Below are 227,779 nucleotides of genomic sequence, written 5' to 3' on the forward strand. Positions count from 1 at the left end.
TGGTGCGCAGGATATAGGCCCCCACCATCCAGCGGAAACGATCACCATCCGGCGAGGCGATGCGGAAGTCGTCCTGCCAAGCCCTGACGTTCTCGTACTGCGTCTGCGTGCCATCCGTGCCGAAAACGTTGCGGCTGGCCGTGTAGGGGAACTGGTCGCCTTCCAGATATTCCTTCACGTGGATGTAGGAGAAGACGTTGGTGATCGTGCCCCAGTCCGCCTCGTTCGTCAGCTTGAGCGAACCTTCGGCGATCGAGCGATAGTTGCGGCCGCGGTTGTTGGCGCAGAAGCTACGGGTGACGCGATCGGCATCGGGCGCGGGACCGCCGAAGGGATTGGTGGGATCAAGGAAGCACGAGGTGTCCGATTCGAACTTCGCGCCCTGGTACTGATACTGGTCGCCGATGGCCTTGGTGTGCGTGTAGCTGCCGCGCAGGTCGGCGGTCAGCGTGTCGGTCAGGAACGCCTTGAGCTGGCCCCGCACGTTGCGGTCGTGCACCCAGTCAACGGTCTTGCCGAGATAGACGTTGTGCAGCAGGCCGCCGAAATTGCGGGCACTTCCGGCAATCCGGAACAGCAGCTTGTCGGGAATGATCGGGCCGCTCACCGAAACCTGGCCGCGATAATCGTCGCCATTCCCGGCCGAGATCTGCGCGTCGACATGGAAGTCGTTCGTGGGCTGCTTGGTCGTGATGATGATCGCGCCGCCGATCGCGTTACGACCGTAAAGCGCACCTTGCGGCCCGCGCAGCACTTCGATCTGCTGCACGTCGAACAGGTCGCTGGTGAACTGGCGGGCGGAAATCTGCTGGACGCCGTCGGTCACCACCGCAATCGGGCTTTCGCCGTTGCGAACCTGCGAGATACCGCGAATGGTGATGAAGGAATTACCCGCGCTCTGCGACTGGACGATCGAGATATTCGGCGTAATGCCGATGAAATCGCTCACGCCCTTGATCCGCGCGTCTTCCAGCGCCTGGCTGGAAAAGGCCGTAACCGAAAGCGGCGCGGATTGCAGCGACTCAGTCCGCCCGCGCGCGATCACCACGATTTCGCCCCCATCGCTCGCCGTGGTCTCGTCAGGCGACGCGGCTTGCGCCCGGGCCGTGCCGGTCACGGCGAACAGAGCCAGTGCAGACATGCAGAAAGCCAGGCGGTTTGCAGTACGAACGGACATTGAGCCCCCCTTGTGAAGCTGTGTGAAGCTGTTTTTTCCTGAGGCAGAAGGTCCGTCATCGCCCCGTCATGAACAAGCTGCTCCGGAGAGTAGCTAGCCGTGAGAGGGGCAGGCATTCCACCTACCCTGGCGAGTAGGTGAGGCCGGTGATCAGGCCCGCTCGAAAGGCTTGATGTCGCGCAGCGCGCTCAGCGCGTGGGCGCGCCGGTCAACGCCGAGCTTGGCGAAGATGTTTTTGAGATGAAACTTCACCGTGTGCTCGGTCATGTCCAGGGCGCGTGCGATTTCCTTGTTGGTCAGCCCGCGTGAAAGTTCGGCGATGACTTCCTGCTCGCGCGTGCTGAGCAGGTCCATGGGGTTGTTGCCCGTCGGCACTGCCTCCGCAATCCGCTCGTCGATGTCCGCCAGGAACGAGGCCTCGACCGGATCGCTGCCGCTGTCCCACAGATCGCGCTTGAGCTGGCGGATCAGCGGCACAAGCTCGCGCTGCTCCAGAAACGGCAGCGCTATGCCCTGCCCCGCTGCGATCTCGACCGCCGTGCGCAAGTGCACCATCGCCCGGTATTGCTGCGTCTGCGCGGATTCGATGCGGGACAGCAGCAGCAACGCGCGCACCTCGTAGAACCGCGCATCGACGGCGCGCGCACATTCCAGCACATCCTCGGCCCGCTGTTTCGCCTGCTTCGGATCAATGTCGGCCAGAAAGGTCGCGAGTGCAAAACCGATGTCCTGATAGGGACGCCAGCTTGCCGCATTCTCCTTCCAGCCACCGAGCGGGAACTGGCCTGCAAGCACTACCGCCAGCGGCGCCGCCGCGCCCTCATCCCGTGCCGCGCAATGCCGCAGAAGCCGCTGGGCATCGACGATATTGGCCAGCCTGTCGAGCCCCCGCGACCGGATCAGCCCGTCCCCATCGGCGATCACGGCATCCATCCCGCCCATATTGCGCGCCAGCCAGGCAAGGCGGAACCGGCTGTCCAGCCCGGCTGCGTAGATCTCGAACCAACCGTCGTAATCGCAGACATGGCGGAACGCCTCATCCAGTTCGTCCGACGGTGTCGACAGCCTGCCGTCGCGCCATAACTGCACCGTGAACAGCAGCGCTTCGGTTATGGCCTTGAGGCCGCTGTCCGCACCGAAATTCTCCACCGCCATCGCCTTGGCGTGCTGGAGGTAGGCGGTCGCGCTCTGCAATTCGCCGCGATAGGCGCGCGACACTCCGGCGTGCAGAAAACAGTAATTGAGGCCGATCACCGAATTGGCATCGCGCATGCCGCCCATGGCCTGCCGGGCGAATTCCTCGGCCTTTTCCAGCCGTCCCGTGCACAAGTTGGCCACGGCCGAAGCGCACGCCAGCACACCCCGCGTCAAGCCGTCGGCATTGGGCAGACGATCCTGCAGATTCTCGAACAGGTCGACCAGCGGCACCTCGACGCTGTTGTCCTCGTAAATCCGGATCAGCACGCCGATGTTGAGGATGTCGCGCTCATACTCGTCGAGCGCGGCCCAGTCCCCCGGCGGCTCCGAGATCTCGCGCGCCACGAGATCGAAGATCGAGCGTGCCTCACGTATATGGCCCATCTTCAGTTTGACGTAGGCTTCGGCGATCAGCAGGCGCGGATGGGAAAGCCGCTCGGCCGGCGGAATGAAATCAAGCAACTGGTTAAGATGGCCCATCCCGCCGAAAAGCACGAGCCGCCATCCGCCTGCCTGCTCGACCAGTTCGGCGCAGCGTTCGTAATCTCCGGCAAGCCCTGCATGGCGCACCGCCTCGGTCAGAAGGCCCGATTGTTCGAAAGCTTCCGAGGCGCGCAAGTGAAGCACCGGTACGGCGGACGGCCGGCGCTGGCGCAACTGAGCCTGCAGATATTCGGCAAAGAGATGGTGATAGCGGTACCAGGTGGCTTCGGCATCGAGCGGAGTCAGCAGCGATTGCAGCGGCTCCAGCTGCTCCATGATCCGCCAGCTGTCCTCGCGCCCGCGCACCGCATCCGTGATTTCGGCGCTGAAGCGTTCGAGGATCGAGGTCTCGAGCAGAAAGTCCACCGCCTCCTCGCTCAGACCGCGCAACACCTGATCGGACAGGAAGCTCCACAAGTGCCCGCCGCGCGACGTGAGGCGCGTCAGGGCGAAAGGATCGGCCTGTCCGCGCAACGAAATCAGCCTCGCGAGCTGCAGCGCCACCGGCCAGCCCTCTATCCGCTCGGCCAGCGCGTCCCGATCGGCGGACGTCAGCCCCACATCGAGCACCTGGCGCGATTCCAGCGGCGTGAAGCGCAGCATGTCACTGGTTATCTCGACGGCTTCCCCCGAACCCAGAAACCGGTGCAGACTGATTTCAGGACGGCGCCGCGTGCTCATCAGCAGCCGAACACCTTCGGGCAACAATGGAATCCAGCGATCGAGAAAGGCATCGAGGACGGGCGATGACGCGCGGTGATAATCGTCGAGAATAAGCGTCACCGGCTCGCTGTTCCCATCAAGGCACAGCTGGATGTCGCGAATGACCTTGTCGATGGTGACTTCCGTCAGTCCCCGCTCGGCCTGCGCGCCAAGGTCTGGAAAGGTAACGCCCGCTGCCTCCAGCGCCCGGATCACCCCGATCAGAAAACGCCGAACATCGGCATCGCCTTCGTCGAGCGTGAGCCAGCTTACCCGCTCGCCGGCCACCTTCAGGTGATCGCGCCACTGGGTCAGCAGCGTGGTCTTGCCGAAACCGGCCGGAGCCGTCAGCAGGACCAGCCGGCTCGCGGAAATCGAGCCCAGCGCATCGATGAGCCGCGAACGCAGCACCACGTTCGAAGGCAATCGCGGCACTTCGAGCTTGAGCTGAAGCATCCGCTGGATTTCGCTGGCAGCCTGGGTATTCGTCATGCGCATCCGGCGTTGACAGGTCGGCCCGGACCTTCCCTGCCTTTCTACCGGATCATATTGGGACGGATCGCCGGGCGGCGCAACCGCGCGATCCGTCACGCCCCGGGGGCGATCACCCGCCATCGGAACGCAGGAATTGAAGCGGCCGGATCGCGGTCTGCAAGTAGGTATCGGCAGGGCCGGTCGCATGGTTGGTTAGCAGTTGCAGGGTGAGAACGCCGCTCGCCTGCTCGATCCATCCCCCCAAGGCCACGGTGGCATTACGCGCCCTGTCCAGCGCCGTGATGGCGACGGACTGAAAACCGATCCTGTCCCGCACCGCGTTGACGTCTGAAAAGCCGACGATCTCCAGCGCCTGCCCCCCCACCGTCAGGCAACCGCCGAGGACACCGAAGCGGTCATCCGGTTCCGGCCTGACATGAATATCCAGCACCGTGCCATCGCCTGCCTGCCAGCAACCGGCCAGCACGTCCACGATCTGCAATTCTCCACACTTCATGTGCCCGGGAAAAGCAGGTGCGGTGGCCACGCGCCGATAGGTCAGTTTATCGCAAAAGACCCCTTGGCGACACAGACCGGGAAAGTCGCTGGTGGCAACGAGGAGGTGGCTTGCCGACAGAACCTCCGCACCATCGACAACGCTGATCTGCCCGCCAAGCGCGGACACCCAGTTCCAGCTCGCATCGGCAGGTCCACCGGCAACGGAGTGCCACGCAATGGCAAGGGCCACCGGCTGCCCTGCCTCAGGCGTGGGACTTTCCTGGGATTGGTGCCCGACCACACGATACCGGCCCGTCGAACCGGTGGTGGATTCATAGATCCCGAACACACCGGCCCCGTCGACGGCCAGCGTCATCCGGGAACCGTATTCGTTTTCCCAAGTCCCCGCGACAGTCACGATACCTTCCCGGTTGCCACAACGGGCCGGTGACAGGAAAAGGCCTGCCCTCGGCACCGGGCCACATATCGCAGCCCGGGAAGACGGTTGCCAGCTACCCGCTCGGGTAGGGTGGCAAAGCCTGGAGGGTGCATCGCTCCATTCAGGTCCTCCAGCCTGGTAAACACCTCATCCCGATGTCCACCAAACCAACAACTGGCCTGTTCGTCGTCTAACTCATATCGTAGCCCCGCGCTCTCAGGCGTCAGGGCCTTCGGCAATCCCGCGACGGTTCAGTGACAGCCGACATTCTCTCACGCCACAAACGGGGATTTCGGCGGGCCACTTGATTGTCAGGTAGCGATACCGAATAGCTGCCGAGGTCAGCGCGCGCCTGGTACATGTCGGTGGTCACGAATTGGGCACCCGATCCGAGCGCTGCGACCATGCGCGTATCGTCTCCGGAACGCGCTTCTTTCAGATTTGCATCCGCGCGCGTGCGAACGATGAAGCCGGATTCCACTAACCGGCATATTTCATCATACTGTTTCAACGGCTCGTTCTCCACGAATATCGCCGCATGGGGCTGAGTGGGCGCAACCGATTTGACGAACAGCAGCTTGCCTTCCAGCGCCTTGCTGCGCTTCATGTAAGTCTTGATGACGCTTGCGTTTTCGTCGATCAGGAACAGCACTTTCCCGCGGGTCTGTCGCAGGGTTGGCCAGCCATGCTTGCGCAAGGCATCAGGCAGCGTCGCCTCCCCCTGACGGACGTCGTCGGGGGTCAGGATTTCATCCCGGGTGAAGACCGTCAGAATCTCTTTTTCCAGCGCGGCGAAGGCCTTTTGATTCACCGCCAACGGCCGCACGGTTCCCTCGAAATCAATCATTTCCTGCTTGGTGTTGAACATGATGAGCAGCGGAACGTGCCCGGAGTGAGCATTCGACCAGTCCCTGATCTGCCCGAGGCAGGAAAGCAGCGTCGCGCAGCTTGAGCGGACATCGATGTCCTGCATGTGCATCACCTTGAAACCCGGCGCCTGCATCGGGGCCGCATCGTAGGGCGCCGCGCCGCGCGTTCCCGCCGTCAGACGCGGGCCGAGCGGATCAGCGTAACGGCCGCCTTCGGGATCATAATAAACGTCGAGTTCGAGTTGGCGCATTCCGCGATCGAGCTGTTCGTCAAGCGGCGCATGACCATAATCCCAGCCAGGAGAGGTACCGGGCCGGATATGCTCGATCAGCTTCAGTTCCGGCAGGGTCGGTCGCTGATGATAGCTGTTGTGCGAACCGATGGCCTGGATCTCGTTCATCGGCATGGCGTCGAACATCGCAGCGCATGGCCCCTCTATGTCCGGATCGCCGCCGCAATTCGCCGGAGAAGGCGCCGGCTGCGCGTAAGCAGCGGAAAGGCCGGTGAACGCGATCAGACCGGCAAGAACAGGTATTAAGCGCATGGATAGGACCTTGCATTGAAGGACAGCATGGTGCGCCGGCATCTTCGCCATGCCGACGCACCCGATGGTCAAAAGCGATAGGAAGCGCCGAGGAAGAAAGAGCGGCCGAACTCGTTTTCTTCGTAGATGTACTGGAAGCTAGGCCCTTGCATCTTGCGACGATTGGCGTCCGTCAAGTTCTTGGCTTCCAGTTGCAGCCGCAGCTTGTCGGTCACCTTATATTGCAGCTTGGCGTCGACTGTTTCCCAGTTGGTCCACCGACGCTGGCTCTTGAGGTTGACCGCGGTCTCATCGGAATTGAGGCTCACGCTGTCCTGATAGCCGCCCAGAAAGTTGTAGGCGACACGGGTTTCCAGCCGGTCCGTCCATTCATAGCTCACGGCCACGTTGGCCACGAACTTCGACTGGTAAGGCAGGAAATCCAGCTTCAGGTCGTCGTTGTACTGCATCTCCGCCCCGGTAATCAGGGCATTGGCGTTGAACCCCAGGCGGTCGAAAGGCTTGGGCAGGAAGCTGAGGTCCGACAGCACGATCTGCGCCTCGGCGCCCCAGACTTTGGCGTTTTCGGCATTCTGCGGCTGCTTGACCCGAACATTTTCGTACAGGATCCCGTCATAGACGATATCCATCACGCTGGTGCGGGTGACGATCTCGTCCCGGATGTCCTTGTAGAATCCCCCGATCATGATCAGGTTCTTTCGTCCGTTGAAGTAGTATTCCAGCGTGGCATCGAAATTGGACGAGCGGCGCGGTTTCAGATCAGGATTACCCCGCGTCGCCGAGGTCAGCGTGTCATCCGCGTCGAACGACACGCTTTCGCCCGATTTGGCCACCTGATCGGGGTTGGGGCGGCCCAGCGTCTGGCTGAAGGCCAGTTTCAGGCGCAGATTGTCGGCCGGGGCATAGCGCAGGCTGACACTGGGATTGAGTGAATTATACCCGCCGTTAATGTTCTGACGGCTGTAAAGGTCGTGCGGGGACGCCGCCTCCACGGCGTTGTACCACCCGCGCACGTCCACATCCTCATATCGCAGGCCCGCGGCCAGTTTGAAGCGATCGTCGGCATAGGTGACCATGGCGTAACCCGCCTTGATCGTTTCGCCATAGGCGCTGTCGTCCTTGCGATCATATTCGTAGGAACTGTCGGTATCCTCGGTCTGGCCCATCACCTGCTGCCAGCGCTGATAGTCCAGCATCAGCATCGGCTGGCCATCGCGCCCGGAAATCTCGAAATCGCTCAAATAGGCGAAATCATAATCGGTAATGCCGGTATCGGTGCCGCGCACCCCGCGGATGCGGCCATCGTCGCGCGTACGATAGAGATCGGTGATCTTGATGCCGGCCTTGAAGCCCAGGCCCGGTTCCCCGCGCGTGTGCCAGTCATAATCGGCCTTGAAATCGATCACCCGTTCCTGACTGTGGCGCGAGCGAATATCGTTGGAGGTGACGTTCACATAGCTGGGCGCGGAATACCATGCAGCGTTCGATGCCGCATCGGGCACCAGCCGCCAGAAAGTTCCGGATGTGTCATAAGTGCCGGAAATGCTGGTCAACGTCCGAATGCTGACATCGGGAAAAGCGTTGTCCTTCAGCCTGTGCTGGCTGTAGCCGAGATCAAAGCTCAGCTTTCCGTCATTGTCGAAGCTATGGTCGCCATGGAGCTTGGAACTGATCTGGCGGCGATTGTTCGGGAAATAGGCGGCCTGAATTTCGCCGTAGCCCTTTTTGAACGTGCCCGACGTGGCATCCGTCACCGTCATGTTGCTTTCGCTAATCCCGCGAATGCCGTGCATGAACCGGTTTTCGGACTCGTTCATGGTGTACAACGCGCCGGTCCAGGCCAGATAGCTCATCGGACCGGGCTTCCATTCCAGTTTGGCCACCACGCCCACGCGCTTGATTGCATTGGTATAGGCATAGGCCCGCAATTCTCGCGGAGCGACGATGTCGCCCACCCCGTCCCCGTCGGCATCCTCGCCCAGATAGGCGAGATTGTTGTACTGGGTTTTGTACTGGTGGCGGTTCTTGTAATAATAACTGGCGCCCAGGACGAAGCCGAACTGGTCATCGGCCCCGAAATGGTCGCTCATGGTCAGGTCGGCCTGATAGCCCAGCGTGTTGTCGCTATTGTGCGAGCCGACCGGCACGGCGGTAGGCGTGTCGTTGGCGGTGAAATAGTTCAGCTTGCCCCGGACGATGAGATAGAGGCCCTTCGCGTCAAAGGCCGAACGCGTGTCGGTGTTGAAATGGGCGCCCACCCAGCCGAGATCCTGATCGGACATGTGGGACTTGTAGACTTCCAGCCGCTTGAGCGCGGTGGAAGGAATGGCCTGCATGTTGATATTGCGCGAACCATCGCCATAGCCGCCGATCGTGGCCATGACCATGTCGTCGAAGGTCGTGAGGTTGTAGGAGACGGGCAGGCCGCGCGCCGTCATGAACTGGCCCTCGTCCTCGTCGTAGATCGCCGACACGCCCGCAATCCGCCGCATCGCTTCGGGAATGTTGAAATCGGGCAACTGGCCGGCGTCATCGACATTTACCGAGTCATAGATTTCGTCTTTTTCATACTTGCGCGCGATGTTTGACTGATCGACGGCCCGTTCTCCGGTGACGATGATGTCGGTACGATGTCCGGCTTCATCTTCGGCGGCAGGTGCGGCAAGGGCGGCCGAGCCAGGCTTGCGCGCCGGCTTTGCTCCGGGCGTGGCTTTTTCCCAGACAACCAGAAAGGTCTTGCCCTGCTTCCGATAGGTCAGGCCCGATCCGCGCAATAGCCGGGTCAGCGCGGCTTCGACCGAGGAAGCCCCCCGGATTGCCGGCGCATTCTTCCCGCGCAGTAACGCCTGATCGTACAATATCTGTACGCCGTGCTGACGTGAAAGCGTATTGAGCGAGTTCTCAAGGCTCCCGGATGGAAGAGCAATGCTGTTTTGCGCCGATGCAGGCGATGCGACCAGAACAGTACCAATAGCAAGAGCGCAGGCAGCAGCCCCCGCACGAAGCGAGCCCGTTAACATGGACACTATATTATTCCCCTGTGTGCGATTTGATTGGGTTCAGGGGATTGACGCGGCGACAGCCCAAATTTGCCAATGTTTTTTATTACATTTTTATTACATGAACTTATGGAACAGACGCCTGGCAATCAGTTCTTCGATACGATCAGACCATTGTCGCTGCGACGGACCTGGAATTCGTAGATAATGGCCAGATTCTGTAGCTGACCGACCGGATCGGTCAGACGTATCCTCCCGCCCACCAGCTTGTTCGCCAGGCTTTCATCGGCAATCCGGATCGGCAAGGGAGAGAGGGTTTGCAGATCCGCGATCACCTGCCGCAAAGGCGTCCCCTTGTATTCCACCCATTCGCTGCGCCAGCGGGCGACATTGTCCGGGGAAACATCCGCGGTCCGTTTTAGCCCCGTCCGATCGAGAGTAGCCGATTGTCTCCGGATGAGTTCGATCGGCTTGTCGAACCAGCCGCTGCGACCGAAACGAACCACACCCGACGCGACCGAAACGCGGATCTCACCGGGTTTGCTCAGGACCTCGAAACTTGTCCCGATGTCCACGATACGGGCCTCGCCGGTATCCACCCTGAACGGGCGCCCCTCATCATGGGCGACTTTGGCGAAGATCGTTCCCTGTCCCAGTTCGACCACACGGTCATGACGCGTATAGCGGACCTTCACATCGGCGCCGCCCGCCAGGAAGAGCCGCGTGCCATCCTCCAGTCTGATCTCGCGAACCTCTTCGCCCGCCACCGCATATTCCCGGGGTTGGGCGAAGTACAACTCGACCGACGGTGTGGCTTTGTAACCGCCCGCCACGACCAGCAACGCGGCCAGACCACCGACCGCCAGATTACGTCCGGATGCCCCCCGTTTATCATAGGCGCGCAAGGCCGCGTTCATATCCGACCCCATGATGTGCCGCCACATGGCGTCAAACACCGGCTGGCGCCCGGGATCAGCGGCAAGCCAGGCCTGGAAAGCTGTCTCGTCAAAGGGCTCACCGCCGGTGCGGCGCTCTATCCATTCCGCGGCCTGGAACTCAATGGAGCTATTCTCGGACAGGGCCGCCTCGTTTTTCGATTTTCTGGATCGCCATATGCAGGTCCACCATGGCCCGCGCCATATGGTGACTGACGGCACTCGGGGAAAGTTCCATTGCTTCGACCACTTCGCGCGCCGACTGTCCATGTATGCGGCGGCGAATGAACACTTCCCGGCGCAGACGCGGCATCTTCCCGAGGACATCCGCGACCAGCCTGATCAGTTGCCGTCGTTCGATCTGCTGATCGGCAGTCGGCATCGTGCAGGGGAGCGTGTCCGACAGCTCGACAACCGGGGTACGGATGGCACGGCGGAAATGGTCCCGAACCAGATTCAGTGAAATGCGACGCAGCAGTGCGGGCGCATTGTTCACGACCTTGTCAGGCTTTGCCTCGAACGACAGCAGACGAAGATAGGCTTCCTGAACGATGTCTTCGCTCAGTGTCGCGTCGCGGACCTGCCGGCCCACATATTCCAGCAAGGCAGTGCGTTGCGCGTGTAACCGGGATGCTGCTGTGGCCATCTTCGCGACGCCATATGAGGACGAAATGACAATAATGTTTCGCGGACTCAGACAGATATCCCTGGCCGGATGATGGAAGGCCGGGCCGCGCAATGCGCGCAGCCCAAACCATCATGGTCGATGCGACCTGCCGGAACAGACGCCCTCCCCCATGCCTTGGACTTGCCGTCCTTACGAGCACCAAAAGGATGGAGCTGTTCCCGTCCGACAGCATGTACGGCTTGCCCCTTGGTCTGGCCGCCCTCCTCTCCACCAGTCAATTCACTTTGGCAGCAGCCTTTAAAGCCGCTGCCGACCGTGCTCGGGGACGAAACGCCGTGCATCGAAACTGAACGGCACTTGCGGACTGCCGCCGTAGAGTTCGTGATGCGGCGCCGCCTCCGCAAAGGCGCAGACAAGCTGCAGCGCCCGGTTCTCAGCGGGGTCGCTGGGCGAAGGATCATATCCGGCCAGCCGGCCCAACAGGCCGGGCAGGCGCGGCATCATCACCTCGCAGAATTCCGCGAAGTCCTCCGCGCCGGCATTGAAGCGGATGGCATTGCGCTCATCCTCGGTCGGCCTCGCCCACTTTTCGGCCATGGCCTCGAGACCTTCGAAGCCCTCGGGCAGTTCGTAACCTTCGGTCATGCCTCAACTCCCGTTTCCGAAAGGAATTTGTCCTGCGTCTGGCCTGCGTGGCGGATCAGGAATTCCTGATCCATCAGCTGCATCTCGTCGATCGCGCCCGACATGATCCCGGCGAAAGTGTCTTCCATGGTCGCCGTGTCCTCCAGCCAGGCATTGCGGTGTATCGCGTTGACATGGATCTGGGCGGCCCGCTCGGCGGCGTTTCGGGCCGGAGGGAAATAGTTGATGCCTTCCCACAGCGTCTGCCCATGGCCGAGCGGCCAGAACTGGTGCGTGAAATAGGCCATCCCCGGATAGCCACACCCGGACGCGAGATGGATCAGAAAGTTCGGAAAGATGTTGGGAAACTCGAACTGGAAATCGTCTCGCCGCTTGGGATTGATGGCGGGCGGCAGCAGGTCCGGCCGGGGACAGTGCCGTTCGCTGCCCGCCAGCACGCCGGCAAAGGCATGCGTCGACGCCGCGGCATCCATCCCGCCGCCATAGATGGTGGACGAGGCATGGGGCCCCATGATCTTGAAATCGGTGTGTTCGACACCGCGGAAACCAGGGAGCGAACCGGCATGGATCGTGGGCACGTGGTAGCCTTCGGAAAAGGCGTATAGAGCGACTTTCCAGTTGCAGTTGAGCACGGTCGTATAGCGGAACGCCGTCGTCGCTTCGCCATAGGGGAAGCCGCCGAAGAGCTTGCCGAAATCGCCCAGGTATTCAGCCAGCGTCTGGGCCGGCTGCGGATCGAAATTGACGAAGATGAAGCCTTCCCAGACATCGCAGGCAATCTCGCGCAGGCCCAGGCACGACTTGTCGAGCGTGCCGAAGCCCTCCTCCTGCGGCACCGACTTCAGCGCGCCATCGGCCCCGAAGACCCAACCGTGGAAGCGGCAAGTGACGACTGCGGCGCGCGAATGGCCGAACCGTTCATAGCCGTCGCCCGGCACGACCTTGTTGCCGCGATGGGTGCAGACATTGTGGAAGGCGCGGATCTTTCCCTGCTTGTCGCGCATCACCAGGATGGAGGCGCCAACAACGGGCAATTCCTTGGCCTTGTAATCGCCCGGTTGGGGCAATTCCCAATCGGTAGCCACCTTCAGCCAGACCCGACCGAAGATTTCTTCCTGCTCCCGCCGGTAGATCTCGGGGTCGCTGATCGAGCGGACCGACACGGGAGCCGTTCCAAGCTCCTGCCGGATCTGCGGCACCGTCCGGTGCACATGTTCGAGTGTTTCCGGGTCGCTATACATTGCATCCTCTTTCGTAATGGGGCGCGCTCATGCCTCGGCGAGCGCAGCAGGCATGTCGTGCCAACCCTCGGGATAGTGGGAGATCAGCTCGGCATTCAGCCGCAGCCAGGTGAATTGCCATTGCCCGCCGATCTCGGCGGCCCGCGCCGCATAGCTGCCGCCGATCCAGTAGGCCTTGCCGCTGGCCGCAGATGCCGGTTCCCAGAGCATGAACCCTATTTCGGCAGAGGCGAGATCGGACGACAGATCGATGCGCGGCGAAACGAGATAGTGCAGCGTCCAGGAAAAGCCCGTGTCGGCATTGCCTGCCACGCCCTCCGCGATCGCATCCCTGCCGGTCAGCGTGCCGTAGCGGTCTATCTCGAAGGTCGCGTCCTCGGCGAAAAGGGCGCGCAGCGCTTGCGCGGAAGGACCGCTGTCGAAGGCGCGGCCGAGATCGGCGATCAACCGTTCGATCGCAACCAGCGCTTCCAGCCGCCTGATACGGGTCTCGATGGTTTCCTGCACGGGGGTTTCCTGCACGGGGAGATGGCCTTGCTGTCGGGAAAGGAGACGGTGGGGGAGCGCCCCCACCGTCAGTCGGGTGGCTTAGAAGCTGTAGCCCACGCTCAGGTACCATTCGCGCGGCCGGCCATAGACGCCCTCGATGATCCCGCCGAACGAGTCCCCGTAACCAGAGCTGAGGTACACTTCCTTGGTCAGGTTCTTGACGCCCAGCGTTACGGTCACGGCCTCGCTGGGATCGCGATAGGCGACCGCGGCGTTGATCATGTGATAGCCAGGCTGCACGAGTTCCGGCGTATTCACCGCATCGTTGTAGACCTTCGAGCGATACGACCAGTCGACGCGCGGCGTGACCGAACTGCCATTGCCGAATTCCGCCTTGTAGGAAACGGCCCCGCTCAGTGTCCATTTCGGCGCGTTCTGCAGCTTGGAATCAGTCGAGACGCCGGCATCGAGCGCGCGGAGATCGACATTGCGATACGCGGCATCGAGATAGCCAAGGCCACCCTCGATCCGCAGGCCGTAGACCGGCTCGGCCAGCAGTTCGAGTTCGAAGCCCTTGATCCGCGCCTTGGCGGCGTTCTGAATGATCGGCGCGAAGCCCAGCGTGGGATCGTTCACGGTGATCTGCAGGTTGTCGTAATTGTTCAGGAACACGGCGCTGTTCAGCCGCAGCCGGCGATTGAACAGGTCGGTCTTGATGCCGAATTCGAACGTCTCGCTGGTCTCCGGCTTGAACGAGGGGATGAAAGCGAAAGGCGGGAACACGCGCTGGGTGAAGCCGCCGCCCTTGAAGCCCTTGGAATAGGACGCATAGGTCAGCACTTCGGGGCTCCAGCGATAGGAAAGGCTCGCCATCGGCGTCCATGCCCGGTCCTTGATCGTCGCGGAATCGCCGAGCGGCCCCATCAGCGGATCGCCGTCCTCAAGCCCCGATCCATCGGGGTTATAGGGCGCGCCGGTAAGGAAGCCGGCTTCCACGATATACTGGTTGGCGTTGTTGAAGGTCTTCTGGTCCTCGGTCCAGCGGATGCCGGCCGTGAGGTTCAGGTCCGGCTCGGACCTCCACCCCTATGATTTTTGCCATCAATATCAACCCGCTGATCAAGCGACGCAGATCGAAAGTCTACCCCGCTGTCTAACCTGCCAGGCGCATGATCGAAGGCTCGGCGCATCACGAAATGCACCGAGACCTCAACGTCACTTGCTGAGCGGATCGGTGGCGCAGCCGCAATACTTGGCCCATGCGTCCATCAGTTTGCGGCGCTTGTTGAAGAGGTCTCCCCTTCGATAAGCAGCCTCGGCTTTGCCCGGAATGGTGTGCGCCAACGCCATCTCGCACACTTCATTCGGAAAGTTGGTGGTTTCTGACGCCCAGTCCCGAAAGGTAGAGCGAAAGCCGTGTACGGTTTCTTCGATGCCCATCCGGCGCAGCAGCATGGGCATCGCCATCATACTGAGTGCGTTGCCCTTGGCTGAATTCTTGAAGATCAAACCGGATCGCGACTTGGCAGGCGTGGCCTTGAGAATTTCAAGCGCCGCCTCGCACAATGGCACCCGATGCTCCCGCTCGGCCTTCATTCGCTCGGCTGGAACGATCCATATCCGCTGGCGCAGGTCGATCTCATCCCAATCCGCGTGGAGCACCTCGGCTGTCCGGGCAGCAGTCAGAATCAGAAATTCGAGAGCCCGCGCAGCAACTGCAGGGCGTTCATGCAGCTTGGTCATAAAGCGCCGGATACGATTGAATGGCAAAGCAGCATGATGGCCGCGCGATGACTTTCGTCGCCGAGGCAGGAGTTGGTCAAGGTGACCACGCCAGCGCGCGGGATTCTCGCCTTCGCGCAGCCCGTTTGCCTTGGCAGCATCAAGTACGTTCTCGATGCGTCCCCTCAACCGGTCGGCAGTCTCAGGAACCCGGCTCCAATGTGGTCGAAGCACTTTGAGAACGTCATCGGTCTCAATTTCGTGCAACAGCAGCGGCCGGATCGGCGCTGCATAGACGGTCAGCGTCATTTTCCATTGGTCGATGTGCTTCGCGTTTTTCCAGGACGGCGACATCGTCTCTACGAAGCTATCGGCATATTCGCCAAAGGTGACGTACCGGTTTGCCTTCGCTCGTTCAGCCTTGGGATTTTTACCCTCGCTGATCATGGCGCGATACTCGGCTGCCTTCTCCCGCGCCTTGGCTAGGGACAAGGACCGGGCACTGCCGAGACCCAGCTCCTTCTTGGCACCGCGCCAGGTGTATCGGAACAGCCAGCGGCGGCGAGTGGCATCGACAAACAGGAACAGGCCGCCGCCGTCGGCGTAGCGGCCTGGCTCCTTGATGCCGGCAACTCGAGTGGCGGTGAGACGATTCAGGGCATGACTGGTCACGATCTTGAACTCCTGTTCAAGACCCCTTCCCGCCATGGGTCGAAGGTTGCTGTGGTATGCCGGCCCCGGATCGGGACCCTCTTTGGGACCCTCTTTGGGACCCTCTTTTGCGGCGCGCTCAACGGATCCGGCTCGAGATTACCTGAGACACCGGAATCCTGCAACCAGCAGATTTTAAATGATTTTTTGGACGCCTTGAGACGTTGTGAGCCTGCTTGAAAAAGCGTGGCTGGCGGAGAGGGTGGGATTCGAACCCACGGTACGGTTGCCCGTACACCGCATTTCGAGTGCGGCGCATTCGACCTCTCTGCCACCTCTCCGCTAGAGATCGCGATTGCGGTGGGCGTCCACCGGGTCGAGCGAAGCGGGCGGTTAGCCCAGATGTTCGCGCTTGCCAAGCCCCCCATTTCGGAAAATGCGGGGATCAATGAATGGCCTTGCTTGTTTCGCCTTCGCGCCAAACCTATATCTGTACACATGAACAGGGCGTCCTTCTTTTCCCCGCAGGCCGGACGCGTCATCGACGCCCCCCGGCAGACACGGGCGCGTTTCGCGATCGGCGATATCGTCCGGCACAAGCATCACGACTTTCGCGGCGTCGTTTTCGACATCGATCCGGTCTTCGCCAACAGCGAGGAATGGTACCAGTCGATCCCGCTCGAAGTGCGTCCCGGGCGCGAACAGCCCTTTTACCACCTCCTCGCCGAGAACGAGGATTCGAGCTACGTCGCCTACGTCAGCCAGCAGAACCTGACGGCCGATGCGGACGGCGGCCCGATCGATCATCCCTCGCTTTCGCAGATCTTCGAGGATTTCCGCAACGGCCGTTACCGGCTGCGACGCGGGCTGGCGCACTGAGGCATCGCACGCCCCCGCATCGTTCGGAAGCGGGGACGGCTCGGTTCCTAGATCATTGCCGCCGGATGATCGCAGTTTTGCTGCGCCGGCTGGACGCATAGCTTTTCTTCCAGCATCCGCGCGATCTGATCGGCCGGCACCGGGCGGGCGAACAGATAGCCCTGTACCTCGTGGCAGCCGACTCGTCCCAGGAAGGCGTACTGGTCGCGATTCTCGACCCCTTCGGCGGTGAGGCGCAGGCCGTTGGCACTCGCCAGACCGACGATCGCCTCCACCAGCGCGGCCCCGGCCTCGGTGTTCACCACCTGCACGAACGAGCGGTCGATCTTGATCCGATCCACCGCGATGTCGCGGATATGGCTGAGCGAGGAGTAGCCCGTACCGAAATCGTCGAGCGCGCAGGCCACGCCCATCTGACGCAGTTCGCGCAGCGAAGCCGCCACCTCGCTGGAGGCCGCCATCAGCGCAGTCTCGGTAATCTCGATCTCGAGCCGTTCGGCTTCCAGCCCGGATTCGGCGAGGATCTCGCGCACGGTTTCGGTGAAATTGTGGCTGCGCACCTGGATCGGCGAGACGTTGACGGCGACACGCAGGCCCGGCCAGTTCCGGGCATCGAGCGCCGCGCGGCGCAGCACCCACTGCCCCAGCACCTCGATCAGCCCCGATTCCTCGGCGGCACGGATGAAGGCATCGGGCGTGACAAGCCCGTTCTCGGGATGCTCCCAGCGCAGCAGCGCCTCCACCCCGGTCAGCGAACCGTCGCTGGTCGAGAAGATCGGCTGGTAGTGCAGCCGCAACTGGGCATCGCAATCGGCCAGCGCCTGACGCAGTTCACGGTCGGTCGCCTCGCGCAGGCGCACGTCCTCGTCCATGCTGGGGGTGAACAGCACATAGCGGCTGCGCCCTTCCGCCTTGGCTTCGTAAAGCGCGATGTCGGCCTTGCGGGTCAGTTCCGCACGATCCAGACCGTCTTCGGGCGCAATCGCCACGCCGATGCTCGCGCCGATATAGGCCTGCGAGCCGGAGACGTTGAAAGGGCGTTCCAGCTGCGCGACGATGCGCGAGCAGATCCGGTCGATCACGGCGCGATCCTCCGGCTCGTTGATCAGGATCGCGAACTCGTCTCCGCCCAGCCGCGAAACGAAATCGTAGCCGCGCACTTCGGCGACAAGGCGCCGGGCGACCTGCCGGATCAGGGCGTCGCCGGCCGGATGGCCCAGCGTGTCGTTGATCTGCTTGAACCGGTCGAGATCGACATAGAGCAGCGCCAGCGACGTATTGAGACGGCGCGAACGCGCCAGTGCCTCGTCCAGACGCATTTCGAACATGGCGCGGTTGCCCAGTCCGGTCAGGCCGTCGTGCATCGCCTGATGCTGGGCCTGAAGACGGCTTTCCTCGAGATCGAAGGTCCGCTTGGCCAGACGGCTTGCCAGGACGTAGATCACGCCGATCGACAACAGCAGCACGAGCACCAGTATCGGCGCCACCACAGTCGTGACCTGGCTGCCGGGCGCGAAAGGCTGCCACACGAGATAGCCGATAGTGTGCCCGCCCGCGCCGCGCAGCGCGACCGAGGCATCATCGAGGTCGCGGCTCGGGGCGATCTGATAGCGGGCATGGGCCAGACCGTACTGGCTGCCCAGCCGGGCGAAGAAATTGTCGTCGAGGAACACGACGCTGACGTGGACGTCCTCCTGACCCGGCGTTTGCGCGATCTTCCCGCTTTGCGAGACGATGAGCTTGACACTGACGACCGCCGGTCGGCCGCGCAAGATAGCGAAATCGGCGCGCCCTGGCGAAAGCATGGCGACATCGCCGCCCGTCGACCGAACGACGTTCTTGGTCCGCCGCAGCCGGGCCACGATCGGATCGGCAACGGCCTCCACCGCGATGTAGGTCTCGGGCATCACGCGCTTGCCATTGCGCATCGCGTAGATCGGCTGCCCCGAAGGGGAGAGGATGTAGACCTCGTCGAAACCGGCATAGTCATGGAGCCAGATGCCGAGGTTGCCGTCGATCCAGTCCAGGTCGAGCGGCTTCTGGCGCATCCTTAGGACCGCGTCGTCCCAGACCGTGGCGGTCTCCTGGGCGTGGGCGACACGTTCGACGCTCTGTTCGAGCACGAGCGAGACGATCGCATTGTCCCGCTCGCGGGCGATGCGATCGACCTCCCGGTCGGCCCAGAGCAGCACGCCCACGATCAACGCAGCGATGCCGAGCGCAGCCAGCACGATGTGCGGCGTGAAGTTCGCCACGAGGGATCTGCGACCAGCGCTCAGGGTGCGACGGGGGGACACGGCGAAACCCTAAGACACAGAGAGATTAAATTAGGTTAACAGGTTACCCGCCCAATTGCGTGCCCTGCCCGCCACTACTTTTGCATATCCGCGGGTTTCCGCGCAGCGCTAAGGCCCCGGCAACCCGCAAACATGATAACGATTTCGCCTTAACGAACTGTCTGGCGCCTCACGGTTTTTCGCATGCCCGCAGCCTGCGGATTCACCCCTTGAGCTTCCAGCCGGAACGCAGGACCAGATAGACGATCAGGGCGAATGCGATGTTCACGACGCCCATGCCCAGCGCGCCGTGCAGCACTGCCAGATTGGTGTCCCCGATGTCGCTTGCGCCCAGGAAGCCGAAACGGAAGCCCGAGATCACATAGAAGAACGGGTTGAAGCGGCTGATGATCTGAAACGCCGGGGCCAGATTGTCGATGACGTAGAACGTGCCCGACAGCAGCGAGAGCGGGGCAATCACGAAATTGGTGATCGCCGCGTTGTGATCGAACTTTTCGGCCCAGATCGAGGAAATGAAACCCAGCAGGGACAGGAATATCGCCCCCATCAGCCCGAACCATACGATCGCCCAGGGATGCGCGACAGACAGGTCGACGTCCGGCCAGAGCATCATCGCCCCCGCCAGCACCAGTCCCACGAGCACGGCGCGCGTTACCGCCGCGCCCACCATGGCCAGCATCAGCTCTCCTTCGCTCAAGGGCGGCATGAGGAAATCGATGATCGTCCCCTGGATCTTGCCCGACAGGAACGAGAAGCTGGCATTGGCGAAAGCATTCTGCATCATGCCCATGACGATCAGGCCCGGTGCCACGAATGTCGCGAAGTTGACGCCCAGTACTTCCTTGCCGCCACGCCCGAGCGCGAGCGTGAAGATCACCAGGAACAGCAGCGTCGTGATCGCGGGCGCCCAGATGGTCTGGGTCTGCACCTTGAAGAAACGCCGCACCTCCTTCATATAAAGGGTCTTGAGCCCCACCCAGTTTACCTGGTGGATCAAAGGCTCTCCCTTTGCCGGAAACCGGCGAGGCTGCGATATCGCGGTGGGCGCCAGCAGTTCGGACGAATTCGTTTGATCGGCCATGGAGCGGCGAGTATCGGCTGCGGCCTTGCGAGGCAAGCGGGTGCCAGGAATTTCGGGATGATTCTTTTATCGTCCCATGCAGGAAAGATGGAACAGGAATGAGCTGGACGGACGAGCGGATCGAGAAGCTGACCAAGATGTGGGAAGGCGGCGCTACCGCCAGCCAGATCGCGGAAGAACTTGGCGGCGTGAGCCGCAACGCCGTGATCGGCAAGGCCCACCGCCTTGGCCTCAAGGCACGCCCCTCCCCGGTCAAGGCGAACGAGAAGCCGGCGCGCCCGGCCGCTCCCAAGAAGGTCAAGCCCGCGGTCGAGGCTCCGCCCGCCCGCGCCGCGCAGCCCGCGAGCGAGGCCCCGCCCCGCGCGTCCGCACCGGCCCCGGCGGCTCCGGCAGCACAGCCCGTACGCGCAGCGCCCGCCGCTGCTCCCGCGGCCGCGCCGGAAAAGCCCGCGAGCGACCAGCCGCGCATCATCTCGGTCGGCCCCGGCGGCTTCCTGCGTCAGGGCCCCGGCGATCAGCAGCCGCCGATCCCGCCGGCCCCGCCGCGCCGCCTGGTTCCGGCCAAGCCGAGCCCGGAAATCGCCGACAAGACCAGCCTGCTCGACCTCAACGACCGCATCTGCCGCTGGCCGATGGGGCACCCGGGCGAGGCGGATTTCCATTTCTGCGGCGAAAAGGTGAACCCCGGTTTCCCCTATTGCGTCGAGCACTGCGGCCGGGCCTATCAGGCACAGCTGCCGCGCGGCGCGCGCCGGCCTCCCCCGCCCCTGCCCTTCGGCGGCCCGCGGGTTCGCTGAACGCATGACGAAGACGGTGCGGAAGGCCTCGCGAATCGCGGCGCTTGCCGCACCGCTCGCACTAACGCTGGGAACGGCTCCGGCAAACGCCCGCAATGCGCCCGACGATGCCGCGCAGACCGCCAAGGTCACGCAGTCTGCTGAGATCACGCAACCCGCGCCTGCTCCGGCCCCCGTGGAACACGCCTATGTCGCGCTGACCACCAGCGCCGGCGTGATTACGCTCGATCTGGACAAGACCCACGCCCCGCTTACCACGGCCAATTTCCTGAAATACGTGGACAGCAAGCGGATGGACGGCGCGGTGTTCTATCGCGCCATGCACCTCGGCTACAGCGACACCCCGGCCGGCCTGCTGCAGGGCGGCGTACGCGACGGCGCCAAGCTGCTGCCCCCGGTCGCGCACGAGACCACCAACCAGACCGGTATCCTGCACAAGGCCGGAACGATCTCGATGGCCCGCTTCGCCCCCGGCACCGCAACGGCCGACTTCATGATCCTGCTCTCCGACATGCCCGCACTCGATGCGGACAAGGACAATACGGGCGAGGACCCCGGCGCGGGCTTTGCCGCTTTCGGCCATGTCGCCGGCGGCATGGACGTGGTGCGCGCGATCTGGAACATGCCGCGCTCGGCCACCAAGGGCGAAGGCGTCATGAAGGGCGACATCCTCGAGAACGAGGTCAGGATCGTCAGTGCCCGCCGCGTCGACGCCCCGCCCTCGCCCGAGCCCGTGCAGGAACCCACCACCCCTGCGGACGATCTCTAGACCGCCTGCGTTTACGATACCCGCGAACCACCTGAACCGGCCGCCGACAAAAGAAACCGCAAGCGCCGGAAAATTTTCAGCCGGCAGTGCGTTTTAAACGGGCGCCGATCTTAAAATCGCGTGACCCCAGCCGTTAACCTTGTTCATGACGGCACATGACCCAAGCATGGCCCGGGGTGGCTGGATGCGCTGGTTCGGCTTCGGCGGCAGCGCGCGCGATGCGTTCGACGACGTTTCCCGCGTCGATCCGCCGGACGAAGACGCCCCCGAGCCCGATGCGGATCAGCGCCGCCGGCTTCGTACGCTGGGCGAAATCACGCAGTTCCTGATGCAGCATGACCTGCCCGTCTCTCCCTTCACGCTGGAAGTGGCCCACGACATCGTCACCGGCACCAATCCCCCGCTCTCAGGGCTCGTTGCCAGGCAAGTCGCCGATGGCCGCCCGGTGACATCGAGCTGGCTGGACGATGTCGTGCACGGGCAAACCGAAGAGGAAAACGGGGCAGAGCAGATCCACGCGCTGATCCTGCGCCTGGAGGGCACCGTCGAGGCCTTCTCGGTTACGGCAAGCATGGCCCGAAACGCCACCAACGACTACAATTCCGCGCTCAAGGCCCATGTCGATGGCCTGGTCGCCATCGACACCGCGTCCACCGACGGGCACGGCGACATGATCGAACAGCTTACGGCACTTGCCGGCGACATGCTCAGCCGCACCCGCAAGGTGGCACGCGAACTCAGCCGTTCCGAGCGCGAGACCCGCACTCTGCAAAAGCAACTGGCCGATGCCCGGGCGGAAGCGGAAATCGACCACCTGACCGGCCTTCCCAACCGCCGCGCCTTCGAAACGCGCTATGGCGAGGAATATGTCGCGACGCGTGAAAATCGCGAGCCCTTGTGCGTCGCATTCTGCGACATCGACGAATTCAAGCGCATCAACGACAAGCACGGCCACGACGCCGGCGACCGGGTACTGCGAACCGTTGCCCAGTCTCTCGCGACGATTTCGGACGAGCAGTGCCACGTCGCCCGCCATGGCGGCGAGGAATTCGTCGTCCTGCTGCGCAACAAGCTGATCGACGAGGCCTGCGCGGTGATCGACGAGGCACGCGAGGCGATTGCCGCGCGCCGGCTCATCAACCGGGCGACCGACGTGCCGTTCGGACAGATCACGCTTTCCGCCGGCGTGGCCGACGTCCACGCCTACCGCGATGCGCACGAAGCCTTGCGTGCGGCCGACGATGCTCTTCTGCGTGCCAAGGAATCGGGCCGCAATCTGGCACTCAAGGCCAACCTCCCGGATTGTCCTGCCGACTGATGCGCTCTACTCTCGGGGACAAACACCCCGGGAGAATGCCATGACCGCCTCGTTGGACAACGCTTTCGCTGCCACCTGCCTGCAGACGCTCAACAGCCTGTCGGGGCTTGTGGACCGTGCCGAAGCGCACTGCGCCGAACGAGGCCTGCCCGCCGAGACGCTGACCGACGCGCGACTGGCGCCGGACATGTGGCCTTTCGCCAAGCAGATCTTCGAAGCCGGCCACCATTCCGCACGGGCCGTCGCCGCCGTACGTGCTGGCATCTTCAGCCCCGAACTGGCCCCCGCGCCGACCGATTTCGCCTCGCTGCGCAACGAACTCGCCGAAACGATCGCCACGCTGGAAGCCCTCCCCGCCGGAGAACTCGACAGTATTGCCGGGCGTGACACGCGCTTCGAGTTCGGCACCATGCGCATGGACTTCACCGTCGCGGATTTCCTGCTCAGCTTCTCGCTTCCGAACTTCTTCTTCCACACCACCACGGCCTATGCGATCTTGCGCAATCAGGGGCTGGGTATCGGCAAGCGCGATTTCCTCGGACAAGTCCGCGTAAAAGCCTGAAAGATTTTCCAGGTGCCGCACTTGTTCTGCAAATGCCCTAGAACAAGCCCCACGCTGATGTCCAACCGAGCAAATATCCGGAAAATCGCGTAGAACATCACCTTCAATTAACTTCCTCTGGTTACCGTCCGTTTCCACAATAGCCGAGTGGGAAGTGGTGCGAAAAGAAGGAATTCTGGCTCCCGACAACCGTCAGCACAAAGGTGTGCGGCGTGCGATGCATGCCGTCATGCTCCTGTCTGTCGTTTCCGTCGCCGCGAGCATTTTCCTGACCGGTCCCGCCGCACGGGCCGCGAGCTGGACGGCCTTGACCTGCACCCTGGTAATCTTTGCCATCGGGGTCGCCGCCAGCCGGCGTGCCATCGGCGAGATGCACCAGCACCTGCGCCTGTTCGACGAGGCCCGCAGTACCAGCCGCCAGATCGAAGAACTCTTCGCGATGACGGACATGCTGCAGGCGGCCGAGAACCACGAGGATGCCGGGGCGGTGCTGATGGCGACCGCGCAGCGGCTGCTTCCCGAATTCGGCGGTGCGCTCTACGTGTTCAACAATTCACGCGACCGGCTCGATCTGGCCAAGGCGTGGAACGAGAGCGAGCGCTTCGAACCCGCGGCAACGCTGCTTCCCACGAACTGCTGGGCGCTCAAGCGGGGCAAGCCGCACATCAACGACATGGCTTCCGGCACGCTGTGCTGCATGCACCAGATCGGCGGTGCAGCGACGCTGGAACTGCCGATGATGGCGCGCGGGCAGGTATACGGCCTGCTGATTCTCGCGCTCGACGATAGCGACGCCTACACGGGACTGATGCAGGTGCGCCGCATTGCCCGCGCCCTTGCGGACTCGATGTCACTGGCACTGTCCAACATTGCCCTGCGCGAAAAGCTGCGCACCCAGTCGCTGCGAGATCCGCTCACCGGCCTCTACAACCGCCGCTACATGGAAGACGCGCTCGAACGCTATGTGAGCCTGGCGGAGCGAACCGGCAGCGCGACTTCGGTCGTGATGATCGACCTCGACAACTTCAAGCGGCTCAACGACGACTACGGCCATGCCAAGGGCGACGCCGTCCTGCGCGACGTGGCCAGCCAGCTCGTCGGAGCGCTGCGGCCCTCGGACGTCGTCGCGCGCTATGGCGGCGAGGAACTCATGGTCATCCTGCCCAGTTGCGGCATCGAGGATGCAACCGCCAAGGCCGAAATGCTGCGCATGCGGATCGAAAGCCTGTCCGAGGTGCACTGTGCCCCGGTCAGCGCCTCGCTTGGCGTGGCGGCAGTGCCGGAAACCGCGACAAGCATGGCCGACGTCATCCCGATGGCCGATGCCGCACTCTATGCCGCCAAGAAGGCCGGCAAGAACCGCGTCGTCGTCGCCGACAAGCGACCCAAGGGCACCGACGGTAACGGCCCGCGCCTTGCGGTCACCGGCTAAGGCAACCGCCCTCGTTCGTCAGAGCTGTGGCGACAGCATCGTGTCGACCTGGTCCAGCGCCTGGACCAGCGATGTGGTGAGAACCCCGCCATGCACCATGCGCCATTCGGCAATATCCGCATCGGCGGAGATCGCCGAAAAGGCATTGCCCGGATGCACCTGACGGGTCACGCTGGCGTCGAGCGTTTCCTCCGAAACCGGAAGATGCGGCAGAACGCTTACTTCTTGCCGGTAACCCATGTGCACGCCGATCACGCTGACATGATAGATCCTGCGCCCGCCTTCGATGTCGATCTTCTGGATCTTCAGGAGCGAACCCTTGTCCTGCGCGCGGGTGGTATATTGCCACACCTGCCCTTCGGCATAGGATTCCTGCCCGGCATGGGCAGCGACAGGCGAGGCGGCAAGAGCCAGCGCCGACACGGCGAGGAGTTTCTTAAACATGGGGTAACCATGGTCGGCCGCCCCCTTCCGGTCAATCGCGGTGAAGCACGTGTCTCGCTTTGGTATGCGCGCCCCGCCAAACCTTTCCGGAAAACCCTTTCGGGCCAAGCCTTTCCGCAGGACGCGATCAATTCTTCCGCGGCGCCGAAACCTTGGACGCTTTGGCAGCAAACTGCACCGCACCGCTCCCCGAAACGGTGAAGCGATAGGCCTCGTTCATGCCTTTCTTGCCCGAATGGGTGAACGCCAGCACGCGTTCGCCGTCGGTGCGCACGTGGCAGATGCCGAAGTTGGTCCGCTCGAAAGCGAAGAAGCGCCGCCCGGCCTTGTCCTCGGTATAGCCGATCACCTTGAAGAACGCGGCCAGCTCGGTGATGAAGATCACCGCCGGGGTGGTGCGCGACGCCTTGCCAAGGGCCGCCATCAGCGTTGCGCGCGGGTGGATGTATTCCTTGGCCGCGCTTTCATCGCCCGAGGAGATCAGCGAGACCACCGGCCCCGCTTCCATCAGCATTTCCATGTCGAAATCGGCAGACCCATGGTGCGGCGCCTTCAGGATCTCGCAGCGCAGCGCGGCCGCAGGAAGGGCCTGCCGCAGGCGCTGGCCCGCTTCCTGGTTCATGTCGCCCGTGAACAGGAAACGCACATTGCCATAACGCAGGCGCATCGCGATCGAGTGCCCGTTGATGGTGTGGCTTGCCGAGAGGCTGCCGCCCGTCACTTCCTCGGTGCCGAGCATCAGCGCGGCATCGTCGGGCGGATCGCGCAGGAAACGCAGTCCGGGACCTGCCGGGGTATCCTCGACGATAGGCCCGAGCAACTCGACATGGACATCCTCGACGGCAAGGAAGTCGAATGCGTCGCTGACGGTGTAATCGATCCGGCGACGTTCGATGGGCGCACCGGTCACCGCCAGGACGCGCGGCTCCCATGCGTCGAGGGTCTCGCACCAGCTCTCGAACGGCGCATTGCGTTCCTCGGCGGGAAGCGCGCCGGGATCGTCGACGAGGCCGGTGATGAAAGTCTCGCCGCCGACCTCGGTCGTCGACCCGAGCTTCTCGACATCCCGGCGCCGCGTGCCGTCGGGCTTGCTGCCGGGGCGCTTGACGATGCCGTTGTGGTAATAGCGCCTGGGCGCCACGAAAATGCGCTTGCGCGCCCGGCTGTCCGTCTCGGAACGACGCAAGTCGTTGAGCCCGTCGAAGTGATCCGCATCGCCATGCGTCACGAGCATCAGGTCCACCACCAGCGGGCTGGCATCCGACGTGCCGCGAAAACGCGCGGCGGCGTGGCGGGCGAAAAGCTGGTTGTCGCCGCCGTCGATGAAGATCACCTTGCCGCCGGGCGTTTCAAGGATCAGGCCGTCGCCCTGCTGCACGTCGATCATCGACAGCTTCAGGATCGGCGTATCGCGCAATTTCGCCGAAGCGCGAATGCGGCCCTCGTCGATCACCGCCCCGTCGTGGCCGATCACGCGCACGCGCTGGTCGGGACCGTTGCCCGGCACGATCTCGACCCGATCACCCCAATAGTATTGCCAGGTCGATCCGTCGTCCCGCCGCAAGTCGACAATGTCGTCGTCAAGGTATTTCATGACACTCTCTCCCGATACGACAAGTCTGCTTGACCAGTATTACCGGAGCATGTCGGAGATTATCATGCATCAAAACAGAAAGGGCCGCGAAATCGCGGCCCTTTCATCTTTTTCATCCCTGCCACCGGGGCAGGAGGCAACCGGTCAGCCGTCCCTGGGGCCGCTGACCGGTTCTGCCGATCAGTCTTCCTTCAGAAACGCCGGCATGTGGTCGGGATCGCCGCCACCGCCGTTGTCGCCACCACGGTCGCGGCGCGGACCACGGTCACGGTCACGGCCGCCACCGCCGCCACGACGCGGGCCACGGCGATCGCCGCGATCGCCACCACGGTCACCGCGCGGTTCGCGGGGCGGACGGGTGTCCTCCAACTCCTCGCCGGTTTCCTGGTCGACCACGCGCATCGACAGGCGGACCTTGCCGCGGTTGTCGATCTCGAGGACCTTGACCTTCACTTCCTGGCCTTCCGACACGACATCGGTCGGCTTCTCGACGCGCTCGTTCTTCATTTCGGAGACGTGGACGAGACCGTCCTTGCCGCCCATGAAGTTCACGAAGGCACCGAAGTCGACGATGTTGACGACCTTGCCGGTGTAAATCTTGCCGACCTCCGGTTCCTCGACGATGCCCTGGATCCAGGCCTTGGCAGCCTCGATCTGGTTGATGTCGGAGGAGGAGATCTTGATCACGCCTTCGTCGTCGATGTCGACCTTGGCGCCGGTCTCGGCAACGATCTCGCGGATCACCTTGCCGCCGGTGCCGATGACGTCGCGGATCTTCGACTTGTCGATCTGGATCGTCTCGATGCGCGGTGCGTGGGCCGAAAGCTCGGTGCGGGCCGAGCCGAGGGCCTTCTGCATTTCACCCAGAATGTGCGCGCGGCCGGCCTTCGCCTGCTCCAGCGCCTTACCCATGATTTCCTTGGTGATGCCGGCGATCTTGATGTCCATCTGCATCGTGGTGATGCCGTTCTCGGTGCCGGCCACCTTGAAGTCCATGTCGCCGAGGTGGTCCTCGTCGCCCAGAATGTCCGAAAGGACCGCGAACTCTTCGCCTTCGAGGATCAGGCCCATGGCGATGCCCGAAACCGGACGCTCGATGGGAACGCCCGCGTCCATCATCGACAAACAGCCGCCGCAGATCGTCGCCATCGAGGACGAGCCGTTGGACTCGGTGATGTCGGACAGGATGCGGATGGTGTAGGGGAAGTCCTCCTTCGAGGGCAGCACCGGGTGCAGCGCGCGCCATGCCAGCTTGCCGTGGCCGATCTCGCGACGGCCCGGGGCGCCGAAGCGGCCCACTTCGCCGACCGAGTAGGGCGGGAAGTTGTAGTGCAGCATGAACGGCGAGTACGACAGGCCTTCGAGGCCGTCGATCATCTGCTCGGCGTCCTTGGTGCCCAGCGTGGTGGTGCAGATCGCCTGCGTTTCACCGCGGGTGAACAGCGCCGAACCGTGGGTGCGCGGCAGGAAGCCGACCATCGATTCGATCGGGCGGACCTGATCGAGCGCGCGGCCATCGATGCGGGTGCCGTCCTTGAGGATGGCGCCGCGAACGATGTCCGCTTCCACCTTCTTCATGGTCTTGATGGCGACCATCTGGGTCTGCGCGTCGGCGTCGGCGAAGGCTTCCTTGGCCTTGGCACGCGCCTCGTTGAGCGCGTTCGAGCGGGCCGACTTGTCGGTCAGCTTGTAGGCGGCGGCAACGTCTGCGCCGACCACGTCCTTGAGCTTGTCCTTGATCGCCGAGTTATCGCTGATCGCGATTTCCCAGGGCTCCTTGGCAGCCTTTTCGGCAAGGTCGATGATGAGGTTGGCGACCTTCTTGCACTCGTCATGCGCGAACATGACGGCGCCGAGCATCTCGTCCTCGGTCAGCTCCTTGGCTTCCGATTCCACCATCATCACGGCTTCGCCGGTGGCGGCGACGACGAGGTCGAGGCGCCCGTCCTCGAGAGCAGTGGTCTGCTTCGGGTTGAGCACGTATTCGCCATCGATGAAGCCGACGCGGCAGGCGCCGATCGGGCCCATGAAGGGAACGCCGGAAATGGTGAGAGCGGCCGAAGCGGCGATCATGGCAACGATGTCGGGCTCGGTCTCGCCGTCATAGGACATGACCTGCGCGATGCAGTTGATCTCGTTGTAGAAGCCTTCGGGGAACAGCGGGCGCACCGGACGGTCGATCAGGCGGCTGGTCAGCGTTTCCTTTTCGGTCGCGCCGCGTTCACGCTTGAAGAAGCCACCGGGGATACGGCCGGCGGACGAAAACTTTTCCTGGTAGTGGACGGTGAGCGGGAAGAAGTCCTGGCCTTCCTTCACCGACTTGGCGGCCGTGACAGCGCACAGCACGACAGTTTCGCCATAAGTGGCGAGGACCGCGCCGTCGGCCTGACGGGCAATGCGGCCGGTTTCAAGGGTGAGGGTCTTTCCGCCCCACTCCATCGATACGGTTTTGACGTCGAACATAGAGAGTTTCCTCAGGCCCGCGGGCCCTATTGCACGCGCGGGGTTTACTGCCGGGGATACCGTCCCGGTCCGGTGTGGGGCCTTTTATGGCCCCCAGGCCCCCCGCCGGATTGCGAGGATACCCAAATGGGTTGCCCGGATACAAGAAGCGGCCCGCTGGGGGCCGCCTCCACTTCGGTGCTTACTTACGCAGACCGAGCTTTTGGATCAGGGCGTTGTAGCGCTCGACGTCCTTCTTCTTGAGGTAGTCGAGCAGCGAGCGGCGCTTGTTGACCATGGCCAGCAGACCGCGACGCGAGTGATTGTCCTTGTGGTGCGTCTTGAAGTGTTCGGTCAGGTTGCGGATGCGCTCGGTGAGGATCGCGACCTGGACTTCCGGGCTACCCGTGTCGCCAGTGGCGCGGGCGTTGTCCGAAATGATTTCCGTCTTCTTTTCTGCAGTAACCGACATTCAATTTACTCCGCGACATCCGAAAGATTGAACCCCCTGACGACGCGTGCGTCTCCGCCCGAAAGCTCCATCAGCGCGACCGGAACTCTTCCTTCACGCACCCAATGCAGCCCGTCTTCCTGGGGCAGCCCGGTCAGAACGCGGCCCTGTCGGACCGCCCTTGCCTGCTCCGGACTGAGGTCGATGGCCGGGATGTCGTCCAGCCCCGCCTCCAGTGGCAAGAGTATCTGTTCAAGAGGCGCGCCCTTACCCGTTTCGTTCAATTTGTCCAGCGAAATCGCATGGGACAGGTCGAACGGGCCGGCCTTGACGCGGCGCAGCATGGTCACCGTGCCGCAGGTGCCCAGCGCATGGGCAATGTCGCGCGCCAGCGAGCGGATATAAGTGCCCTTGGAGACATGGGCACGGAAAGTCACGTCCTGAAGCCCCTCCCCTTCAGGAGAGGGGGTGGGGTGGGGCCCATCGGCAGACACTGCGCTGCGCGGAGAAGCCCCACCCCCAGCCCCTCCCCTGAAGGGGAGGAGAGATAAGGCAAATATCTCCACGCTGCGCGACTTCAGCTTCACGTCCTCACCCGCGCGCGCCAGGTCATAGGCGCGCTGGCCGTCGACCTTCAGCGCCGAATAAGCGGGCGGCACCTGCTCGATCGGGCCGGTAAAGCGCGACAGCACCGCTTCCACCTGATCGCGCGTGGGCCGCACGTCGCTCTCGGCGATCACCGCGCCTTCCAGATCGAGCGTGTCCGTCTCGCGTCCGAACTGCACCGTGAACTCATAGATCTTGCTGGCATCGAGCATGCGCCCGGTCAGCTTGGTCGCCTCGCCCAGCGCGATGGGCAGGATGCCACTTGCCAGCGGATCGAGCGTGCCGCCATGGCCGACCTTGGTCTTCTTGCCATACCCAGCCTCGCGCAGGTTGCGCTTGACGGCGGCCACAGCCTGGGTCGAACCGAGGCCGATCGGCTTGTCGAGGATGATCCAGCCATGCGGTGTCGGGGGAAGCGTCATCCCGACCCCATGTGCGCCGTGGCCGGATTGGTCAACGGCGCGCGCGGATCACTTTTCCGGCGCGTCCTTCTTCTTGTGCTTCGACGGCGGCCCGTCGACCTTCTCGAACGATGTGAAGGGATAACGCTGGCCATGGATGTAGACCGCGCTCCACCTGTCGAGCGTGCCGTTGGGGCGCGTATCGATGGCAATGAATTCGACGAACGGCAGGTCCGGCGAAAATCCCATCAGTTCGGCCTTGTACCAGTTCCTGCGGCTGTCCTCGAAATAGACCGTCCGGTTCCCGTCCGAGCGCCAGTTCCAGACGCCGCCGTGGTTGGCAAAGGGCACCGAGGCCTCGGCCTGCGGCCTGGCCTCGTCGGCCATGGCGGAAAGGGGCGCAGCGGCCATGAGAACGGCGGGAATGAGCAGAGAAAGGCGTCTCATCGCAAGTCTCCTTCTTATCGATCAGCTTCCCCGCGCACTCCAGATCGTCATCGCCCGCCGGACCGGCAAGGCAATGGGACAAAGTGATACAAACCTGAACTGCCGATAAAGGCGCGCTGCCCGCGCTCAGGCCCCGGCGACCAGCCGCGCGAGGTGCATGTAATAGTCGCCGAGCCACATCACGGGCGGAACGACCACGCGCTCGATGATTCCCCAGCCCGGAAACAGCCGCGGAAGCACCAGCAGCACGAGAAACAGCAAGGCAAAGCCGAAGGGACGCAGCTTCGCGTAAGTCCGGGCCGCAGAAGGCGGCAGCAGACCCTCGACGATATGCGATCCGTCGAAGGGCGGAATCGGCAGTAGGTTGAAGAACGCCAGGAAGACGTTGATCATGATGAAGTTGCCGAAGTTGTCCGCCAGAAACTGGAGGGACGGGGCCGCACTGTCACCCGCAAGACGGACCAGCAGCCCCAGCAGCACCGCGCCGATGGCCGCCAGCACCAGGTTCATCGCCGGCCCGGCCGCCGCGACGGCCATCATGCCCCGGCGCGGATCGCGCAGGCGCCACTTGTTGACCGGCACCGGCTTGGCCCAACCGAACGCGGTATGCGTGGTCAGCCACAGGATTGCGGGCAGGATGATCGTGCCGAAGGGATCGACATGGCGCAGCGGGTTGAAGCTGAGCCGGCGCTGTTCGTGCGCGGTCGGATCACCCAGCAGCCGCGCGGTCCAGCCGTGGGCGACTTCATGGAACACGATCGCGATGATCAGGGGAATGATGATCGCTGCGGCCTGCAGCAGGAAATCGTTCATGCCCTACATCTAGGGATGCCCCCGAAGACCGGCAATGGCGCAAGTGCCGCTCAGACCGGATAGCCCAGCTCTTCCAGCGGAAGATCGCGCATTTCCAGCAGGCGCCGGTTGCTGTGCGGGTAATGCTCGGCGATGCGCTGCTGCAAGCGGCCGGAAAGCCGCGCTGGATTGCGGTTGATCGCCGGCATCCGTCCGACCAGCCACTTCGCCCCATGGCGCAGCACTTGCCCGCCCGGCAGGTCGACGATCCGGTCCTTGTTGACCACCGACTGGCGCGTAAACAGGTTCACGCCGCGCATCACCGTCAGCCCGGCCGCGCCCAGCGACCGGTTCGCCCGCTCTCCCTCCGGCGGCAGGTCCTCCAGCGCGAGGCCAAGATCGGCTTCCATACGCGCGATCAGCGTGGAACGGTCGCTGAGCCACTCGTAGGGGTAGACGTGCACCCGGTCGGCGCCGAACAGGCTGTCATAGTGGGCCACGAGACGATCGTACTCGAAGTGCTCGAACTCGAAGACCGGCGCCTTCCACGGCCTGGTCAGGGCCCCGCGGACATAGCGGGCGGTTTCAAAGTAGCGCCGCGGCCCCCATGTCCCGCCGCCGGAGACGTATTGCGCATAGCTTGCCCGGCAGATGTCGAACTGGTTGCGGATGAACAGGACGATCCGCGCCTCGGGAAAGACCGCCTTTATCCGGCGGGCCATCTCCGGGGCCAGAAAGCCGTGAAGGCCGCCGTTGTGGATATAGCCCGAAAGGTTTTCCTCGCTGAGCAGAACGGGCCGGTTGCGGCCGTTGAGCGAGAGCACCCGGCGCGCCTCTTCAGGGCAGAAATGCATTCCGGCAGGTGCTATGAAGGCGTCCTGCACGGTCTTGCGCGGGATGTAGTCGTGGCTGGTGGCACGCGGAAACACCTGCTTCTGCAGCCAGGTCGTGGCCGTCTTGTGATATCCCAGATGGACAATCGTGCTCTGCATGCGATCCCGCTTCGTTCTTTTCCATCGCGCTGCGGCGATCTTTGCCGAAGGAGGTTGCAGGAAAATTTCAATGCATTGCAAGGCAACCGGGGTGCGCATGCGGGGGACCGCCCTCGCCGCGCGTCCACCTGCACGCACGAGCCTGCCCGAGAGGGCGCTCAGCGGCCCAGCGCCTCGCTGAAATGGCGGCGACACAAAGCAACATAGCGGTCGTTGCCGCCGATTTCGGTTTGCGCGCCGTCGCTCACCGCCATCCCCCCGTCGTCCACGCGCAGGTTCATCGAAGCCTTGCGCCCGCAGTGGCAAACTCCTTTGAGCTCGACCAGCGTATCGGCAATTCCCAGCAGGACCGCCGAGCCGGGAAACAGGTCTCCGCGAAAATCCGTGCGCAGCCCATAGCACAGCACGGGAATGCCCACCTTGTCGGCAAGGTCCGCGCATTGCCACACCTGCCGGGGCGTGAGAAACTGCGCCTCGTCCACCAGCACGCAGGAAAGCGGCTCCACGGCATGAACCGCCTTCACCTCCCCGAGCAGGTCGGTGGCCTCCGAAAAGCGGCAGGCGCTCGCATGCAGGCCGATCCGGCTTTCGATCGCATGGCCATCGCCCCGCTCCCCGCTGCGGTCGTCGATCGCGGCTGTCCAGAGCATCGTGCGCATGCCGCGTTCGTTGTAGTTGAAGTTCGCCTGCAGCAGCGTGGTGGATTTGCCCGCATTCATGCTGGCATAATAAAAGTAGAGCTTGGCCATCGTGACTGGGGATAACACTCCCCGTTGCACCGTGCACGGGATTGCCCCCGCTTCTCCCCGCTTGAATGAAATTAACCATCCTTCTCTAAGAGAAGCCTGCCGAATACGTGCGGAGGGAGGCATGAAGAGATTAATCGTCATGATCGTGGCGTTCGGGCTCACCGCCCTCGCGGCCTTCTACGTCGCTCTGGCGCCCCATACGCCTTCCTCCGATCCCGGCACCTTCAACCTCCTGGACCGGGGCGCGGCCTGGCTGATCGCGCAGCGCGGACGCAGCGCCGCAGTGATGGGACTGCTCGGGCTCGGCGTCGTGCTGACGATGCTGGCAGCGGCAGTGATCGGTGATGACAAACCGGCAGGTGGCCCGGCCACGTCTCCCCGTCCCCGCAAGCGCTCAAAGCGGGAAGACGCGTCCCCGGGGCCCGTCTGGCGACCCGATCCGCTGGCGCCCGAAGACAGGATCGCCAGCCTGCGCCGCCGCGCTGCCAATGAAACCGGCACGGAACCGACACCACTGCCGTCCCGGCCCGTGGCGCTGGTGCGCAAACCCCGCGAGCGGGATCGCGACTGGTTTTCCGACCGTAGCTGGCTGGGCGGACTGCCCCGGCTTGGCGATGCCGAATGGCCGCGCGACGCCAACGGCACGCCACTGCCTTTCGCGGCCCAGATCGATCTCACCGAACTGGCCGCCGCCTGCCCGGAATCGCCGCTGCCGTGGGACGGCTCGCTGGCCTTCTTCCTCGGCACGGGCGCCGTCGTATCCGTACCTGCCGGAGAACACGACTTCTCCGAACCCCCGCAGGACCTGCCGCCCGCCTTCGACGAGGGCGGATACCCCTTTCCCGCGCGCGCCGGCGTCCTGAGCCGCTACTTCTTTCCGTTCTGGCCGGTCGATCCCTTCGCGCTCGATCTGCCGGACGATCTGCGCGACCATCGTGACGCAAAGCGCGACAAGGCGATCGAACAGGCCATGGCCAACCTGCTGTCGCACCACGTCGCACCGCGCAGGTCCGCCTTTACAGCGGAAGGCGAGACACTGTGGTGGCATGGCGTGAGCCATCTCGCCGCGCAGATCCACAATGCCTTCGATACTTCGGCAAGGCCCGTCGCGCTCCGCCGCGACGGCGTGCGGCAGGCAGCGGAAACGCTGGCAGGCCTGGAAGCCCGGGCCGACGCGGATGACGCCACCCTCGAAGCCGCGCGCGCGGAACTCGTCGAACGGCAGGCCGCTCTCGCGGCGATCGAGGCCCAGCGCGAGGCCCTGCCCGACGCCATCACCGCGCTGGACCAGTTCTCGGCCGATCGCGACCCATGGCAGCCGCTGACGCGCGAGGAAGGCGAGGTGATCGCGGACCTGCTGACCGAACTGCATGCCGGCTACGGGGATCTCGTGCGCCATCATGTCCCGCGCTCGGCCTCCGATCTGGCCACGCTGTCGCTGCGGACCATGATCACGAGCGCGCCCGATGCGCTGACGGCGATACCCGAGGACGAACTTGCCCGGATCAACCGCGATTATCGCCTGCCGACGCGGCACCAGCACCAGATGTTCGGCCTCGGCGGCCGCCAGCAGAGCGCGCGCGACGACCATCGCGGCGACATCCTGCTGCTGCAACTGGGCTACGACGACATGATGGAATGGCGTTGGGGCGAAATGGGCCTGTTCCAGTTCTGGATCAGCCCCGAGGACGCGGCGAACCGAAACTGGGAGGCCGTGCAACTCACCTTCGAGTGCGCCTGACCTGGCGTATCGACGCCGCGCTTCGCGCCGCACCCCGGCGCGTCAAGCGCCAGGCAACGCGCGGTGCCTCCCGACTGGCGCCCGATCGCGGCGATCGTCTCGTCCCATACCCAACCGCCCTGTCCGCCCCCCGCGCAGGAACGCGAAATCGCTCATGACCCTGTCTCCCCCTGGGTGGTGTTGACACGCTCCATGTCGAAGGGCAGCCTTGCCGACGCAACAACAAACAGAAAGAGCACCATGCTCGGTCGCCCGCTGATCGTCCGATCGGCCCTGCCATTCGTCCTTCTCGCCGCGATCGCGGTGCCCGCAGGCTCGTCCACCGGCACTGTGTGGCACTACCAGCTCGATCCCGCATCGAGTGCGGTCAGCGCACGGGTGGCCTTCATGGGCATCGCGAGCAAGACCGCACGATTCCCGGCCATGGTGGGCAGTGTCACGCTGGCTCCGCAACCGGATTCGCAGGAACCGAGATCAATCACCTTCGACGTCACGCTTGACGCACGGGCCCTGCGCGCGTCGGACAACGTTACGTTGAAGCGGTTGAAGAGCGCCGACTTTTTCGATGTGGAGAACCACCCCAAAGTGCGCTTTACAGGCGACACGATCCACATGACCGGCAAGCGCACGGCGGAAGTATCCGGCCAGCTAACCGCGCGCGGCGTGACCCGCGCCGAGGTGATGCACGTCACGTTCGGCAGCGATCCGCTCGCAAGCCGGGGCGCGACGCCGATCGAGCTTGAAGGCCGGATGCGGATAGACCGGCGCGACTACGGCATGACCGCGTGGTCGCTTGTCGTCGGCAAGAAAGTGGACATCACCATCCGCACGCGGATGATGCCGCGATAGGCCACGGCCTTTCGGGAAGCCCTCAGTCCTCTAGGTCGCGCTTTACCCGGGGATCATCGAGCAGCGCATCGATCCGGCTCGCTTCGTCGAACGTCTCGTCGGAGCGGAACTGGATCTTCGCCGCGAACTTGAGCTTGAGCCGCTGGGCAACCTCGCGCTGGAAATAGGCGGTATTGGTGCGCAGTGCCTTGAGCACGGCTTCCTCGTCGACGCCGAGCAGCGGCTTAACATAGACCGTCGCCTGCCTGAGGTCGGGCGTCATGCGCACTTCGGTGACCGATACCGAATGCGCCGAGAGCGTATCGTCATGCACCTGCTGGCGCGTGAGAATGTCGCTGATCGCGTGGCGCACCTGTTCACCCACCTTGAGCAGGCGAACGGAGTGCTGTTCGGGTGTGAATTGCTGGCGTGCCATCGTCTGCATCCATGTGGGCAGCGGATGACAATTTGCAACAATTGATTACCCCCAAAAGCCCCGAAAGGGCGTTATCCTTGTGAAACCAGTACACAAGGAGCCAAATGATGAGATTGTTTTCCGCCGCCCTGATTGCCGCCTCGCTCGCCGTTTCCGGCATGGCTGCACCGGCCATGGCCCAGCAGCAAAAACCGCCGCAACAACAGTCGCACAATCAGAATCAAAACAAGGGTCCGAGCAAGTCCGGACAGGGAACCGCGAAAAAGGTCGAAAAGAAAAAGGTCTACAAGACCTTCCGGAAGGGTGAAAAGTTCGACCGGCGCTATGCCAGGAACTATCAGATCGTCGACTATCGCAAGTACAAGCGCCTGCCCGCGCCGCGCAAGGGCTATCGCTATGTCCGCGCAGGCAGCGACGTCCTGCTGATCGGCACGAGCACCTTCAAGGTCTACGCGGTCTACAGCGGCCTCATTCGCTGATCGGGCAAGACGGGCTTATCCGCACTTGATCGAGGGGCGGCGCACGTGGCGGAGTGCGTCGCCCTTTTCACATCTTCGAGAGGATGCGGGCCAGCGAACGGGCATTGCGCGCCGTTCCCCGGCACCCCAGACGCCGCTCGATGAAAGCGGCGGTGAGCTTGCTGTTACCGACGCCATCGACGTAATCGATATAGAGGCACCGGGGCCCCATCGCGAGCTTCTCGTTCCCGCGCCCGGCATGATCGGCAAGGAGTTTTTCGAACCGGGCCGGCTCGGGCTGGCTTTCGAGGAAATGGGTGTGGACGAACTTGTCCTCGCCGCTGCCGACAAACGGGTTGTCCTCGACCGCCGCGCGCACCTCTCCCTTCGTGCGCACCGCCACGAAGCTGTCGATGTCGAAGCGCTCCAGCATCATGTGGGCAAAGAGCTCTTCCAACCCGTCTGTCGGTCTCTCGTCGAAATCGAACAGCACATTCCCGCTGGCGACGACCGTCTCGACGTTCTCGAACTCCTCGCGCTCGAAGGCATAGCGCAAGTCCGCCATCGTCAGCCGATTGCCGCCAACGTTGATGGAGCCGAACAGGGCGAGATAGCGGGTCATCTTGAAAAATCCTGTCAATCGGAGTATTTCACACCAATCACTGCGGTTGAAATGTTCATTTCACCTGCCCGAGCCTCGGGTATTCCAGCGCCCGGGGCTCGATACGTATTGAAGGCCGATGTTCCAGCACCGCCCCCCCTCACTGGCTACTTGCGACCCAGCTCGACGAGCTTGATCATCAAGGTCACGAGGCCAACCAGCAAGGTCGCAACCCCGATAACCAGAATCACTGCAGTATCAATGGTCATGCATAATCACCTGCCTTTCCGCCGCGGGTTGCGGCCGGAAAGGCACAAGTGATCGGCACGGTCGCTCCGGGTTGAATTTCCGACAGAGCCTAGCGGGTGTCAGCTCACTTCAAGCGCACACCATAGGAAGGCACTGCCAAGCACTGCAAAAGCGCCGACCGGCAGACAACCGGCATCGACACCTTCCCAATGGGCCGTGCGCCATTTCGAGGGCTTCCGAGCCGGACGTGCGACAGGCTTGCGCTTGCGTGTCCGGCTCTTCGCCACGGCTTACCCGATGGTGCGTTCGCGCTCGGAGACTTCGAAGACTTCGAGCTGGTCGCCCGCCCGGATGTCGTTCGTGTCGGCCAGCACCACGCCGCATTCGAGGCCCGTGCGCACTTCGTCGACGTCGTCCTTGAAGCGACGCAGCGAGGCGATGGTCGTTGCCGAGACAATGACGTCGTTGCGCGTGAGACGGGCATGCAGCCCCTTGCGGATGACACCTTCGACGACGAGCAGGCCTGCCGCCTTGTCCTTCTTGCCGGCCGGGAAGACCTGCTTGACCTCGGCGCGGCCGACAACGGTTTCCACGCGCTCGGGCCCCCAGATGCCGGCCATCTGCTTGGCGACTTCCTCGGTAAGCTCGTAAATGACGTCGTAGTACATCATCGAGGTCTTGGTCTTCTCGATCTGCTCGCGCGCCTTGGCGTTCGGGCGGACATTGAAGCCGATGATCGGCGCGCCCGAGGCCGAAGCCAGCGTCACGTCGGTCTCGGTGATGGCCCCCACGCCCGAGTGCAGAATGCGCACCTTGATCTCGTCGTTCGAGAGGTTGTGGAGCGCGGCGTTGATCGCCTCGACCGAACCCTGAACGTCGGCCTTGATGACCACCGGATACTCGATGACGTTCTGCTTGGCGGCCAGCGCCGAGAACATCGTGTCGAGGCTGGCAGGCGCCATCGCGGTACGCTTGGCCGTTGCCTGTTCCTGACGCCAGGCCGAGACTTCGCGGGCACGCTGCTCGCTCTCGACCACGGTCAGGGTATCGCCCGCCATCGGCACGCCGCCGAGGCCGAGGACCTCGACCGGGGTCGAGGGACCGGCTTCCTTGACCTGACGGCCCTTGTCGTCGTTCATCGCGCGGACGCGGCCACTTTCGGTGCCGACCACGAAGATGTCGCCGCGCTTCAGGGTGCCGCGGTTGACGAGAACCGTCGCGACCGGGCCCTTGCCCTTGTCGAGCTTGGCTTCGATCACCGTGGCTTCCGCCGGACGATCGGGATTGGCCTTGAGCTCCATAAGCTCGGCCTGGAGCAGGATCTTGTCGATCAGTTCGTCCAGCCCCTTGCCGGTCTTGGCCGAAACCTCGACGTCCTGCACGTCGCCCGACATTTCCTCGACGATGATCTCGTGCTCGAGCAGGCGTTCGCGCACCTTCTGCGGGTTCGCGTCTTCCTTGTCGCACTTGTTGATCGCCACGATCATCGGGACGCCGGCGGCCTTGGTGTGATTGATGGCCTCGATCGTCTGCGGCATGATGCCGTCGTCGGCCGCGACCACCAGGATGACGATGTCGGTGACATTGGCACCGCGCATGCGCATCTGGGTGAAGGCCGCGTGCCCCGGGGTGTCGAGCACGGTGATCTGATCGCCGCTCTTGGTCTTGATCTGGTAGGCGCCGATGTGCTGGGTGATGCCACCCGCCTCGCCGCGCACCACGTCGGTGCCGCGCAGCGCGTCAAGCAGGCTGGTCTTGCCGTGGTCGACGTGGCCCATAATCGCCACGACCGGCGGACGCGACTTCAGCGATTCCTCGGTATCGACGTCGGTCGAGGTATCGATATCGATGTCGCTGGCCGAGACACGCTCGATGTTGTGGCCGAATTCGGTCACCAGCAGCTCGGCGGTGTCCTGGTCGATCGTCTGGTTGACGGTGACCATCATGCCCATGTTGAACAGCGCCTTCACGAGGTCGGCGCCCTTCTCGGCCATGCGGTTGGCGAGTTCCTGAACGGTGATCGCCTCGGGGACGATCACGTCGCGGACCTGCTTCTCGCGCGGCTGCGACTGGCCGCCGAAGTGCGCGCGGCGTTCCTTCTCACGGGCACGCTTGAGCGCGGCGAGCGAACGTGCGCGTGCACCTTCATCCTCATTGAGCGCGCGGCTGACCGTGAGCTTGCCGGACTGACGGCGGTCGCCGCCCTTGCGCTCGGCACCGCGCGCCGGAGCGCCACCCTTCTTGGCAGCCTCGGGCTTCTTGGCACCGGCGGCCGGTTCCGGCTTGCGGGCCGCAGGTTCGGAACGCTGGACCGGCGTGAAGCGGCGCGGTGCGGGAACCGGCGTGGCCGCCGGAGCTTCCTTGGCCGTCTCTTCGGTCTTGAGGGGCGCCTCAGCGGCCTCTTCCTTGGCGACGGGCGCTTCGGGAGCGGGCACGACCTCTTCGGGCGCCGGCGGGGCCTTGGCGGCTTCCGCCTCGGCCTTCACGGCAGCAGCGGCAGCTTCTTCCTCGGCGCGGCGATTTTCCTCGGCGCGACGCTTTTCTTCCTCGATCGCGCGCAGCTTTTCTTCCTGCTCGCGACGATTCGCTTCCTCGAGCGCGGCGAGGCGGGCTTCCTCGGCCTCTCGCTGCAGGCGGGCGACGCGTTCCTGCGGCGTCTCGCCGGCGTTCGCGGCCGGCTTCTTGGGCGCGGGCCGGGGAGCCGGGGCCGGCTTCTTGGGCGCGGGCTTGGGAGCGGGCGCGGGAACCTCGGCCTTGGCCTCGACAGGCGCTTCCGAACCGGGCTTGCCGATCACCTTGCGGCGCTTCACCTCGACCACGACCTTGTTGGTGCGGCCGTGGCTGAAGGTCTGCTTGACCTCACCCGCTTCCACCGAGCGCTTAAGCCCAAGCGGCTTGCGGCCCAGGGTCGGTTTGTTATCGGTCTCGCTCATAAGTCTCGTCGTGCCCTTCAATCTCAATTCGTCGTCGCGGGCGCGGCCTGAGCCTGCCCGTTATCATCAACCATACCGGCCGCGTTGCGTTCGGCCTGCCCCTGGAAATGCAGGAGGCGCCGCAGCAGCGAAGCGACTCGCTCGGCCGCTCCGCGATCGTTCAGCGCCAGGTGAACGACGTTGTCGCGGCCCAATGCCACAGACAGCGTCTCCCGGTCCAGTGGCAAGCGCATGCCTTTCAGCCCGCTGCCTTCCGCTTCGCTTCCCACGCGCCAGGCCTGGTCGAGCTTGCGCGAGCCGTCTTCGCTCGCGTCGGCCGCATGGCCCAGCCACGCGACACGGCCCTCGCGCGCGTTCTGCGCGATCCGGTCCGAGCCCATCAGCAGCTTGCCGGACTTGAGTTCGAGCCCCAGCCGTTCGGTCAGCGCACGGATCAGCGCCTGTTCGATCCTGTCGGGCAGGTCATCCGGAATGGAAAGCGGCGCACCCTTGAAGGCGCGCGCCAGCGCACCCTTAAGTTTGCCCTTCGCAAGCGCATTTTCAAGGGCATCGCGGGAAACGCCGATCCACGCGCCGCGCCCGGGGGCACGCGCGTGGACATCGGGAAGGACCAGCCCGTCCGGCGAAATCGCCAGACGCACGAAGTCATCCCGCGCAGCTTTCTCGCCGGAGAGGATGCAGGTCCTCTCCGCCTTCGCGCTATCGATGTCGGAGCTTACGCGCTCATTGTGAGGATTCCGCATCGGCGGCCTCCCCGGAATCGGCGGCAGGCTCTTCGTCCTCGAACCAATGCGCGCGCGCAGCCATGATGATCTCGTTGCCCTGCTCTTCGGTCAGGCCATATTCGCCCAGAACGCCGCCCTTGTCCTCGTCGCGGGCACGGCGGTTAACCGAGCCATCGCGGCGGCGCTGCTCGGTGCGCTTCTTGGCGATGAGTTCGTCGGTGGCGAGATCGGCAACGTCGTCGAGCGTCTTGACGCCGGCCTTGCCGAGCGTGACCAGCATGGCCTCGGTGAGGTGCGGCAATTCGGCAACGGCATCCTCGACGCCCAGCGAACGGCGTTCCTCGCGCGCGGCTTCCTCGCGGCGTTCGAGCGCCTCGTGGGCACGGCTCTGGAGTTCCTCGGCCAGTTCCTCGTCGAAGCCCTCGATCGCCGCCAGTTCGGCCATCTCGATGTAGGCGACTTCCTCCAGCTCGGTGAAGCCTTCGGCGACCAGCAGCTGCGAGAGCGTTTCGTCGACGTCGAGCTCTTCCTCGAACATCTTCGAGCGTTCCTGGAATTCCTTCTGGCGCTTCTCGCTCGATTCCTGCTCGGTCATGATGTCGATCTGCGAGCCGGTGAGCTGCGAGGCCAGACGCACGTTCTGGCCGCGGCGGCCGATCGCCAGCGAAAGCTGGTCATCGGGCACGACGACTTCGATGCGGCTCTCTTCCTCGTCGATGACGACGCGGCTGACCGTCGCGGGCTGCAGCGCGTTGACGACGAAAGTCGCGGTATCCTCGCTCCAGGGAATGATGTCGATCTTCTCGCCCTGCAGTTCCTGCACGACGGCCTGGACGCGGCTGCCCTTCATGCCGACGCAGGCGCCGACCGGGTCGATCGAGTGATCGTGGCTGATCACGCCGATCTTGGCGCGCGAGCCGGGATCGCGGGCAGCGGCCTTGATCTCGATGATGCCGTCGTAGATTTCGGGCACTTCCTGCGCGAAGAGCTTCTTCATGAACTCGGGATGCGCGCGGCTGAGGAAGATCTGCGGACCGCGGTTCTGGCGTTCGACGCGCAGCACGATGGCGCGCACGCGCTCGCCAACGCGGGCGGCTTCACGCGGGATCTGCTGGTCGCGGCGGATAACGCCCTCGGCGCGGCCGAGATTGACGATTACATGGCCGAATTCGACCGACTTGATCACGCCCGTGATGATCTCACCCGTGCGGTCCTTGAATTCCTCGTACTGACGCTCGCGCTCGGCGTCGCGGACCTTCTGGAAGATCACCTGCTTGGCCGACTGCGCATCGATGCGACCGAGATCGACCGGCGGCAGCGGATCGACGATGAAGTCACCGATCTTCGCGCCCGGCTGCAGCTTCTCGGCCTGCTTCAGGTCGACCTGCTTGAAGTAGTCCTCGACTTCCTCGACCACCTCGACGACACGCCACAGGCGCAGGTCGCCGGTGCGCGGATCGAGCTTGGCGCGGATGTCGTTCTCGGCGCCGTAGCGGTTGCGGGCCGACTTCTGGATGGCCTCTTCCATCGCCTCGATGACGATCGACTTGTCGATCATCTTCTCCGATGCGACCGAGTTCGCAATCGCAAGCAGCTCTGCGCGGTTGGCGGAAATCGCACTGCCCATGGTCAGTCTTCCTGTTCCTCGAGAATCTCGTCGGCCCCGCTGGTCTCCAGCGGGCGGGTTGCGGCAATCAGCTTGTCGGTCAGGACAAGCCGTGCGGAATGAATGTCTGTCAGCGGAAAGCTGACGCGGCCCGACTTGCGGTCATCGAGCGCAACCACTTCGGCACCGGGCTCACCCTCGATGCCGACCAGATCGCCGTGGAGCGCCTTGCGGTTGCCCTCCACCGGCGCGATCAGGTTGATCCGCGCTTCGTGCCCGGCCCAGTTGGCGTAGTCCTTCGGACGGGTCAGCGGACGATCGATGCCCGGCGAGGAAACCTCGAGCCGATAGGCCTCTTCGATCAGCACCTCGCCGGCTTCCTCGAGCGCATCCATGCGGTCGGAAATGCGGTGCGACAGCTTCACGCAATCGTCGAGCACGAGCTGGCCGGTCGCCGGGTTCTCGGCCATGACCTGCAGCGCGATCTCGTCGTCACCGACCTCGCTCTTGCCGAAGATCCGCACGCGCACGAGATCGAAGCCGAGGGCCTTGACCTCGGGCTCGATGACTTGCGTGATGCGGGCGATATCGGCCACGCGGGAACTCCAGATACAGAACGATGTCGAAGCGACATCGATGCAACGCGGTTCCGTGCCGGCCCCCTCCGGCGCCAGCCCGAACCTTGTTTCACCAATGTCGGGATGAGGGGCAGATAGGCGCATTCCCCCCAAAAGGCAAGTGGCGTCGCACCGAGAGCCCGCGCTCCGCCGAAGAAATCCGGGAATGCCCGAAAGGAACCTGCGTGCGCCGGGAATTACTTCCCGACGCACGACAGGCCGCCACTCCCCCGTGGCGTCTTCCCTGCAGAGGGGGGATGCGGCAAAGCCGCACTGCAGGGCACCCTGCGCCAGCCGCCAGGAGGCGCGGGAATTGCGCATGATCTACCGAATCGCGCTGCCCGGGGCCCGACACCACCAGCCGGCACACTGCCCGGCCCGTGGTCCGGCGCCGCCCTTTCCGCGCGGCGATCGCCATTTCAGCACGCTTCCTCTCCTTTTTCTCTTCCTAGACGCGCGCGCCGGGGATCAGTCCCGCTCTTTTCATGCTTACGGCCGCGCGCCCGCCAACGATCACGTGATCGAAAAACTCCACGTCCATTGCCCGCGCGACAGCCGCCAGCGCGCGCGTTGCGGCAATATCCTGCACGCTCGGCCGCGAATCGCCTGACGGATGGTTGTGGACCAGCACGAATCCGGCCGCCTTCATCCTGAAGGCATACTCAAACAACTGGCGGTAGCGCGCCGAAATCGCCCCGACCCGCCCCTCGCAACGCGCCTGATAGCCGCAAAGATTTCCACGGGCGTCGAACAGCACCTCGAGCATGATCTCGCTGCGCAGGCCACCCATGTGCCTTACGAGGAGTTCTAGAAGGGCCGGCGAGAGCGGCTTGATCCGGCTGCGCCCCGGGACCAGTTCTGCCATGACGGATCGTAGCCACGGCCCTGCAGCCTGGTCCGATGCAGCACCGTTCCGATGAAGATCGCGATCATCGCGCCAAAAGTCGGCGTGCCCCGCATCAAGGCATAGACCATCGGATGTATGCTGAGATCCGCCCATCTTGCGAAGTGCGCGCTTAAACTCAAGATCTGCAGTGAAGCCGCCCATAAGGGCCAAATCCTCCGCGCCTCGACGGCGAGATACCCGAACCCCACGAAGCCGATGAGGTCGGACAGCAATGAAAACGGGTCCACAGCCACGAAACCGCTGGGCAGGAAATGCTCCCCGCCGGCCTGCAGCCCCCACATCGCCAGGATGATGGAGGCCCCCACCCGCTCGGGTGCGCCCCCTTTCCAAAGGGCCGACGGAATGACGAGGGCGACAAGCAGGAAAAATGCAAACTGTGCCGGATTCACCAAACCTGCGCCCCCTCCCCGCTTCAGGCAGCCTCGTGCGTGTCCTGCCCCATACTCTTTGCTTCGGCAAGTTCAGCCAGTTCCGGGCACGTGACCGGAACGTCCATCGTCTCCGCAAGCTTCGAAAGGTCATTGTGCGCCCGCACGATTTCCGAACGCGCGGCGATCAGGCTCTGCTGCATCGCGGCCACGCGTGCCATCGGCCGCTGCCCATGCACAGCCGCATGCGCGGTGCCCACGCGGGCTCGGGCCAACTCGGCCAGCAGGTCGCCGGCCTTGGCCAGCAATTCGTCCACGCCATCCTCGACCGACTTGATACTGCGCGAAAGCCTCAGGCTGGCAATTTCAGGGGTCATGGTCTTCGCCTCCATTAGCGCCGCAGCGCCAGTTCCAGGTCGAAGGCTCCCACCCGACGCATCCGCCCGGTACATGCCGCCCCGGCGATCAGATCAACCGACCCAGTATGTCCGCGATCGCCAGGGACGATGCGAGCGTCATGGCCATGATCAGCGCCAGAACGAAAACCGCAACAATGCGGCCTGTCCTGCCGAACTTTGCGTCGAAAGCCTCCAGGCCCTTCAGGCCGACATCCTTGTCCTCGTCCCATTCCGGGCGCCGGCCGAAAGCCGAGGCATCGGATAGGATGAAGACCGGTTCGACCGGCAGGTCCCGGTCACTTTCATCCACGTCCTGGCGCGCGGCGTCGACACGGGAAAAACCATATGTGGTTTTGCCACAGGCCTCCAGAAGCTGTGCATAACGGCGCGCGGTTTCCTTGCGATTGGTGGTGCCCCACTTGTCGCGCACCGCGCTGATGCGCTGGTCCACCGTATTGGGCGCAATGGAAAGCGCGCGCGCGATTTCCTTGGTCGTGCGGTGCATGATCAGCAGGTCGAGAACCTCGATCTGCCTCGTTGTGAGACTTTCCAGTTGCTCCAGCGCTTGGATATCTTCGGACACGACTGCGTAACTCGTTTCTGTTCAGCTCCGGATAGAACGGCCAATCAACCTTGCGACAAGCATGTGACAAGCACGCGGCAAATTTACTCGAAATCGTCTTTGTTAACCACCCTCATGGCAGCACTTGCATCACTTTCGTGAAGGCCATGCTTGCGGATACTATGCCGCAATTGATCATATGTCAGCCCCGTCGCTGCCGCGACTCGACGTTGATTCCAGCGATGATGCCTGAGCGCATCGAGCAACAGGCCACGTTCGAAAGCCTCGACCGCCGCGCGCAGGTCCCCGGGGACAGCCGGGGCGGGGATACGAGCATGGTCCTGCCCGCCGGGCGGTGACAGATCGGCCGATGGCGCGGGCGCCGGCACATCATCGCGGATGCTGCCGGGCGCCTGCCATGGATTTTCAAAGGGATCGAAGACAATTTCGGCGATCGGCGCATCGTCGACGCCCCAGCGATAGACCGCTCGCTCCACGACATTGCGCAGTTCGCGCACGTTGCCCGGCCAAGTGTGCGCCTCCAGCGTCGCCAGCGCGCCTTCGGAAAAGCCCGGCCAGCCATCCCATTCCAGCTCGCTGGCCATGCGCCGCCCGTAGTAGTCGGCCAGTTCGTGGACATCGCCCTCGCGCGCGCGCAGCGGCGGCAGGGTAATGACCTCGAAGCTGAGCCGGTCGAGCAGGTCCGCGCGAAACGCCCCTTCCTCGGCCATGCGCGGCAGATCGGCATTGGTCGCGGCGACGATGCGCACATCCACGGTCACCGGACGCGAGGCGCCGATACGCACGACCTCGCCATACTCGATCGCCCGCAACAGCCGCTCCTGGGCAGCCATGGACAGATTGCCGAGTTCATCGAGGAACAGCGTCCCCTTGTCCGCCTCCTCGAAGCGCCCGGCCCGCGCCCGCGTGGCGCCGGTGAAGGCGCCCGCCTCGTGACCGAACAGTTCGGCCTCGATCAGCGTTTCGGGCAGCGCGGCGCAATTGAGCGTGACCAGCGGCTCCCCCCAACGCGGCGAAAGGCGATGGAGGCGCTGGGCGATCAGTTCCTTGCCGGTGCCGCGCTCTCCGATCACCAGAACGGGACGGCGAACCGGCGCGGCACGACTGGCCCGCTCGACCGCATCGAGAAAAGCCGTCGACTGCCCGATGAACTGAACATCCCGATCCATTCCCAATAGTTAGCAATTTTCACCAACTATTGGCAACAGGCTTGCCGTAAATTCCGCCACATAGCAGGGCAAGCGCCGAAAATCCGCCATTCCCCCAGTTTGGCACACCCTTTGCTGAAAGGGGGACACAACGTGAATAGACGCATTTCGAAGGAAACACGCCATGCCTGCGCGCAACGCCAGCACCGAACCGACCTCGCGCCCCATGCGGTCCAACCTGGCCCGCACGAAGCTCGACTGGGCGATCATCGTCAGCCTGCTGGCGATGGGCGCGTTCAACCTGCTGGTCATGGCCGACAAGTTCGGCACGACGGCGGCCCATGCCGCCGCGCCGATCTGCGGAATACCGCTGGCATGAGCAGGCTCGACGCCGAGATCGAAGTCCTGCAAGGTCCGGATCAAGACAGCGCGCGCGAACAGGCCTGCCGGGCCGGCTTCGCGGGCAATGCCAGACTCCGCTCTTGCAGCACCCGCAACCATACCGGTCGCCCCCACTTTCGCCCGACCTACAACAAAGGAAACATCAGGATGGGTATCTTCTCCCGCACCCGCGACATCATCGCCGCCAACTTCAACGACATGCTCGACAAGGCGGAAGACCCGGCGAAGATGATCCGCCTGATCATCCTCGAGATGGAAGAAACCCTCGTCGAGGTCCGCACCAGCAGCGCGCGCACCATCGCCGACCAGAAGGAACTGCGCCGCCACGTCGCCAAGCTCGACAAGCTGCAGTCCGACTGGGCCGACAAGGCGCAGCTCGCGCTCAGCAAGGACCGCGAGGATCTTGCCCGCGCCGCTCTGCTGGAGAAGAAGAAGGCTGCCGACATGGCCGAGCAGCTCCATGCCGAGATCACCGTGCTCGACGATTCGCTGCGCGCCTACGAACAGGACATCGAGAAGCTGCAGAACCGCCTGCGCGAGGCCCGCAGCCGCCAGAGCGCGATTGCCGCACGCTTGCAGAGCGCCGAAAACAGGGTCAAGCTGCGCACGCTGCTTTCGAACGAGCGTGTCGACGAGGCGCTGGCGCGCTTCGACCAGCTCGAGCGGCGCGTCGATTATGCCGAGGGCCGGGCCGAAGCCATGAGCATCGGCGACAATCGCCAGCCGACGCTCGCCGAGGAAATCGCCGCGCTCGCAGATGGCGACTCGATCGAGGCGGAACTTGCCGAGATGAAGCGCACGATGGGTACGAACGAACAGCCCGGGCCGGGCACTTCCGAATAACAGCGGTGCGCGCCTGCATCCCGGAGGCACGCACCGCCCCTGAAGGACAGCCTCTGGGGCAATGACCGGGAATCGGGGATCGAAGCGATCCCGCCAGTTTCTTCAAGGGAAGGGAAAAACAGTGTCACGCGGACAATTCTATCTCGACAAGTCGAACGCCAAGCTGGCCGGCGTATGCTCGGGCATCGCCGACTACACCGGGGTCGATACGTTCTGGATCCGTCTGGGTGCCGTGCTGCTCACGCTGTTCGGCTTCTATCTGACCATTCCGATCTACATCGCCGTGGCCGTGCTCGCCGACAGCCGCCCCATGGGGCTTTACAGCGAGGCCGAGGAAGAGCGCCTGCTGCGCCGGATGGAACGACGCCGCCAGCGCCGCGGCCTCACCATGCCGGGCACGTCGCGCTCCAGCCGCCTGCGTTCGGACCTGTCGGACCTCGACAAGCGCATCGCCGACATGGAAGCCCACTACAGCAGCTCCAGCAACTCGCGCCTTGCCGCCGAGATCGACAGCCTGCGCTGAAAAGCTCTGCCGGGACAACAGGGACCCTATCATGTTCGACTTCGCCTATCTGATCCCGCTCATGGCGCTTGCCATTCCGATCTTCGCGATCTGGAGCAAGCACCAGCGCCGCATGGCCGAACTTCAGGTTCAGGCCACGGCCGAGAAGGCCGCGCAGTACGCCTCCCACAGCCGGGAACTGGAAGAACGCGTGCGGGTCCTCGAACGAATCATCACCGATCAGGGCTATGACACGGCCCTCCAGATCGAGGCCCTGCGCGACCGGCGCGAGGTCGATGGGCAGCGCACGGCTGATCGCGACAAGGCCATCAACTGAACCGGAGCAAGAGACACGCCATGGAATTCGATCTGACGCAGATCTTCATCCTGTTCGCCATAGCGGCCTGTTTCGGCGGCTGGATCCTCAACAACTGGCTGCGCATGCGCCACGGCTATCCCATCGAGAACCAGTGGGGGAAAGCCATGTATCCCAAGCACGACGTCCAGGCGCAGGCCCGGGTGCAGTTGCTGACGCAGGAAAACGCGCAGCTCCAGGCCGAGATCGGGGCCATCAAGGATCGTCTGGCCAGCGTGGAGCGCATTGTCACCGATCAGGGCTATGATATCGCCCGCCAGATCGAAGGCCTGCGCGAAGCACGCCAGTCGCTGGACGGTGACGCTTCGAAGGAGACCTGCCAATGAGCCCGGAAGAGGTCGTTGCCCTGCTGGTGCTGATGACGGCGGTCATCATCGTGGTCTGGATTCTGGCCGGCACCTACAAACGCCACCTGGCCTTTCAGGAGCGCAAGCTGGAGATCATGGCCAGCCAGACCGCCGAAAAGGCCGCGCAGTACGCCGCACAGAACGCGCAACTGGAAAACCGCGTGCGCGTTCTGGAACGCATCGCTACAGATGGCGGCAGCAGCGATATTGCTTCCCAGATCGAGGCCCTGCGTGGCACCGAACCCACAGAGGTCACCAAGCAATGAGTTTCTGGACCGCCGTCGTCGTCATCTTCGCGATCGCCTGTTTCACCTGGCTGCGCACGCACAAGTACCGCGCACTGGGCAAGCATCAGGGCAACTATGACCACACCGCCCGCGAACACGAGCTGGAGCGCGAGGTCGAGGAAATGCGCAAGCGCATCGCCGTTCTGGAACGCATCGCCACCGACGAGCAGCGCGGCAAGGACCTCGCCCGCGAAATCGAATCGCTGCGGGACTGACAACCAATCGGCGTGATCAAGCGCCACGAAGGGGCGCAAAGGCGGGAGGCAGCCCCCTCACCCTTTCCCGACTGCCATGGCAGGCGGACTCTCCAGAGAAAAGCCACATGGCATCCCCTCCCCCACTCTGGTATCCCGCCGATTGGCGGCAAGTTCGCCTGGATCCTCGACCCTGACGGCACCAAAATCGAACTGTGGGAACGCAGGACCGAAGAACAAGGCTTGCGCCTCAGGCTTCCGGCACCCGCGCGTCGAGTTCCGCCAGCCACACTGCCGCGCTGGCATCGGACGGCGCGCGCCAGTCACCGCGCGGGCTGAGAGCACCGCCGGAAGAAACCTTGGGACCGTTGGGGATCGCCGAACGCTTGAACTGGCTGAAGGCGAAGAAGCGGCGCAGAAACTTTTCCAGCCATGAGTGGATCGTGGCGAGATCGTACTGGTTCTTGCGGTCTTCAGGGAAACCGTCGGGCCAGGTGCCCGCTGCCGTATCGCGCCAGGCATGCCATGCCAGGAACGCGACTTTCGATGGCTTCTGCCCGAAGCGCATCACGTGGTGCAGGAAGAAGTCGTTGAGCTCGTAAGGGCCGATCTTGGCCTCGGTGCTCTGGATCGCGCCGTCGGCGCCCGCAGGCACCAGTTCGGGCGAGATCTCGGTATCGAGGATGGCCAGCAGCACTTCGTCGGTCGCGGCATCGAACTGATCGCCGCGCGCGCACCAGCGGATGAGGTACTGGATCAGCGTCTTGGGCACGCCTGAATTGACCGCGTAGTGGCTCATCTGGTCGCCCACGCCATAAGTACACCAGCCGAGCGCGAGTTCAGACAAGTCGCCGGTGCCCACCACGAAACCATTGTGCTGGCTCGCAAGGCGGAACAGGTAATCGGTGCGCAGGCCCGCCTGCACGTTTTCGAAGGTCACGTCGTAGACCGGCTCGCCGCCGGCGAAGGCATGGCCGATGTCCTCCAGCATGCGCGTGGCGGCGGGGCGGATGTCGATTTCCTCCGCCGTGATGCCCACCGCGCGCATCAGTTTCCACGCGTTGCCCTTGGTATCGTCGCTGGTGGCGAAACCGGGCATCGTATAGCCGCGGATGAACGTGCGCGGCAGGCCCAGCCGGTCGCAGGCCTTGGCCGCGACGATCAGCGCATGGGTGGAATCGAGGCCGCCCGAAATGCCAATCACCATCGACTTCGCCCCGGTCGATTCCAGCCGCCGCATCAGGCCATCGACCTGGATGTTGAACGCCTCGTAGCAATCGGCATCGAGCTTCTCGGCCCGGTCCGGCACGAAGGGGAAGCGGCTGAGCGGGCGCGTCAGGCCGATGTCGCCGCCATGCGGCACATGGCGGAACGGGATGGTGCGGAATGTCTCTTCCGGGCATCCGGCGGCCTGCGCGGCATCGTTGAAGGTGGGAATGCGCAGCCGGTCCATGACAATCCGCTCGCAGTCGATGTCGGCCACGCACAGTTCGGGATGGAGCGAGAAGCGCTCCGATTCGGCGAGCAGGTCGCCCAGCTCGTAGATCACGCCCTGCCCGTCCCACGCGAGATCGGTGGTGCTCTCGCCATGGCCGGCAGCGCAATAGACATAGGCCGAGGCCGTGCGCGCCGACTGCGCGCGGCAGAGCATGTGTCGCTCGTCCGACTTGCCGATCACGATGTTGGAGGCCGAGAGATTGCACAGGATCGTCGCCCCGGCGAGCGCGCCGAGCGAGGAAGGCGGCGTCGCGGCCCAGAAATCCTCGCAGATTTCCGCGAAGAAACGGAAGTGCGGCAGGACTTCGGAGGCAAAGACAAGGTCGGTCCCGAAGGGCACATCGCGCCCGTTCACGCGGATCATCTGCCCCCGGATACCCAGCCCTGAAGCGAACCAGCGCTTTTCGTAGAACTCGCGGTAATTGGGCAGGTAGGACTTGGGCACCGCGCCCAGCAAGTGCCCATGCGCAATCGCCAGCGCGCAGTTGTAGAGCCGCCCCTTGTGCATCAGCGCCGCGCCGACCAGCAGCACCGGCGAAAGCTCCGCGCTGGCCTGCACGATGTCGGCCACCGCGCCTTCCACCGCCTCGATCATCGCCGACTGCATGTGCAGGTCGTCGATCGCGTAGGAGGACAGGCACAGCTCGGGGAAAACCACCAGGTCCACATGCGCCTCATGCGCCCGGCGCGCCTCGGCCAGCACCGCGTCGCGGTTGAAGGCGACATCGGCCGTGCGCACGTGCGGGGTGGAAGTGGCGACGCGCACGAAACCGTGTTCGTGCATGGCGTAGAAGGGATGCGCTTTCGCTTCGGTCATGCGCGAATCCCTGACAGGAATGGAGAAAGAGAGCAATCTCCACGAATGTTCGCGTTCGCTCCTCCGCTTCTTCGTTGCGAATGGCGAAGCTATGCCAACATCATACTACGCGTCATGAGGAATTTCATCGGCATAGACCACGATGGCTGAGCCTTCCGAGACGGCGCACTGTGCAGCATCTCGAAGAATATCATCCGCGATTTCCGAAGGATCTGGATCAAGCTCTTTGGCGCGGCGCAATTCCAGATGGACCCATCCGTTTCGTTCCGCCGCTTCAACAGCGTCCTCTGCCGCAGCATCTAGATTATCAGTGTAGACGTAAATCAGCATGGCGTGCTTGGCACCGGGGCGATATTTGGCCGCCGTTTCTGCGACACCGGCTGCGAGATACATGATCAGATGGCTCATCATTTAATCTGTTCGCAGATGGACCGTGCCCGCGCAAGCTCGCTGCAACATCGCGGCATCCCTCACAAATCGGCAAGTTTGACCTTGTCCTCCCGCACCGGCCCCTTAAATGCCAAACCATGCGTAGCCTTGACGATATCCGCGAAGAGTACGAGTTCCTCGACGGCGACGAACGCTACCGCCTCCTCATCGAACTGGGCCGCGAGCTCGACGACATGCCCGATGCGCTCAAGACCGACGCGACCAAGGTGCGCGGCTGTTCGGCCAGCGTCTGGGTCTATCCCATGGCGAAGGACGACGGCACGCTGCACTTCCTGGCGGACAGCAACGCGGCGATCACCAAGGGCATCGTCTCGCTCGTCATATCCTCGGTGCAGGACAAGCCCGCCGCCGAGGTCGCCGCAACCGACATTGCCGCGGCGCTCGGGCCGTTCGACCTGAAGAACCAGCTTTCGTCGAACCGCACCCAGGGCGTGCCCAACATGATCGCGCTGATCCGCGAGACCGCGGGACGCTACGCGCAAGGCGCATGAAGCGGATTACGCGCCCGGTCTGGATGACGGCGGGGATATTCTTCGTCGCGCTGGGCACGGTAGGCATTTTCCTGCCACTGCTGCCCACGGTCGTGTTCTACCTGCTGGCCGCCTGGTGCTTTTCCCAGAGCCATCCCGAATGGGCAGAGAGGCTCTACAACCACCCCACCCATGGCCACCACTTGCGCGAATGGCGCGATCGCCGGGCGATCAGCCGCAAGGGCAAGGTGGCGGCGATCCTCGCGATGAGCGCAAGCGTCGGCTTCGTGGGGCTGACGCTCGGCTGGCCCTGGGTGCTGATCCCGGTGGCCGTCCTCGCGGTGATCGGCCCGTGGATCTGGACGCGGAACGAATAGGCCCGGTTCAGGCCTTCCCCGCACCCGCTTTCGCCCCAGCCTTTGCCGCAGCCATCTGCGCCGCCATCTGCGGCGTGAATTCGCCGCGATAGCCTTCCCCCTTGTCGAGCGTGCCGAACATCCAGTCGTAGAGCAGCGTGATCGTGGCGAAGTTTCCGCCTGTGAAGCGCGCATGGTGGTTGTGATGCATCACCGAGGCATAGTTGAGATAGCGGAACGGGAAGCGGTCCGTCTCCCACAAGTCGTGGTTGTGCAGGTTGATCTGGTTGAAGGCGACCCAGGTCACCACGACCGTCACGACGTGGAACGTGCCCATGACCTGCGCGAGGCCGAAGATCGTCGCGACATAGAGACCCAGCCCGATCGCGATCTCCAGCGGGTGGATATAGCTCGCATCCCAGCGACAGGGATTGTGCTGGCGGTGGTGGATGGCGTGCATCCACTTGAGCGGCCCCGCCCCGCCGAACAGCGCGCTGTCATGAAACAGGAAGCGGTGCGTGAGGTAGTAGAAGAAGTCATAGACCATCAGGATCACGACGACATCGCGCAGCACCCGCCACCAGGGCTGCGCCTCGGCGGTAAGGCAGAACGGCAGGATACCGCCGAAGATGACCACGATGAAGAGCACCGACCACTTGCGGTTCCACTTCTGGTTGCCCGAATAGCTCGGCTTTTCCATCTTGCGGCGAAAGGCCTCCGCATTTCGCGCCGCTTCGTCCCGCAGCGTGGGCACGACATGGGCAATCAGCTTGCCGAGCATGGAGGCGGCGATGATCCCGAGACCGGTGATCAGCGAAAGCTGCCAGTGGTAGTTCTCGGCAAGCGCGGAAATGAGCGTCGAGTTCATCGGCAATCCTGCATGTTGTGTGCCCGTGGGCAGCACATACCTTTGCGGCATTTATGAGTGATGGAAACTCATAGCGAAAACAGCGTTCTCGATCAATCGCCAGAACCGCGGCCCGTGCCGCATGCCGAATACGCCCGCTAGGACGGATCGACATGCGGCCCTGACGGCCTGCAAATGGCGCTTTTCCGCGCTTCCGGTGCTCACGTACCAAAAGTACGCTGCGCTCCGGATCCCGTAAAAACACCATTTTCGGCTCGCCATCTTCTGAATGTCGATCCGTCCTAGTCCGCCGTCTCGCGCAGCACCGCCACGCCTCGCGCGCGCTGTTCGCGGAGTTCCCGCTTCAGGATCGCCGGATCGCGCGCAACGACGAATCCGAAGCTGACCCCGCCTTCCTTGCCGATGGTCGCATGGTGCAGCTTGTGCGCCTGTACCAGCCGCTTGGCGTAGCCGCGCCTGGGAACCCAGCGGAAATAGCGCTGGTGCACCAGCCCGTCATGGATCAGCGTATAGATCACGCCGTAGATCAGCACGCCGAGGCCGATCCACGTCCCCGGCGTCCAGGCCGCATCACCCATCACCATCGGCGAGCCGAGCGCGAACATCGCGATGCTGATCGCCGCGCCCACCAGCGCATAGAGATCGTTCTTCTCCAGGGCATGGTCGTGCGGCTCGTGATGGTCGCGGTGCCAGGCCCAGCCGAAGCCATGCATGACGTACTTGTGGCTCGACCATGCGACCAGTTCCATCGCGGCGACAGTGGCGAGCACTATGAGGAAGGCGACAAGCGGCGACATGATGCGGTCCATAGCACCACCCGGGCCGCTCGCCTATCGCGCCGGGCGAAAGCGAGAGCGGGGAAGCACGTCAGACAAACAGGCGCAGACATCCTAAACCGGGGGGAAAAGACCTGCCTGCGCCTGAAGTATGCCTATCGTGCTCCCCCTCCCTTCGGGTCGCGGCGGCATGATACCTCTTTCCGGGCGCGACTCTTAATTACAAATGCCGACATATCTGTGACCGGCGAGTCTCCTGCCGTTCATGTTCAGAGCCATAATTCTGAATGCACGGGATCTGATCCCGCTGACGACACATCCAAGGAGATCCGAATGTCCAGGTTTACCCGTTTTCTCGCCCCTGCCCTCGCCCTCTCGCTGGGACTGGGCGCAGCCCTTCCCGCCTCTGCCGCAGAGCCTACCCGTGCGCAGTCGGGCCAGATCCATCACGCGTCGCAAAAGGCCGACTTCCGCAAGGCCCAGGCCCGCAAGGACGGGCTGCGCCATTCCCATGCGCACGCCAGCAAGCAGCACGACTGCAAGCACGGCAAGCACATGGCGATGAAGGACAACCACCGTCACGACCGGCACGATTCCCGCGGCCACGAGCACAAGCACGGTGATCGCCAGAACCGCGACGGCCGCCGGGGTTGATCGGATATTGCGCGACAAGGCGCGCTCGTACCGCTTGAATTGCGGAGCGGGCGCGCCTAATCGCGCCCTACTATGACCAAGAACCCGCGCACGCTGTACCAGAAGATCTGGGATGCCCATGTCGTCGACACGCGCGACGACGGTACCTGCCTCATCTACATCGACCGGCACCTCGTCCATGAAGTGACGAGCCCGCAGGCCTTCGAGGGCCTTCGCACCGCCGGCCGTCCGGTACGCCGCCCCGACCTTACGCTCGCGGTTCCCGACCACAACCTGCCGACCACGGCGCGCCGCGACGCGGCCGGCAAGGTGCTGCCGATCGAGGACCCCGAAAGCGCGACCCAGCTTGCGGCACTGCGCAAGAACGCGCCCGAATTCGGCATCCGCTACATCGACGCGACCGACCGTGAGCAGGGCATCGTCCACGTTGTCGGCCCCGAGCAGGGGTTCTCGCTGCCCGGCGCGACGATTGTCTGCGGCGACAGCCACACCGCCTGCCACGGCGGCGTGGGCGCACTGGCCTTCGGCATCGGCACGACCGAGGTCGAGCACGTGCTGGCGACGCAGACCTTGCTGCTCAAGCAATCGAAGACCATGGAAGTGCGCGTCGAGGGCAAGCTCGGTGCCGGCGTCACGCCCAAGGACGTGATCCTGCACGTGATCGGTGTGATCGGCACTGCCGGCGGCACCGGCTACGTGATCGAGTATCGCGGCAACGTGTTCGAGGAAATGTCGATCGAAGGCCGTCTCACCGTGTGCAACATGTCGATCGAGGGCGGCGCCCGCGCCGGTCTCGTCGCGCCCGACGAGAAGACCTTCGAATACATCAAGGGCCGCCCCTATGCCCCCACCGGCGATGACTGGGACAAGGCCGTGGCCTGGTGGAAGAGCCTGGCGACCGATGAAGGCGCCACGTTCGACAAGTCCGTCTCGATCCGCGCCGAGGACATCCAGCCGACGGTGACCTGGGGCACCAGCCCCGAGGACACCAGCGCCATCGGCGGCGTCGTGCCCGCGCCCGAGGATTTCGCCGATGCCTCCAAGCGCGAGGCGGTCAAGGTCAGCCTCGACTACATGGGCCTCACGCCTGGCACCAAGCTCACCGACGTTGAAGTGCAGAACGTCTTCATCGGCTCGTGCACCAACAGCCGCATCGAGGACATCCGCGCCGCTGCCGAAGTGCTCAAGGGCCGCCACAAGGCCGACAACGTGAAGTGGGCGATCGTCGTGCCCGGTTCCGGTCTCGTCAAGGCACAGGCCGAGGCCGAGGGGCTCGACAAGATCATCACCGATGCCGGGCTCGAATGGCGCGAGCCGGGCTGTTCGGCCTGCCTTGCGATGAACCCGGACAAGGTCCCGGCGGGCGAGCGCTGCGCCTCGACCAGCAACCGCAACTTCACCGGCCGCCAGGGCCCCGGCAGCCGCACCCACCTCATGAGCCCGGCCATGGCCGCCGCCGCCGCGGTCACCGGCAAGCTGACAGACGTGCGCGAACTGGTAGGATAAAGAGCATGGCAGACGAACCTGAAGACACCTCGCTGGCCGGCAAGGCCGCCCTCGCCGCCGGTGCCGCCATCGGATCGGCCGCGATTGCCGCCGCCCTGCTTTTCGTGAAGCGCCGCAAGGCGCGCAATGCGGCCGATACGCCGCCGCCCCACCCCGAGGACGCACCCGAGACCGATTGATGGAACCGATCAACCACGTGGCCGGCCGTGCCATTCCCTTCGGCCGCAAGAACGTCGACACCGACGCCATCATCCCCGCCCACTGGCTCAAGACCATCACCCGCGAGGGTCTGGGCAAGGGCGCTTTCGAGGCGGTCAAGAAAGAGCCGGGCAACGTCTTCGCCGATCCGGACTATGCGGGCGCGCCGATCCTGATCGCGGGCGACAACTTCGGCTGCGGATCGAGCCGTGAACACGCGGCCTGGGCCCTGCTCGACATGGGCGTGAAGTGCGTGATCGCGCCGAGCTTTTCGGACATCTTTTCCGGCAATGCCTTCAAGAACGGTATCCTGACCGCCGCGTTGCCGCAGGAAGCGATCGACCGGCTGATGGAAGTCGCGAAGACCGATCCAATCGACGTCGACCTGGAGACGCAGACCGTCACCACCCCGTTCCAGGACCGCTTCACCTTCGACATCGATCCGTTCCGCAAGCATTGCCTTGAAAACGGTCTCGACGAAGTGGGGCTTACCATGGCGCAGGGCGATGCGATCAGCGCGCACGAAGCCAAGGCCCGGGCCCAGATGCCCTTCCTCGCCCGGACGCCGGCGACGGTGGATTGATCCGGACGCGGGATCGCGCCCCGACTGATATTGCGCTCCGCAACGGCGATTGCCGGACTTATAGTTGCGAATCGGGATTGAACCGGAACAACGCGCACTTTATCGCCGTTATTCAAATAAGGGGCCCCAGACCGTCTGGGATCTATTCACTCGAGGACTTTCGATGACGAGTTTTCAGGACCGCGAACGCGCCGAAGAAGCCAAATTCGCCCACGACTCCGACACCCAGTTCCGTATCCAGGCCCGCCGCAACCGTCTGGTCGGCGAATGGGCGGCCGAACGCATGCAGCTCTCGCAGGCCGAGACCGAAGCCTATGCCAAGGCCGTGGTCCAGGCCGATTTCGAGGAAGCGGGCGACGAGGACGTGATCCGCAAGCTGCTGGGCGACCTGACCGCGGCGGGCGTCGACACCAGCGAATCCGAAGTGCGGGCCGCGCTCGAAGCCAAGCAGGTCGAAGCGCGCCGCGCTTTCCTCGGCGAAGCCTGATACTGCAAGGGCCCGGCCCCTGCCGGGTCCCGACACCTGATTTTCGGAGACCGTCCATGGCGATGCCCGCCAACGAGATCGAATCGCTGATCCGCGCAGCCCTGCCCGACGCGCAGGTGTCGATCACCGATCTTGCCGGAGACGGCGACCACTATGCCGCGCATGTCGTCTCCGCCGCGTTTGCTGGCAAGCCGCGCGTGGCCCAGCACAAGATGGTCTACGAAGCGCTGGGCGGACGCATGGGCGGTGAACTCCATGCCTTGCAACTGACGACCGCCGTACCCAACTGAGCGTCAGGAACACCGAAGAAGGCCCCATCAATGTCCGACGTCAACGCCCGTATCGGCGAAATCGTAAGCAAGAACGACATCGTCCTGTTCATGAAGGGAACCCCGCTGTTTCCGCAGTGCGGTTTCTCCAGCCGGGCGATCGCGATCCTCGAACACCTCGGCGTGCCCTACGAGAGCGTCGACGTGTTGCAGGACATGGACATCCGCCAGGGCATCAAGGCCTTCTCGGAATGGCCGACGATCCCCCAGCTCTACGTGAAGGGCGAATTCGTCGGCGGCAGCGACATCATGATGGAAATGTTCGAGGCTGGCGAGTTGCACCAGCTCATGACCGACGCCGGCATCGCCGCGCAGGGCTGACAGGCCCGGCGACAGCGCCACGACCGAACAAGGCCCGGATGGCTTCGCGCCTGCCGGGCTTTTTTCATGCCCGCATGCCGCGTCGCGACCTGACGCTGTCGACGCGCGCCGATGACACCGGTGCGGATCGGGCCCTGGCCTGCTTTGCGATGTCTGGAAGAATTCTCGGGGAGGCGGGACCGGGAGACTGCTCGGCCCCGCCTCTATCGAGACTACTTTGGGGTACGGGAATTTATAAGCACGGACCGTGCCAGATTGGATTTTCCTCAGAGTTCCGACATTCCGCCAGAAGCAGGACGTTCCTACGGCATCCCATGTGTAAAGCACCCCGACACGGAGCCGCTTCTCGCCCGGCATCGATTTTCCGCTTGCCTGCAGGCAACAGGCGGGCAAGACCGCTGGTATGCCGTTGACCACCCCTTCCGACCAGCCGATGCCCGCCGATGCTCCCAGCGTAGTTCCCGCCGCAACCGTCGTGATCTTCCGCCGGCCGCGAAGCGGCGAGGCGCCCGAACTGCTGATGGTACAACGCGCGCACGAGATGCGCTTTGCCGGCGGCGCGGCGGTATTCCCTGGCGGCCGGGTGGACCCTGCCGACCGGGACCTGGCGCGCCGCCTCCTGCCCGACGAAGCCGAGGAAATCGCCGCCGCGCGCATCGCCGCCATCCGTGAAACGCTGGAGGAAACCGGCCTGGTGATCGCGACACGTGCACCTGTCAGCGCATCCGACGCTGCGGCGGCGCGGCGCATGCTGATCGAAACCGGCGAACTCGCACCGGTCCTCGACCACTTCGGCTGGGAACTGGTTCCCGAACGCCTCACCTTCTACGCGCACTGGTGCCCCTTGTGGGACAAGGCCTTCGACACCCGCTTCTTCGTGACCGACCTCGGTACCGGCGCAGTCGACGTCGCGGTAGACGAAACGGAGAACACCCATCTGTTCTGGACCAGTGCCGCCGGCGCGCTGGAGATGGCGGATCGCGGCGAGATCAGCGTGATCTTCCCGACCCGCCGCAATCTGGAACGGCTTGCTCAATATGCGAGCTTTGCCGAAGCGCTGGCCGAGATCGCGGCCCACCCGGTTTCACGCATCCATCCCGGCACCGAACACCGCGCCGACGGCGAGTGGCTCGTCATTCCCGACGGCCACGGCTATCCGGTGCTGGGCCAGCCAAAGGCGACCGCGCGGCGCGGCTAGGCCGCGACCGCAGCCCGTCCTCCCGCGATCAGGCCGGCACGACGGCCGGCCCCTCCACCTTGGGCCCGGTCGCACCGTAGAGCCCCAGGACGATCGCCACCACGAAGAAGCCCGTGATCGCACTGATCGCAAGGTCGTAGCTGCCGGTCATCGAGAATACCCTGGCCGAGCCGACCACGCCGAGTGCAATGAAAGGCAGCCCGATGAGCGTATTGAGGCCGAAACCACGGCTGTAGCTTGCCTGTCCGAAAGTATCCGAAAGCCCGCGCCCCAGCGTCGGGATCGCGCCCGCACCGTGCATGCCTATCAGGCCGATCACGATCGCGGCGACGGTGAAGGGCGGGTGCTGCAGCAGGATCAGCCACAGGACCGCGCAGTTGAACCCGATCAGCGCCAGCGAGCGCCCGCCGCCCAGCTTGTCGGCCACCCAGCCGAACAGCACCGAGCCCGCGATCCCGACCAGCGACATGATCGACTGCAACAGCGCCGCCTCCGGCCGCGAAAAGCCCCAGGACACGCCCATCGGCACGAGCAGCGAACCCAGCAGCACCGAACTGGTCATGCTGGCAATGCCCGCCAGGCACAGCGCCCAGAAGCGCGGGCGGGCAAGCAACTGGCCGATCGAGAAGGAGCCGTCCGCGGTACGCTTTTCCGCCGGTTCGGGCGCCAGCGTTTCGTCATGGCTGGGCGGGTGGTCCACCGTCAGCAGAATCAGCGGCACCAGCAGCACCGCCGCGATCGTGCCGATCGCCGCATAGAGCGTAGTGGGCGCGTAATGTCCCAGCGCCCGCTCCAGGGTCCAGGGCACGATGGCGATCACCACCGGCAGGTGCACGATGCCCAGTGCCAGGCCGCGATTGCGATGGAACCATCGCGTCACCAGCGTCGCCGGCCCGATCGAACCGGCCAGGCTCATCGCCGGCCCGAAGCACAGGCCATAGGCGATCAGGTAGAAGGCATAGCTGTTGGTGAAAGCCAGCAGGAAGTACCCCGCCACGGTCAGCAGCGCGCCGACCATCAACAGCAGACGCAGCGAAAAACGGGCGATCAACACGCCGACGAACGGCGCAAGGATGGATGAGCCCACCAGCACCAGCGGAATGCCGATGGCGGCCTCCTCGCCGCTGACACCGAGCCGCTGCTCGATCGAGGCCAGCATGAGGCCGAAAGAGCCCATGATCGTGCCGATGACGATATTGTGCGAAACCCCCGCGATCACGCCCATGCGCACGGCAAGGGGGTGGTTCGGAGCATCGCCTTCAGGAACGGCTGGGGAATGGGCCAAGTCTCTCTCCCGATGTGTTCTGTGAGCCGGTCTGGACGCCGGTTGTATACGATCGGGGAGTGTGAGGCGCAAAAGCCAGCTTGGCCAGCACTATTTCGTCACGTGTGCGAGAATTCGCATGTGCGACATTTTCACGTCGGCGCTTGCGGCTGGACGATAGTGCGGGAACCGTGCGGAACGCACGTTGGAGATCCTCGGGCCCGAAGGCAACAGCGGGCCTTCAGGCCCGTTGCCGAGGCAGTCCGGCCCGGTGGATACTGGCGAGATGGTCGACGACCGGGCCGTAGATCGGCCGATCGAACTCGACTCCCGAAAGGTCACCTCTGATCCAGCGGACCACGCCCGACAGGCCTTCCATCCCGTCCGCCTTCAGCACCACGCGCGCACCAACCCTGAAGAAGATACCGCGCATCCGCACGCGGCACCCGCCTTCGGAAATATCCGAAACCTCGCCTGTGTCGCGCAAGCCGCTTTGGGTGCGGCATTGCACGGCCATCGATATCGGCCGCCGGACAGAACGCCTGCGAGAGATGGGGCGAAACATGGGGCCGAATGTGACAGAAACTGGTTAATCATGATTTAACCACGCGGCTGGCGGTCCATGTCCGGCCCCGGGCCGGGCCCCGCTCCCTAGTCTGCGGGACGCAGCATCGCCTCGCGCAACCGGGCCAGATCGGCATCGCTGAACCCGAGAACCTGCTTCATGTAGCCAGCCGAGCCGCCATAGGTAGCATCGAGGTAGGTGAAGAACTGCACCAGATGCGATTGTCCGCTCGGCGCATAGAGCGGCTCCGCCCTGGCGTCCTCGTCCTTATAGGACTTGGCATAGTGCTGCGCGATCGGGTTGTTCGGATAGTCCGCCGGATCGTACCGCGGCATCTCCCAATAGGGCCGCCGCAGCGCGGTCGAGAGGTGATAGTCGGCCAGGATCGTCTCGCGATCGACCCCCAGCATGTCGTAGAGCAGCGCGGTGGCGACGCCCGTGCGGTCCTGCCCGGCGGAGCAGTGATAGAGCACAGCGCCCTGCCCGTCCTCGCCCGCCGTCATGATCCGGCGGTAGAGCGAGCGGTATTGCGGCGCGAGCAGCTTCTCCATGCCTTCGTAGATGTGCTCGCCCTTGCGCGCCATCATCGGCCCCATCAGTACCTTGATGGAATAGTCATTGGATACGAACAGCGCGCCTTCGCGGTCGTCGATCGTATCGGGATTGATCTCGCGCTCCTCCAGCGAGCGCAAGTCCACCACGGTGCCGATATGGAGCTGGTCGACAAGGCCAAGATCGGCGGGCGTCAACATCGGCTCCGCGCCGGAACGGAACACCTTGCCCCAGCGCACGACCATGCCGTCCTTCGTCACGTAGCCGCCGATGTCGCGAAAATTGCTACCCTGCTCCAGCGTCAGCGCCCGTTCGGCGGCAACGTGGGTCGTGCCCCCGGCCGTCTTCAGGATGACGTACCTGCGCTCCGAACCCGGCAGCACGATCTCCAGTTTGCGCGCCTTCGTCTTGTCGGCGACGAGGCTGTCGGACGCATCGAGCCGGGTATCCGCACTGAGCCAGACCGACACCGGCGCTGCCCCCTCGCGGTCGAGTTCGACATGCCCGGCATCGAGACGGATGACTGTGGCCAGTTCGCGGGCCTGGGCACCCGGGGCGGCCAGCGCCACAAGCCCCGCAAGGGCAAGAGCACCGGAAAAGACAATACGCATCGGCTGTATCTCCCATTCATGCCACGGTGCCTGCAAAGGCACTCTGCTTCGTTCGCGATAGCCTAGTCCTGGTTCATGACGCTAATGAGCCGCCCGCCTTCCCGCCGCCGCGATATTCATGCGGTGCGATCGGTCATGCCGGGCCGCGCTGGACCAAAGGCCGCGCGCACCTGGCTGCACGTGCAAATTCCAGGCTGAAGACGGTCTGCTTCTTGGCTGCGCTTGCGATGGATTGGATGACCGAAATGTCGGGGGGAGCGGACATTTAGTCCGACCAAAAACCCCAGCCATCCGCACGTCCGTTGTGCCGATTTGCTAGCGTCCCGAGCAAATCTTCCGTTTCGGTAATCTGAGCGCAGCTAGGCGTCATCACCTTCGACACCGTCACGTCCAAATCGTCCATGTCAGCGTCGGTCGTATTCACTGCAGCAAAGCCCGCTTCCGAGCAGGCTTGAATGAAATTGTGCGCGTCGCGTTCAGTTGTAAAAACATGCGAGAAGTCAACAGTTCGTTCGACGTCCAAATCAACGCCTCGATTCCTCATTCCGCGAAGCACTTCCGCATTTTCATCAAAGAATGTCACGACGTGAGATTGCCAGCGTAGCTCAACGTCCGCAATGTCGGCGTGTCCGGAAAGGCCGCTTATACGCAAGAATGGCCAATAGCTGCCATGGGGGCACGCGCCCGGATTAGTCCGCGAACATCCCAGCGTGCTGTTCGCGCAGCAGCTTTTTCTGGATCTTGCCCATGGTGTTGCGCGGCAGCGCGTCCATGGTGAGGATCGCCTTGGGCACCTTGAAGGCGGCAAGGTCCTTGCGCATCGCCTCGCGCACGGCCTCGGCATCGAAATCGCCGATGGGCTTGACCACCGCGACCACCGCTTCGCCGAAATCGGGATGCGGCACGCCGATCACCGCTGCTTCGGCCACGTCTTCCCGATCGTCCAGCAGCGCCTCGACTTCGGCGGGATAGACGTTGAGCCCGCCCGAGATGATCAGGTCCTTCTCGCGCCCGACGAGCTGGACGTAGCCGTCGCTGTCGATGAAGCCCATGTCGCCGGTGATGAAATAGCCGTCGGGCCGGAACTCGGCCGCGGTCTTTTCGGGCATCTGCCAGTAGCCCTTGAAGACGTTGGGGCCTTTCACCTCGACAATGCCGACCTCGCCCTGCGGCAGGACCTTGCCCGTCTCGAACTCGGCAATGCGCAGCGACACGCCGGGCAGCGGCGGGCCGACATAGCCCGCACGGCGCTCGCCCTCATAGGGGTTCGAGGTCAGCATGCCGGTTTCGGTCATGCCGTAGCGTTCGAGCACGCGGTGCCCGCAGCGATCCTCGAAAGCGCGGTGGATGTCGGCCGAAAGCGGAGCGGAGCCGGAAATGAACAGCCGCATGTTGGCCGCGCTCTCGCGGGTAAAGGCGGGATCGCCCAGCAGGCGGATATAGAACGTCGGCACGCCCATCAGCACCGTGCTGTCCGCCATCAGTTCGATCACGCGGCCGCTCTCGAACCTGGGCAGGAACACCATGGAAGCGCCCGAGAACAGCACGCAGTGGACCGCGATGAACAGCCCGTGGACGTGGAAGATCGGCAGCGCGTGGATCAGCCGGTCCTGCGGCGTGAAGCGCCAGAAATCGATCAGCATCTCGCCGTTGGAGGCCAGATTGTCCTGCGTCAGCATCGCCCCCTTGGGCTTGCCGGTCGTGCCCGAGGTATAGAGGATCGCGGCCACATCGTCGCCCGCACGCGGCACCGGCGGCGCTTCGGGTTCGGGCAGGTCGACAAAAAGCCCGGCCAGCGTCGTCACCTGCATGGCCCCGCCGCCGATCCGCCCGAACAGCTCCACCGATTGATCGCGGCACACCGCCAGCACCGGCGTTGCATCGGTGGCGAAATAGTCGAGTTCGCTCTCGGTATAGTCCACGTTGAGCGGCAGATAGATCGCGCCAGCCCGGATCGTCGCGAAATAGAGGATCAGCGTCTCGACGTTCTTGTCGGTCTGCACCAGCACCCGCTCGCCCGGCGCGACGCCCAGCGCCTGCAACCTGCCCGCCAGCCGCCCGGCCATCGCCTCGATCTCGCCATAGGTCCAGGCGCGCGTGCCGTCCTCGACGAGGACCTTGTCGGCGAAACGCCCGAAACTCTGCGCAAATCGTGAATAGAGATCGCCTGCCACGTCGTGTCCTCTCCCCGGGCCATACCGGCGCATCCCTTGCGCACGCCGCTCGAAACCGTCCCCGCCAGCCCGCGCGCCGGGCAGGATGAGGACGGACCCCGCGATAATGCAGATCGCGCGGCGCGGCAATTGACGCAAAGTGGGTTCAATGATGCGCGCGATGCGGTAACGATGGGGCATGGACGAAGTCGGCGCGATCGTTGTGGGGGCAGGCGTGGTGGGCCTTGCGATCGGGCGCGCGCTGGCGATGGCCGGCCACGAAGTGATGATCCTCGAGCGCGAGGCGCAGTTCGGCACGGTCACCTCCTCGCGCAACAGCGGGGTGATCCATGCCGGGCTCTACTATCCCGACGGCTCGCTGAAAGCCCAGCTCTGCGTCGAGGGGCGCCACCTGCTCTACGATTTCTGCGAAAGGCGCGACGTCGACCACCGCCGCTGCGGCAAGCTGATCATCGCCGCTAGCGAAGAGGAATTTCCGGCGCTCGATGCGGTGATGGCGCGCGGGGCCAGTGCCGGGGTCGACGATCTCGTGCGGATCAGCCCCGAAGAGGCCCGCGCGATCGAACCCGCGCTGACATGCGCGGGGGCCATCCACTCGCCCTCGACCGGCATCGTCGACCAGCACGGCCTGATGCTGGCGCTGCTCGGCGAGGCCGAGGCACACGGAGCAATGCTGGTGTGCGATACGCCAGTCGATGCCATCACCAGAAACGGGGCATGCTGGACGGTACAAGCCGGCGAGACGCAGCTGGCAACCCCAATCCTCGTCAATGCCGCCGGGCTCGGTGCACAGGCATTGGCACGTACGATCGAGGCCCTCGATCCCGAACTGGTGCCACCGCTGTTCCTCGCGAAAGGGTGCTACTTCTCCTACGCCGGGCGCGCGCCCTTCACGCACCTGATCTATCCGGTGCCCGGGCCGGCCAGCCTCGGCACCCATTTCACCCTCGATCTGGGCGGACAGGCGCGCTTCGGGCCCGACATCCACTGGGTCGATGCGATCGACTACACCGTCGATCCCGCCCTGAAGCCCGAATTCCTGGCCGCCGCACGCCGGATCTGGCCCGATGCCGAGGAAGAACGGCTGCAGCCCGCCTACGCCGGCATCCGCCCCAAGCTGGCCGGCCCGGGAATGGCGACCGCCGACTTCATGCTGCAGGACGAGACAACCCATGGCCTGCCCGGCCTCGTCAACCTGTTCGGCATCGAATCGCCGGGCCTCACCTCCTCGCTGGCGATTGCCGAGCGGGTGGCCGCGATGATCGGCACGCGTCCGCACCGCTGACGGCCGCAAGGGCCCGAGAGGAGCACCTTCGAACCCAAACGGGTTCGCAAGGCCGACCGGCCGCCCGAGCTTATGCGAGGAAAGCCAAGGCGACGGATGTCGCCGCCCGGCGCTTGAGGGAAAAATAATGGCGCGCCCGGCAGGGTTCGAACCTGCGACCCCAAGCTTAGAAGGCTCGTGCTCTATCCAGCTGAGCTACGGGCGCGCGCCCGGCCTCCCATAGCGTGGTTCAGGCCGTGCGCAAACCGCGAGAAGCCAGCAACTTGTGCTTTGCGCACATCGCCTAGGCAGGTTACCCAAGCGGCATGAGCGATCAGCACCTCTCCCGCATCCACGGCAAGGCCGGCGCGCGGCGCCATTTCCGCTATTTCGACTACCTGATGGTCGCCTTCGTGGTGATCCTGCTGCTGTCGAACCTGATCGGCGCGGCCAAGCAGGCGCAGATAGAACTGCCGCTGGTGGGCACCTTCACGTTCGGCGCGGGCGTGCTGTTCTTCCCGATCTCCTACATCATCGGCGACGTGATGACCGAGGTCTATGGCTATGCCAACGCGCGCCGCTGTATCTGGGCGGGCTTCTTCGGTCTGCTGTTCATGGTGCTGATGAGCGCGGTCGTGGTCTATATCCCGGCCAACCCGGAATGGGCGATCGCGTCTGCCACCTACACGATCAACGGCCAGCAGGTGACCGCACCCAACCAGGCGGCCTACTATTCGATCTTCGGCCAGACGCCGCGCATCGTTCTCGCCTCGCTGGTCGCGTTCTGGGCGGGCGAGTTCGTCAATTCCTTCGTGCTGGCGCGGATGAAGGTGATGACCGGGGGCAAGTACCTGTGGATGCGCACGATCGGATCGACGGTCTTCGGCGAAGGTGTGGACAGCGCGCTGTTCTATCCGCTCGCCTTCCTCGGCGCGCCGGGCTTCACGCCGGAACTGATCATCACGCTGTCGCTGACCCAGTGGACCATCAAGACGCTGTGGGAAGCGGTGCTGACGCCGTTCACTTACCTCATTGTCGGCTTCCTCAAGCGGCGCGAGGGCGTGGACGTCTACGACGACGACGTGGACTTCTCGCCCTTTGCCAAGACCGACGCGGTGTGATGCTCCTGTGGCCATGACGGCCCGCAGCGGCTAGTCCCGCGCCGACCATGCTCGACCGCATCCTTCTTTCCCGTTTCCGCAACCACCGCGAGACCGCGGTGGAAGGGACGGCGCAGTTCAACCTGCTGGTGGGAGAGAACGGCGCGGGCAAGACCAATGTGCTCGAGGCAATCAGCCTCTTCGCGCCGGGCCGGGGCATGCGGCGCGCGCAGCTGACGGACATGCCGCAGCAGGGCCTCGATGACGGCGGCTTCGCGATCAGCGCCTCGCTGGTGCTGCCCGGCGGCGATCCGGTGCGCCTGGGCACGGGTGTCATGGCCGAGCGGCCCGGACGGCGGATCGTGCAGATCAACGGCGCGGAGGCCCCCGCGGTGCGGCTGGCCGAATGGCTCTCGATCGGCTGGCTGACCCCGGCCATGGACCGCCTCTTCGTGGAAAGCGCGGGCGCGCGGCGGCGCTTTCTCGACCGGCTGGTGCTGGCCCTGCGGCCCGATCATGCCAGCAACGCCTCGCGGCTGGAAAACGCGCTACGCGAACGCAACCGCCTGCTCTCGGACGAGCGTACGCCCGATCCGCACTGGCTTGATGCCATCGAGATGCAGATCGTCGAGGCAGGCGCTGCCGTCGCCGCCGCCCGCGCCGATCTCGTCGCGCGGCTGGATGCGGCCCTTGCCGGCTTGCCGGATTCGCCCTTTGCCCGCCCCTCGCTCGCCTACCAGCCGGGCGGACCGATCGGCGCCGAGGCGCTCGCCATGGCGCTGCACGAGGGGCGCGCGCGCGACCGCGCCGCCCAGCGCACGCTCACCGGGCCGCACCGCGACGAACTGGCGGTGACGATGGCGGGCAAGGGCCAACCCGCCGCCGAATGTTCGACCGGCGAGCAGAAGGCGATGCTGATCGCGATCACGCTCGCCCATTCGCAATTGCTGGAAGGGACCGGCGTGCCCCACGAGGAGGCCCGCCCGCGCCTGCTGCTGCTCGACGAAGTCGCCGCGCACCTCGATCCCGTCCGGCGCGAGGCGCTGTTCGACCGGTTGCGTGCGGGCTCGGCGCAGGTCTGGCTGACCGGCACCGAAATCGCCCCGTTCGAGGCAATCGCGCGGGAAGCGGCCGTGTGGGAAGTCAGCGGCGGGACGGTTCGGCGCCTGCCTTAGGATGTAGATCTGACACCCGCACCTCCGCTTTCGCGGGGGCGACCGGTATCAAACGCAGAGCCCTGCGGAACAAACCCTCCCCGCACGCGGGGAGGATAGCTCGGCTCAGGCCGCGTCCTTCTTGCGGCTGGCGCGCTTGCGCTCGTGCGGGTCGAGGTGGACCTTGCGCAGGCGGATCGACTGCGGCGTCACTTCGACCATTTCATCGTCGTCGATATAGGCGATGGCCTGCTCGAGCGTCATGACCTTGGGCGGGGTGAGGCGGATCGCATCGTCCTTGCCCGAGGAGCGGATGTTGGTCAGCTGCTTGGCCTTCATCGGGTTCACTTCGAGGTCATCGGGCTTGGCATTCTCGCCGATCACCATGCCCTCATAGAGCTTTTCCTGCGGGGCCACGAACAGGATGCCGCGGTCTTCCAGGTTGTTGAGCGCGTAGGCATTGGCCTCGCCGGTGCCGTTCGAGATCAGCACGCCATTGAGGCGGCCTTCGATCGCGCCCTTGTAGGGGCCGTACTTCTCGAACAGGCGGTTCATGATGCCGGTGCCGCGCGTGTCCGAAAGGAACTCGCCGTGGTAGCCGATCAGACCGCGCGAGGGAGCCGAGAAGGTGATGCGGGTCTTGCCCACGCCCGAGGGGCGCATGTCGGTCAGCTCGGCCTTGCGGCGCTGCATCTTCTCGACGACGGTGCCCGAGTGCTCGTCGTCCACGTCGATCACGACGGTTTCGTACGGCTCGGTGCGGCCGCCTGCCTCGTCGGTCTTGAACAGCACGCGCGGGCGCGAGATGCCGAGTTCGAAGCCTTCGCGGCGCATCGTTTCGATGACGACGCCCAACTGCAGTTCGCCGCGGCCAGCAACCTCGAAGCTGTCCTTGTCCTCGCTCTCGGTGACGCGGATGGCGACGTTGGTTTCGGCCTCGCGCATCAGGCGGTCGCGGATCAGGCGGCTCGTCACCTTGTCGCCTTCGCGGCCCGCGAGCGGGCTGTCGTTGACGGCAAAGCGCATGGCGAGCGTCGGCGGATCGATCGGCTGGGCCTGGATCGGCTCGGTAACGGCCGGATCGGCGATGGTGTTGGCAACGGTCGCCTTTTCGAGACCGGCGAGCGCAATGATGTCGCCCGCGCGCGCTTCTTCCACCGGCACGCGGTCGAGACCGCGGAAGGTCATGAGCTTGGAGGCGCGGCCGGTCTCGATCACCTTGCCGTCGCGGTCCATCGCGCGGATCGGGTCGTTGATCTTGAGCACGCCCGACTGGACGCGGCCCGTGAGCACGCGGCCCATGAAGTTGTCGCGGTCGAGCAGGGTGGCGAGGAACGAGAAAGGCGCATCGGCATCGAGATCGGGCGCCGGAACGTGATCACGGATGAGCTGGAACAGCGGCTCCAGCGTGCCTTCGCGGGCAAGGATGTCATCGCTGGCATAGCCGTTACGACCCGAGGCGTAGAGCACCGGGAAGTCGAGCTGTTCGTCGTTCGCATCGAGGCTGACGAAGAGGTCGAACACTTCGTTCAGGACCTCATCGGCGCGGCCGTCGGGACGGTCGATCTTGTTGACGACGACGATCGGCTTGAGGCCGAGGCCCAGCGCCTTGCCGGTGACGAACTTGGTCTGCGGCATCGCGCCTTCCGAGCTGTCCACCAGCAGGACAACGCCATCGACCATCGAGAGGATGCGTTCCACCTCGGCGCCGAAGTCGGCGTGGCCCGGGGTGTCGACGATGTTGATGCGCAGGCCTTCCCACTCGATCGAGGTCGGCTTGGCCAGAATGGTGATCCCGCGTTCCTTTTCCAGATCGTTGGAGTCCATGGCGCGCTCTTCGATGCGCTGGTTGTCGCGGAAGGTACCGGACTGGCGGAACAGCTGGTCGACAAGCGTGGTCTTGCCGTGGTCGACGTGCGCAATAATCGCGATATTGCGCAAGGGAAGCGGGGCGGACATCGGTAGCCTTACAATTCGAGGGGGCCAAACGGCATGCTTGCGGAGAACGCATGTTGCACCGCAAAATTTGCCGCGCCCTTAGCCGATGCCGACGATTCCGGCAAGCACGCAAGTATCGGACATTCTGTGGCGCAACTGTCACATAGCGGCAGAATGTCTGCAGTCTTTTCCCCCAATCGATTGTCCGCACCGAACGAAGATCTTAAGAACCGAGCCATGACGGCGGTGAGCCCGGGAAGCGAATGACACAGGCAACCGCGCAGAAAGGGACGAGGTTTTTCATGATTACTATTCCAGCAGGCTCGACCGCGCGGTCGACCAGCATGGCGCTCCGACGCATTCGCGTTGCAGGGCTGATGATCGGCACCGCGATGGCCACTTCGGCCTGGAGCCCGGCAGCCATGGCGCAAGACGCGCCCCAGGCGGCCGACGAGGTGTTCTCCGACGAGATCGTGGTCACTGCCACCAAGCGCGAACAGACACTGCAAGACGTGCCCGTCGCGGTCAGTGTCACCACCAGCGAGACGATCGAGCGCGCGCAGATCCGCGATCTCCAGGACCTCCAGTCGGTTGTCCCCTCGCTGCGCGTGAACCAGTTGCAATCCAGCGCCAATACCAACTTCTACATCCGTGGCTTCGGCAACGGCGCCAACAACGCGGGCATCGAACCCTCGGTCGGCCTGTTCATCGACGGCGTCTATCGCTCGCGCTCGGCGGCGATGATTGCCGACTTCCCCGATGTCGAGCGCATCGAAGTGCTGCGCGGGCCGCAGTCGACGCTGTTCGGCAAGAATGCCTCGGCCGGCGTCATCTCGATCGTGACCCGCAAGCCCGAGTTCACCTTCGGCGGCAATGTCGAGGCCAGTTACGGCAATTACAACGCCGTGGTCGTCAAGGGCCGCGTCACCGGGCCGGTCAGCGACACCGTCGCGGTCAGCCTTGCCGGCGGGCTCAACAAGCGCGACGGCATCGTCAGGGATCTCGCCACCGGAGGACGCACCAACGAGCGCGACCGCTGGTTCGCGCGCGGCCAGCTGCTGTTCGACAACAACGACGGCCTCGAAGTGCGCCTGATCGGCGACTACGGCAAGATCGACGAGAACTGCTGCGCCGCCGTCAACCTGCGCCAGGCACTGCCGACAGCGGCGATCTTCGCGCTGGGCGGGGCGGTGAACGCCCCGGACGAGAAGTACGACAACATCACCTACAACAACTTCGAAAGCTCCAACAACATCAAGAACTGGGGCTTCTCGGGACAGATCGACTACGATCTGGGCGGCACGAAGCTGACATCGATCACCGCCTATCGCCGGGGCGACGTGCTGACCAACCAGGATTCGGACTTTTCGAGCGCGGACCTGCTCGGCCGTAACTGGCAGGACCTGCGGATCAAGACCTTCACGCAGGAACTGCGCGCCAACTTCGACATCGGTGACAGGCTGCACGGCCTGATCGGCGCCTACTACTTCAACGAGAAGATCAGCCAGAACAACGAGGTCTACTGGGGCACCCAGGCGCGCCCCTACGCCGACCTGCTGATCCAGAGCCTTTCCGGCGGCGCGCTCAGCATTCCCATGCTGGAAACCACGTTCGGCGCGCTCGAAGGCGATCCGACGAAGTATGCGGGCCAGTTCTACCTGCCCGGCACCGGCCTCGACGAAGCCTACAAGCTCAGGAACGAGGCTTGGTCGCTGTTCGGCCAGCTCGATTTCGAGGTCGCTCCGGGCCTGACCATCACCGGCGGCATCAACTACACCCACGACAAGAAGCGCTTTGCCACCAACACGACGTCCAGCGACACCTTCGCGGGCATCGATTTCGACAGCGCCGCCTATACCCCGCTCCGCCAGCAGCTGCTGTACTTCGGCGCGCTGGCGCAGGGTCTCGATGCGGCCACTGCCGGGGCCTACGCGGCGGCCAATGCCGACAATCCGGCGGCCAACCCGCTCAACCCGTTGCGCGCGCTGCAGTACTTCCCGCCCTTCATGAACGTGCCCAACGCGGTGGAGGACGGCAAGGTGAGCGACGGCAACGTCAGCTATACCGCCCGGGTAGCCTGGGACATGACGCCCTCTGTCAACGTCTATGCGGCCTTCGCGACCGGCTACAAGGCCGCCTCGATCAACCTCTCGCGCGATAGCCGCCCGACCCCGGCAGACCTCGCGCAACTGCGCGCGCAGGGGCTGGCGGTGACCAACCTGACGGCGGGCAGCCGCTATGCGAACCCGGAGGATTCGACGGTCTACGAGTTCGGCGTGAAGGGCAACTGGGGCATCGTCTCTGCCAACGTCGCGGTGTTCAAGCAGATCATCAAGAACTTCCAGTCGAACATCTTCACCGGCTCGGGCTTCTTCCTCGCCAATGCAGGCAAACAGTCAGCCGTCGGCATCGAGTTCGAAGGATCGGCCAAGCCGATCGATCCGCTGACGCTGACGCTGTCGATGACCTACCTCGACGCCAAGTACGACAGCTTCCTGCTCTCGGCCTTCGGCGACCTTTCGGGCACCCGTCCGGCCGGCGCCTCGCCGCTTTCGGTGACCTTCGGCGCCGAATACGTGCAGCCTCTGGACAACGGTGACCGGATCATCCTGCGCGGCGACTATCACTACGAGGCCCTGTTCCAGATCAACGAGGGCCTGCCCGGGCTCGTCGTGCGCGATGCGACGGGCGCGGTCACCGACGTGACCGCCGCGCTCGCCGCTGGCCGCGAGTTCAAGCAGGACATCAACGACGTGAACGCCTCGCTCACCTACGCGATGGACAACGGCCTCGAATTCTCGATCTGGGGCCGCAACCTGCTCGACAACCGCTCGATCCTGCAGATCTTCGACAGCCCGGCGCAGCCCGGCTCGATCTCGGGCTATCCGAACCAGCCGCGCACTTATGGCGTGGCGGCGCGCTACCGGTTCTGACACCGGAGCGCGATAACGGACCCCGGCGGGAGGGGAGAAGCCGCTCCGGGGTTCGCAAACTGCCAAGGGATGCGTGGTCGGGGGGCCGCGCATCCCTTTTTCTTGCGCCCCTGGCGAAATACCTATAGCGGGCCCCGATGTAATTCCGGGAACAGTCATGCTCGAATACATGATCATGCCGTTCTACCGCTACGCCGATTTCAGCGGCCGGGCGCGGCGCATGGAATTCTGGTCGTTCGCGTTCCTGAACTTTATTGTGACGTCGATCCTCGTCACCCTCGCCTTTTCAACTGGCTTTTCCCACCGCGCGCTGATCCGGAAAGCGGAATTCGGCGGCTCGCTCGGTATCGCGGCGATCGCCTTCTTCGCGATCCTCGCCATGTACAGCCTCGCCGTACTGATCCCCCTGATCGCGACCAACGTGCGCCGGCTGCACGACCGCAACATGAGCGGCTGGTGGTGCCTCGCCTTCGTGGTGCTGGGCGTGATCCCGGTCTTCGGCTGGATCGGCAGCATCGCCTACCTGGTGATCATGTTCCTGCCCGGCACGGCCGGCCCGAACCGTTACGGCGAAGACCCGAAGGCCCCCGACGGATCGGAAGTTCCGATCTCGGGCGCCTGACACGCCAACGCTCCGCAAAATGGAGCTACAAGGGTAGCCGTTGCGTGCCCTTTGATGAAGATCCTGCAACCCGTTAACTTGTCCTGCGTGACTTGGGCTATATTGCATCCGAACCTGTGACAAAGGGGGCACTATGTTTCAGTACATGATCATGCCGTTCAATCGGTATGCCGATTTCAGCGGCCGGTCGCGGCGCATGGAATACTGGGGCTTCACGCTCCTCAACGCGATCATCATTTCCGTCTTTGTGATAGCCGCGATGGGCTTCAACACGTCGATCCTCTCGTCTTCGCTGGAAGGTGCCAGGCCCGACATCAGCGGCGGCGTGTCGATCTTCCTGATACTGGGCTTCATCTACATCCTGGCCGTGCTGATCCCCAGCATCGCCGTGACCGTACGCCGCCTGCATGATCGCGACATGAGCGGCTGGTGGTATCTCGGCTTCATCGTGCTGGGAGCGCTTCCCGTTATCGGCCTGATCGCCAGTCTGGCCATGCTGGTGATCATGTTCCTGCCCGGCACGGCAGGCCCAAACCGCTATGGCGAGGACCCCAAGGACCCGACCGGGTCGAGCATCTTCGCCTAGAGCTCCCGAAGCGCCCGCGCCGGTTTCGCCCGCAGCAGCGGCAGCGAGCCGGCGAGCGCGAAGGCGAGGACCAGCACCAGCCCTGCCCCCAGCACCGCCAGGACGCGCGGCCAGTTAGGCAGCCAGTCGAATTCGAACAGCCTGGCGATCACCGCCCAGGCCATCACGCTGCCCGCCGCGAGCGCGACGGCGGCGAGGACCAGCACCAGCAGCCCGTATTCCGCGATCTGCAGCACCAGCAATTGCCGCCGGCTCGCGCCGAGCACGCGCAGGATCACGTTGTCGTAGGTCCGGCTCGCCCGCGCGGCGGCGATGGCGCCGAGCAGCACCGCGAGCCCGGCCAGCACCGCCACCGAAGCCGCAGCGAGGATCGCGGTCGACATCTGGTCGAGCAGCGTGCGGGCATCGCGCAGCAGGGTGCCCGTCTCGATCACCGAACTCGATGGGAAGGCGCGCGCCAGCCGGGGCAGCAGCCCTGCCGTGGGCGTGCCGGTCGGAACCTCGATCGTCGCGGCAAGGTTGTGCGGGGCATCGGCCAGCGCATTGGGCGAGAAGACCAGCACGAAGTTGAAGCCCATCGTGTCCCAGTCGATCCGGCGCAGCGCCGCCACCCGCGCGGTGCGCTCCACCCCGAGCACGCCCACGGTCACGTAATCGCCCACCTTCAGCCCCACGGCCTCGGCGAAAGTCTCATCGAGCGAGACCAGCGGCTCGCCGCGATAGATCTCGGGCCACCACTTGCCCGATGTCACCGTGCTGCCTTCGGGCAGACCCGCCGAATAGGTCAGCCCCCGCTCGCCGCGCAGCGCCCAGGCATTTTCTGGGATATCCTCACCCAGATCGGCGACGCGGGTCATGTGGCCTTTCGGCCCATAGGCGAGGATCTTGCCGCGCAGGTTGGGCACGATCTTGGTCACCGCACCCGGCACGGTCTGCTCCACCGTCTCGCGAAACCGCGCGGCGCCGTCCTGCGGCACGTCGAGGACGAAGAAGTCGGGCGCGCGCGCGGGCACCGACTTGCGGATATTGGCATCGAGGCTGGTCTGCACCGCGGCGATCAGCACGAAAGCGGAAAGGCCAAAGCCGAGCGCGGTCACCAGCGCGCCGGTCTGCGCGCCCGGCCGGTGGAGATTGGCAAGCCCCGCGCGCAGCATCGGATCGCGCGGACGCGGCAGGCGCGCCGCCGCCTTGCGGATCGCCAGCCCGACCAGCGCCAGCAGGCCGAGCATCACGCCCGCCCCGGCAAGAAAGCCCACCGTCACCAGCGGCTGCGCCGCATTGGCCAACGCCAGCGCGACAATCGCGGCAAGCCCCAGCCCGACCGGAAGCGCCAGCGCCTTGCCGCCCGCCGCCAGCGGGGAAACCCGCGCGCGCATCAGCGCCATCGCCGGAAAGCTGCGCGCCCGCACCAGTGGCGGCGCGGCGAAGACCAGCGCCACCAGCAGGCCATAGGCCGCCGCCGTCGCCAGCGCCGCGGGCGAAACGGTGAAGCCCGTGCTGACCGGCAGCAGCGTTCCCAACGCCTTTGCCAGCAGCGGCGTCACCAGCACGCCCGCCAGCAGCCCGGCCAGACTGCCCACCACGGCCGCCGCGCCCACCTGCAGCAGATAGATGCGCGCGATGTCCCCGCTCGTCGCGCCCAGCACCTTGAGCGTCGCGATCGAGGTGCGCCGCGCCTCCAGATAGGAGGACACGCCCCCGCCGATGCCGATCCCGGCGATCACCAGCGCGGCCAGCCCGACCAGCACCAGAAATTCGCCCATGCGGCTGACGAAACGCTCGGTGGACGGCGTCGCCTTCTCCCGCGTGCGGATGCGGAAACCGGCATCGGGAAAGCGCGCCTCAAGGTTCTTGGCCACCGCTTCGGGATCGGCATTGCCCTTGAACTTCACGCGCACGGCGCTGCGGTACATCGCCCCCGGCGCGGTCAGCCCCGCGCGCTGCGGCAGGTCGAGCGGAACGATGGCGACATCGCCGAGCGCAAAGCCCTCGCCAAGCTGTTCGGGATCGGCCGTGATGATGCCGCCGACTTTCACCGGCTCGCCGCCGATCCTGAAACTGTCGCCCGCCTTGATGCCCAGCCTTGCGGCCGTGCCTTGCGCGATCCACGCGGTGCCCTCGCCCGGCGCGCCGACCGTGCGGCCATCGGTCAGCTTGAGACTGCCATAGAGCGGCCAGTCGCCGGCCACCGCCTTGAGCGCGACCGGCGCGGTGAGATCGCCCTTGCTGGCAATCGCCTGCATCCGCAGCCCCGGCGAAACTTCGCCCAGCGGCGCCAATGCGGCCATCTCGGCATCAGTGAGCCCCCGCTGCCAGACGCGCAGTTCGATGTCGCCGCCCAGAATCTCGCGCCCGCGCGCGCCCAGTTCACGCTCGATCGAGCCGGTCAGCGTCCCGATCGCGGCAATCGCGCCCACGCCCAGGAACAGGCAGACGAGCAGCAACCGCAAGCCCCGGAACCGCGCCGAAAGATCGCGCCGGGCGATAGTCCATGCGGTGCGCCAGGGCAGGTTCACGCGCCCGTCCTCCCCGGCACGGGGAGGGGGACCATGCGCAGCATGGTGGAGGGGATTCTCGTCCCCGCGAGGCGGTATCGTGAGGAGGCGAGTCCCCTCCACCACCCTTCGGGCGGTCCCCCTCCCCGTGCCGGGGAGGACAGCGTCACGCGATTTGCCTCACCCACGGCTGTCACTCGCAATCCGTCCATCGGCCAGCGTCACCACGCGCTCGCACTGGCGGGCAAGGTTCTCGTCGTGGGTGATGATCAGCAGGGTCGCCCCGGCCTCGGCGCGGCGGGCGAACAGCAGCTCGATAATCGCCGCCCCCGTCTTCGCATCGAGGTTGCCGGTCGGCTCGTCGGCAAAGACCAGCGAGGGGCGCGGGGCGAGCGCGCGGGCAATGGCGACGCGCTGCTGCTCACCGCCCGAAAGCTGCGTGGGGTAATGCGAAAGGCGGTGCCCCAGCCCCACGGCCTCCAGCTCCGCCTCGGCCCGCTCGCGCGCCTGCGGCATCGCGGCCAGCTCCAGCGGCGTCGCCACGTTTTCCAGCGCGGTCATCGTCGGCAGGAGGTGGAACGCCTGCAGCACCACGCCGATGCGGCCGCGCCGCGCGCGGGCCAGCGCGTCCTCGTCCATCCCCGCAAAGTCCTGCCCGGCGACCGCAAGCGTGCCCGAACTCGCGCGTTCGAGCCCGGAAAGCACCGACATCAGCGACGACTTGCCCGAACCCGAAGGCCCCAGCAGTGCCAGTGTCTGGCCTTGCGGCACGGCCAGATCGATGCCGCGCAGGATTTCGACGGCGCTGTCGCCGCTGCCCAGCGTCAGGCGCAGGTCACGGGCAAGGACAGCATGTTCGGGGGACTGGGAAGGACTTGTCACCTGCCCCATATGGGATAGCAAAGCCCCACCCTACAAGCGCTTCTTCCCCGGAGACCCTCTTGCGCCGCCTTCGCCCCGCCCTGCTGCTCCTGCCCGCCCTTGCCCTCGCCGCCTGCGACAAGGCCGCCCCGCCCGCCCCCGAACAGACGCAAAGCGCGCTCGATGCCCCGCCCGAAATCCCGGTCATGGGGCCCGAGCGCCCGATCCTCGCCTTCGGCGATTCGCTGCTGGCGGGCTATGGGCTGAAGGACGGCGAATCCTATCCCGCACGGCTGGAACAGGCGCTGCGCGCGCGCGGCGTCAACGCCCGCATCGCCAATGCCGGGGTTTCGGGAGATACCACCGCAGCGGGCCTGCAACGGCTCGACTTCACGCTGAAGAGCCAGCCCGCAAAGCCCCAGCTCGCCATCATCAGCCTGGGCGGCAACGACATGCTGCGCGGCCTGCCGCCTGCCGAGACGCGCAAGAACCTGGAGGCGATCCTCAAGCGGCTGACCGACGACAATATCCGCGTCGTCCTGCTCGGCATGCTCGCCGCCCCCAACCTGGGCAAGGACTACGCCGAAAAGTTCAACCCGATCTACCCACAACTGGCGCAGAAATACGGCGCAACGCTGGTGCCCTTCTTCCTGCAGCCGGTGATCGACAAGCCCGACCTGATGCAGGACGACCACACGCACCCGACCGCAATCGGCGTGGACGCCATCGTCACGGCCACCCTGGACGATGTCGCGGACGCGCTGCCGAAGGAGAAGTAGCTGGCGGGTGACAGCTCAAATGTCCCGTCGAAGCACCCGAGAGCCATTAGCAAATTGTAATCGGACAGACTTGAAGTCCTTTCCTACCATCGTTCGAACATCGCGACATTCTTGAACGAGGGGGGGAAACATGGACTTCGATGCAAATATTGCCGAACTGCAATCCCGGCTGCGACAGCACCGCGAAATCCTCGAGACGGAAGAAGCTGCCAAGACAACATTGGTGCTGCCTTTCCTGCGCGCATTGGGATTTGACGTGTTCAATCCGGCTGAGGTGAAGCCGGAATTCACTTGCGACGTCGGAACCAGGAAGGGCGAGAAAGTCGACTATGCCCTTTGCGTCGGCGGTGAAGTGACTGTCCTCGTCGAATGCAAATCCGCATCCAGCGATCTGTCCATCAAGCATGCAAGCCAGCTGTTCCGTTATTTCGCAGCGACCAATGCGCGCGTTTCGCTGCTCACCAACGGCGTGACATACAAGTTCTTCACCGATTCCGACAAAGCCAACATGATGGATGAGGCTCCATTCTTCACGTTCAACCTCGACGATTACCGCAAGTCCGACATTCGTAATCTGGCGGCGTTCCAAAAGTCGGAATTCGATGTCGATCGCATCGTCGCTCAAGCCGGGACGCTGAAACTGCAATCGCAAGTCCTGGCGGAATTGAAGAAGGAGTTCGCAGAGCCGTCCGAGGAATTCGTTCGCGTGATCGCTGCGCGCCTGCACGACGGCATGCTGACCAAGCCGGTTCGCGACAAATATCAGGCGGCCATCACACAGGCCATCGGCGCCTTGATCCGTCAGGGGATCGACGAGCGTCTCCAGAATGCGATGAAGCGCAATGACGAGCCCGAACCGAGTGACGAGCCAGCCCCGGATGGCAACAGCATCGAGACGACGCAGGTCGAAATCGACGGCTTCAACATCATCCGTGCCATCTGCGCAAAGGTCGTTACCCCCGACCGTATCGTGATACGCGACGCCAAGTCCTATTGCGCCGTTCTGCTCGACGACAACAATCGCCGCACGATCGCGCGCATGCACTTCAACAGCCCGACCGCCCGTTACCTGGGCGTGTTTACAGGCAAAGACGAAGAACGTCGGCCCGTGTCCGGCCCCGTCGACATATACCAGCACGCCGACGCCTTGCTTGCACGGATCAACGAGCTCGAAAGTGGCTCGTAATTGACCGACCGATTCAGGGCGCGTCACGCCGGTGTGAAACACATTGATCATCATCAAGGTACTGCCCCGGCTCCGGTGCTTCATTGTCTCGCGATGGCGCGGTTGTTTCGTTCTGCCGGGGCCGTTGGAGGAGCTATCTATGAAACGTCCCTTGATCCTGGCCTGTCTGGCAGCATCGACCCTGTCGCTCTCGGCCTGCTATCACGACGGGTATAACAGCCGCGTCGCGGTGAGCTGGTCCACTTATCCCTATTATGGCTGGTACGACGGCTATTATGGCACGATCTATGACGGCTACTGGGTGGACAACCTGTTCTACTACCGCCTGAGCCCGCAGGACCGCGCGTTCCGGCGTGGCGACCCGCAGCACTTCCGGCGCGGCGATGTGCGCCCGGCTGAACCCCGCTTCCGCCGTTTCGACGGTACGCTGCGGCGCCCTCCGGAAGGAACGCGCATGCCGCGCTTCACACCCCCGCAGCAGGACCGGCGCGAAAACCGCGACAGGCGTGATCGCCGCGATCCGCGCTGATCGCATCGCCCCGGCGCCTTGCAGGCGCCGGGGCCGACGCCATTCGCCGGGCTTTCCTACAGGCCTGCGGGCATGCGATAAGGATGGTGCTCCTTGACACGTCCATCCTCTTGAAACGAAGCGATTTCATCGATCCGCTCGAAAAATTCGCCATGCGCGTCACGGCTGAAGATCGCGAAATTCCAACCGGGCGAAAATCGTGACCTTCGCCGGGCCCTGCCCTGATCCTGTCTTGCCCGATACAATTTACGACAAATTCAGTAACGGTTCAGTCCCGCCCTGCCAGTCTTGCCTTCCATCGTGCCCGCCGAACCGCCGTCACCCGGTTGGACACTGACAAGGGAGACGCACAGAATGAAGATCCGTTGGAAGACACTCGCCGGCAGGCTCGGCCTCGGCACGGCACTGGCCGCATCGGCGCTGATGGCGGCATCGCCCGCCATGGCCCGCGATCACTACCGCGACCGCGGCGACGATGCCGCGATCGCCATCGGTGCCGGCATCATCGGGCTCGCCATCGGCGCTGCCATCGCCGACAACCACGACCGGCGCTACTACGACCGCGGCTGGTATCCCGCCCGCCGCTACGTGACCGTGCGCGGCTATCCCGGGTACTACTATTACTACGACGGTTACCCGAACCGCTACTACCGCGACCGATACTACGATCGCTATTACGCGCCCTACTACCGTGATCGCTGGAGCCGTGGTCGCGACTGGCGACACGACCGCCGCGACTATTACCGCGATCGACGCGACTATTACAGCGATCGCCGCTACGACCGGCATTACGGGAACCGGCACTATCGGGACGACCGCGACTACCGCAGGGACCGCGACTGGCGCCGCCGCTAACCGCAAGCGCAGACGACACTAATATCCCCCCGGTAGCCGGCCTTGCGGCGGGCCGCCGGGGCGGAAGCCCCCTCGCCAAGCGCGCCCGGTAAGGCTATGGCCGCGTCCACGATGACCCCCTCACTGGACACTGCCGACCTGCGCATCGCCCTTTTCTCGGGCAACTACAACTACGTCCGCGACGGAGCGAACCAGGCGCTCAACCGGCTGGTGGGGTATCTCCTGCGTCAGGGTGCGCAAGTGCGCGTCTATGCCCCGGTGGTGGCCGAACCCGCGTTCGAGCCGACCGGCGATCTCATCGGTGTGGGCGCGGTGCCGATCCCAGGCCGCGCGGAATACCGCGTTCCCCTAACCCTGTGGGGCAAGGCCAGGCGCGATCTTGCCGCCTTCGCGCCCAACGTGGTCCATGTCGCCTCGCCCGATCCGGTGGCGCATCAGGCCGTGACATGGGCAAGAAAGCGGAACCTGCCGGTGCTTGCATCGGTCCACACCCGCTTCGAGACCTACCTGCGCTATTACAACATGGCCTGGGGCGAGCCGGTGATCGAGGCGATCCTGCGCCGCTTCTACCGCCGCTGCGACGCGCTGGTCGCGCCATCGGAAAGCATGGCGCAAGTGCTGCGCGACCAGCGCATGAACTACGACGTCTCGATCTGGTCGCGCGGCGTCGACCGCGAGATCTTCCATCCCGGCCGGCGCGACCTCGACTGGCGGCGCGCCCACGGCATCGGCGACGATGAGGTAGCAATCGGTTTCCTCGGGCGGCTGGTGATGGAAAAGGGCCTCGACGTGTTCTCCGACACACTCGACGAGCTGGGCCGCCGCGGCGTGAAACACAAAGTGCTGGTGATCGGTGAGGGGCCAGCGCGCGAATGGTTCGAGGCACGCCTGCCCGATGCCGCCTTCGTCGGCTTCCAGCAGGGCGCGGACCTGGGCCGGGCGGTCGCCTCGATGGACGTGCTGTTCAACCCCTCGGTCACCGAGACGTTCGGCAACGTCACGCTCGAAGCCATGGCCTGCGGCCTGCCCGTCGTCGCGGCCGCCGCCACCGGCAGCCAGAGCCTCGTCGACGACCGCGTCTCGGGCCGGCTAATTCCGCCGGGCGCAATCCACCAGTTCGCCGAGGCACTCAAGGCCTACATCGTGGACCCCGCCCTGCGCCGGGTCCACGGAGACGCCGGCGAGGCCCGGGCGGCCGAGTTCAGCTGGGACCGCATCAACCAGGCGGTCGCCGACACTTACGTCCGGCTGATCCGCCAGAAGAGCCGCCGCTAGCGGAGCACACCGCGCCCGCGCATCCGGATCGCATACCAGAGCAGGGCCAGCGCCACGATCCAGATCGCCACGGAAAAGGCGACGTTCGCGGGCGTCGTCATGCTCGCCGGCATGTCAGAGGCAAGCTGCCACAGCAGGGTGCCGGCCAGCCCGGCAAGCGAAACGGCGAATGCCGTGACCGCCCACCGCGAACGCAGCAGCAGCAACAGCGATCCCGCCAGCGCGCCCCACACACCCATCGCCCAGACCACCAGCGAGACCGTCGGCGCCGCATCGAGCCAGTCGATCACCTCGGGCGGAAACTGCGCGATATAGGCGGGCTCGCGCGTCACCGTCATGGTGAAGTCCGCGCATCCCATTGCATTCCAGAGCAGCGACAGGACCGCGATGATCCAGAACCACCACGATGCCTTCGCGGCGGCCTGCATGCCTGCTTGAACCATGGCGTCTCTCCCTGCAGGTGCCGAAGGCTTGGAGACTATCCCGCTCCTTATGCCGATGCAATCGCGCGCAAGACACGCTAGATAGCCCCCATGGCCGATCTCTTTGCCGATGACCCTCCCCCCTCCTCCGCTTCCGATGAACCGCGCGAGGATGCCCCGCTCGCAGACCGCCTGCGCCCGCGCACGCTGGACGATGTCGTCGGGCAGGAACACCTGACCGGCCCCGAAGGCCCGATCGGGCGCATGGTCGCGGTCGGACGTCTTTCCTCGATGATCCTGTGGGGACCGCCGGGCACGGGCAAGACCAGCACCGCGCGCCTGCTCGCCGATGCCGTGGGCATGCGCTTTGCCGCGGTGAGCGCGGTGTTCTCGGGCGTCGCCGATCTCAAGAAGGCCTTCGCCGAGGCTGAGACAATGGCGAAAGCCGGCCAGCGCACGCTCCTGTTCGTGGACGAAATCCACCGCTTCAACCGCGCCCAGCAGGACGGCTTCCTGCCTTTCGTCGAGCGCGGCACCGTCACGCTCGTCGGCGCGACGACCGAGAACCCCAGCTTCGCGCTCAACGCCGCGCTGCTCAGCCGCGCGCAGGTGCTGATCCTGCACCGGCTCGATGTCGAGGCGCTGGGCACCCTGCTCGACAAGGCCGAAGCGCTTGAAGGCCCCCTGCCCCTCGATGCCGATGCCCGCGAGGCGCTGATCGCCTCGGTCGACGGCGACGGGCGCTTCCTGCTCAACCAGGCCGAGACTCTCTACGCCGCGAAGATCCCCGAGCCGCTCGATCCGGCGGGGCTGGGCCAGTTCCTGCAGCGCCGCGTGGCGGTCTATGACAAGGACCGCGACGGGCACTACAACCTGATCTCCGCCCTGCACAAAAGCCTGCGCGGTTCGGACCCGCAGGCCGCTCTCTACTATCTCGCGCGGATGCTGACGGCGGGCGAGGAACCGCTCTACGTGCTGCGCCGCCTCGTGCGTTTTGCATCGGAAGACATTGGGTTGGCCGATCCGCAGGCGCTGATCCAATGCCTTGCTGCCAAGGACGCCTACGAGTTCCTCGGCTCTCCAGAGGGCGAACTCGCCATCGTGCAGGCCTGCCTCTACCTCGCCACCGCGCCCAAATCGAACGCGGCCTATGCGGCGCAGAAGGCCTCGTTCAAGTCGGCGCGCGAGACGGGTTCGCTGGCCCCGCCCGCCAATATCCTCAACGCGCCGACCAAGCTGATGAAGGACATCGGCTACGGCAAGGACTACGCCTACGACCACGATGCGCCCGACGGCTTTTCCGGCGACAACTACTGGCCCGAAGGCATGGCCGCGCAGACCTATTACCAGCCCGTCGAACGCGGCTTCGAACGCGAGGTCCTGAAACGCATCGAGTGGTGGGACAGGAAGCGGGCCGAACGGCGCGACCAGTGACGCGCCCGCGCTTCCGGCATTTCATGGCGATCGACTGGTCGGGCGCCATGGGCGAACGGCAGAAGGGCATCGCCGTGGCCCTGTGCAACGACAAAGGCGAGGCGCCCCGACTGCTGCACCCGCATGGCCATGCCCGCTGGTCGCGCGCCGATGTGCTGGACATGCTGTTGAAGCGCCTGCCCGAAGATACGCTGGTCGGGCTCGATCTGGGCATTTCGCTGCCCTTTGCCGATGCCGGCGCCTTCTTTCCCGGCTGGAACGAGAGCCCGCCCGATGCCCGCAGCCTCTGGGAGATGATCGACACGGTCTGCGCGCGCGATCCGCACTTGTCCGCCACCAGTTTCGTCGACCACGATGAGGCCAGCACCTATTTCCGCCGCCATGGCGGGCGCGAGGGCGTGCGCTTTCACTTGCCGGGGACGACCCACCGCCGCGGCCGCATGCGCGTGACCGAAGAGGCGCAGGCCCGCGCCGGGTGCAAGCCCTACTCCAACTTCAACCTCGTCGGCGCCGCGCAGGTCGGCAAGTCGAGCCTGACCGGAATGCGCCTGCTCCACCGGCTGAGCGGACAGCTGCCGGTCTGGCCGATCGACCCGCTGCCGCCGTCAGGATCGGTGGTCGTCGAGATCTACACCACGCTTGCCGCCGTCGCCGCTGGACGCAGGCCCGGACGCGCCAAGATGGCCGACCACGCCGCCCTCAACGAGGCCCTCGACGCGCTCAGTTCACCGCCCGTGCCCGGCAGCGGCGCGATCGACGATCACAGTTCGGATGCCCTTCTCACTGCCGCCTGGCTCCGCACCGTAGCCTCTCGTCCGACACTGTGGCATCCTCCCCAATTAACGGAGGAACTGGCACGAACCGAGGGCTGGACCTTCGGCGCGCCATAGCGCACAACCCGCGTCATTGAGGGCGCCATCCCCCCACCCCGGCGCCTCTACACAATACGACAGGACGCAATCAACTCCATGAAACACAAACTGCTAGCAGGCCTCGCCTGCCTCGCGCTGTGTACCGGCGCCACAGGCGCGCCGGTAACCGCCGAAACGACCCCAACCGCTCCGGCCAGCGCTTCCGCTCAGGATTGGAAGGCCTTCGTCCAGACCACGCTCGACAAATGGCTCGCCGGCGATCCGGCCTTCGCCGTCTATCAGGGCGCGCACCAGTTCGACGGCAAGCTCCCCGACTGGAGCGATGCCGGCCTGAAGGCGCGCGCCGCCTTCCTTCATTCGGTGATCGACGATGCGAAGGACTTCACCGACCTGAACGAAGCGGACCGCTTCGAGCGCGACTATCTGGTGCAGGTCGCCAAGGGCCAGCTGTTCTGGCTGGAGGATGCCGACTTGCCGCACAAGAACCCGTCCTTCTACATCGGCGGCGGGCTTGATCCCAATGTCTATGTCAGCCGCGACTATGCCGACAAGGCGACGCGGATGAAGGCGGTGATTGCCTTCTTCAAGGCCGTGCCGACCGCCGCGCAGCAGATCCGCGCCAACCTGCCCACCGCAATGCCCGCCACCTTCATCAAGGTAGGAACAGCGGGCTTCGGCGGCCTGGCCGACTACTACAGCGGCGATGCCCGCGCCGCCTTCGCGGACGTGAAGGACCCCGCGCTGCAGGCGGAATTCAAAACTGCTTCGGAAACCGCCGCCGAGGCCATGCAGGGCCTTGCCGACTGGGTCGCCAAAGCGACGCCGACCCCCGACTATGCGCTCGGCGCCGAACGCTTCTCGCGCATGGTTCTGGCCACCGAAGCCGTCGACACCCCGCTCGATGAACTCGAAGCGGTGGGCCGCGCCGATCTCGAGCGCAACCAGGAAGCGCTGCAGAAGGCCTGCGCCGAATATGCTCCGGGCAAGACCATCCCGGAATGCTTCGACAAGATGCGCGCCGACAAGCCCGACGGAGGCCCCGTCCTTGCCGCCCGCAAGCAGATCCCCGAACTCACCGCCTTCGTGAAGGAACACGATCTGGTGACAATCCCGGGCACCGAAAAGGCGCTGGTAGAGGAAAGCCCGCCCTACAACCGGCAGAACTCCGCCTACATCGATCCGCCCGGACCGTTCGAGAAGGGCATTCCCTCGATCTACTACATCTCGCCGCCCGATCCCTCGTGGTCGCAGCAGAAGCAGATGGACTACATCCCCGGCAAGAACGACCTGCTGTTCACCTCGGTCCACGAGGTCATGCCCGGCCACTTCCTGCAGTTCCTGCATTCGAACCGCTCGCCTTCGTGGGTCGGCCGGCTTTTCGTGGGCTATGCCTTTGCCGAAGGTTGGGCGCACTATGCCGAGGAGATGATGTGGGAAGCAGGCCTTGGCGACGGCGATCCCGGCGTCCATGTCGGCCAGATCTCGAACGCGCTGCTGCGCGATTGCCGCTACCTCTCGGCCATCGGACTGCACGCGCGCGGGATGACGGTGGAACAGTCCAAGCGCATGTTCATGGACGAGTGCTACCAGGACGAAGGCACCGCCGACCAGCAGGCCGCACGCGGCACGTATGATCCGGCCTACCTGAACTATACGCTGGGCAAGCTGATGATCCGCAAGCTGCGCGCGGACTGGACCGCCACGCGCGGCGACCGCAAGGCGTGGAAGGAATTCCACGACCAGTTCCTGAGCTACGGCGGCCCGCCGATCCCGCTGGTGCGCCAGTCGATGATGCACGAGGACGCCCCGCACGCGGTGTTCTGACGCAACCAACGACATGACAGGACCGGCGCCCTCACCATTTCGCGGGGGCGCCGGTCCGACAGGCCGCCCACGCGCGGGCGTGACCTGATCGCGTTTGGCCGCTAAACCCGATCGCGATGCTGACACGGCCCATTCACAAGAACCCGGAAAAACCGGGCCATCCGGCGACCATGCCGGCATGACGATCAGGAGCCGCCTGACCGCGCTCTATGAAGGCGACAGCTCCTATTCGCGCGCCTACAGCTACTTCCTGCTGATCTTCGACATCGTGATGATCCTCTACGTCATCACCTCGTCGTTCTTTCTCGGCTCCAGAGCCATCGAGATCATCGACGCGCTTCTGGGCGTGGTCATCATTTTCGATTTTTTCGCGCGGCTGATTGTCAGCCGCTTTCGCATTCGTACCCTGTTCAGCGTCTGGGGCGCGGCCGACCTCGTCGTAATCCTCTCGCTGCTAGCCCCGATCGCCGGAGAGGGTTTCGCCTTCCTGCGCGTGGTGCGCACGTTCCGGCTTCTGCGCTCCTACCACCTGCTCAAGCAGCTGCGCGGCGACTTCCTCTATTTCCGCCGCAACGAAGCGACGATCTTCGCCGTACTCAATCTGGGCTTGTTCATCTTCGTGACCACCGCGCTGGTCTTCGAGACCCAGCACGGCTCCAATCCGCGAATACAGAACTACGCTGACGCCCTCTATTTCACCGTCACCACGCTGACCACCACCGGCTTCGGCGACATCACGTTGCCGGGTGCCACCGGCCGCCTGCTCTCGGTCGCGATCATGATCTTCGGCGTCTCGCTGTTCGTGCGACTGATCCAGGTCGTCTTCCGTCCCCCCAAGGTGGAATACGAATGCAAGGGCTGCGGTCTCCTCCGGCACGATCCGGACGCTATTCACTGCAAGCACTGCGGAAGTCTGCTCCATATTCCCAACGAAGGATCATCCTGACCCCGCAGCCGCCGGGCGCGGGCTCCGCGACCGACGGCACCCCTTGCAATATCCCTTGACTATGCAGGCGCGCATCCCCAATCGGACGAAAACCTGCTCCTGAAACGGTTGGCTTCGGACAACCACGAGCGTGGAGCCATGGTTTCAAGGGCCGGCTTAGCTCAGTTGGTAGAGCACCTGATTTGTAATCAGGGGGCCACGGGTTCGAATCCTGTAGCCGGCACCACATTTCCACGACAGGGCGAGAGAAGCAGGCGGGCGGGATTCCCGGCGACGGCGCGTTTGTCGCAACCGGAACATCGCGCTCCGTTTTGTCGGCGTTTGTCGTGTTCCCCACCCTCCCTGTCCGTTCGAATTCACCGAAATCCGTGTGTTTCATGATGGCGCGGATCTTGCTTCATTGCCGCCCAGGAGGCCGCCGATGCGCACGGACACACCATTCGAAGGGATCAATTTCGGTAGCGTGCCCGAAGCGGTCGACGAACTTCTTCAGGCGGGCGTCCTGGCCCATCGCCGCGACAAGACCGCAGCCGACGCTCTGTTTCACGAGGCGCTGACGCTCGATCCCGCCGCGCTGCCGACCTATTTCTGCCTCTACAAGATCCACACCTATTCGGGCCGTCTCGACGAGGCGCGCGCCATGGCCGAAGCCGGGCTGGCGGAAGCGGCCCGGCAGGCGGGCTGGAGTACCGACTGGCGCCTGTGGCTGCCCTTGCAGACCGGCCCTGCCGATCCCGGCCGCTTCGCGCTCTACACTCTCAAGGCGCTGGCCTTCATCGCCCTGCGCGACGCACGCCCGGACGATGCCGCCGCGATGCTCTCGGCCCTGCGCAAGCTCGATCCCCAGGGCGAGGTCGGCTGGCCTGTCGTCGCCGAACTGGCCGAAGGCTGCGCGGCATGAAGCAGATAACCGGACACCCCTGCGACGCAACGCGTTCCCCTCCCCGCACGAACAGGAGACTCCCATGGCCACGCTGATCAAGACCACGCAGGACGGCCGCCGCGTCGAGGTGATAGGCTTGGCCGTGACGCTCGACGGCAGACCGGAATCAATGGATGTCACCGACATCATCACGCATCCGCGCAAGCTGCAAATCATGCACGCCGCGCCCGAGGCGACACACGTTGCCGGGCGCATCGCGCTGACACGGGAGGAAGCGGAAAAGGCAAAGGCCGCGCTACTGGAGAACCAGGCCCAGGTCGCCGCCAACCCCCGATACGCCGCGGCGCGCTTCCAGGCGGCCATCAACAGCCGGGCCTGGCAGGAAGGCATCGAGTAACCGCGCGGCCGGCGTCGCGCGGACAACAGCAAGGAGCACGCACGTTGGACGCGGAAGGATATTTCATCGACTGGAACGGAGGCCTGCGCAGCACGCGCGATCCTGGCGTGGATGTCGCCTGCGAGGTCGATCCGGTGTCGCGCTATGTCGCGGTCATGTCCCCGAAAGGGGCGCTGATGCACGAGGCGACATTGTACCGCACGCTAGAAGACGTCGCGAAGGCGGGCATCAAGGCAACGCTTGTCCCCGGCGCCGTACGATGGGACAAGCCTTGAGAGATCGCGGGATGCACAAGGCCCGAGTCAAAAAGCTACTATAGGAGAGCAGCAGATGTTCATCGCCATGAACCGCTTCCAGGTCATCCGGGGTGAGGAAGAAGCTTTCGAGACCGTCTGGAAGAGCCGCGAAAGCCATCTCGATGAAGTGCCCGGCTTCGTCGAGTTCCACTTGCTGCGCGGGCCCGAAGCGGAGGATCACACGCTGTTCGCCTCGCACACCGTCTGGCGTTCGAAAGCGGACTTCGAGGCCTGGACCACTTCCGAAGCCTTCCGCAAGGCCCATGCCGGGGCAGGAAGCCACAAGCCGCTCTACATTGGTCCTCCTAAGTTCGAAGGCTTCGAGGTCATCCAGACGGTCGGCGCCAGCGAGGCCGTAGGCTAGCGAATGGCCGCTCTGGTCGAAGTCGCCGCCGGGGCACGGCTTTGCCGCTATTTCGTCACTTACACGGGCGTCGGCCTGCCGTTCCGGCTGGGCGGAAGTCACCATGTGCGGGGAAACGCAAGTGGTCTCGCCGCTTAGGGTTTGACATGCTCCGACGATCGCAGGAACAGGCCCCCCGGCGGGCAAGGCCGCCACGCGACAATTTCCAGGGACACACGGCCTGAATGACGGACACCAATACCAGCATGTTCGAACAGATCGGCGGCGAGGTCACGATCGACCGTCTGGTCGAGCGCTTCTATGACCTGATCGACAGCCTGCCGCAGGCGCGCACCATCCGCGACATGCACGAAGCGGATCTGGGGCCGCTGAAGCGCGTGCTGAAACGCTATCTCACCGAATGGCTGGGCGGCCCCGCGCTCTATTCTTCCGAACGCGGCCATCCGCGCCTGCGCCAGCGGCACATGGGCTTTCCCATCGACAATGCCGCGCGCGATGCCTGGATGGAATGCATGGACCTCGCACTGGCCGAGACCGTGCCCGACGAAGCCGCGCGGCAGAACATCCACACGGCCCTCGCCAAGCTGGCCGACTGGATGCGCAACCGGCAGGATGAAACGGGCTGAGGCGAACGCGCCTCGATCTCAGTCCGAGGTGATCATCACCTCGGGATGCTCGTCGGGCTCGCTCAGATGCAGGCCGTCTTCCTCGGTCAGCGTGTCGTCGATCATGCAGATGTCGCCATCGTCGATGATGATGTCGATCCGCTTCAGGTGGCCGCCCTTGCCCGGGCCGATGAAGCACTTGCCGTCATCGAGATCAAAAAGATCGCCGTGCACGCTGCACTTCAGGAAATTGCCCTCGTCGTCAAGAAATTCCCCGGTGCCGGTATCGAGGCGGGCACCATCGTGCGGGCAGGCATTCTCGTAGGCATGGAATGTGCCGCCCTTGCGGGTGATGAGGATCGGCCATGGCTCCATCCTGCCGTCGATCTGGCGCGCCAGCACGAAGCCGCGCACCTCCTCTTCCTGCACTTCCATCGTCTCGCAGATCACAAACAGTTCAGTCATGGTAGTCCTCCGTCCAGAGGTGTGGGAAAGGGGCTGGCGTCGGCCGTGCGGTCGATGCGCGGGGAGATGATGTCTGCGGGCGTCCCATCGCTCAGGCCGCCTTGCCCAGCCTGCCGGGATCGTACCCTTCCTCGCGCAGCACGCGGTAAACGGCGTCGCGCCCCAGCATGAACCGGTAGTGATCGAGCAGGCGCGGCGGCAGCGGCACATCGGTCATGTCCGCCCAGAACTCGACATAGAACAGGATCGGATCGGCGACCGTGAACGTGCCGAGCGCATAGCCTTCGGCATCGAGCATCGCGGCCGCCTCGACCAGCGCCTGTGCCGCGATGCGTCGGCCCTCGGCGATCACTTGCGCCGCCTCCTGCGGGTCGCAGCCATAGGCCTCGGGGACGAAGACCCGGGCAAAGCCCTGCCCGTGAACCACCCCGGTGACATGGTGCATGATGGCGCGGGCCCGCTCCTGCAGTGCCGGATCGGCGGGCCAGTAGCGCCCGCGCCGGCAATTGCGCCCGAGCCATTCGGCAATGGTGACGAGATCGGTCAGCACGCTGCCGTCCCTCAGCCGCAGGCTGGGAATGGTACCGCGCGGATTGATCGCGAGGTATTCGGGCCGCCGGTTCTGCCCGGCCGGGATGTCGATCACCGCCACTTCGAACACCTCCTCCACTTCCTCGAGGATGATGTTGGCCGCGGTCGAGCACGAACCCGGCGCCATGTAGAGACACATGTTGGCCATCATGCCGCTCCCGCGCTGGCATCGGAGCCATGGCTGCCCAGCAGGAGCAGGTTCGCCTGCTGCGAGAATTCCACCCAGGCCGCCGCGACATCGCGCATCATGGCATTCACATAGTCGCGTGGGGGCTTGTGCTCGTCCGGAAAATTGGAAAGCGCGCACGAAGTGGCGTTGAATTCCATGACATCCGCCAGCAGCGCATCGAGGAAGAGCTTGAACGGGGCCTGCACCACCGGGAGCAGGCTGGAGCGCCCTTTCGTGACCGATGCCCCGGCCCCGTCGAAAGACAGCGCGCCAAGCAGGGCCAAGGCCCTGGCGAACACCTCTTCCACCGCGGCCAGCAAGGCGCGCTGCGTGAGTTGCTCGCGCTCCTGCCGCATCAGGCTGCGCGACAGGGCGGCGCGGTAGGTGGAAAAACCCGCGGCGCGCGCGCCCTCAACCCACTCGCCGAAGCTGGCAAGCGCGGCGGCGTTCGCGGGGCGTGCCAGCAATTCGGCCCGTTCGCTCGTTTCGCCGATGGCCCGCGCCACCCTGTGCGCGGCATCGAGCGCGCCCTCGAGATAGCCAGGATCGCGCGCGGAGGTCTCCGCCCCGGCAAAATGGAGCTTCTCCCCCCAATGCGCGCCGCGCAGCAGGCTGTCGGCAAATGGCGGATGGTCGTCGGGCTCCTGCGCAAGATCGGCCGCAGTGCAGGTAAAGGCCTCGCCTGCCCAATCGCGGTAATATAGCCCGCGCATTTCCAGCTGCGTACCGAACAGTTGCGTCAGCTGGCTCTCGATGAGCATCGGCAGGCCATCAGCGAAATCCCTGCGCAGATCGGCCGGCAGACTCAGGAATGCGCCGAGCCCGGCGCGGCCGCCGGCAGCATCGCAAGCGTCCCACGTCTCTGCGAGCACAGCCTGTTCATGTGTGACAAAGGCGGAACCGGACAGCCCCGCTTCGCGCCACACGGGACTTGCGCAGGCAACGCCCACCTTGGCGGACGTTGCCATCCAGGTCTGCGTGTGTTGCAGAGCCGACAGGCTTGCCCTGTCCAGCATCGGCGAAAATGTCAGGGACGCGACAAGCCGTGGGGGCATGGCCATGACGCAACACCGGGCCAGCGCTTCGCCATCGCCTTCCCCCGAGCACCAGGCAAGGCGCACGTGGGCTCCCTCGTCGAACAGCGCCTGAACGACATGGCCCAGCCGGATCTCCGTCCGTGAAAGCCTTGCGGCGATGCCCCTGACAAGCTGGGCCATGCCGCCAAACAGGCGGTGCGCCCCGTCATGGATGGACAGCGGCGGCGTCTGGTGCGGCCCCTTGTCGACATCGCTCAGGGACAGGTTGATGCCTTCATCCCTTTGGGGGAACGAGGGAATTTCGAGACGATGCACGAGCTCGGCAACGAGCGCCTGGCGATGCGGCCAGAACCATGTCGGCCCCAGATCGACAGCCAGACCGCTTTCGGCGTCCATCTCGGTCAGGATGCGGCCACCGGGGCGTTCACGGGCTTCGAGGACGAGCACCGACCGGCCCTGCTCCTCCAGCATTTCGGCCAGTGCAAGCCCGCTCAGGCCCGCTCCGACTATGGCGACATCGTACATGGCTTACTCCCCGGAGCTTCGTGTCCGGGGCAGCCATGCAAGAACCGGACAATTTCCGCTCCGTGGCATGAAACTTGTTTGCAAAGCCATCGGCATCTGCCGGTTGCTCAGGAGCACAGACACCCATGCTCGACATTGCGGAAAAAGACTTGCGGAAGCGGGTCCGGACCGTCCTTGCCTATCATCGCCGGACCAAGCACCGGCCGGATGGCTATGCGGCCGGACCGGGAACGCTGGACTGGGATGCCCAGCCATGCCCCTACCGGCATTTCGCGGGTGCCCCGGTCACGTCGCTGCCACTGGCTTCGGGCGGCATAAGCACGCCATTTGCCGCCTTGACCGGCCAGAGCCGTGTCGCCGCCGTCATTTCCGATCGCCGCAGCGTCGGGGCGCTGCTGGAGCTGTCCTTCGGCCTCGCCGCCGTGAAGGAATATGGGCCCGACAGCTGGGCCCTGCGGTGCAACCCTTCCAGCGGTAACCTGCATCCCACCGAAGCCTATGTGCTGGCCGGCGGTATTGGTGCGATTGCGGACGGCGTTCACCACTACCGGCCCCGCGAACATGCGCTGGAACAGCGCCTCGCCACCCGGCTGGAATGCCCGGGCCTGTGGATCGGCCTCAGTTCGATCCAGTGGCGCGAGGCCTGGAAATATGGGGAGCGGGCCTTCCGCTACTGCCAGCTCGATCTGGGCCACGCGCTCGGCGCCCTCACCGCAGCCTGCGACGCGCTGGGCTGGCGCGCGCATGTAGTGCCCGGCATCGGTACCGGGAAAGTCGGCCAGTTGCTCGGACTGGACAGAACGCAGGATTTCGGACGCGCCGAAAGGGAGGAGCCGGAAGTGCTGGTCCGGATCGAAACCGGGCCGGAGGCCGGCAGCCTGGACAGCGTTCCTGTTCCCGCGTGCCCGGACGATACGGGCTGGACGGGCGTTGCCAACCTGCTCGATCCTCACCCGATGTACCGCTGGCCGGTGATCGAGGCCGCTGCCGAAGCGAGCCGGGGCATGATCGAGAGCATCGCGCTCCACGCCGGCGCCCCGACAGTCCCGGCGCCGCAGGCGCGCGCGGCGGAGATCATCCTGAAACGGCGTAGCGCCCAGCGCTATGCCCGCGACCATGTCCTGCCCCGCGGTACGTTCGCACGCGTGCTGGATTCCGTTTCGCAATTGCTCTGCCCAAGCCGGTTGCACCTGCTGGCCTATGCCCACAACGTCGAAGGACTAGACAGAGGGCTCTATGCATTGCCCCGCGACCCGGCCTCCCAACTGCGGCTACGCGCCGCACTGGACAGCGATCTGGCATGGCAGGAGGTCGCGGTCATGCCGGAAGTCCCTGCCCTCAGGCTGCTGGCCAAGGGAGATTTCCGCAAGCTGGTGCGCGCCCTCACCTGTCATCAGGCCATCGCCGCGGATGCCTGCGTGACGTTCTGCATGCTCGCCGAACTGGATGATCTGGAGAGCGCCGGCCCGTGGCTCTATCGCCATCTGCACTGGCAGGCGGGCCTGATCGGCCATCGCCTCTATCTGGAGGCCGAGGCGCTGGGGCTTGGCGGTACCGGTATCGGCTGCTTCCTCGACGACGAAGTGCATCGCCTGCTCGGCCTGACCGATGAGACCTTCCAGGCCATCTATCACTTCGCATTGGGCCGCGCGCTCGTGGACGAAAGAATCAGCTCGGCCCCCGCCTATCCCGGCCGCTCCCGCAGCGAAGCGCCATGGTGATGCGGACAGGTCAGGTGAGTAAAAAGCCCGAAACGCGATCTGCAGTGCGATGCCCCTTGCGACGGAGGCTGCATCGACTGCTCCGATACGGCTCCATTGCCGCGACGCGAATGTCATCGGATGTCCATTCGGCAGCCTCTGCTGCCCAACATCTCAACCGATTGAAAGCCATCGTAAAATGACCGCATAAGAGCAACGGGTTTCGCCCTCGCCATGCAGTAGCCATTTCGGGCCCCGGACGAACGCTCCTCCACAGGCGACGGCCTGTCCGGACATAGTACAAAGCCGACCGGAAACACGTTGCCGTCAGCCGTACACCGGCATAGCCCTACGATCGATTGCAGCGCCGTCGCGCCTCAGGCGCCGGGATCTGCATCCGGGAAAACGACAACCAGAACATCGGGATTCACAGAGGTCGCATGAACAGGCTCACCCACCACAAGCTCGTCACGTCGCCATGCCATCTGGGGAGCAGGATTTCAGCGGGAGGCTGGGCCGTCGCCATAGGTTGCGGCCTCTGCCTCTGGGCGACGCTTCTCGCTTTGGCATAGGCGGCAGCCCGCACCCGTCCCGGATTCAATAGGATCCGCGCGCGAAGACGACGGCCGGAACTGTCTTGCACAGCAGCCACGTATCCAGCGCGAGGCTTTTGCGCGCGATATAGGAGACGTCCATTTCCACGCGTTGCTGGTACGAGGTGTCGCTTCTGCCGCTCGTCTGCCACAGGCCCGTCAGGCCCGGCCGCACCAGGCAATAGTGCTCGAAATGATGGCCGTAGCGGCTCACTTCGGCGTCGACGATCGGCCTTGGTCCGACAAGGCTCATGTCCCCCCGCAGGACATTGATGAGCTGCGGGAATTCGTCGAGGCTGAGCTTGCGCATGATCGCCCCGATCGGCGTGACGCGCGGGTCCGCCTTGAGCTTGCATGTTTCCTGCCATTCGTGCCGGGCATCGGGGTTCGACTTCAGATGCTCGAGAAGAACTGCGTCGCCATCCACGCGCATCGAGCGAAACTTGAGACAGTTGAAGTACCGCCCGCGGTAACCGACCCTCCTGTGCACGAAAAAAATCGGCCCCGGGTCGCTCACGTACAGGACAGTGGTCAGCAACACCAGAAACGGGAAGACCACGACGAGGATGGCCATGGCCACGACAATATCGAAACTCCGCCACATGCCGGCTTCCAGCCTCGATACCGGGCGCGGCGGAACATGCGCCCACCCCACAAAGTAACCTGAAGAACTGACGGACCGCGAACCAACCGTTCTTGTCACTCACTCCTCCCTGAAGGTGACGCCGGAGCAGTTTATTACCGGACAGCCAATCGCTACCATTGGTTATTTCGCGCCTGCAACGAGAACTATATTCAGTTTGGCTTGTTATTTTTTCCATAAAATAGAACATTTATAGTATTTTTACGGAAAAATATGGAATATTTACGCAGTTACTCTGAGAGGTAATACATATAAAAGCGAAGAACAGTATCCGCACGAAACGCGAAGAGCCACCAACATGCCCGCGCAGAAAGTTCGACAATGGAGAGATTCTCGATCGCGCCTGATGCCACCGAGCTGATCCGGGTCAGACGGAAGCCCGATCTTCCAGGAACAGGTTGCTGAGCCGCCGGTAGCGGTCCTGCGCTTCGTTCAGGAGATCGGCTCGCAGTTCGAGCCGCAGATCCTCGCGAGGAGCGCCCGACAGCGCAGGATCGATCCGGGTATGACGCCCGCTCACAAGCGGGTCTCCACCTCCGCCCCGGCGCGATGCCGCCGGGCTCGTGTAAATGTTCTTCAACGGCGGCACGAAACCCAGCCGCTCCGAAATGCATTCCAGCGCATGTGCCGGATCCCCCATGAGCGCTTCATGGGTCAGTCCGATCCGCCGCCTTGCGGGGAACCCGTGCCATAGCGCCTCCAGCATGGCGAGCCGTTCGACGTAGTAGCCCGCGGCTTCCTCCCGCGTGCCGTACTCGTTCTTCTTCAGCCCGGCGAAAAGCCTGACGATCGATCCGATCGCATCGCCCGGCCGCCTGACGACGAAAATCGCGCGGGCGTCGAAGAATTCGGGCGGAACGGCATCGTCGTGCCGGGAATGCAGGATCTTGTCGAAAAGCCATGGCGCCTGCGGCTTCCAGCCGCCCCGGCGCATCTGGTTGAGCGCCAGCTGCCCCAGTGCAGTCTCCCCGTCGTGGCGGATATGCGCTTCCCCGTAGCCGCTGACATCGGGACGCGAACACAGAATGTTGGACAGCGCGGTGGATCCGCAGCGCATATGCGCGAGGATGAACACGCAGTTGCGGTATCGGTATCGCGGCACGGAGCGGCTGAGCAACCAGCCCGCAGTTCGCTTTCCGGTATCCCGCAAGAGAGCTTTCATGGACTGCAGGATAGCGCGTCGCGACCGACGATCGGCAGCAATTGCCTCCATCCCGGCGGCAATTGGAATTCAACGGTCGGCGCCGGGTGATACAAACGGGTGATCAACACACCCCGAGGTCCCGCCGCCCCCCGTACCTCCTCCGAACTCTGCTGGTGAGACGTACCCGATGACCATACCCGGCGCGGTTCCGCGCAAGCGCGCGTTTCGTTCAGCGGGCCGGCAAGGGAGCAAGGCACTGTTCGCCTTTTCCGCGCGTGGGCTGCAGCAGGTCTCTACCCTTGTCATCACGCTGCTGGCCGCGCGTTTCCTCCTGCCGTCCGAATATGGCATCTACAGCCTGGGCATCGTCTTCATCGTGCTTGTCCAGACGATGACCTACACCGGCTTCTACCAGTTCATCCTGACCGCCAGGGAAGATGATGGCGCTGTCCTCTCCACCTGCTTCTGGCTGATCGTCGGGCTCGTGTCGCTGGCCTCGCTGCTGCTGGCGCTGGCCGCGTTTCCTCTGGAATGGATGTTTCAGGCCAGACCGCTTGGCACCGTGCTCGTCCTGCTGGCACTGATCCAGCCTCTGGCCAGCATCGGCGCATGGTCCTCGGCCACCCTGCTGCGACGCGGCGAGGTCATGCGCAATTTCGCGGTGATGTTCGTGCAGAACCTCGTGGCGCTCCTTGGCGGAGCGGTGCTGCTGGTCACGTGGCATTCGATCTACGCGCTGGTCGCCTTTCGCTATCTGCGCGTCCTGACCGGTGCGATCCTTTACGCCCTGCTCGGGCGCGATCGCCCGCGGCTGATCTTCCGCCGGGATCTGGCGGGGAGAGCCATGGCCTTCTCCGGAAGCCTGTACGGATCGCGCCTGCTCAATTTCCTTGCACGCTATGCCGCGGACCTGCTGCTGGGCGCGTTCCATTCGCCGACGGCGGTCGGCCTCTATCGCTTCGGAAGCCGGGTCGCGACCGGGGCCACCGACGTCTTCACCCAGCCCATGTGCACTTTCGCAGCGACCCAGTTCGGGGCGGCTGCGCGGCAGGACAAGGACCTGGCGACACCACTCGCCCGCTTTGCCGGCACGATCACCTTGCTCAGCGGCATTGCCGGAGCCGTGATCATCGTGTTCGCGCGCGACGTGATCGCGATCTTCTTCCAGCCGTCCTATTTCGCCGCACTGGTCGTGACCTACGCCATGGCCCTGCGCGGTGCCGCCAGTGTCGGCCAGACGCTTGTCGAGCCTGTTTTCGCGGCGCTGGGCCGGACCGGCCGTGTGATGATGTTCGACATGGTATCCACGGCGATTTCGATCGCGGCGATCTTTGCTGCGTCTCCGTTCGGGCTGGAAGTTCTGGCCTGGATACAGGCCCTCGTCGTGCTGGGCACCACGGCCTGGGCCTTCCACCTGCTGCGCTGGCAGGGCCGCATCCGGATCGGCGGCGCAGTGCGCAATCTGGCCGGAGCCGCCGCCCTGTCCGCAGGGTACGGCCTCGTCCTGTTCGCCGGCCGCGCCATGCTTTCATGGGTACCGGTCGACCGCATCGAAGCGCTTGGGCTGGGGCTCGTCACTGCCGCACTGCTGGCTCTGGCCGTGCTCGCGCTTGCCGCGCGGCTGCGCGTGTTCAGCCTCGGGGCGTTCTCCGGCTAGGCCGTAAAGTCTATGGCCACCAGATGACGCGCCCTGCAGATCTCGACGCGCAGTTCACCTTCGCCGGAGTCTTCCTCGGCTTCCGCATCGTAGATGAAGGAATGGCCGTTGGGATGCTCCCAGTCTTCCACCGTCATCAATTGCCCCTCGCCGGTGAGCCAGCGCACCTTGTCCGGGAAACGGGCAAAGGAACGCAGGCGCCCGTGCCGTCTGGCGGAAAGCTCGGCAACATAGTCTTCCAGGGCGATGTCGCGGTTCTCCCAATCGACCCAGCCGAGCGCATTGTCCTGACAATAGGCGTTGTTGTTGCCCTGCTGGCTGCGCCCGAACTCGTCTCCCGCCGTGAGCATGATCGTGCCGGTCGAGGCGAACAGCGTGCCGAGCAGCGCCTTGAGATCGGCCTTGCGCTCGGCCAGCACCACGGGATTGTCGGTGGGCCCTTCGACGCCGTTGTTCCAGCTGAAGTTTTCGCCATGCCCATCGCGGTTGTTCTCGCCGTTGGCCTCATTGTGGCGGTGCGCGTAGGAGACGACATCGGCCAACGTGAAACCATCATGCGCGGCGAGGAAATTGACCGAGCGGCAGTCCGAATGGGGTTGATGCGGGCCGAACACGTCGGAAGAGCCCGCCAAGCGCGTCGCCAGCGTGCCGATCCCTTCCTCGCCCTTCCAGAAGCGGCGCACGTCATCGCGGAAACGATCGTTCCATTCGAGCCAGTGCGCGGGAAAGTTGCCGAGATGATAGCCGTTGGGGCCGATGTCCCAGGGCTCTGCGATCAGCACGCGATCGGTAAGCAGCGGATCGTCCTCGATCTCGGCAAAGATCGGGGCGGCCGGCTCGAATCCGGGGCTGCGCGCCATGACCGGGGCAAGATCGAAACGGAATCCGTCGATGCCGCAATGGGCGACGAAGTGACGCATGGTATCGAGCGCGAGGCGGCGCACGGCGGGATTGGCAAAGTCGAGCGTATTCCCGCAGCCGGTATCGTTGATCAGCGTCCCGTCGGGCGCATGGGCGTAGGCCGCATTGTCGAGACCGCGCAGCGACAGCACGCCCCCACCCATGTCGCTTTCACCCGAATGGTTGAAGACCACATCGAGCAGCACTCCGATACCCTCCGCATGGAGTGCCGCCACGGTATCGCGCAGTTCCGCGACACCGCCCGGGCACAAGCCGGGATCGAGCGCCATCATCGCCACGGGATTGTAGCCCCAGGCATTGACCAGCCCGAGCGGCTTCAGGTGGCGCTCATCGACCCAGGCCACCACCGGCATGAGTTCGACGGCATTGACGCTCAGCTTCTTCAGGTGCGCGATGACAGCCGGGTGCGCCAGCGCGCCAACCGTTCCGCGCACGTGTTCGGGCACCTCGGGATGCCGGATCGTGAAGGCCCGCACGTTGAGTTCGTAAACAAGGCCGCCGCGCGCGAAAACCGGCGGTTCCTTCGGCAAGGGCTCCATGGGCGCCGGAACGATCGCGCGCGGCACGATGTCTGCCGTATCCTCGCCGTAGATGCCAAGGCGTGGGTCCTGGACGAAGCGCCGGTCCAGTTCCACGGCATAGGGGTCGACCAGCAGCTTGGCGGGATCGAACCATTGTTCGTGCGACGGCCCCCATTCGCCCGCCGCGCGATAGCCGTAGCGGGTTCCCGACAGGTTTCCGGGCAGTTCGATCGTCCAGTCCGGGCCATTACGCTCCATCGGATGGCGTGTTTCCCCGCCGTCGACGAACAGACACAGCCAGACGATGTCTGCGAGTGGCGAACGAACGGCGAAGCGCGTCGATTGCGCGCTGGCAACAGCTCCCAGTTCGGTCATGCAGTCAAGGCTCGATAGAGATCGGCGTAGGCCTTGCCACTTGCCTTCCACGAGAAATCGCACTTCATCGCGTTCTTGCGGATGCGCGCCCAGGTCTCGTGCTGGTGGTAGAGCGCAACCGTGCGGGTCAGCGCCGCGGCAAGGGCATCGTAGGTCACGCCATCGAACTGCACGCCCGTTGCGCATCCGGCGGCCAGCGCGGCCGGGTTCGCGTCGATCACCGTGTCGGCAAGACCACCCGTCCGCGATACCACGGGCAGGCAGCCATAGGCCAGACCGTAAAGCTGGGTCAGCCCGCACGGCTCGAAGCGGGAAGGCAGCAGGATGGCATCGCCCCCGCCCTGCATCAGGTGCGAAAGATCCTCGTTGTAGCCGATCCGAATGCCGATGCGCCCCGGATGGCGAGCCGCGGCCTCATGAAGACCCCGTTCCATCAGATGATCGCCCGAGCCGAGCAGCGCGAGGCGTCCGCCGATACCCACGAGATGGTCCAGCACCTCCAGAAGGACGTCCATGCCTTTCTGCCAGGTCAGGCGAGAGATGACGACGAAGAGCGGACTGTCGTCCTCGTTCAGGCCGAATTCCGCCTCGAGCGCGCGCTTGTTGGCTATGCGTCTTTCGATCGTGCGGTGGCTGTAGCATGCGGCCAGCGCGGGATCGCTTGCCGGATTCCACAAGTCCGTGTCGATGCCGTTGAGGATGCCGTGAACGGCATTGCCCCGCGCCACGATCAGCCCTTCCAGCCCCATCCCGAACGCGCTGGAGCGGATCTCGCGGGCATAAGTCGGGCTCACCGCCGTCACCGCGTCGGCACAGGCGATCCCAGCCTTCAGCATGCCCACGCCGCCATGGTACTCGACCGCGTCCATCGACCATGCGGCAGGCGGCAGACCCAGCCTTGGAAAGACTTCCCGGCCGAACCAGCCCTGGAACGCCATGTTGTGGATCGTCACGATCGAGGGAACCGCAGCCTCCCCTCCAAATGGCGCGAAGCGAAGGTAGGCTGCGGTCATCGCCGCCTGCCAGTCATGCGCATGGACAAGATCGAAACGCTGCGCCTTGCCGCGCTTGACGATCGCGCCGCCGGCAATATCCGCCGCCGCGCGGGAGAGCGCCGAGAAGCGCTGCCAGTTGTCGCCCCAGTCCTGCCCCGCCGCATCGGCATAGGGCGCCCCCTCGCGGATGAAGAGCGCGGGCGCATCGAGAACGAGGAGCGGATGGCCGCTGTCCAGCTTGCCCGCCACCAGCCGCGCCGGCGTGCCCAGTAGCGAATCCCAGGTGTGGAGCGCCCGCGCCCGCTTGAGCGACTGCATGACGGCAGGGTACCCCGGCAGCAACGTAGTCAGTTCAACGCCATGCGGCTCCAGCGCACCGGGCAATGCCCCCACGACATCGGCCAGACCGCCGGTCTTCACGAGCGGCACGGCCTCGGAGGCAACGGACAGGACTTTCAGAGGCAAATTGTCAGTTCCCGCAATTCTTCACGGCCAGCAGCCGAAGGCGGCCTACACGAACGAACCGCGACGAGAAACGGGCAAATATCAAAGCTCGAGCCGGTCTATCATCGGTTTGGTAATCAGGCAGACGCCGTTGTCGGTGCGACGGAACCGCTGTCCGTCGAGTATCGGGTCCTCGCCCACCACCAGCCCTTCGGGGATGCGAACGCCGGAATCGATGATGACCCGGCTCATGCGTGCATGGCGGCCAATGTTGCAGTAAGGCAGGATCACGGCCTCATCGACGCTGGACCAGCTGCCCATCTTCACCCCGGTGAACAGCAGCGAGCGGCGCGCCGTCGCGCCCGAAACGATGCAGTCCTGGCTGATGAGCGAAGAGATCGCCTGCCCGCGCCGGCCTTCCTCATCATGGACGAACTTGGCCGGCGCGGCGACGACCGTATCGGTCCAGATCGGCCAGTCGCGGTCGTACATGTTGAGCTTGGGAACGGTGTCGGTGAGATCGAGATTGGCCTCGAAATAGGCATCCACGGTGCCCACGTCGCGCCAGTACTCCTCGATTTCCTCCGCCGCGCGGATGCACGAGGCGGTGAAGCGGTGCGCCTGCGCCTTCCCGTGCTTGACGATATGCGGGATGATGTCGCCGCCAAAGTCCCGCTTGGAATTCGGATCGGCGGCATCGCGCCGCAGTTCCTCGAACAGGAACTCCGTGTCGAACACGTAGATGCCCATGGAGGCGAGCGCGTGATCGGGATCACCGGGAATGCACGGTGGATCGGCGGGCTTTTCCAGGAATGACGTGATGACGTCGTTTTCATCGACATGCATCACGCCAAAGCCCGTTGCATCCATGCGCGGCACGACCAGACAGCCCACCGTGACGTCCGCGCCCGAGTTGACGTGCTGCTGCAACATCAGCTCGTAGTCCATCTTGTAGATGTGATCGCCCGCCAGGATCACCATGTACTTGGGCGTATAGGCCTCGATGATGTCGATGTTCTGGTAGACCGCATCGGCCGTGCCTTCGTACCACAGCATCTCGGAAATGCGCTGGCTCGCGGGCAGGATGTCGAAGCTTTCGTTGCGCTCCGGGCGCATGAAGTTCCAGGCGCGGTTCATGTGCCGGATCAGGCTATGCGCCTTGTACTGCGTGGCGACGCCGATGCGGCGGATGCCCGAATTGATCGCGTTGGAAAGCGCGAAGTCGATGATCCGGCTCATGCCGCCGAAATAGACCGCAGGCTTGGCGCGGTTGTCGGTCAGTTCCTTCAGGCGGCTCCCGCGCCCTCCAGCCAGGACATAGGCCATGGCCTCGCGCGCAAGCGGCTGTCCGGTCGGCATCCTCATCGCAGTATCCTTCTCCTGTTCAACCCGGACTCAACCGGCATATTCGAGCATGATTGTCGCAAGTGGCGGCAGTGTGACCATGGCATGTCCATCGGCGGCCTTTACCTGCCCCAGATTGCCCTTGCCCGTCCCTCCGTAGTGAATGGAATCCGAGTTCAGGATCTCGTTCCACTTGCCGGCCAGCGGCAGCGGCAGGCGGTAGTTCGTGCGCATCGCCGGCGTCATGTTGGAGACGACGGCCACCGGGTTGACGCCCGGCCCCTTGCGCAACCAGGCAAAGACCGAATTCCCGGCATCGTCCACCACCAGCCACTCGAACCCGCCTGCTTCGCAATCGAGCGCATGGAGCGCTGGCTTGGCGCGATAGAGGCGGTTGAGATCCTTCACGAGATTGCGCACGCCCTCGTGCGCGGGGGCATCGCGCAAGTCCCAGTCGAGCGCGCGCTCTTCGCTCCATTCGCGGCGTTGTGCGAATTCCTGCCCCATGAACAGCAGCTTCTTGCCCGGATAGCCCCACATCAACGCGTAGTAGGCGCGAAGGTTCGCGAACTGCTGCCAATCGTCACCGCTCATCTTGGCGAGCAGCGAGCCCTTGCCGTGCACGACTTCGTCGTGGCTGAGCGGCAGGACGAAGTTTTCCGAGAACGCGTACATCAGCCCGAAGGTGATGTCGTCGTGGTGATAGCGCCGGTGCACGCAATCGCGGCTCATGTAGCGCAGCGTGTCGTGCATGAAGCCCATGTTCCACTTGAACCCGAAGCCCAGCGCGGAAGAGCCGCCGCGCTCATCGGCGGGCTGGGTCACGCCCGGCCAGGCGGTCGATTCCTCGGCGAAAGTGATGAAGCCGGGGTGCTGCCCGTAGACGGCGCGGTTGGTCGCGCGCAGGAATTCCACCGCTTCCCAGTTCTCGCGCCCCCCCTGGGCGTTGGGAAGCCATTCGCCTTCCTTGCGCGAATAGTCGCGGTAGAGCATCGAGGCGACCGCATCGACGCGCAGTCCGTCGACGTGATAGCGCTCGGCCCAGAACAGCGCGTTGTTGACGAGGAAGCTCTGCACCTCGCGCCGGCCGAAGTTGTAGATCAGCGTGTTCCAGTCCGGCTGATAGCCCAGCCTGGGATCCTCGTGCTCGTAGAGCGCGGTCCCGTCGAAGCGGACCAGGCCATGCTCGTCGGTCGGGAAATGGGCCGGCACCCAGTCGAGGATCACGCCGATGCCGGCACGGTGTGCCCCGTCCACGAAACGGGCGAAACCGGCCGGTTCGCCGAACCGGGAGGTCGGCGCGTAAAGGCCGGTCGTCTGATAGCCCCACGAAGGATCGTAGGGATGTTCGCTGATCGGCAGGAACTCGATATGGGTAAAACCCATCTCGACCACGTAGGGGATGAGCTGGTCGGCCAGATCGTCCCAGTTGAGGAACCAGTTCCAGCGGTCGCGCTGCCACGAGCCGGCATGGACTTCGTAGATCGAAACCGGGACCTTGCGCGGATCGACCGAGGCCCAGTGTGCGCGGTGCTTGTCATCGCCCCAGTCGAGCTTGGCCGGCACCGCCGTCATCGAGGCGTTGCTGGGACGAAGCTCGGACATGAAGGCAAAGGGATCGGCCTTGAGCGGCTGCACCACCCCGTCGGCGCCGACGATGTGATACTTATAGGCCCGATAGTCGCCGATGTCGGGAATGAATATCTCCCACACGCCGATGTCCCTGCGGTTGCGCATGACATGGCGTCGGGCATCCCAGTCGTTGAAGTCGCCAACGACGCTGACGCTGCGGGCGTTGGGCGCCCACACCGCGAAATGCACGCCGTTGCAGCCTTCGTGCTCGATAAGGTGTGCGCCCAGCTTGTCGAACAGCCGGAAGTGCGTGCCCTGCGCGATCAGCAGGTCATCGACGGGCCCGAGCACCGGCCCGAAGGTATAGGCATCGGTCACCAGCCAGTCGTGCCCGTGCGCGGTGCAGCGGTAGCGGATCGGCTGCGGCCTGCAAGGCAGGCGCCCTTCGAAAAGGAAGCGGTCGTCGATCTTGCCGAGCGTACCGAGGCGATCGCCGTCGAGGCTGAATGCCTCCACCTCGTCCGCACCGGGCAGGATCGCGCGAACGAACGTGCCGTCAGGTGCGGAATGCGTGCCGAGAAGCGCAAACGGATCTGCGTAGGTGCCTTGAAGCAGGGATTCGATGGCGCTTTCGGGTGGCTTCACAGGACCTTCCAGATATCCTTGGCATATTCGGTGATCGTGCGATCGGACGAGAACCAGCCGACATTGGCGATGTTGCGAATGGCGGCCGCGCGCCAGCCCGCCGGATCCTCCCAGCGTGCATCGACCAGCCGCTGCGCCGTGGCGTAGCTGTCGAAGTCGGCCGCGCACATGAACCAGTCGCTGTCGTAGATGCCGCCGATCAGCCCCGCATAACGGTGCGGGTCGTCGGGCGAGAACACGCCCGAGGCAATGGCCGAGAGCGCCTGCCCCAGTTCGCGCGAGCCTTCGATGACCTTGCGCGGGTTGTAGCCATGCGCGCGCTTCTCGGCGACTTCCTCGGCGGTAAGGCCGAAGATGACGATATTCTCGTCGCCCACCCGGTCCTTGATCTCGACATTGGCGCCGTCGAGCGTGCCGATGGTGAGGGCACCGTTGAGCGCGAACTTCATGTTGCCGGTGCCCGAGGCTTCCATGCCCGCGGTCGAGATCTGCTCCGACAAGTCGGCCGCGGGGATGATCCGCTCGGCATAGCTGACGTTGTAGTTGGGCACGAAGACAACCTTGAGCAGCCCGCCGACCGAAGGATCGCTGTTGACCCTTCTGGCAATGTCGTTTGCCAGTTTGATGACGAGCTTGGCATTGTGATAGCTTGGCGCCGCCTTGCCGCCGAAGATCTTCACTCGCGGCACCCAGTCGCGTTCGGGGTGGCTGCGGATCTGGTCGTAGAGCGCGACCGTCTCGATCAGGTTGAGAAGCTGGCGCTTGTATTCGTGGATGCGCTTGATCTGGACGTCGAAGAGCGCATCGGGATCGAGGCGGATGCCCATCGTCTTCTTGATATATTCGGCCAGCGCCACCTTGTTCGCGCGCTTGACCTCCTGCACCCGTTCGCCGAGCTGCGCATCGTCGGCCATTGCATTGAGATCGGTGAGCTTTTCCGCATCGTCGAGGAAAGCATCGCCGATCGCGTCGCGGATCACCCTGGTCAGGCCGGGATTGCACTGCTGCAGCCAGCGACGCGGGGTGACGCCGTTGGTCTTGTTGTTGATGCGCGTGGGATAGAGCTTGTGGAGATCGGCGAAGACCGTCTCCTTCATCAGTTCGGTGTGTAGCGCGGCCACGCCGTTGACCGAATGGGCACCGACGAAAGCGAGGTTCGCCATGCGCACACGCCGCTCGCCCCCCTCGTCGATCAGCGAGATCGCCGCGATCTGCTCGTCATCGCACCCGGCCTTGCGCGCCTCGCGAAGAATGCGGCTGTTGATCGCGTAGATGATCTGCATGTGGCGCGGCAGCAACCGTTCGAACAGCGGCAGCGGCCACGTCTCCAGCGCTTCGGGCAGCAGCGTGTGGTTGGTATAGCTGACGGTCTGCCGACAGATGTCCCAGGCCTCGTTGAATTCCAGACCCTCGCCATCGACGAGCAGGCGCATCAGCTCCGCCACCGCCACCGAAGGGTGGGTATCGTTGAGCTGGATCGCGGCCTTTTCGGGCAAGGTGCGGATATCGCCCTCGTACTGGACGTGGCGGCGCACGATGTCCTGGATCGATGCGGCGGTGAAGAAATACTCCTGGCGCAGCCGCAGTTCCTGCCCGGCGGGGCTGGAATCGGCAGGATAGAGCACGCGCACAAGGCTGTCGGCGCGCATCTGCTCTTCCAGCGCGCCCATGTGGTCGCCGGCGTTGAAGGCATCGAGCCGGATCGGGTCGAGCGGGCTGGCGGTCCACAGCCGCAAGGTATTCACCCGCTTGCCGCGCCAGCCGACGACCGGCGTATCGACCGCGGTTGCCTCGACTTCCTCGGCCGGATTCCAGATGACGCCGTCGCCTTCCGACACGACCTCGCCACCGAAACCGATGCGGTAGGAGCTTTCAAGGCGCTCGAACTCCCAGGGATTGCCGTGAGCAAGCCAGGTCTCGGGCAATTCGACCTGCCAGCCATCGTCGATGCGCTGGCGGAACATGCCGTTCACATAGCGAATGCCATAGCCGTAGGCCGGGATGTCCAGCGTCGCCAGGCTTTCCATGAAGCATGCGGCAAGACGTCCCAGGCCGCCATTGCCCAACGCGGCATCGGGTTCCAGTTCCTCGATCTCGGACAGTTCCAGGCCATGGGCGGCGAGCGCCTTTTCCATCTCGCGCGTCATGCCCATGTTGGACAGCGCATCGCGCAGCAGGCGTCCGATCAGGAACTCCATCGACAGGTAATAGACCCGCTTGCCGCCCTCGTCGTAGGTCCGCCGGGTGGATTCGATCCAGCGTTCGATGATCTGGTCGCGCAGCGCCAGAATGGACGAGGTGTACCAGTCATGCAGCTTCGCCGCGCGCTCGTCCTTGCCAACGCGGTGGCGCAGCACGCGGACGATATGCTGATCGAGTTCGGACGGAACAACGGGCTTTGGAGCGGAGACGGAATCGCTTGCCACGAGAGCACTCCTTGACAGACCGCCCCGGTCGCCTTTGCAGAGGCCCCGAACGCGGCACCGGTTATCGCCTGCACCGGGGGCGACACCCCGCTCTTCCCAATCTTCCAAGCCATGGCTAGCACAGGTCGGGAAAGCGGCAAGAGGCATTGTGCAGTGCCGCACAAATTTCGTCGCAAGGGAGAAGCGACCATGACCCGGCGTATCTTGCGCGAGGACCGCGATGGCCTCTGCACACTCACGCTCAACCGGCCCGACAAGCTCAATGCCCTCGACACCGAAACGTTCGAGGAACTCGATGCGCTCTGCGCCGAGCTCGAGGGGCAGGTGCAGAACATCGGCTGCGTGATGCTCAGGGGCAGCGGCCGGGCATTTTGCGCCGGCGCCGATATCGGCGGGATCGGAAAGGGTTTCACCGACAGCCGCTTCAAGCCGGGCGTCGTCGCGCGGCTTGCCGCCCTGCCGCAACCGGTGATCGCGGTGGTGCACGGGGTATGCTTTACCGGCGGACTGGAACTCGCGCTGGCGGCGGACGTCATCATCGCGGCCCGCTCCGCGCGCTTCGCCGATACGCACGGCAAGTGGGGGCTGGTCGGCGCCTGGGGCATGACCCAGCGCCTGCCGCGCCGAATCGGGATGAGCCAGGCCAAGCGGCTGATGTTCACGGCCCGGCCGATCGGCGCCGAGGAGGCCGCCCGGCTCGGGCTGGTCGACGTCCTTGCAGATGACGATACGCTCGCAGCCACCGCCGAGGAATTCGCCGCGCAGGTAGTGGCCAACTCCTGGCACACCAATGTCGAGACCAAGAAGCTTCTCGCCGCCACCGACGGCATGACGCTGACCGAAGGCCTCGAGTACGAATTCGACAACTACCCGGGCTTCGCGCCCGATCATGCCGAACGGCTGGCCCGTTTCAGCCGCAAGTGACGGGAGTCGCCAGTGACAGGCGCGCATTGCTCTAGGCAATGCGCGGCAGCCCGGCTAGACATGCCCCCATGCATGACCTGACAGCGTTCGACGCCGCCGCCATCCTCATCGTGCTTGCCGCCGCCCTCGGCTATCTCAACCACCGCGTGTTCCGGCTCCCCTCCACGGTCGGCCTGACGGTAATGGGTACCGTCGCCTCGCTGCTGGTGGTCGCCTACGACCGGCTGGTACCGTCGAGCACGCTGGCCGAGCAGATGGCGCGGTTCCTCAGCGACATCGATTTCTCGACGACGCTGATGGAAGGCATGCTCTCGTTCCTGCTGTTCGCAGGCGCGATGCACGTGAACTGGGCGCACATGCGCAAGGGACGCTGGCCGATCCTGATCTTCAGTACCGTCGGCGTGGTGCTTTCCACCGTGATCGTCGGCTTCCTGTTCCACACGCTGACGCAGGCACTCGGCATCGAGATCCCGCTGATCTGGTGCCTCGTGTTCGGCGCGCTGATCAGTCCTACCGACCCGGTCTCGGTGATGGCGGTGATGAAGCGCGCGGCCATGCCCGACACGCTGCAGGCCACGGTAGCGGGCGAAAGCCTGTTCAACGACGGCATCGGCGTCGTCGTTTTCGCCATCCTGATCGCCATCGCCACGGGGACCGAGGCCTTCAGCTGGTCCTTCGCGGCAAGCCATTTCGCGCAGGAGGCGCTGGGCGGTGCCGCGCTCGGCCTCGTCGTCGGCTGGATCGGCTATGTCGCGATGAAGTCCATCGACGAATATATCACCGAAGTGATGATCAGCCTGGCCGTGGTCATGGGCGGCTACAGCCTGGCCATGGGGCTGCATGTCAGCGGGCCGGTCGCCATGGCGGTCGCGGGACTGATCATCGGCAATGCCGGCATGGCCCACGCGATGAGCGACGTGACGCGGGACTATCTGGTCAAGTTCTGGGCGCTGATCGACGAAATCCTCAACGCCGTTCTGTTCCTGCTGATCGGCCTGGAAGTCATCGCGCTCGAATTCCGGCCGGCCTACATCGCGGCAGGTGCCGGCGCGATCCTGATCGTGCTCGCCGCCCGCATGATCTCGGTGGGCATTCCGCTCACCGCGATGAAGCGGATGATCGACATGGGACCGCTGGCGTTCCCGACACTCGTCTGGGGCGGACTGCGCGGCGGCATCTCGGTCGCCCTCGCGCTGGCCCTGCCGGCATCGACGATCCGCAGCGAATTGCTGGTCGCGACCTATATCGTGGTGCTCTTCGCGGTCGTAGCGCAAGGCGGCTCGATCGGCTGGCTTATCCACCGCATCCAGTCGCGCCAATCTCCTGAGCTGGATCTGGACTGATGAACGACACACCTTCCTCCACGCCGTCCGGCCCGCGATCGTCGGAGACCTCCGAACCGGACGCCGTCGGCCGCTTCAACGAGATGTGGCGCAACCGCCCGATATGGCTACGCCGCGCCGAAGCGTTCTTCCATCTCCTGCGCATCAAGTTCGCCCATGCGGTCCTGCTGCCCGAGCTGACGCCCGACCTCGCCTTCGACTTGCGCCAGACGGTGCGCAAGGAAGGGCAGCTCACCAAGGGCTATATCCTGATGTGCGCGCTTTCCGCCGGGATCGCGACGCTCGGCCTGCTGCAATCCTCCACCGCGGTCGTCATCGGCGCGATGCTCGTCTCGCCACTGATGAGCCCGATCGCAGCCCTGGGTTTCGGGTTCGCCTCGCTCGACGGACACCGTATCCGCGATGCCGTGAAAGTCGTCGCCATCGGCGCCCTGATCGGCATTCTCACCGGTGTCCTGCTGACCTGGCTTTCGCCGATCCGCAATGCGACATCCGAAATCCTCTCGCGCACCGAACCCAACCTGCTCGACCTTGCCGTCGCGCTGTTTTCGGGGATCGCCGGCGGCTATTCGACCGTGATCGGCAAGGGCGGCACGGCGATCGGCGTTGCCATCGCCACAGCCCTGATGCCGCCGCTCACCGTCATCGGATACGGCATCGGCGTGTTCCAGCCGATGTTTGCGATCGGCGCGCTGCTGCTGTTCCTGACCAACCTTGCCGCGATCACTTTCGCTTTCGCCCTGATCGCCCGCCTGTCCGGCGCGGCGCGACCGCTCGGCAAGGTCGAATGGACACCGCGCTACGTCACGATTCTGGTGGCTGCGTTCCTCGCGCTGGGCACGCCCCTGTCGATGACTCTGATGAAGCTGTCGAACGAGGCACGCATCCGCGCCGCGGCGCGCAGCGCCATCGTCGAAGCCTGTGGCGAGAAGGACGTCACTATCGCCCAGCTCGACGTGAAGACCAGCGTCTTCGGCTCGCCCACCGTCGATGCCGTGGTGATTGCCAGGAGCTACACGAGCAATGCCGCGAACCAGGCGGAAGGGCTGATCAAGCAGGCATTGGATGAAAACGTCGAAGTCCACCTCCAGCAGGTGCTCGCCGCCGACGTTCAGGCGCAGACACGCGCCATGGTGGATGCCGCCATGGAACGCACCGCCGCCGGCATCGCGGCCGACGTGCCGCCCTTCAAGACGATCCGCCGGGCCATCGGACTGCCGACGCGGTCGCTGTGGACGGACCGGGCGCAGCGCATGGTCTATGCCGAGCCGGTTCCGGCCCCGGGCTGGACGCTTGCCGATTACCGCGCGATCGAGACCAGGGCCAGCGAGGGCGTCACCGGATGGACCGTGCGCATCGTCCCCCCGGCGCAGGCAGACCTGACCGTCCTCCTGAGCGACAGCACCGGCGACAACGCAACGCCGCCGCCTGCCGATGCGATTTCGGCGGACCTCGCGCTCTGGGCGCTGGAGCGCTGGGGCATGAGCAAGGTGACTCTCTCCGGCACCGACACCGCCAGGCTCGCCGGCCTCGGAAAGCTCCTGTCCGATGCCGGCATCGAAGCCACCACCGTTGCCCCGCCGGAAAGCCCGACCACGGAGAACGGCGGCAGCAATGCCGAGAAGCCGGAGGCCCCGCCTGTCGCCGTGATCGGGATCTACACTCCAAGTCCTTCGCAGATCGCCGCCGCCAAAGCCGCCGCGGAAAAGGAAGCTGCGGCCAGGGCGAAAGCCGAAGCCCAGCAATAGGATCGAAAAAGGCCGGGGCCACTCGCTACGGACAGGCGCTGCTGGCGGGCCCCGGCCTTCTGCACTGACCTTAGCGGTCATCCTCCCAGGTGCAGTCCTTCAACTCGATACCGAGGTCCTCGATGACCTTGCGCATGCCCAGAATGTCGAAGAGCACTTCGCCCTCCTCGATCCTGCGGCGGAACTCGACTTCCTTGGCCGCGCGCGCCTCGGCACTGACCACGGCATGTTCGAGCAGGTCCCGCGGGATCACCAGCACGCCGTCGCTGTCCCCCACGATCACGTCGCCGGGCTCGACCAGCACGTTGTCGACCACGACGGGCACGTTGACCGCCGCCGGGCCCCGCTTCTTGGGGTGTTCGACCGACACGGCGGTGGACCAGACCGGATAGCCCAGCTCCCGGATCGCATCGACATCGCGCGTGGCGCCGTGGACGACCGTGCCGACAAGCCCCTTCTTCCTGGCGAAGGTACAGGCGACATCGCCCCACAGCGCGCCCTGATGACCGCCGCCATTGGTGAGCACCAGCACGTCTCCCGCCTGTGCCGTGTAGAGCGCGGCATGGATGGCGAGGTTGTCGCCGGGAAAGTTCCATGCCGTCACGGCCGGACCGCAGACTTTCTGGCCTGGTGCGATCGGCACCATCGCGGGGCTCATCAGGTACATGCGCCCCGCGATTTCACCCAGCCCCTCGTGCAGGTCGGCAATGCCGAATTTCGCGGCACGGGCGATCAGTGCCGCGTCCGGCCGGGGAACCCGGTTGTAGATGACGGATTTGAGCGGAACAGTCATGAAAGGGCCTCCGGATTGAGCAGCGTCTCGGGAACCTCGCCCCGGCTGACGGTTTCGATCACCGATGCGACATTGAGCGCCATGTCCTTCATGCCCGCCTCGGTAACGCCGGCGACGTGCGGCGAGAGCAGGCAATTGGACATGCCGAAAAGCGGGTGAGTGGCAGGTGGCGGCTCGGCTTCGAACACGTCGATGCCGGCCCCGGCGATCTGGCCGCTACGCAGCGCATCGGCCAGCGCCAGTTCGTTGACGATACCCCCGCGCGAGCAGTTCACGAGGATCGCATGCGACTGCATCATGCCGAGTTCGACAGTGTCGATCAGATCTCGTGTCCCGTCGGTCAGAGGCGTGTGGATCGAAACCACGTCGCGCCCCAGCACGCCTGCAAGATCCATCGGCTCGACGCCGGCGGCGCGGATAACCGCGTCCGGGACCATGGGATCGCAGGCCGCGACTTCGGCGCCGAAACCGGCCCCGCAGATCCTCGCCACGACCCGGGCTATGCGCCCGAAACCGATCAGGCCGACTTTCGCGCCCGTCAGGTCCCCCAGGCGGATGCCCCAGCGCTCGTCCCAGCGCTTCTCGCGCACCAATGCATCCATTTCGCGTGATCGGCGCAGCAGCGCGAGCATCATCGAGACGGCACCCTCGGCCACGGCGGTCGAGTTGTTCCCGCCCGGCGTGTTCGCGACCATCACCCCGCGCGCGGTGGCTTCGGGGATGGCGATGTTGTCGACTCCGGCCCCGTGTTTCACGATGGCCTTGAGCTGTGGCATCGCGCCGAAAATGTCCGCTCCCAGCGGGCTCGTACGGATGACGATCACAGTCGCGTCCGGCAGGCGCGGGTCCTCGCGCCATCCCGCGGGCCCGATCACGTCGTGCCCGGCAGCGATGCGCTCCATCCCGGCCGGGTGGATAGGATCGATGATGCATACGAGTTCGCGTGAACGCACGACCGCCTGCTCCCTGGATTGCGATTATGTATACTATCGGGCAAAAACCTGCTCAACGCTCCGTGAGCTCCGTGAAAGGTCTTTTCGCCGAGGTCAACTCATAATAGGGCTTCAGGCAACAAACATGTATCCGATCCGGGCCATCGCCGTCCGGGCGATCACCCCGAGGAGAGAGCAATGTTCGCTGCGCCGCCCGCCGTCATGGCCGAAGCCTTCTGCCGCATCCCAGACCGGTTCCGCCGCCATGAAACCAGCGAATGGGCACAGGTCCAGCTCCATGGTGCCAGTGCCCCGGCCTTTCTCGAAGGTCCGGTCTTCGACCGCGAAGGCAACCTGTGGGTCACCGACATTCCCTGGGGGCGCCTGTTCAGGATCGCACCGGACGGTACGTGCGACTTGGGTTTCGAATACGATGGCCAGCCCAACGGCATGAAGTTCCTCGCCGACGGGCGCCTGCTGGTGGCCGACCATCACAAGGGCATGATGATCTGCGACCCCGCGACTGGAAAGGCGGAGCCATGGTTCGACCGCTACCTGCTCGAACCGTTCCTGGGCTGCAACGACCTGACCATCGCGAAGAACGGCGACATCTGGTTCACCGACCAGGGGCAGTCGGGCTGGCACAACCCCAACGGCCGCCTGTTTCGCGTGCGCGCCGGAACCGGTAGGCTCGAACTGATGCTGGATGGCATCCCCAGCCCCAACGGCCTTGCCTTCAACAAGGCGGAGACCGCGCTGTTCCTTGCCGTGACGCGAGCCAATGCGGTATGGCGCCTGCCGCTGGTCAACGAGGGTGAAGTGATCTCCAAGGTCGGCACCTTCATCCAGATGTCCGGCGGCTCGGGCCCGGACGGCCTTACCATCGACGAGGACGACAACCTCGTCGTGTGCCATGTCGGCTTCGGCGCCGTGTGGCTGTTCAGCAATCGCGGCGAGCCGATGCTCCGCATCGACGTCCCCGAAGGCCGCTACACGACCAACGCCGCCTATGGCGGGCCGGACAACAAGTGGCTGTTCTTCACCGAATCGAGTACCAGCACTGTGTACAAGGTGGAAATGCCGGTCCCCGGCCGACCGATCTATCCGGCCAGCATATAGGTAGCCCGCAGCCTACTACCCCGCCGCCAGCCCCGCGGCCTCGATCCCGGCCAGCGCCGCCTCCTCGTCGTTGTCCGAAAGATCGCCGGTGACACCGACCGCGCCGAGCAGTACGCCCGCCCCGTCACGGATCAACACGCCGCCCGCCGCCGGGATCAGCTTGCCGCTCCAGGCAGCGGAAAGCGCGGCCATGAACTGCGGGCGATCCGCAGCCATGTCGCCAAGCTTGCGGCTCGACACGCCCATCGCAAGCGCGCCGGCAGCCTTGCCCTCGGCAATGTCCGGGCGTCCGTAGCCCGAGCCGTCCTCACGCTCTACTGCCACGAGGTGGCCACCCGCATCGAGTATGACGACCGTAAGCGGGTTGAGTCCCATGTCGCGACCCTTGGCGCGCGTGGCGGCAACGATGGCACGGGCCTGCTCCAGGCTGATCATGACTTGTCTTCTCCCGGGAAAGAATACGGCTAGTTCCTTTCGCCTAGCCGCTACCACCCCGTGCAGACAAGCCTTTATGTATACAAATCAGGCAGCCCCGCCGGCCGTGCGCTTATTCGACGGTGTCGAGCACTGTTGGCGGAAAGGGCATCGCCTCCCCCGCCGAACCGCTCAGGAGATGGCCATAGCGCACCAACGCCGTGCGCGTGCGGCGGATGTGCATGACGAGCGCGGCCTGCGCTGTCTCGATCTCGCGCTTGGCGATGGCATCGAACAGCAGCTGGTGCTCGATGTCGTGCGTGCGCCCGGCACCGCTGTTGCTGCCGCTCAGCGCCAGTTTCATGTAGGCGCGCCGGTAGCTCTGCGTGGTATCCCAGACCCGCTCGACCATCTGCGCGAGCAGCGGCGTGTTGTGCCGGCGATAGGTGATCCAGTGGAATTCCCGGCCCAGGGCAATCGCTTCGTCGACATCGGTAGCCTTCTCGTTGCGCTCCATCACGGCGCGCAGGTCGGCGATGTCCTCGTCGGTCAGGTCAGGAACGCTGTCCGCCAGCAGCAGCGGTTCGATGCGCTCGCGAATCTCGTAGGAGACCTCGAGGTCGCGACGGGTCAGGCTGGTGACGCGTGCGCCGGCATTGGCGCGCATCGTCACGAGCCCGCGCGCCTCCAGCATGCGCAAGGCATCGCGCACCGGGATACGGCTGGTTTCCAGCTCGCCGGCCAGTTCGTCCTGCTTGATCCGCGCGCCCGGCGCGAGGTCGCCCGACAGAATCCTCTCGGCGAGAATGTCGGCAACCCGCTGGCTGGCGACGGTGGACTGCTCCTTGTTCATGCGCGATCCCGTTGCTGGTATACGATCCAGCCATAACGGCTTTCGCCGGCAAGGCCAAATCGCAATGACACCAGGGTTGGAACTCAAGTCCATAGCCCCGACGATGGCATCGCTCACGCCATGGCGAAAAGTCCGATCGCCACGGCCAGCCCCAGCATCGGCACCAGCACGGTCAGCACGCCGACGGCCGGATAGGCATCGCGATGGGTCTCGCCGCAGATCGCGCGGATCGTGGTGACGACATATCCATTGTGCGGCAGGCTATCGAGCGCGCCACTGGCAATCGCGACGGTACGATGAAGCGCGGAAGGGTCCGCGCCCATCTGCAGGTACGCAGGCGCGAGCAACGGCAGGGCGATGGACTGCCCGCCCGACGCGGAGCCCGTCAGCCCGGCGATCACGGTAACGGCAATCGCCGCGCCGATCAGCGGATTCCCGGGGATGTGCTGGACGGCATCGAGCGCGGCCTGGAACGCGGGCGAGAGCGCCGCGACCGCGCCGAAGCCGACCACCGCGCACGTGTTGGTGATCGCGACCACCGCACCGGTCGCCCCGCGCGAGAAAGCCGCCGGCATCGCCCCGCGTGAGCGAAGACCGATCAGCACTGCGATCGCCGTTCCCGTGCCCAGCGCCACGACCAGCGCCCACTTGCCCAGCGACTGCGCCGGCAAGAGCGTGGAAACGGGGCCCAGCGCCTGCGGATACTGGAACGCCATGAAGACCGCCAGCACCGCCACCAGCGGGAGGATGCACAGCAACGGGTGCGGCAAGTGGTTGTTCGCGCCGATGGCATCGTCGCTCGGCCGCACCTCGAACCGCTCGCCCCGCGCCACCGCGCGCTTCACCATGCGATCGAGCAGGAAATAACCCAGCCCCGCCATCAGCAGGGCGACGACGAGGCTGACCTGCCAGCCCGCGTAAGCGTCGGTCCCCAGGTACTGCATCGGGATGAGGTTCTGGATCTCCGGCGAGCCGGCACTGGTCATCGTGAACGTGACCGAACCAAAGCACAGCGCCCCCGGAATGAAACGGCGCGGCAGATCAGCCTCGCGGAACAGATGGACCGAGAGCGGATAGACCGCGAAACCGACGATGAAAACCGAAACGCCGCCGTACGTCAGCACGGCGCAGGCCGCCACCACGGCGAGCACGGCATGGCGGATGCCGATACGATCGACCACCCAGCGCGCAACGCTGGCCGCCGCGCCGCTTGCGCCCATGACCTCGCCGAAGATCGCGCCGAGCAGGAACATCAGGAACCAGCTCCCGAAGAAGCCGGTAAAGCCATTCATATAAGCCGTCGCGAAATCGGGTGCGCCTTCGGCGGCCAGCGGCGGCACCCAGGCGATACCGCTGGTGAGTGCCACGAGCGCCGCCGCAATCGGCCCGGCAAGGAGGATGTTTACGCCGCGCACCGTCATCCAGATCAGCAGGACGAGAGCCCCTGCAAGGCCGATGGCACTAACCAAGACCGCTATCTCCCCAAGCTTTGTCAGCAATGCGCACTTGTTGCAGACCGGCCACGCGCTTGTCCATGGGCCAATGCATCAGGGTAACGAGGTTAATTTCACATTTCCCAAAGACCTACCGACTCCGTTTAACCGCCGCCTCCTAGCCTCGGGGCATTCGATAACCGTTGGCGGTCGCATGGCACTGAAACAGATTCCCACGTCCCAGATCGAACTGGGCATGTACATCCACAGTTTTGAAGGCAGCTGGCTGAGCCATCCGTTCTGGCGGGCCCGCTTCCTCGTCGAAGATCAGGAAAAGCTGGAGACGCTGCGCGAAAGCGCGCTCGACGGCGTGGTGATCGACACCGATCGGGGGATCGACGTCGCGGTCAAGGCGGACGAGGCACCGCCGCCGCGCGGCCCCGTCCTCCACTCCGACATGAAGGCCCGGGTCCGGCGCAGGGAGCCCGCGGCCGCGAGCCCGGCACGTCCGGCCGCCCCGGCCCGCCCGATCCGCGCCGCAGCGCCGCTCGCGGGTTCGGCCACGGTCGCGCGCGAATTCGGCAATGCCCGCCGCACGGTCGGGCAGGCCCGCAAGGTCATTTCCAAGATCTTCATCGAAGCACGGCTCGGCAAGGCTCCGCGCGTTGCCGACGTCACCCCCGTCGTCGAGGACATCCACGCCTCGATCGAACGCAATGCCCACGCCTTCTCGGGCCTGATGCGCTGCAAGACGGAAATGGAAGCGATCTACCAGCACATGCTTTCGGTCAGCGCGCTGATGGTCTCGCTCGCGCGGGAAATGCGACTGACGCCGCAGGAAACCCGGCTGGCGGGCATGGCCGGCCTGCTGCTGGACATCGGGGTAAGCCGCCTGGAGATCGGCAATGCGATGATGGCCGGCCAACTCGACGACATCGACGAGGAACTGTGGCAACGCCATTGCTACATCGGGCGCGAGTTGCTGGCCGCGGCCGATGACGTGCCCGAGGAAGTCCTCCACGCGGTCATGCGCCACCACGAACACATGGATGGCTCGGGCTTTCCCCAGAGCCTCGCCGAGCGCGACATCGACTTGTTCTCGCGCATGGCCGCCATCTGCGACAGGTTCGACCTCATCGTCGCCGGCGCGGTGACCGGGCAGGCTGTCGATCCGGCCGAGGCCATGCGCATGATGATGGAGACGGAAGACGCATTCGACAGCGAAATCCTTACCCGTTTCCGCGAGGCGCTGGGCGTCTATCCGGTCGGTTCGTTCGTGAAACTGCGTTCGGAACGCATCGCCATGGTCGTCGACCAGGACCCGTCCGAACCGGCGCTGCCCACGGTGCGCGCGTTCTACTCGCTGGCGGCCGACAAGCACGTGGCGACAAAAACCATCGCGCTCGCCGAATGCTACGGGGAGGACGCGATCACGGGCGTCGCCGACATTTCCGGACTGGACCTGCCGCCCGTCGAGGAGCTGCGCGAACGGCTGTTCTCGGCATCGAAGTGATCAGATCCCGTACCAGAACACCAGCGAGATCGAGAGCGCGGTGACCATGATCGCCACCAGGGGAACGCCCGAGCGCAAGTAGTCGCCGAAGGTGTAGTCCCCCTCGGTCAGGATCATCATGTTGGTCTGGTAGGCGACCGGCGTCGCGTAGCACAGGTTGCAGCCGAACAGCACGGCCAGCACGAGCGGTTCGGCCGGCAGGCCCAGCTTGTTCGCGATGTTGAACGCGATCGGCGTGCCGACTGCCGCGGCCGCCGAGTTCGAGGCAAAGTTCGTCAGCACCGTGACGAAGAGCATGATCGCCGCGAGAACGCCGGCGGGGGGCAGATACTGCAACCCCGCCGCCATCAGGCCGCCCAGCCACGCCGCCGCCCCCGAAACCAGCATGAACTTGCCCAAGGCGATCGACGCCGCGACCAGCACGATGACCTGGGCCGATAGCGCGCGCCCCACGCGCTCGAAGCGCACGCACCCGGTGGCAAACATCAGGATCGCGCCCGCCAGCGCCGAGATCGCGATCGGCACCAGGCCGACCGAGGCCAGTCCCACTGATCCCGCCATGATCGCGAGCGCCACCGGCGCCTTGCCCGAACGCGTCATTTCCTGCCCGCCTTCGATCTGCAGAAGGCCATCGGCATCGGCAAAGCGACGCAGGTCTTCCGGCAGGCCCATAACCAGCAGCACGTCGCCTTCCTTCATCGGCGCGTCGGGCGAATGGGGCCGGGTATCGCGCAGCGGCTGGCGCGCGTGGTGGATGCCAAGCAGGGCCACGCCTTCCAGCCCCGCGGTCTTGGGCGTAAGGCCAATCAGCCTGCTGTCGGGCGCGACGATCATTTCCGCGACCATCAGATCCTTGCCCGAGCGAGAGGAGTCGGCCAGCATCCGCTCGACGAGCCACCGCGGCGCCAGCACGGCGGAAAGCTTGCGCGCCGTTTCCTGCAGCCCTTCGAAGGTACTCGATACGAGCATGCGCCGACCGAGATGACCGGTCGCCCCCGCCGGAAGCCAGGCGACCACGCCTTCGGGCAGATTTCCGCGCACTTCCTCTATGGTCTTGCCGCGCATCGGCGAGTCCTGGGGAATGCGCAGCTTGGCAAGGAACGTCCGGCTTTCCGCCGCCACCGCCTTGGTGTTGTCCGGCAGCAGGCGCGGCATCACCAGCCACATGTAGGGCACGGCGAAAATCGCCGCGCTGAACACGATCGGAGTGAATTCGAAGACGTGGAGCTGCCGCATGCCCAGATCCTGCGCGATCGACACCACCAGCAGGTTGGTGGACGTGCCGATCGTCGTTGACATGCCGCCGATCAGGATCGCCGCGTTGACCGGAATCAGCGTCTTCGACGCCGGCATCCCGCCACGCGCCGCCATCTGCGCCAGGATCGGGATCATCAACACCAGCACCGGCGTATCGTTGATCAGCATGCTCAGCAGCAGGCAGACGACCAGCGTGAACAGCAGCGCCACCATCTTGTTGTACTGCCAGACCCGCGCCAGCGCCCGCGCCGCCGGATCGAGCGCACCGGTCACCACCATGCCGCGCCCGAGGATCATCAGCGAGCAGATCGTCACGAGCGCGTAGTGCCCGAATCCCTCGAACGCGAGCTGGAGCCCGGCGTACTTGTCCTGTCCCGGCATGGGCATGACATAGAGCAGCAGCGCGATCGCGCCGATCGTCAGCAGCGAGACGATCTCGACCCGCAAGGTGCCCTTGACGAAACCGTAGAACATGGTGAGCGCGATGATGATCGCGCTGGCGGCATGGAGATCGGGCAGCAGATGCATCGCCTCGCCCTGCTCAACCCTGCGCCTGGGTCCACTCGACCCGGTAGAGATCGAAACGCCGGTCCTTGAGATTCTGCACCGCGCCCGACTGGCGCGCGGTCAGCAGGGCATCGAGGCTGAGATCGGCGATAGCAATGGTTTCCGTGTTCGGCGCGGCATCGGCGGCGACGCCGTCGCGCGAGAAGGGAAAGTCCGAAGGCGTGAGGATCCCGCTTTCCGCATAGTGCACGTCCATGTTCTCGACATTGGGCAGGTTGCCGACCACGCCGGACGTGACGACGTAGCACTGGTTTTCCACCGCGCGCGCCTGGCAGCAGTAATGCACGCGCAGGAAGGCGCGCCGCTCGTCGGTGCAGAAGGGCACGAACAACAGCAATGCGCCCTGGTTGACGAGGTGGCGGGCCAGCTCGGGGAACTCGCTGTCGTAGCAGATCATGACGCCGATCGGCCCGCAGTCGGTCGGGATCACATTGGCGCCATAGCCGCCCTTGATGTTCCACCAGCGTCGCTCCGAGGGCGTGGGGTGCAGCTTCTGGGTCTCGTGCGTCGAGCCGTCGCGCAGGAAGGTATAGGCGATGTTGCGGATCTCGCTCTTGCCGCCCTCCAGCTTGACCCGCGTAGGATGCGATCCGCCGATGATGTTGATGTTGTAGCTGACCGCCATGTTCTGCATGAAGTCGACGAAGCGGTCGGTATAGGTGGCGATATGCTCGATCGCCTTGGCCGGCTCGAGCTTTTCTTCCTCGATCGACAGCAGTTCGAGCGTGAACAGCTCGGGAAAGACCACGAAGTCGCTCTCGTAGTCGGCGGCGACGTCGATCCAGTATTCGACCTGTTCCTCGAACTGGTCGATGGTCTCGATCTTGCGCATCATGAACTGCACCGTGGCCACGCGCACGTTGGACGGCACGCGTTCCTTGAGGCCGGGGATCGCCTTTCCGGTATCGCGCGGCGCCAGCGGGTTGGTCCAGTACATCAGGACCGCGTTGCCGCCGCTCTCCTTGTCGTTCGGCAGATAGTCGCGAAGGATGCCGTGCGGCTCATAGCCCTGGTTCATCTGGAAGTTGACGACCTGGTCGCGGATCTTCTTGTCCTTGACCGCCTGCAGGTAGTCGGCAGCGTTGGGATAAGTCCGCTTGCGGCGGTAATAGCCCGGCATGCGGCCGGCAAAGGCGATACCTTTCAGCTCAAAATACTGGCACAGCTCCTTGCGTTTGCGATAGAGCCGCTGGCCGATGCGCAGGCGCCGGTAATCGGGATCGACGCAGACCTCGAAGCCATACAGCACGTCGCCGTCCTCGGCTGGCGGACGGCCATAGCCACCGGCGCTGATCTCTTCCCAGGTGTGCGGCTTGAAGGCGAGATCTGCCGTGACGATCATCGTCGCGCAGTGGCCCACCACCGCGCCTTCGTATTCCGCGATGAACTGGCCTTCGGGGAAATTGATCACCTGCCCGCGGATCTCGGCGCGCGTGAAGGCATCCGCCTTGCCATAGACCTTGACCGAAAGCCGGGCGATGGCAGGCGCATCGGCAACGGTTGCCTGGCGGATGATGAGCTTGGCTTTAGTCTGGTCCATGGCCGGCACTATTACGCGTGGGGAGCCCCCGGGTTCCAGTCGTATTCTGCGCGGGGCCTGCCTAGCCCCGGCCGCGGTAGCCCGGCACGCCCTGATCGGGCACCCACAGCCCGCCGGGAACCGGGCCCGACTGCCAGAACACGTCGATGGGAATGCCGCCGCGCGGATACCAGTAGCCGCCGATGCGCAGCCAGTGCGGCTGCATCTCGTCGAACAGGCGCTGGCCGATGCCCACGGTCACGTCCTCGTGGAAGCCGTTGTGGTTTCGGAACGATCCGAGGAAGAGCTTCAGGCTCTTCGATTCGACGATGGTATCGCGCGGCGCATAGTCGATCACCAGATGCGCGAAATCGGGCTGGCCGGTCACCGGGCACAGCGATGTGAACTCGGGCGCGGCGAAGCGCACCAGATAGAGGGTGTCCTTGCGCGGGTTGGGCACGTAGTCGAGAACGGCCTCTTCGGGCGAGGCGGGCAGAGCACTGCTCTGGCCGAGATGCAGGGGGGAAATTGGCGTGTCGCTCATGCAGCAGGCCATGCAGCCAACGCCCGCCCAAGACAAGCGCCAACTCGCCCGGCACGGCCCGGTTCGGCGGCACCGCGCCACGCCTTGCCGCCCGGAGCCACGGCATTAACATACGGTTCAGCGCCCGCGCGTCTTTCGTGGACGAACCATGAGGGGCACACGTCAGATCATCAGGCATATGGCCGTGCTTGCGGCAGCGACCCTGGCCGCGCACGTGCAGGCGCAGCCGCTCCAGGACTGGAGCCTGCCCACCCCCGGGCCCGGCGAAACCGCATCGGCTGCGCAAGGCCCCGTCGATGCGCAGAACCCGGTGGTCCGCCAAGCCGCACCGGACCTTCCGGAACCAGCAACCTCCACGCCCGTCCCGACGGTCGACGCACCTCAGCCTCCCCCCGCGCCCGACATCGGGCCGAGCGCCGCACCGGGGCCACAAGCGGCGGCAAGGCCGCGCCCGACACCAGCGCCTGCAGCAAGCACGGCCGTCCCGGCCCCTTTGCCAGCAGCCCCCTCCCGCCGGCCCTCGCCCGATATGCAGGAAGCGCCCACACCAGTTGTGACGCCTCGGCCCGCTGAAGCGGAGGCCGTCGTGGAACCTGTGCCTCCGGTGGCAGGCAGCGACTCGCGCTGGCCCGTCTGGTGGTGGGGCATACCCGCCGCGTTGGCAGCACTGGTCCCGGGCTTCCTGTTGCTGCGCCGTCGCCGCAACCCTGCGGGCGACGAGGAAGTCCAATCCGTGACGCCGTCGATCCCGCCAAGACCTGTCGCACCGGCGCCCGCAGCCCCGTCCCATCGGGCCGGGTGCGATCTGGAATTCGAACCGGCCGCCATGCGCCTTTCGCTCGTCTACGCGACGCTGCAGTTTCATCTGCGCCTGACCGCGCAAACCGAACTTCCTCCAGGCAAGCTGCTGGCGGACATGATCTCGGCGCACGGATCGTTGCCCCAGGCCATGCAGCTCGCGCCGCCGCCCGAGGCTCTGGGAACGGTGCAAACCTTTGCCCGAATGACGCCGGGACAGGTGCTGGAGGTGAAAGGCGAACTGCAACTGCCCCTGAGCGTGATCCGTCCCGTGCAGCGGGGCGGAGCCGCCTTCATGGTGCCGCTGGTGCGACTGGCCCTGCTCGGCGACGCCCGGCCCGACCTGCCCCATCTGGAACTGGGCTGTGTCTTCACGGTCGGCATCCCCGGCTCCGGCCCTGCGCTGTCGTCCCTGCGGCTCGATACGGGGCCACGGGAGTTCACAGAACTTTCCGCGCGCGAGATCGAGGCCGCGCGCCGCACTGTGCTCTTGCCCCTCGACCACGCCCGCGCGGCGGGCTAGGCTTCTTCGCGCGATAGCGGAGAACACCTTGAGCGATACAAGCAAGCTGGAAGACGTGGCACCGGGAACCCTGGTCGTGGGTGCCGGCCGACGCAAGGAATGGACCGGTCCGGTCGTCAATCCGCCGATCTGGCGCGCCAGCACCCATCTCTACGAAAGCACGGCCGCACTGGCCGAGGGCCCCCGCCGCAACGAGGATGGACACTTCTTCTACGGCCGCCGCGGAGCCCCCACGCAATGGGCGCTGAGCGACGCGCTGACCCAGCTCGAACCGGGCGCGGCGGGCACCGTGCTCTATCCCTCTGGCGTGGCCGCCATCGCCGGCGTCCTGCTCACGGTGCTGCGGCCCGGCGACGTCGTGCTGATCAGCGACAATGCCTATGACCCCACCCGCACCATGGGGAGGGGCCTGCTCAGCGACTTCGGCATCGAGCCGCGCTTCTTCGACCCGCTCGACATTTCCGGTTACGAAGCCCTGTTCTGCGAGCGCACCCGCGCCGTGCTGCTCGAAGCGCCCGGCAGCCTTTCCATGGAAGTCTGCGACCTGCCCGAGCTTGCCCGCATCGCCCGCGCCCGGGGCGCGATCTCCGTTCTCGACAACACCTGGGCAGGGCCGCTGGGTTTTCACGCGCTCGAAAAGGGCATCGACATCACCCTGATGGCGCTTACCAAGCATGTCGGCGGCCATTCGGACCTGATGATGGGAAGCGCCAGCGCCGGCGCGGAATTCTACACCCGGCTGCGTCAGCGCGCGCAGCAGCTCGGCACCGTGGTCTCGCCCGATGACGCCGCGCTGGCGCTTCGCGGCCTCAGGACCCTGCACCTGCGCCTGAAACAGGAAACCGAGAGCGCGCTGAAAATCGCCCAGTGGCTCTCGCAACGGGGGGAAGTGGCACAAGTGCTCTGCCCGATGCTGCCCGGCTCGCCCGGCCACGGGCTGTGGCAACGCGATTTCACCGGCGGCTGCGGGCTGTTCAGCTTCGTCTTCAAGGGCGGCGACGCGGCGGCGCGCAACCGGTTCGTCGATGCGCTCGAGCTGTTCGGCATCGGCTTTTCCTGGGGCGGCTACGAAAGTCTGGCGCTGCCGATCGATCCCGCGACCTACCGCAGTTGCATGGCCTGGCCTCCCGAACCATCCACCGACGAGAGCCGGTTCGGCGTGCGACTGGCGATCGGCCTCGAAGACGCAGACGACCTGATCGCCGATATCGAGCAGGCGCTCGCGGCCTGGAACGCGGGATGATCGCCGCGCTCTCCGCTCTGGCCGCCGCCGCAGTGCCCACGGGCGATGCCAGCGGCGCGGCCGATGCCGGAGTGCTGGTGCCCGCCCCGCTTTCCGTTCCCACCCGGGCTCTGGACCAACCCGTCGCCGGCGCCGAGGGCCTCAAGAACGCGGTCGCCGCCAAGAGCGGGGTGATCGGCAACGTGATCGACACGCTCGACCATCTGGCTGTGCAGATCGGCAGCACGCGCATTTCGGTATGGGACATGACCGTGGTCATGCTGGTGCTGATGCTCGTCGGCTCGATAGCCTGGGGCGCCAGCAAGCTGACTCACCGGCTGATCACGCGCGCGACCCGGCTGGACATGACGCAGCGCCTGCTAATCGAGAAAATGGTCAGCCTGGTAATCTGGGCCATGGCGATTCTCGTCGGCGTCGACATGCTGGGCATAGACCTCACGGCGCTTACGGTGTTTTCGGGCGCATTCGGCCTTGCCATCGGCTTCGGCCTGCAGAAGACCTTCGGCAACCTGTTCGCCGGCATCATCCTGCTGATGGACCGGTCGATCAAACCGGGCGACGTCATCGCCATCACCGACCAGGCAGGCAATTCCACCTTCGGCCAGATCCGGCGCATCGGCATCCGCGCCGTCTCGCTGACCACCCGCGACATGAAGGAATACCTGATCCCCAACGAGAACCTGATGATCAATCAGGTGGAAAACTGGTCCTATTCCAGCAAGAATGTACGCGTCCAGGTGCCCGTGGGGATTGCCTACTCCTCCGATATCGAGAAGGCCGAGGAACTGATGCTGCAGGCCGCCCGCTCGGTGAAACGCATACTCGTTTCGCCGCCGCCCTCGGTCTGGCTCGATGCCTACGGCAACAGTTCGGTCGACTTCATCATCCACTGCTGGATTTCCGACCCGGAAGAGGGGATCGGCAATGTGCGCTCGCAGGTGCTCAAGGCGCTTTGGTATCTTTTCCAGGAGCACGGCATCGAAATCCCCTTCCCGCAGCGCGATCTCAACTTGCGCGAAAACGAGGCCTTTCGAGAGCTTCTGGAGGCGATGCGAAAGACCTGACGATCCCCGCCGGCGAACGCGGGATTACGTCAGGGCAAGCACGCAATCACCGGGCCACGACACCGACCCGATACACCGCCAATCCTGCGCATAGGTTAGCAGATGGCAAATTTGCTAACCTATATGGATATTTACGTCAGGATGGGCCAGGTTTCCGGTCACAAGCCGCTACCGCGGACGCTTTGGAGATGTTATTGACGTATACGTGAACCACCCGAGTCCCCACCGCTTCCCCATCGGCATCGATCCCAGCGACATCGACTTCATGGGCCATGTCAACAATGCCAGCTACCTGAAATGGGTGCAGGCCGCCGTGCTCGATCACTGGCGCACGCTGGCTCCGGCGGATGCGGTATCCCGGCACTTGTGGGTCGCGCTCAAGCACGAGATCACGTACCGCAAGCCTGCCTTTCTGGAAGACGACGTGATCGCCACGGTCCTGTTGGAAAAGGTTCAGGGCGCGCGCGCCTTTTACGAAACCGTGATCCGGCGCGGCGAGGAAGTGCTGGCCGAAGTCAAGTCGAGCTGGTGCTGCATAGATGCCAGGACCATGCGCCCGGCGCGCCTTGCCCGCGACGTGATCCAGAAGTTCTTCCCGACCGACGAGAGCGAATAGACACGGCCGCTTCGGAGACAGCGGCTGGAAATCCGCCGTTCCGCCCCCTCAGTGCCGGACAGGCCGCCCTGCCTTTTCCATTTCCAGCCGATTGCGCCCCTTCGCCTTGGCGACGAACAGCGCCATCTCGGCCCGCTCTATGGTGGAATCGAGGCTGACGCCGATGCTGGCCACGCTGGCGCTGGCAGTGATCGCGAAGCGGCTCTCGCCCACTTTCTGGCGCAGTTCGGCCAGAGTGGTAATCACGCGACTGCAGATCGCCTCCGCCTCTGCCGACGTGGTGCGCGGCAGAAGAACCGCAAAGCGCTCCGAACCGATGCGCGAGATGATGTCTTCGGAACGCAGCATCTCGCGCAGCAGGTCGGCAAAGACGATCAGGACCTCGTCGCCCCTGTGCTGGCCGTACTGCATGTTTATGGTGCGGAAGAAGTCGATGCTGAACAGGGCCAGGCACCCGTCCATCTCCTTCTCGATCATGTGCTCGAGCATCGAGATGAAGGCCGCGCGGTTGGTCAGCTTGGTCAGCGGGTCGGTATAAGTCGCGGCAAACAGCTGCTGCTCGAGTTCGCGCCGCTCATCGATGCTGCGCATGATCGAGAGACCGCCGTAGGTCTTGCCGCTCTCGTCCTTGAGGGCCTGGGTCTGGATCTCGAACCAGCGCCGCCGATTGTCGGTCGTGACGGCGGGGAACTCCACCCAGCGCCGCGGTCCGGCGCCGGCCAGGGCATCGCGGTAGGCCCGCTGTACCGCCTCGCGTCCCTCGGGTGCGACATAGTCCAGCAGATGCGTTCGGGCGAGCACATCGGGCGTGCGAAAACCAAGCTTTTCCAAGGCCGGAGAGGCATGGACGACATTGCCCTCCAGATCCGACTTGAGGATGATGTCGGACGTGCTCTCCGCCAGCAGCCCGTAGAGAGCCGAACTTTCCTGAACTGTCAGATTCATGCCCATGCCGGTGACGTCCCGAACTCCAGAAATCGACACGAGCCGGTGCAAGCCGAACCGTACGCGCCGATTGAAACACCCGGTGCGCCATCACGCATGACGGCAGGCCGGAAAAATGCCCCACACCAACTCATGCACTGCAAACCGCAAGGATGTCTGTTACCCCGTTATATAACGAAACTTATTTTTCCTTTGTTATTCAAATATTTACCACTTCGTTCAGGATTCGGGAAGCTGGAAATTCCGGCGGACGCCCACTTAGCCTTTCCGGTCAGACGAACAGTCCGCGCAAAGCGCCCCGCACAGCCGTCCGCAAAGTCCCGCCTAGAGTTCGATCATGATCCTGATCTTGTCGGGCGTCGTCTCGACAACGGCGGCGATCTGGTCGCGGCAGCGCGCGATTAGATCGGGCAGCCCCGGCACGGTACGGCTCGGGCGCAGTTCGGCAACGGTCACCTCGAGGGCTTCGGCGATGGCCTCCAGCCGATCCTCGATCGGACGCGCCCGGCCCTGTTCCCAGGCCCAGACCGTCGGCTTGCTGACACCGAGCCGGGTGGCCAGTTCGCCCTGGGTAAAGCCCCGCAGCTTGCGCAGACGATGCAGCCGCTCGCCAAGGCTTTCGCCCCCGATCGCGGCAGGCCCGGCAGGAATGGGTGCGGGACCGATCCCGGCTTCGTTCTGGACGGCACTGCGCAGTTGCGCGGCACTGAGCGCCGCCGGCGAGAGAGGAGCATCGAATGCACAGCCATAGAGCCGGCCGCTGGCCCAGACGATCCGCGCGCGAACAGTACCCGCCTCCGGAAGGTGCAGATCGATGCTCTCGCCGATCTCCAGTTCTTCGTGCGTTTCGAGCAGAAGGCCGGTTTCCGAGACGTTGTGCACGAGCACGCGCGTCGCATGTCCCGTTTCCAGTGCCCCTTGCGTTTCGAGCAGCAGCCTGCGCCGCTGCGCCCGGGGTTGGGCCTCGGTGCCCTTGGATTCTTCGAAATGCGCCGGAATCGGCATGATTCTGTCTCCTGAGGAGGCATGAATCGTCAGGCCGCCGAGTTAAGATTCGGTTAGCGAACCGGTTAAGCCCGTCCGCATCGCACGGGGCGCTAAAGCTCCCCTTATCCCCGGCAAAGCCATTCTGGTTGGCACTGCAAGGCATTCACAGCCATTTCCCCATGCATGAAAGCGAATCTCGACCTTACCGGCCGTGCCGCCCCCGTTGGCACGGTTCACCTTGTCGGGGCAGGCCCGGGCGATCCCGACCTGCTTACCCTGCGCGCGGCGCGGCTGGTGATGAACGCGGGCCTGATCGTGCACGACGGCCTCGTCGATCCCGCGATTCTCGCCATGGCGCGCCCGGGCGCGCGCATGGTCTCGGTCGCCAAGAGCCGCTCGCGCCACACGATGAAACAGGATGCGATCAACGCGCTGCTGGTCCGCGAGGCGCTGGCCGGCCACGATGTCGTGCGCCTCAAGGGCGGCGATCCCTTCGTGTTCGGACGCGGCGGCGAAGAGGCCGAGGCCTGTCGCGCCGCCGGCGTTCCCGTCGAGGTCGTGCCTGGCATTTCCTCGGCACTGGGCGCCGCGGCGGCCGCGCAAATCCCGCTGACCCACCGCGACCATGCCTCGATCGTCTCGTTCGTCGCCGGCCAGTGCAAAGGCCTGACCGATCAGGACTGGTCCGGTCTTGCGGGCAAGGGACGCACTCTGGTGATCTTCATGGGCCTCGCCACCGCAGCGCAGATTTCGGAAAAGTTGATCGCCGATGGGCTGACGCCCGACGTCCCCGTCGCCGTGATCGAGAAGGCGACCCGTTCCGACATGCGCGTGCTGCGCAGCCCGCTCGCCGGCCTTGCCGATCTCGTCGAAGGCGAGAAGGTGCAGAGCCCCGCGCTGATCGTCATCGGCCATGTCGCCGCACAACCCGACAACACCATTCGCGAAATGGCGCTGGAAACCGGCGCGCTGGAGGCAATACAGTGAAGATCCTGACCGGCAACGACCTCAAGACCGGAGCGGTCATCTGGTGGACCGGCGTGGGCTGGTCGCTCGACGTCGACAATGCCGCCGACGTCGGCGAGCACGGCGCCGCCGTGATCGCCCGCGAGGAAGGCGCGCAGAACGTCTTCGCCGCCTATGTCATCGATGGCGAGAAGACCGCGGAAGGCGTGCGCCCCGCCCATATCAAGGACCGCATCCGCGCGCTCGGCCCGACCGTGCGCCCCGATCTGACGCGTAAGGCCTCCGACCCCGAAGCCGTGAACTGGGTGATCTGATGTACAAGTACGATGAATACGACCAGCAGATGGTCGACACGCGCGTCGCGGAATTCCGCGACCAGGTCCGCCGCCGCCTCGCCGGTGACCTGACCGAGGAACAGTTCCGCCCGCTGCGCCTGCAGAACGGCCTCTACCTGCAGCTGCACGCCTACATGCTGCGCGTCGCGGTGCCCTATGGCACGCTGAACTCGGCGCAGATGAAGGTGCTGGGCGACATCGCGGACAAGTACGACCGCGGCTACGGCCACTTCACCACCCGCCAGAACATCCAGTACAACTGGATCAAGCTGGAGGACACGCCCGACATCCTCGCCGATCTGGCGAAGGTGGAAATGCATGCGATCCAGACCAGCGGCAACTGCATCCGCAACATCAGCTCCGACCAGTTCGCGGGCGCCGCGGCGGACGAACTGATCGATCCGCGCCCTTATGCCGAACTGCTGCGCCAGTGGTCGAGCTTCCACCCGGAATTCCTGACACTGCCGCGCAAGTTCAAGATCGCGGTCATCGCCAGCGACACCGACCGCGCGGCGATGCGCCTGCACGACATCGGCATCAAGATGGTGAAGAATGCGAATCCTGAAAATGGGGGAGGCGAGATCGGCGCCCAGTTCTATGCCGGTGGCGGCATGGGCCGCACCCCGATGATCGGCCCGATGATCCGCGAATTCGTGCCACTGGACCAGCTCATCACCTATTCGGAAGCCTGCCTGCGCGTCTACAACCGCTATGGCCGCCGCGACAACAAGTACAAGGCGCGCATCAAGATCCTCGTTCACGAACTGGGCAGGGACGAATACGTGCGCCAGGTCGAGGAAGAGTTCCGGCACCTGCTTACGCAGGGCATCGAACCGCCGCTGGCCGAACTGGAGCGCATCAAGCCCTATTTCGCCGACCCGGCCTTCGAAACCAGTCTGTCCGACGATCTCGATCTTTCCGATCCCGACTTCCGCCTGTGGGTGGAGCGCAACACGCACGCCCACAAGCAGTCCGGCTACGTCATCGCCACTGTCTCGCTGAAGCCCGTCGGCGGCATTCCGGGTGATGCCAGCGCGGACCAGATCCGGCTGATGGCGCAGCTGGCCAAGGATTACAGCTTCGACGAGCTGCGCGTCACCCACGCCCAGAACATCGTCTTCCCGCACGTGAAGAAGGCCGATCTCTACACGCTGTGGCAGAAGCTGGACGACGCAGCGCTGTCGACGGCCAACCTCGACACCGTTGGCGACATCATCGCCTGCCCCGGCCTCGACTATTGCAGCCTCGCCAATGCCCGTTCGATCCCGGTCGCGCAGAAGATCTCGCAGCGTTTCGGTTCGCCCGAGAAGCAGGCCGAAATCGGCGAGCTGAAGCTCAAGATCTCGGGGTGCATCAACGCCTGCGGCCACCACCACGCGGGCCACATCGGCATCCTTGGCGTCGACCGCAAGGGCGTGGAGAACTACCAGCTCCTGCTCGGCGGGAGCGAGGGCGCGGACACCTCGCTCGGCAAGATCACCGGGCCGGGCTTCGACGAAGACGGCATCGTCGATGCCGTGGAGAAGGCCACCCAGGTCTATCTGTCCAAGAAGCAGGATGGGGAGCGCTTCCTCGACACCTACCGCCGTATCGGCATGGATCCGTTCAAGGAGGCTATCTATGGTTGACGTCCAGTTCCGGTTCCGTGACGACGAGGCGGTCAACGATTCCGCCGTCACCGTCGGCGCCTTCACCGAGCAGACCAATGCCACGGCGGTGCGGATCGAACCGGGCGACGATGCCCGCGATCTGATCCCCTTTCTGGAGCGCCTGCGCCTGATCGAGGTGAATTTCCCCGCCTGGACCGACGGGCGCGGCTATTCCTCCGCCCGCGTCCTGCGCGAGGCAGGCTTTACCGGCGAGATCCGCGCCGTGGGCGACGTGGTGATCGACATGCTGAGTCACCTCAAGCGCTGCGGCTTCGACGCGTTCGCGCCGGACAAGCCGCTCAACCCTGTCGATGCGCAGAACGCGTTCGACCGGTGGGACAATGTCTATCAGGCGACTGCCGACGGCCGCCGCCCGATCTGGGCGCTGCGGCACACGGCCTGAAGCCCGTGACAACAACCCATCGTCATGGCGAGGAGGCGAAGCCGACGAAGCAATCCAGAGCGAGCGTGAACCTCACCTGGATTGCCGCGCGACCTGTGGTCGCTCGCAATGACGAAGAGTTGGCGACTTTTGAGGGGTACACCCAAGGATTACCGAGATGAACGAAGCGACACGCATCCGCGACCGCATCGACACCGGCCCTCGCTTTGCCGAGGCCGATGCCGTGCGCCTCAACCGCCTGTTCCGCGGCACCGATACGACAGAAATGCTCGAGACGATGCTCAAGGAACGCATGGCGGGCGATGTCGCCATCGTGTCGAGCTTCGGCGCAGAGAGCGCGGTGCTGCTGCATCTCGTCAGCCAGGTCGATCCCACAGTGCCCGTGCTGTTCCTCGAAACCGGCAAGCATTTCCCGGAAACGCTGGCCTACCGCGACCAGCTCGTCGAACGCCTGGGCCTGAAGGACCTTCGCGACCTCGCCGCGGATCCCGGAGAACTGGCGAAGAAGGACGAAACCGGCCTGCGCTGGTCCTACGACCCGGACGGCTGCTGCGAGATCCGCAAGGTCAAGCCGCTGGCCAAGGCCCTGCTCGGCTTCGACGCCTCGATCACCGGGCGCAAGGCCTTCCAGGCCTCGACCCGCGCCACCCTGCCCCGCTTCGAGATCGACACGACCGACGAACAGGGCCGCCTCAAGATCAACCCGCTGATCGACTGGTCCGCCGAACGGCTTGCCGCCTATATCGAGGAGCACGACCTGCCTCCCCACCCGCTGGTGGCCGAAGGCTATCCCTCGATCGGCTGCATGCCCTGCACCAGCAAGGTCGCGCCGGGCGAAGATCCCCGCTCGGGCCGCTGGCGCGGCTGGGACAAGACCGAATGCGGCATCCACGTGCCGGGACAGGGCGACGGCGGTTCGAGCGAACTGCCGCCGGGCTTCGATCCGGTATTCTGAGGCCGTCTATCCCAGCATGTCCCTGATCCACCACCACGGCAGGTAGGGACGTTCCAGAAGCTTGTCCGCCGCATAGGGCCACCAGCCCGGTCCGAACGGGCAATAGAGACGCACCGGCACGTCCAGCGCTCTGGCGACCTTGCGCGTCCGGTGGCCGGGCAGACCACGCAGCTGCTCCAGTTCGCACGGCGTTCCCGCTGCCAGCAATATCCGCAGCGCCTCTTCGGCAAGAACCGGATCGTGACTCGCGACACCCACCGGCGCCCTGCGTCCGGCCAGGGTGCGGGCCAGGTCGAGGTAGGCAGCCGCTATGTCCGGCACATCACCGCCGGGGTCGGCCCATTCGCCCTTGATCAGCCGGATGCGCATCGGCGCGTCGCGAAACCGCGCCGCATCGGCGACGCTGCGCCGCCAGCGCGCGGGCAGGGCCACGCCTACGGACGGAAACTCGCCCGCCATCCATTCGGCAAGGTCGAGCGTCTCCCCCGCCTGCTGGTGCGTGAGAGAATCGAAAACGACAGTCATTCCCGCCACGCTGGCGGGGCCGGCAACGGCACGCAGGTTCGCCTTGTCGAAATAGAGCGGCGGTGCCTTGATCGCGAGGCAGGTGCCCGGCGAAGGTCCCTGCCCGGCAAGGTCCCCGCAGGCTTCGACGATCCCCGCCGCCACTCCGTCCCAAGCGCCGAAGTAGCTGAGCGTCGCGGCGATCCCCCGCCGTTCGAGCCTGCGGCTGCCCCGGGCCGCCGCCGCCGCGTCCGAGACCGGCGCCAGCGCCTCCACCGTACGCGCAAGGACCGTACGCAGCCGGGTCGAAAGCCCCACGCTCATTTCGCGCCCCGGCGCAGGGGAAGGCGATGCCAGGCCCAAATGGTGACCTCGGCCGCTAGCGATGCAAGGCCGCGCACGTTGAACGGATAAGTCTGCACGCGCAGGCAGGGCGTCGCCTCCCGGGTCCAGACTTCGGCAATCCAGGGTTCGACCTCGCCCAGCAGTTCGACACCTCGCAAGCCTCTCGCCATGACATCCGCCAGCGCATGGAGCATCAGCAGATTGCCCGGAGAGCATCGGGAAAAAGCCTGATCGAAGCCGATCTTGAACAACCAGTAGCGCTGCTGGAACTCAACGGCGAGATGCATCGCCACGGCCTTGCCGTCGATGCGCATGAAGGCGATCCGGCAGTTCCCGTCCTCGCATGCTCCCAACAGGAAATCGTGGAAGAACGCCGCTTTGACGGCATCGGTGCCCAGCGCCGTCCCGACCTCCCCTTTCCAGCTTCGCTGCTCGACGGCGACGGCCTGCTCGAACAGGCCGTCGAACGTTTCGGGCGACGGCACATGCATTTCGAACGAGACCTCGCCCAACGCCTCCGCGCGACGTCGGGCCCTGCGAAAGTCAGAACGACGCCCCGCGTTGAAACGTTGCGCCGGATCTGTTTCGCCCTCTTCGAACGCGATGGTCGGGCTCGCCTGCGCCGGACGCGTGACAATCAGGCCCCGTCCCTTCATCGCCGCCGCCAGCGCGGGGATCAGCGGCGAATGGGCAGGTACGCGATCGAGCCGCAGGGGCCGCGACAGGCGGGCGAGCTTGCCGGCCAGCCGCGCGACGGCCCCGGCATCGCGGCAGAGCGCATCTACCGGTTCATAGACCTGCCGGGCGCCCGCCCCGTGCCAGCGGCGGAACCAGCCACGCCGGCGGCAAAGCGGCAGGATCGCGACAGGCTCGTCCTTTTCGAGGACCGCGACGACATCGAGCACCCGGTCGGCCATCATGGTTTCGGCCAGTGCGGCATGGAAGGCGAATGTCTGCGACGGCAGGCTACCGGAGGCTTCGAGGCGCCGCCAGCCCAGCCGCATGCGCGAATCGCACGGCAGGCCTTGCGCGCGGCGCCATGAAGCGCAGCCCGCCGGTTGCCCGCCCGGCATTCCCATCCGCGGTTGCTCGTGCCGCATGGCCCTCATCGGTTTTTCGCGACACGATCGCCGCCTCTTTCGCACCCTCCTTAGGCGAAAACTGCTTATCCGTGGTTAAGAGGCCCGTTACGCGGCCTGCGCGTGCGTCAGCCGATCATCATCAGGCTAGCATTGCCGCCTGCCGCCGTAGTGTTGATGGAGGTTGACACTTCCTCGAGCAGCCAGATGCCGTTCGGCCCCGCATCGAGGTGGACCGGAACGAGAGGTCCGTCCATGGCCGCCACGGCTTCGCAAGCCGCGCAAACGGCCTGCGTGCCTCCCTCTACCAGACATGCGGCGAAAGCCTCGGTCTCGTCCGGACGGAACCGCGCGGCAATCTCGGCGGGCAGCCCTCCGGGCAGCTCCATCCCCTCTACCGTGGCGCGATTGCCGGTGGCCAGCACGGCAATCATCTGTTCCAGCAGGCCCGACCGGCTTGCCGGCAGCAACAGCACTCGTCCTCGCGGATGAAGCGCATAGAGGTTGCGTTCGCCCACCGGACCGGGCAGCTCTCGCTTGATCCCCAGCGCCGATGCTTTCCCCAGTGCACGGGCCTTTTCGGCGGCGGACGCATCACCCTGCCCGTCGAGCCACTCCGCGAAAACCTCTACCAGCGCAGCCGGCTGTGCCGAGGATTCGAGAACCTGCGGCGCCCGTTGCACCAATCGCCCCAGATAGAGCGGCCCGCCCGCCTTGGGGCCGGTGCCCGAAAGCCCGCGACCGCCGAAGGGCTGGGAACCCACCACCGCGCCGATCGTGTTGCGGTTGACGTAAAGATTGCCCGCGCGAACTTGCGAAGTCACGTCGGCCACAGTGCCGTCGAGCCGCGTGTGCAGGCCGAACGTGAGGCCGTAGCCGGTTGCGTTGATCTGCCCGATCAGCGCGCCGAGGTTCTCACGCCGGAAGCGCAGGACATGCAGCACGGGCCCGAAAACCTCGCGCTCCAGCTCTGCTATAGAGCCGATCTCGATGATCGTCGGCGCCACGAAGGTTCCCTCCGTGACCGCATCGGCCGGCACGTCGAACTGAGTTATGCGGCGACCTTTCGCCCGCATCGCCTCGATATGGCGGACGATGGTCCTCTGGGCTTCGGCGGTGATGACCGGGCCGACATCGGTAGCGAGCCGGTCGGGATTGCCCACGCGCAATTCGGCAAGCGCGCCCTTGAGCATCTCCAGCGTGCGATCGGCCACGTCCTCCTGCAGGCACAGCACGCGCAGCGCCGAGCAGCGCTGGCCAGCACTGTCGAAGGCCGAGGCAATGACATCGCCGACCACCTGCTCCGCCAGCGCGGAGGAATCGACGATCATCGCGTTCTGCCCGCCCGTCTCTGCAATCAGCGGGATCGGCCGGCCTTCGGGCGAGAGGCGCCCGGCGAGCTGGCGCTGGATCAGGCGGGCGACTTCGGTCGAGCCGGTGAACATGACCGCCGCCACGTCCGACGCGGCCACCAGCGCGGCGCCGACGTCGCCCTCGCCGGGCAGCAGTTGCAGCGCATCATGCGGCACGCCGGCCTCGTGCAGGATACGCACCGCCTCGGCGGCGATCAGCGGCGTTTCCTCGGCAGGCTTGGCAAGCACCGCATTGCCCGCGACGAGCGCGGCGGCGACCTGTCCGGTGAAGATCGCCAGCGGAAAGTTCCACGGACTGATGCAGACCACCGGCCCCAGCGGTGCTTGTCCGGGGCCGAAAGTATCGCGCGCCTGTCGGGCGTAGAAGCGCAGAAAGTCGATCGCCTCACGCACTTCGGCCACGGCATTGGCAGCCGACTTGCCCGCCTCGCGCATCGCCAGCCCCATGAGTAGGCCCATGCGCTGCTGCAGAACCTCGGCCGCGCTTTCAAGGATGGCGGCCCGCTCGCCCACCGGAACACGGCCCCATTCACTAGCGGCAGCGCGGGCAACGGCAGCAGCCGCTGCCTTGGCAGACGCGTGGACCACGGTGCCAACATGGTCGCGGTGATCCGCCGGGTTGCGGACCGGACGCGTCGACCCCTCGCTCCCCTCGGGGCGAGCGGTCCAGTCATGGTTCCCCGAAGCGCGCAGGGCCTGCGACAGCGATACCAGCGCCAGTTCGTCGGTCAGGTCGATACCAGCGGAGTTGCGACGACCGGGGAAGATGTCAGCAGGCAGCGCAATCCTGTCATGGCGCGCGCCGGGCTGCTCCATCGCGCGCACGACATCGACAGGATCGGCGACCAGCTCTTCCACCGGAACCGCCGGATCGCCGATCCGGTGCACGAAGGAAGAATTCGCGCCGTTTTCCAGCAGGCGGCGAACGAGGTAGGCCAGCAAGGTCTCGTGCGTACCCACCGGCGCATAGATGCGACAGGGCCGGTCCAGCTTGCCCGCGCCCACGACCTGCGAATAGAGCGCCTCGCCCATGCCGTGCAGGCACTGGAACTCGTATCGGCTGGCCGTGAAATCCGGGCCAGCCATGTGGTGGATCGTCGCCAGCGTCTGCGCATTGTGCGTGGCGAACTGCGGGAATACTTCGTCGGGTGCCGCCAGCAGTTTCCGGGCGCAGGCGATATAGGCGACGTCGGTGTGGACCTTGCGGGTATAGACCGAAAAGTCCGCCAGCCCGTCGACTTGCGCGCGCTTGATCTCGGCATCCCAGTAGGCGCCCTTGACCAGCCGGACCATGATCCGGCGGCCCGCGCGCCGGGCCAGGTCGACGATCCAGTCGATCACCATCGGGCAGCGCTTGCCATAGGCCTGGACGACGAAACCCAGCCCGTTCCAGCCCTTCAGGTCGGGATCGAGCGCGAGGCTTTCGAGCAAGTCCAGCGAGAGTTCAAGCCGGTCGGCTTCCTCGGCATCGATATTGAGGCCGATCCCGTATTCTCGCGCCATCAACGCCAGCGCTTTCACGCGCGGCAGCAGTTCGGCCATGACCCGCTCGGCCTGCGACCGCGCATAGCGGGGATGCAGCGCCGACAGCTTGATCGAGATGCCCGCCCCCTCGTAGATCCCTTTGCCCGCAGCAGCCGTCCCGATCGCATCGATGGCGTTGCGGTAATCGGTGTAGTAGCGCGCGGCATCGGCCGCCGTCGTCGCGGCCTCGCCCAGCATGTCGTAGCTATAGCGAAAGCCCTTGGCCTCCCAGTCGCGGGCGCGTTTCAGCGCCTTGTCGATGGTCTCGCCGACGACGAACTGCTCGCCCAGCATGCGCATGGCCAGATCCACGCCGCGGCGGATCGCCGGTTCGCCAGCCCGCGCGATCAGGCGCGTGAGCGCGGCCGAAAGCCCCTTGTCGTCAACACTGCCAACCAGCTTGCCCGTGACCACCAGCCCCCATGTCGCGGCATTGACGAAGAGCGACTTGCCCCCGCCCAGATGGCCACGCCAGTCGCCGCCGGCGATCTTGTCACGGATCAGCGCATCGCGCGTGGCGGCATCGGGAATGCGCAGCAGCGCTTCGGCGAGGCACATCAGCGCCACGCCTTCCTCGCTCGACAGCGCATATTCCTGAACCAGCGCCTCCACCCCACTGCCCTTGCGCTCGGCCCGCAAGGCCATGACCAGCTTCGCCGTCGTCCCGCGAATGGCCTCTCGCATATCGTCGGGCAGGCTTGCGGCCTCGAGCAGCCGTGCAAGGCACTGGGCCTCGTCGCAGCGCCGGGCATCGGCAATCGCGCGGCGAAGCGGCGACAGGTCGCGCACGGGAGGCGCAAATGCGGCAAATGGAGCGGTGTTCGTCATCGATCACAGCTTACACTAGAGACGATTGGCAAGTCGTCTTTTCAGTGGCAAAAAACAGATCGATTTGCCTTATTTTTTGCCATCATCCGGACTAATCATATGTCTCATGGAATAGAATCAGTTGATCTGGATAACCTGGACCGCAAGATCATCGCCGTCTTGCGCGAAGACGGGCGGATCACCGTCACCGATCTGGCAAAGCAGGTGGGCATGTCGAAAACGCCCTGTCAGGTGCGCATGCGCAGGCTGATCGAAAGCGGCGTGATCCGGGGCTTTCGCGCCGTGGTCGATCCGGCCAGTCTCGGGCTCGACCATGTCGCCTTTGCCGAGGTCAAGCTGTCCGACACGCGCGAACAGGCGCTGGCCGAATTCAACCGCGCCGTGCGACGCATTCCCGAAGTGGAGGAATGCCACATGCTCGCGAGCAATTTCGACTACCTGCTCAAGGTACGCACAGCCGACATCCGCCGCTACCGGGTCGTGCTCGGCGAGAAGATCTCCAGCCTGCCCCATGTCGCCAGCACATCGACTTTCGTTGCGATGGAGACGGTAAAGGACATCGACAGCTAGGCACCTGCCCGCGCGGGGATGACGGGATTGTGCGTTTCAGGCACCCCGGTCAGGCGGGCCGTACCGCCGTGACCTTTGCCGTCCCGAACATACCCATCTTGCACTTGCCAGTGATGGTGTCGGCCGAAGCCTGAAGATCGTACTTCAGCGTGACCTTCATCGGCTTGTCGACTTTCACCTCGAACTTCATGCGGCCGTCCTCGAACGTGCCGCCCGCAAAGTCCTGCTGCCCTTCGGGCGCCGAGAGATAGCCCGCAAGCGCGGTGCCGTCGGTCTCGAAGTGCGCAAGGAAGGTCTGTCCGCCCATCGGGGCCTTGAGCGTCATGTCCCAATCGCCGTCGATGCTGATGGCAGCGGGCGCCGCCGCCAGAGCGGACGTATCGGCAACAGGCGCGGCTGTCGTTTCGACCGGAGCAGCCGGTGCCGGTTCGGCATGCGCCTGATGGCCCGAAACGTCGCGCTGCTCGATCACGTCGAGAATGCGCGCGGGGGTGAGCGGCAGCGTTACTTCGCCCTTTTCGCCGCCCAGTTCGCCAAAGGGCGAAAGCGCATCGGCAATCGCGTTCACCAGCGTCGGCGGGCCGATGATCGCCCCGCCCTCGCCCACGCCGCGCATGCCACCAATGGTCTGCGACGGAGTGTTGGCGTGCAGGTATTCGAAATCCGGCACGTCGGAAATCGTCGGCATCAGGTAGTCCTTGAACGTCGCTGCCAGCGGATTGCCGCGCGCGTCGTAAGGCATCTCTTCGAGCAGGACCTGTCCGATCGCCTGTGCCAGACCGCCCGCGATCTGACCCTCGACCACGCCGGGATTGATCACGGTGCCGCAGTCCTCGGCGCTGATCCAGCGCAGGATCTTCACGAAGCCGGTCTCGGCATCGACCTCGACCACGCAGCAATGCGCCGCGCTGGTCATGGTCATCGGCGGCGGCTGGTAGCGGAACTGGGCTTCGAGCCCGCTCGCCATTCCCTCGGGCAAGCGCGCCGGTTCGCCATAGGCGATCTCGGCCAGTTCCTTCAGCGAGCGCGACATTTCGGGCGCGCCTTCGACATGGACCATGCCGTCCTCGATGGTGACGGCCTCCGTGCTGGCGTTGGAGAGGTGCGCGGCGACCGCCTTGACCTTGTCCGCCAGCAGTTCGGTCGCCTTCCACGTCGCGCCGCCCGCGATCACGCCCTGACGGCTGCCCGCAGCGCCGGGGCCGAAGGCGCCGATGGCACTGTCGCCCTCGAACACCGAAATGTCCTCGTAAGCGACGCCCAGCCGGTCGGCGATGACCTGCGCCATCGTCGTGGCCGTGCCGTGGCCCTGCGAATGGGTGGAGAGCATGGCGACGACCTTGCCGGTCGGCTCGATGCGCAAGTGCACCGTCTCGCCCGTCATTGGCTGCATCTGCCCGGCCGAACCGGTCGGCTCGATATAGGTGGCAATGCCCATACCGAGATAGCGGCCCTCCTTGCGGGCCTCCGCCTGCTCCTTGCGGAAGGCGGCGATGTCGACATTGGCGACCAGCTTTTCGAGGCACTCGCCCGGGGTGATGTCCGTCACCTCGATGCCCAGCGTCGAGGTGACGGGCTGATCGGGCAGGTAGATCAGGTTCTTGCGGCGCACTTCAACCGGGTCGAGGCCCATCTTGCGCGCGGCCTTGTCGAGCGTGGTTTCACGGATGAGCGATTCCATCGCCCAGGGCCCGCGATAGCCGCCCAGCCCCATGGTGTTGGTGAACCAGCCCCGCGTCACGAAGCCGTAGGCAGGCATCTTGTAGGCCGGCCACATGAACATGTGCACGGCGATGTTGGAGTCTTCGCCCATGGGCCAGGCGCCGTTGTTGCAGGCATAGTCGGACCAGCCCGCCAGCAACTTGCCCTCATCGTCGAGCCCGAGCGTCAGGGTCACTTCCTGCTCGCGCGCATGGCTGGAGGCCGTGAGCGCCTCGTAGCGGTCCTCGATCCACTTGAGCGGACGGCCGAACAGGCGCGCGGCGACGACCACCGCCACTTCCTCGCGCCAGGGAATGTTCTTGAGGCCGAAACCGCCACCCACGTCCTTGGCGATGACGCGGATCGATTCCTGCGGCATGCCCAGCGCGTGCGCCACATAGCGCGCGGCGAGGTGCGGGCTCTGGCAGCCCATCCACACCGTCATTTCCCCCGAACCCTCGGGCGAGGCGACGCAGGCTCGGCATTCCATCGGCGACTGGGCAATACGCTGGTGGCGGATCGTGTGGGTGACCACATGCGGCGCCTTGTCGAGCAGCGGCTGGATGGCTTCTTCCAGCATGTCCGCATCGCCCATTTCGGCAGCGATGTTGTCGTCCCTGTCCGGATGGACGAGCGCGCCAGTCTTCGCGTCGGCAATGGTGACGAGCGGGGTTTCCTCCTCGATCTCCAGCTCGACCAGCGCGGCAGCGTCTTCCGCCTGCGCGCGACTTTCGGCGATGACCATGCAGACCGGATCGCCGACGCAGGCCACACGCCCGTCCGCCAGCAGCGTCACCGGGCTCTCGATGGGCGTGAAAAAGAAGCTCAGCATCTGCACCGGGATCGCTGCGAGATCATCCTGCGTGTAGATCGCCTGCACGCCGGGCATCTCGCGCGCGACGTCGAGATTGATCGACACGATCCGCCCACGCGCGACGGGGCTGCGGACATAGGCGATATGCATCATGCCCGGCAGCTGGATGTCGTCGGTGAACTGGCCGCGCCCGGTCAGCAGGCGGGCGTCTTCCTTGCGCGGAGTACGCTCGCCGACATAGCGGGTGGCGCCGACGCTGCTCGCGTGAAAGTTCATGCGTGCTCTCCTGCAAGCTGCCTTATCGCGCGGCGGATGCCCTGATAGCCGGTGCAGCGGCAGACATGGCCGGACATCGCCGCTTCCATATCGCTCGTCGTCGCGGCGGGATTGTCCTCCAGCACGGTGGCCAGCGTGATCGCCACGCCCGGCGTGCAGAACCCGCATTGCAGGCCGAAGTTGTCCTTCAGCGCCTGCTGCACGCGGTGTAGCGTGCCGTCGGGCGCGGCGAGGCCTTCGACAGTGGTGATCTCGCAGCCATCAGCCTGCACGGCCAGCATCAGGCACGAACGCATGGCCACGCCATCCACCCGCACCGTGCAGGCGCCGCAGACGCCGTGCTCGCAGGCAAGGTGCGTGCCGGTGTAGCCCAGCTCCTCGCGCAGGAATTCGCCCAGGCTGGTGCGCGCCTCGACCGCCGCGGTGTGGCGGTAACCATTGATGGTGAGATCGATCTTGTGCTCGCTCATGCGGCGCTCCTGATGTCGAGGGCCTCGCGCAGCGTGCGGGCGAAGATGCGCTTGCCGACAGTGCGGCGGTATTCGGCGCTGGCGTGGTGATCGTCGAACGGCGCGGTATCGGCCACCGCAAGCGCGGCAACGGCATCGGCGTCGATTGCGGTCAGCGCCTGACCGACCAGCGCGCTTTCGGCCTGCCGCGCACGGACCGGCGTCGGCCCCATGCCGAACCATGCGATCCCTGCTCGCGACACAGTGCCGCCTTCCAGCGCCAGAGCGCCGACCATGCCGACCAGTGCGAAGTCCCCGGGCCGCTGCGCCACCTCGCGGAACAGCACGACATGCCCGTCCGGCCAGTCGGGATAGACGATGTCCGTCACCAGTTCGTCGGGCTCAAGCACAGTCATGTAGGGGCCGAGGTAGAATTCCTCCGCCTTGACGCTGCGGCTGCCGCGCACCGAGGCAATCTCGATCGTCGCGCCGAGCGCCACGGCCGTTGCCGGCATTTCCGCCGCCGGCTCTCCCAGTGCGACCGAGCCACCGACAGTGCCCCGATTGCGTGTCTGGTAATGGCCGACATGGGCCAGCGCACGCACCAGGGCCGGCAGATACTGCGCCAGCGTTTCGTCCTTCAGCGCATCCGCCTGACGCGTTGCCGGGCCCACGCGCGTTGCGCCGTCTGCACGGCTAACGCCCTTGAGCTCGGCAATACCGTTGATGTCGACGAGGATGAAGGGCTGGCTCATTCGCAGGTTCAACAGCGGCATCAGCGTCTGCCCGCCCGCGATCACCGTCGCGCCGCCACCCGCTTCGTCGAGCACGCGGCAGGCTTCGGCCACGCTGGTCGGCCGGACGTAGTCGAAAGGCGCCGGCTTCACGTGCGGCCTCCCCGGCGTCCCGCCTCGAAGGCGGCCGCTGCCGTGACCACCAGCAGCACCGCGACGAGGAGCAGCCCCCCGCCCCGCACATGCATCTGCCCCAGCGTAAAACCTGCGGTCAGTGCAAGGACCAGAGCCACGACCCAGCCCCACAGCGGAGCGGGTGCAGCCGCCGGCACCGCCGTGGGAACCGTCACCGTGACCGGGACCACCTCTGCCTCGGTCACGGGGGCAGCAGCAGCCGGAGCCGCTCCGCCGCCACTCACCACTTCGCCGAATTTTGCGAAGAACTTTCCCGCAAGGTTCTTCGCCGTTGCATCGATGATCGGCCCGCCGAGCTGCGCCATGCGCCCGCCGACTTCCGCCTCGACGTCATAGGACACCAGCGTCCCGCCGCCCGGCGCTTCGGACAAGCGCACTTTCGCACCGCCCCTGGCCGAGCCGGCAATGCCGCCGTTGCCCGAACCGGTGATGGTGTAGCCATTGGGCGCGTCGATATCGGAAAGCTGCACATTACCTTTGAAGCGCGCGCCGATCGGCCCGATCTTCACTTCGGCCACGGCCACGAAGCGGTCCGCCCCATCGCGGTCAAGGCTCTGGCAGCCCGGGATGCACTGGGCGAGAACGGCCGGATCGTTCAGCGCCTCCCACACCTTCTGGCGCGGCGCGGCAATTCGCTGCTCGCCCGTCATCTGCATTCGCGTCTCTCCCCAAGGTCATAACAGCATGCGTCGACCGTATTCCGGACGCGCATCGGTGCACGGATAGAACGCCGAAACGCCCCGCGATGCAACCACTATGAGTGACAATAGATCATATTTCCCAGAATACCCAGTCATCGCCGCCGCGTTGATCCATGTCCCCGTCCGCTGCGCCGTGGCGATTTCCCCCTTGCCGCGCTGGCCGCGGCGTACCGTGGCAGCTAGACATCTCGTCAAACCGAACAACGGCCAAGGAATGGAAGAGGTCATGAGCGCAGTTCCCGGAACAGTCGTCGTCACCGGTGCCGCAGGCGGCATGGGCAAGCCCGCAGCCATCCGCTTCGCCTCGCGCGGGCGCTCGCTGCTGCTGTGCGATCTCCATGCCGAGCCACTGGAAACGCTGGCCTCTGTGCTGCGCGGGACCGGGGTCAAGGTCGACGTGCTGGCCGGCGACATTGCCGCGCCAGACTTTGCCGAGCAGATCCTTGCAAAACTGGGTGATTCGCCGATCTCTGCACTGGTACACACCGCCGGCCTCTCGCCCACGATGGCGGACGGAGAGCGGATCTTCTCCGTCAACTACGATGCCACCGAAAGGCTTCTCGCCGGCCTGCTGCCGCGCTTCTCGCAAGGCGCCTGCGCGGTGCTGATCTCGTCGGTTTCCGCCTACATGCTCAACGATCCGGCCATGCTTGACGCAATCCGCAAGTTCGTCGCCACCGGCCACCGCGAGGAAATTGCGCAGTTCGTGACCGATCCGGGCATGAGCTATGCGATCTCAAAGAAAGCGGTGGTCCATCTCGTCGAGCGCGAAGCAGCGCCCTTCGGCGTGATGGGTGTGCGGATCGTCTCGGTGGCACCGGGCTTCATCGACACGCCGATGGGCAAGGCCGAAGCGGAATCGAACGCGCAGCTGCGCGCCATGATCGGCATCGTCCCGCAAGGCCGCATGGGCCACGGGGACGAGATCGCCTCGGTCGTCGAATTCCTGTGCTCGCCCGGCGCGTCCTATATCAGCGGGACCGACATCCGCGTGGACGGCGGCATCATCGGCCACCTGGGCATGATGCACGCGGGCCAGTAGCCGCGTTCAGGCCTTCGACAAGTCCCATTCGCATTCCACCACCGTGGCAATGCGGAAGGCCGTGCGGTCGAACAAGTTCTTCTCGTCCTCGATGATCTCGTCGGGCATCAGGCTGGTGGTGATGTAGGCCAGCGTGCCGCGATAAATCTTCTCGTCCTCGAACCACAGTTCGGTAATGACGTCCGGCGCATCGGTGAATTCCCCGGTCTCGGGATGGCGCTGGCGATCGATGTAGCGGCGGATGTAGCGCGAAACGCCGCTTGAATACTTTTCCGCGAGCGGGGCATGCTTCGTTTCGTAGTAGTCGCGGAACTGTTCGACCGAAATGTCCGGCCGACGCTTCATGAACAGCAGGATCTTGTAGGTCTCGCCCGGCATTGTGTCTCTCGCTCTCCCGGCCCGTTGCGGCCTTTTCAGCGAGCCTACCACAGGTCCATCGCCTGCTTGCGCCGCCACGGCGATCAGAACGCGGCGATTTCGGATGTTCTTTAGCAGCCCCCGCCAAGCGGACGCTGGTAAAGTCGCGCACACGGCACAGCACATTTTCGCAGCAACCACGACTGCCTTGTCCGCGGAGGCCCCATGATCAGTTCATCCTACCGCCCCTACAAGCCTTATCTCCCGCAGGGGGTCGGTGAAATCATGGACATGGAAGAGATTCTCCGGGCCAGCAACCGCCGCAAGCGTCGCTCCCAAGGGTAAGACGCGGGCATGGAAAAGCCCGGGAGAGCTTATTCTCCCGGGCTTCCCTTGTGCCTCAGTTCACCGACTTGGGACTGTAGACCTCGTCCTCCGACGCATCGTTGTCCGCCGCTTCGGGAGCCATCGGGACTTCCGGCTCCACAGCGCCCTTGACCATCGTGGCCAGCGAGGCGCCGTCGAGGCCGAGTTCCTTCATCAGCCCGTCGATCACCGGCGCCTGCGCGCGATAGGCGAGAGCGGCACTGACCGCATCGTTGGCCAGGTTGCCCGAGCCCCCGCCATACGAAGCACCGGGAGCCCCCGCGCCGGCCGAACCGCCACCCTTCTGGGTGAGGCCGTCGACCTGCACGATCTTGATCGAATCGATCGCTTCCATCGGCCGCACGCTCTCGCGCACGACTTCGGGCAGGACCTTGAGCAGCGCCATCTTCATCTGCAGCGAGACCTGATCCGAAGACAGGATGTTCGCCGCCTCGTTGATGGCCCGCTGACCGGCAGCCTCGACCTCGAAGCGGACACGCGCGGCTTCCGCACGCAGCTTCTCGGCTTCGGCCTCGCCTTCCGCTTCGAGCCTTGCGGCTTCGGCGCGGTTGGACGCAGCTTCCTTTTCGGCCTCGGCTTCCACCTTGACCGAGATCGCCTGACGCTCGGCTTCCTTGGCCGCCTCGATCAGCTCGATCCTCTTGAGACGCTCGGCCACCTCGGTTTCGCGGCTGGTCGTGACCTGCTCCTCGGCGGCAACCGCCTTGGCGCGGGCTTCGTCAGCCTGCGATTTGGCCTGGCTTTCCTCGCGGCTCTTGTTCTGGATCGCGATCTGCTGTTCCTGACGGGCCAGTTCGACCGCCTGGGCCTGCGCAATGCGGGCTTCCTCGATCGTGCGATCCGCCTCGATCTGGCGGGAGTCCACCTGCTGCTTCGCCTCGATGCGGGCTTCATCGGCCTCGCGGCCGCGCGCGGCCTGTTCGCGAGCGACTTCCGCCGCCTGCTCGGCCCGGCGCATTTCGACTTCACGCTCCTGTTCGAGGCGCGCGAACTCGTTGTCGCGCTGGATCTGCAGCGACTGGCGATCGGCTTCGAGGTTCTTCGACTCCATCTGCACGCGCGTGTCCTGCTCGATGTCGTTGCGCGTCTTCTTGCGCAGCTCGATCTGCTCGGTCAGCTTGGTAAGGCCTTCGGCGTCGAACGCGTTGTTCGCGTTGAAGTGCTCGATCGAGGTCTGGTCGAGGCCGGTCAGCGAGACCGATTCCAGTTCCAGACCGTTCATCGCAAGGTCCGCTGCGGACACCTGTTGCACTTTCTGGACGAAATCCGCGCGCTGTTCGTGAAGCTGGTTCATCGACATGCCCGCCGCAACCGAACGCAGCGCGTCGACGAACTTGCCCTCGACAAGGTCCTTGAGCGCCTCCGGGTGCATCGTGCGCGCACCCAGCGTCTGCGCGGCCATGGCAATGGCCCCAGCATCGGGACGGACGCGCACGTAGAACTCCGCCTTCACGTCGATCCGCAAGCGGTCGAGCGTGATGAGCGCGTCTCCGTTCTTGCGCTCCACCGCAAGACGCACCGTGTTCATGTTGACGGGCATCGTCTCGTGGAAGATCGGCAGCACCAGAGCGCCGCCGTTCATCACGACCTTTTCGCCGCCGATGCCCGTTCGCACGAACGCGATTTCCTTGCTGGCACGCCGATAAAGGCGCGCCAGCATCACGCCGAACACGATCAGCAGGACCACGATGCCACCGGCGATCACGCCGATGCCCAATAGGCCGTTGGAAAGCCCGTCCATTTTCATTTCTCCTTCAAGGGGATGCAGCGGACGGCACAATGCCCCGCGCTCGATTTCATCCCAACTCAACTGCGCGCACGCAGTTAAGCTCGAATGACCTCGAATGGCCTTCCCCACGCCCAGAACAGGCGCACGGCGGCAGACAGGTTTCAGTCAAAACCCGGCATCGCCGACTTGAACACCCGGATCATGCTGGCAGTTTTTACGTCAGGCCCTGAATGGATCAGTCACCAACCCGTAAAACAGGATCGCAGCCTGCACGAACTGCGTTCGATACTGGCGCTCATCTTCCGCTTCTCCGAACCAAGATGCTGCGGACGGCACAGCGCCCCGCTCTCGATTTCACCTTGTCTTTGAGTGCTATAGCGGAAGGCGGATACGACTCATAGCGAAACCGGATTATTGCGAGTCGATTGCATTTAGGATTGCAGAAATTTAATCCGCGATTGCGAGGACTTGGCCCTCACATTTCCGCTACTTCGTCATTGCGAGCGACCGCAGGCCGCGCGGCAATCCAGAGTGGCGCGGCACCGCCTTGGATTGCTTTGCCTGCGGCTCGCAATGACGAAGTCATGAGGTTTTGTTGCTGAAATCAAGGGCCGCTCTCGAAAACGGCATGTTCCAGACACACCACGTGCCATATTCGCGACTCTACGACTTGTGCCCGGACACCGGAGGTTCGCTCAGTCCCGCTCCGCCTCCGCTTCGGCCCGATCAGTTTCGTCAGGCAGGCAGGTTACGCGTCCAACCGCGATCTCGTCGATTTCCAGACGGCGTATGTGCGCACGCTTTATCGAGAGCCGTCCGATCGCCAAGGCGCCTATAGCGACCGCGCCGACGGCGAGCGCTCCCATGGCGAATGCGCCCACGGCGAGCGCACCAATCGAACCGGCGCCCGTCGCGGAGGCGCCCGACGCGATGGCGCCGTGACTTTTCGTGCTGGATACGAGTTGCTTCATGCCCCTGCCCTTCCCGGTTCCGGCCAAAAGAAACTTCTCCGCGCGCCGATCAATCCAGCTTCGGCAGGTAGTGATCCCCACGCGCGATGGCCTTGAACAGCTCGCCCTCGCGCCGCACCAGCAGCACCTTTTCGCTCTGGACGAAACGCTGACCGGCATTGTCGGGTTCCAGCATCACGTAATGCGTCTGCCCGAAATGGTCGGTGACTTTGGCGCGCGCTGGATTGCCCGGGGTGGCCGTGCCGATCACCACTTCCGCCTCGCGCCCGACGAGCGCGGCGACGTTTATGGCGGTCGTCTCGTCCTTGGGCAGCACGCGGCCGAGCGGGCGCGATATAGCGCCAGTCGCGGGCAGCGCCACGAACGCGGCGCCCGCGCTCACCAGCCAGGCGGACCAAGGCGCGCCGGTCAGGGCTTCGAGGAAGTGCTGCCCAGCAAGACCGGTCACGCCGAAGATCGACAGCAGGATCATCAGCCACATCATGAACGGCACGCGTCCGATGCCGATCAGCGAGAGCAGCCCGGCATCGACGGCCATGTCGCCATCCACGTCGAGATCGGCGTCCACGCCGGCATCGCCCCCGATCAGATCGCCAAGGCCGACCAGTTGCAGCACCGCGAGCAGCAGCACCACGCCCAGCGCCACCGAGAACGGCAGGCTTTCGGGCTGGGTCAGCAGCTCAATCACGATCGACGTACTTGGTTTCGAGGAAGCGGTTGCGCGTTGCCAGGGCATCAATGTCGTTGCGCGACAGGTCGAGGCTCATCGCCTCGATCTCGTCGGAAATGACGCTGAGGCCGTCGAGGAGTTGTTCCGAAGGGCTCGTACCGCCCACGCCCGGTTTGCCGCGCAGGGCGGCCGGAATGCGGGTGTAGCTGTCAACCAGCCCCGGCAGATGCTCGGACAGCAGCTTGCGCACCTCGCGTGCTGCGGGGCCGTTTTCCTCGATCGTGGCGAGTTGCGGGGCGATCTGCTCGAGGCGCACGCCGATCATGTCGATGGCATCGATCGCGGCATTGGGCAGCGCCCGGCGCTTGCCTTCCAGCCACAATTCGGCCGAACCGGCCAGTTCCGGCAGGCTGGCGCTTTCGAGGTCCCCGGCATGCGTGCGCGGGGCCGCGGGATAGATCGAGAGCACCACGAACACCGCGATACCCAGCAGTATCGCACTCATCGATACGCCGAACGACAACCCGCCGAGGGCAAGCGCGGCCACCAACGCGGCGATCCAGATGCCCGACAGCGCCAGAAACGCACGGCGGATGCGGCGCAGGCGAAAGCGCCAGCGCTCCTTGCGGGCGTTGTAGAGCCGCGCCGCGCGCTGGCGGCGGGCGGCACGGATGATTTCCTGCGATACGCGGGCGGGCGTCTGAGGCATGATATGCCGTCCCTACCAGTTCGTCATTGCGAGGGCCGAAAGGCCCGCGGCAATCCAGAGCGGCGCTGCACCGCTCTGGATTGCTTCGCCTTCGGCTCGCAATGACGAGCGAATGGGGAATGAGGTAACGGTGGAAACAACCATCGCTTACTGGTCCACCGCCTCCAGCAACGACGGCGCGGCCGTGCCGTCCGCCGCGACGCCTTCGGCCTGCCCTTGCGCGCGGGCGATATAGGCCTTGGACTTGCCGATTTCGTCTTCAAGCGACGTGACGGTCTGCTTCATCGAATCGAGCGCCTTCAGCTTGAAAGTGTCGATCGAATCCATCGTGTCGTAGATGTTCTGGAACGCGCGGCTCAGCGTCTCGAGCGGGATCGTCGCACTCGCTGCCTGCTCGTGGATGCGCGCGGTGTTGTCCTTCAGCATCTGGCCAGTACCGTCGATGATGTTGGCGGTGGTCGTGTTGAGCGCGGTGATCTGGTCGAGCACCAGCTTCTGGTTCGCCATGGCCTGCGCGACCGTGACCGCCGTGCGCAGCGCGCCGACGGTGGTGGTGGAAGCCCGGTCCACGCCCTTGATCAGCTCGACATTGTTCTTCTTCACCAGATCGAGCGCGAGGTAGCCCTGCACCGTTACCGCCATCTGCGTGAGCAGGTCCTGCGTGCGCTGGCGGACATAGAACAGCGCGCTCTCGCGTACGGCCTTGGCCTTGGCGGGATCGGTGTGGTCCAGATCGTTGGCCTTTTCCTCCAGCGCGGTGTCGAGCGCCTTGGACATGAAGACCATCTGTTCGAGCTTGCCCATGGCCGCCCACAGGTTCTGCCGCTCCACGTCGATCGCGGCATTGTCCATCAGCAGCTCGTCCTTGCCGTTCTGCAGACGGGTGAGGATGGCGCTGATGTGGCCCTGCGCGCTCTGGTAGCCTTCGAAGTAGTTGCGCAGCTTCGAGCCGAACGGGATGATCCCGAACAGCTTGCGCTTGGACAGCAGGTCGCCCTTGGTCGAGGGATCGAGATCCTCCACCGTGCGGCGCAGTTCGGCCAGATCGGCGCCGACGCCGGCATCCTTGTCCATCGCGCGCACCGGACGGTCGAGGAAACGGTTGGACTGGCCCGCCGCCTCGGAAATTTCCTTGCGGCCCATGTTGGTAATCTGGTCGACGCGGCGGCCGAACTCGGGCGAACTGGAATCCTGCGAAACCAGATCGTCGACGAATTCGCCGACACGGATCTGCAGCTTGGACTTCTGCTCGTCTCCCACCGGCACGAGACCGGCGGCGCGCTCGGGCTTTACGGCCGGCACGGGATCGGGCGGGGTCAGCTTGAGCTCGCCCACGGTATCCTGGTCGGTCATCACGGCCATGTTGGGAAATCCTCGTCTTTCAAACCCCGGAATAGAGGGAAATCTAGGATTACCGTCGCGCGACTACAAGAAAAACCGGTCCTTCGCGCCCGTTGTACTCGACGAACACCTGATGGAGATCGACATTTGTTGCTGACGGGCGCTTCCGACGCCGTGCGTATCGCGCGAGACGAACGGAATGGGATGGCGGAACATTTCCGTCATCCCAGCGCAGGCTGGGACCTCTCTCGAGGTTGCGCTGAGTTCGCAACGATCCCAGCCTTCGCTGGGATGACGATCCACGCCACCTCCGACCCCCGCTCAGGCTGAGCTTGTCGAAGCCCCTAGCAAACGAGCAGCATCGAATCGTCACGCGCCACCACGGCCAGCGAAAGCCCGGCCGCCTTCGCGCGGCGCACGGCCAGATCGGTGGGCGCGGAAATCGTCACCAGCATCGGACAGCCGGCCCGCACTGTCTTTTCGACCAGTTCATAGGAGCAGCGCGAGGTCATGATGATGAAACCGGCGGCAGGATCGGTGCCCCGCCGGGCCAGGGCGCCAATGAGCTTGTCGAGCGCGTTGTGCCGCCCGACGTCCTCGCGCACCAGCAGCACCGCGCCGCTCTCGTCGCAAAAGGCCGCCGCGTGCGAGGCGCGCGTGGATGCGCCGAGCGGCTGGCGCTCCGCAAACGCGCCGAGCGCGCGCCCGATGGCCTCCGGCGTAGCACCACTACGCCGGGTCAGTGCTGGAAGCGGGCGCAGCGCCGCTTCGACACCCTCGATCCCGCAAATGCCGCAGGAACTGTCACCCACCCGGCGCCGGGCGCGCTCGACGATCGGCCCCAGACGATCGGGCGGAAGGTTCACACGGGCAACATGGCCGGTTCCCCATTCCCCGTTCTCTACCGTGTGCAAGGCGACCTCACCGACTTCGCCCGCATCGGCCAGCCCCTCGGCCATGAGAAAGCCGGTCACGAAATCCTCCAAATTGACCGGCGTCGCCATCATCACGGCATAAGCGATTCCATTGGTCTCAATCGCCACCGGCGCCTCTACGGGAATGGCGAAAGCTTTCGCCGCTTCGGCCTCCGGTCCGTAAGCGCTGCGCCGCACGTGGACCTCTGCCGTACCTTCGATGGCTTGTGCCTGTTCCAGTTCGCTGCTCCTGTATGCGTCCGACCACGCCCTGATACCCGCTTCGCGCGCGAGATTGAACGTATCGCGTTCTCCGCCCGATTCCGGAGCGGAGCAAGGCCCGTATGACAGCCGAAGCGCGTTCCTGAAGGAGCTTGGCGGCGAGATTTTTCACTCCCGCATCCATCAGCCATGAAGGGCATTGATGTATTCTATTTTGAATTATCGTGACGATTTTCCTATATTATTACTCATTATGTATACATAACGTCACCCTCCATCGCTCTCGCGCTACGCCCCGGCGATACAGATAGACCGCAAATTGCCCACAACTGCTGCCAATTTGGCTTGCGGCGGCTAACCGCCTTGCCCTAAACGGCCGGCCTCGCGCCGGCGTCACGCACCAGAACAGAGGGCATGCAGGTCGTTTCCCGGAGCGTTTGTAGAGACGTGGCCCCGATGGCCCGGCTCCACCCCGTTCAACAGGATTGGTACGCACCGAAATGAGTTGGCTCAGCAAGGTCCGCAATTCGCTTTCGAGCCTGGCGAAGCGCGACACGCCCGACAATCTCTGGATGAAATGCCCGAGCTGCGGCGAGATGCTGTACGCGAAGGACTTCGAGGCCAATCTCTCGGTCTGCCCGCGCTGCGAGCACCACGGCCGCATCGGCGCCCAGGCCCGCTTCGAGCAGATCCTCGATCCCGGCTTCACCGTACTGCCGACGCCCAGGGTGGCGGAAAACCCACTCAATTTCCGCGACACCAAGAAATATCCCGACCGCCTCAAGGCCGCCCGCGCCGCCAATCCCTATCCCGATGCCCTGACCAATGCGATCGGCACGATCGAGGGTATAAAGGCGGTGCTGGGCGTGCAGGACTTCAAGTTCATGGGCGGCTCGATGGGCATGGCCGTGGGCGAGACCTTCGTGGCCGGCGTCGAGCGCGCCATTGCCGAAAAGTGCGGCTACGTGATCTGCACCGCGGCGGGCGGTGCCCGCATGCAGGAGGGCATCCTCTCGCTGATGCAGATGCCCAAGACAACCGTGGCCACGCGGCGCCTTGCCGCAGCCGGCCTGCCTTACATCGTGGTCCTTACCGATCCCACCACCGGCGGCGTCACCGCGAGCTTTGCCATGCTCGGCGACGTGCAGATCGCCGAGCCGGGCGCGCTCATCGGCTTTGCCGGCCAGCGCGTGATCCAGGATACGATCCGCGAAAAACTCCCCGACGGCTTCCAGCGCGCCGAATACCTGCACGACCACGGCATGGTCGACATGGTGGTCCACAGAAAGGACCTGAAAACGACGCTGGCAACGCTGCTTGGATACCTCAACCGAAAGGAAGTCGCGTGAATATCGATAGCGCCCTGGTTCGCGAGCTGGCCGAACTGCTGGCCGAAACCGGCCTGTCCGAAATCGAGGTGGAAGACGGCGATCGCAAGATCCGCGTCAGCCGCCAGATGGTGCAGCAGATGGCCGCCCAATACGCTGTGGGCGCGCCCGCCATGGCAATGCCCGCCGCGCCGGCTCCCGCAGCGGCTCCGGTCGCCACACCTGCCGCCGAGGCCGCTCCCGCCACCGCTCCGGTTGATGCCGTGAAATCGCCGATGGTCGGCACCGTCTACCTCGCTCCGGAACCGGGCGCGGCCGACTTCATCTCGGTCGGCAAGGCCGTGAAGGAAGGCGACGTGCTGCTGATCGTCGAGGCCATGAAGGTGATGAACCAGATCACCGCGCCCAAGTCCGGCACGGTCACCGCCATTCTCGTCGACAACCAGCAGCCGGTCGAATTCGACCAGCCGCTCGTCGTGATCGGCTGAGAGACGCCATGGGCATCAAACGCCTCCTGATTGCCAACCGCGGTGAGATCGCCCTGCGCATCCACCGCGCCGCGCGCGAAATGGGCATCGAGACCGTCGCGGTGCACTCCACCGCCGATGCCGATGCCATGCACGTGCGCCTCGCCGACCATGCCGTGTGCATCGGCCCGCCGTCCGCTTCGGACAGCTATCTCAATGTCGCCGCGATCATCTCGGCGGCCGAGATCACCCATGCCGATGCGATCCATCCCGGCTATGGCTTCCTCTCCGAGAACGCCCGCTTCGCCGAGATCGTCGAAGCGCACGACATCGCCTGGGTCGGCCCCAAGCCCGAGCACATCCGCACGATGGGCGACAAGGTCGAAGCCAAGCGCACCGCCGGCGCGCTCGGCCTGCCGCTGGTCCCCGGGTCCGACGGCGCGATCGAGGACTTCACCGAGGCGCGCGCGCTGGCCGAAAAGATCGGCTACCCCGTAATCATCAAGGCCGCTTCGGGCGGCGGCGGGCGCGGGATGAAGGTCGTGAACTCGGCCGAGGAACTCGAAAGCCAGATGGGTCAGGCCCGTTCGGAGGCCAAGGCGGCTTTCGGCGATGCCACCGTCTACATGGAAAAGTACCTCGGCAATCCCCGGCATATCGAATTCCAGGTCTTCGGCGACGGCAATGGCAAGGCCGTGCATCTGGGCGAGCGCGACTGCTCCCTGCAGCGCCGCCACCAGAAGGTTCTTGAAGAAGCCCCCTCCCCCGTCATCACCCCCGAAGAGCGCGAGCGCATGGGCGGCATTGTCGCCAAGGCCATGGCCGACATGGGCTATCGCGGCGCGGGCACGATCGAGTTCCTCTGGGAAAACGGCGAGTTCTACTTCATCGAGATGAACACGCGCCTGCAGGTGGAACACCCCGTGACCGAGGCCATCACCGGCGTCGACCTCGTCCGCGAGCAGATCCGCATCGCCGATGGCAAGCCGCTCTCGTTCACGCAGGACGAGCTGGAGTTCAAGGGCCACGCCATCGAGTGTCGCATCAATGCCGAAGACCCGTGGAACTTCACGCCCTCGCCCGGCCTCGTGAGCAGCTATCACGCGGCGGGCGGCATGAACGTGCGCGTCGATTCCGGGCTCTATGCCGGATACCGCATTCCGCCCTACTACGATTCGATGATCGGCAAGCTGATCGTCTCGGGCCGCACCCGCAAGGGCGCGATCATGCGCCTGAAGCGCGCGCTGGAGGAAATGGTGATCGAGGGCGTGAAAACCTCGATCCCGCTCCATCAGGAACTTCTGGAAGATCCCGAGTTCAACAGCGGCGACTACACGATCAAGTGGCTCGAAGAGTGGCTGGCGAAACGAAACGACACGGCGCGAGCGGATTGATGGCGATCTGCTCCTCTTCCCTTGTTCGTCATTGCGAGCCGCAGGCGAAGCAATCCAGGGCGGTCTACGCCTGCTCTGGATTGCCGCGGGGCTTCGCCCCTCGCAATGACGGGACCGGGGAGAGCGCCAAGCACATTGAGACTGGGTTAGCATGATTTCGTTCCTGGAATTCGAAAAGCCGATCGCCGCGCTGGAGGCCCGCATCGCGGAGCTGCGCGCGACCGCCAGCGACAGCGACCTCGACATCGAAAGCGAGATCGCCAAGCTCGAAAAGAAGAGTGCGGCGATGCTGACCAGCACTTATGCCAGGCTCTCGCCCTGGCAGAAGACGCAGGTCGCCCGCCATCCGCAGCGCCCGCACTTCCTCGACTACGTGAAGCTGGCCTTCACCGATTTCGTGCCGCTGGGTGGCGACCGTCTCTATGGCGAGGATCAGGCGATCATCGGCGGCCTCGCCCGGCTCGATGGCCGCAAGGTCATGCTGATCGGCCACGAAAAGGGCCACGACACCGCCACGCGCATCAAGCACAATTTCGGTATGGGCAAGCCCGAAGGCTACCGCAAGGCGATCCGCCTGATGGAGATGGCCAGCAAGTTCGGCCTGCCCGTCGTCACGCTCGTCGACACTTCGGGCGCCTTTCCCGGCGTCGAGGCCGAAGAGCGCGGACAGGCAGAAGCCATCGCCCGATCGACCGAGGCCTGCCTTGCGCTGCAGGTGCCGATGGTCGCCGCGATCGTCGGCGAAGGCGGCTCAGGCGGCGCGGTGGCGCTGGCGAGCGCCAACAAGGTGCTGATGCTGGAGCACGCGGTCTATTCGGTGATCTCGCCCGAAGGTGCCTCCTCGATCCTGTGGCGCACGCCGGACAAGGCCGCCGATGCCGCCACCGCCATGAAAGTGACCGCGCAGGACCTGCTGGGCCTGAACGTGATCGACGCCGTCGTGCCCGAGCCGACGGGCGGCGCCCACCGCGACCCCGTCGCGACGGCCCGCGCGCTGGCCGATGCCATCGGCAGCGAACTGGCCGGGCTGGAAGGCAAGAGCAGCGCGGAACTGCTGAACCAGCGCGAGGAGCGCTTTCTCGCCATCGGCTCGCTCTAGCTGTACCCCAGCGGCGCTCCCACACCTCCGCTGACACGTGACAACGCCTCCGGGCGTTCGCTTTTTACGCGCACCTCGTCCGGTTAATGGCAATGGACGCAACACCCCCCAAACGGTAGGCAGAAAGCCCGACAGTATCCGCGCCAGAGCGGGAACAGCCGAGCCGCAGCAGATCTGATGGCCGGCCGAAGAACGGGGTCGAACATCCAATGAGCCTGCAACGGCGTCTTCCACTCGGTAGCAGTGCGCTGGCGCTCAGCGCGCTGGTAACGGCTGCCGCGATCTATGCGGGCACGCAGACCGAACCGGCGCTGGCCGACGCCTCTGCGCTCATGCCCGCAACGCCCGCCGAACAGGCAGCGATGATCGAGCCCATGCTCGATAAGTACTGCTCGCGCTGCCACAACGATTTCGACATGGTCGCCGATCTCTCGGTGGACGACCTGCGCGCGGACGACATCCGCACCGGCCGCCATGCCGACGCGTGGGAGAAAATCCTGCGCCGCGTCGCCGCCGGGGAAATGCCTCCGCATTCCAAGCCCCAGCCCGATCCGGCAACGCGCGCAGCCTTCGTGCGCTGGCTCGACAGTTCGCGCGCGGGCTACGCCGCCGCCAACCCCGATCCGGGCCATGCCACGCTGCGCCGTCTCAATCGCTTCGAATACGCCAATGCCGTTCGCGACCTGCTGGCGCTCGACGTCGATTTCAGCCGTGAACTGCCGCAGGACAATTCGGGCTACGGCTTCGACAACATTGCCGACGTCCTCACCGTCTCGCCCACGCTGATGGAACGCTACGTCGCGGTAGCGGGCAAGGTCGGCCGCCTGGCAACCGGGCTCACCTCGCGCCGCGAATTCGTGACGACCTATCAGGTCCCCAAGGACGGCTCGGTGAAGAACGCGGGCGTTCCCGCCTACAACGAGCGGGCCAGCGCCGATCTTCCCCTCGCCTCGCGCGGGGGCGGTGCCTTCCGCTATTTCGCGCGCTACGATGGCGAATACGACATCGCCGCCTGGCTCAACTCGAACACCAACAACGAAACCGACCGCCTCACCGAGGACCGCTACAGCGCGCGCGTGCCGATGAAGGCGGGCTCGCATCTCGTGGGCCTCTCGTTCCGGCGCCGGATCTGGCCCGACGAGAGCGTCCAGACGCTGCACAACACCACCGATGCCGTGCCGCTCCCGCTCGATCCGCCGAAGATGCTTCCGCTCGATGTCTGGGTGGACGGCAAGCGTGTGCAGACGCTGGAGGTGCCCTCCTACCGCATGCACGAGCGCTATTCGCAGCAGAACTTCCCGCGCGACGTGCTGCAGATCGACGTGGCCGGCCCCTACAACGCCATGGGCGTGCCGGATACGCCCAGCCGTCGCGCGATCTTCACGTGTCATCCCAAAAAGGCATCGCAGGAAGAAGCCTGTGCGCACCAGATCGTCTCTACGCTGGCCCGCCGCGCCTGGCGCCGCCCGGTCGGTGGGTTCGACATCGCCCCGCTCATGCGCATCTATGCCGGGGAGCGCACGGCGTCCGACTTCGAGCATGGCGTGGAAGCCGCGATCGAAGCGATCCTCGTCTCGCCCGAATTCCTGTTCGTGGTCGAGAGCGATCCCTCGGGCAGCCTGCCCGGCAGCGTCCACGCGATCTCCGACCTCGAACTCGCCACGCGCCTCTCGCTGTTCCTGTGGAGCAGCATTCCCGACGAGCGGCTGCTCTCGCTCGCCGAGGAGGGCAAGCTCCACGAGCCTGCCGTACTCGATGCCGAGATCGACCGCATGCTGCGCGATCCGAGGGCGAAGGCGCTGACCGAGAATTTCGCCGGCCAGTGGCTCTACTTGCGCAATCTCGACCAGCAGCGCCCCGACATCGACGTGTTCCCCGGTTTCGACACGCGGCTCAAGCAGGCCATGGCGACCGAGACGCGCATGTTCTTCGCCAGCGTGCTGCACGCCAACCGCCCGGTGACGGACTTCATCGAGGCCGACTACACCTTCCTCAACCAGCGTCTTGCCAAACATTACGGCATCCCCGGCGTTGTCGGCACGGCCTTCCGCAAGGTGAGCCTCAAGCCCGAATGGCATCGCGGCGGCCTGCTGGGGCAGGCGAGCGTCCTTACGGTCACGTCCTACAACAACCACACCTCGGTGGTGCGCCGCGGCAAGTGGATCCTCGACAATATCCTCGCCTCGCCGCCACCGCCGCCACCCGCCAATGTGCCCGCGCTCAAGGCCGAACACGATGGCCGCCTGCTGAGCGCGCGCGAACAGCTTGAACTGCATCGCTCCGATCCGAACTGCGCTTCCTGCCACGTCAAGATGGACCCGCTCGGCTTCGCGCTGGAGAACTTCGACGCGGTCGGCGCGTGGCGTACCGTCGATGCGGGCCAGACGATCGACAGCGGCGCGGTGCTCCCCGACGGCACGAAGTTCGCCGGCATCACCGGACTCCAGCAGATCCTGATGGACCGCAAGAACGAGTTCGCCCGCGCCTTCACCGAGCGCCTGATGACCTATGCGCTGGCCCGCGGCGTCGGCGCGCAGGACATGCCGGCCGTGCGCGAGATCGCCAGCCATGCCGCCGCAGATGGCTATCGCGTGCACACGATCGTCAAGGGCATCGCCGCCAGCCCGGCCTTCACCATGCGCAGGACGCCCGAACCCTTCAAGGCCGCCTACGGGAGCCCCCTGAAATGATGATCACCCGCAAGCCCCTTTCCCGCCGCACGATCCTGCGCGGTGCAGGCACGGCAATGGCGCTGCCTTTCCTTGAGGCGATGATGTCCAGCGCCCGGGCGGCCGACATCGCGCAGCGGCCCAAGCGGCTCCAGGTGTTCTACTCGCCCAACGGCATGACCATGCCCGAATATCGGCCGACCGGCGAAGGCGCCGATTTCACGCTGCCAACGACGCTGGAACCGCTCGCACCGCACAAGGACACAATCGCCGTTATAACGGGGCTGGGCCATCCGCAGGCGGCGGCGATGGGCGATGCACCCGCCGGTCATGGCCGGTCTTGCCCCGCCTTCCTCACCGGTGCGCACGCCAGGCAGACCGAAGGACCGGACATCCGCTGCGGCGTGTCGATGGATCAGGTCTTCGCCGCGCATCTGGGCGATGCCACGCAGATCCCGTCGATGGAACTGAGCGTCGACCTGCCGAGCATGGCGGGAAGCTGCGACATCAACTATTCCTGCGCCTATACCAACGGCATCTCCTGGCTGACGCCGACCGTGCCGCTGCCCGTCACCGCCAACCCGCGCGCCGTGTTCGAGCGGCTGTTCGGCGACGGCGAGGCGCTCGACGAGAAAAGCCGCCTCGCCCGGCTGCGCAAGCAGGCCTCGATCCTCGACTTCGTGATGGAAGACACCGCGCGTCTTTCCGGCAAGCTGGGCATGGGCGACCGGCACAAGCTCGAAGAATACCTCGATGCCACCCGCGCCATCGAAAAGCGCATCCAGCGCGCCGAAAGCTCTCCGCCGCCCGCACAGGCGGCGGCCATGACCCAGCCCGCGGGCATTCCGGACGACTTCGCCGAGCACGTGAAGCTGATGATCGACCTGCAGGTGCTGGCGATGCAGGCGGACATCACCCGCGTCGGCACCTTCATGATCGGCCGCGAGCTTTCCAACCGCACCTACCCCGAGATCGGCGTGCCGGATTCGCACCACATGCTCAGCCACCACGGCGACAACCCGGACAAGATGGCCAGGCTGGCGAAGATCAATCGCTACCACATGGAATTCTTCGCCTATGCCCTGCAGCGGATGAAGGAGACGAAGGACGGCGAAGGCAGCCTGTTCGATCGCACGCTGGTCATTCGCGGCTCGGCCTTCGGCGATTCCAACAAGCACGACTACATGGACCTGCCGGTCGTAGCCTCGGGCGGTCTGATCAGGGGCGGGCGCCACGTGAAGGTGGAACAGGGCACGACGATGTCCAACCTGCTGCTGGCCGGGCTCAACCTGCTCGACGTGCCCGCGACCAGTTTCGGAGACAGCACCGCACCGCTTCGGGAACTGGCCGGTGCATAAGCTGGGTCTCGCCCTGACGATGGCTCTCGCCGCTTTCCCGGCAGGCGCCGGAGCACGGCCCCAGGTCGATGCCGATGTCCTGGCCCGCGCGATTGCCGCGGACGATGTCGCCGGCGCCGTCGCGGCGCTGGAAGGCGGGGCCGATGCCAACGCGCAGCTGGCCTATGGCGAAAGCCCGCTGTCCCGCGCGATCGAGACGCAGGACCCGGCCATGGTCCTGGCCCTGCTGGAGCACGGTGCGAAACCGGACGCCGCAGACGCCGAGGGGCTGTCTCCCCTCGCGCTGGCCTGCGAGCGCGGCAACGGAACCATTGTCGGCGCGCTGCTGGACCATCATGCCAGCCTCGGCAGAGCCGCGCCCGACGGCACCACGCCGCTTGCCGTCTGCGCCCGGTTCGCGCCGGCGGACACGGTCTCCCGCATGCTGGCCATGGGCGCGAAGGCCGACAGCGCCGATGCGCGCGGGCAGACGCCGCTGATGTGGGCCGCATCGTCGGGCAACGTCGAAGCCATGGCCGCGCTGCTCAAGGCCGGCGCGCAAATCGACCGGGTCACCGACGGCGGCTTCACGCCGCTGTTCTTCGCGATCAAGAGCGGCGTGCCGGAAGCCACGCGGATGCTGCTCGATGCCGGCGCGGACGCATCCCGTCGCGGTCCGGAAAACACCAGCGCGCTGCAGATCGCGCTCTACCAGAAGAACTGGGGCGCGGCCGCCATGCTCGCCCGGCGCGGGGCCGACCTTTCCGAGATCGACCGCAACGGCAACCGCCCGCTCCACGTCGCCGCGGCGGCGGGCGACACCGATCTGATTTCCGTGCTTCTGGCCAAGGGCGCCGACGTCGACGGGCTGACCGGCCCTTCGCGGATCAAGTGGGTGACGGAGGCCAACTTCGGCATGCCGCCCCCGCCGGTCCCGCCCACGCCGCCGCTGCTCGTGGCCGCGCAGAACGGCCAGGTGGACGCCATGAAGCTGCTGGTGAAGGCCGGCGCGAACACCGCCTTCGTCGCCGGGAACGGCACGAACGTGGTACTCGCCGCCGCGCATGGCCACAGCGCCGACGCGCTCGACTATGCGCTAGGCCTGACTCCGGACGTCAATGTCGTCGATGGCAGTGGCGCAACGCCTCTGCACATTGTACTGAACGGGGGTATGCACCCCCAACTGGAATCGATGTTGCGCGTTCTGGCCAGCCACGATGCCCGCACCGACATTCCCAACAAGTACGGCGCCACGGCCGCGCAGATGGCCGACAAGGGCCTCACGACGGTACGCACGGTCTACCGGCACGTCTTCACAGGCGGGCCGGCCCCGCGGCTGACCGCATTGCAGAACTGATTTTCCGTCCATGCTAACACAGGATGACCGCATGAAACGAATGAAGCCCCTCGCTCTCGCCGCCGTCGGCGTTCTCGGCCTCGCTGCACTGGCGGGTGGCGCGACGCTGGCCACCGCCGCGTCTTCCGCCAGCACCGCCATCACGGCACGGCAGGCCAACTTCAAGAAGATGGGCGGCGCCATGAAGACACTGAAGGACGAACTGAGCGGCGGCGCGGACAAGGCCAAGATGATCGCGGCAGCCAAGACGATCGCGGCGGCCGGACGCAAGCAGGGCGATCTGTTTCCCGCCGGCACCGGCCCCTCGTCCGGCGCCAAGACCGATGCTCTCGCCGCCATCTGGTCCGACCGTGCGACCTTCGACGCGGGCATGAAGAAGATGATTGCCGAGGCCGACAAGCTCGCGGCGGTCGCCGGTAGCGGCGATGCATCGGCCATCCGCGCCCAGTTCACGGCGACCGGCAAGTCCTGCGGCGCTTGCCATCGCCAGTTCCGCGCCGACAACTAAGACAGCAGGTATCCCGATGACCGAGAGCCCCATCGCCGGATCGACCCGAGTCTGGGATCTCCCGGTCCGCCTGTTCCACTGGCTGCTTGTCCCCCTCATCGCGTTCTCGTGGTGGAGCGGCGAGGAGCACTACATGGATTGGCACCGCCTTTCGGGATACGCCATCCTCGCGCTGCTGGTGTTCCGCATCTGGTGGGGCTTCGCAGGCTCGCGCACGGCCCGCTTCGGGCAGTTCGTGCGCAGCCCCGGCACCGTGCTTGCCTATGCAAAGACGCTGGGATCGCGATCCGCCCACGCCGCCGACGGGCATAACCCGCTCGGCGGCTGGAGCGTGATCGCGATGCTGGCCGTGCTCGTCACGATGGTCGTTGCCGGGCTCTTTGCAGTGGATGTGGACGGCTTCGAATCCGGGCCGCTGGCAGACTACGTGACTTTCGATCAGGGGCGTGCCGCCGCCGAATTCCACGAGACGGTGTTCAACGCGATCGTCGCGCTGGTCGCGCTGCACGTCGCCGCGATCGTCTTCTATCTCGGTTTCAAGCGTCTCAACCTCGTGCGCCCGATGATTACCGGACGGCGCGCCAGAGCTGCGGGCGAAGCGGCGGCGGACGTGCGCTGGTCTCCGCTTCTGGCGCTGGTCGGGCTGGTCCTTGCCGGTGCGATAGCCTGGGCCGTCTCCACCGGCTTCCGCTTCTAGGCCGACACCCGCTCTTCGGTGCGGCCCGGCACCACCAGATTGAGCACGACGGCCAGCGCCGCCGCGGGCAGCACGCCCGAACCCAGCAGTACGCGCAGGGTCTCGGGCAGGTGCTTGAGCGATTCCGGCTCAAGCTGAAGCCCCAGCGCCAGCGACAGCGATACGCCGAAGATCAGCATGTTGCGCTGGGTCCACTCCACGCTCGACAGCATCGAGAGCGCGGCCGACGCCACCATCCCGAACATCACGATCACGCCGCCGCCCAGAACCTCGATCGGGATCGTGGTGACGACTGCGCCGATCTTCGGCACGAGGCCGCACAGGATCAGGAAAACCGCACCGACCGTGACGATATGGCGGCTCATGACGCCGGTGATCGCGATCAGGCCGACGTTCTGGCTGAAACTGGTGTTGGGCAGCGCGCCGAACACAGCCGCGATGGCCGTGCCGAAACCATCAGCGAACGTAGCGCCCGACAGCTCGCGATCCGTCGCTTCCCTGCCCGCGCCGCCCTCGCAGATGCCGGAGACGTCGCCCACGGTCTCGATCGCCGAAACGACGCCCATCAGGCAGAAACCGAGGATGGCGGATGCCGACAACGCGAAGCCGAAATGGAACGGACTGGGCACCATGAACCACCCGACGGTCTCCACCGGCTCCAGCGAGATCCTGCCCATCATCGCCGCTACGGCATAGCCCACGCACAGGCCGATCAGGACCGAGGCCGTGGACCAGATCCCCCGCGCGAAGAAGCTGAGCGCCAGCGTCGTCGCGGCAACGGTGCCGGCCAGCAGCCAGCTGCCCGCCGCGCCGTAGCTATCCGTGCCCACAGCCGGAACGCCCCCCGCCGCGTACTGAACGCCCACGCGCATGAGCGACAGGCCGATCATCAGCACGACGAGACCGGTCACCATCGGCGGAAGCGCAAAGCGAATACGGCCGACGAAAAAACTCAGAACCATGTGGAACAGGCCGCCGAATATGGCGGCCGTGGTGAGAGCGGCCATAGCGGCCACGCCCTGCCCAGCAACGATCGGGATCATCACCGGCAGGAAGGCGAAGCTCGTACCCTGCACGATCGGAAGGCGCGCGCCCATGGGGCCGGCACCGATGGTCTGGAACAGCGTGGCGACGCCCGCGAAGAGCATCGACATCTGGATCATGTAGATCATCTCGCTCGGATCGGGCGAGCCATAGCCAAACCCCGCCGCCCCTGCGACGATGATCGCCGGCGCGAGGTTACTGACGAACATCGCGAGCACGTGCTGGATGCCAAGCGGGATCGCCATCGCCATTCCGGGGAAATAGTCGGGATCGCGCGCCTGCTCGGGCGACATCACGCCGCGGTACGAGCTGCCCGACGGGACAGGGCCGCCGTCTTCCAGAAGCTGCGGCATGCTGCTCATAGGCAATCCTTCTGCGCAAGTGGCCTGGGCGTCTGTCATGAGAGTTCCATCAGGTGGGACAGCGAGCGTTGGGCGGCCTCGACGACCTGCGCTCGCTCCACAGTCGCCAGTTCGCCGCCGCGCACCACCGCGCGCCCGTCCACGAACACGTCGCGCGCGCCGCCGGGCGGGCTGAGCAGAAGGCCGGCGACCTTGTCCCACGCCCCGGTGGAAGGAACGTCGGTCATGTCCCAGATGACGAAATCGGCACGCTTTCCCTTTTCGAGCGAACCGCAGTCGTCACGCCCCAGCACCTCGGCCCCGCCGCGCGTCGCCAGCCACAGCGCCTCGCGCGGATCGAAGCTGTCGGCGCCCAGCTTCACGCGCTGCAGCAACAGCGCCTGCCGCGCCTCGTTGAGCAGGTGGCCGCTGTCGTTGGAGGCCGAACCGTCCACCCCCAGCCCGACCGGCACCCCGGCATCGATCATCGCCCGCACCGGCGCGATGCCCGAACCGAGGCGGCAATTCGAACAGGGACAGTGCGCCACGCCCGTGTGGGTGCGGGCGAACAGGCCGATCTCCTGCGCGTCGAGCTGGACGCAGTGGGCGTGCCAGACATCGGGCCCGGTCCAGCCGAGGTCCTCGGCATACTGGCCGGGGCGGCATCCGAAGCGCTCCAGCGAAAACGCCACGTCGTCCGCATCCTCGGCAAGGTGGGTGTGCATCATCACCCCCTTGTCGCGGGCCAGCAGCGCGGATTCGCGCATCAGGTCGGTGCTGACCGAAAACGGCGAGCACGGCGCGACGGCGACACGCAGCATGGCGCCATCGGCAGGATCGTGGAACGCGTCGATCAGCCGGATCGTATCGGCCAGGATCGCGTCCTCCTCCTCGACCACGCTGTCGGGCGGTAGGCCGCCCTTGCTCTCGCCCACGCTCATCGAGCCGCGCGTAGCGTGAAAGCGCAGGCCCACCTCTCGCGCGGCGTGGATCGAATCGTCGAGCCGCACGCCTTCGGGAAACAGATAGTGGTGGTCCGAACTCATCGTGCAGCCGGACAGCGCCAGCTCGGCAAGGCCCAGTTGCGTCGCCGCGAAGACATCCTCCGGCCGGTAGCGCGCCCAGATCGGATAGAGCCGCTGGAGCCAGCCGAACAGCGAGACGTTGATCGCGCCGGGCAACGCGCGGGTCAGCGTCTGGAACAAGTGGTGGTGGGTATTGACCAGCCCCGGCGTCACCACGCAGCCGCGGGCATCGATCACGTCATCGGCCTCGTCTGCGAAGTGCGCCAGTTCGGCGTCCATTCCGACCGCCGCGATCACCCCGTCCCGAAAGGCGATGGCGGCGCCGGCGATCTCGCTGCGCGCATCGTCCATGGTGACGAGGCAATCGGCATTGCGGACGAGCGTGAGGCCCATTGCCCTATAGCCTGCCCGAAGCCGTCACGGCGTGACGGCCTCGTAGCGGTCCCAGTGGTCGAGCAGTTCGTCGACCACTTTCGAACCGACCGTATAGAGGTTCTCGACAGCCGCCTCGAGCCCGGCATAGCCCTCGTTCTCGCGCAGGAGATAGGTGGCGGCATCGACGCCCGGCGGCGGCATGGTGAAATTGCTGCCCGCGCGCATGACGAGCACGCGATCGCGGTTCGCGCGGCCAATCTCGTCGAGATAGGTCAGCGAGGTCAGCACGCCGGTATCCTCCATGGCCGAAGTGACGAACTCGCCCTTGCCCGAAGTCCAGTAGCGCACCCAGGAATTGGCCCAGTCGGTCATCAGCTTGCCGTGCCAGAAGGTCATGGCCGAAAGCTGCTCGCCTTCCAGCACGAACGGTGGTTCCTGCGCATGCGGATAGTCGACGAACTTGGCGCGCTCGGCGGCGATTTCCTCGGAATCGGGAAGCTCGATGTCCTTGGTCAGGTTATAGGCCCAGGCCTCCAGCGATGGATTGAGCTGGAACACCTCGCCGCCCGACGGATCGGGCTTTCCCGTCATATCGTTGGGGCCCTTGGTCCCGCGCGGAAAATAGCCGAAACTCCAGTCGGTCGGGATCTCGCGCGGATCGATTTCATGCGCCAGGTCGCCATCGACGACATAGCGCGACCATGCGACCGATCCGATCGAGGCGTCCTCCGGATCGATGCCGGCGATGCCCGCGACCAGCCAGTAGGCCTTGGTAAGATCGAAGCGTTGATCGAGCCCGAGCGCCATGGTCGCTGCCGTCGACCGGGCGGTGCCGATACCGGTGACCATGCCCAGGACCTGTGTTTCGGGATTGTAGTAGAGATCGTGGAACGACTGCGGGAAGGGAATGCGCATGGTCAGCCCGCGCCGTTCCTTCCACAGCTGGAACTCGCCCGCGACGTCGCCTTCGTCGTTGCCGATCTCGAACAGCGAGACGATCACGACCTTGACCGGCAGCGGCGTCTCGCAAGCATAGCCCGGCTCGCAGGCCGAAATGACGGACGGCACGGCCTGCTCGGCGAATGCCGTCCCGCTCGACAGACTCAGGGTGATACATGCCCCGATGATGGCTGCGGTGCGGCGGAAAAACTGCATCAAATACCTCGTTAAGACACAAGGGGCGCCGGCGCGAACCGACGCCCCCCGCGGTTGGGAGCTTCTTAGAACTTGTACGTGACCGTTCCCTGGAAGCTGCGCGGCTTCTCGGGAAGAGCGATCGTCGAGCCGAACAGCTCGGTGAAGTTCGCGCGGAAGTACTTCTCGTTGGTCGCGTTCTTCACCACCAGACGGAACAGCCACGGCCCGGTCTCGTAAGAGGCGCCAAGATCGAACAGCGTGTAGGCGGGAAGCTTCACGGCCTTCGACTGACCCGAATAGACCGAGTCCACCGACACCATGCTGGCCGAAAGCGCCAGACCATTGTCGAACCCGTACGTCGCCGTCAGCGAGTAGAGGTTGGTCGGGATACCGGCGCGACGGGCATCGCTCTTGCTGTTGATCGGAACCAGACCGATCGGCTGGCCGCCGAGGTACAGCGTCGGGTCGGACACATTGACCAGATCCTCGATACCGAAGAAGCTGAACAGCGTGCCGTTCTCGATCGCGGTCAGGTTGTAGACCTTGGTGCGGGTATAGGCGCCCGTGACCAGCAGGTGATCATCGACGGCCCAACGGAATTCGGCTTCCAGACCCTTGGTCTGAACTGCCTGGTTCACTGTGATCGACTGGGCACTGTAGTCGGTGCGTTCCTGCTTGTAGACGGAGACCGCCGCATAGAGGCTGTCGTCCAGGAAGCTGCCCTTGATGCCGCCTTCATAGAGCTTGGAAGCGGAAATCCACGTACCGGCCGCCAGGTTTTCCGGATCGAGTTCCGCGCCCTGTCCGGCAATCACCACCGACTGACGCGCAATGGTCGCGTAGGGGATCAGGCCGAAAGGCAGCTTGTACGACGCGCTGGCCGACCAGGACCAGGCACCGTCGGTGTCCGAAGCCCCGGAGAAGCCCGGATCGGATTCCATCTTGGCGATGTTGTAGTTGGAAACGCCCTTGATGTGATCGTAGCGCGCGCCCAGCGTGACATCGAGGCCGAAGTTGAAATCGAGATCGACGAGGCCGGCAAAGGCCAGGTCGGTGTAGTGGCCCTTGACGTAGCTGGTGTAGTTGCAGTCGCACTCGGTCGACAGCAGGCGGTCGCTGGCGGGGGTGTAGCCCACGGTCAGGTCGACGCGGTGGAAGTACTCGTAGTTGAAGTCCTCGCCGTGCTTGAAGTGCGTGTAGCGGATCGAGGGCGAGAGCTGGAACGAGAACTTGCCGGCGTTGTTCTCGAAGGTCTTCGAAACGACGATCTTGTCCTCGAACACCCAGGAATCGTGGAACTGCGAGAAGCCGTAGGTATTCTCGTTGATGTTCTCATAGGAATCGTAGAACGCCTGGTTCTTGATCTCCAGCCCGCCGTCGGACGTAAAGACCGTATCGAAGTAGAGCGTGGTCGAACGGTTATCGAGACGGTCGTCCTTGCCGGTCAGCGTCTTGCGGCGGCTCAGCTTGGTCGTGCCGGTGTTCGTCAGATTGAGCAGCGTGTAGTCGCCGCTGTTATAGCAGGCGTCGGTGATCGACGAAGCGAAGACGTTTCCGCCGCACTGGAAACCACCGAAAACCGACAGGCCACCCGGGAAGGCGTAGTTGATCTCTTCCTGCGACATCTGGCCATCAGCCACGGTGCCGGGAATGATTCCATCCAGCGACTGCGCCGTACCCGTGATGTAGGTGCCATTGTCCACGAGGTCCTGCGTCAGGCGGTTCCAGCCGCCGTTCTGCTGCCCCTTGTAGTTCTGGTACTGACCGCCGAATTCGATGCGAATGTTCGAGCTGACGTCGGCATCGAAGGAACCCTGCAGAATGGTCTGCTTGGTCGACATGTTGTCGTAGTAGCTGCCCGAATCCTCAAGTTCGGCATAGAGGCTGTACCCGAACTCCTGCGCGCCCAGCTTGCCAGGACCGCGGATGTTGGCGGAAAGGTTCGCCTTCTCCCAGCTGCCGCCGGTGAAGCTGATCTGTCCGGCCGGCTCGCTCATCAGCGAACCGCCCTTCACGCGCGCGCTCTTGGGCACGAAGTTCATGTAGCCGCCCGTCTTGGACGGGCCGAAGATCGGCGAGGCCGGGCCGCGCACGATGTCGATGCGGTCCGAAGCACCGATCGGCGTCGGGTAGTTGCCCGGGTTGTCGAGACGCCGCACGCCCCGGAAATAGATTTCACCCGGGGTGCCGCGAATGTCGAGCGCGCCGCCGACGCCGAAGAACGAGTTGGTGAACGTACCCGGGGCCTGCGCCACGAGATCGTAGATGTCGGTGATGCCGAAGCGTTCCATCTGCTCGGCACTGATCGTCGAGGCCGAACGCGGCGTTTCGACCAGCGTCTTTTCGAAACCGAACACCGAACCGACATCGGCAACCGGAAGCGCGTCGAGCGCGCCGGTGACGACGATCTCGCCATTTGCCGGTTCCTCGTCATCCGCGGCGAAGGCGGGCGAGGTCAGCGCGGTGCAGCAGAAAAGGCCCGTCGCAACCGCGAGAAACGGTTTGCGCAGGCGTCCATGCTGCATTGCGATATCAATATGTGTGTCTAAGGACTTGTTCTTGGCCATCGTGTCTAACCCCCTGAATACGGCTGGAACGGATTTTCCGTTCTCTCCGCCGTCCATTCGTTCTGGACCCACCCCTCCCGCAGCACTGTCTTTTTTGTTGCAGTGCATCATTGCATGCTTTGCCATGTCGGCGAAGATGAAAACGTGTCGATCTCCTAGGAACCCTGTGGATGATTGAAGCGGTCGAGCCCGTGCTCGAACCGCTCGAAACGGTCTTCCAGATCGGCTTGCAGACGCGCCTTCTCGCTGGATGCGAGAAACGGCTTGCAGCGACCGGCGGTGCGCGAGGCGGAGCAGGCCGAAACGGCCTCGCCAAGCCTGCCCTCGCGCCACAGGCTTGCACCGGGCACGAACGAATATTCGAGGCTAGCGCGGGCCAGTTCCTTCAGGTCGGCGTAGCCCAGCCCCTGTTCGGTGACGGCCCGGCGGTATTCGTTGGTCATGTCCGAGCGCAGCACGCCTTCGTCGTCGGTGGAAAGCGCCACCGGAACGCCCATGCTGCGATAGAGCGCGATCGGGTGCTCGCCCCCCTTTACGCCGAGGATGACGGCGTTGCTGGTCAGATTGACTTCCACGGCGATGCGCTCGCGCGCCATGCGGGCCAGCGTTTCGGGCGCATCGTCCTCATAGGCGATGTCGGTACCGTGCCCGATGCGCCGCGCCCCCGAGGCGACGGCCCGGGCTATATGGTCGGCAAGATCCTGCGGCGGCACCAGCCCCAGCGCCAGTTCGCCCGCGTGCATCGTGACGTTCACATCGGGATACTTCGCTTCCAGGAAGCGGAACATCGCCATGTGCAGACCGTAGTCGCGCAGCGCCACCGGGTCATCCTCGGGCATGACGATGTTCACGCCCACGAAGCGCGGATCGCGGTGCGCCAGCGCGAAGCTCCCCAGCAGGGTCCGGAAGACCATGCGCGGAGAAAACCCCCGCAAGGCATAAGTGAGGTAATGGACGGCAACGCCGCAAGCCGGGTCGGCCTGCTTGCCCTCGCACGACAGCCGCGCGCTCGCCTCGGCCTCGATGCGGTCGACTTCCCCGACGTATCCATCGAGCAGCGGGGCAAGTTCGGCACTGTCGGCGGAATAGAGCGCCGCGATCCCGGCTTCGTCGAGCGGCGCCGTACCCGCCCCACGCACGAAATCGATAAGACCCGGCGGATCGAGCATCAGTTCCAGGTAGCTGACACCATTGCGCTCGGCGCTCTGTCGGGCGAGCGCCAGCCAGCGCCCGTTCTCACCGGCCGAGGCCGCGCCGAAACGATCGAAGCTGCGGAAGAACTGGGTGTGGCCGGAAACCTCGTCCGCGCCAACCCCGCGCTGGTAGCCGCGCGTGGACAGCGCATCGACGAGCCGGGCAAAGACGAAAGGCCGTTCCGTCGCCATTCGCGCGATCTTGAGGTCGTCCCCGCAAGGGCCTGCCACGATACGCGTTATCGCGACGTCGGCGCACATCCCCTTCTGCGCGGCCACCTCCAGGAAATCCTCGGCATAGACGCTGCCGCCCAGATGGTTGTGCAGATCGCCGCCCTTGGGCATCGCCTGCAGGAACATGCGCAGACGCGCGGCGTTGTCGGAAACTTCCTCCAGCATGGCAGACGCCGCCGCCTCGCTCGCCGCCTCGGCGCGTGCCGCACCCGGCGCAAGCAGGAGAGCCGACCCGGCCGCGCACGCCAGCGCCATCATGCGCAGGCATGCCTTTCGGGCGCGCTCGTTTCGACTCGTCAACGTCATCCAGACCTCGCACTCGGGAACGCTCAGCCAGACCTGCTCTGTGGCGGAGTGGATTTTGCGCCCCATCCGAACGGGCGGCAGGCACCCGGCACCCCACCCCAGAGAGAAGCGGGACAAGGGATGCCGGACCTGTTGCACCTTTCGGTATCAAATATGCTCGTAGGCACTTGGCTTGATGCCAGCAAACGCAATGAATCCCACGGTCCGTTGCAAAAATTAGAGCGGGTGGTTAAGACGGCGGCCATGCCGGCGTTTTCGCGATTCCTTCGCTACTTCATTGCAGTCGGGCGACTGGGCTCGATCCGCAAGGCAGCCGACGAACTCAACGTCTCGGCCTCGGCGATTGCCCGCCAGATCCTCAACGTCGAAGCCGAAATCGGCATGCCGCTGTTCGAGCGCCTGCCCAGTGGGCTGAGGCTTACGGCGGCCGGCGAAATCATGATGGCGGCGGGCAACCGCTGGCAGAAGAACATGACCGACGTGCGCGCCCAGATCGAGGACTTGCGCGGCCTCAAGCGCGGCCATGTCGACATGGCCGTGATAGACGCCCTGGCCAAGGGCCACATCCCCGCTGCGATTCGCGCGATCCAGACACGCTATCCGGGCATCAGCGTGGGCGTGAAAGTGCTGGAAAACGACGCCGTGCGAAAGGCGGTGGCGAGCGGCGAAGTCGACTTCGGCATCCTGTTCGAACCGCAATCCTACCGCGACCTCACCGTGCGCGCCTTCGTCGAAGTCGTGCTCGGCTTCGTTACCCCGGCGGGCCATCAGCTGGGCGAACAGGAAGAGGCGCGCTTCTCGGCCTGCACCGGATCTCCGTTGATCGTGCCCGCCGAACCGCTGGCGGTTTGCCAGCAGATCGCCGTGCTCGAAGGCGCGACCGGGCTGGAGCTCGACCGCAAGGTGAGTTCGGACAATATCCAGATGATCACGTCGCTGGTGCTGGAAGGCGTGGGCATCGGCGTGCTCACCTCGCTGGACGTGATCACCGAAGTGCAGGCGGGGCTGCTGTCCTTCACGCGTATCTCCGACGCGCTGCTGCGCCCGATGACACTGGCGCTGTGTACCAATTCGGCCCGCACGCCCACCTACGCCGCCGGGATCGTCCTCAACGAAATAGAAAACGGCTTTGCCGAGCTGAGTTATCGCGCCTCGATGCGCCGGATTGAGGAAAACGGCGCCTGAAACGCCCCGATGCAATTGCGCGGCTCGTCCGAAGGCTATAACCGAGACCATTCCCCAACATTATCGGACAGGATTCGCGACTGATGAGCCAGAACGCCGAGCCCGATCTGCACTACCTCGAATACTACGAAGACTTTCTCGCCAAGGTCCGCGTGCTGTCACGCAAGGTGCTTGAAAGCGAATGGACGCCCGACTTCGTGATCGGCGTCGGCCGTGGCGGGCTGGTTCCTGCCGTCTATATCTCGCACCAGCTCGAACTGCCGATGCTTTCGATCGACCATTCCGCGAAAGTGCCGGGCTTCGCCGACGAGCTGCTGGCCAAAGTCGCTGGCATGACCGCCGAAGGCAAGCGCATGCTCTTCGTCGACGACATCAACGACAGCGGCGGCACCATCGAATATATCCGCGGCCAGCTGGCCGGGTGCGGCTGCAACGCCACCAACTTGCGCTTCGCGGTCGTCATCAACAACCAGAGTTCGAAAGTCGAGGTCGACCTGTGGGCCGACATGATCGACCGCGCCGAGGACAAACGCTGGTTCGTCTTTCCCTGGGAATCGGTCGGCACCAAGGAAAGCATCGTCGAAGAGGCCCTGTCGGTTCCCGAACGCCTTTCCTGAACCCCCTTCTCCCGTTCCAGTTCGAAAGCCCCCCACCATGCGCATCTGCGTCTATCTCGGCTCCTCCCCGGGCCGGAACCCTCTCTATCGTGAAGCCGCCGAGCAGTTCGGCACGCTGCTGGCCAAGCGCGGCATCGGTCTTGTCTATGGCGGCGGCGAGGTCGGCCTGATGGGCGTGATCGCCGATGCCGTGTGCGCGGCGGGCGGCGAAGTGATCGGCGTGATCCCGGAAGCCCTGCGCGCGCGTGAAAAGGATCACCACGGCATCACCGAACTTCACGTGGTGGAGACGATGCACGAGCGCAAGGCACTGATGGCCAAGCTGGCGGACGGCTTCGTGACGCTGCCCGGCGGCATCGGCACGTTCGAGGAAATGTTCGAGGCCTGGTGCTGGGCGCAGCTCGGCTATCACAAGAAGCCGGTCGGCCTGCTCAACGTAGGCGATTTCTACAACGGCCTCACCCAGTTCATCGACAAGATCGTCGAGGAAGGCTTCCTGCAGGACCGCCACCGCGCGATGCTGATGATCGAACGCGAACCCGAAGCCCTGCTCGACCGGATGATGCACTACATGGCGCCGGAAACCGAGCACTGGCTGGGCGAAAAGGACCTGTGACAAGGCGGCCGCGGTCGCGCGGCTGCCTTCATTTCGTCCGCTTCGCGCCCTGCGCCATGGCGTTGACCATCACCGCCTCCAGCCGCTTCGGGTCGATCGCCCGCACCACGTGGGCTTCCCGTTCGCCGAGACCGGGCTGGTAGTGTTCGCGCCAGCTCAGCGTATCGCCGTAGTCGGGACCGAACTGGGTATTGTAATCGACGTAGAGGTCCTCCCCCTCGGTCTCGATGGCGGGATCGAGCAGGTAGCCGGCGGCGATCTCGTCCCATAGGGGAAAGCCCGCTTCCATCCCGGCAATGAACGCGCCGACGTCGGGCGCGGCCGCCTTGGCCAGCCGCTTCAGCAGGTCCGGCGTCAGCTGCGTGGCCGTGGAGGGATCGGCGGGGATCACCGTCAGCTTGCGCCATTCACTGTGCGAGACGATGCTCGCTGCTTCGGGATCGAAGCGCGCATTGAACTCGCGCCGGGGGGAATTGGCATATTCCCGCGCGAATTCCGCAGCCGATACGGTGTCCAGCACCTGATGCGGATTGAAGCTGCCGCCCATGTAGACAAGTTCGCCCACCAGCGAGGCGAACTGCGGGTCGAGCCGCTGCGCCAGCGCCAGATTGGTCAGCGGCCCGCAGGCGACGATCGTGATCTGTCCGGGATACTGGTGGACCATCCGGATCATGAAGTTCGCCGCGACTTCCGGCAAAGGCTTGAGCTTCGGATTTCCGTTGGGCAGGTCGACCGGATCGTTCGGGCCATAGTAGACAGGCGTGCTCTGGACGGTGGGTTCGGCCCACTCCTTCATCCACGCGCCCTTCCAGGTGAGCTTGCCGTAGAGCGCTTCCCAACGCTCGGTCAGTGCTTCTGAATTGAGCAAAGGATAAGTCGCACCCTGCACCACCGGAATATCCGGACGATCCGCGATTTCGAGCCCCCGCAAGGCCATGGCCGTCGCCCGGTTGGCCCAGGTATTGCCCGACACGGTAGTGATGCCGACAACATCGATCTTATCGCTTTCCAGCAGCATGAGGTGCATGAGCGCGAAGCCCTCGTCGTCGATGATGACCTTGCGCGGAGCAGTATCCGCATGGGCCGGGCCGAACGAGAGCACCACCGCGAGCCACAGCGCGGCAAGCAATCCGATGATTCGCTGCATTATGCGCGCGCCGCCACGTATGTTTCGAGTTTCCCGAGATGCGCCGCAATCGCATCGGACGGCAGGAACGAGCCGGTGAAGCTGTTGCGGGCCAGCGTGACGATCTCTTCCTGATCGAGCCCGCGCGCTTCGGCCACCGCGCGGAAGTTGTCGGCGATGTAACCGCCGAAATAGGCCGGATCGTCCGAATTCACCGTCGCCTTGAGGCCCAGCGCCAGCATCCGGTCGATCGGGTGATTGCCCAGATCGTCCACCACGCAAAGCTTGAGGTTGGAGAGCGGGCAGACCGTCAGCGTCATGCCCATGTCGGCCAGCCGGTCCGTCAGCACCGGATCTTCGAGCGAGCGGTTGCCGTGATCAATGCGGTCGACATGAAGCAGGTCGAGCGCCTGATAGACATATTCGGGCGGCCCTTCCTCGCCGGCATGGGCAGTAAGCTTGAGCCCCCTCGCCCGCGCCTCCTCGAAGACCCGTGCGAACTTGACCGGTGGGTGCCCCACTTCCGAACTGTCGAGCCCCACCGCCTCGATCCGGTCGAGCCAGGGTTCGGCCATTTCCAGCACCTCGAACGCGGCTTCCTCGGAAAGATGGCGCAGGAACGAGAGGATCAGCTTGCTGGTGATGCCATGCTTCGCCTCGGCCTCGGCCATGGCGGAGAGCAGGCCCTCAACCACTTCGGAAAAGGCAATGCCGCGATCAGTGTGGGTCTGCGGGTCGAACATGATCTCGGCATGGACCACCCCGTCCGCTGCCGCGCGCGCGAAGTAGGCCGCGGCCAGATCGTGGAAATCCCGCCGAGTGCGCAGCACATTGGCCCCGGCGTAGTAGATGTCGAGAAAGTCCTGCAGGTTGGAAAAGGCATAGGCCGCACGCACTTCCTCGACCGAGGCATAGGGAATTTCGATCCCGTTGCGCCGGGCCAGCTCGAACATCAGTTCGGGCTCAAGACTGCCTTCGATGTGCAGGTGCAGTTCGGCCTTGGGCAGGCCGGTGATGAAGCTGTCGAGGTCGGTCATGGGGCAGTCCTTTGCCAGACGCATTCGCCCAGCACATATGTTCTCGAGACAGCGCGGTCGTCGCCCAGGATCTGGAGCGCGAAAAGCCGTTCGGCAAGGTCCGCCTCGCGCGTGCGCCGTGCCAGCAATGGCGTCGCCGCGCAATCGAGAACCGCGAAGTCCGCCTCCTGTCCGGGTTCGAGAGCCCCCACCTTGTCGCCGATGTGCAACAGCGCAGCGCTGCCCGCCGTTGCCAGATAGAGCGCGCGGAAGGGATCGAGCCGGTCCTCGCGCGCCAATGCGGCCTGATAGGCCAGCCCCGAGGTGTGGAGCATCGAGAAAGAGGTGCCCGCGCCGACGTCGGTACCCAGCCCCAGACGCAGCTTGTGCCGGTCCGCCTGCCCGAAGTTGAAGAAGCCGGAACCGAGGAACAGGTTCGAACTCGGACAGACCGCAATGCCCGCGCCGCTTTCGTGCAGGCGAGCGCAGGCGCGATCCGAGAGGTGAATGCCATGCGCGAAAACGGACCGGTCGGTGACAAGACCGAAGCGGTCGTAGGCATCGAGGTAGTCCACGGCCTCGGTAAAGCGCGCCTCGACGGCGGCGCATTCGTGCACGTTTTCGGCCAGATGCGTGTGCATCAGCACCTCGGGATGCTCGGCCAGCAGCGCACCGGCGTCGGCAAGCTGGGCATCGGTGGAGGCCAGCGCGAAACGCGGCGTTATGGCATAACCGAGCCGTCCGCGCCCGCGCCAGCGGCGGATCAGCGCTTCGCTCTCCGCGCGCCCGGACGCCACCGTGTCCTTGAGACCCTCAGGCCCCATATCCATCAGCACCTTGCCCGAAACGATCCGCATGCGCCGCTCCAGCGCTGCCTCGAACAGGGCATCGACCGACTGTTCGTGCACCGTGGGATAGACCAGCGCGCTGGTGGTCCCGTTGCGCAGCAGTTCGTCGAGGAAAAAGGCCGCAACGGCATCGGCGTGGGCCTTGTCGACAAAGGCCTTTTCGGCCGGGAAGATGTGCCGGTCGAGCCAGTCGAGCAATTGCTCGCCGTGCGAGGCGATGCGGTCGGTCTGCGGATAGTGGACATGCGCGTCGATGAAGCCCGGCACGACGAGACCGTCGAGACTGTGCACCGGAACGTCCGCGTACTTATCGGCCAGTTCGGCATAGCCCCCGCGCGCTACGACAAGGCCGTCCTCTATGACCAGCAGGCCGTCGGGCTCGTGCCGCACCGCATCGGGCGCATCGCGAGGGTCCTGCCCGACCGAGAGCAGTTCTGCACGGTAAGCGTGGATCATCGCGTCCTCCCCGGCACGGGGAGGTGGCAGCCCGCAGGGCTGACGGAGGGGATTGGCGCCCCCACGCGACATCGCGCCCGGGCGTGAGTCCCCTCCACCATGCTCCGCATGGTCCCCCTCCCCGTACCGGGGAGGACTTGCGCCGAAATCATCATTGCCCTCTCAATTGCAGAAGCTGCGCCAGCACGGCGATGGCGATCACGTCGGGCTCCTTGCCGCGCACACCGGGCACGCCGATCGGCGTGGTGAGACGCGCCAGCGCCTCTTCGGAAATGCCGTCCGCCTTGAGCCGCGAGCGGAAGCGCGCGATCTTGGTCGAAGACCCGATCAGACCGACGAAAGCCACCGGATCGCGGCTGAGTGCGGCAAGCGTCAGGTGATAGTCGAGCGGGTGATCGTGCGTGAGGATCGCAATCGCCGCGTCGGCGGGCGCTTCCTCGATGCAATGGGCGATCTCTTCCTCGGGCATGATCGTCACGCCGTCGAGTGCGGCCAGTTCAGGCCGGGTATCGAACCAGGCGAGCTGGAGCGGCAGACCGATCATATGCCGGGCAATCGCCTGCCCGACATGCCCCGCGCCGAACAGATAGACCGGGCGCGGCCGCTCGCCCACCGGCTCGACCATGCGCGTGCCGACGCGCGGGCGTTCGCCGCGCGCGGTCTGGCGCGTGGCCGTCTCGCGCTGGAAGACGGCGCGCGCGACGCTCCCTTCCTCCAGCCGGGTTTCGAGCATCCAGCCGGGCTCGGCATCGTGCAGCCAGTCCAGCGCCTGGGGATCGACATGCTCGATCAGCAGCCGCACCCGCCCGCCACAGCACTGCCCAAGCAGCGGCCCGAGCGGATAGTCCTGCACGCGCCATGTACCCCGGGGATGATCGAGGATCGCGCGTGCCTGTTCGACGGCGCGAAATTCGAGCTGGCCGCCACCGATGGTGCCCTGCTGCCCCTCCGCCGTCACCAGCATGCGCGTGCCCGCCCCGCGCGGTGCGGACCCTTCGGTCGCCATCACCGAGACCATCGCGCAAGGCTCCGGTCCCAGCCTGCGCAGCCATCCGACCCACTGCGTCATGGCGCCTTGAACTCCGCGATGGTTTTCAGGATGCACTCGGGCGTGGCCGGGGCATCGAGCGGCGGCAGTTCGCGCTTGTCCGGCACGGTGGCGGCAATCGCGCGGTTCAGCGCCGAATAGACCGAGATCGCCAGCATGAAGGGCGGCTCGCCCACGGCCTTGGAACGGTTGATCGTCGGCTCGACGTTTTCCCCATCCCACAGGCTGATGGTGAGACGCTTCGCCCGATCCGACGCGGTGGGGATCTTGTAGGTCGCGGGCGAATGGGTGAGGAGGCGGCCCTTGCTGTCCCACACAAGTTCCTCAGTGGTGAGCCAGCCCTGCCCCTGCACGAAGCCGCCCTCGATCTGCCCCTTGTCGATCACCGGATTGAGCGAGCGGCCGACGTCGTGGAGGATGTCCACCGCCAGAACCTTGTGCTCGCCGGTCAGCGTGTCGATGGCAACCTCGCTCACCGCCGCGCCATAGGCGAAGTAGTAGAACGGGCGGCCCTTGTGCGCATCGCGGTCGTATTCGATGCCGGGCGTCGCATAGAAGCCGTTCGAGGACATCGAGATCCGGCCGAGATAGGCCTTTCGCGTAACTTCGCCGAAGGAAAGCGTCTCCGCCCCGACCAGCACGCCGTCGGGGGTGAAGTGCACCTCTTCCTCGGCGCACCCGTACGTGCGGGCAAGGAACTCCGTCAGCCGCGCCCGGATCGCCGAGGCCGCATTGTGCGCGGCCATGCCGTTGAGGTCCGCGCCCGAACTGGCCGCCGTCGCCGAGGTGTTGGGCACCTTGTCGGTGCGGGTGGCGGTGATGCGCACTTGCCCGAGCGGCACGCCGAAGACATCGGCCACGACCTGCGCCACCTTGACGTAGACCCCCTGCCCCATCTCGGTGCCGCCATGATTCACCTGGATCGAACCATCCGCATAGACATGCACCAGTGCGCCCGCTTGATTGAGGTGCGTGGTGGTGAAACTGATGCCGAACTTCACCGGCGTAAGGGCGATGCCCTTCTTGATGACCGGGCTACCGGCGTTGAACGCCTCCACCGCCACCGCACGCTCATCGTAGCGCGCAGTCTCGCGCAGGCGGGCGATCATCTGGGGCGCAATGTTGTCGGCCACGGTCATGCCGTACTGGGTGACATCCCGCCCGGGGCCGTAGAGATTGGCCAGCCGCACTTCGAGCGGGTCCTTGCCCAGCCGGGCGGCGACATGATCGACGATCCGCTCGATCGCCAGCATCCCCTGCGGTCCGCCAAAGCCCCGGAAGGCCGTGGCCGAGACGGTGTTGGTCTTCAGCCGTTCGGAGGCGATCTCGACATCGGGCAGGAAATAGCAGTTGTCCGCATGGAACATCGCGCGGTCGTTGATCGCGGGCGAAAGGTCCACGGTCGCGCCGCAATCCGAGGAGAGGAACAGCGAGAGTCCCAGTAAACGCCCCTCGTCATCGAAGCCGACATCGTAGGTCACCTCGAAAGGATGGCGCTTGCCGGTCATGACCATGTCGTCGTCGCGGTCGCAGCGGAACTTGGCGGGGCGGCCGGTCTTGTCCGCCACCAGCGCGGCGGCGGCGGCGAAGAGCGCGGCCTGCGTTTCCTTGCCGCCGAACGCGCCGCCCATGCGCCGCACTTCCACGGTCACGTCCGCCGTGCTGCGGTCGAGCATGTGCGCGACGAGATGCTGGACCTCGCTGGGGTGCTGGGTGGAACTCAGCACATGCACCTGCCCGTCCTCGCCGGGCGTCGCCACAGCGACATGCCCTTCGAGGTAAAAGTGGTCCTGCCCGCCCATTTCAAAGCGACCCGAAAGGCGAAGCGGGCAGGACTCCAGCGCCGCGGCGGCATTGCCGCGCGCCATGCACTGGGTAGGTTCGATCAGCGACTGTGCATCGCGCGCATCGGCCATGGTGAGCATGGCCGGCAGCGGTTCGTACTCGATCGTGCCGAGCCGGGCCGCCTTGCGCGCCGCCCGCTGGCTGGTCGCGGCGACGAGGAACACCGGCTGGCCGTGATTGATCACTTCGCCATCGGCCAGCAGCCGGTCATCGCCCGCCACGGGGCTGACATCGTTGATGCCGGGAATGTCCGCAGCGGTGTAGACGGCGACCACGCCTTCCGCCGCCATGACGTCAGACAAGTCCATCGACACGATGCGCGCATGCGCCTCTGCGCTCTGCCCGAAGGCGAGATGGAGCATGCCCTCCGGCTCGCCCATGTCGTCGGCATAGCGCGCCTCGCCGGTGACGTGCATGCGGGCGCTGTCGTGCGGGTGCGAGGGCTTTTCTAGCACCTTCCAGGCGGGATCGCGCTCAGCCATCGATCCCACTCCTGTCATTCGTCATTGCGAGGCCCGCAGGGCCGCGGCAATCCAGAGCGAGCGTCAACCGCCCTGGATTGCTTTGCTCCGCTCGCAATGACGAACTGCGAGAAGTGAAGGCGATCATAGTCCGGCCTCCATCTCCAGCACCGAAATCGGCGTGCCCTGCTCGCGCAGCCACAGGCGGCGCAGCAGGTTGGCGGCCGCTTCGAGGCGATAGGCGGACGAGCCACGCACGTCGGTGAGTGGCGCGAAGTCCTGCCTGAGCGCTTCAGCGGCGGTTTCGATGGTCGTCTGGATGAACGGCTTCCCGATCAATGCTGCCTCGCAGGCTGTGGCACGCTTCGGCGTTGCCGCCATGCCGCCAAAGGCCACGCGTGCGCCGGTGATCGTGCCGTCTTCGACAGTCAGGGCAAAGGCCCCGCAAACCGCCGAAATATCGCTGTCGAACCGGCGCGAGAGCTTGGCGATGTGGATCACGGCATCGGGCCCGGGGCGAGGAATGCGGATGGATTCCACGAATTCGCCCGGCTGACGGTCCTGCTTGCCGTAATCGAGGAAATAGGCCTCCAGCGGCATTGTCCGCCGTCCGGTAGCGCTGCGCAGCGTCAACTCGGCCCCGAGTGCAATCAGCGCGGGCGGCCCATCGCCGATGGGCGAGCCGTTGGCGATATTGCCGCCCACAGTCCCGGCATTGCGCACCTGCAACCCGCCGATGCGGCGCACGAGTTCGCCGAAGTCCGGGTGCAGCTGCGCGAAAGGCGCATGAGCATCGGCATAGCGCACGCCCGCACCCACGATGAGCGCATCGTCGCTCTCCTCGATTGCAGCAAGATCGGCAACGTCCCCCAGGAAAATCACCGTATCGAGCGACTTCAGCCCCTTGGTCACCCAGAGGCCGACATCGGTAGCACCGGCCACGAGGCGGGCCTGCGGAAATTCGACCAGCAGTTCCGCCAGTTCATCGCTGCTGGCGGGCGCGAACCACTTGCGGCCCTGCCATTCACCCGATGCCCCATCCGCACCGATTGCCCGCAACTGCGCGGCCAGCGCCACGTCGTCGCGGCCGAGCGTGTCCACCGTCTCGCCAGCCTCGAGGATCGGGCCATAGCCGGTGCAGCGGCACAAGTTTCCGGCGATCACATCGGCCACGGGGAGGTCGGACCCGCTCGCCCCGATGGCCCGGCCATAGAGCGACATCACGAAGCCCGGCGTGCAGAAGCCGCACTGCGAAGACCCGTTCGCGGCCATGCAGCTCTGCAACGGATTGGGCGCGCCCTGCTCCTTGAGGCTCTCCACCGTCAGCAGCGCCTTGCCGTGCAGCATGGGCAGGAACTGGATGCAGGAATTGACCGCACGCCATTTGACCGCATCGCCATCGGGCGAGCCCACCAGCACGGTGCAGGCCCCGCAATCACCTTCCGCGCAGCCTTCCTTGGTGCCCGTGCGGCGCATCCGGTAGCGCAGGTAGTCCAGCACCGTCGCCGTCGGATCGATGTCGGCCAGTTCGATCGTTTCACCGTCGAGAAGAAACCGGATCGTCATCAACTTCCCCGGTATGTCGAATAACCGAAGGGCGATGCCAGGAGCGGCACGTGGTAGTGCCCGTCCGGATCGGCAATGCCGAAATCGATGGAGACCCGGTCGAGAAACGGCGGTTCGGGCAGCTTCACCCCGCGCCCGCGAAAATAGACCGCCACCGCAAAGGTAAGGCGGTAACAGCCGGTCGGGATTTCAGGGATGCCGGGGCAACGCCCGTCGCTATCCGTCTCCCCTTCGAACAACACCGTGCCCGACATCGTCGAAAGAGTCAGCGCCACGCCGGCGGCGGGGCACCCATGCGCGGTATCGAGGACATGCGTGGAGAGCGTGCTCATGCCGCTTCCCCCGCTTCGGGCAGCGGCCATTCGCCGAGGAACTCGGGATCATCGTAGGCAAGGAAATCGGCCACCAGTTCGTGCTGATCGTCAAGGAAGAGCTGGTCCGCGATCCCCTTGATGAGACGCGGCAGCGCATTGTGCAGCCCCGACAGCGCCGATGCGGAAAGCCCCAGGCTGATCAGCGCGGAATAGTTGAAGGCGAAGAGGCCGTGCAGCGGTGCCCCGTCCTCGCCATCGCGCGGCAGGAACTCGAACGCCTCGCCCAGATAGGGGTGAGCATCGATCAGCGCGTTGCGCCTGCCCGGCGGCGTCACCTTGTCCCCCCAGCGGGCGATCAGGTCCGCGACATCGCGCAGTTCGGGGCGCAAGGCCGGATCGCTGAGCAGCCCGGTGGAGATCACCACGAAGTCGAAGTCGTGAAAGCCATGCGGCGTAGTCACCCGGACCAGCCCATTGTGTTCGGCCACGTCGATCCACGGCGAATCGAGATGCAGGTGAAAGCCCGGCCACGAAGCGGCCCGGTCGAACGTGTCGTTCGTCGGCGGCTGGTTGTGGCCAAGAAAGCAGTCCATCGCCGTATACTTGGTCTCGTCATCAAGCGCGGGATAGCGCGCGGCGAAGCCGACCTTCTCCATGAAACGGATCGGATTGACGCGCGGCAGGACCTTGCGCCGCATGAACACCTCGGCCGCCCCGACGCCGCGGGTCAGTGCGTAGTTGGCATTGTCGAACGCCGAGGCGCCGCCGCCGAGAATACCGATGCGCTTGCCATGGAGCGCGTCGAAATCGATCGGCTCGCTGGTATGAGCCCAGAGCGCCTTGGACAGGTTGTCGCGCACCATCGCCGGCGTGTGCCATTCGCCCCCGCCCTGAATGCCGGTGGCCAGCACGACCTTTCGCGCGAGCCTTGCCGCACCGCCGGCGAAGTGCAGGCGGTGCAGGTCCTGTTCGGGCAAGGGCTCGATCCTCTCGAGCTTCGCGTCGTTCGCCACCGGCAGTGCGAGCACGTGGCGATACCAGCGCAGGTATTCCATCCAGTCGCCGCGCACGATCTTGTCGACGGCTTCCCAGCCCGCCGCGCCGTGCTGCGCCTCCCACCAGGCCTGATAGGTCAGCGAAGGCAGGCCGAAATCGATCGGGGTCAGCGTCTTGGGCGTGCGCAGCGTGACCATGCGCGCGTAAGTTTCCCACGGGCCCTCGTAGCCTGCCGGGTTCTCGTCGAAGATCACGACGTTGGTCACGCCTTCGCGGCGCAGCCCCAGGGCCGTGGCAAGGCCGCACTGGCCACCGCCGATCACCGCAACGTCGAGGACGCTTTCGCCATCCACGCTGCGCGGACGCACCCATTCGGGCCGGGCGAAGCCGACCAGATCAAGCTCCCGCTCGAGACGCGCTTCGAGAGCGGCAAGGCCGATGGCGTCGGCCGGATGGGTCGAGGGTGCTGTCATGACTGGTCCTCAAGACGAAGGCGAACGATTTCGCCGATCTGCTCGATGGCCGTCGCAATTTCCGCCTCTCGCGTATTGGCGAGGCGGGCTTGCATGGCCGACAGGATACCAGCCTTGTCGGTCAGGCGCACGCAGATGATGAAGGGAAAGCCGAACTTCTCGCGGTATGCGGCGTTCAGCGCGTGGAACTTTTCGAACTCTTGCGGAGTCAGCCGGTCGAGCCCGGCGCTCGCCTGCTCGGCGGCGCTGGCGTCGGTGAGCGTCCTGTCGATCGCCGCCTTGCCCGCCAGCTCCGGGTGGGCGCGGATCAGGACAAGCTGCTCCGCAGGCGTGGCCGCGTGGACCACTGCCATCAGATCGGCGTGCCGGTCCCCGCTGGAGGGCCCTGCATCGGCGCGCTCTTCCACCCAGGGGCTGTGTTCGAACAGCGCGGCCATCAGTGGGTGTTCCCCTCCAGGCTGACGTGCGCGGAGACGACTTTCCAGCCATCCTCGAACTTCACCCAGGCCTGCGTCTGGCGCCCGCGCCGGTCGGAGCCCTCGCGGAAGAATTCGGCATCGGCCGTGGCGAAATTGTCGCCGTAAACCGTGATCGAGACCTTGCCGAGCTTGCGCTGCGGAGAGCCGCCGCGTCCCTTGCGGAATTCGCGGATTTCCTCGATGCCATAGAGTACCTCGCCCACGCCGAAACGGTTGGTGGTGGGCGCATCGTGGAACAGCTTGTCCATCGCCGGAATGTCGTCTTCCATCAGCGCGCGTTCGTATTCGTGGAATGCCTCGGTCATCTCGGCGTGGAGGACGGGATCGTCGATCTTCATGCGGGGTGTACCTCCATCCAGTGGCGGGCGATATCGATGCGGCGGGCGACCCAGGCGTCGCCGCTGGCCATGACGTGGTCGAGGAAACGCGCGACCCAGCGCGCGCGGCCTGGCTTGCCGGCGATGCGGCCGTGCAGGCCCACCGACATCATCCGCCCACCTTCCTCGCGAAGCTGGTCGAAAGTGTCGCGCATGTGGCGGAAGAACTGTTCGCCTTCGGTAAAGCCGTTAAGCGCGACGATCTTCATGTCGTTCACATCGAGCGTGTAGGGCACGATCAGTTGCTGCTTGCCATACTTGCTGTCCCAGTAGGGCAGGTCGTCGGCATAGCTGTCCGCATCGTAGACGAACCCGCCCTCTTCGGCGACGAGGCGCGCGGTGTTGGGTGAAGTGCGGCCCTGATACCAGCCGAACGGGCGCGAGCCGGTGAGCTTTTCGTGCAGCGCGATGGCCTCGGCGATGTGCGCGCGTTCGACCTCTTCGGGCACGTACTGGTAGTCGATCCAGCGAAGGCCATGACTGGCGATCTCCCAGTCGGCCTTGAGCATGGCCTCGACCGCCTCGGGGTTCATTTCCATGGCCTTGGCCACGCCGAACACCGTCAGCGGCAGCCCGCGTTCGGCAAAGATGCGGTGCAGCCGCCAGAACCCGGCACGGCTGCCGTATTCGTAGAGGCTTTCCATCGCCATCGCCCGGTCCGGGTGGCTGGCCGCGCCAACCATTTCGGACAGGAACGCCTCGGAGCCCTTGTCGCCGTTGAGGACGGAGTTTTCCGCGCCCTCCTCGTAATTGATGACGAACTGCACCGCCACGCGCGCGCCGTTCGGCCACTGCGGGTCGGGCGGGGTAGCGCCATAGCCGACGAGATCGCGGGAGGTCATACACGCGCCCCTTCAGACGTCGCGCCAACGTCCTTCGACAAGCTCAGGACGAGCGGGACTAGAGAAGACCGCAAGGAAAAATCCCGCTCAGGCTGAGCTTGTCGAAGCCCCCGCCGGGCACGCGATGTCTGGAAGGCACTCACTGGTCCCACGCCTCCATCGCCGCAGGTACCGCCTCACCCAGCGGCAGGACGAAACCTTCCATGCGCAGGCAGGATTCCAGCGCGGCCAGCGTCAGCAGCACCTTGTGCTTCATGGCGTTGTAGCCCATCGCGCCAATGCGCCAGATCTTGCCCTGCAGCGGACCGAAGGCCGTGCCGATCTCGATCTCGAACAGCTCGCGCATGGCCTTGCGCACGGCCTCGCCATCGACGCTTTCGGGGATGTAGACACCGGTGACATTGGTCATGCGGCAGGCATCGTCGCCAAAGACGGTGAGGCCCATCGCGCGCAGGCCTGCCGTCATGGCCCGGCCTGCGCTGGCATGGCGGGCATAGCGCGCCTCCAGCCCCTCGCCCAGCGCGATGCGGGCGCATTCGCGGGCGGCGTAGAGCATCGAGGTCGCCTCGGTGTGGTGGTTGAGGCGCTTTTCCGACCAGTAGTCCATGATCATGGCGAGATCGAAATAGTTGGAGCCGATGCGCGGCCCCTTGCCGTCAGACAGGCCATCCATGCGGATGCCGGCCTCGACATGGCGACGCGAAAAGATGTGTTCGGCTGCGCGATCCGAAATCGTGATCGGGGCCGAGCCGGACGGGCCGCCCAGGCACTTTTGCAGGCCGCCCGTCACCACGTCGACACCCCAGCGGTCCGCCGCCAGTTCCATGCCGCCGATGGTAGCCGTGGCATCGACATAGCTGAGCGCGCCCGCCGCCTTGCACAGATCTCCGAAACCTTCGAGCGGCTGCGCCATCGTGGTCGAGGTATCGCCGTGGATCGTCGCGACGAGATGCGGCGAAGTGCGGTGGATGGCCGCGGCAATCGCCTCCATCGGCACGACTTCGCCCCAGGGCGCGTCCACCGTCTCGATGTGCGCACCGATGCGGGTGAGAATTTCCGTCAACAGCAGGCCGAAGCGGCCGAAGTTGACGACCAGCACGGTATCGCCCGGCGCCACCATCGAGACCAGCCCGGCCTCGATCCCGGCGCGCGCGGTGCCGTCGATCAGCATGGTCCACTGGTTCTGCGTACCGAAGATCGGGCGGTAGAGCGCCATGACCTGATTCATGAACCCGGTCATCTCGGGGTCGAACTGGCCCAGCAGGTCGGCGCTCATGGCGCGCAGCACACGTGGGTGGGCATTGATCGGGCCGGGGCCCATCAGCAGGCGCTGAGGCGGGTCGATCTCGCCGAAGAGCATAGGATCAAGTTCAAGGCTCACGCGCACTCTCCAAGGCGATCAATGAACCCGAGCATGACCCGAAGCGCGATGTCCGCGTCTTCCGGTGCCACGTGCTCGGCGGGATTGTGACTGACGCCGCCCTTGCAGCGGATGAACAGCATGGCGGTGGGGCACAGCGCGGCCATGTTCATGGCATCGTGCCCCGCGCCCGAGACGAGCCGGCGCACCGGCTGCCCCGCTCCGACGAGGGCATCGTCCATCAGGTCCATCAAGGCCGGATCGCAGGGGCTGGCGGGCAGATCGTGAATGCGCTCGACGGCCAGTTCAAGGTCGCGGACGCGGGCGATCTCGCCAAGGCGCTCCAGAATGGCCTCGGCCACCTTGTTCCGCCGTGCTTCAACCCCCGAGCGCACGTCGATGGTGAAATGCACTTCGCCGGGGATGACATTGGCAGCCCCTGGCAGCGCCTCGATCCAGCCCACGGTGGCGACGACATCCGAATTGTCCGCACGCGCGATCTGCTCCACCGCGAGCACCATCGCCGCCGCTCCGGCCAGCGGATCGCGGCGCAGGCGCATGGCGGTGGTGCCTGCATGCCCGGCCATGCCCGTTACGGTCACGGCATAGCGAAGCTGCGCGGCAATGCCAGTCACCGTGCCGACCGCAAGGCCATCCGCCTCCAGCACCGGCCCCTGTTCGATGTGGGCTTCGAGGTAGGCACGGATGGAACCGGGATCACGGGCGGCGGCGAGATAGGCGGAAACGTCCACCCCCGCATCGGCCAAGGCGACGCCGTGGTCGTCGGCGATGTCCAGCGCCGCGGCATCGAGCGTGCCCGCGACCGCACGGCTGGTGAGCATGGCTGCGGGAAAGCGCGAACCCTCCTCGTCCCCGAAGGCATAGACCTCGATCGGAAAGGGCATACGCCGCCCCGCGTCATGCAACCCGGCCACGCATTCGATGCCGAGCATGATCCCCAGCGGCCCATCGTAGCGCCCGCCATTGCGGACGCTGTCGAGGTGGCTGCCGATCATCAACGCGGGAGCGTCCGCGACCTCGCCTTCAAAGCGGCCGACCAGATTGGCGGCGGCATCGCGGCGCACGGTCATGCCCGCATCTTCCATCCAGCCGGCGATGGCGGCCTGCGCCGCCTCGTATGCGGGCGTCAGGTAGGCACGATAGAGCCCGCCCTCGATGTCGCTGTAGGGCGCCACCCCCAGCGCATCGCAACGCGCCACCGCGCGCGCGCCACCGGGGGGAAGATCGGTCACCATGCGGCGACGCCTCCGTCGCTGCGCGGATCGGTGGCGCCTTCGAACGAACCGTCGGCAAGGCGCACCACGGCGCCGGCGTGGCCCATCGTCGCGGTCAGCGGGCCGACGCGTTCGACATCGTGCCCGGCCTCAGCCAGTTCGGTGTAGAGCGCCTCGTCGAAACCGTCTTCCAGCTTCAGAGTGGTCGACTGTTCGCCCCAGGTGCGGCCGAGCAGCCAGCGCGGGGCGCTGATCGCTTCCTGCAGGTCCACGCCGAAGCGCCAGTAGCGGCTGAACAGCGCCGCCTGCGTCTGCGGCTGGCCCTCGCCGCCCATCGTGCCATAGGCCATGACACGCCCGTCATCGAACGCGGCCAGTGCGGGGTTCAATGTGTGGAACGGCTTGCGGCCCGGCTTCAGGGCGTTCCAGCCGCTTTCGGCCAGCCGGAAGGAACTGCCGCGGTTCTGCCAGGTGATCCCGGTTTGCGGCAGGACGAGGCCGGAGCCGAACTCGAAGTAGGTCGACTGGATGCAGCTTACCACCCGGCCTTCGCTGTCGGCCGCGCCGAACCAGCAGGTATCGCCCCATTGCGTCGGCTGCGGCCAGGGCAGCGCCCGGGCCGGGTCGATGCGTCCGGCAAGGCCGTCGAGAGCCTGCGCGTCATCGAGCAGGAACTGGAAATCGTAGTCGGTGTAGGCAGGATCGCCGACATGGGCATCACGCAGCAGGAACGCCTGCTTGGTCGCCTCGACCAGCCCGTGGACATGATCGAAGCCCTCTGGCGCATCGGCGGCCAGCCGGTCGAACAGGGCAAGGATCACCAGCGAGGCGAAACCCTGCGTGGGCGGCGCGCTGTTGTAGAGACGCGCGCCGGTGACCGGCACATGGAGCGGCGTCGGGCGGCTGAAGCGGTGCGCGGCAAGATCGTCCCGGGAGACCGGGCTGCCGAGCGCGGCGAGATCGTCGCCGATCAGCCCGGCCAGCTCGCCCCGATAGAAATCGTCGAGGCCGTTGGCGACCAGCTTGCGCAGCGTTTCGGCCAGCAACGGCTGGCGCAGAACATCGCCCTCGGCAAGCGGACGCCCTTCAGGCTCGAACATTTGCGCATAGGCGCCGGGCTGCACGCGCAGCTCATCGCCCTTGCCCGAAGCGATCCCGGCACCGCCCGCCGTCACCGCCACGCCTTCCCCTGCATAGCGGATCGCGTCGCGCAGCAGGCGCTCCAGCGGCAGCTTGCAGCTCTCGTCTTCCAGCGCGGCCTGCCATGCCGAGATCGTACCCGCCACGGTATTGGCTGCCAGCGGCCCGCGATTGGGCACTGCCTCCAACCCTTCATAGAGCGACAGGTCCGCCCTGGCCGCCGCCCCGCCGCAGCCGTGGATGCCGTGCACCCGGCCATCCGGCTCGCGGATCACCCAGAACCCGTCGCCACCGATCCCGGTCATGTGCGGATAGACCACGGCCAGCGTCGCGGCGACGGCCACACAGGCTTCCACCGCCGTGCCGCCGTCCCTGAGCACATCGCAGCCCGCCTGCGCGGCAAGATGATGCGGCGCCGTAACGATGCCCTGCGTACCGATTACCGTCTTCATGGTCCTGCCCTCAGTCCGGAAGTGCTGCGAGGAAAGCGCGCACGACATGCGCGGAGTTCACCGAGGCGAGATGCTCGAAGGTGTCCTCCATGTTCTTTTCCTTGTCGCCGCCGGCCAGATCGGAAAGGCTGCGGAAGATGATCGTGGGCACTTCGTTGGCATAGGCGACCTGCGCCACCGCCGCGCTTTCCATGTCGAGCACGCGCGCGTTCCAGGCGGCATGGAGATATTCGCGAAACTGCGCGTTGTCGGCAAAGACGCCCGCGCTCACGCCCGTGCCGCCGACGACGATCCTGGGAGCCTCGTGCAGGCACAGCTCGGTATCCGGCAACTGCTGCGGCGAGGGCGGCACGCAGCGCTCCATAACGACCTTGGGCGCTATCTCGCGCGCGACGGCGAGCAGTTCCGGGTCCATCCGGAACGTGTAGTGCCGCCCGGGCGCGGTGTCGGCGTTGCCGACACGGGTGCCGCGCGGATACATGAAGTTCCAATTGGCCGGCGCCTTCGGATCGACCGGTTCGGGCGAGAGCCAGCCGTCCTGCGTCTGGCGCGCGAAGTTGACTTCCAGGTACTGGCCCCAGTCCTCCGCGACGATCACGTCGCCAATGGTGAGGCTGGGATCGACCCCGCCGGCAATGCCCGAAAAGACGATGCGCTTCACCGCGAAGTGATCGAGCACAAGCTGCGTGTTCATCGCCGCGTTGACCATCGACACGCCGCTCTGCATCAGCAGCACCGGTTTGCCCTCCAGCGTGCCGGTCAGGTAGGTGCCGCCGTTGAGCTTGTACTCCTTCGCATCGGTCACTGCGTGGACGAGCGCGTTCCACTCCGGGTAATAGGCCGTCATCACCAGCGTGCGCGGCGTGGAGTCCAGCTCCTCCGCCAGCGCCGGGCAGGCGATGAACGCGAACAACGCGGCAAGGCCCAGCACGATACGGCGCATCAGGCAGCCCCCATCCAGACAAAGCGGACGACGAAGAGCAGCGCCAGCACCAGCAGGAACCAGTCCTTCTTCGTCACCGTTCCGCGCACGATCTTGAGCGCGGCATGGGCAGTGATGCCGAAGGCAAGGCCATTGGCGATCGAGAACGTCAGCGGGATCATCGCCACGGTCAGGAACGCCGGGATCGCGGAGAGCGGATCTTCCCATTCGACCTCGGTCAGCGGCAGCAGCATCAGGCCACCGACGATGATCAGCGCCGGTGCGGTCGCCGCCAGCGGGATCACCTGCGCATAGGGCGCGACGAACATCATCGCGAGGAACAGCAGGCCGGTGACGACCGAGGTCAGGCCGGTGCGCCCGCCCGCCTGCACGCCCGCAGCGCTTTCCACGTAGCTGGTAACCGTGCTGGTGCCCGCCATCGAGCCGACGATCGTCGCGGTGGCATCGGTCACCAGAATGCGATTGAGGCGCGGGATGCGGCCGTCCTTGTCCATCAGGCCGGCGCGCTTGGTCACCGCGACGAGCGTGCCGATGTTGTCGAACAGGTCGACGAAGAGGAACACGAAGAGGATTTCCAGCAGCCCCAGGCCGTGGCTGCCGGACAGCCCGAACACGCCGGCGAGATCGAGCTGGAAAGCCGTGCCGGTGAGCGCCGAGAGCGAATAGGGTTCGGGGCTCACCGAAACCATGCCGAAGGCCCAGCCCACCAGCGTGGTAACGACAATGCCGATCAGCATCGCGCCGCGCACGTTCCACACGCTGAGCGCGCCGATCAGCAGCAGGCCGAAAATCGCCAGTGCCGCATTCGGGTCCTTGAGATTGCCGAGCGCCACGAAAGTCGCCGGGTTGGAGACGATGATGCCGGCATCCTTGAAGCCGATGAAGCCGATGAACAGGCCGATACCACCCGCCACCGCCGCGAACAGGTAGTGCGGGATCGAATTGACGATCAGCTGGCGCACGCCGGTAAGCGTCAGGAACAGGAAAGCCACGCCGGAAATGAACACGCAGCCCAGCGCCACCTGCCAGGGCACGCCCATCTGCTGGACGACCGTGTAGCTGAAATAGGCATTGAGCCCCATGCCCGGCGCCAGCGCCAGCGGCGTGTTGGAGACAAGCCCCATCATGATCGAGGCGAAGGCCGCGGCAAAGCACGTCGCCGCTGCCACCGAAGCAACCGGCATACCCGTACTGCCCAGGATCGCCGGGTTGACCAGCACGATATAGGCCATGGTCAGGAACGTCGTCACGCCGGCGAGCACCTCCGTGCGCGCATTCGTGCCCCGCTCGCTCAACGCGAAGTAGCGCTCGAGCGCGCCTGCGGGAGGCGCCGCTTCCGGCGCTTCAACCATCGTATCTGTCTGCGTCACTGTGCTGCCCCCCTAAGCCGCCACGGGCGGCGGCCCTGACCCGATAATCTCCGCCCCCGGAGGCGGCGTTGAACCGATGATGCTCCGTTCTTCCAGCTCGGCGGCAAAGCGGAACAGCTCTGCCTCGCCGTTGGGCCTGCCGATCAGTTGCAGCCCCAGCGGAAGTTGTCCCGGACGGTAGAGCGGAACCGCCAGCGACGGCAATCCGGTGAAGCTGACAGGCTGGGTATGAATGCCCAGATCCGCGCGTGCAGGCACGAGCTTGCCGTCGATTTCGATACGCGGATCGTCGATCGGCGGCGCCGCGCAGGGCGTCGCCGGCGCGAGCAGCACGTCGAAATCGGCAACCAGCGCCTCGATCCGCGCCCGGTACTCGGCTCGAAAGGCCTGTGCTTCCTCGTAGAGGTCCCGGGGCAGCAGCGCGCCGGCGATCAGGCGGTCGCGCGTCGCCGGATCAAAGGCCATGGCGTCCGCCGCCAGCGCCTCGCGGTGGAGCCGGCCGCCCTCGCAAGCCGTGATCAGGAATGCCGCCGAGCGGGCGCGGGCAATATCGGGCAGCTCGATCAGCGGCGCGTCGGGTGCGATCGCGTCGATCGCGGCGAGCTGCCCGGCATCGGCATTCTCGCGAAAACGGCCACTGAGCCGGGCGACGCGCAGTGTTCCTTCGGCGGACTGCGCGGACCGCCCTCCCAGCACTTCCCAGACGAGGCGCATGTCCTCGACGGAGCGGGTGAACGGGCCGACATCGTCGAAGCTCTCGGCAAAGGGGAAGACACCCGAAAGCGGCAGGTCGCCGTGGGTAGGCTTGAGACCATAGATCCCGGTCAGGCTGGCAGGCACGCGCACCGATCCGTTGGTATCGGAACCGAGCGAAAAAGGGAGCAGCCCGGCGGCGACAATCGCCGCCGAGCCGCCCGAGGAGCCGCCAGCCAGGCGGGAGGGATCGTGTGGATTTCGAGTGGTGCCATGGGTCGCGTTGATCGTCGCGAAGCCGTAGGCGAACTCGTCCATGTTCAGTGTGGCAACCAGCACCGCGCCGGCATCGCGCAGGCGCGCGACGGCTTCGGCATCGCCGGTTGCGGGCGCGGCATCGGCGTGGATCGCCGAGCCGGCCGTAGTGGGAAGGCCGGAAACGTCGAACAGGTCCTTGACGCCGTAGGGCACCCCGGCGAGCGGACCGGGATCGGTGCCCGCAGCGACCAGCTCATCTATGCGGGCGGCTTCCGCGCGGGCGCGGTCCTCCAGCAGGCGCGTCACCGCCAGCAGCGGCGCCTCGCGCGCGGCAAGACCGGCAAGGCATTCCTCCAGCACCTGCATGGCGCCGAGGCGTCCGCCGCGCACGGCGGCCGCGATTTCAGCGGTGCTCATCATGCCTTGTCCCCGCGCAATCGCTCGGCATGGCTGGCAAGCAACGCGAGATTGGCCGCCACGCCGGGCGCGCAGGGCGCGAGAATGTCGATCCCGACGGCGGCTGCGGCCCGTGCGATCTCCTCTTCCGTCTGCGGCACGCCCGCCGACGAAGGGGCCTCCGCCGCCTCTTCGGCCTCACGCGCGAAGCGGGCCGCCAGCCAGGCGCAGACAAAAAGCTGGAGCTGGTGGAAGATCATCAGCGGCAGCACGATCATGCCCACTTGCGCTGGCGCGAAGAGCGCGCCTGCCATCGGCACGCCGGACACGAGACTCTTCTTCGAACCACAGAACAGCAGAACGACCGCGTCCTCGCGCGGCAGGTGCGTGAAACGCGCCACCAGCACGTTGACGATCATGATGAAGGCGAGGATCGCCGCACTCACCGCCAGAAGCTCGGCCAGGTCCGAGAAGTTGAGCACCTTCCAGATCCCGTTGACCACCGCCGCGCTGAAGGCGGAATAGACCACGAGCAGGATCGAGCCGCGATCCACCGGCATCAGGATCGCCTTGTGCCTGTCCACCCAGCGCCCGATCAGCGGGCGCAGGAAATGGCCGGCCAGGAACGGCACCAGAAGCTGCATGACGATGCTGCGCACCGCACCCCAGTCACCGCCATGCCCGGTCCGCGCGGACTGGATGAAGATCCCCACCAGCAGCGGCGTCAGCAGGATGCCCAGCAGGTTGGAGAGCGAGGCGCTGCACACTGCGGCCGCGACATTGCCGCGCGCCATGGCGGTAAAAGCGATGGAGGACTGCACGGTCGAGGGCAGCAGCGTCAGGAACAGCACACCCGAGAGCAGCAGCGGGTTCATCCAGCCCGCCGCCAGCCGCTCGGTCACCAGCCCGGCAACGGGGAACAGCACGTAAGTGGATGCCAGCACGAGGAGGTGCAGCCGCCAGTTGCCGATCCCCTGCAGGATCGCCTCGCGCGAGAGCTTGGCGCCGTGCAGGAAGAACAGCAGCGCGATCGCCGCGTCGGCGAGCAGGTCGAACCACTCCGCCGCCACACCCCGGACGGGCAGCAGGGACGCTGCCGTCACGACGGTGATCAGCCAGAGCAGAAACGGATCAATGGAAGGAACAAATGGCACGCGACGCATGGATATTCACCCTGCCCTCATCACCCCTATCGATCAAACGCAATGATCCGCACGGATCGTTGCAAAAAAGGCAGCACGTCAGAACGGCAACGCGGTCGTTGCCTTGATCTCCGACAGGGCCACCGTCGAGGTGATTTCCTGTATGCCCGGAAGCTGTGACAGCTTTTCGAAGAAGAACCGTTCGTAGGCCTTGATGTCCTCTGCGACCACCCGGATCATGAAGTCCACCGATCCCATCAGCACGTAGCAGTCCAGGACTTCCGGATACTCGCGGATCTTGGCGGCGAATTCGTCGAGATTGGCGCGACCGTGGGCGTTGAGCTTCACCTGTGCGAAGACGTGGGCGTTGAGCCCCACCTTCTCCCGATCGACGATGGCCACGCGCCGCTTGATGAAGCCATCCCGCTCGAGCCGGTCGATACGCCGCCAGCAGGGCGAAGCGGACAGCCCGACGCGCTCCGCGATCTGCGCGGTCGTCTGGCTGGCATCGCGCTGCAGCTCGCGGAGAATTTTTCGCTCATAGGCATCAAGCTGGGTCATTTTTTCCAGATAACATGCCTCCTGCGGTCCGTCTTCGCCTGATTTTCGCATCCGTTCCGCAAATGAGGTAAAAAATGCCTCCATCCGGATGCCATCATGATGCGCGAATAGAGGAGTTCGAAGATGGTCACCGCCGTCCACCGCATGCTGCCGCCGATGGAGTACGTCCGCCTGCACGACGAGGCCGCCGGCCTCGACGGGGTGATCGCCATCCACTCGACCGCGCGCGGACCGGCAGCCGGCGGATGCCGTTTGTGGACTTATCCCAACGCCGATGCCGCGATGGCGGACGCCTTCCGTCTGGCCGAAGGCATGAGCTACAAGAACGCGATGGCCGAATTGCCCTTCGGCGGCGGCAAGGCGGTGCTGCGCAAGCCCGCCGGCGCATTCGACCGCCGCGCCCTGTTCGAAGCGTTCGGCGCGGCGGTGGAGAGGCTCGAAGGCCGCTACGTGACCGCCGAGGATGTCGGCACCAGCGTTGCAGACATGGAATTCGTCGCCAATCGCACGAAGCATGTCGCGGGCCGCACCTCACGCCCCGGTTTTGCCGGGGGCGATCCCTCGCCCTGGACCGCGCTCGGCGTGTTCGAGGCGATGAAGGCCGCGGTGCGGTTCCGCTTCGGCGGCACGCTGTCGGGCGTGACGGTGGCCGTGCAGGGCGTGGGCAGCGTCGGCGGCGAACTGTGCCGCCTGCTCGCGGACGAAGGCGCGCGGCTGGTGATCGCCGACATCGACGACACCCGCTGTGCCCGGCTTGCCGAAGACCTCGGCGTGCGCGTCGCCCCGATCGCGGAGATCGCCGAGGTCGAAGCCGAAGTCTTCGCGCCCTGCGCACTGGGCGGTGCGCTCAGCGAGGCCAGCGTTTCCGCCCTCCGGGCCAGCCTGGTCTGCGGCGCGGCGAACAACCAGCTTGCCGATCCTTCCGTGGCGCAGATGCTGCTCGACCGCGGGATCGCTTATGCGCCGGACTATGTCGTGAACGCCGGCGGCATCATCAATGTCGCGGCCGAATACCTCGGCGAAAGCAGCGACGACGTCCGCGCCCGCGTGCTCAGGATCGGCCCGCGCACCGCCGATGTTCTCGATCGGGCCTCGCAGGAAGGCCTGCCGCCATCGGTAGTGGCGGATCGCATGGCCGAGCACCTGATGCGCCGCCCCGTCGCCGAGCCCGCCTGACCAAGCGCAATTCGTCTTTCGCGCGGAACCATGGCCTTCCCCGCTTCGTTCGGATACCCGTCATGTCCGTAACGAGCAGGGAAAGCGAACCCATGGACGTCCGCCGCGAAACCGACAGTATCGGCGAAATCGACGTGCCCGCGCAGGCCTATTGGGGCGCGCAGACACAGCGCAGCATAGAGAACTTTCCCTTCGGCGCCGCCGAACGCATGCCGATTGCAATCGTCCACGCGCTGGCGCTGGTCAAGCAGGCGGCGGCGCGGGTGAACCGCCGGCACGGGCTCGATGCGGACCTGGCCGATGCGATCGAGACCGCCGCGGGCGAAGTCGCCTCGGGCATGCTCGATGACCAGTTCCCGCTGGTGATCTGGCAGACCGGCAGCGGCACCCAGACCAACATGAACGTCAACGAGGTGATCGCCGGGCGCGCCAACGAGATCCTCACCGGCCGGCGCGGCGGCAAGACGCCGGTCCATCCCAACGATCACGTCAACAAGAGCCAGTCCTCCAACGACAGCTTTCCCACCGCGATGCACGTGGCCGCCGCGCTGGCCGCGACGCGCAATCTCATGCCCGCGATGGAGCGCCTCGAAAGCGCGCTGCTGACCAAGGCGGAAAGCTGGGACGACGTGGTCAAGATCGGCCGCACCCACCTGCAGGATGCAACCCCGGTCACGCTGGGGCAGGAATTCTCGGGCTACCATGCCCAGCTGCGCCTTGCCCGCACGCGGACCCAGCCGCTGATCGAACAGGGCCTGTGCCAATTGGCGCAAGGCGGCACGGCGGTCGGCACCGGCCTTAATGCGCCCGAAGGCTTCGGCGAGGCCTTTGCGGAGGAAATCGCTGCGCTTACCGGCCTGCCCTTCGTCTCCGCGCCCAACAAGTTCGAGGCACTGGCGACGCACGATACGCTGGTGGAATTTTCCGGCAGGCTCAACACGCTGGCCGTCGCCCTCACCAAGATCGCCAACGACATCCGCCTGCTCGGTTCCGGCCCGCGCTCGGGGCTGGGCGAGCTGGACCTGCCGGCGAACGAGCCGGGCAGCTCGATCATGCCGGGCAAGGTCAATCCCACCCAGTGCGAGATGCTGACGATGGTTGCCGCGCAAGTGATCGGCAATCACCAGGCGGTGACCGTGGGCGGCATGCAGGGCGCATTCGAACTCAACGTGTTCAAGCCGCTGATCGGCGCGGCAGTGATCCGCTCGATCGACCTGCTTTCGGTCGGCATGACGAGCTTCGCCGAACGCTGCGTCGACGGCATCGAGCCCAACCGCGCACGCATTGCCGAGCTGGTCGACCGCTCGCTGATGCTGGTCACCGCGCTCGCCCCCGAGATCGGCTACGACAACGCCGCGAAGATCGCCAAGCATGCGCACGTGCACGGCCAGACGCTGCGCGAGGCCGCGCTGGAACTGGGGCTGGTCGACGCCGAGACGTTCGATCGCGTGGTGCGACCCGAAACCATGGTGTGAGACCAAGGGCCGCTGATCGGAGCACATCCCCCTCCCTCGTCATTGCGAGCCGCAGGCGAAGCAATCCAGAAGCGTTTTGCGCCAGCTCTGGATTGCCGGGTCGGCTTCGCCTCCCCGCAATGACGAAGAGATGGGAAACATCGCTGGCAGGTTCTGGTCGGCGCTTCCGTGCAGCGCCCTCCCCCTGTATGAATGCCCAATTCGTACCCGTGGAGAGAGGCGGCCGTTGGAAGAGCTCGACATCGCAGAAGGCGCAACCACCACCCGAGGCATGGCCTTCTTGCCCGGCGGCACCTTCACCATGGGCTCGGAGCAGTTCTACCCGGAAGAAGCACCGCTGCGGCGCGTGTCGGTCGATGCCTTCTGGATCGACGAAGCGCCCGTCACCAACCGCCAGTTCGCCGCCTTCGTGGAGGCCACCGGCTACACCACCGTCGCCGAGATCGCGCCGGACCCGAAGGACTATCCCGGCATGCTGCCCGGCATGGACAAGGCCGGATCGCTAGTCTTCCGCAAGACGGCGACGCCGGTCGACACCTCCGATCCCAGCAACTGGTGGGCCTTCGAATTCGGGACCGACTGGCGCCATCCCCACGGCCCCGACAGCGATCTCGACAGCCTCGACTTGTGGGACCACCCCGTCGTGCAGGTCGCCTACAAGGATGCCGAAGCCTATGCGAAATGGGCAGGCAAGGACCTGCCGACCGAGGCCGAGTACGAATTTGCCGCGCGCGGCGGACTGGAAGGCAAGGAATACGCCTGGGGCGACGAACTCGCGCCCGACGGGGCGATGCTGGCAAACTACTGGCAGGGCCTGTTCCCCTTCGCCAACCAGTGCCTCGACGGGTGGGAGCGCACCTCCCCGGTGAAGAGCTTCCCCGCCAACGGCTTCGGGCTCTACGACATGATCGGCAACACCTGGGAGTGGACGCGCGACTGGTGGAACGAACGCCCGGAAGTGGCGAAGAAGAAAAGCAGCGGCTCATGCTGCACGCTCAGCAACCCGCGTGGCGGCAAGCTGAAGGATAGCTTCGACCCCGCCCAGCCCGGCGTGCGCATCGGCCGCAAGGTGCTCAAGGGCGGCTCGCACTTGTGCGCGGCCAACTACTGCCAGCGCTACCGCCCGGCAGCACGCCACCCGGAGATGATCGACACCGCCACCAGCCACATCGGCTTCCGCTGCGTAGTGCGCAAGCGGGGGTAATTGTCCTCCCCGGCACGGGGAGGATAGTCGAACACCGCCTAAGCTTTCGCCGGACTATCCGGCTGGTTGTCCGGATGCGCCTTCGCGAAGGCCGGGTGCGCAAGGCAAGCCGTCTCGATGCGCGTCATGTGCGGCATCGCGGAGAGATCGAAATCGAAGCGCCGCGCATTGCTGAGCTGCGGGATCAGTACGCATTCGAACATACCGGGAGCGTCAAACAGGAAATCGCCGGTCCCGCGCGCGGCCAGGCGCGCTTCGAGCGGCACCAGAGTCTTGGCCAGCCAGTGATGATACCAGGTATCGACCTCGTCCCGAGAATGGCCAAGGTCGTGCTTGAGGTAGGCGAGGACCGGCGAATTGAGCGGCGCATGCAGTTCGGTCGCGATCGCCAGCGACAATTCGCGCATGAGGAAGCGGTCCTCGGTATCGGCGGGCAGCAGCGGCCGGTCGGGATAGCGCTCGTCGAGCCATTCGAGGATCGCCATCGACTGGGCATAGACGCGCCCGTCCGCCTCCAGCGCGGGAACGCCGGCGAAAGGATTGATCTGGCGATAGGCGGCGCTGCGCTGTTCGGCTTCGAGCAGGTTTACCGGCACGATCTCGTAGTCCAGCCCCTTGAGGTTGAGCGCGATGCGCACGCGGTAGCTGGTGGAACTGCGGTAGTAGGCGTGAAGGCGCAAGGATGGGCTCCCCTCAGGTTTCGGCGGCGATCTTCTCGTGCAGCCACGCCGCGTGGCGCGGGGCCTTCTTGGTGCGCGACCATTCCTCGAGCATGTCCTCGGCCACGTCCTTGAGGCTCTGCATCTGTTCAGGCGTACCGAATTGCCATGCCAATTCAAGCCGGTGGCCGTTGGGATCGAAGAAATAGATCGACTTGAACACGCCGTGGTGCGTCGGGCCGACCACTTCCAGACCGTGCGCCTCGGCGCGGTCCTTGGCCGCCATCAGCGCTTCCTCGCTATCCACCTTGAAAGCGATGTGCTGCACCCATGCGGGCGTCGCTTCATCGCGGCCCATGTCGGGCGAATTGGGCAGTTCGAAGAAGGCCAGCACATTGCCGCCGCCGGCGTCCATAAAAATGTGCATGTAGGGATCGGGCGCGCCGGTGGACGGCACGTTGTCCTCGGCAATGGCCAGCATGAAATCCATGCCCAGCACATCGCGGTAGAACTCCACGGTCTCCTTCGCGTCGCGGCAGCGATAGGCGACGTGGTGGATACCGCCGAGCACGGGGGCCTGTTCAGTCATCATGTCCTCTCCAATCCTGGTGGAGCCTGCCGGATCGAGACCCGGAAAAGAAAACGGTCCAGCAGGCTCGGGGGCGCAGGGGCCATCGTTTGGCTTCCGCGCCCCTTGGGGGGTATTCCTACTCTGCGGGCTCTTCGACCTGGAGTACGCCGCGGCGCACCTGGTCGCGCTCCATCGATTCGAACAGCGCCTTGAAGTTGCCTTCGCCGAAGCCGTCGTCGCCCTGGCGTTCGATGAATTCGAAGAACACCGGGCCGACCTGCGCTTCCGCAAAGATCTGCAACAGCAGGCGCGGTTTGCTGCCTTCGGTCGTGCCGTCGAGCAGGATGCCGCGGGCCTTGAGCGCATCGACCGGCTGGCCGTGGCCCGGCAGGCGCTCATCGAGCATGTCGTAATAGGCTTCCGGCGGCGCGGTCATGAATGGCACGCCCAGCGCCTTGAGCTTGTCCCACGCCTTGACGAGATCGTCTGTAATGAGGGCGATGTGCTGGATGCCCTCGCCGTTGAACTGGCGCAGGAACTCCTCGATCTGCCCCTTGCCGCCCTCGCCTTCCTCGTTGAGAGGAATGCGGATCCGGCCGTCGGGCGCGGTCAGTGCCTTGGAGGTGAGGCCGGTATATTCGCCCTTGATGTCGAAATAGCGGATCTCGCGGAAGTTGAAGAGCTTCTCGTAGTAGTCGGCCCAATAGGCCATGCGACCGCCGTAGACGTTGTGCGTCAGGTGATCGATCGTGGCAAACCCGGCACCCTCGGGATGGCGCTCGACACCCGGCAGGTATTCGAAGTCGATGTCGTAGATCGACAGCGCGCCGTCATTGTTCCGCTCGTAGCGGTCGATCAGGTAGATGATCGAGTTGCCGATGCCGCGAACGCCGGGAAGGTGCAGTTCCATCGGCCCGGTCGCGACCTGAACGGGCTCGGCAGAACGCGCGAGCAGTTCGTCGTAGGCCTTGCGCGCGTCACGCACGCGAAAGCCCATGCCGCAAGCCGAAGGGCCGTGCTCGCGGCTGAAGAACCACGCCGGGCTGTGCGGTTCGTAATTGGTGATGAAGTTGATGCCGCCCTGACGCCACAGCTCGACATCCTTCGAACGGTGCCGCGCGACCTTGGTGAAACCCATCGCTTCGAACACCGGCTCCAGCACGCCCTTTTCGGGCGCTGAGAATTCCACGAACTCGAAGCCGTCGAGGCCGATGGGGTTTTCGAAAAGGTCGGTCATGCAGATGCTCCGGAAAAAGTGATGGGGGTCTCGCCGGGCAGGCATTCGCCCGCCGGCAGCGCAGGCGCGTGGCGCCAGGTTTCGTAGAGGGGCCCGAAATCGAGACCGACCAACCGCTCGATGAGTTGGGGCAGGCTTTCGAGCACGAAATAGGTCTTCTGGAAGGCGTCGATCATGTAGCCGGTGCGCATGATCCTCACGGGATCGAACGGCAGGCGCAGCACCTTGGGATCGTCGATCGAATAGACGGTTTCGGCGGCCGACGAGATGATCCCCGCGCCGAAAACCCTGAGCCCGCCGTCCTCGCGCACGAGCCCGAATTCGATCGTGTACCAGTAGATGCGCGCCAGCATCTCCAGCGCGTCCATCTCCATCGCCCGCGCCCCGGCCTTGCCGTAAAGCTCCAGAAAATCGGCAATGGCCGGATCGAGCAGCATCGGCACATGGCCGAAGAAATCGTGGAACACGTCCGGCTCGACGAGATAGTCCAGCTCATGCTCCTCGCGCAGCCAGCGCGTCACCGGGAAGCGACGATGGGCGAGATGATCGAAGAACACATCGTCCGGAATAAAACCCGGGACTGCGACGAGCCGCCAGCCCGTCGCGGGGCCGAGAACCTTGTTCGCATCCTCGAAACGCGGAATGCCGCCAGCGCAATCGAGCCGTGCAAGGCCATCGCGAAACGAGCGGCAGGCATAGCGTTCGACCAGTGCCGACTGGCGCGCATAAAGCCGCCGCCAGCGTTCGTGCATATCCGGCGTATAGGCGCGCCAGTCCTGCCCGACGGTGTAGTCGGCAGCGGCGCCTTCGTACTCTCCCCGAAGGCCGCTGTTGCTGGTCTGTGTTCGCGGCGTCTTCATGGGTTCCCTGATACCACAAGACGCGCTTCATTTTCGTGCGATTGCGATATTGAAAGCACGTGATATTGGTGAATTCCACCAAGATTTAAGTTAAAGAAAGGCGATCCATGCATCTGGACGCATTCGACCGCGCGATCATCCGCTCACTCCAGGAAGACGCCCGCATGCCGGTGGCGCAAGTGGCGGAACGCGCCGCACTCTCGCCCACGCCGGTCAGCCGCCGGATCAAGCGGCTGGAGGACGACGGGTTGATCCTGGGCTATCAGCCGGTGCTCGACGCGCGCAGGCTGGGTTTCGAGCTAGACGCCTACGTGCTCATCAACCTCGACGGGCACAGCGACGAGAACATCTCGCGCTTCGAACAGGCGATCCAGGACAATGCCTATGTGATCGCCTGCCATGCAGTGACGGGCGACATGGACTACCTCGTCCACGTCATCGCCCGCGACGTCGAGCACTTGTCACAGATCACGCTCAAGTCGCTGGTGCGCATTCCCGGCGTGCGCGACGTCAAGTCGATCATCGTCCTCGAGACGATCAAGGACGCGCGGGCGCTGCCGCTGGAATAGGCGGCAGCGGCGGCATCACGGGCCTCGGGCGGCTCCTAGCGCCCCAGCAGGTTCCGCGCCTGACTTGCGATCTGGGCCAGCATGGCCGGGGTAACCAACGTGGCATGTTCCGCGCGGTGCACCATGGACCGGAACGCACCGATCGCGGGCATATGGTCGCTGCCCCAGGCCTCGGCCGCCGCAAGCGGGTCCTTCTTGCCCTGCTTCGTGCCGGCCAGACGCTTCAGGAAATCGAGCCGCATCTGCTGGAAATCGCGCGCGAGCCCGGCCACCAGAAGACGCTCCCAGGGGTCGGACGGACTCATGATCGCCGCGCTCGCCTGTGCCCAGTCGAGACCCAGTCCGGCACCGATCCGGGTAAAGGCGGCCACCAGATCGCGCGGCCCGATGCCGGTGCCGGCGGAAAGCTCGGCAATGCCGACAGCGCCATCGAGATCGAACAGGTTGCCCACGTCGACCGCCACGGCCTCGGGCACGCCGAGTTCGAGCAGACCGGCCCGCAGCTTCAGCGAATGCGCGAGCGTGCGTTCGCCGAGCAGTTCGATGGTATCGGTGGAAAGCGCCGTGATACCGCCCTGCAGGCGCTTGCCCAGTTCGGCAGGCGCAACCGTGCCGGCGCCCGCGCGCAGCAGGTCAGCCATATGGCCCCGCACCGCGACCGCCACCCGGTCGAACAGGGTAATGCGGGCAGCCTCCGGCATGGGCGCGGTTTCGAGGAGGTGCCACAGCCGGTCTAGACCGAACAGGCGCTCCGCCAGCACGAAGGCGGCGGCCACCTGCGCGAGGTCCGCCCCTTCTTCCTCCGCCAGTTCGAAGGGATGGACGATACCGAGGCGGTTGACGATGCGGTTGGCCAGCTTGGTGGCGATGATTTCGCGCGCCAGCCGGTGGTCCTTGATGAAGCGCTGGAACTTGTCCTGCATCGGCACAGGAAAGGCCGCAAGCAGCATGTCGGAAAGACTGGAATCGCCAGGAAGATCGCTGCCTTCGATGGCATCCTGAAGCAGCAGCTTGGTGCTCGAAAGCAGCACCGCCAGCTCGGGCCGGGTCAGACCCTGGCCATCCTGCGCGCGGCGCAGGAAGTCCTCGTTCTCGGCCAACCCTTCGGTGAGGCGGTCGAGGTGGCCGCCTTCCTCCAGCATCTCGATCAGGCGAATGTGCGAAGGCAGGGCATCGGCGCCGCCGCGCCCGGCGATCGACAGGGCAAGCGCCTGAAGGCGGTTGTCCTCGAGCACCAGCGCGCTGACTTCGTCGGTCATCTCGCGCAGCAGGTCGACCCGCGCCTTTTCCGAAAGCTTGCCCGCGCGCCGCGCGGCGGCCAGCGCGATCTTGATGTTGACCTCGTTGTCCGAGCAATCGACACCCGCAGAGTTGTCGATGAAATCGGCATTGATGCAGCCACCCAGTCCGCTGCGCCCCTTGAGCGCGAACTCGATGCGCCCGGCCTGGGTCACGCCGAGGTTGGCGCCCTCGCCGATGACCTTGGCGTGCACCTCGTTCGCGCTGACGCGCAATACGTCGTTGGTCGGATCGCCGACCGTGGCGTTGTTCTCGCTCGACGCCTTGATGTAGGTTCCGATGCCGCCGAACCACAGCAGGTCAAGCCGCGCGCGCAGGATGGCCGAGATCAGCGAATCCGGGTCGATTTCGGTCGCGTCGATGCCCAGCATGTGGCGGACTTCGGGCGAGAGCGGAATCGCCTTGAGCGTGCGCGGGAACACGCCCCCGCCCTGGGAAATCAGCGACTGGTCGTAATCGGCCCAGCTCGACATCGGCAGGCCGAACATGCGCTTGCGCTCGGCCCAGCTCCTCGCCGGATCGGGATCGGGATCGAGGAAGATGTGGCGGTGATCGAACGCCGCGACGAGCTTGATCGCCTGCGAGAGCAGCATGCCGTTGCCGAACACGTCGCCCGACATGTCGCCGCACCCGGCAACGCGCACCGGCTCGGTCTGGACGTCCACGCCCAGCTCCAGGAAGTGACGCTGCACGGAGACCCAGGCCCCGCGCGCGGTAATGCCCATGGCCTTGTGGTCGTATCCGTTGGAACCGCCGCTGGCGAAGGCATCGTCGAGCCAGAAATCGCGCTCGGCGGCAATGGCGTTGGCGACGTCGGAGAACTTGGCAGTGCCCTTGTCGGCGGCCACGACGAAATAGGGATCGTCGCCGTCGAGCACCATCACCGCGTCGGGATGCACCACCTTGCCGGCAACGATGTTGTCGGTAACCGAAAGCAGCGTATCCACGAAGACCTGATAAGCGCCCTGCCCTTCGGCGGCCCAGCCGGCACGATCGTGCGCGGGATCGGGAAGCTGCTTGGGATAGAACCCGCCCTTGGCCCCGGTCGGCACGATCACCGCGTTCTTGACGCGCTGTGCCTTCATCAGACCGAGGATCTCGGTGCGGTAATCGTCACGCCGGTCTGACCAGCGCAGCCCCCCGCGCGCGATCGGCCCCGCGCGCAGGTGAATGCCTTCGACCCGGCGCGAATAGACGAAGATCTCGCGCCATGGCACCGGCTTGGGCAGATCGGGCACTTGCGCGGAGGCCAGCTTGAAAGCCAGCGCGACATCGCCTGCCGGCGCGAAGGCATTCGTGCGCAGCATGGCCTTGACGAGAGCGCGGTAGGCCCGCAGCAGGCGGTCGTCGTTGATCGCGCTGACCGCCACGAGCCCGGTCCGGATCGCTTCCTCCGCCGCCTCGCCCGCGAGGGCACGGTCACCGGAGAAGTCCGGATCGTGATGGACACGAAACAGATCGATCAGGCCCAGTGTCACCGCAGGCGCTCCCTGCAGCGCATCGACGACGGTGACGATGCCGTAATGCACCCCGGCCTGCCGCAGATAGCGATACCAGGCGCGCAGCCAGTTGGTCTCGCGCTTGGACAGGCCCAGTCCCGGCACCAGCCGGTTGAAGGCGTCGTTTTCGCCAAGACCGTTGAGCACCCCGCACAGGGCATCCTCGATCATCGGCGCAAGGCGCAGGACCTCGCCCGCGTCGCGGTCCACCGGCAGGGCCAGCGTGAAATCGTGGATGGTTCCGAACCGCCCCTGGGCGAGCGGCGTAGGCACTTCCTCCAGAACGCGGAACCCGAAGTTCTCGAGCGCCGGAACCGCATCGGAAAGCGGCAGACTGCCCTGCGCTTCGTAGATCTTCAGCCGCAGGCGCCCCGGCTGGTCGCCATCATGGGCATAGAGCCGGACATCGCGGTGTCCTTTCTCATGCTCGCTGTCGGCGGCTTCCCCGACCATGATCTTGCGCATGTGACCAATGTCGATGGCCGCTTCGGCCGGTCCGTAGTCGCTGCGATAGGCCAGCGGAAAGGCATCGGCATAACGCCCGGCCGCCGCCGCCGCGCGCGCCGGCTCCAGCGTCTGCATCAGCACTGCCTCGACCGCTTCTGACCAGCCGCGCAGCATGACCTGCAGGTGGCGGTCGAGTTCGTCCTCGTCGGGCTCGTGCACGCCTTCGCGGATGTCGATGGTGAAGCGCAGCATCGCCAGATTGCCGGATTCGACCTGAAGGCTCCAGTCCAGCGCCGGCGCCTGGGCGGCGTCCTCGATCATTGCCTGGATGCGCTTGCGCATGTCCGTGGAGACCATGTCGCGCGGCAACCAGACGAATGCGAACAAGTGCCGCATCAGCGGCGGGCGGGTAATCAGCAGGCGCGGCCGCGGGCGGTCGACCAGCCCGATCATCGTCGTCGCCAGCCGCTCCACGTCCTCGGTGCCGAGACCGAGCAGGAGGTCATGCGGCAGGCTGGTCAGCGCATGGGCGAGCGCCTTGCCGGTATGCCCGAGGGGATCGAGCCCGAGCCTGGCCGTCAACGCCGCAAGCTGCCCGCGCAGGCGGGGCACGCTATCCGGCGATGCCGTCAGCGATGCGCTCGTCCAGACCCCGGCATGGACCGAAAGCGCCGTAACCATGCCCTTGTCGATGACCGGCACGAGGAACAGGTCCATCGGCACGCGGCGGTGCACGGTGCCCATCTGGTTGGCCTTGACCACCATCGGCGCGCAGATCCTGCCTGCCTTCAATTCGGCATCGAATGCCGCGAAGGCGGCGGCATAGCTGGCTTCGGAAAGCAGGGCGTTCGACGGGCGCCGGCAGATACCCAGCCGCTGCGACTGGCTGCCTTCGCGGCTGCGCGTCACGTGGCCCAGCTGGGTGAGCATGCCATCCGCGAACCAGCGCAGGAGTTCGGCGCCTTCCTCGTCGGAGATGGTCCCGGCATCGGCGTGCATGATCTCCACCATGCGCTGCCAGTCCGAGACCGCATAGCGCACGTCGGCCAGCGTCGCCTCGACCAGGCGCATGAGCTCGCGCCGCTGGCGCGCATCGACACGCGGCGTTTCGATATAAATCATCGACTCGCGTTGGCTGTCGGGAGTCGGGCTCTCGGGGATCGCGACGAGCTGGCCGTCGGCATCGCGTTCGACCGAAAGCACCGGGTGAGCCAGCCGGTCGATCACCAGCCCCAGTTCGGCAATCGCCGCCGCGACCGAGTCGACCAGGAACGGCATGTCGTCGTTGATGAGAGCGATGCGCAGAAGGCGGCGCTCCTCACTCGCCGTGGCCACTTCGATCACCGGCTCGCCGGACTTGCGGCACTGGCCCGCGGCAAGCAGGAAGCGCGCCGTCTCGTCGACCCAACTGCCCTCGTGAGGCCCTTCTCCCGGCAGCAGCGAGCCGTGGATGCGTTGCGCTATGGCGTCCTGCAACGCGGCATCGGCCGCCCCCCGCTTCTTGCGAGCCGCTCCGGCTTTGCGGTTGAAGGTCAGTTCACCTGCGCTCATTGCGTTCTCCGCGGTCCTCTAGTTCCCGCCGACCGTCTTCCGGCGGCACGGCTACAGCCCGATCACCTTATAGGACCGATCGATCGATCCGGCATCAACCGCATCCCGGGTGTCCCCCGGTTCGCGGACAAGAAATGACAACGAAGCGCAATGTCGATGGTTGCAACCTGAAGCGGCTGATCCTGCGCGCCCAAATTTTCACGCTATGTAACACTGTTTCTGATGTGCGCAATATTAGTTCGCACCCTTTGCAGCCAAAGCCTGCTCGGCCAGGATCAGCGAGCCCATGGGGCCGGCATCATCACCCAGCGCCGGCGGTACGACAAGCCGCTCCAGAGCGGCGTGCGTGCAGTCGCGCAGGTACCCTCCCAGAATGTGCGGAAGCCGGGACCGGGTGGCCGGCAGAAGGTGCGGCTGCCGGTTCGTCACGCCGCCGCCCACGACGATCCGTTGCGGCGAAAGCGTGAGCACCAGCATCGCCAGCACCTCGGCCAGGTCGTGCGCCACGGCATCCCAGACCCGGTCCCCGGCTTCGACCTCGCCGGGATGACGACCGAAACGTGCAACAAGGGCCGGACCGCTCAGCAGGCCTTCCACGCAGTCCCCGTGAAACCGGCAGATACCGGGAAAGGCGTCCCCGGCCATGCGGCGCAGACGAACGTGACCGATTTCGGGGTGAAGCATGCCATGCAGCGGCGCGCCATTCAGCAGCACGCCGCCGCCGACACCGGTTCCGATCGTCAGGTAGACCACGACCGGGCAGCCTTGCGCGGCTCCTGCACCGTACTCGGCGAGCGCGGCGGCGTTGACGTCGGTGTCGATCGCGAGGGGCAGCGAAAGCGCCTCTGCGACAAACGACAAAACCGGCGCGCCGGCCCAGCCGGGCTTGGGCGTATCGAGCATGGTCCCGAAGTCCGCGGCTTCTGGCGCGACACGGACCGGCCCGAAACTGGCGATGCCCGCGGCATCGAGCAAACCGTGTTCCCGCCAGTGCAAAAGCGTCTTCACCGCACGCGACAGCGTCTCATCCGGCGTGGTGGTCGGAAATTCTTCGCGCTCGCGGATCGCACCCGGCTGTCCGAGTACGACCACGGTCTTGGTCCCGCCAAGCTCGATACCGCCAAACGTCCGCGTCATGCGATGCTATCTGCCAGCACTGCCGCCCGGTCGCAATCGAAGGCCTCACACGCAAGCTTCACCAGGATGCTTATCCGCTTTGGTTACTGCCCCGCCTGCGTCGTCTCATGCCGCCGGAAAACAGCTTTATTCGGACCGATTCGAGAAGAGTGAAAATACTCGCACAGCCCATTTCAACCCAAATCCGCTCGGATATGGTTAAATTCGAATGTAAGATTTCAATATTTTCATCGCCAAGGCAATTGCCATCAATTTTCCGGCAGTATGTAGATGCTATACTCCTGCGGCCTGCACCTCTTCCCGCAAGGCCTTGATACTTGTGGATGTCTGGAAATTTCCAGCCCCGCCCCCAATGCCGCGTGGCGCATCGAAAGCCGGTTACTGCAGCCCTGATTGCTAACGAACAAAGTTACTTCCTCCCAGTCTTTCAAGATGTTAAAGGAGCGCCGTGATGAAAATGGGGCCCATAAACAGCGACGAAGGCGATGACGCTCAGGAGAGTGCCAGCGCCGCTGTCGAAGTCCGCACGCTTGCCGATCTGGCGCGGCTGGCCGGCGTTTCGACCGGAACGGTGTCGCGCGCGCTGGCGGGCAAGTCGCTAGTAAATACAGATACGCGCGAACGCATTCAGGCCCTTGCCAAGAAACACGGGTTCCGCCCCAATCAAATGGCGAGCAAGCTGCGATCCCGGCGAACCGGCGCCATCGGCGTCGTCGTCCCGCTGGGGCATGCCGGGCGCCAGCAGATTTCCGATCCGTTTTTCCTCACGCTGCTGGGTCACTTGGCCGACGAGCTCACCGAAAACGGGTATGACGTCATGCTCAGCCGCGCCATCCCCGACGGCACGAGCGACTGGCTCGAGCGCATGACCGGTTCGGGCATGGTCGATGGCGTGCTGTTGATGGGCCAGTCGGACCAGCTGGACGTGATCGAGCAGGTTTCCAGGGGCTATCGGCCACTCGTCGCCTGGGGCATCTGCCGCGAGGGCCAGAACCACTGCGTGGTCGGCACGGACAATCTTGCCGGGGGCCGCATGGCCGCCGGGCACCTGATCGCGTCCGGCGCCCGCAAGCTCGTCTTCCTGGGCGACACCGCAGACCTCGAGGTCGCAGAGCGGCACAAGGGTGCAGCCGCCGCCGCGGCGGAAGCGGGCATTTCGCTGCTCCACATCCCCATCAGCCTCGCCAACGGCGAAATGGGACCGCAGATCAAGGCCGCATCCGACGAATGCGGAGGCGACGTGGACGGCATCGTCTGCGGCTCCGACCTGATCGCCATGAACGTGCTGCACTGCCTGCACGAACGCGGCGCCAGGGTACCCGAGGACGTACAGGTGGTGGGCTTCAACGACCTGCCGCTGGCGACGCTCATGAGCCCCCCGCTCACCACTGTCAGGCAGGACATCGCCGACTGCGCAAAGGCCATGGTCGAAAAACTCAGGGCGCGCATAGCCGGCGAACATACCGGGAGCCTCGTCGTCCCGCCGCAACTGATCGTACGCGAAACTACCCGCGCTGCCTGACAACGCATAACCGCGAAATCGCCGCGAACGCCCGAGAGGCAGGCTGCCTTTCCATTGAAGCGGGCCGGGACAAGGGCGTCCGGGCGCGACGGTGACTCTCCCGCCCGAGGCGTGTAACCTTGGTGCAGCTCAGCGCGAATACCCATGTGCGTACAATGGGAGAACCAGCCATGACCACTCGCCCGATCCCCCTCCTGATGCTCGGCGCGGCAAGCGCGGTCGCGCTGGTGGCAGGAAGCGGCGCTCTTTCCGCCAGCCAGCCCAGTACCCGCACGGACTTCCCCGCCCCGCCCGAGCAAAAGGCAAAGCCCAGCGGCGATCGGGTGGCCGTGCTCGCGGGCGGCTGCTTTTGGGGCATGGAAGGCCTGTTCGAGCACGTGAAGGGCGTGAAATCGGTGATTTCAGGCTATGCCGGGGGCACGAAAGCCAATGCCACCTACGCCCGCGTTTCCCGGGAAACGACCCGCCATGCCGAAGCCGTGCGGATCGTCTACGATCCGGCGAAAGTCAGCTATGGCACGCTGCTGAAGATCTACTTCTCGGTCGCGCACGACCCCACGCAGGTCAATCGCCAGTACCCCGATACCGGCCCCAGCTACCGCTCGGCGATCTTCCCGCAGACGGCCGCCCAGCGCCAGATCGCGCAGGCCTATATCGCCAGGATCGAAAAGGCGAAAGTGTTCAAGAAACCCGTCGCCACAAAGCTGGAAAGCGGCCAGTTCTACCCGGCCGAGACCTACCACCAGGACTTCATGCACAAGAACCCGAACAACAGCTATACCAACCGCTACGACAAGCCGAAGATCAGCGCGTTCAGGAAGGCCTATCCAGACCTCTACAAGAGCTAGATCGCCAGTCCCGCCGCGCGGGCACTCGCCCAGGCCCACTGGAAGTTGTAGCCGCCCAGCCAGCCGGTGACGTCCACCGCCTCGCCGATCGCATAGAGGCCGGGCACCTTGCGCGCTTCCATCGTCTTGGACGACAGGCCGGCGGTGTCGATCCCGCCGGCGGTGACTTCGGCCTTGGCGAAACCTTCGGAGCCGCTGGGCACGAAAGACCAGCGCGCCAGCTTCGCTTCCGCCGCGGCCAGCGCCTTGTCGGACAGGTTGCCGAGATCGCCGGACAGGCCCAGCCGTTCGCACAAGGCTTCGGCGAGACGGTCCGGCAGGGCTTCCGAGAGCACCTTGCGCAAGCTCGTTTTCGGCCGTTCACGCTTCGCTGCCTTGAGCCAGCCTTCCTCCCGGTCGGGCAGGAACTGCGTGGTCACCGTATCGCCACGCTGCCAGTAGCTGGAGACCTGCAGGATCGCCGGGCCGGACAACCCGCGATGGGTGAACAGCGCAGCCTCTCGAAACGCCGCCTTGCCACAACGGGCGACGACTTCGGTCGAAACGCCCGACAGATCGCGGAACAGCGCGTCCTCGCCCGTCAGCGTAAGCGGCACCAGCGCCGGGCGCGGCTGCACGACTTTCAACCCGAACTGACGCGCGAGGTCATAGGCAAAGCCGGTCGCGCCCATCTTCGGAATGGACGGACCGCCCGTGGCGATCACCAGAGACGGTGCCTGCACCGTGCGGTCACCATAGGAGACGCGATAGAGGCCATCGGCATGCTCGACCGCGCTGATGGCCTCGCCGCACTGGAGATCGACGCTGCCTTTGGCGCATTCGTCCAGCAGCATGGCGACGATCTGCTTCGCACTGCCGTCGCAGAAGAGCTGGCCCAGCGTCTTTTCGTGCCAGGCAATGCCGTGGCTTTCGACGAGAGCGAGGAAATCGGCAGCCGTGTAGCGGCTGAGCGCCGACTTTGCGAAATGCGGATTGCTCGAAATATAGCGGTCGGGCGCGGTGTGCAGATTGGTGAAATTGCAGCGCCCGCCGCCGGAGATGAGGATCTTCTTGCCCGGCTGATCGGCATGATCGAGCAGCAGCACGCACTTGCCCCGCTGCCCTGCGGTTGCCGCGCAGAACAGCCCGGCAGCGCCCGCGCCGAGAATGATGGCGTCGTATTGGCTCATACGTTGCGCCATTCGCCCTTCGACAGGTTCAGGGCGAGCGGAGAAGGAAGATTCACCCTACTCTCCGCTCGGGCTGAGCTTGTCGAAGCCCGGAACCAGTTCCAGCGCCAGCGCTTCGGCCACGCGAATGCCGTCGACGGCGGCGGACAGGATGCCGCCCGCATAGCCTGCGCCCTCACCCGCCGGATAGAGGCCGCGCGTGTTGAGGCTCTGGTAGTCGCGCCCGCGCGCGATCCGCACGGGAGAGGAGGTGCGCGTCTCGACGCCCGTCATCACCACGTCGGGGTGATCGTAGCCGGGCACCTGCCGTCCAAAGACCGGCAATGCCTCGCGGATGGATTCGATCACGAAATCGGGCAGGCACTGTTTCAGGTCGGTCAGGTGCACGCCGGGCTGGTAGCTTGGCATGACTTCGCCAAATTCCGCCGAAGGCTTGTCCGCTAGAAAATCGCCCAGCTTCTGGCCCGGTGCCTTGTAGTTGGAGCCGCCCGCCTTGTAGGCCAACTCCTCGAACTTGCGCTGGAAGGCAATGCCCGCCAGCGGATGACCGGGATAGTCGCGCTCCGGGGTAATATCGACCACCAGCCCCGAATTGGCGTTGAACTCAGCGCGCGAATACTGGCTCATGCCATTGGTGACGACGCGGCCTTCCTCGCTGGTGGCGGCAACCACGCGCCCGCCCGGGCACATGCAGAACGAATAGACCACCCGGCCGTTGCTGCACTTGTGGCTGATCGAATAGGCCGCCGCGCCGAGAATCTTGTTGCCCGCATTGAGGCCATAGCGCGCCTTGTCGATCCAGCTTTGCGGATGCTCGATGCGCACGCCGATGGCGAAGGGCTTGGCCTCGATGTGCACGCCCCGGTCGTAGAGCACCTGGAAGGTATCGCGCGCGGAATGGCCGACCGCCATGATCACGTGGCTCGCGGGCAGGAACTCGCCGGTGGACAGGTGCAGGCCCTTGAGGCGGCGGGTGCCGTCCTCGCCCTCTTCGACCTCGAAGTCCTCGACGCGGGTCTGGAAGCGGTATTCGCCGCCCAGCTTCTCGATCGTCTCGCGCATGGACATCACCATGGTGACGAGGCGGAAGGTGCCGATGTGCGGATGCGCTTCGGTCAGGATGTCGTCCGGCGCGCCGGCCTTCACGAATTCGGTGAGCACCTTGCGGCCGAGGTGGCGCGAATCCTTGATGCGGCTGTAGAGCTTGCCGTCCGAGAACGTGCCTGCCCCGCCTTCGCCGAACTGCACGTTGCTTTCCGGGTTGAGCACCGAGCGGCGCCACAGGCCCCAGGTGTCCTTGGTACGCTCGCGCACGGCCTTGCCGCGTTCGATGATGATCGGCTTGAAGCCCATCTGCGCGAGAATCAGTGCGGCGAGCAGCCCGCAGGGCCCTGCCCCGATGACCACAGGACGTTGGCCATCCCACCCCTCGGGTGCGTGGGTGACGAACTTGTACGAGGTATCGGGCGTCGGCCGCACGTGCGGATCGTCGGCAAAGCGCGCCAGCACCCCGGCCTCGTCGCGAACGAGGACGTCGAGCGAATAGACCAGCTTGATCGCCGTCTTGCGCCGCGCATCGTTGCCGCGCCGGGCGATGGTGAGCCGTTCAAGGTCCTCGGCCGCAATCCCCAGCCGCTCGCACACCGCCCATTCGAGGTCGGCAGGCGTGTGGTCCAGGGAAAGCGCAAGGTCGGTCAGGCGAAGCATGGCGCGCCTTTAGCGGGGAAATGCGACGGGCGCTATCGGGTTGCAGTCCACACCTCTCGTCATTCCGGCGAAGGCGGATGACGAAGTTATATCATGCGGCTCTGGTTCACCTCAGAACGCCTCGTCCTCCAGTTCCATCATCGAGGCCTTGCCCGACTTGATCGCCAGGAACGCGGCGGTGGCCTGCGGCAGGATGCGATCGAAATAGAAGCGGGCGGTGGTGATCTTGGCCTTGTAGAAAGCCGCGTCCTCGGCGCCTTCGGCCAGCCTTGCCCGCGCGATCAGGGCGGCTCTGGCAAAGCAGTAGCCCATGGCGACGAGGCCGACGAGCCGGGTGTACTCGGTCGCGGCGGCGGCGGCTTCTTCCGGGTCCTTCATGCCCTTTTCGGCAATCGTCGCGGTCGAGAGCTGGAGCGCGCCGAAGGCCTTTTCCAGCCCCTCGATCATCTTGCCGAAGGTCTCGTCCTCCTTGTGCGCCTCGATGAACTGCGAGACGGGATGGAAGAAACTGCGCAGATAGCGCCCCATGTGCGCGGGCAGCTTGCGGCCGACCAGATCGAGCGCCTGGATGCCATTGGTGCCCTCGTAGATCATCGCGATCCGGGCATCGCGCACGTATTGCTCCACACCGCTTTCGGCGATGTAGCCGTGGCCGCCGTAGCACTGCACCGCCAGATTGGCGCTTTCGAAGCCGAGGTCCGTGAACAGCGCCTTCACCACCGGCGTCATCAGCGCCACGAAGTCGCTGGCGCGCTGCTTCACGTCCGGATCGGTCGAGAACTTCTCGGCATCGAGCGCGCGGCTGACCCAGCCGGAGATCGCGCGGCAGCCTTCGTTGTAGGCGCGCATGGTCATCAGCATGCGGCGTACATCGGGGTGGACGATGATCGGATCGGCCGGACCGTCCGGGTTCTTCACGCCCGACAGCGAGCGCCCTTGCAGGCGGTCCTTGGCGTACCACACAGCCGACTGATAGGCCGCCTCGCCCACGCCGAGGCCCTGCACGCCCACCGAGACACGCTCGGTGTTCATCATTGTGAACATGGCCTCCATGCCCTTGTTGGGCGTGCCGACCAGCCAGCCGACAGACTCGTCAAAGTTGAGCTGGCAGGTGGCCGAGGCCTTGAGTCCCATCTTGTGCTCGATCGCGGCGACCGAAACGCCATTGGCCTCGCCCGGCGTGCCGTCCTCTTTCGGCAGGTACTTGGGCACGAGGAACAGGCTGATGCCCTTCACGCCCCTGGGCGCATCGGGCAGCCGCGCAAGGACGAGGTGGACGATGTTCTCGGTCAGGTCCTGCTCACCGGCGGAAATGAAGATCTTGGCACCGCTGATCTTGTAACTGCCCCCAAATTCATCGGCGCCCTGCGGCACCGCCTTGGTGCGCAGCATGCCGAGGTCGGTGCCGCAATGCGGCTCGGTCAGGCACATCGTGCCTGACCACTGGCCCGAGACCATCTTCGGCAGGTAGAACTGCTTGAGTTCTTCGCTGGCATAGCCCTCGATCGCGGTGGTGCCACCGTGGGTGAGGCCCGGATAGAGGCTGAACGAGAGATTGGCCGAGCAGATCATCTCCTCGGTCATCTTGTTCACCTGCTCGGGCAAGCCCTGACCGCCCCACTCGGGCGCGGAGGCCAGCGCGCACCAGCCGCCCTCGCGGAACAGGTCATAGGCTTCCTTGAAGCCCTTGGGCGTGCGCACCACACCGTTTTCCAGCGTGCATCCCTCGATGTCGCCGCTGCGGTTTAGCGGCAGCAGCACTTCCTGCGCCACCTTGGCCGCTTCCTCGAGCACGGCATCGACGAGATCGGGGGTGAATTCCTCCAGCGCCTCGAGATTGCCGAAGCCGTCGTCGCCCAGGGTTTTGTCAGCGTGAAGCTCGTGCAGCACGAACTTCATGTCGCGCAAGGGTGCTTCGTAGACCTGCATTTTCACTCTCCTCGCGGGCGTCCGGTGCCGCCTCCCGCCTTTTTCGTCATTGCGAGCCTGAAGGGCGAAGCAATCCACGGCGACCTGCGCCGGCTCTGGATTGCCGCGCGGCTTCGCCGCTCGCAATGACGAAGGTCAGGAGATCGTTGCCTGTCGTGCCCGGTGTTCCTTTTCCAATCAATTCCGCAGCGGCTTGCCGGTTTCCAGCATGTGCTCCACCCGTGCGATCGAGCGCGGTTCGCGCACCAGCCGCATGAACGTCTCGCGCTCCAGCTTGAGCAGTTCCTGCTCGGTCATGCTGTCCTGCGGATCGGCATCGCCGCCGCTCAGCACTTCGGCGAGGGCATCGGAGACGACCATGTCGTACTCGGTCGCCTTGCCCTGCTTGCGAAAGCCCTCGGCCGCCATGCTGAGCGCGACGTGGCCGCTCTTGCCCGGCAGGGTGAACTCGGGGGGCTCGGGCGGCGTGTAGCCTTCCACCAGCGAAAGCGCCTTCTGCTTGGCATCGTGGAGCAGACGGTCGCGGTTCATGGTGATCCCGTCTTCGGGGCGCAGGAACAGCAGTTCCTTGGCCTGTGCCGCCGATTTGGAAACGGTTGCAGTGGAAACCGTCTCGAACACCTTGGCGACCGGTGGCATCGGGCCGCGGGGCATCATCTTTGCCTTGCGCGCCCGGTCCAGCATTTCGCTGTTGCCGCCCCAGCCGGGGATCAGGCCGACGCCGCATTCGACAAGGCCGGTGTAGAGCTCTGCATGGGCCTGGATGGCATCGCAATGGAGCAGGATCTCGCACCCGCCGCCCACGGCCAGCCCCGCCGGCGCGCCGACCACCGGGAACGGCGCGTATTTCAGGCCCTTGTAGGCCATCTGCCCGCCCGCGATGAGCTTTTCGATTTCGCCATAGGCGGCGATGTTCACCGCGAAGAGCGCAAGGCCGAGGTTGGCGCCGGCGGAAAAGCTGTCGGCATCGGTGTAGATGACCAGCGCCTTGTACTGGGCCGAGACCAGCGGGATGGCCTTGACGATCAGCTTCATCACCTCGCCGTCGAGCGCATTCATCTTGCCGGTGAATTCAAGGCACAGGACGCCGTCGCCGATGTCCCAGAGCGCGGCCGATCCGCTTTTCAGCACCGGCTTGGCGGCCAGCTTGATGTCGGCCAGCCGCAGCACACCCTCGGGGCGCACCACATCGTGATATTCGCCATCAAGGCCGAGGAACTGGCGCTTGCCGCCCTCGACGCGATAGAACGTGCGCTCGCCCGCCAGCTTGAGCATTTCGGGCACCGGCTGACCTTCGGCGGCGAGCCGCTCGGCCAGATAGGCCGCGCCGAGCTTGTCGATCATTTCGAACGGCCCGGCCTGCCAGTTGTAGCCCAGCTTCATGGCGTCATCGATGGCGACCACATCGGCCGCGGCAGAGGGTACGAGGCTGGCGGCATAGGCCAGCGTCCCGCCCAGCACGGCCCAGGCATAGGCCCCGATCTCGCCTCCGGTCTCGACCAGCGCCCTGAGATCGCCCTTGGCCGCAGCGCCGCGCGGCCCGGCCGGCACGATCTTCTCGCGGTATTCGCCGCTCGCCAGATCGATGGCTTCCTTGCGGCGGGCCATGGCCTTGTTGAGGCGATAGAACCCGCCCTTGCCCTTGCGGCCGGTGTAGCCGTCCGCGATCATCTTCTCGATCAGCGGCATGGTGCGCGCAATCGCGTGGTAGGGATCGTCCTTGGGCAGCGTCGAGGTGAGGCTCGCCTGCAGGTGCGGCATCAGATCGATGCCGACGAGGTCGACGAGCCCGAAGATGCCGGTCTTGGGAACACCCATCGGCTTGCCCGCAATGGCATCGGCCAGCTCCACCGTCAGCCCCATGTCGAAGGCCGCATTGAGGCCGAGCTGGATCCAGTACGTGCCGATGCGGTTGGCGATGAAGCCGGGGGTGTCCTTGGCATGGACCACCGACTTGCCCATCGCGACATCGGCGAACTGTTCCACCTTCGCCGCCACACCGGCGTCGGTGTCTGGCCCGGTGACGATCTCCAGCAGGCGCATGTAGCGCGGCGGGTTGAAGAAGTGGGTGATGAGAAAATCGCGCTTGAACGCGTCCGAGCGCCCCTCGACCAGATGGGCGAGCGGGATCGTCGAGGTGTTCGAGGACACGGCAGTGCCGTCGCGCTTCACCGCTTCCAGCTTGGCGTAAAGGCCCTGCTTGATGTCGAGCCGCTCGATCACTGCCTCGATCACCCAGTCGCACTCGGCGACCTTGCCCAGGTGATCCTCGATATTGCCGGTCTCGATCAGCTTCGCGGCGGACTTGCTCATGAAGGGCGCGGGCTCGGTCTTGAGCATCTTCGCCACGGCGCCTTCGGCAATCGCATTGCGATTTGCGCCGTCCTTGGGAACGATGTCGAGCAGGACCACCGGCACCCCGGCATTGGCGACTTGTGCGGCGATCCCGGCACCCATGGTCCCGGCGCCGATCACGCAGACTTTCTTGATCGGCTGGCTCATTCCACCGCCTCCAGCACGGTGGCAATGCCCTGACCGCCGCCGATGCACTGGGTGGCGAGCGCATACTTGCCGCCCTCGCGCTTGAGCAGCGCCGCCGCCTTGCCGACGATGCGCGCACCCGTCGCGCCGAGCGGGTGGCCAAGGGCAATCGCGCCGCCATCGATATTGGTCTTGGCGGTATCGAGGCCGAGGTCGCGGATGCAGGCGATAGCCTGCGAGGCGAAGGCCTCGTTGAGTTCGACCACGTCGAGATCGGCGGCGGTAATGCCCGCGCGCGCCATCGCCTTCTGGCTGGAGACGATCGGGCCCAGCCCCATCGTTTCAGGCGCGCAGCCGCTGATGCTCACCGCCTTGATCCGGGCGAGGATCGGCAGGCCGTGCTTGCGGGCATAGTCCTCGGTCGTGACGAGCACCGCGCTCGCGCCGTCGGTGAGCGGCGAGGACGTGCCCGCCGTGACCGAACCGTTCGCGTCAAACGCAGGCTTGAGCCCAGCCAGATCCTCCGCCGTGGTGCCGGGGCGGATCGTGCCGTCCTCGCTGACCGTGCCGCCCTTGGTCTCGATCGGTACGATCTCGTCGGCAAACTTGCCCGCCTCGCGCGCGGCGGCGGCGCGTTTCTGACTTTCAACGGCCAGCGCTTCCTGTTCGGCACGAGCGATCTGGTACTTGGCCGCGACGTTCTCTGCCGTCTCACCCATGCTCATGTAGACCGAGCTTTTCTTCGCCAGCGCCGGGTTGGGCATGGGGTTGAAGCCCATCATCGGCACCCGGCTCATCGATTCGACGCCCGCGCAGATGAACACCTCGCCCGCGCCGATAGCGATCTGGCCCATGGCATAGTGGATCGCGCTCATCGACGAGCCGCAGAAGCGGTTCACCGTCATGCCGCCCACCGAAATCGGCAGGTCCGCCAGCAGGCCGATCAGCCGCGCGACATTGAGGCCCTGCTCTCCCTCGGGGAAGGCGCAGCCGACGATCAGGTCTTCCACTTCCGCCGGGTCCACGCCGGTCTTGCCGATCAATCCGCGAATCACCTGCTCCGTCAGGTCATCGGGACGGGTCCGCGCCAGCGCGCCTTTGTTCGCAAGATGAAACGGGGAACGGGCGTAACCCGCGATCACGACGCTTTGCATGCATTCTCTCCATCGGTGGACATGGCAGGGCCGAGGCATCGGCCAACCATCTCCCTGAGCTCGGTTATTCCCTATAGGTTCAATTCTTTCCCTATACGTCAAGATAAATTTGGGCTACGAAATTCGCATGAGCCCCATCCCCCGATCCACCCCGCGGACATTCCCGGGGCGGAAAAGAGGGCCTGCACGAGAAGGATGAAAGGTCGCACATGAGACTATCGAAATGCACGGGCGGCGCTTCGGTTGCCATGCCCGTCCCGGTAAATTCCAGTCTTGCTACAAAGCACGGGACGACGCCGGGCGATCGGCAAGTTCGCCCCTGCCTCGGCATGTGGGGACCCTTCCGGTGAGCGCCGCGGCGACCATGTCCGCCTCCTCCGGCCAGCCGGAGGAAATGCCGCCGATCGCACCGCGCCTGCTGACTGACCTGCTCGACCATGCGGTGGAATATCACGGCGACTGGAATGCCATCGATTTCATGGGCCGGCGCTGGAGCTATGCCGAGATCGGAGAGCTTGTACGCAAGGCGGCGCGCGGCCTGCAGGACCTCGGCGTCGAAAAGGGCACGCGCGTCGGCCTGTGCCTGCCCAACACGCCCTATTACGTGATCTGCTACTTCGCGGTGCTGCGCGTGGGCGGCGTGGTGGTGAACTTCAACCCGCTCTACACCGAGCGCGAGATGGCCCACCTTGTCGAGGATTCGGGCGCCGAGGTCATCATCACCTCGGACCTCGTGCTGTCCCTGCCCAAGATCGAGCCGCTGATCGGCAGGGGATCGCTGCACCGCGTGATCGTGTGCCCATTCGCCGATGCCCTGCCAGCCATGAAGCGGCGGGCCTTCCTGCTGTTCAAGCGGCGCGACATCGCGCACGAACCGCACGATCTGCGCTACGTTCGCTTCGCCGACCTGATCGGGCGCGATGCCGATCCCGACCCGGTCGAGCAAAGCCCGCACGACCTGGCCGTGCTGCAATATACCGGCGGCACCACCGGCGTGCCCAAGGGCGCGATGCTCAGCCATACCAACCTCACGGCCAATTCTGCGCAGATGGTTGCGCATGTCGGCCACATGCCCGGGCAGCAGGAGCGCACGCTGGGCATCTTGCCGCTGTTCCACGTCTTCGCCCTGACGACGGTGCTGAACTACTCGGTCGACACCGCCGCCGAGATGATCCTGCTGCCGCGCTTCGAGATGAAGCCGTTTCTCGCCACGGCCCGGCGCACCAAACCCACGCAGTTCTTCGGCGTGCCCACGCTCTACACAGCGTTGAGCACCGAGAACCTGGAGGGCGCGTTCGACGAGGTGCGCGTGTGCATCTCGGGCGGCGCGCCGCTGCCGCTGGACGTGCGCAGGAGCTTCGAGCAGGCATCCGGCATACGCGTGGTCGAAGGATACGGCCTGTCCGAAGCCAGCCCGATCATCGCCTGCAATCCGCTCGAAGGCGTGGTCAAGGACAATTCCTGCGGCCCTGCCTTCCCCGGCACGACGCTGGAAATCCGCGACCCAAACGAGCCCAACCACTTGTGCAAGCCGGGCGAAAAGGGCGAAGTCTGCGCGCGCGGCCCGCAGATCATGAAGGGCTACTGGAACCGCCCGGAGGAATCGGAGCGCACCTTCATCTACGGTGCGCTGCGGACCGGGGACATCGGCTATCTCGACGAGGACGGCTATCTCTTCCTCGTCGACAGGATCAAGGACGTGATCCTGTGCGGCGGCTACAACGTCTATCCGCGCATCATCGAAGAAGCGATCTACGAACACCCGCTGGTGGCCGAAGCTGCGGTAATCGGCGTGCCCGACCCCTACCGGGGCCAGACTCCCAAGGCCTTCGTCGCGCTGCACGAGGGAAGCGAGATCGACGAAGCAACCTTGCTGAACTTCCTGCGCGAGCGGCTGAACAAGATCGAAATGCCCTCTTCGATCGAGTTTCGGGCCAGCCTGCCCAAGACCCTGGTCGGCAAGCTTTCGAAGAAGGACCTTGCCGACGAGGAAGCCGCACGCCGCAATTCGGACAACACGGCGTGACCTACGCCCGGTCCCACGCTGCGACCTCCCCCTCGGACAATCCGAAAATGCTCGGCATTCAGGAAGTCGCGAGACAGCTGGACGTGACCATGCGCACCTTGCGCTTCTACGAGGACAAGGGTCTGATCGCACCGCAGCGCGTGGGCACGACGCGCATCTATTCGCGGCGGGAAATCGCACGGATGCGCCTCATCCTGCGCGGCAAGCGGCTTGGCTTCTCGATCCGCGAGATCAAGGAATTCCTCGATCTCTACGACGTCGATCCCGAACACGTCGCACAGGCTCGCCAGCTTCTGATGAAGATCGGGGAACGTGTCAGCGCGTTGCGCAAGCAGAAGCGCGCCATCGACCAGACGCTTGAGGAACTGCGGCTGCTCGAGAGACAGGCGCTTACCCTGATCGACGGCGCTGCGACCGCCCGGAACGATGACGAGAACAAGCACGATGACTGATCCGGACCGCGCCGCCGTCGAGGACTTGCGCGACCTGCTGACGATCGAGGAGATCGATACCGACCTCTATCGCGGCGCCGCTTCGGCCGAAGCGGCGGGGCGCGTGTTCGGAGGGCTGGTGGTGGCGCAGGCGCTATCCGCCGCCGCGCGCTCGATTGGCGAAAGCAGGCATGCCCACTCGCTCCATGCCTATTTCCTGCGGGCCGGCGACACCACGCGCCCCATCATCTACCGCGTGCTGCCCGATTTCGACGGCAGCAGCTTCGCCAACCGGCGCGTGGTGGCGATGCAGGACGCCAAACCGATCCTCAACCTCGCCGCATCGTTCCATCGGCACGAGGAAGGCTTCGCCCACGCCGCCGCCATGCCAAAGCTGCTCCCGCCGGAGGAGTGCCCCGATTTTACCGGCACGCTCGCTGCCGCGGGAACCGCCGTGCCGCCAACAATACTGGAACGTCTCGCCGCCTTCGACATGCGGCCGGGACCGCCTGCGCCCCGGGGCTTCGACGGCGCCGGCATGCCCAGCCAGTTCCTGTGGTTCCGCCTCAAGAAGCCCATGGAGGCAGATCCGGCGATGCAGCGCGTGGTGCTGGCCTATGCCAGCGACTTCGCGCTGGTGACCACGGCAGTCATCCCCCACCCGGTCGAATTCTTCTCGCCCCGGCTACAGGTGGCGAGCCTCGACCACGCGGTGTGGTTCCATGCAACGCCGCCGGTCGACGACTGGCTGCTCTATACGATGGACAGCCCATGGTCGGGCCATGCCCGTGGCTTTGCCCGCGGGACGATCTTCGACCGCACCGGCAGGCTCGTGGCCAGCGTCGCGCAGGAAGGCCTGTGCCGGGTGCGGAACACCGAGCCCGATTGATGGCTGGCCGCTTCTAGGCCTTCGCCGGGTTGTTCGGTGCGCGCCGATTGACCAGCGGGCGCTGGTAGGAGGGGTCCTCCTTGCTGCGCGAGGACACGCCGTTCACGGCAATGTCGGGCACGTCGGCAAAGGGGATCGGCATCGGCGGCGGCAGGCAGCACCATTCGATGACATTGGTGCGCAGCGCGATGCGCCACTCGCCGTCTCGCTTCTCGAGCCGGTCGATGTAGCGCCCGCCCGCGATCCACAGGCTCTCATCCTTGTTGCGGCCGACGAACTGGTAGTAGGTCTCGCTATGCGCGGCATCGCCGTCGAGGTCGATGGTGGTCTGCAGCAGGGCATGATGCGTCAGGACCTGACCCGCCTCGTGCATCGGCACGGCCCAGTCCCAGCAATCGGCGGGGCTGCCCACGAAAGGACCCGCCGCCATCTCGCCATCCGGCCAGAACGCCGAGAGGTAGATGTCGCGGTCGAACCGGTCCATCCCGCGCGAGAAGCGCGCGAGGCATTCCATGATGTCCTGCTTGTCGAGCAGCGCGTCCAGCCGCGCTTCGCGGTCACTTGCCACGGTAGTCGACCTCGCAAATCGGCTTCCACAGAGGCGCTCCGCGCTTTTCGCGCATGGATTCGATGCGCCTGCCGTCGATGTCGACCACACCATAGTCGCCGGCGACCTCGGCGGTGATGAACGAGCCGCCCGAACGCTTCATGATCTCCGGATCGCTGGCCAGCGCGGCGATCACCCGGCCGGGATGCTCGACCGAGCTGCCGGTCTGGCCCGCGACCGAATTGGTCATCTTGTCGGACACCTTGGCAAGGTTGTCCTTGGCCTTTTCGGTGAGCGTCAGGCCCTGCCACAGCGAGACGGTGGCGACGTTGTAGGGTTCGAGTTCGATGGCCATGTCGCGCGCGATGCGGTCGACGATGCACTTGGTCGCGCTGAAGATGACGCCGTAGGTATAAGTCACCCCAGTATAGCCGCTGATCATCACGATCAGACCGGACTTCTGCCGCGCCATCATCTTCGCCGCATGCCACGAGCACACGTAATAGGACCGCGCGCCGACTTCCCACATCTCGAGGTTGGACAGCGGCTTTTCCCAGAACGGCTGCGGCTCCAGCAGGTCTTCGGAAAGCTGCGTCGCGCTGTTGACGAGAATGTCGAGCCGGCCCTGCTCGCGCTCGATCTGCTCGAACAGTCGCGCGACCGCCTCGTCATCGCCATGGTCGACGGCCACCGCGATGCCCTTGCCACCGCTTTTCTTGCCGCGCTCATCGCATTCCGCCGCGGTGCCGCCGACGGTGCCGGGCAGATAGTAATCGCCCTCCTTCACGGTGCGTCCGGTGACGTAGACCGTCGCGCCCTGCTCCGCGAGTACAAGTGCGATACCCTTGCCGATACCCCGGCTTGCGCCGGTGACCAGCGCGACCTTTCCTGCCAGCGGCGCGCTCATTTCGTTTCTCCTGCAAACCAGCGTTCGCTGTAATCACCCTTGGCGCGGCCCGGGAAATGTTCGGCAGTGAAGGGATAGCCCATCACGCCCTTGGACCAGTCAGCCGCATCTCCCCAGTCCTGCTCCCAGTCGTAAAGCATCACGCGGTCGGCAATGCGCCATTCTCCGTCGCGGAAGGCGAAAGTGTCGAGATAGCGGCCGCCGATGCAGGTATCGCGATCGCCCTCGCCCATGTCGACACGGTGGTACGAGATCACATGCGTCTCGGCCTTGGCGCTGTCGCCGCCAAGTTCGATACAGGTCTGCCCCAGCACGTGCTGGGTGTCCTTGATCGCATCCGCCCCGGGAACGACCCAGGCGAGGTATGCCTCGAAATCCCCGCCGTGGACGCCGTAATCGAATGTCGCATCAGGCCACCAGCATGACCGGATCAGATCGGCACTGCGCCGGTCTTCGCCGCGCGCCAGGCGGGCGACGCAATCGCGTATCGCCTCGCGGTCCAGCAAGGCCTTCATTGCACCTTCCATTATCGCTCTCCTGTCCCGTCCGCCCATCGTCGGGGGCACGGCCCTTTCATTCGCATATACCCGGACTTGCACGGGTGACTTGATTATTCCGGACAAATCCTGCGCATGATCGTGCCTCAACGGTGATGCGATACAGATGCCTTCATCCCCCCTCGGAAAGGCACCTGCCAAGCGCTTCGCGCGTCAGCTGGGCAACGATGCGGGCAGCGGGGGACGCCGTCCGGCCCGCCAATGTGATAATGCCGATCCCGCTTCTCATGCTTGCGAATCCTTCCACGTCGAGGACCTTCAGACGCCCCTCGACAAGCTCCTTGCGGACGAACGCGGGCGCGGTGATCCAGGTACAGTCGGTCGCGGCCACCGTATCGCGCAATACGTGGAAATCGTCGCAGATGAACGCGCCGGCATCGACGGCGCCACCTGTCATCCGGATCGGCCGTGCCACGGGATAGGCCGCCAGGTCCGCGGGCAATACCTTGTCCTGCCGGGTCAGCGGGTGATCCCCGCGCACGATAGGCGCAAGATCGAGCGAAGCGATCTCCTCGACGACGACGCCATGCAGCTCCGCGACCTGCCAGCTGTTGCCGATGATCATCTCGACCGTGTCCTCGAACAGATCGGCCACGAGCCTGTCGGGCGACTTGACCACCGTGTTGATTTCCAGCCCGGGGCTCCTGGCCAGCAGGCTGCTGCCGAGATCGGCCAGCACGAGACCGGCCAGCAATGGCCCTATGCCGAACGAGACCCGCCCCGCCGCGCCTTCTGCGTAACGGCGCACGTTGCGCGTGAACTCGCTCGACGCGCGGACGAGCGAGCGCGCTTGCTCGA

General features: G+C 65.2%; 206 protein-coding genes and 3 tRNA genes (2 of these 209 cut by a window edge). 87 read left to right on the forward strand and 122 right to left on the reverse strand.

The genetic code is table 11. From position 1 onward, the window contains the following. From NZK81_RS04560 to NZK81_RS04620, 13 genes are all read right to left on the reverse strand, one after another. On the reverse strand, nt 1-1,141 hold the 5' portion of the coding sequence (locus tag NZK81_RS04560) for a TonB-dependent receptor (protein ID WP_260044310.1). 1,070 nt of this gene lie to the left of the window's left edge; 1,141 of the gene's 2,211 nt are visible here — the first part of the coding sequence; the start codon lies at nt 1,139-1,141; its stop codon lies beyond the left edge, outside the window. Nucleotides 1,142-1,327: 186 nt separating this feature from the next. Beyond that, nucleotides 1,328-4,051 carry a helix-turn-helix transcriptional regulator gene (locus NZK81_RS04565; protein WP_260044312.1) on the reverse strand — a complete coding sequence of 908 codons (2,724 nt, stop codon included), beginning with the start codon at nt 4,049-4,051 and terminating at the stop codon, nt 1,328-1,330. A 112-nt stretch (nt 4,052-4,163) separates the two neighbouring features. Beyond that, nucleotides 4,164-4,949: an avidin/streptavidin family protein gene (locus NZK81_RS04570; RefSeq protein ID WP_260044314.1), complete on the reverse strand. Its 786-nt coding sequence runs from the start codon at nt 4,947-4,949 to the stop codon at nt 4,164-4,166. Between the two features lie 244 nt (nt 4,950-5,193). Continuing rightward, nucleotides 5,194-6,435 carry a phosphatidylinositol-specific phospholipase C1-like protein gene (locus tag NZK81_RS04575; RefSeq protein ID WP_260044316.1) on the reverse strand — a complete coding sequence of 414 codons (1,242 nt, stop codon included), beginning with the start codon at nt 6,433-6,435 and terminating at the stop codon, nt 5,194-5,196. Between the two features lie 17 nt (nt 6,436-6,452). Beyond that, nucleotides 6,453-9,242 carry a TonB-dependent receptor gene (locus NZK81_RS04580; protein WP_260044318.1) on the reverse strand — a complete coding sequence of 930 codons (2,790 nt, stop codon included), beginning with the start codon at nt 9,240-9,242 and terminating at the stop codon, nt 6,453-6,455. A 290-nt stretch (nt 9,243-9,532) separates the two neighbouring features. Next, the gene (locus NZK81_RS04585) at nt 9,533-10,540 is read right to left on the reverse strand and encodes a FecR family protein (RefSeq protein WP_260044320.1); all 1,008 of its coding nucleotides are present in this window, start codon (nt 10,538-10,540) and stop codon (nt 9,533-9,535) included. Beyond that, nucleotides 10,449-10,964, reverse strand: coding sequence for an RNA polymerase sigma factor (locus tag NZK81_RS04590; protein WP_260044321.1), 516 nt, complete (start codon nt 10,962-10,964; stop codon nt 10,449-10,451). The genes NZK81_RS04585 and NZK81_RS04590 overlap by 92 nt, the downstream gene beginning before the upstream one ends. A gap of 279 nt (nt 10,965-11,243) precedes the next feature. After that, a complete protein-coding gene (locus NZK81_RS04595; protein WP_260044322.1) occupies nt 11,244-11,591 on the reverse strand; it encodes a hypothetical protein in 348 nt (115 codons plus the stop codon). Beyond that, nucleotides 11,588-12,832, reverse strand: a complete 1,245-nt coding sequence (locus NZK81_RS04600) for an aromatic ring-hydroxylating oxygenase subunit alpha (protein WP_260044324.1) — start codon at nt 12,830-12,832, stop codon at nt 11,588-11,590. Before NZK81_RS04600 ends, NZK81_RS04595 begins: the two co-directional genes overlap by 4 nt. 27 nt (nt 12,833-12,859) lie before the next feature. Next, the gene (locus tag NZK81_RS04605; protein ID WP_260044325.1) at nt 12,860-13,339 is read right to left on the reverse strand and encodes a nuclear transport factor 2 family protein; all 480 of its coding nucleotides are present in this window, start codon (nt 13,337-13,339) and stop codon (nt 12,860-12,862) included. A gap of 81 nt (nt 13,340-13,420) precedes the next feature. Beyond that, nucleotides 13,421-14,386 carry a TonB-dependent receptor gene (locus NZK81_RS04610; RefSeq protein ID WP_328517071.1) on the reverse strand — a complete coding sequence of 322 codons (966 nt, stop codon included), beginning with the start codon at nt 14,384-14,386 and terminating at the stop codon, nt 13,421-13,423. Between the two features lie 150 nt (nt 14,387-14,536). Continuing rightward, entirely contained in the window at nt 14,537-15,715 is a 1,179-nt protein-coding gene (locus tag NZK81_RS04615; RefSeq protein ID WP_260044327.1) for a tyrosine-type recombinase/integrase, read from the reverse strand. A gap of 230 nt (nt 15,716-15,945) precedes the next feature. Then, nucleotides 15,946-16,035, reverse strand: a tRNA-Ser gene (locus NZK81_RS04620). Between the two features lie 157 nt (nt 16,036-16,192). On the opposite strand from NZK81_RS04620, the gene hspQ reads away from it, so the two are divergent. Next, a complete protein-coding gene (hspQ, locus tag NZK81_RS04625) occupies nt 16,193-16,573 on the forward strand; it encodes a heat shock protein HspQ (protein WP_260044329.1) in 381 nt (126 codons plus the stop codon). Nucleotides 16,574-16,620: 47 nt separating this feature from the next. On the opposite strand, the gene NZK81_RS04630 is transcribed toward hspQ, so the two are convergent. Together NZK81_RS04630 and NZK81_RS04635 are read right to left on the reverse strand one after the other, a co-directional pair. Then, complete coding sequence (locus NZK81_RS04630) at nt 16,621-18,828, reverse strand: putative bifunctional diguanylate cyclase/phosphodiesterase (RefSeq protein ID WP_260044330.1); 2,208 nt, start codon at nt 18,826-18,828, stop codon at nt 16,621-16,623. 244 nt (nt 18,829-19,072) lie between these two features. Continuing rightward, nucleotides 19,073-19,951, reverse strand: a complete 879-nt coding sequence (locus NZK81_RS04635; RefSeq protein ID WP_260044332.1) for an ABC transporter permease — start codon at nt 19,949-19,951, stop codon at nt 19,073-19,075. A gap of 98 nt (nt 19,952-20,049) precedes the next feature. On the opposite strand from NZK81_RS04635, the gene NZK81_RS04640 reads away from it, so the two are divergent. From NZK81_RS04640 to NZK81_RS04660, 5 genes are all read left to right on the forward strand, one after another. Continuing rightward, nucleotides 20,050-20,748, forward strand: coding sequence for a GcrA family cell cycle regulator (locus NZK81_RS04640; RefSeq protein WP_260044334.1), 699 nt, complete (start codon nt 20,050-20,052; stop codon nt 20,746-20,748). Nucleotides 20,749-20,752: 4 nt separating this feature from the next. Further along, a complete protein-coding gene (locus tag NZK81_RS04645; protein WP_260044337.1) occupies nt 20,753-21,517 on the forward strand; it encodes a peptidylprolyl isomerase in 765 nt (254 codons plus the stop codon). 145 nt (nt 21,518-21,662) lie between these two features. Beyond that, complete coding sequence (locus NZK81_RS04650; protein WP_260044339.1) at nt 21,663-22,835, forward strand: GGDEF domain-containing protein; 1,173 nt, start codon at nt 21,663-21,665, stop codon at nt 22,833-22,835. 40 nt (nt 22,836-22,875) lie between these two features. Continuing rightward, nucleotides 22,876-23,397, forward strand: a complete 522-nt coding sequence (locus NZK81_RS04655) for a DUF1993 domain-containing protein (RefSeq protein ID WP_260044342.1) — start codon at nt 22,876-22,878, stop codon at nt 23,395-23,397. A gap of 229 nt (nt 23,398-23,626) precedes the next feature. Beyond that, complete coding sequence (locus NZK81_RS04660; protein ID WP_260044344.1) at nt 23,627-24,829, forward strand: sensor domain-containing diguanylate cyclase; 1,203 nt, start codon at nt 23,627-23,629, stop codon at nt 24,827-24,829. A gap of 18 nt (nt 24,830-24,847) precedes the next feature. On the opposite strand, the gene NZK81_RS04665 is transcribed toward NZK81_RS04660, so the two are convergent. From NZK81_RS04665 to NZK81_RS04705, 9 genes are all read right to left on the reverse strand, one after another. Then, nucleotides 24,848-25,273, reverse strand: a complete 426-nt coding sequence (locus NZK81_RS04665; protein ID WP_260044345.1) for a hypothetical protein — start codon at nt 25,271-25,273, stop codon at nt 24,848-24,850. A gap of 127 nt (nt 25,274-25,400) precedes the next feature. After that, nucleotides 25,401-26,867, reverse strand: coding sequence for a ComEC/Rec2 family competence protein (locus tag NZK81_RS04670; RefSeq protein WP_260044346.1), 1,467 nt, complete (start codon nt 26,865-26,867; stop codon nt 25,401-25,403). A gap of 180 nt (nt 26,868-27,047) precedes the next feature. Then, complete coding sequence (gene pnp, locus NZK81_RS04675) at nt 27,048-29,330, reverse strand: polyribonucleotide nucleotidyltransferase (protein WP_260044347.1); 2,283 nt, start codon at nt 29,328-29,330, stop codon at nt 27,048-27,050. Nucleotides 29,331-29,511: 181 nt separating this feature from the next. Further along, the gene (rpsO, locus tag NZK81_RS04680) at nt 29,512-29,781 is read right to left on the reverse strand and encodes a 30S ribosomal protein S15 (RefSeq protein WP_260044349.1); all 270 of its coding nucleotides are present in this window, start codon (nt 29,779-29,781) and stop codon (nt 29,512-29,514) included. Nucleotides 29,782-29,786: 5 nt separating this feature from the next. Further along, entirely contained in the window at nt 29,787-30,788 is a 1,002-nt protein-coding gene (gene truB / locus NZK81_RS04685; protein WP_260044351.1) for a tRNA pseudouridine(55) synthase TruB, read from the reverse strand. Nucleotides 30,789-30,836: 48 nt separating this feature from the next. After that, on the reverse strand, nt 30,837-31,214 hold the full coding sequence (locus tag NZK81_RS04690; RefSeq protein ID WP_260044353.1) for a DUF6491 family protein: 378 nt from the start codon (nt 31,212-31,214) through the stop codon (nt 30,837-30,839). Nucleotides 31,215-31,340: 126 nt separating this feature from the next. Further along, complete coding sequence (locus NZK81_RS04695) at nt 31,341-32,027, reverse strand: site-2 protease family protein (protein WP_260044355.1); 687 nt, start codon at nt 32,025-32,027, stop codon at nt 31,341-31,343. A gap of 50 nt (nt 32,028-32,077) precedes the next feature. After that, a complete protein-coding gene (locus tag NZK81_RS04700; RefSeq protein WP_260044358.1) occupies nt 32,078-32,998 on the reverse strand; it encodes a sulfotransferase in 921 nt (306 codons plus the stop codon). A 158-nt stretch (nt 32,999-33,156) separates the two neighbouring features. Next, nucleotides 33,157-33,747: a thymidine kinase gene (locus NZK81_RS04705; RefSeq protein ID WP_260044713.1), complete on the reverse strand. Its 591-nt coding sequence runs from the start codon at nt 33,745-33,747 to the stop codon at nt 33,157-33,159. Nucleotides 33,748-33,868: 121 nt separating this feature from the next. On the opposite strand from NZK81_RS04705, the gene NZK81_RS04710 reads away from it, so the two are divergent. Together NZK81_RS04710 and NZK81_RS04715 are read left to right on the forward strand one after the other, a co-directional pair. Continuing rightward, nucleotides 33,869-35,488, forward strand: a complete 1,620-nt coding sequence (locus tag NZK81_RS04710; RefSeq protein WP_260044360.1) for a DUF1963 domain-containing protein — start codon at nt 33,869-33,871, stop codon at nt 35,486-35,488. A 240-nt stretch (nt 35,489-35,728) separates the two neighbouring features. Beyond that, entirely contained in the window at nt 35,729-36,337 is a 609-nt protein-coding gene (locus NZK81_RS04715; RefSeq protein WP_260044362.1) for a YceI family protein, read from the forward strand. A 22-nt stretch (nt 36,338-36,359) separates the two neighbouring features. Here NZK81_RS04715 and rbfA read toward each other — a convergent pair whose 3' ends face one another. Continuing rightward, the gene (gene rbfA / locus NZK81_RS04720; protein WP_260044363.1) at nt 36,360-36,752 is read right to left on the reverse strand and encodes a 30S ribosome-binding factor RbfA; all 393 of its coding nucleotides are present in this window, start codon (nt 36,750-36,752) and stop codon (nt 36,360-36,362) included. A 107-nt stretch (nt 36,753-36,859) separates the two neighbouring features. On the opposite strand from rbfA, the gene NZK81_RS04725 reads away from it, so the two are divergent. Then, the gene (locus tag NZK81_RS04725; protein ID WP_260044366.1) at nt 36,860-37,231 is read left to right on the forward strand and encodes an RcnB family protein; all 372 of its coding nucleotides are present in this window, start codon (nt 36,860-36,862) and stop codon (nt 37,229-37,231) included. Between the two features lie 67 nt (nt 37,232-37,298). Here NZK81_RS04725 and NZK81_RS04730 read toward each other — a convergent pair whose 3' ends face one another. From NZK81_RS04730 to pspF, 10 genes are all read right to left on the reverse strand, one after another. Beyond that, a complete protein-coding gene (locus NZK81_RS04730) occupies nt 37,299-37,832 on the reverse strand; it encodes a DUF1697 domain-containing protein (protein ID WP_260044368.1) in 534 nt (177 codons plus the stop codon). 518 nt (nt 37,833-38,350) lie between these two features. Beyond that, a complete protein-coding gene (infB, locus tag NZK81_RS04735) occupies nt 38,351-40,993 on the reverse strand; it encodes a translation initiation factor IF-2 (protein WP_260044370.1) in 2,643 nt (880 codons plus the stop codon). A 23-nt stretch (nt 40,994-41,016) separates the two neighbouring features. Further along, nucleotides 41,017-41,736 carry a DUF448 domain-containing protein gene (locus NZK81_RS04740; protein WP_260044372.1) on the reverse strand — a complete coding sequence of 240 codons (720 nt, stop codon included), beginning with the start codon at nt 41,734-41,736 and terminating at the stop codon, nt 41,017-41,019. Then, nucleotides 41,717-43,345 (reverse strand): transcription termination factor NusA, encoded by a 1,629-nt coding sequence (nusA, locus tag NZK81_RS04745; protein ID WP_260044374.1) that lies wholly within the window; start codon nt 43,343-43,345, stop codon nt 41,717-41,719. Before nusA ends, NZK81_RS04740 begins: the two co-directional genes overlap by 20 nt. A 2-nt stretch (nt 43,346-43,347) precedes the next feature. Next, nucleotides 43,348-43,920 carry a ribosome maturation protein RimP gene (gene rimP / locus NZK81_RS04750; protein WP_260044376.1) on the reverse strand — a complete coding sequence of 191 codons (573 nt, stop codon included), beginning with the start codon at nt 43,918-43,920 and terminating at the stop codon, nt 43,348-43,350. A gap of 469 nt (nt 43,921-44,389) precedes the next feature. Then, on the reverse strand, nt 44,390-44,731 hold the full coding sequence (locus NZK81_RS04755) for a JAB domain-containing protein (protein ID WP_260044378.1): 342 nt from the start codon (nt 44,729-44,731) through the stop codon (nt 44,390-44,392). A 17-nt stretch (nt 44,732-44,748) separates the two neighbouring features. Then, nucleotides 44,749-45,240: a hypothetical protein gene (locus NZK81_RS04760; protein WP_260044380.1), complete on the reverse strand. Its 492-nt coding sequence runs from the start codon at nt 45,238-45,240 to the stop codon at nt 44,749-44,751. Nucleotides 45,241-45,260: 20 nt separating this feature from the next. After that, nucleotides 45,261-45,593, reverse strand: a complete 333-nt coding sequence (locus tag NZK81_RS04765; RefSeq protein WP_260044382.1) for a hypothetical protein — start codon at nt 45,591-45,593, stop codon at nt 45,261-45,263. A gap of 88 nt (nt 45,594-45,681) precedes the next feature. Further along, nucleotides 45,682-46,197: a helix-turn-helix domain-containing protein gene (locus NZK81_RS04770; RefSeq protein WP_260044385.1), complete on the reverse strand. Its 516-nt coding sequence runs from the start codon at nt 46,195-46,197 to the stop codon at nt 45,682-45,684. 83 nt (nt 46,198-46,280) lie between these two features. Continuing rightward, nucleotides 46,281-47,366 (reverse strand): phage shock protein operon transcriptional activator, encoded by a 1,086-nt coding sequence (gene pspF, locus NZK81_RS04775; RefSeq protein ID WP_260044387.1) that lies wholly within the window; start codon nt 47,364-47,366, stop codon nt 46,281-46,283. Between the two features lie 163 nt (nt 47,367-47,529). Here pspF and NZK81_RS04780 point away from each other — a divergent pair, with 163 nt between their 5' ends. The 7 genes from NZK81_RS04780 to NZK81_RS04810 all read left to right on the forward strand — a co-directional run bounded on the left by NZK81_RS04780 (nt 47,530) and on the right by NZK81_RS04810 (nt 50,317). Continuing rightward, complete coding sequence (locus tag NZK81_RS04780; RefSeq protein WP_260044389.1) at nt 47,530-47,724, forward strand: hypothetical protein; 195 nt, start codon at nt 47,530-47,532, stop codon at nt 47,722-47,724. After that, nucleotides 47,721-48,590 (forward strand): phage shock protein PspA, encoded by an 870-nt coding sequence (pspA, locus tag NZK81_RS04785; protein ID WP_260044391.1) that lies wholly within the window; start codon nt 47,721-47,723, stop codon nt 48,588-48,590. The genes NZK81_RS04780 and pspA overlap by 4 nt, the downstream gene beginning before the upstream one ends. A gap of 121 nt (nt 48,591-48,711) precedes the next feature. Beyond that, complete coding sequence (locus NZK81_RS04790) at nt 48,712-49,113, forward strand: PspC domain-containing protein (protein ID WP_260044393.1); 402 nt, start codon at nt 48,712-48,714, stop codon at nt 49,111-49,113. A gap of 31 nt (nt 49,114-49,144) precedes the next feature. Continuing rightward, nucleotides 49,145-49,429: a hypothetical protein gene (locus tag NZK81_RS04795; RefSeq protein ID WP_260044395.1), complete on the forward strand. Its 285-nt coding sequence runs from the start codon at nt 49,145-49,147 to the stop codon at nt 49,427-49,429. Nucleotides 49,430-49,449: 20 nt separating this feature from the next. Continuing rightward, on the forward strand, nt 49,450-49,794 hold the full coding sequence (locus NZK81_RS04800; protein WP_260044397.1) for a hypothetical protein: 345 nt from the start codon (nt 49,450-49,452) through the stop codon (nt 49,792-49,794). Further along, nucleotides 49,791-50,081, forward strand: coding sequence for a hypothetical protein (locus tag NZK81_RS04805; protein ID WP_260044399.1), 291 nt, complete (start codon nt 49,791-49,793; stop codon nt 50,079-50,081). The genes NZK81_RS04800 and NZK81_RS04805 overlap by 4 nt, the downstream gene beginning before the upstream one ends. Next, nucleotides 50,078-50,317, forward strand: a complete 240-nt coding sequence (locus NZK81_RS04810; protein WP_260044401.1) for a hypothetical protein — start codon at nt 50,078-50,080, stop codon at nt 50,315-50,317. Before NZK81_RS04805 ends, NZK81_RS04810 begins: the two co-directional genes overlap by 4 nt. 229 nt (nt 50,318-50,546) lie before the next feature. On the opposite strand, the gene NZK81_RS04815 is transcribed toward NZK81_RS04810, so the two are convergent. After that, nucleotides 50,547-52,610 (reverse strand): NAD(+) synthase, encoded by a 2,064-nt coding sequence (locus tag NZK81_RS04815; RefSeq protein ID WP_260044403.1) that lies wholly within the window; start codon nt 52,608-52,610, stop codon nt 50,547-50,549. Nucleotides 52,611-52,715: 105 nt separating this feature from the next. Next, nucleotides 52,716-53,018, reverse strand: a complete 303-nt coding sequence (locus NZK81_RS04820) for a hypothetical protein (RefSeq protein WP_260044405.1) — start codon at nt 53,016-53,018, stop codon at nt 52,716-52,718. Between the two features lie 119 nt (nt 53,019-53,137). On the opposite strand from NZK81_RS04820, the gene NZK81_RS04825 reads away from it, so the two are divergent. Together NZK81_RS04825 and NZK81_RS04830 are read left to right on the forward strand one after the other, a co-directional pair. Next, nucleotides 53,138-53,551: a SufE family protein gene (locus NZK81_RS04825; RefSeq protein ID WP_260044407.1), complete on the forward strand. Its 414-nt coding sequence runs from the start codon at nt 53,138-53,140 to the stop codon at nt 53,549-53,551. After that, nucleotides 53,548-53,907 (forward strand): YbaN family protein, encoded by a 360-nt coding sequence (locus NZK81_RS04830; RefSeq protein ID WP_260044409.1) that lies wholly within the window; start codon nt 53,548-53,550, stop codon nt 53,905-53,907. The genes NZK81_RS04825 and NZK81_RS04830 overlap by 4 nt, the downstream gene beginning before the upstream one ends. 7 nt (nt 53,908-53,914) lie before the next feature. Here the strand turns inward: NZK81_RS04830 and NZK81_RS04835 are convergent, their stop codons facing one another. Further along, nucleotides 53,915-54,754, reverse strand: coding sequence for a sterol desaturase family protein (locus tag NZK81_RS04835; RefSeq protein WP_260044411.1), 840 nt, complete (start codon nt 54,752-54,754; stop codon nt 53,915-53,917). A 281-nt stretch (nt 54,755-55,035) separates the two neighbouring features. Then, on the reverse strand, nt 55,036-55,551 hold the full coding sequence (locus tag NZK81_RS04840; RefSeq protein WP_260044715.1) for a sterol desaturase family protein: 516 nt from the start codon (nt 55,549-55,551) through the stop codon (nt 55,036-55,038). 312 nt (nt 55,552-55,863) lie between these two features. On the opposite strand from NZK81_RS04840, the gene NZK81_RS04845 reads away from it, so the two are divergent. The 8 genes from NZK81_RS04845 to NZK81_RS04880 all read left to right on the forward strand — a co-directional run bounded on the left by NZK81_RS04845 (nt 55,864) and on the right by NZK81_RS04880 (nt 60,806). After that, the gene (locus NZK81_RS04845) at nt 55,864-56,184 is read left to right on the forward strand and encodes a hypothetical protein (protein WP_260044414.1); all 321 of its coding nucleotides are present in this window, start codon (nt 55,864-55,866) and stop codon (nt 56,182-56,184) included. A 72-nt stretch (nt 56,185-56,256) separates the two neighbouring features. Beyond that, nucleotides 56,257-57,690: a 3-isopropylmalate dehydratase large subunit gene (gene leuC / locus NZK81_RS04850; protein WP_260044415.1), complete on the forward strand. Its 1,434-nt coding sequence runs from the start codon at nt 56,257-56,259 to the stop codon at nt 57,688-57,690. A 5-nt stretch (nt 57,691-57,695) separates the two neighbouring features. Then, the gene (locus NZK81_RS04855; protein ID WP_260044417.1) at nt 57,696-57,869 is read left to right on the forward strand and encodes a hypothetical protein; all 174 of its coding nucleotides are present in this window, start codon (nt 57,696-57,698) and stop codon (nt 57,867-57,869) included. Next, entirely contained in the window at nt 57,869-58,471 is a 603-nt protein-coding gene (gene leuD, locus NZK81_RS04860) for a 3-isopropylmalate dehydratase small subunit (RefSeq protein ID WP_260044419.1), read from the forward strand. The genes NZK81_RS04855 and leuD overlap by 1 nt, the downstream gene beginning before the upstream one ends. Nucleotides 58,472-58,634: 163 nt before the next feature. Continuing rightward, complete coding sequence (locus NZK81_RS04865; RefSeq protein ID WP_260044421.1) at nt 58,635-58,958, forward strand: DUF1476 domain-containing protein; 324 nt, start codon at nt 58,635-58,637, stop codon at nt 58,956-58,958. A gap of 56 nt (nt 58,959-59,014) precedes the next feature. After that, nucleotides 59,015-59,248 carry a BolA family protein gene (locus NZK81_RS04870; protein ID WP_260044424.1) on the forward strand — a complete coding sequence of 78 codons (234 nt, stop codon included), beginning with the start codon at nt 59,015-59,017 and terminating at the stop codon, nt 59,246-59,248. 30 nt (nt 59,249-59,278) lie between these two features. Continuing rightward, nucleotides 59,279-59,608 (forward strand): Grx4 family monothiol glutaredoxin, encoded by a 330-nt coding sequence (grxD, locus tag NZK81_RS04875; protein WP_260044426.1) that lies wholly within the window; start codon nt 59,279-59,281, stop codon nt 59,606-59,608. A gap of 403 nt (nt 59,609-60,011) precedes the next feature. Beyond that, nucleotides 60,012-60,806, forward strand: coding sequence for an NUDIX hydrolase (locus tag NZK81_RS04880; RefSeq protein WP_260044428.1), 795 nt, complete (start codon nt 60,012-60,014; stop codon nt 60,804-60,806). A gap of 28 nt (nt 60,807-60,834) precedes the next feature. On the opposite strand, the gene NZK81_RS04885 is transcribed toward NZK81_RS04880, so the two are convergent. From NZK81_RS04885 to NZK81_RS04905, 5 genes are all read right to left on the reverse strand, one after another. Continuing rightward, entirely contained in the window at nt 60,835-62,091 is a 1,257-nt protein-coding gene (locus tag NZK81_RS04885; protein WP_260044431.1) for an MFS transporter, read from the reverse strand. Nucleotides 62,092-62,311: 220 nt separating this feature from the next. Continuing rightward, nucleotides 62,312-62,635 carry a PilZ domain-containing protein gene (locus NZK81_RS04890; RefSeq protein ID WP_260044433.1) on the reverse strand — a complete coding sequence of 108 codons (324 nt, stop codon included), beginning with the start codon at nt 62,633-62,635 and terminating at the stop codon, nt 62,312-62,314. Nucleotides 62,636-62,721: 86 nt separating this feature from the next. Next, entirely contained in the window at nt 62,722-63,798 is a 1,077-nt protein-coding gene (locus NZK81_RS04895; RefSeq protein ID WP_260044435.1) for a tyrosine-protein phosphatase, read from the reverse strand. Nucleotides 63,799-64,063: 265 nt separating this feature from the next. Then, nucleotides 64,064-64,381 (reverse strand): ribonuclease E inhibitor RraB, encoded by a 318-nt coding sequence (locus tag NZK81_RS04900; protein WP_260044437.1) that lies wholly within the window; start codon nt 64,379-64,381, stop codon nt 64,064-64,066. A gap of 106 nt (nt 64,382-64,487) precedes the next feature. Next, nucleotides 64,488-65,972 (reverse strand): AMP-binding protein, encoded by a 1,485-nt coding sequence (locus NZK81_RS04905; protein ID WP_260044439.1) that lies wholly within the window; start codon nt 65,970-65,972, stop codon nt 64,488-64,490. Nucleotides 65,973-66,150: 178 nt separating this feature from the next. Between NZK81_RS04905 and NZK81_RS04910 the strand changes: the two genes are divergently transcribed. After that, complete coding sequence (locus NZK81_RS04910; RefSeq protein ID WP_260044441.1) at nt 66,151-67,257, forward strand: NAD(P)/FAD-dependent oxidoreductase; 1,107 nt, start codon at nt 66,151-66,153, stop codon at nt 67,255-67,257. Between the two features lie 128 nt (nt 67,258-67,385). Here the strand turns inward: NZK81_RS04910 and NZK81_RS04915 are convergent. Next, a tRNA-Arg gene (locus NZK81_RS04915) sits at nt 67,386-67,462 on the reverse strand. A 100-nt stretch (nt 67,463-67,562) separates the two neighbouring features. Here NZK81_RS04915 and NZK81_RS04920 point away from each other — a divergent pair. Together NZK81_RS04920 and recF are read left to right on the forward strand one after the other, a co-directional pair. Beyond that, on the forward strand, nt 67,563-68,357 hold the full coding sequence (locus NZK81_RS04920; RefSeq protein ID WP_260044444.1) for a queuosine precursor transporter: 795 nt from the start codon (nt 67,563-67,565) through the stop codon (nt 68,355-68,357). Nucleotides 68,358-68,404: 47 nt separating this feature from the next. After that, nucleotides 68,405-69,511, forward strand: a complete 1,107-nt coding sequence (gene recF, locus NZK81_RS04925) for a DNA replication/repair protein RecF (protein WP_260044446.1) — start codon at nt 68,405-68,407, stop codon at nt 69,509-69,511. A gap of 105 nt (nt 69,512-69,616) precedes the next feature. On the opposite strand, the gene typA is transcribed toward recF, so the two are convergent. Next, a complete protein-coding gene (gene typA, locus NZK81_RS04930) occupies nt 69,617-71,449 on the reverse strand; it encodes a translational GTPase TypA (protein ID WP_260044448.1) in 1,833 nt (610 codons plus the stop codon). A 281-nt stretch (nt 71,450-71,730) separates the two neighbouring features. On the opposite strand from typA, the gene NZK81_RS04935 reads away from it, so the two are divergent. The 3 genes from NZK81_RS04935 (at nt 71,731) to NZK81_RS04945 (ending at nt 75,569) form a co-directional block, all read left to right on the forward strand. After that, nucleotides 71,731-74,361, forward strand: a complete 2,631-nt coding sequence (locus NZK81_RS04935; RefSeq protein WP_419181651.1) for a TonB-dependent receptor — start codon at nt 71,731-71,733, stop codon at nt 74,359-74,361. A gap of 157 nt (nt 74,362-74,518) precedes the next feature. Continuing rightward, nucleotides 74,519-74,983, forward strand: coding sequence for a DUF805 domain-containing protein (locus NZK81_RS04940; protein WP_260044450.1), 465 nt, complete (start codon nt 74,519-74,521; stop codon nt 74,981-74,983). A gap of 133 nt (nt 74,984-75,116) precedes the next feature. Beyond that, complete coding sequence (locus NZK81_RS04945; RefSeq protein WP_260044452.1) at nt 75,117-75,569, forward strand: DUF805 domain-containing protein; 453 nt, start codon at nt 75,117-75,119, stop codon at nt 75,567-75,569. Here the strand turns inward: NZK81_RS04945 and NZK81_RS04950 are convergent. Both NZK81_RS04950 and NZK81_RS04955 read right to left on the reverse strand, forming a co-directional pair. Next, entirely contained in the window at nt 75,566-78,085 is a 2,520-nt protein-coding gene (locus NZK81_RS04950; RefSeq protein ID WP_260044455.1) for an ABC transporter permease, read from the reverse strand. The genes NZK81_RS04945 and NZK81_RS04950 overlap by 4 nt on opposite strands. A gap of 159 nt (nt 78,086-78,244) precedes the next feature. Then, nucleotides 78,245-78,955 carry an ABC transporter ATP-binding protein gene (locus NZK81_RS04955; protein WP_260044457.1) on the reverse strand — a complete coding sequence of 237 codons (711 nt, stop codon included), beginning with the start codon at nt 78,953-78,955 and terminating at the stop codon, nt 78,245-78,247. 50 nt (nt 78,956-79,005) lie between these two features. Here NZK81_RS04955 and NZK81_RS04960 point away from each other — a divergent pair, with 50 nt between their 5' ends. From NZK81_RS04960 to NZK81_RS04980, 5 genes are all read left to right on the forward strand, one after another. Then, on the forward strand, nt 79,006-79,704 hold the full coding sequence (locus NZK81_RS04960; RefSeq protein WP_419181652.1) for an arylesterase: 699 nt from the start codon (nt 79,006-79,008) through the stop codon (nt 79,702-79,704). Nucleotides 79,705-79,834: 130 nt separating this feature from the next. Beyond that, on the forward strand, nt 79,835-80,890 hold the full coding sequence (locus NZK81_RS04965; protein ID WP_260044459.1) for a type I restriction endonuclease: 1,056 nt from the start codon (nt 79,835-79,837) through the stop codon (nt 80,888-80,890). 139 nt (nt 80,891-81,029) lie between these two features. Next, nucleotides 81,030-81,419 carry a hypothetical protein gene (locus NZK81_RS04970; protein WP_260044461.1) on the forward strand — a complete coding sequence of 130 codons (390 nt, stop codon included), beginning with the start codon at nt 81,030-81,032 and terminating at the stop codon, nt 81,417-81,419. Nucleotides 81,420-81,773: 354 nt separating this feature from the next. Next, nucleotides 81,774-82,274 (forward strand): hypothetical protein, encoded by a 501-nt coding sequence (locus tag NZK81_RS04975; protein WP_260044463.1) that lies wholly within the window; start codon nt 81,774-81,776, stop codon nt 82,272-82,274. Between the two features lie 123 nt (nt 82,275-82,397). Beyond that, the gene (locus NZK81_RS04980; protein WP_260044721.1) at nt 82,398-83,549 is read left to right on the forward strand and encodes a glycosyltransferase family 4 protein; all 1,152 of its coding nucleotides are present in this window, start codon (nt 82,398-82,400) and stop codon (nt 83,547-83,549) included. Here NZK81_RS04980 and NZK81_RS04985 read toward each other — a convergent pair. After that, a complete protein-coding gene (locus NZK81_RS04985; protein WP_260044465.1) occupies nt 83,546-83,992 on the reverse strand; it encodes a hypothetical protein in 447 nt (148 codons plus the stop codon). The two genes, NZK81_RS04980 and NZK81_RS04985, sit on opposite strands and share 4 nt — an antisense overlap. Nucleotides 83,993-84,082: 90 nt before the next feature. Here NZK81_RS04985 and NZK81_RS04990 point away from each other — a divergent pair, with 90 nt between their 5' ends. The 11 genes from NZK81_RS04990 to NZK81_RS05040 all read left to right on the forward strand — a co-directional run bounded on the left by NZK81_RS04990 (nt 84,083) and on the right by NZK81_RS05040 (nt 91,613). Further along, nucleotides 84,083-85,405 (forward strand): replication-associated recombination protein A, encoded by a 1,323-nt coding sequence (locus tag NZK81_RS04990; RefSeq protein WP_260044467.1) that lies wholly within the window; start codon nt 84,083-84,085, stop codon nt 85,403-85,405. 23 nt (nt 85,406-85,428) lie between these two features. Next, nucleotides 85,429-86,295, forward strand: coding sequence for a hypothetical protein (locus tag NZK81_RS04995; RefSeq protein WP_260044722.1), 867 nt, complete (start codon nt 85,429-85,431; stop codon nt 86,293-86,295). A gap of 78 nt (nt 86,296-86,373) precedes the next feature. Further along, the gene (locus tag NZK81_RS05000) at nt 86,374-88,101 is read left to right on the forward strand and encodes a DUF885 domain-containing protein (protein WP_260044469.1); all 1,728 of its coding nucleotides are present in this window, start codon (nt 86,374-86,376) and stop codon (nt 88,099-88,101) included. A gap of 178 nt (nt 88,102-88,279) precedes the next feature. Next, nucleotides 88,280-89,047, forward strand: coding sequence for an ion channel (locus NZK81_RS05005; protein WP_260044472.1), 768 nt, complete (start codon nt 88,280-88,282; stop codon nt 89,045-89,047). Between the two features lie 150 nt (nt 89,048-89,197). Next, nucleotides 89,198-89,273: transfer RNA gene (locus NZK81_RS05010), tRNA-Thr, on the forward strand. Between the two features lie 195 nt (nt 89,274-89,468). Next, nucleotides 89,469-89,948 (forward strand): hypothetical protein, encoded by a 480-nt coding sequence (locus tag NZK81_RS05015; RefSeq protein ID WP_260044474.1) that lies wholly within the window; start codon nt 89,469-89,471, stop codon nt 89,946-89,948. A 64-nt stretch (nt 89,949-90,012) separates the two neighbouring features. Continuing rightward, complete coding sequence (locus NZK81_RS05020; RefSeq protein ID WP_260044475.1) at nt 90,013-90,327, forward strand: hypothetical protein; 315 nt, start codon at nt 90,013-90,015, stop codon at nt 90,325-90,327. Nucleotides 90,328-90,371: 44 nt separating this feature from the next. Continuing rightward, the gene (locus NZK81_RS05025) at nt 90,372-90,602 is read left to right on the forward strand and encodes a hypothetical protein (RefSeq protein WP_260044477.1); all 231 of its coding nucleotides are present in this window, start codon (nt 90,372-90,374) and stop codon (nt 90,600-90,602) included. Between the two features lie 55 nt (nt 90,603-90,657). Then, the gene (hmuQ, locus tag NZK81_RS05030) at nt 90,658-90,987 is read left to right on the forward strand and encodes a heme-degrading protein HmuQ (RefSeq protein ID WP_260044478.1); all 330 of its coding nucleotides are present in this window, start codon (nt 90,658-90,660) and stop codon (nt 90,985-90,987) included. Nucleotides 90,988-90,990: 3 nt separating this feature from the next. Beyond that, nucleotides 90,991-91,125, forward strand: coding sequence for a hypothetical protein (locus NZK81_RS05035; protein WP_260044480.1), 135 nt, complete (start codon nt 90,991-90,993; stop codon nt 91,123-91,125). 86 nt (nt 91,126-91,211) lie between these two features. Further along, nucleotides 91,212-91,613, forward strand: a complete 402-nt coding sequence (locus NZK81_RS05040; protein WP_260044482.1) for a group II truncated hemoglobin — start codon at nt 91,212-91,214, stop codon at nt 91,611-91,613. 18 nt (nt 91,614-91,631) lie between these two features. Here the strand turns inward: NZK81_RS05040 and NZK81_RS05045 are convergent, their stop codons facing one another. The 3 genes from NZK81_RS05045 to NZK81_RS05055 form a co-directional block, all read right to left on the reverse strand. Beyond that, entirely contained in the window at nt 91,632-92,057 is a 426-nt protein-coding gene (locus NZK81_RS05045) for a Rieske (2Fe-2S) protein (protein WP_260044484.1), read from the reverse strand. 91 nt (nt 92,058-92,148) lie between these two features. Then, on the reverse strand, nt 92,149-92,796 hold the full coding sequence (locus NZK81_RS05050) for a glutathione S-transferase family protein (protein ID WP_260044486.1): 648 nt from the start codon (nt 92,794-92,796) through the stop codon (nt 92,149-92,151). After that, on the reverse strand, nt 92,796-94,379 hold the full coding sequence (locus tag NZK81_RS05055; RefSeq protein ID WP_260044488.1) for a flavin monoamine oxidase family protein: 1,584 nt from the start codon (nt 94,377-94,379) through the stop codon (nt 92,796-92,798). Before NZK81_RS05055 ends, NZK81_RS05050 begins: the two co-directional genes overlap by 1 nt. 125 nt (nt 94,380-94,504) lie before the next feature. Here NZK81_RS05055 and NZK81_RS05060 point away from each other — a divergent pair, with 125 nt between their 5' ends. Further along, a complete protein-coding gene (locus tag NZK81_RS05060; RefSeq protein WP_260044490.1) occupies nt 94,505-96,100 on the forward strand; it encodes a nitroreductase family protein in 1,596 nt (531 codons plus the stop codon). Between the two features lie 576 nt (nt 96,101-96,676). On the opposite strand, the gene NZK81_RS05065 is transcribed toward NZK81_RS05060, so the two are convergent. Together NZK81_RS05065 and NZK81_RS05070 are read right to left on the reverse strand one after the other, a co-directional pair. Further along, nucleotides 96,677-97,276 (reverse strand): sugar transferase, encoded by a 600-nt coding sequence (locus tag NZK81_RS05065; RefSeq protein WP_260044492.1) that lies wholly within the window; start codon nt 97,274-97,276, stop codon nt 96,677-96,679. Between the two features lie 406 nt (nt 97,277-97,682). Continuing rightward, the gene (locus tag NZK81_RS05070) at nt 97,683-98,477 is read right to left on the reverse strand and encodes a sulfotransferase family protein (RefSeq protein WP_260044495.1); all 795 of its coding nucleotides are present in this window, start codon (nt 98,475-98,477) and stop codon (nt 97,683-97,685) included. Between the two features lie 169 nt (nt 98,478-98,646). Here NZK81_RS05070 and NZK81_RS05075 point away from each other — a divergent pair, with 169 nt between their 5' ends. Next, nucleotides 98,647-100,116: an oligosaccharide flippase family protein gene (locus NZK81_RS05075; protein WP_260044497.1), complete on the forward strand. Its 1,470-nt coding sequence runs from the start codon at nt 98,647-98,649 to the stop codon at nt 100,114-100,116. On the opposite strand, the gene glgX is transcribed toward NZK81_RS05075, so the two are convergent. From glgX to NZK81_RS05100, 5 genes are all read right to left on the reverse strand, one after another. After that, nucleotides 100,113-101,933, reverse strand: coding sequence for a glycogen debranching protein GlgX (gene glgX, locus NZK81_RS05080; RefSeq protein WP_260044498.1), 1,821 nt, complete (start codon nt 101,931-101,933; stop codon nt 100,113-100,115). The two genes, NZK81_RS05075 and glgX, sit on opposite strands and share 4 nt — an antisense overlap. Continuing rightward, nucleotides 101,930-103,393 carry a glycogen synthase GlgA gene (gene glgA, locus NZK81_RS05085; RefSeq protein ID WP_260044500.1) on the reverse strand — a complete coding sequence of 488 codons (1,464 nt, stop codon included), beginning with the start codon at nt 103,391-103,393 and terminating at the stop codon, nt 101,930-101,932. Before glgA ends, glgX begins: the two co-directional genes overlap by 4 nt. A gap of 81 nt (nt 103,394-103,474) precedes the next feature. Beyond that, the gene (gene glgC / locus NZK81_RS05090) at nt 103,475-104,737 is read right to left on the reverse strand and encodes a glucose-1-phosphate adenylyltransferase (protein WP_260044502.1); all 1,263 of its coding nucleotides are present in this window, start codon (nt 104,735-104,737) and stop codon (nt 103,475-103,477) included. 30 nt (nt 104,738-104,767) lie between these two features. Then, nucleotides 104,768-106,933 carry a 1,4-alpha-glucan branching protein GlgB gene (glgB, locus tag NZK81_RS05095; protein WP_260044505.1) on the reverse strand — a complete coding sequence of 722 codons (2,166 nt, stop codon included), beginning with the start codon at nt 106,931-106,933 and terminating at the stop codon, nt 104,768-104,770. Then, entirely contained in the window at nt 106,930-109,359 is a 2,430-nt protein-coding gene (locus NZK81_RS05100; protein WP_260044507.1) for a glycogen/starch/alpha-glucan phosphorylase, read from the reverse strand. Before NZK81_RS05100 ends, glgB begins: the two co-directional genes overlap by 4 nt. Before the next feature lie 189 nt (nt 109,360-109,548). Between NZK81_RS05100 and NZK81_RS05105 the strand changes: the two genes are divergently transcribed. The 3 genes from NZK81_RS05105 to NZK81_RS05115 all read left to right on the forward strand — a co-directional run bounded on the left by NZK81_RS05105 (nt 109,549) and on the right by NZK81_RS05115 (nt 113,374). Further along, nucleotides 109,549-110,283 carry an enoyl-CoA hydratase/isomerase family protein gene (locus tag NZK81_RS05105; protein WP_260044509.1) on the forward strand — a complete coding sequence of 245 codons (735 nt, stop codon included), beginning with the start codon at nt 109,549-109,551 and terminating at the stop codon, nt 110,281-110,283. 68 nt (nt 110,284-110,351) lie between these two features. Beyond that, complete coding sequence (locus NZK81_RS05110) at nt 110,352-111,626, forward strand: cation:proton antiporter (protein WP_260044511.1); 1,275 nt, start codon at nt 110,352-110,354, stop codon at nt 111,624-111,626. Further along, nucleotides 111,626-113,374 (forward strand): DUF389 domain-containing protein, encoded by a 1,749-nt coding sequence (locus NZK81_RS05115; RefSeq protein ID WP_260044513.1) that lies wholly within the window; start codon nt 111,626-111,628, stop codon nt 113,372-113,374. Before NZK81_RS05110 ends, NZK81_RS05115 begins: the two co-directional genes overlap by 1 nt. A gap of 70 nt (nt 113,375-113,444) precedes the next feature. On the opposite strand, the gene NZK81_RS05120 is transcribed toward NZK81_RS05115, so the two are convergent. Further along, nucleotides 113,445-114,167 (reverse strand): 4-carboxy-4-hydroxy-2-oxoadipate aldolase/oxaloacetate decarboxylase, encoded by a 723-nt coding sequence (locus NZK81_RS05120; protein WP_260044515.1) that lies wholly within the window; start codon nt 114,165-114,167, stop codon nt 113,445-113,447. Next, a complete protein-coding gene (locus tag NZK81_RS05125; RefSeq protein WP_260044516.1) occupies nt 114,164-115,120 on the reverse strand; it encodes a hydroxyacid dehydrogenase in 957 nt (318 codons plus the stop codon). Before NZK81_RS05125 ends, NZK81_RS05120 begins: the two co-directional genes overlap by 4 nt. Before the next feature lie 177 nt (nt 115,121-115,297). Here NZK81_RS05125 and NZK81_RS05130 point away from each other — a divergent pair, with 177 nt between their 5' ends. Further along, a complete protein-coding gene (locus tag NZK81_RS05130) occupies nt 115,298-116,218 on the forward strand; it encodes an SMP-30/gluconolactonase/LRE family protein (protein ID WP_260044518.1) in 921 nt (306 codons plus the stop codon). Nucleotides 116,219-116,233: 15 nt separating this feature from the next. Here NZK81_RS05130 and NZK81_RS05135 read toward each other — a convergent pair whose 3' ends face one another. The 3 genes from NZK81_RS05135 to NZK81_RS05145 form a co-directional block, all read right to left on the reverse strand. Beyond that, a complete protein-coding gene (locus NZK81_RS05135) occupies nt 116,234-116,653 on the reverse strand; it encodes a GlcG/HbpS family heme-binding protein (protein ID WP_260044520.1) in 420 nt (139 codons plus the stop codon). Between the two features lie 112 nt (nt 116,654-116,765). Beyond that, the gene (locus tag NZK81_RS05140; RefSeq protein WP_260044522.1) at nt 116,766-117,485 is read right to left on the reverse strand and encodes a GntR family transcriptional regulator; all 720 of its coding nucleotides are present in this window, start codon (nt 117,483-117,485) and stop codon (nt 116,766-116,768) included. A 113-nt stretch (nt 117,486-117,598) separates the two neighbouring features. After that, nucleotides 117,599-118,954 (reverse strand): GntP family permease, encoded by a 1,356-nt coding sequence (locus NZK81_RS05145; RefSeq protein ID WP_260044524.1) that lies wholly within the window; start codon nt 118,952-118,954, stop codon nt 117,599-117,601. Between the two features lie 178 nt (nt 118,955-119,132). Between NZK81_RS05145 and NZK81_RS05150 the strand changes: the two genes are divergently transcribed. Continuing rightward, nucleotides 119,133-120,431 carry an HD-GYP domain-containing protein gene (locus NZK81_RS05150; RefSeq protein WP_260044526.1) on the forward strand — a complete coding sequence of 433 codons (1,299 nt, stop codon included), beginning with the start codon at nt 119,133-119,135 and terminating at the stop codon, nt 120,429-120,431. Here NZK81_RS05150 and NZK81_RS05155 read toward each other — a convergent pair whose 3' ends face one another. The 3 genes from NZK81_RS05155 to queF all read right to left on the reverse strand — a co-directional run bounded on the left by NZK81_RS05155 (nt 120,432) and on the right by queF (nt 124,318). Further along, nucleotides 120,432-122,216: an SLC13 family permease gene (locus tag NZK81_RS05155; protein ID WP_260044528.1), complete on the reverse strand. Its 1,785-nt coding sequence runs from the start codon at nt 122,214-122,216 to the stop codon at nt 120,432-120,434. It abuts the gene before it with no gap. Between the two features lie 13 nt (nt 122,217-122,229). Further along, nucleotides 122,230-123,795 (reverse strand): carbon-nitrogen hydrolase family protein, encoded by a 1,566-nt coding sequence (locus tag NZK81_RS05160; RefSeq protein WP_260044530.1) that lies wholly within the window; start codon nt 123,793-123,795, stop codon nt 122,230-122,232. Between the two features lie 61 nt (nt 123,796-123,856). Beyond that, entirely contained in the window at nt 123,857-124,318 is a 462-nt protein-coding gene (queF, locus tag NZK81_RS05165; protein WP_260044532.1) for a preQ(1) synthase, read from the reverse strand. Between the two features lie 586 nt (nt 124,319-124,904). Here queF and NZK81_RS05170 point away from each other — a divergent pair. From NZK81_RS05170 to NZK81_RS05185, 4 genes are all read left to right on the forward strand, one after another. Further along, nucleotides 124,905-125,639: a hypothetical protein gene (locus NZK81_RS05170; protein WP_260044534.1), complete on the forward strand. Its 735-nt coding sequence runs from the start codon at nt 124,905-124,907 to the stop codon at nt 125,637-125,639. 28 nt (nt 125,640-125,667) lie between these two features. Then, complete coding sequence (gene metC, locus NZK81_RS05175) at nt 125,668-126,882, forward strand: cystathionine beta-lyase (RefSeq protein WP_260044536.1); 1,215 nt, start codon at nt 125,668-125,670, stop codon at nt 126,880-126,882. Further along, nucleotides 126,879-127,946 (forward strand): mechanosensitive ion channel family protein, encoded by a 1,068-nt coding sequence (locus tag NZK81_RS05180; RefSeq protein WP_260044538.1) that lies wholly within the window; start codon nt 126,879-126,881, stop codon nt 127,944-127,946. The genes metC and NZK81_RS05180 overlap by 4 nt, the downstream gene beginning before the upstream one ends. A gap of 205 nt (nt 127,947-128,151) precedes the next feature. Next, nucleotides 128,152-128,562, forward strand: coding sequence for an acyl-CoA thioesterase (locus NZK81_RS05185; protein WP_260044540.1), 411 nt, complete (start codon nt 128,152-128,154; stop codon nt 128,560-128,562). Nucleotides 128,563-128,610: 48 nt separating this feature from the next. On the opposite strand, the gene NZK81_RS05190 is transcribed toward NZK81_RS05185, so the two are convergent. Continuing rightward, nucleotides 128,611-129,507, reverse strand: a complete 897-nt coding sequence (locus NZK81_RS05190) for a sensor domain-containing diguanylate cyclase (RefSeq protein WP_260044542.1) — start codon at nt 129,505-129,507, stop codon at nt 128,611-128,613. Between the two features lie 324 nt (nt 129,508-129,831). Continuing rightward, a complete protein-coding gene (locus NZK81_RS05195) occupies nt 129,832-130,512 on the reverse strand; it encodes a helix-turn-helix domain-containing protein (RefSeq protein WP_260044543.1) in 681 nt (226 codons plus the stop codon). A 165-nt stretch (nt 130,513-130,677) separates the two neighbouring features. On the opposite strand from NZK81_RS05195, the gene cobA reads away from it, so the two are divergent. From cobA to NZK81_RS05220, 5 genes are all read left to right on the forward strand, one after another. Next, nucleotides 130,678-131,481, forward strand: a complete 804-nt coding sequence (cobA, locus tag NZK81_RS05200) for a uroporphyrinogen-III C-methyltransferase (protein ID WP_260044545.1) — start codon at nt 130,678-130,680, stop codon at nt 131,479-131,481. After that, on the forward strand, nt 131,478-131,774 hold the full coding sequence (locus NZK81_RS05205; protein WP_260044547.1) for a DUF2849 domain-containing protein: 297 nt from the start codon (nt 131,478-131,480) through the stop codon (nt 131,772-131,774). Before cobA ends, NZK81_RS05205 begins: the two co-directional genes overlap by 4 nt. Next, nucleotides 131,774-133,423 carry a nitrite/sulfite reductase gene (locus NZK81_RS05210; protein ID WP_260044548.1) on the forward strand — a complete coding sequence of 550 codons (1,650 nt, stop codon included), beginning with the start codon at nt 131,774-131,776 and terminating at the stop codon, nt 133,421-133,423. The genes NZK81_RS05205 and NZK81_RS05210 overlap by 1 nt, the downstream gene beginning before the upstream one ends. After that, nucleotides 133,416-133,847 (forward strand): DUF934 domain-containing protein, encoded by a 432-nt coding sequence (locus NZK81_RS05215; RefSeq protein WP_260044550.1) that lies wholly within the window; start codon nt 133,416-133,418, stop codon nt 133,845-133,847. The genes NZK81_RS05210 and NZK81_RS05215 overlap by 8 nt, the downstream gene beginning before the upstream one ends. 157 nt (nt 133,848-134,004) lie before the next feature. After that, complete coding sequence (locus NZK81_RS05220) at nt 134,005-134,802, forward strand: phosphoadenylyl-sulfate reductase (protein ID WP_260044551.1); 798 nt, start codon at nt 134,005-134,007, stop codon at nt 134,800-134,802. A 6-nt stretch (nt 134,803-134,808) separates the two neighbouring features. Here the strand turns inward: NZK81_RS05220 and NZK81_RS05225 are convergent, their stop codons facing one another. The 3 genes from NZK81_RS05225 to putA form a co-directional block, all read right to left on the reverse strand. Next, nucleotides 134,809-135,630: a proline dehydrogenase family protein gene (locus NZK81_RS05225; RefSeq protein ID WP_260044553.1), complete on the reverse strand. Its 822-nt coding sequence runs from the start codon at nt 135,628-135,630 to the stop codon at nt 134,809-134,811. Next, entirely contained in the window at nt 135,627-136,730 is a 1,104-nt protein-coding gene (locus NZK81_RS05230) for a GNAT family N-acetyltransferase (RefSeq protein WP_260044555.1), read from the reverse strand. The genes NZK81_RS05225 and NZK81_RS05230 overlap by 4 nt, the downstream gene beginning before the upstream one ends. A gap of 128 nt (nt 136,731-136,858) precedes the next feature. Next, complete coding sequence (gene putA, locus NZK81_RS05235; RefSeq protein ID WP_260044557.1) at nt 136,859-140,455, reverse strand: trifunctional transcriptional regulator/proline dehydrogenase/L-glutamate gamma-semialdehyde dehydrogenase; 3,597 nt, start codon at nt 140,453-140,455, stop codon at nt 136,859-136,861. 99 nt (nt 140,456-140,554) lie between these two features. Here putA and NZK81_RS05240 point away from each other — a divergent pair, with 99 nt between their 5' ends. Then, entirely contained in the window at nt 140,555-141,025 is a 471-nt protein-coding gene (locus NZK81_RS05240; RefSeq protein WP_260044559.1) for an Lrp/AsnC family transcriptional regulator, read from the forward strand. Between the two features lie 49 nt (nt 141,026-141,074). Here the strand turns inward: NZK81_RS05240 and NZK81_RS05245 are convergent, their stop codons facing one another. The 4 genes from NZK81_RS05245 to NZK81_RS05260 are packed head-to-tail and all read right to left on the reverse strand — an operon-like array spanning nt 141,075 to nt 145,850. Further along, nucleotides 141,075-143,816 (reverse strand): xanthine dehydrogenase family protein molybdopterin-binding subunit, encoded by a 2,742-nt coding sequence (locus NZK81_RS05245; protein WP_260044561.1) that lies wholly within the window; start codon nt 143,814-143,816, stop codon nt 141,075-141,077. Beyond that, the gene (locus NZK81_RS05250) at nt 143,813-144,286 is read right to left on the reverse strand and encodes a (2Fe-2S)-binding protein (protein ID WP_260044563.1); all 474 of its coding nucleotides are present in this window, start codon (nt 144,284-144,286) and stop codon (nt 143,813-143,815) included. Before NZK81_RS05250 ends, NZK81_RS05245 begins: the two co-directional genes overlap by 4 nt. Beyond that, nucleotides 144,283-145,152 carry an FAD binding domain-containing protein gene (locus NZK81_RS05255; RefSeq protein WP_260044564.1) on the reverse strand — a complete coding sequence of 290 codons (870 nt, stop codon included), beginning with the start codon at nt 145,150-145,152 and terminating at the stop codon, nt 144,283-144,285. Before NZK81_RS05255 ends, NZK81_RS05250 begins: the two co-directional genes overlap by 4 nt. After that, entirely contained in the window at nt 145,149-145,850 is a 702-nt protein-coding gene (locus NZK81_RS05260; protein ID WP_260044565.1) for an SRPBCC family protein, read from the reverse strand. The genes NZK81_RS05255 and NZK81_RS05260 overlap by 4 nt, the downstream gene beginning before the upstream one ends. Nucleotides 145,851-146,121: 271 nt before the next feature. Between NZK81_RS05260 and NZK81_RS05265 the strand changes: the two genes are divergently transcribed. Then, nucleotides 146,122-146,937: an SDR family NAD(P)-dependent oxidoreductase gene (locus NZK81_RS05265; protein WP_260044567.1), complete on the forward strand. Its 816-nt coding sequence runs from the start codon at nt 146,122-146,124 to the stop codon at nt 146,935-146,937. 6 nt (nt 146,938-146,943) lie between these two features. On the opposite strand, the gene NZK81_RS05270 is transcribed toward NZK81_RS05265, so the two are convergent. The 7 genes from NZK81_RS05270 to fdhD all read right to left on the reverse strand — a co-directional run bounded on the left by NZK81_RS05270 (nt 146,944) and on the right by fdhD (nt 154,213). Continuing rightward, nucleotides 146,944-147,315, reverse strand: coding sequence for an EthD domain-containing protein (locus NZK81_RS05270; RefSeq protein ID WP_260044569.1), 372 nt, complete (start codon nt 147,313-147,315; stop codon nt 146,944-146,946). A gap of 379 nt (nt 147,316-147,694) precedes the next feature. Beyond that, on the reverse strand, nt 147,695-149,422 hold the full coding sequence (locus NZK81_RS05275; RefSeq protein ID WP_260044571.1) for a flotillin family protein: 1,728 nt from the start codon (nt 149,420-149,422) through the stop codon (nt 147,695-147,697). Nucleotides 149,423-150,105: 683 nt separating this feature from the next. Further along, on the reverse strand, nt 150,106-150,381 hold the full coding sequence (locus NZK81_RS05280; protein ID WP_260044573.1) for a hypothetical protein: 276 nt from the start codon (nt 150,379-150,381) through the stop codon (nt 150,106-150,108). Nucleotides 150,382-150,430: 49 nt separating this feature from the next. Further along, the gene (locus NZK81_RS05285) at nt 150,431-151,069 is read right to left on the reverse strand and encodes a YqiJ family protein (RefSeq protein WP_260044575.1); all 639 of its coding nucleotides are present in this window, start codon (nt 151,067-151,069) and stop codon (nt 150,431-150,433) included. Beyond that, nucleotides 151,062-151,760 (reverse strand): hypothetical protein, encoded by a 699-nt coding sequence (locus NZK81_RS05290; protein WP_260044576.1) that lies wholly within the window; start codon nt 151,758-151,760, stop codon nt 151,062-151,064. Before NZK81_RS05290 ends, NZK81_RS05285 begins: the two co-directional genes overlap by 8 nt. 147 nt (nt 151,761-151,907) lie before the next feature. After that, nucleotides 151,908-153,122 (reverse strand): toxic anion resistance protein, encoded by a 1,215-nt coding sequence (locus tag NZK81_RS05295; protein WP_260044578.1) that lies wholly within the window; start codon nt 153,120-153,122, stop codon nt 151,908-151,910. A 323-nt stretch (nt 153,123-153,445) separates the two neighbouring features. Next, nucleotides 153,446-154,213, reverse strand: coding sequence for a formate dehydrogenase accessory sulfurtransferase FdhD (gene fdhD, locus NZK81_RS05300; RefSeq protein ID WP_260044580.1), 768 nt, complete (start codon nt 154,211-154,213; stop codon nt 153,446-153,448). A gap of 524 nt (nt 154,214-154,737) precedes the next feature. Here fdhD and accD point away from each other — a divergent pair. The 9 genes from accD to NZK81_RS05345 all read left to right on the forward strand — a co-directional run bounded on the left by accD (nt 154,738) and on the right by NZK81_RS05345 (nt 165,093). Then, nucleotides 154,738-155,586, forward strand: coding sequence for an acetyl-CoA carboxylase, carboxyltransferase subunit beta (gene accD / locus NZK81_RS05305; protein WP_260044582.1), 849 nt, complete (start codon nt 154,738-154,740; stop codon nt 155,584-155,586). Beyond that, nucleotides 155,583-156,053 carry an acetyl-CoA carboxylase biotin carboxyl carrier protein gene (gene accB / locus NZK81_RS05310; protein ID WP_260044583.1) on the forward strand — a complete coding sequence of 157 codons (471 nt, stop codon included), beginning with the start codon at nt 155,583-155,585 and terminating at the stop codon, nt 156,051-156,053. The genes accD and accB overlap by 4 nt, the downstream gene beginning before the upstream one ends. Nucleotides 156,054-156,061: 8 nt before the next feature. Continuing rightward, nucleotides 156,062-157,426, forward strand: coding sequence for an acetyl-CoA carboxylase biotin carboxylase subunit (accC, locus tag NZK81_RS05315; protein ID WP_260044585.1), 1,365 nt, complete (start codon nt 156,062-156,064; stop codon nt 157,424-157,426). A 151-nt stretch (nt 157,427-157,577) separates the two neighbouring features. Then, complete coding sequence (locus NZK81_RS05320) at nt 157,578-158,525, forward strand: acetyl-CoA carboxylase carboxyltransferase subunit alpha (RefSeq protein WP_260044587.1); 948 nt, start codon at nt 157,578-157,580, stop codon at nt 158,523-158,525. Between the two features lie 209 nt (nt 158,526-158,734). After that, nucleotides 158,735-161,215: a DUF1592 domain-containing protein gene (locus NZK81_RS05325; protein ID WP_260044589.1), complete on the forward strand. Its 2,481-nt coding sequence runs from the start codon at nt 158,735-158,737 to the stop codon at nt 161,213-161,215. After that, nucleotides 161,212-162,552 (forward strand): DUF1552 domain-containing protein, encoded by a 1,341-nt coding sequence (locus NZK81_RS05330; RefSeq protein WP_260044591.1) that lies wholly within the window; start codon nt 161,212-161,214, stop codon nt 162,550-162,552. Before NZK81_RS05325 ends, NZK81_RS05330 begins: the two co-directional genes overlap by 4 nt. After that, complete coding sequence (locus NZK81_RS05335; protein ID WP_260044593.1) at nt 162,545-163,888, forward strand: ankyrin repeat domain-containing protein; 1,344 nt, start codon at nt 162,545-162,547, stop codon at nt 163,886-163,888. Before NZK81_RS05330 ends, NZK81_RS05335 begins: the two co-directional genes overlap by 8 nt. Nucleotides 163,889-163,919: 31 nt before the next feature. Beyond that, nucleotides 163,920-164,396, forward strand: coding sequence for a c-type cytochrome (locus NZK81_RS05340; protein WP_260044595.1), 477 nt, complete (start codon nt 163,920-163,922; stop codon nt 164,394-164,396). Between the two features lie 16 nt (nt 164,397-164,412). Beyond that, nucleotides 164,413-165,093, forward strand: a complete 681-nt coding sequence (locus NZK81_RS05345; RefSeq protein WP_260044596.1) for a cytochrome b/b6 domain-containing protein — start codon at nt 164,413-164,415, stop codon at nt 165,091-165,093. Here NZK81_RS05345 and NZK81_RS05350 read toward each other — a convergent pair. The 5 genes from NZK81_RS05350 to NZK81_RS05370 all read right to left on the reverse strand — a co-directional run bounded on the left by NZK81_RS05350 (nt 165,090) and on the right by NZK81_RS05370 (nt 173,315). Beyond that, entirely contained in the window at nt 165,090-166,499 is a 1,410-nt protein-coding gene (locus NZK81_RS05350; protein ID WP_260044597.1) for a uracil-xanthine permease family protein, read from the reverse strand. The genes NZK81_RS05345 and NZK81_RS05350 overlap by 4 nt on opposite strands. Nucleotides 166,500-166,534: 35 nt before the next feature. Then, complete coding sequence (locus NZK81_RS05355) at nt 166,535-167,896, reverse strand: 8-oxoguanine deaminase (RefSeq protein WP_260044598.1); 1,362 nt, start codon at nt 167,894-167,896, stop codon at nt 166,535-166,537. A 24-nt stretch (nt 167,897-167,920) separates the two neighbouring features. Further along, nucleotides 167,921-169,033 (reverse strand): purine nucleoside permease, encoded by a 1,113-nt coding sequence (locus NZK81_RS05360; protein ID WP_260044600.1) that lies wholly within the window; start codon nt 169,031-169,033, stop codon nt 167,921-167,923. Between the two features lie 65 nt (nt 169,034-169,098). Then, entirely contained in the window at nt 169,099-171,540 is a 2,442-nt protein-coding gene (locus NZK81_RS05365; protein WP_260044602.1) for a TonB-dependent siderophore receptor, read from the reverse strand. Between the two features lie 197 nt (nt 171,541-171,737). After that, a complete protein-coding gene (locus tag NZK81_RS05370) occupies nt 171,738-173,315 on the reverse strand; it encodes an adenosine deaminase family protein (RefSeq protein WP_260044605.1) in 1,578 nt (525 codons plus the stop codon). 243 nt (nt 173,316-173,558) lie between these two features. Between NZK81_RS05370 and NZK81_RS05375 the strand changes: the two genes are divergently transcribed. From NZK81_RS05375 to NZK81_RS05385, 3 genes are all read left to right on the forward strand, one after another. Next, nucleotides 173,559-174,500: a LysR family transcriptional regulator gene (locus NZK81_RS05375; protein ID WP_260044607.1), complete on the forward strand. Its 942-nt coding sequence runs from the start codon at nt 173,559-173,561 to the stop codon at nt 174,498-174,500. Nucleotides 174,501-174,583: 83 nt separating this feature from the next. Continuing rightward, nucleotides 174,584-175,117, forward strand: coding sequence for a phosphoribosyltransferase (locus NZK81_RS05380; protein ID WP_260044608.1), 534 nt, complete (start codon nt 174,584-174,586; stop codon nt 175,115-175,117). Nucleotides 175,118-175,154: 37 nt separating this feature from the next. Beyond that, nucleotides 175,155-175,733, forward strand: coding sequence for an LOG family protein (locus tag NZK81_RS05385; protein ID WP_260044610.1), 579 nt, complete (start codon nt 175,155-175,157; stop codon nt 175,731-175,733). 28 nt (nt 175,734-175,761) lie between these two features. On the opposite strand, the gene NZK81_RS05390 is transcribed toward NZK81_RS05385, so the two are convergent. The 19 genes from NZK81_RS05390 to NZK81_RS05480 form a co-directional block, all read right to left on the reverse strand. Then, nucleotides 175,762-176,880, reverse strand: a complete 1,119-nt coding sequence (locus NZK81_RS05390) for a nucleoside hydrolase (RefSeq protein ID WP_260044611.1) — start codon at nt 176,878-176,880, stop codon at nt 175,762-175,764. Beyond that, on the reverse strand, nt 176,880-177,896 hold the full coding sequence (locus NZK81_RS05395) for an adenosine deaminase (RefSeq protein ID WP_260044613.1): 1,017 nt from the start codon (nt 177,894-177,896) through the stop codon (nt 176,880-176,882). The genes NZK81_RS05390 and NZK81_RS05395 overlap by 1 nt, the downstream gene beginning before the upstream one ends. Next, nucleotides 177,893-179,179, reverse strand: coding sequence for a guanine deaminase (gene guaD, locus NZK81_RS05400; RefSeq protein WP_260044616.1), 1,287 nt, complete (start codon nt 179,177-179,179; stop codon nt 177,893-177,895). Before guaD ends, NZK81_RS05395 begins: the two co-directional genes overlap by 4 nt. A gap of 151 nt (nt 179,180-179,330) precedes the next feature. Beyond that, complete coding sequence (xdhC, locus tag NZK81_RS05405) at nt 179,331-180,248, reverse strand: xanthine dehydrogenase accessory protein XdhC (protein WP_260044618.1); 918 nt, start codon at nt 180,246-180,248, stop codon at nt 179,331-179,333. After that, entirely contained in the window at nt 180,245-182,554 is a 2,310-nt protein-coding gene (gene xdhB / locus NZK81_RS05410) for a xanthine dehydrogenase molybdopterin binding subunit (RefSeq protein WP_260044620.1), read from the reverse strand. Before xdhB ends, xdhC begins: the two co-directional genes overlap by 4 nt. A 123-nt stretch (nt 182,555-182,677) precedes the next feature. Continuing rightward, entirely contained in the window at nt 182,678-184,099 is a 1,422-nt protein-coding gene (gene xdhA / locus NZK81_RS05415; RefSeq protein WP_260044621.1) for a xanthine dehydrogenase small subunit, read from the reverse strand. Continuing rightward, nucleotides 184,099-184,431, reverse strand: a complete 333-nt coding sequence (gene uraH / locus NZK81_RS05420; protein WP_260044622.1) for a hydroxyisourate hydrolase — start codon at nt 184,429-184,431, stop codon at nt 184,099-184,101. The genes xdhA and uraH overlap by 1 nt, the downstream gene beginning before the upstream one ends. Continuing rightward, on the reverse strand, nt 184,428-185,882 hold the full coding sequence (locus tag NZK81_RS05425; RefSeq protein WP_311202068.1) for an FAD/NAD(P)-binding protein: 1,455 nt from the start codon (nt 185,880-185,882) through the stop codon (nt 184,428-184,430). The genes uraH and NZK81_RS05425 overlap by 4 nt, the downstream gene beginning before the upstream one ends. Further along, nucleotides 185,879-186,319 carry a 2-oxo-4-hydroxy-4-carboxy-5-ureidoimidazoline decarboxylase gene (gene uraD, locus NZK81_RS05430; RefSeq protein WP_260044623.1) on the reverse strand — a complete coding sequence of 147 codons (441 nt, stop codon included), beginning with the start codon at nt 186,317-186,319 and terminating at the stop codon, nt 185,879-185,881. Before uraD ends, NZK81_RS05425 begins: the two co-directional genes overlap by 4 nt. After that, nucleotides 186,319-186,699 carry an oxalurate catabolism protein HpxZ gene (gene hpxZ / locus NZK81_RS05435; RefSeq protein WP_260044624.1) on the reverse strand — a complete coding sequence of 127 codons (381 nt, stop codon included), beginning with the start codon at nt 186,697-186,699 and terminating at the stop codon, nt 186,319-186,321. The genes uraD and hpxZ overlap by 1 nt, the downstream gene beginning before the upstream one ends. Then, nucleotides 186,696-187,580, reverse strand: coding sequence for an allantoinase PuuE (gene puuE, locus NZK81_RS05440; RefSeq protein WP_260044625.1), 885 nt, complete (start codon nt 187,578-187,580; stop codon nt 186,696-186,698). The genes hpxZ and puuE overlap by 4 nt, the downstream gene beginning before the upstream one ends. Before the next feature lie 139 nt (nt 187,581-187,719). After that, nucleotides 187,720-188,901 carry a pyridoxal-phosphate-dependent aminotransferase family protein gene (locus NZK81_RS05445; RefSeq protein WP_260044726.1) on the reverse strand — a complete coding sequence of 394 codons (1,182 nt, stop codon included), beginning with the start codon at nt 188,899-188,901 and terminating at the stop codon, nt 187,720-187,722. Nucleotides 188,902-188,957: 56 nt separating this feature from the next. Continuing rightward, nucleotides 188,958-190,196 (reverse strand): allantoate amidohydrolase, encoded by a 1,239-nt coding sequence (locus NZK81_RS05450; protein WP_260044627.1) that lies wholly within the window; start codon nt 190,194-190,196, stop codon nt 188,958-188,960. Beyond that, nucleotides 190,190-191,767 carry a gamma-glutamyltransferase family protein gene (locus NZK81_RS05455; RefSeq protein WP_260044629.1) on the reverse strand — a complete coding sequence of 526 codons (1,578 nt, stop codon included), beginning with the start codon at nt 191,765-191,767 and terminating at the stop codon, nt 190,190-190,192. Before NZK81_RS05455 ends, NZK81_RS05450 begins: the two co-directional genes overlap by 7 nt. Nucleotides 191,768-191,777: 10 nt before the next feature. Continuing rightward, entirely contained in the window at nt 191,778-192,710 is a 933-nt protein-coding gene (locus NZK81_RS05460) for a 5'-methylthioadenosine/S-adenosylhomocysteine nucleosidase (RefSeq protein WP_260044631.1), read from the reverse strand. Next, the gene (locus NZK81_RS05465) at nt 192,710-194,062 is read right to left on the reverse strand and encodes an NCS2 family permease (RefSeq protein WP_260044728.1); all 1,353 of its coding nucleotides are present in this window, start codon (nt 194,060-194,062) and stop codon (nt 192,710-192,712) included. Before NZK81_RS05465 ends, NZK81_RS05460 begins: the two co-directional genes overlap by 1 nt. Nucleotides 194,063-194,092: 30 nt before the next feature. Then, the gene (locus tag NZK81_RS05470; protein ID WP_260044633.1) at nt 194,093-195,451 is read right to left on the reverse strand and encodes an AtzE family amidohydrolase; all 1,359 of its coding nucleotides are present in this window, start codon (nt 195,449-195,451) and stop codon (nt 194,093-194,095) included. Further along, complete coding sequence (locus tag NZK81_RS05475; protein ID WP_260044635.1) at nt 195,448-196,590, reverse strand: bile acid:sodium symporter family protein; 1,143 nt, start codon at nt 196,588-196,590, stop codon at nt 195,448-195,450. The genes NZK81_RS05470 and NZK81_RS05475 overlap by 4 nt, the downstream gene beginning before the upstream one ends. A 78-nt stretch (nt 196,591-196,668) precedes the next feature. Beyond that, complete coding sequence (locus NZK81_RS05480) at nt 196,669-197,130, reverse strand: Lrp/AsnC family transcriptional regulator (RefSeq protein WP_260044637.1); 462 nt, start codon at nt 197,128-197,130, stop codon at nt 196,669-196,671. 123 nt (nt 197,131-197,253) lie between these two features. On the opposite strand from NZK81_RS05480, the gene NZK81_RS05485 reads away from it, so the two are divergent. From NZK81_RS05485 to NZK81_RS05495, 3 genes are all read left to right on the forward strand, one after another. After that, nucleotides 197,254-198,306, forward strand: a complete 1,053-nt coding sequence (locus tag NZK81_RS05485; protein ID WP_260044639.1) for a Leu/Phe/Val dehydrogenase — start codon at nt 197,254-197,256, stop codon at nt 198,304-198,306. Nucleotides 198,307-198,398: 92 nt separating this feature from the next. Next, nucleotides 198,399-199,781, forward strand: coding sequence for a class II fumarate hydratase (fumC, locus tag NZK81_RS05490; RefSeq protein ID WP_260044641.1), 1,383 nt, complete (start codon nt 198,399-198,401; stop codon nt 199,779-199,781). A gap of 271 nt (nt 199,782-200,052) precedes the next feature. Then, nucleotides 200,053-200,985, forward strand: coding sequence for a formylglycine-generating enzyme family protein (locus NZK81_RS05495; protein ID WP_260044730.1), 933 nt, complete (start codon nt 200,053-200,055; stop codon nt 200,983-200,985). 38 nt (nt 200,986-201,023) lie between these two features. Here NZK81_RS05495 and maiA read toward each other — a convergent pair whose 3' ends face one another. The 4 genes from maiA to phhA form a co-directional block, all read right to left on the reverse strand. Then, on the reverse strand, nt 201,024-201,665 hold the full coding sequence (maiA, locus tag NZK81_RS05500) for a maleylacetoacetate isomerase (protein WP_260044643.1): 642 nt from the start codon (nt 201,663-201,665) through the stop codon (nt 201,024-201,026). 13 nt (nt 201,666-201,678) lie between these two features. Next, nucleotides 201,679-202,233 carry a VOC family protein gene (locus NZK81_RS05505; protein WP_260044732.1) on the reverse strand — a complete coding sequence of 185 codons (555 nt, stop codon included), beginning with the start codon at nt 202,231-202,233 and terminating at the stop codon, nt 201,679-201,681. A gap of 118 nt (nt 202,234-202,351) precedes the next feature. Then, entirely contained in the window at nt 202,352-203,452 is a 1,101-nt protein-coding gene (gene hppD, locus NZK81_RS05510; RefSeq protein WP_260044644.1) for a 4-hydroxyphenylpyruvate dioxygenase, read from the reverse strand. Continuing rightward, the gene (gene phhA, locus NZK81_RS05515; protein ID WP_260044645.1) at nt 203,449-204,312 is read right to left on the reverse strand and encodes a phenylalanine 4-monooxygenase; all 864 of its coding nucleotides are present in this window, start codon (nt 204,310-204,312) and stop codon (nt 203,449-203,451) included. Before phhA ends, hppD begins: the two co-directional genes overlap by 4 nt. A gap of 107 nt (nt 204,313-204,419) precedes the next feature. On the opposite strand from phhA, the gene NZK81_RS05520 reads away from it, so the two are divergent. After that, entirely contained in the window at nt 204,420-204,881 is a 462-nt protein-coding gene (locus NZK81_RS05520) for an Lrp/AsnC family transcriptional regulator (RefSeq protein ID WP_260044647.1), read from the forward strand. A gap of 35 nt (nt 204,882-204,916) precedes the next feature. Here NZK81_RS05520 and NZK81_RS05525 read toward each other — a convergent pair whose 3' ends face one another. Then, a complete protein-coding gene (locus tag NZK81_RS05525) occupies nt 204,917-209,677 on the reverse strand; it encodes an NAD-glutamate dehydrogenase (RefSeq protein ID WP_260044648.1) in 4,761 nt (1,586 codons plus the stop codon). A gap of 234 nt (nt 209,678-209,911) precedes the next feature. Further along, the gene (locus tag NZK81_RS05530) at nt 209,912-210,814 is read right to left on the reverse strand and encodes an ROK family protein (RefSeq protein ID WP_260044650.1); all 903 of its coding nucleotides are present in this window, start codon (nt 210,812-210,814) and stop codon (nt 209,912-209,914) included. A 457-nt stretch (nt 210,815-211,271) separates the two neighbouring features. Between NZK81_RS05530 and NZK81_RS05535 the strand changes: the two genes are divergently transcribed. Beyond that, nucleotides 211,272-212,336 carry a LacI family DNA-binding transcriptional regulator gene (locus NZK81_RS05535; RefSeq protein WP_260044734.1) on the forward strand — a complete coding sequence of 355 codons (1,065 nt, stop codon included), beginning with the start codon at nt 211,272-211,274 and terminating at the stop codon, nt 212,334-212,336. 170 nt (nt 212,337-212,506) lie between these two features. Continuing rightward, nucleotides 212,507-213,184, forward strand: a complete 678-nt coding sequence (gene msrA, locus NZK81_RS05540) for a peptide-methionine (S)-S-oxide reductase MsrA (RefSeq protein ID WP_260044652.1) — start codon at nt 212,507-212,509, stop codon at nt 213,182-213,184. Here the strand turns inward: msrA and NZK81_RS05545 are convergent. The 5 genes from NZK81_RS05545 to NZK81_RS05565 form a co-directional block, all read right to left on the reverse strand. Continuing rightward, the gene (locus tag NZK81_RS05545) at nt 213,181-214,353 is read right to left on the reverse strand and encodes a BaiN/RdsA family NAD(P)/FAD-dependent oxidoreductase (RefSeq protein WP_260044654.1); all 1,173 of its coding nucleotides are present in this window, start codon (nt 214,351-214,353) and stop codon (nt 213,181-213,183) included. The genes msrA and NZK81_RS05545 overlap by 4 nt on opposite strands. Before the next feature lie 57 nt (nt 214,354-214,410). Continuing rightward, the gene (locus NZK81_RS05550) at nt 214,411-216,060 is read right to left on the reverse strand and encodes an NAD(P)/FAD-dependent oxidoreductase (protein WP_260044656.1); all 1,650 of its coding nucleotides are present in this window, start codon (nt 216,058-216,060) and stop codon (nt 214,411-214,413) included. A 111-nt stretch (nt 216,061-216,171) separates the two neighbouring features. Beyond that, on the reverse strand, nt 216,172-217,989 hold the full coding sequence (locus NZK81_RS05555; RefSeq protein ID WP_260044658.1) for an acyl-CoA dehydrogenase C-terminal domain-containing protein: 1,818 nt from the start codon (nt 217,987-217,989) through the stop codon (nt 216,172-216,174). Between the two features lie 177 nt (nt 217,990-218,166). Further along, nucleotides 218,167-220,491, reverse strand: coding sequence for a 3-hydroxyacyl-CoA dehydrogenase/enoyl-CoA hydratase family protein (locus tag NZK81_RS05560; protein ID WP_260044660.1), 2,325 nt, complete (start codon nt 220,489-220,491; stop codon nt 218,167-218,169). Beyond that, complete coding sequence (locus NZK81_RS05565) at nt 220,488-221,624, reverse strand: thiolase family protein (RefSeq protein WP_260044662.1); 1,137 nt, start codon at nt 221,622-221,624, stop codon at nt 220,488-220,490. Before NZK81_RS05565 ends, NZK81_RS05560 begins: the two co-directional genes overlap by 4 nt. 394 nt (nt 221,625-222,018) lie before the next feature. Here NZK81_RS05565 and NZK81_RS05570 point away from each other — a divergent pair, with 394 nt between their 5' ends. Genes NZK81_RS05570 through NZK81_RS05580 form a run of 3 tightly spaced genes read left to right on the forward strand, consistent with a single transcriptional unit; the run spans nt 222,019 to nt 224,970 of the window. Next, the gene (locus NZK81_RS05570; RefSeq protein WP_260044735.1) at nt 222,019-223,650 is read left to right on the forward strand and encodes a long-chain-fatty-acid--CoA ligase; all 1,632 of its coding nucleotides are present in this window, start codon (nt 222,019-222,021) and stop codon (nt 223,648-223,650) included. A 47-nt stretch (nt 223,651-223,697) separates the two neighbouring features. After that, a complete protein-coding gene (locus tag NZK81_RS05575) occupies nt 223,698-224,102 on the forward strand; it encodes a MerR family transcriptional regulator (RefSeq protein WP_260044737.1) in 405 nt (134 codons plus the stop codon). Then, entirely contained in the window at nt 224,095-224,970 is an 876-nt protein-coding gene (locus NZK81_RS05580) for an acyl-CoA thioesterase (RefSeq protein WP_260044664.1), read from the forward strand. The genes NZK81_RS05575 and NZK81_RS05580 overlap by 8 nt, the downstream gene beginning before the upstream one ends. A 13-nt stretch (nt 224,971-224,983) precedes the next feature. Here NZK81_RS05580 and NZK81_RS05585 read toward each other — a convergent pair whose 3' ends face one another. From NZK81_RS05585 to NZK81_RS05600, 4 genes are all read right to left on the reverse strand, one after another. Continuing rightward, nucleotides 224,984-225,538 carry a nuclear transport factor 2 family protein gene (locus NZK81_RS05585; RefSeq protein ID WP_260044665.1) on the reverse strand — a complete coding sequence of 185 codons (555 nt, stop codon included), beginning with the start codon at nt 225,536-225,538 and terminating at the stop codon, nt 224,984-224,986. Continuing rightward, complete coding sequence (locus NZK81_RS05590; protein ID WP_260044667.1) at nt 225,528-226,424, reverse strand: SDR family NAD(P)-dependent oxidoreductase; 897 nt, start codon at nt 226,422-226,424, stop codon at nt 225,528-225,530. The genes NZK81_RS05585 and NZK81_RS05590 overlap by 11 nt, the downstream gene beginning before the upstream one ends. Beyond that, a complete protein-coding gene (locus NZK81_RS05595) occupies nt 226,421-226,951 on the reverse strand; it encodes a nuclear transport factor 2 family protein (RefSeq protein WP_260044669.1) in 531 nt (176 codons plus the stop codon). Before NZK81_RS05595 ends, NZK81_RS05590 begins: the two co-directional genes overlap by 4 nt. 142 nt (nt 226,952-227,093) lie before the next feature. Beyond that, nucleotides 227,094-227,779, reverse strand: partial view of a LysR family transcriptional regulator gene (locus NZK81_RS05600; protein WP_260044671.1) — the 3' portion only. Its footprint extends 193 nt past the window's final position; the window shows 686 of its 879 coding nt (coding positions 194-879); the start codon falls outside the window, past its right edge — the gene reads right to left on this strand; its stop codon occupies nt 227,094-227,096.

The organism is Novosphingobium mangrovisedimenti (assembly GCF_025153475.1).
GTDB lineage: Bacteria > Pseudomonadota > Alphaproteobacteria > Sphingomonadales > Sphingomonadaceae > Novosphingobium > Novosphingobium mangrovi_A.

Excerpts from the sequence above, each read along its gene's own strand:
- NZK81_RS04920 (WP_260044444.1), top strand. The coding sequence starts at position 67,563 with ATGAGCGATCAGCACCTCTCCCGCATCCACGGCAAGGCCGGCGCGCGG.
- hppD (WP_260044644.1), bottom strand. The coding sequence starts at position 203,452 with ATGACCGACCTTTTCGAAAACCCCATCGGCCTCGACGGCTTCGAGTTC.
- NZK81_RS05560 (WP_260044660.1), bottom strand. The coding sequence starts at position 220,491 with ATGAGCCAGCCGATCAAGAAAGTCTGCGTGATCGGCGCCGGGACCATG.
- NZK81_RS04935 (WP_419181651.1), top strand. The coding sequence starts at position 71,731 with ATGATTACTATTCCAGCAGGCTCGACCGCGCGGTCGACCAGCATGGCG.
- NZK81_RS04805 (WP_260044399.1), top strand. The coding sequence starts at position 49,791 with ATGAGCCCGGAAGAGGTCGTTGCCCTGCTGGTGCTGATGACGGCGGTC.
- NZK81_RS05390 (WP_260044611.1), bottom strand. The coding sequence starts at position 176,880 with ATGCAGCGAATCATCGGATTGCTTGCCGCGCTGTGGCTCGCGGTGGTG.
- NZK81_RS04590 (WP_260044321.1), bottom strand. The coding sequence starts at position 10,964 with ATGGCCACAGCAGCATCCCGGTTACACGCGCAACGCACTGCCTTGCTG.
- NZK81_RS05375 (WP_260044607.1), top strand. The coding sequence starts at position 173,559 with ATGCCGGCGTTTTCGCGATTCCTTCGCTACTTCATTGCAGTCGGGCGA.
- NZK81_RS04655 (WP_260044342.1), top strand. The coding sequence starts at position 22,876 with ATGACCGCCTCGTTGGACAACGCTTTCGCTGCCACCTGCCTGCAGACG.
- NZK81_RS05055 (WP_260044488.1), bottom strand. The coding sequence starts at position 94,379 with ATGTACGATGTCGCCATAGTCGGAGCGGGCCTGAGCGGGCTTGCACTG.
- NZK81_RS05240 (WP_260044559.1), top strand. The coding sequence starts at position 140,555 with ATGTCTCATGGAATAGAATCAGTTGATCTGGATAACCTGGACCGCAAG.
- NZK81_RS04645 (WP_260044337.1), top strand. The coding sequence starts at position 20,753 with ATGACGAAGACGGTGCGGAAGGCCTCGCGAATCGCGGCGCTTGCCGCA.
- NZK81_RS04600 (WP_260044324.1), bottom strand. The coding sequence starts at position 12,832 with ATGTATAGCGACCCGGAAACACTCGAACATGTGCACCGGACGGTGCCG.
- NZK81_RS05130 (WP_260044518.1), top strand. The coding sequence starts at position 115,298 with ATGTTCGCTGCGCCGCCCGCCGTCATGGCCGAAGCCTTCTGCCGCATC.
- NZK81_RS05005 (WP_260044472.1), top strand. The coding sequence starts at position 88,280 with ATGACGATCAGGAGCCGCCTGACCGCGCTCTATGAAGGCGACAGCTCC.
- guaD (WP_260044616.1), bottom strand. The coding sequence starts at position 179,179 with ATGATCCACGCTTACCGTGCAGAACTGCTCTCGGTCGGGCAGGACCCT.
- NZK81_RS05505 (WP_260044732.1), bottom strand. The coding sequence starts at position 202,233 with ATGACTGAACAGGCCCCCGTGCTCGGCGGTATCCACCACGTCGCCTAT.
- NZK81_RS04870 (WP_260044424.1), top strand. The coding sequence starts at position 59,015 with ATGGCGATGCCCGCCAACGAGATCGAATCGCTGATCCGCGCAGCCCTG.
- NZK81_RS05460 (WP_260044631.1), bottom strand. The coding sequence starts at position 192,710 with ATGCGCCGTATCGTGCTGGGCCTTGCCGCGTTGTTCGCGTTCATCGCC.
- NZK81_RS05045 (WP_260044484.1), bottom strand. The coding sequence starts at position 92,057 with ATGACTGAACTGTTTGTGATCTGCGAGACGATGGAAGTGCAGGAAGAG.
- NZK81_RS05320 (WP_260044587.1), top strand. The coding sequence starts at position 157,578 with ATGATTTCGTTCCTGGAATTCGAAAAGCCGATCGCCGCGCTGGAGGCC.
- NZK81_RS04595 (WP_260044322.1), bottom strand. The coding sequence starts at position 11,591 with ATGACCGAAGGTTACGAACTGCCCGAGGGCTTCGAAGGTCTCGAGGCC.
- NZK81_RS04830 (WP_260044409.1), top strand. The coding sequence starts at position 53,548 with ATGAAGCGGATTACGCGCCCGGTCTGGATGACGGCGGGGATATTCTTC.
- recF (WP_260044446.1), top strand. The coding sequence starts at position 68,405 with ATGCTCGACCGCATCCTTCTTTCCCGTTTCCGCAACCACCGCGAGACC.
- NZK81_RS05075 (WP_260044497.1), top strand. The coding sequence starts at position 98,647 with ATGACCATACCCGGCGCGGTTCCGCGCAAGCGCGCGTTTCGTTCAGCG.
- NZK81_RS05590 (WP_260044667.1), bottom strand. The coding sequence starts at position 226,424 with ATGAGCGCGCCGCTGGCAGGAAAGGTCGCGCTGGTCACCGGCGCAAGC.
- pspA (WP_260044391.1), top strand. The coding sequence starts at position 47,721 with ATGAGCAGGCTCGACGCCGAGATCGAAGTCCTGCAAGGTCCGGATCAA.
- NZK81_RS05470 (WP_260044633.1), bottom strand. The coding sequence starts at position 195,451 with ATGATGAGCACCGCTGAAATCGCGGCCGCCGTGCGCGGCGGACGCCTC.
- NZK81_RS05535 (WP_260044734.1), top strand. The coding sequence starts at position 211,272 with ATGGGGCCCATAAACAGCGACGAAGGCGATGACGCTCAGGAGAGTGCC.
- NZK81_RS04955 (WP_260044457.1), bottom strand. The coding sequence starts at position 78,955 with ATGGGGCAGGTGACAAGTCCTTCCCAGTCCCCCGAACATGCTGTCCTT.
- phhA (WP_260044645.1), bottom strand. The coding sequence starts at position 204,312 with ATGAAGACGCCGCGAACACAGACCAGCAACAGCGGCCTTCGGGGAGAG.
- NZK81_RS05040 (WP_260044482.1), top strand. The coding sequence starts at position 91,212 with ATGACGGACACCAATACCAGCATGTTCGAACAGATCGGCGGCGAGGTC.
- NZK81_RS05155 (WP_260044528.1), bottom strand. The coding sequence starts at position 122,216 with ATGCATCTGCTGCCCGATCTCCATGCCGCCAGCGCGATCATCATCGCG.
- NZK81_RS04865 (WP_260044421.1), top strand. The coding sequence starts at position 58,635 with ATGACGAGTTTTCAGGACCGCGAACGCGCCGAAGAAGCCAAATTCGCC.
- NZK81_RS04835 (WP_260044411.1), bottom strand. The coding sequence starts at position 54,754 with ATGAACTCGACGCTCATTTCCGCGCTTGCCGAGAACTACCACTGGCAG.
- NZK81_RS05340 (WP_260044595.1), top strand. The coding sequence starts at position 163,920 with ATGAAACGAATGAAGCCCCTCGCTCTCGCCGCCGTCGGCGTTCTCGGC.
- NZK81_RS05220 (WP_260044551.1), top strand. The coding sequence starts at position 134,005 with ATGAACGAAGCGACACGCATCCGCGACCGCATCGACACCGGCCCTCGC.
- queF (WP_260044532.1), bottom strand. The coding sequence starts at position 124,318 with ATGAGCGACACGCCAATTTCCCCCCTGCATCTCGGCCAGAGCAGTGCT.
- NZK81_RS04665 (WP_260044345.1), bottom strand. The coding sequence starts at position 25,273 with ATGTTTAAGAAACTCCTCGCCGTGTCGGCGCTGGCTCTTGCCGCCTCG.
- accC (WP_260044585.1), top strand. The coding sequence starts at position 156,062 with ATGGGCATCAAACGCCTCCTGATTGCCAACCGCGGTGAGATCGCCCTG.
- NZK81_RS04565 (WP_260044312.1), bottom strand. The coding sequence starts at position 4,051 with ATGACGAATACCCAGGCTGCCAGCGAAATCCAGCGGATGCTTCAGCTC.
- NZK81_RS04985 (WP_260044465.1), bottom strand. The coding sequence starts at position 83,992 with ATGGTTCAAGCAGGCATGCAGGCCGCCGCGAAGGCATCGTGGTGGTTC.
- NZK81_RS05485 (WP_260044639.1), top strand. The coding sequence starts at position 197,254 with ATGGTCACCGCCGTCCACCGCATGCTGCCGCCGATGGAGTACGTCCGC.
- NZK81_RS05445 (WP_260044726.1), bottom strand. The coding sequence starts at position 188,901 with ATGGGCCCCGGCCCGATCAATGCCCACCCACGTGTGCTGCGCGCCATG.
- NZK81_RS05475 (WP_260044635.1), bottom strand. The coding sequence starts at position 196,590 with ATGCGTCGCGTGCCATTTGTTCCTTCCATTGATCCGTTTCTGCTCTGG.
- NZK81_RS05060 (WP_260044490.1), top strand. The coding sequence starts at position 94,505 with ATGCTCGACATTGCGGAAAAAGACTTGCGGAAGCGGGTCCGGACCGTC.
- puuE (WP_260044625.1), bottom strand. The coding sequence starts at position 187,580 with ATGACCTCCCGCGATCTCGTCGGCTATGGCGCTACCCCGCCCGACCCG.
- NZK81_RS05380 (WP_260044608.1), top strand. The coding sequence starts at position 174,584 with ATGAGCCAGAACGCCGAGCCCGATCTGCACTACCTCGAATACTACGAA.
- NZK81_RS05065 (WP_260044492.1), bottom strand. The coding sequence starts at position 97,276 with ATGTGGCGGAGTTTCGATATTGTCGTGGCCATGGCCATCCTCGTCGTG.
- NZK81_RS05395 (WP_260044613.1), bottom strand. The coding sequence starts at position 177,896 with ATGACCGACCTCGACAGCTTCATCACCGGCCTGCCCAAGGCCGAACTG.
- NZK81_RS04895 (WP_260044435.1), bottom strand. The coding sequence starts at position 63,798 with ATGCGTATTGTCTTTTCCGGTGCTCTTGCCCTTGCGGGGCTTGTGGCG.
- NZK81_RS05000 (WP_260044469.1), top strand. The coding sequence starts at position 86,374 with ATGAAACACAAACTGCTAGCAGGCCTCGCCTGCCTCGCGCTGTGTACC.
- NZK81_RS04670 (WP_260044346.1), bottom strand. The coding sequence starts at position 26,867 with ATGAAATACCTTGACGACGACATTGTCGACTTGCGGCGGGACGACGGA.
- NZK81_RS05120 (WP_260044515.1), bottom strand. The coding sequence starts at position 114,167 with ATGACTGTTCCGCTCAAATCCGTCATCTACAACCGGGTTCCCCGGCCG.
- fumC (WP_260044641.1), top strand. The coding sequence starts at position 198,399 with ATGGACGTCCGCCGCGAAACCGACAGTATCGGCGAAATCGACGTGCCC.
- xdhB (WP_260044620.1), bottom strand. The coding sequence starts at position 182,554 with ATGGCTGAGCGCGATCCCGCCTGGAAGGTGCTAGAAAAGCCCTCGCAC.
- NZK81_RS05325 (WP_260044589.1), top strand. The coding sequence starts at position 158,735 with ATGAGCCTGCAACGGCGTCTTCCACTCGGTAGCAGTGCGCTGGCGCTC.
- NZK81_RS04890 (WP_260044433.1), bottom strand. The coding sequence starts at position 62,635 with ATGTTTCGCCCCATCTCTCGCAGGCGTTCTGTCCGGCGGCCGATATCG.
- NZK81_RS05160 (WP_260044530.1), bottom strand. The coding sequence starts at position 123,795 with ATGGACCAGACTAAAGCCAAGCTCATCATCCGCCAGGCAACCGTTGCC.
- NZK81_RS05020 (WP_260044475.1), top strand. The coding sequence starts at position 90,013 with ATGGCCACGCTGATCAAGACCACGCAGGACGGCCGCCGCGTCGAGGTG.
- NZK81_RS04800 (WP_260044397.1), top strand. The coding sequence starts at position 49,450 with ATGGAATTCGATCTGACGCAGATCTTCATCCTGTTCGCCATAGCGGCC.
- NZK81_RS05575 (WP_260044737.1), top strand. The coding sequence starts at position 223,698 with ATGCTCGGCATTCAGGAAGTCGCGAGACAGCTGGACGTGACCATGCGC.
- NZK81_RS04710 (WP_260044360.1), top strand. The coding sequence starts at position 33,869 with ATGAAGAGATTAATCGTCATGATCGTGGCGTTCGGGCTCACCGCCCTC.
- NZK81_RS05230 (WP_260044555.1), bottom strand. The coding sequence starts at position 136,730 with ATGGGAATGCCGGGCGGGCAACCGGCGGGCTGCGCTTCATGGCGCCGC.
- NZK81_RS05260 (WP_260044565.1), bottom strand. The coding sequence starts at position 145,850 with ATGCAGATGACGGGCGAGCAGCGAATTGCCGCGCCGCGCCAGAAGGTG.
- nusA (WP_260044374.1), bottom strand. The coding sequence starts at position 43,345 with ATGGGCAGTGCGATTTCCGCCAACCGCGCAGAGCTGCTTGCGATTGCG.
- NZK81_RS05570 (WP_260044735.1), top strand. The coding sequence starts at position 222,019 with ATGCCGCCGATCGCACCGCGCCTGCTGACTGACCTGCTCGACCATGCG.
- NZK81_RS05225 (WP_260044553.1), bottom strand. The coding sequence starts at position 135,630 with ATGAGCGTGGGGCTTTCGACCCGGCTGCGTACGGTCCTTGCGCGTACG.
- NZK81_RS05545 (WP_260044654.1), bottom strand. The coding sequence starts at position 214,353 with ATGAGCCAATACGACGCCATCATTCTCGGCGCGGGCGCTGCCGGGCTG.
- NZK81_RS05525 (WP_260044648.1), bottom strand. The coding sequence starts at position 209,677 with ATGAGCGCAGGTGAACTGACCTTCAACCGCAAAGCCGGAGCGGCTCGC.
- NZK81_RS05105 (WP_260044509.1), top strand. The coding sequence starts at position 109,549 with ATGACCCGGCGTATCTTGCGCGAGGACCGCGATGGCCTCTGCACACTC.
- NZK81_RS05520 (WP_260044647.1), top strand. The coding sequence starts at position 204,420 with ATGCATCTGGACGCATTCGACCGCGCGATCATCCGCTCACTCCAGGAA.
- leuD (WP_260044419.1), top strand. The coding sequence starts at position 57,869 with ATGGAACCGATCAACCACGTGGCCGGCCGTGCCATTCCCTTCGGCCGC.
- putA (WP_260044557.1), bottom strand. The coding sequence starts at position 140,455 with ATGACGAACACCGCTCCATTTGCCGCATTTGCGCCTCCCGTGCGCGAC.
- NZK81_RS04845 (WP_260044414.1), top strand. The coding sequence starts at position 55,864 with ATGTCCAGGTTTACCCGTTTTCTCGCCCCTGCCCTCGCCCTCTCGCTG.
- NZK81_RS04855 (WP_260044417.1), top strand. The coding sequence starts at position 57,696 with ATGGCAGACGAACCTGAAGACACCTCGCTGGCCGGCAAGGCCGCCCTC.
- rpsO (WP_260044349.1), bottom strand. The coding sequence starts at position 29,781 with ATGTCGGTTACTGCAGAAAAGAAGACGGAAATCATTTCGGACAACGCC.
- NZK81_RS04705 (WP_260044713.1), bottom strand. The coding sequence starts at position 33,747 with ATGGCCAAGCTCTACTTTTATTATGCCAGCATGAATGCGGGCAAATCC.
- NZK81_RS05250 (WP_260044563.1), bottom strand. The coding sequence starts at position 144,286 with ATGAGCGAGCACAAGATCGATCTCACCATCAATGGTTACCGCCACACC.
- NZK81_RS04780 (WP_260044389.1), top strand. The coding sequence starts at position 47,530 with ATGCCTGCGCGCAACGCCAGCACCGAACCGACCTCGCGCCCCATGCGG.
- NZK81_RS05280 (WP_260044573.1), bottom strand. The coding sequence starts at position 150,381 with ATGAAGCAACTCGTATCCAGCACGAAAAGTCACGGCGCCATCGCGTCG.
- NZK81_RS05330 (WP_260044591.1), top strand. The coding sequence starts at position 161,212 with ATGATGATCACCCGCAAGCCCCTTTCCCGCCGCACGATCCTGCGCGGT.
- NZK81_RS05385 (WP_260044610.1), top strand. The coding sequence starts at position 175,155 with ATGCGCATCTGCGTCTATCTCGGCTCCTCCCCGGGCCGGAACCCTCTC.
- NZK81_RS05550 (WP_260044656.1), bottom strand. The coding sequence starts at position 216,060 with ATGCTTCGCCTGACCGACCTTGCGCTTTCCCTGGACCACACGCCTGCC.
- NZK81_RS04990 (WP_260044467.1), top strand. The coding sequence starts at position 84,083 with ATGGCCGATCTCTTTGCCGATGACCCTCCCCCCTCCTCCGCTTCCGAT.
- NZK81_RS05480 (WP_260044637.1), bottom strand. The coding sequence starts at position 197,130 with ATGACCCAGCTTGATGCCTATGAGCGAAAAATTCTCCGCGAGCTGCAG.
- uraH (WP_260044622.1), bottom strand. The coding sequence starts at position 184,431 with ATGAGCACGCTCTCCACGCATGTCCTCGATACCGCGCATGGGTGCCCC.
- NZK81_RS05035 (WP_260044480.1), top strand. The coding sequence starts at position 90,991 with ATGGCCGCTCTGGTCGAAGTCGCCGCCGGGGCACGGCTTTGCCGCTAT.
- typA (WP_260044448.1), bottom strand. The coding sequence starts at position 71,449 with ATGTCCGCCCCGCTTCCCTTGCGCAATATCGCGATTATTGCGCACGTC.
- NZK81_RS05530 (WP_260044650.1), bottom strand. The coding sequence starts at position 210,814 with ATGACGCGGACGTTTGGCGGTATCGAGCTTGGCGGGACCAAGACCGTG.
- NZK81_RS05345 (WP_260044596.1), top strand. The coding sequence starts at position 164,413 with ATGACCGAGAGCCCCATCGCCGGATCGACCCGAGTCTGGGATCTCCCG.
- NZK81_RS05290 (WP_260044576.1), bottom strand. The coding sequence starts at position 151,760 with ATGCCTCAGACGCCCGCCCGCGTATCGCAGGAAATCATCCGTGCCGCC.
- NZK81_RS05050 (WP_260044486.1), bottom strand. The coding sequence starts at position 92,796 with ATGGCCAACATGTGTCTCTACATGGCGCCGGGTTCGTGCTCGACCGCG.
- NZK81_RS05215 (WP_260044550.1), top strand. The coding sequence starts at position 133,416 with ATGGTTGACGTCCAGTTCCGGTTCCGTGACGACGAGGCGGTCAACGAT.
- NZK81_RS05110 (WP_260044511.1), top strand. The coding sequence starts at position 110,352 with ATGCATGACCTGACAGCGTTCGACGCCGCCGCCATCCTCATCGTGCTT.
- NZK81_RS05140 (WP_260044522.1), bottom strand. The coding sequence starts at position 117,485 with ATGAACAAGGAGCAGTCCACCGTCGCCAGCCAGCGGGTTGCCGACATT.
- NZK81_RS05365 (WP_260044602.1), bottom strand. The coding sequence starts at position 171,540 with ATGCAGCATGGACGCCTGCGCAAACCGTTTCTCGCGGTTGCGACGGGC.
- NZK81_RS04695 (WP_260044355.1), bottom strand. The coding sequence starts at position 32,027 with ATGAACGATTTCCTGCTGCAGGCCGCAGCGATCATCATTCCCCTGATC.
- NZK81_RS04820 (WP_260044405.1), bottom strand. The coding sequence starts at position 53,018 with ATGAGCCATCTGATCATGTATCTCGCAGCCGGTGTCGCAGAAACGGCG.
- NZK81_RS05565 (WP_260044662.1), bottom strand. The coding sequence starts at position 221,624 with ATGCAAAGCGTCGTGATCGCGGGTTACGCCCGTTCCCCGTTTCATCTT.
- NZK81_RS04795 (WP_260044395.1), top strand. The coding sequence starts at position 49,145 with ATGTTCGACTTCGCCTATCTGATCCCGCTCATGGCGCTTGCCATTCCG.
- glgC (WP_260044502.1), bottom strand. The coding sequence starts at position 104,737 with ATGAGGATGCCGACCGGACAGCCGCTTGCGCGCGAGGCCATGGCCTAT.
- cobA (WP_260044545.1), top strand. The coding sequence starts at position 130,678 with ATGAAAGCGAATCTCGACCTTACCGGCCGTGCCGCCCCCGTTGGCACG.
- NZK81_RS05180 (WP_260044538.1), top strand. The coding sequence starts at position 126,879 with ATGATCGCCGCGCTCTCCGCTCTGGCCGCCGCCGCAGTGCCCACGGGC.
- NZK81_RS05070 (WP_260044495.1), bottom strand. The coding sequence starts at position 98,477 with ATGAAAGCTCTCTTGCGGGATACCGGAAAGCGAACTGCGGGCTGGTTG.
- grxD (WP_260044426.1), top strand. The coding sequence starts at position 59,279 with ATGTCCGACGTCAACGCCCGTATCGGCGAAATCGTAAGCAAGAACGAC.
- NZK81_RS05195 (WP_260044543.1), bottom strand. The coding sequence starts at position 130,512 with ATGCCGATTCCGGCGCATTTCGAAGAATCCAAGGGCACCGAGGCCCAA.
- leuC (WP_260044415.1), top strand. The coding sequence starts at position 56,257 with ATGACCAAGAACCCGCGCACGCTGTACCAGAAGATCTGGGATGCCCAT.
- NZK81_RS05455 (WP_260044629.1), bottom strand. The coding sequence starts at position 191,767 with ATGAAGACGGTAATCGGTACGCAGGGCATCGTTACGGCGCCGCATCAT.
- NZK81_RS05370 (WP_260044605.1), bottom strand. The coding sequence starts at position 173,315 with ATGACGTTGACGAGTCGAAACGAGCGCGCCCGAAAGGCATGCCTGCGC.
- NZK81_RS04715 (WP_260044362.1), top strand. The coding sequence starts at position 35,729 with ATGCTCGGTCGCCCGCTGATCGTCCGATCGGCCCTGCCATTCGTCCTT.
- NZK81_RS05190 (WP_260044542.1), bottom strand. The coding sequence starts at position 129,507 with ATGAATCTGACAGTTCAGGAAAGTTCGGCTCTCTACGGGCTGCTGGCG.
- pspF (WP_260044387.1), bottom strand. The coding sequence starts at position 47,366 with ATGGATCGGGATGTTCAGTTCATCGGGCAGTCGACGGCTTTTCTCGAT.
- msrA (WP_260044652.1), top strand. The coding sequence starts at position 212,507 with ATGACCACTCGCCCGATCCCCCTCCTGATGCTCGGCGCGGCAAGCGCG.
- NZK81_RS05275 (WP_260044571.1), bottom strand. The coding sequence starts at position 149,422 with ATGGACGGGCTTTCCAACGGCCTATTGGGCATCGGCGTGATCGCCGGT.
- rbfA (WP_260044363.1), bottom strand. The coding sequence starts at position 36,752 with ATGGCACGCCAGCAATTCACACCCGAACAGCACTCCGTTCGCCTGCTC.
- NZK81_RS04995 (WP_260044722.1), top strand. The coding sequence starts at position 85,429 with ATGGCGATCGACTGGTCGGGCGCCATGGGCGAACGGCAGAAGGGCATC.
- truB (WP_260044351.1), bottom strand. The coding sequence starts at position 30,788 with ATGACGCTTCCCCCGACACCGCATGGCTGGATCATCCTCGACAAGCCG.
- NZK81_RS04815 (WP_260044403.1), bottom strand. The coding sequence starts at position 52,610 with ATGACCGAAGCGAAAGCGCATCCCTTCTACGCCATGCACGAACACGGT.
- NZK81_RS04970 (WP_260044461.1), top strand. The coding sequence starts at position 81,030 with ATGAAACGTCCCTTGATCCTGGCCTGTCTGGCAGCATCGACCCTGTCG.
- glgX (WP_260044498.1), bottom strand. The coding sequence starts at position 101,933 with ATGACCGAACTGGGAGCTGTTGCCAGCGCGCAATCGACGCGCTTCGCC.
- hmuQ (WP_260044478.1), top strand. The coding sequence starts at position 90,658 with ATGTTCATCGCCATGAACCGCTTCCAGGTCATCCGGGGTGAGGAAGAA.
- NZK81_RS04660 (WP_260044344.1), top strand. The coding sequence starts at position 23,627 with ATGCTCCTGTCTGTCGTTTCCGTCGCCGCGAGCATTTTCCTGACCGGT.
- NZK81_RS04690 (WP_260044353.1), bottom strand. The coding sequence starts at position 31,214 with ATGAGACGCCTTTCTCTGCTCATTCCCGCCGTTCTCATGGCCGCTGCG.
- NZK81_RS05115 (WP_260044513.1), top strand. The coding sequence starts at position 111,626 with ATGAACGACACACCTTCCTCCACGCCGTCCGGCCCGCGATCGTCGGAG.
- xdhA (WP_260044621.1), bottom strand. The coding sequence starts at position 184,099 with ATGACGATCCGGTTTCTTCTCGACGGTGAAACGATCGAACTGGCCGAC.
- NZK81_RS05295 (WP_260044578.1), bottom strand. The coding sequence starts at position 153,122 with ATGGCCGTGATGACCGACCAGGATACCGTGGGCGAGCTCAAGCTGACC.
- NZK81_RS04755 (WP_260044378.1), bottom strand. The coding sequence starts at position 44,731 with ATGGGTGGCCTGCGCAGCGAGATCATGCTCGAGGTGCTGTTCGACGCC.
- NZK81_RS04765 (WP_260044382.1), bottom strand. The coding sequence starts at position 45,593 with ATGACCCCTGAAATTGCCAGCCTGAGGCTTTCGCGCAGTATCAAGTCG.
- NZK81_RS05465 (WP_260044728.1), bottom strand. The coding sequence starts at position 194,062 with ATGGTTGAAGCGCCGGAAGCGGCGCCTCCCGCAGGCGCGCTCGAGCGC.
- NZK81_RS05450 (WP_260044627.1), bottom strand. The coding sequence starts at position 190,196 with ATGGTGACCGATCTTCCCCCCGGTGGCGCGCGCGCGGTGGCGCGTTGC.
- NZK81_RS05265 (WP_260044567.1), top strand. The coding sequence starts at position 146,122 with ATGAGCGCAGTTCCCGGAACAGTCGTCGTCACCGGTGCCGCAGGCGGC.
- NZK81_RS04975 (WP_260044463.1), top strand. The coding sequence starts at position 81,774 with ATGAAGATCCGTTGGAAGACACTCGCCGGCAGGCTCGGCCTCGGCACG.
- NZK81_RS04840 (WP_260044715.1), bottom strand. The coding sequence starts at position 55,551 with ATGTCGCCGCTTGTCGCCTTCCTCATAGTGCTCGCCACTGTCGCCGCG.
- NZK81_RS04810 (WP_260044401.1), top strand. The coding sequence starts at position 50,078 with ATGAGTTTCTGGACCGCCGTCGTCGTCATCTTCGCGATCGCCTGTTTC.
- NZK81_RS04940 (WP_260044450.1), top strand. The coding sequence starts at position 74,519 with ATGCTCGAATACATGATCATGCCGTTCTACCGCTACGCCGATTTCAGC.
- NZK81_RS05210 (WP_260044548.1), top strand. The coding sequence starts at position 131,774 with ATGTACAAGTACGATGAATACGACCAGCAGATGGTCGACACGCGCGTC.
- NZK81_RS05015 (WP_260044474.1), top strand. The coding sequence starts at position 89,469 with ATGCGCACGGACACACCATTCGAAGGGATCAATTTCGGTAGCGTGCCC.
- NZK81_RS05425 (WP_311202068.1), bottom strand. The coding sequence starts at position 185,882 with ATGACAGCACCCTCGACCCATCCGGCCGACGCCATCGGCCTTGCCGCT.
- NZK81_RS05360 (WP_260044600.1), bottom strand. The coding sequence starts at position 169,033 with ATGCAGTTTTTCCGCCGCACCGCAGCCATCATCGGGGCATGTATCACC.
- NZK81_RS05150 (WP_260044526.1), top strand. The coding sequence starts at position 119,133 with ATGGCACTGAAACAGATTCCCACGTCCCAGATCGAACTGGGCATGTAC.
- xdhC (WP_260044618.1), bottom strand. The coding sequence starts at position 180,248 with ATGACGCAGTGGGTCGGATGGCTGCGCAGGCTGGGACCGGAGCCTTGC.
- NZK81_RS04725 (WP_260044366.1), top strand. The coding sequence starts at position 36,860 with ATGAGATTGTTTTCCGCCGCCCTGATTGCCGCCTCGCTCGCCGTTTCC.
- NZK81_RS04730 (WP_260044368.1), bottom strand. The coding sequence starts at position 37,832 with ATGACCCGCTATCTCGCCCTGTTCGGCTCCATCAACGTTGGCGGCAAT.
- infB (WP_260044370.1), bottom strand. The coding sequence starts at position 40,993 with ATGAGCGAGACCGATAACAAACCGACCCTGGGCCGCAAGCCGCTTGGG.
- NZK81_RS05245 (WP_260044561.1), bottom strand. The coding sequence starts at position 143,816 with ATGAACTTTCACGCGAGCAGCGTCGGCGCCACCCGCTATGTCGGCGAG.
- NZK81_RS05580 (WP_260044664.1), top strand. The coding sequence starts at position 224,095 with ATGACTGATCCGGACCGCGCCGCCGTCGAGGACTTGCGCGACCTGCTG.
- NZK81_RS04880 (WP_260044428.1), top strand. The coding sequence starts at position 60,012 with ATGCCGTTGACCACCCCTTCCGACCAGCCGATGCCCGCCGATGCTCCC.
- NZK81_RS04650 (WP_260044339.1), top strand. The coding sequence starts at position 21,663 with ATGACGGCACATGACCCAAGCATGGCCCGGGGTGGCTGGATGCGCTGG.
- pnp (WP_260044347.1), bottom strand. The coding sequence starts at position 29,330 with ATGTTCGACGTCAAAACCGTATCGATGGAGTGGGGCGGAAAGACCCTC.
- NZK81_RS05595 (WP_260044669.1), bottom strand. The coding sequence starts at position 226,951 with ATGGAAGGTGCAATGAAGGCCTTGCTGGACCGCGAGGCGATACGCGAT.
- NZK81_RS04635 (WP_260044332.1), bottom strand. The coding sequence starts at position 19,951 with ATGGCCGATCAAACGAATTCGTCCGAACTGCTGGCGCCCACCGCGATA.
- hpxZ (WP_260044624.1), bottom strand. The coding sequence starts at position 186,699 with ATGAAGATCGACGATCCCGTCCTCCACGCCGAGATGACCGAGGCATTC.
- NZK81_RS05350 (WP_260044597.1), bottom strand. The coding sequence starts at position 166,499 with ATGAGCAGCATGCCGCAGCTTCTGGAAGACGGCGGCCCTGTCCCGTCG.
- NZK81_RS05270 (WP_260044569.1), bottom strand. The coding sequence starts at position 147,315 with ATGCCGGGCGAGACCTACAAGATCCTGCTGTTCATGAAGCGTCGGCCG.
- uraD (WP_260044623.1), bottom strand. The coding sequence starts at position 186,319 with ATGGCCGCGCTGTTCGAACACAGCCCCTGGGTGGAAGAGCGCGCCGAT.
- hspQ (WP_260044329.1), top strand. The coding sequence starts at position 16,193 with ATGAACAGGGCGTCCTTCTTTTCCCCGCAGGCCGGACGCGTCATCGAC.
- NZK81_RS04945 (WP_260044452.1), top strand. The coding sequence starts at position 75,117 with ATGTTTCAGTACATGATCATGCCGTTCAATCGGTATGCCGATTTCAGC.
- NZK81_RS04825 (WP_260044407.1), top strand. The coding sequence starts at position 53,138 with ATGCGTAGCCTTGACGATATCCGCGAAGAGTACGAGTTCCTCGACGGC.
- NZK81_RS05355 (WP_260044598.1), bottom strand. The coding sequence starts at position 167,896 with ATGGGCCTCACGCTCGTCCGCAATGCCGATTGCCTCGTCACCATGGAC.
- NZK81_RS04965 (WP_260044459.1), top strand. The coding sequence starts at position 79,835 with ATGGACTTCGATGCAAATATTGCCGAACTGCAATCCCGGCTGCGACAG.
- NZK81_RS04740 (WP_260044372.1), bottom strand. The coding sequence starts at position 41,736 with ATGCGGAATCCTCACAATGAGCGCGTAAGCTCCGACATCGATAGCGCG.
- NZK81_RS05555 (WP_260044658.1), bottom strand. The coding sequence starts at position 217,989 with ATGCAGGTCTACGAAGCACCCTTGCGCGACATGAAGTTCGTGCTGCAC.
- NZK81_RS04910 (WP_260044441.1), top strand. The coding sequence starts at position 66,151 with ATGGACGAAGTCGGCGCGATCGTTGTGGGGGCAGGCGTGGTGGGCCTT.
- NZK81_RS04700 (WP_260044358.1), bottom strand. The coding sequence starts at position 32,998 with ATGCAGAGCACGATTGTCCATCTGGGATATCACAAGACGGCCACGACC.
- accD (WP_260044582.1), top strand. The coding sequence starts at position 154,738 with ATGAGTTGGCTCAGCAAGGTCCGCAATTCGCTTTCGAGCCTGGCGAAG.
- NZK81_RS05495 (WP_260044730.1), top strand. The coding sequence starts at position 200,053 with ATGGCCTTCTTGCCCGGCGGCACCTTCACCATGGGCTCGGAGCAGTTC.
- NZK81_RS05135 (WP_260044520.1), bottom strand. The coding sequence starts at position 116,653 with ATGATCAGCCTGGAGCAGGCCCGTGCCATCGTTGCCGCCACGCGCGCC.
- NZK81_RS04640 (WP_260044334.1), top strand. The coding sequence starts at position 20,050 with ATGAGCTGGACGGACGAGCGGATCGAGAAGCTGACCAAGATGTGGGAA.
- NZK81_RS04575 (WP_260044316.1), bottom strand. The coding sequence starts at position 6,435 with ATGGCGAAGATGCCGGCGCACCATGCTGTCCTTCAATGCAAGGTCCTA.